A 230,686-nucleotide genomic window follows, 5' to 3' on the forward strand; every position below is an offset into this window, starting at 1 on the left:
GCGACAGCACAGCAATATTTTGGTGCTCTTATGCAATTAAAATAACGGAACTAGGGGTCTTCCCTAGTTCCTATCCACCAATTTGAACGTTCTATCCATCACATTTAGTGCTGTATCCACCGCTTTATGCATGCTATCCATCTAAATCGATTTTATTAGCTATATCTATAATAAATTGCTTACTAAGCTCCTCTTTCATATTATTCTCAGCATCCACCATCACTTGTTCAATGAGACAGCCTTGATGATGAAAGACATCTTCATGGTCTGAAGCACAACTAAATAATGAGGTTTGTCCTTCAATCGCATAAATCACATCTAAGAAAGAAATTTCTTGTGGACGCTTAGAAATACGGTAACCACCGTTGACACCTGGATTCGACTCAATTAAACCTGCCTTCACAAGCTTTGTTAATATTTTCGAAAGATAGGTTGGTGATAATTTCTGCATTTCTGCTAGAGACTCTACGCTCATTGATTTCCCTTTAGGATTGAGCGTTAAAAACACCATCGTATGTAACGCATAATTTGTTGCTTTTGAATATTTCATCATTAATCACCTCCATTCAGGACTATTACTATCTGTAATTAAAACACATTCTACCATATATCAAGAAAAAAGCATGTTTTGCAGAAAAACACGCTTTATGATTTCTTATTCACGCTGCCCATAGCCTTCTTCTTCAGCCATGGCATCAGCCTTTGTCGTATGAACAGTTCCAAATGGATGGTTTGGTGGTGCATAAATTGTGTAAAGCTTTAGCGGTTTATTGCCTATATTCGTAACATTATGCCATGTCCCTGCTGGCACCATAATGGCCATATCTTCAGACACGTGTCTTTGGAAGTTTAAATAATCTTTACTTGGTCCCATCTGTGTAACGCCATGCCCTTCCTCAATACAAATAAATTGATCGACGTGAGGGTGTACTTCTAAGCCAATATCTTCCCCAACGTTAAGGCTCATCACAGTTACTTGTAAGTGTGGCCCTGTCCATAGTACTGTTCGATAATTTTTGTTGTGCTTTGTAGTCTCTTCAATGTTGACAACGAATGGTCCTGATCCAAAATCATTCTGGACATTACTTCTTGGCACTCGTTCTTCCTGATTTGGATAGGCCCAATAAACAGGTTGATAACCGTAATTATACAGTAGATAATTACCGTAATAAGGGTGGTACATGTAACTCAATCCTCTCATACATGATAACGCTATATTATGCAGTTGAATGAAAGAAGGTACTCCGTTTGCACGTTGAATTATTAATGGAGTGCTATTTATAAACAGATTGGAGGTAGCTGCCATGTACGCTAGATTAGCAGAAATGCTAGCAAGTACTACGGCGATTAAATGGTTTCCTGGACATGATGTTGAAGATGATTGGATTGTAGAAGCTGAAGTTGAATTAGGGTTCAGCTTACCACCATCCTATTGCTGGTGGTTAAAAAATTATGGCAATGGGCAACTGAATGGTGGATCTATTCTCACAATCGGTCAACCAGCATACAGAGACATCGATCATACAGATATTCTTTATATACATCGTCTTAACTTGGCTGACAAGGATTGGTGTAAACAATATCCGAATAGGTTAGATTTATTTGTTCCAGACGCAGACGAACTATATTTTTTTAATACATCATCAAAAGATGAACATGGTGAGTTTTCAGTTATGTGCTTTGACTTATTGAATGACATGATTTATGAATATGCTTCTACTTTCTCAAAGTTTCTCGAAAAATTAATGGATGAACGGAGCTAATAGTGTGAGTTGCCATATCTATAGAGGCAACTCACAACTCAGAAAACTCCCTTTTAAGACGCTTGCGAAACTTATCATCTGTCAGAAATTTCAATTGAAAACTATTCATACTATTAGATAGTTTAATTTGTTCCATTGTATTTAAGTCGTTAGCAAAAAGGGCAATTTCCGTTTGATTCCCTTCTTTATCTTCCGCATAGGCTGCTAGTGTTAAGACAAATGCAGTCGATCCACCCTTTTGACCTGCATGTGTTAGCCATTCTTGATTTTTAGGATTCTGCATCAACTGTTCCATTACGGGATCTAAGTATTTATGTACCTCTGCACTGAAGAAATTTTTATTATTCAATTTTTCTAAAATAGAGATGTAATCGTTTGTAGTGGCCCTTATTAAACGGTCAGACCATATCTTTTGAAAATCCATATTGAGCAGTTTTTGTGCCTCTGCTTTCTCCTCGTAAGTCAAAGGTTGCTCTATCCAACTGGCGTGAATAGACGATGCACGCTCACGATATTCAGCCATATCCATTTCTTGCAAAGCCGCTAATGTTTCTTTTTTCGTTAAATTTTTTTCTTTCAAGACTTGAACCGGGATATGGAGTGCACTGACGATTGGATATAATGGTTCATGATCCTCTACATGTAGCTGTGTAAGCACATCATTAATCGCTTGAAAACCTAATACATGCATTAAATATTCCGTATTCGCATTGGAACTATAAGCAATCATACCACTTGCGACTTCACTTAAAGGTACATGATCCACACCCTGAAGGTTTAACTGCGCTAACCATGCTTCATGTGCACCTCCATCCGTTTTAGGAATATAAAATACCTCTAACTCCTTTAGATCGACCTGTTGCTGAGGATTAATGCGACCCTCTGCTGCTTGCTGTGCATAGGCTATAGCGACGATGATTTTAACTGTACTTGCTAATGGCAGCTGTTCCTTAGTGTTTAATTCCACCCAATATTGTTGATTGCGTTGAATGGCTACGGAAACATTTTTATCAGCTCTATGTTCCTTTATAAATTGAACAATATATTCTGGGTCGTCCTTCTTAATCTCTTTTTGAAACTTCCAAAAGACAATACCTATTACTAACCCTGCACAAATTAAAATGCCACCCATCATCCAATATAATTTTTTCACTTTCATCCCTCCATCACTCGTCTGCTTCCACCAACCATTGCTGCAATGCTGTAGACGACTGGTTTAATTGCAACGCTATTTCTATGTTTACTTCATCTGGGGGCATCACTTCCACGAGTATACAAATAGCGTCTCTTGTTTGATTCAAGGCAAATAGTCCCTCCTCATCAAGCTTTTTCATGGCTAATTCCATTGCTGTTAGCCGGAATGTCAATTCTTGCTGCCATTTTTCACCCCCAAGGACATTGATATTAGGTCGGTCATTCAAGTACTGACATACATTTGTAAAATACTCTTCACCGAAGCAACAATAAGGAGAATCTGCATAAGACCATTTGATAAGAGCAGCCTTTTCAGATTGAGAGTTGTTGCTATTTCTTGCCTATTTAGTAGCTTCCCGCCCCAATGCTTCCCACGACCAAGCTGAAACGTTCGGAGCATGCCCTTCGCCAGTTGTATATAGCGTACAGTAATAGTCCCGCTCACCATTTTTAAATAAATTCAGAAATGATTTTCTTGCAGCATTAACAATTTCCTCTACTAAAGTCTCCGGTAGGCATCATAACTATGAATATCTCCTTTAACTTGCTTTAGGTATATAGAACGTGTTATCGACGGATAGCACCTTTTTCAATTTGATAGTAAGACACAAAAAACCATCTCTAATCTTCATTTAGGTGGTTTTAAATGTTTCAATTTAGTCATCGACCCTTCTTGAGAAATAAGACTAATGCTAATGAAGCCAAAAAGAATAAACTTAGATGGAAACTCACCAAATTAGCAATGTATTGAATGTAATAATGAGTATTAAGTATTGTACTTTGTTGTCGCATTAAAGTAGAAATAATTGTTGGACTAAATAACGAAATAACAGCGATAACAATTATACAACTTGAAAACATTTTCTTATCCAAAAAATCACCTACCAATTCTGTTCAGAAGTATCTATAGGTTTTTGAATAAGATGCTCCCACTAGTTTTCCTGCAACTCCACTCCCAAGACTCATCTCTCCTATAGTGGTAGCAGCATTTAATAAAGTTTAAGGTCATTGCATTGTAAGCTACATACACTAATGAATTAACGAAGCTCTTAAACTGCTAATGCCATTTTCTAAATATCCTTTGAGGCATGTTAACATATAAACCCAACCCTCTTTTTGCCCCATCATTTTTGCCATAATCTCTGGGTCATGGGCATTAAACCCTGACTCTACTACAGTAATAATGGTTTCGCCTTGTAATTCTTCAAGAGTGATGGTAACCATCGTCACTTCACCATGCTCTTCACCCCATACAAACATAATTTTTTCATTAGCCTCCATTTCCAGCACAGTGATTACACCCTCAGCATGATACTCATCATATCTAAGCGTAATCCTTTTACCCGCTCCCCATCTTTCAGAGCTATCAGAGAACCAATAATGCCCAATTTCAGTAGGAGAAATAATGGCTTCAAAAACTTTATGGACTGGCTGCCTGATTTTTAATTTCGTCGTCACATCCGTATTCATCATCGATCATCATCCTTTTTGTAATATTTATCTACACATTCTTCGCCAAATTTTCCCTTTTACCTCTCTAATAATAAAAATTAACTAAAAAAGTGTGATTCCCCTAATGGTAAAATCACACTTTTATATTGGTAAAATGATCTCAAATGTTGTACCGACATTTAATGTACTTTGGACGTTTACTTTCCCATGATGCTTTTCAACGATGGTTCTGACAATAGATAAACCTAACCCAGAGCCACCCAACTCACGGGCTCGGGAGTGATCGACACGGTAAAACGGCTCAAAAATATAGTGTAGCTGATCATTTGGTATCCCAATTCCTGAATCTGTAATTGTAATATGAGTAGCTCCATTCTTAACCTGTCCACGAACTTCAACCATTCCATTCTTGTGGTTGTACTTAATCGCATTTTCAATCATATTAGAAAAAACTCTATAGAGTAATGTTTGATTTCCCGTTATCGTTTTCACGTCAATATCTACAGAAATAGCGATATTTTTTTCTATACATAAAGGCTGTAATTCTTGTGTAATCGTGTCTAACATTGCTTTGAGCTCAATATCATCAGAAAAATGTTCCGTTTGCTCATAAGCTAATGTTAACAGATCGTTCACAACCTGGATGAGCCTTTGTGTGCCTTGCTCTGTCACCTCTAAATTTTCCTTATAATCTTCTACTGTTGGTGATTTTTCCAGTTTTAAAACCTGGATACCTGCCTTCATGGTTGTTAGTGGTGTTTTCAATTCATGTGCTGCATTTGCGGCAAAGCTCTTTTGGTACAGAAACGATTTTTCTAGTCGATCTAGCATGTGATTAAATGAAGCTGTAAGATCCCCTATTTCATCTTTTGTAGAAATATGTTCGATACGTTGAGCTAAATTATGTTCGCTTATATTTCCGATTTTTTGACTAAGATCATGAACTGGCTTTAAAGCTCGACCAGCCACTACATAAATGGTAGCTATCCCTGCTACAATAATAATTAACATCCATATGACACTCTGATTGATAAATTTCTTTTTCGCTTCTCTTACATCCGTAATCTTTATTTGAGCAACGATATCATGATTCATCTTGGTTTCTACTGTCGCCTCATCTATGATTTCTTTGTGAAGCCTATTTTCTTGATTGAGTATCGTTGTCGTAATAGGTTGAACAATTTTTTCCTCGGCACTATAAATGGATAGGAACGTTAACAAAATTGTAACCACTACAAAAATACAGCCAGTTAAAAGGGTCAGCCTCATTCTTAATGTTAAGTTATTCATATGAACCTCTATCATTTTCTGCAATGATATAACCTTGTCCTCGGATTGTCTGAATCACTTCTATTTCCCCCAAAACATCTGCCATTTTTTTTCGTAATGAATGGATATGGAACTTGAGTGAATTTGAAAATAAATCCGTTTCACTGTCCCATACATGCTCTATCAACTCCTCTGAGCTAATGACTTTATTTTGATGTAGCATGAGATATTCTAGAATAGCATATTCCTTTTTGGTAACATGTATCATCTCACCATCCACTAAAACTATTTTCTTTGAGCTATCAAGTGTTATATTTTCAAAAGATATAATGGCGCTTTTTTGACTAAAAGACCGCCTTAATAAGTTGCGTATACGCGCATCCAACTCTTGAAAATCAAAGGGCTTTATTAAATAATCATTGGCTCCACAATCAAGACCCAATATTTTATCATGAATAGCTGAACGTGCTGAAAGGATAAGTATTTTCACATCCTCGCTCTGAACTCGAATCTGCTCTAACACCTCTATGCCATCCATTTTGGGTAGGTTTAAGTCCAATATAATAAGGTCATATTCATTGATTTCGAATAATTCTAATGCTTCCTTACCATCAAAAGCTGTATCAACGGCATAGCCAGATTTCTTTAACCCTTTAGAGATGATCCTGGATAAGACAGCCTCATCTTCGACCAATAAAAGTTTCATTCGTTCTATCCACCTTTAAAAATCAGACTTTTTTAACGACCCGTTAGTTTCATAAATTTTGCTAACAAACAAGTCCTACCCCTTTGTACTAGAATAGCCTACTTGAATGAGCTTTTAAAATAATTTAAGTCAACTAACACTTGTCTCTTTTACCTTTACATAGTAAGAAGCTTGTTTTGAAAGATCAAAACAAGCTTCCTTTCATTACTTTTCCTTTTCCCCGCCATCAACTATTGTAGTTGTCATCATCACAGCACCCTCAGGAATAGCTGGCATTTCACCAGGTTCAAAGGTTTTTACGCTCACTTTTACTGATTCTTTTTCATCTACTTTTGTTTTTTTCATTAACAAGCCTTTAGGAACCTCCTTTTTCTCTCCAGGCTTAAGTATCTTCACATCAGCCTTGATTGATTGTGCCCCTTTTTCATTCTCATCATTTGAAGAAGCTAATGCAGAAAATGAAAAACCACCTGTTAATAAACCTAATGCTAGTGTTCCTACCCCTAATGCTCTTAATTTCATAAATATCCCTCCAAGAAAATGATTTGTAACAATGGTTACAGACCAAGTATATTGATTGCTAGGTTAGAGGAAGGTTAGATTTTATAATAATCGATGATTTCTTTTACATTCCTATAATGTTCAAAATTTCGCTGACACATTTGTTTTGAATATCGATCATCATTCCTTTTTATAGTGTATTGACGTTTTATATACTCTTCTTATGAATATAAATTCAATAAAAAAAGGTGCGATTCTCCTACTGATAGAATCGCACCTTCCCATTTAAAATATTTTATTACTTTCTATAGTAAACTGTAAATCTGCTACATTTGCGATAAAATTCTTATCATGTGTCACGAAGATGATTGTTCCCTCATAAGCCATTATAAATTGCTCTAGCGCCTCTAATGCTTGAATATCTAAGAAGTTGGTTGGCTCATCCAGTAACAGTATATTAAAGTTCCCCAAAAACAGATAACAAAGCTGGAGTCGTATCGCTTCACCACCGCTTAATAACTTCACACTTTTTTGTATATCATTTCCTACAAACTGCATGGAATTTAGAACACTTCGTAGAAAACCCTCATCGTAATCAGAGCGATTTTTTAAAAATTGGAGGACCGTTTCCTCACTTTTAAATTGGTAGCTCATCTGATGAAAATAGCCTATTTTGGCCTTAGGGGAAATGGTTAACCCATCCCCATAGTTTGCAATATGTTGTAGTAATGTACTTTTTCCACAACCGTTACTACCTGCAAGCGCAATCTTTTTACCTAATGGTATTTGGAAGTTCACTTTATTCAATAGTAGTTTCCCTGGTACGTGTAAAGTGAATTGCTCTGCCATAATCGGAAATTTATTGTGTAGTTCCAAAGCTTTCGATTGTCGAAAAACTATTTTTCTCTCTACCTGTACCGCATCTACTTTCTGAAGCTTCTCTATTCGATGTTCTATCGCTTTGGCTGCACGTTGTACGCTTTTTTGACTCGTACCTTTGGACTTTGTCATAAACATACGATTCGGTTTTGCATGAGCTTCTCTTTTTGACATGCTCCCTGCTTGGGTAATTTTTTCAGCTTTTCTCATTTTTTTATCAACAGCTTGTTCAAGACGACTTCTTTCCTTCAAGTATAAGTCATGCGCCTGACTTTGTTGATCTCGCTCTACCTGCTTTTGCTGAGCATAATTACTATAATTTCCAGAATAAATATTTATTCTGCCCCCATCAACCTCCCAGATCGTTGTGACCAATTCATCTAGTACAGCACGATCATGGCTAATTAGTACAAGCGCTCCATAATAATAACGCAATTCATCCAGTAAAAACGAAATACCCTCTTGATCTAAATGTGTTGTTGGTTCATCAATGAGCAGTGCTTCCTCATAAGAAGAAAGTAATTGTGCTAACTTCAATCTCGTTTGCTCCCCACCACTTAGTCCTTCAGAATATGGAGGAACAGCTAATTTTCCTAATAACTGTGCCTCTACCTCTACGAACATTGGTGCTTCCATTTGTTCAAAATATCCAAAATGAACATGACTCTTTAACATCCCACTCGTCGGCTGAATTTTGCTAGCAAGTAACTTCATTAATGTACTTTTTCCAGCACCATTTTTCCCAACGATGCCGATCCGATCGAATTGGTGAATAGCTAATTTTTCAATGTTTAAAATTTCTTTATCTAAATAATTTACGATTACATGCTCTAATTCAAAGCAAATTTTCTCCATATTGCTACCTCCCGAAAATAAATCATTTCGTATCGATAGCTATGGTATCGATACGAGCTTTTAGTTAAAGCCCGTATCAAAAGAATAATAGCATATGCATTATATCTTCCCCCTTATTGGGTAAATAAAAAACACAGACAATGTGCCTGTGATCTAAGTAACTGAGATATATTAGGAAAGTTGTCTCACTAAATAAAGGCGTGAGCTCCCTTTGTTGTGTTATGAAAGATGATTAAAAAAGGACAGACTATCCCGTATACTCTGGTTTCACAAACAGAGTTATTGACCCTATTCAGTTATTGGTTCAAAACGGTAAAACGTAGTCTCATTGAATAGCCCATTTTTTTAATCCTCCTTAAAAGTGTTATGATTATTATAAATATTTTTCCCAATTAGTCAAGGTCTCCCAGACTAAAGACATACAAAAAAAGGTCGATATATCATAAATGAACATTACAAAAAGTATATCATTTGGTGAAAACCTGATATAGTATGGATTTAAGAAAAAATCTAAATTGATATGGTGGTGTTATGTGAATGAAAAAATACGTAATGGATATTTTAATGATTATGCTTGGATCACTGCTCTTTGCCCTTGCAGTTAACTTATTTGTCATTCCGAATGATTTGGGTGAAGGCGGCGTAACAGGCTTAACGATTATTGCCTATTATCTTTTCGGATGGTCTCCGAGTATTGTCAGCTTTATCATGAATGCAGCTTTACTAATGGTTGGCTATAAATTCCTAAATAGACAAACAACAATCTATACTATCATTGCGGTCTCTTTCCATTCTTTATTCTTACATTTAACAGAATCTTGGTCTATTTCCTCAGATGAGATTATCGTAAATACGATTTTTGGTGGCGTATTTGCCGGGGTTGGTATCGGCTTAATTATTAGAGTTGGTGGTACAACAGCAGGTTCTACGATTTTAGCTAGAATTACCAACAAATATCTTGGTTGGAGTATTAGCTATGGACTTTTATTCTTTGATTTAATTGTTGCTTTTTCATCTTATTTTATCATCGGTGCAGAGGCTTTAATGCTAACGATTATTATGCTCTATGTTGGTACAAAGGTGATGGAATTTGTGATTGAGGGCGTTAACCCTAAAAAAGCTGTTACCATTATCTCAAAGAAACCAGAAGACATTGCTGGACAGGTGACTGCTTATATGAACCGTGGAGTTACAGTTCTTTCAGGTCATGGCTATTATACAAAGGAACAAAAAGAAATTCTGTATATCGTCATTAGTAAACAAGAAGTTGTGAAGCTCAAAAAAATTGTCAAAGAAGTCGATAAAGATGCCTTTATTGCCATTCATGATGTAAGGGACGTTTTTGGAGAAGGCTTTATTGAACTAGCAAAATCTTAAGACAGTCAAAACACCTTTTGTAAGTTACAACAAAAAGGTGTTTTTTCTATTTACCTATTTCTATCGATCTGTAAGGAGCTTTCAATAATACTGTCCAATAGTGCTGGATAACTGATGCCAGCAGCCAGTGCACTTTTTGGTAGAAGGCTATTTTGCGTCATCCCAGGCAATGTATTAACCTCTAACACATAAGGGACGCCATCCTTAATTAACATATCTACTCTAGCATAAACACTGCATCTTAAAGTCTTGTAGCTTAGCATCGCAGCTTTTGCCACACGATCATGAATCGCAAGTGGGAGTTCCACAGGCTCCTCTATTGTAGAAGCATCATCATATTTCGCCTGGTAGTCAAAAAATACTGCCGTATGTTTGATTGAAAGGACTGGCAAAAGCTTCTCATTGAGGATTGGGCATGTTATTTCGTCACCAATCAAGTACTGCTCAATAATGATTTCGTTATCCCACCTAAATACCTCTGCTACAGCAGTCAATAGGGCACTCTGATTATGGACAATTTGAACACCTACACTAGAGCCACCAGCATTTGGTTTCACTACAAGCGGATAACCAATAAGTTCTATATCCTGTAAGGGCAGCTCCTCTCCTTTGATGAGATGTATCCAATCTGGTGTTGCGACACCCTCATAACGAAGTATTTTTTTAGCCATATTTTTATCCATGCACAAGCTACTTGCTAGAAGACCACTTCCTGTATAAGGAATACCCAATGTTTCTAGTACCCCTTGAATCGTACCATCCTCCCCAAACTTTCCATGCAGTGCTAACAAAGCGACATCAATGCCACCTAGCCTGTCAATTACCTCTTTGTTGTCATCTAATGTAATGGCAACAACCTCATATTTTTGCTTATCTAATTGAGCGACCATTTCTTTACCTGTCATAATGGAAACCTCCTTTTCAGAGGAAGTACCTCCCATAATTACGCCAACCTTCATTTTCTCAACCCCTCATATCATTTTTCAATGTATCACCTATGATTTGAATACCACGAACAATATCGTCATCTGCTAAACGAGAAAAACCTAAACGAAATGTATTACTGCCTTTCCCATTTGTGAAAAATACATCTCCTGGGTAAAACACTACGCCCTTGTCATAGCACTTCTCCAGTAGCAGACGTGCATCAATTCCCTCTTCTAGCTCTATAAAAAGATGGAGCCCACCATCTCCTGTGATTCTACTAAACGGAATGAATTGCATACAGGCTTGACGAGCAAGCTCATATTTTTTTTTATAGACAGACCTTGCCTTCTTTAAATATTTTTCAAAATAGCCATCCTGCAAATATTGATATAATACCGCCTGATCGAGTGTTGACGTATGAATCGTTCGAGCTCTTTTCATGCTTTCTAAGCAGTCGATTAACGCCTTATCTGCTAAAATCCAGCCAACACGTAAGCCTGGGAAAAGTATTTTAGAAAAGCTGCCAATATAGACAATGTTATTACCTTTACCACTAAAAGCGATCAGCGGCGCCAAATGAGCGCTTAAATACCTTAATTCCTCATTAAAGCCATCCTCTACGACGGGAATTTGATATTTTGCAAAAAGCTGAAAAATAGCATTCCGTTTTTCTGAGGAAGTAACAATTCCAGTAGGATTATGATAAGACGGAATGAGATAGGCAAAATCAAATTCTTTTGCTGCTAAGGCTTTTTCCACCTGATCCATATCAATGCCATCATCTTTCATATCAATGCCATGTATCTCTAACCCATGCAAACGGAAAAGCTTTAATGCTGCGTGGTGTGTAGGATTTTCACATAGCACACGCCCTGATTTTTTAGCTAAAGAGGACAATAAAATATCTAGCCCCTCTGTAAAACCATTTGTAATGACAATATCTTTATTAGAAATGTCTACACCCTTCAATTCCATATAACTGAGAAGATAGTCAATTAAAGGCTTATAGCCCTTTGCATAGCCATAGTTTAAGACAACATCTCCTTCAATCGACATTCTTGTAAGAAACGCCCTTTTGAAATTTTCAACATCAAAAAGCTTTTCTTCCGGGGCAATACTAGTGAAGGAGATCATTCCTTTTTGCCACTGTATATCTTGTCGTAATAAATCAATTTCATCTGCTAATAAAGTGGTTGCATTCAGCCTTTGCTTCCAGTCCATTTCAATAGACGCTGTTTTCAATGGCGTGACCTTCCCTACAAAATGCCCTATTCCCTTCTTTGCATAGATGATGCCATCTAGCTCTAATTCGGCATATGCGTTCAAGACCGTATTTCTACTGATTGATAATAGCTTACTAAGTTCACGGGTAGATGGAAGCTTTTGATGTTCTAACAGATGCCCTTTGACAATCATATCTTGAACATAATCCTTCAATTGCACATAAACCGGACGTTCATCCATAAGCTTAAAATCACTAAACACTTCCTAACCCCCTTGCTTCATTTTTTCATAACCCTTGCCAACCTAAAAGGTCCACCTAATATGTAATTTCCAGTTAGAGTGGTTGTTCCTCTTTCTATCATATTTCAATAGTATGGTGTGTATATCAAAAAAGCCCTACGCTATGTAGCATGAAATATAGGAGTTTAAAATTTATCATATACAGTTAGACAAAGCTAGAAACGAACTGTTTTCATTTTAACAAGAGGAATAACCTCCTGTTTATTATGCTATAGTGTATTTATGGGTAATTTTTCAAAAATTAGAAAGGAGCTATGAAATGGATGAAATTTTAACGATTACGAATTTAACGAAGAGTTATGGAAACAAGGAAATCTTGAAGGGGATTGACCTTCATGCAGCTAGAGGGGAAATCATCGGTTACATTGGTCCTAATGGCGCTGGTAAAAGTACGACTGTAAAACTTATTCTAGGGCTAGAAGGTGATTATGGCGGAGAAATTAAGCTCTTTGGAAAAAGCATAGGGCAAGATCATATTGATTATAAACGAAAAATTGGCTACGTTCCCGAAATCGCTGATGTTTATGACAATTTAACAGGCTATGAGTATTTAACCTTTATTGGACAGCTTTATGGTTTAGAGCTAGAAGAGGCAGCTGACAAATCCAAATCACTAATGGAATTATTCGGGGTTGGTGAAGCATACCATTCTAGAATTTCCTCCTATTCAAAGGGTATGCGCCAAAAACTACTCATCATTGCAAGCCTTATACATAATCCAGACCTACTATTTTTAGACGAACCTATCAATGGTTTAGATGCAAACAGTGTCATGATTTTTAAAGAAATTTTAACGCAGCTGGCTGCCAACGGAAAAACCATATTTTACTCATCTCATATTATGGATGTGGTTGAAAAAATCAGTAGCCGTATCATTCTTCTGTATGATGGAAAAATTGCAGCAGACGGAACATTTGCCCAACTACAAGCAGATAATACCGAAGGAACATTAGAAAGAATTTTTAACCAGTTAACTGGATTTCATGAGCATCAGGAAATCGGAGAGAAATTTGTGTCCATCGTCCGAGGAGTTCAATCATGACAGATTTCAAAACGCTACAATTGCTTGATAAATTCCGACTGCTCTTTGTAAAAATGGGCATTGATTATGACGTGATGAGAAAAATCCTTCATATTAAATTAACGATGGATGAACGTAAAGTACCAACAATATTTAATCAGAATAAAAAGAAAGAGAACCAAAAATACGGCTATATTAAATCATTGTGGATTTATGTTTTATTTGGACTTGTACTCATCCCACTTATGGGATTTGGTGAAAACTTTCTTTTTCAACTGAGTATTGCCTATGCCATGATCATATTTTTAATTATGACATCCCTGATTTCTGATTTTTCTTCTGTACTTTTAGATGTACGGGATAAAAGCATACTTTCAACCAAGCCTATTTCAGCTAAAACAATCAATGCAGCTAAATTTATGCATATTTTTATTTACTTATCTTATTTAACACTTGCCTTAACAGCTATCCCACTGATAGTCAGCCTTTTTACTCAAGGAATTGTATTTTTTATTTTAACGGGTCTTGAGATTCTACTCATGAATTTACTGATTGTGGCATTCACAGCCATTTTATATATTGCTATTTTACGCTTCTTTGATGGCGAAAAACTGAAGGATATGATTAACTATGTACAAATTGCTTTGTCACTCATGCTGATGATTGGCTATCAGGTTCTTATTCGATCCTTTGAATTCGTCGATTTAAATATGACCGTAACATTTCATTGGTGGAGCCTCTTCCTTGTACCGATGTGGTTTGCCGCTCCATATGAATTAATACTACATGGTGATACATCTTTATTAACAGTCATCTACAGTATTTTAGCACTGATTATTCCTATAATCTCAATAGGAATCTACATCAAGCTCATTCCAACCTTTGAACGCAATCTTCAAAAGCTACTTAGTACAAGTAAATCAAAAAAAGAGAAGAACAACCGACTTAAGTCCTTTCTATTAACACTCGTGTGTAGCACACATGAAGAACGAGCTTTCTATCGCTTTGCCACTCTTATGATGAAGCAGGAGCGAGAGTTTAAGCTAAAGGTCTATCCGTCTTTAGGTTTTTCATTTATTATTCCTTTTATTTTCATGTTTACGTTTAATAGGTCCGAAGAAGTTGATTATGCTCTTAGTATGAGTTACTTAAATATTTACTTTAGTATGCTCATTATTCCTTCTGCTGTGCTTTTTCTTGGTCACTCTGCTAAATATAAAGCGGCGTGGATTTATAAAACACTCCCGCTTAAAGATTATACAGACTTACAAAAAGGTAGCTTGAAGGCATTTTTAATCAAATTGTATATTCCGTTATTTTTAGTACTAAGTGTAATCTTTAGCTATATTTACGGCATTCGAATTATCCCAGATTTACTAGTAGTTTTAGTAACAAGCTGGTTGTATACTATTATTTGTTTCGTCACGATGAGCAATAAAATACCTTTTATTAAACCATATGATGAAGTTGGAGATGCTCAAGGCTGGAAAACTATGTTGTTATTCATCCCTTTAGGTATGCTGGCAGGTCTACATTATTTAATTGCTAGTCAGGTACCATTCGGCTCTACTGTATATTTCATTGTGCTTCTCCTCATCAATATCGTGATATGGAAGCTGGTTTTTAAATCGGAAAAATAACTACAAAACGGCTTGAGTCCCTTAATAGGATTCAGCCGTTTTTTCATTAAAAAGCCTTTCGCTCATAAATACGTATAGACAGTAACCATGACCCCGTATATAAGATAATAATGATGACTGTTGCAATGAGATATAGTTGTAGTTCCTGTACCGCCATAAATTTTTGTACAAGGGCTCTTACTTGATTATTAAAGTCCGGAACAAAATAATTTACCATCACCATATAAATTCCAAATAAAGTTACACTAACAATAGCTAAGTGCTTTGTTTTAAATTGATAGGATATCGGCAGAATAAATGACATCGCAATCATGACTAATCCCATAATTAGTAGTATTTCTTTCCACAGTACTAATACTTCTTGCCCGTTCAAAAGAAAGTCGAGCAGATACGTATAGCACATAAATAACCCTGTAAAAATGAATGCCCCAATATATTTTGAACTAACAATTTCCTTCCTTGTATAGGGTAATGAATTCAGTAAAATATTAGCATTATCTTTTTCATCACTGGAAAATGCATTCATAATAAAAACAATACTATAAACAAATACGATAAATACTGGAGAAACACTGACCAATAAGTAAAGTATAATAGTAGCTATGTAGATGATAAGCATGTTTTTTTGAATTAAAATATCCTTCAGAATAAGGTTCACCATATCCTTATCTCCCCTTTTTTGTATAATACATAATGTCTTCAAGCGTAGGTTTTTCGACGACAACGGCATCTCCAAATATTGTGGCCACTCTATGTTTATGAGCTGTCAGTGCTTCAAAACCTCTGTTTGTTTTGCGAATGGCCAAGAACTCCTGCTCTGTTTCACGATCTAATAGCTCAAGCGTTCCCTTGACGATAGCGTAATCCTCTTCAATTTTATAAAACTCCTTCGTGAAGATATGCTCGCCATTATGAATAAAGGTAATATAATCTGCAATACGATCTAAATCTGTTGTAATATGTGTAGAGAAAAATATAGTTTTGTGTTCATCTTGCATTAACTCATGTAAAATATTTAGAAGCTCTCTACGAAATATAGGATCAAGACCTGATGTTGGCTCATCCATAATGATTAATTCAGCATGATGAGCTAAAGCCATGGCTAATGATGCCTTCATCTTCATCCCCTTTGAGAATGTCTTCATATTTTTGTTCAATGGCAGTTCAAACTGATTAATATAATGTTGAAATGTTTTTTCATCCCAGTTTTTATAAGCTGGTTTAATGATCCTTTTCATATCCTTTAGCGTAATATTTTCATAAAAAATATTGTCATCATAGACAAAACCGATGCGTTCTTTTATTTCCTTTTCGTTTCCCTTATAGGGCTTACCAAAAATAGAGATAGTCCCGCTATCCTGCTGCATTAAATTCATAATCATTTTAATCGTCGTCGATTTTCCTGCCCCATTTCCACCAATAAACCCTGTCACAAAACCCTTTTTAACTTTGATCGAAAGATCCTTTATTTCAAACCCATTAAAGGATTTTTGTATATGCTGTAATTCAATAACATTTTCCATCACTCATCCTCCGTATACAATAAAGTAAGCATTTCCTTTAACTCTATTAAGCTAATATTCATTTCCTTCGCATTTTGAATCGCCACCAACAACTTTTCCTCAATGGCCTTCATTTTTCTTTCCTTCATCATTTCTGTATTTTGTTCAGAGATGAACGAGCCTTTCCCAACAATAGAGTAAATAAAGCCGTTTTTTTCAAGTTCTTCATAAGCACGCTTTGTTGTGATGACACTAATTTCCAAATCTTTTGCTAGTTGACGCATGGAGGGTAATGGTTGGCCCTCTTGTAATTCACCCGTTAAGATTCGTTTTTTGATTTGTGCATATATTTGTTCATAAATAGGCTCTTTTGAACTGTTAGAAATAATAATTTGCATGCAAATACCTCTTTTGAAATATTGTATATATACTTTATATACAATATATACACATTTACAGTTATTTGCAAGTGAAAATTTCCTTTTAGTTAACCTGAGAAGATAGTTACCTGCAAACACCAAAAAAGCATATAGCCTAATGAATGACTATATGCCCTAAAACTTAAAATATAAATGCTTTCATTTCTTCCTCGTCTTCTCATCTGCTAAAAAGATTTCATGAAGACTAATGGTCATGTTTATTCCCCCTTTAATATTAAGGGTTACTATAAACACGGGTGTTAAAATGTAACATTTCACTAAAATTTATGCAGTATTATGTTTAATTTTTCAAGAGTGTCTAACATTTCGGCTAGCTCGTCAGATGATAAATAGGCATGGTATTTTTCAGTAATCTGTTGGTTAAATGCTTCCACTTCTTGTTGATAAAGTAATCCCTTTTCACCTAATTCTATAGAAAATGCTCGCTTATCTTCAACATGCTGCTTTTTTGTAATGTAGCCATCCTTTTCAAGCTTTGCTAACTGCTGACTCACTGCACTTTTCGTAATTGCCATTTTTTCAGCTAGTTCCGAAGGTGAGCAGGATGGATGTCGAATCACTAATGTTAAAAGAACATATTGCTGATTATTTAAGGAGAATTTAGTATAGGCCCTTTCCATTTTCTCAAGGATGATCCAAATATCTTCTATGGTTTGATTAATTTGCTCCGCTACATTGTTAGTCTTCATTTTTTTGAGTATCACCTTTTTCACGCCATTTTTTAGGATTTAGATAGCTTTTAAATTTGTTCGCTACTTCTTTCCCAACAAGTAAAGCACCCAGCCAAAACATGATTTCAGCAACTATAATACTTCCTGGTATTATACCTGCTTTTACTTTTGTAGGTATCGGTGTGAATGGTGTAATGATTGGGATTAACCACAGTGAAAGGGAAAAAATAATAATGCCTATTCCAAGCTTATAAGCAAAGGATTTTTGTGTTTTTTCATTAGAGGTCATATGTCTTCTCCTGTACAATAATTTATTTAAGTTAACTAAACTATATGATAAATTTATTTTTATGTAAAGCCGTTTTATCTTTACAAGAAAATAAAAACCCCTATCTATTTGAATACTGATGAGCCAAATAGATGGGGTTAGACTATCATACTTTAAGTATTTATTATTTCCCAGATGTAAGCGGCACACGTAGCTCTGCATCTGGATCATTCGTAGTATATTTCCAAATATAAATATCGAGCTCTTTATCCTTGAAGTTCTTATACTCATCCACGTGCTTATTATTCCCATTACCAAGTATTTTAGCAATCAGAGGCATTCCATAGTTACGATCTTTATGATCTAGATAATAGGTTTGAGAGACACCACCAAATGTAGGATCAGTGCTAAAGGATTCAACGTAGAGGTTGCTATCTTTCTTATAGTAAGTCCACGTTATTGAATACTCTCCAATCGTAGATGTCTTACTTTGAGGTTTCTCTGATATGTCAGTTAACCGAATCGGTTGTTGATCACCGTCTTTTACATCAACACGATGTTTAGCTACCAATGTCACAGATTGATTCGACAACGAGGACACATCCACTCCCGTCAATTCAAAACGAAGCTCTGTTTTATACGGATCTTTTTCTATATCCCATCTCCCTCCATCCAAAAATACTCCTCCAATATCCAGCTGATAATCAATGTAAGGAATATATGCATATTTCTCCTTATGTGTCAGTATTAAACGTACTTGTGTTGGAGTAACTTTCATTTCATGAATTTTTATCCCCTCAGATGCATTTTCTAAAGGAATATTGACTACTTTTTTAAATGACCCCTTCTTCAATTCTTCTTTGGATAACTTCATCTCTATATTCCAACTATCCTTTGCAATATTTAATGTATGTTCATAAGTTAGTTGGAACTTTGTACCTTTCGCTCGTAAGTTGTGTGATGTGAAAATTTGCTGACTAAAGTATTCACCTGTTGCACCAGGAGTTCCAAATACAGGTGTTTCCTCTTCTTTAATAGGCTGATTTTTATCATCAATAGCCTTGATACGTACCCATTTGTTCTTCATTTCAGAATCTGTAAATTTAACCGCTGACTGAAGCATTACTTTCCCTTCTGATTGTTCAAAGGTTTGTAGAATTACATTGCCGATTCCATCCTTTTGAATAGCGAAATTCTGCGTATGAGAGTCATTAGGGTTGTAAGGAATAGGCAGTTCTTCATCACCTATGGAATGAATGTTCTTCATTAAAAATTTAATGTCCGATTTCTGATCATCTGCTACCCAGTCTGTCTCAAAATACCCTTGGAAAAGACCAAGATCTTCATTCCATCGATGTGAGTAATTCCCTTTAATAAAATCGCCATTAGAATCTTGAAGTCCAATTTGATCAAAGCTCACATTATTTCCATCCCAAGATGCTTCAGGTTTCAAACTATATAGCAGAAATGTTCTGTTATCATCGATAAACGCTGTATGTACAGTTAGCGTGAACCCTTCCTTCGTAACAGATTGTTCAATCGTCTGCCCTAAGCCTTGTTCTAATGCAGACTGAATACCAGCTCTATAAGAAAGAATATTGGACCAATCATAATTCAGTGCTGCATAGACGGGTGTAGCCATTAAAGCGACAGCTAGTCCCGCAACCAAAACAAATCTTTTTCTTTTACGAGGTCGAAGTTCGATGGGTTCATCTGCAATCTTTAACTTATCCTGCTGGATACTATTCCACATTTGATCAAAGTCAGGATACGACATGTTATGGTCTGCCTTCATTTCATTGTTAAGCTTCTTTTCAATGCGTTCCAAATTGTTTCTCTCCCTTCAACGATAGGTTTTGATTTTGTTCCAACTTTTTGCGCATTATTTTCAATGCCTTATGAAGTCTCGATTTCACTGTACCCACTGGAATCCCTAGAGCTTCAGCAATTTCAGCTAACGATAGCTCACCGATATAGCGAAGGGTGACGACAGCCATTAATTTTTCAGGTAATTGCTTAAATAGCCCCTCCCATTCTTCCTCCGCTACCTTTTCCAATACAATGGTGTCTACAGATTTAACTGATTCTGTAGTTTGCTCATGAAGCAATAGAATCTGACTTTGTTTTTTTAACTGTGCCTGTTTTCTTTTAAGCATATTTAAGCATTGATTCATTGCAATTCGTAAAATCCAAGCACGCGTATGCTCAACATCCCTCCAATCTTGACGAAAAACGGTGACAAATACGTCATGGCAGAGGTCCTCTGCATCTTGGGTGTTCCGTAGCATGTAATAGCAGGTACGGTAGACATCTTTGTTGTATGCATCGAATAATTCACGTTCTGTCAATCTAAGGCACTCCTTTCTGATTGTTCTACTTTATAAACAAATGACTACTAGAAAAGGTTCATCTTTTTGGAAAAAGTCGTTACTTCACTTTAAAGATCCAACACGATAACCCTGCTCTAATGAAAGAGCAGGGTTTATCTACTTGCATTGTTTCTTTTTTGAACAGTGAAACAGGCATTTATAAATTTCTTTTCACTAATCTTCCTACTTGTTTTGCTACTAATTCGATATCACCATCGACCTCTTCTAAAACATAAGACTCTAAAACACCTAAGACAGCTGTTCCTAAAAACTTTAAGATAATATGTTTATCAATCCCCTGATTTGAAGGAGCATTTACATCTAATTTCTTATCGATTTCTCCCATAATAAAGACTAATAATTTTTTTCGAAATGAGAGTGTACTTTCACTTCTAAATAACGATGCAAAAAAAAGCTTGTGCTGCTGAAAGTAGGTAAACCATATAACGGTTCCTTCTATAAAGCCCTTCTCTTTCTTCTGATCACATATTTCTCTCAGACATGCTAAATGATCCTCAACAATTTTGTCTAATAAATCATATTTATCTGTGTAATGAAGATAAAATGTTTTTCTTCCGATGTCCGCTTTTTCACTTATATTTTTTACAGTAATATCATCAAAACCTTCATTTATCAACATTGCTAAAAATGAGGATTGTATCGCCTGTTGAGATTTCGTTTTTCTTCTATCCATTTTTTCCACGTTAAAACCTCCACGTTTTAATACACAGTTTTCATTTTATGTGTCATAACACACAATTGCTTGAATATGGTCATTGTTGTGACTACCTGTCTTTATTATTATAAATATACACGAGTGTAATAAAACTCACAAGTGTATATAAAACGTATAAAGGTGGTCTTCATATGACAGTTACAAAGAATAATGTAAGATTCAATGCAAGGGGAATAAAGCTTGCTGGTATTTTATACTTACCGGGGAAAGCTAACGAAAAGGAATCAAACCCTGCCATCGTTTGTGTACATCCAGGTAGTAGCTGTAAAGATCAAACAGCAGGTCTCTATGCTGAGAAGCTAGCAGAGTTAGGCTATGTCACAATTGTATTTGATGCCTCCTATCAAGGAGAAAGTGAAGGAGAGCCTCGATATATAGAAGAACCAGCTGCACGTGTTGAAGATATTCGTTGTGCGGTAGATTACTTGACTACACTTGCGTATGTAGATAAAAACCGTATTGGTGTCTTAGGGGTTTGTGCTGGAGGAGGTTATGCAGTGAATGCAGCAATGACAGAACGCCGCATTAAAGCGGTTGGTACAGTCGTTGGTGCAAATATTGGTCGATTAAATCGTGAAAGTGATCCTATTAAAGCGTTAGAGGCAATCGGTCAACAGCGTACTGCTGAAGCTCGGGGCGCCGAGTCCATGATAACAAATTGGATTCCTAAAAACCAAGCAACGCTAGAGCAAGCTGGGATTACTGATATTGATATTATAGAAGCAGTTGATTATTACACAACCCCAAGAGGTCAAAGTCCAAACTCTCCGAATAAGTTAAACTTTACAAGTATGGGATCTGTCATTGGTTTTGATGCTTTTCATTTAGTTGAGGAATTACTAACTCAGCCGTTACAAATTATTATTGGTAGTGTACAAGGGGCATTCGGGTCATATAAAGATGGTCATGAGCTATATAACAGAAATAAAGATTTACTTGTCGTTGAAGGGGCAAGTCACTATGATTTATACGATCAACCAGAACCTGTTCAAATTGCTGTTGAAAAATTAGCCACATTCTATAATGAGTATCTTTAACTAAAGCTATTAGTTGAACCGAACTCTCTATAGTAAGTACTATCAAAAGTGCTCCTATTCAAAGTTCGGTTCATCTATCATTAAAACGCAGGGATTACATTCTAAACAATCTCTTCCTTCAAACCTTCATAGGCAGATTTTGAATGCATAAATACATATAAAACTAGAGAAATAAAAATAGCTAAGATACCAAATACAATACATACTAACTGTAGCGAAAGCCAGTCGGCTAACATGCCTAAAGCTAACGTAAAGACAATCTGTAGCATATTCACGCCCATTGTGGAAACACTGCCGAAGCGACCCATAATGGCTGATGGCACACTCAATTGATAAAATGTACTGTATCCCGCATTACAAAATGACATACATATCCCTAAGGCAATAAAACTAATAATCGCCATTGCTACATTCGGTGATAAATAAAATAAGGTGTAGCAAATCGTTGTCAAAAGCAGACCATAAATAATATATTGTCTAGTTGAAAACCTTTTAGCATACCGAGCAGCCATTGCTCCACCGATAATCGCCCCAATCCCTGCAATACTAACCATTACACCATATAGACTATCTGAGGCTTGTAAGTTCTGTTTAATAAATGTAGCTTCCTGTGAATCTAATGCAAAAGCAATCATTAAAGCACCTTGAAAATAGAGAAAAACTTTGGCAAAGGCTCGCTCCTTTTTAATATAGGCATAGACAATACCATAATCCTCCTTTAGCATCTGCCAGGTAAGCCGTTGTCGGTGCATGTCCTGACGACCGTCTACTACTGGAAGCTTGAAAATGGCCAATGCACATACAAAGAACGTTAAAGCATTAAACCAAATTGCTACGGATACATCTGATAAAGCAATGATAAACCCAGCCAGTGCAGGCCCAATTAAAAATGAACCTGAGCTAAATATTCCTAGAATGGCATTAAAGGATTGTTTATCTTTGTCTGGCACATATTTTGAAATATAATAGGTACTACTTGGTCCAAAAAAGCTACTCGCTATATTAGATAAAAATAATACGCCATAAATAAGCCAAATAGAAGACGTAAATGGTAACAATAAAATCAGTATCCCACGAATGATGTCACTATAGATCATTAATTTTTGTTTATTGGATCGATCAATAATAGAGCCTGCAAAAAAGCTGGTTAAAATACGAGCGATTGGCCCTACAATAAATATACTAGCCATGGCAGTAGGTGACTCTGTCAAATGCCAAACTAATAAATTGAGCGCAACAAGATTTACCCAATTCCCTAAATATGAAAAACCAAAGCCAAACAGAATGAGACGATATTTCCTAATAATGCGCATAGGTCTCCCTTCTAGCTCTCAAAAATAGATTTTTGGTCATTTTTTACATAAAAGTACTCTTTTAGACAATCATATCTATTGAGGGATTTTGGTGCAACTAAAAATAGCAACCCTTAGCTAGGTCCATAGCTTTGGGTTGCCTTTTTAGTTTTTCTTTATTGATAAAATGGTTTTACATTGTATCCGCTTTTCTCCAAGTGATAGCGAATATTTTTATCGACTAGGAAGTGACCAGAACCAACTACAACAAAGTACTTACCTTCTTTTTCTTCAAGTACATTCATGATTTTCTTTGCCATTTGTTCATCACGTAAACCAAATAGCATTTTATTGAATTCTGATGATGTACCTTCCATTGCTTGGAAGCTTTTTGCGAACTCCTCAACATTCCCTTTATTCCAGCTTGTAAACCACTCTTTAAGAATTTTTGATTGATTTTCATCAGAAGGACTGATGATACTATCCAACACTGCGACTAATGACTGCTCCTGTGCTTCTGGTGATAATGCATCAAACATATCAACTTGTGCTTTTACTCCTTCTAATTCAATGACTGGCTTTTGTTGCAACTGTGCATTCAATAAGAAGTATACATCAATACCATGCATCGTCATCTCTTGTGGCGTCAATCCAAAGGAATCGTCCATTGCCAGCATTGATAATGCACTAGATAGCATCCAAGGCTTTTGCATTGTCAGCTGATCCATCGGAAGATCGTAAAGCTTTGCAACTTGCTCAAGCTTTGCATATGTTTCTGGTGCCACAGCATCTTTCAATGTTTTACCTTCTGTATACAGTGCCTTTTCTGAATAATATTCAAGTGCTTTTGTATCCAAAATATTTGCCTCAACTAATAGCGCATCCGATTCATTGAACGCTGTTACTAATTTTTTATCGAAAGGATATAAGTCTGGTGTGCCTAGATGGATGGATCCTAATAAGTACACAGTCGTATCCTCATCCTCTACAACCCAGGCCACCCCCTTCGATCCTTGTTCTGCAAGGGCATATGTACTTTTAATGAAACGAACAGCTAGTATAACAGCCTGCTGTGTTGTTGCTTTTTTTTCTAAATGCAGTCCGTTTGGAGAACCTTGTAATATATTTTGTTCTTTCATAAATTGAATGGCATCTTTGCCAACAGGTAAATCATAGCGTGCTACGATATTGTACATGCGCTTCACAATATCACCACGTGTATTATCGTTCTTTACACTCACTGGCTTGTATTGTTTATTTTCAGCTAAACCTAGAGTAGCAATTTTCTTTTCTGTCAAAGCTAGTAATTCATTTACTTTATCCACCGAAATTTCTTCAAGGAAACCATCGTAATACCATTCCATAGGGAAAATACCATATTTTTCTCCCTCATTTAATGTTTCAATAGCCCACGGACTAATCGATGGAACTTGAGGCTGTAATTGCTCTTCAGCATGAATCACAGGTACAACCGTTGTCAGCATTAACGAAGCACCAAGCAATACTGCACTTGTTCGTTTCATCATCTTTTTCATCATACTCTTTTCTCTCCTATCTCCTATTTTATGTATCAACACCGCTTGAAATTATACCATATAAATAACAACTATATTATACTTAAATGTGAAAAAATTAACAAAATTGTATTACCATTAAAGTTATGTCGAAATAGTTATCTATAAGCTACGTAATGCGACGTAGTTAATGCCGTTCACGCAAATAAATAAGACGATAACAGCTATTTATGTCATCGTCTTACTTGTGTATAGTTTATTGAATAAATTTAGGATCTAATATACCTAAACCACTACCTTCAAGTTCAAATTTCACTTTTGAAGCTCCATCTAAATTAACATGAACCTTTACCTTGTCTTTGATTGCTCCACTATCATAAATCAATTTACCATCTGCGTAAATTTTCAAGAAACCTACTCCGAAAGAGTTAGCTGCTAACTTTTTAATTGGTGCCAAATTGGTTTCGAATCCTTTGTAATTTCCATTGGCTAAGTATTCCGCTGTATGGTCTTGAACAGCACCGCCCCCATGGTAACCACCAAGTTGATAAGAACGCTCAAACTTTTCACCCGTATGAATTACGATAGAACTTGGATTATGGAACAATGGGTCCTCATCACGCCCAATAGGTTTTATATCTTTCAAAGAGGTGAATTGGGGAACCTCACCAATATAAACGGATTTTGTTTTTCCGTCCCATGTTACCTTTTCACCTAAAGATTCCGCAACAAAGCGCATTGGAACATATATTGTACCTTGATAATTAAATCCAGATTGACCTTTTTGCGGCACTTTTTCAACCTTATTGACATAGTAATTGATTGGATCCTGATACACGCTGATCTTTTTCAAGTCGCTTGCCGCTTCCGTAGTTGAGAAGTACGTAAACGTCAAACCTCCTAATATAAAAAATCCTAAATAACTTGTTATTATCAATAACTTCTTCACAAAATCACTCCTTAAAATTAATATAGATATATGTAATTATACCAGAAATTTCATATAAATTTTATACCAGGATATTTTTAAACAAACTTTTTTTCTAGTAGAATTATTTTTTCTGTACTAGTTTATTTGTACGCTATTTGAATATTAATGGAAAAAACTCGAACCATAGCTAATGGATCGAGTTTTACAGCAATTTTATTTCTTCTGCTTATCAAATAATGTTCTTTTTGAAAATAGATGGTAGCACATCTAACAACCGTTCACGTGTGATAGGGTCACAATGATTCCATGTAAAATCTACGAAATGAGTCTTACCAGGAGTTAACTTGGCTAAAGTGACAATCTGTGGACATTGAGTAATCGTTTGTAGTTCTTGAGGAGAAGCCAAGATAAAATTACGTTCTCCAGCATAGTGATTTATTTGATGCTGCTGGATTTCTATCCATGCTTGCCCTTGCTCAATTAGGTGCATTACTTTGGGAGTGGGACGGAAGCCAAGTGATTCATACAAGCTAGCAGCCAATCCTGTCTGACACATAACGTAAAATTTTACACCAAGCTTGAGATAAACCGTAGCCGTCTCTCCAGCAACATAAGCATCCACTAATTGCCTACGTACCATTCTTACTTTGTCCTCATATGTAGTAATCCACTTCTCCGCCGCTTTACTCCGCTCAACTAGTTTAGCGATATATCGTAACCGCTCAAACAATCTAAACTTCTTGTCTAGTACAACAGTTGGAGCAAGCGCATCCAGTTCCTGCAAGTCTTGCGGATAATAGCTAAGCAATATGAACTCTGGTTGCAGCTGTGCTATTTTATCTGGATCTGCCCAATCCCCGATACTATGAATATTTCGCAATTTATTGTGATAAACCACGTTATCTCTCATGATGGAGATGGCTGCTCCTATAGGGGGTATGCCTAGAACGAGTAATTCCCCAAGTGTAAATTTTCCATCAGTCACAATACGTGTTGCACTTGTAGGAACAAGAACCCTTCTACCCAGTGAATCAATAACTGTTCTTTCTGGCGTATGAAGATGAATGTTTGCATATTCACGTGGGGTGTTTCCAGTTAATTTATGAAAGCACCGACTGAAATAGTATTCATCTTTAAAACCAATTTGTCGAGCTATTTTGCTCAATGGATCGGTCGTATTACGTAGAAGTTCTTTTGCCTGATTTATACGTAAATGAGCCACATAATCAGTCGGCTTTTTGCCAGTCAACGTTTTAAACTTTTGACTATATTGCCATCTCACCATTCCAGCCATGTTAGCCAGTTGTTCTACTGTCAAGTCCTCATCATAGTGCTGTTCTATGTACTGTACAGTTTTTTGAACCAATTGTATCTTTTCTTCATTCAACAACTCGTTAGCTTGCTCATCTAACTGGACCATCATAGCTAGTATCTGCTGAAGTCTACCTTGCATCATCGCCATTCCTGATGTGGATAGAGAGGAACAAAACTGATTATTTATCCATGCTTCATTTCCTAATACTTGCTTGACTTGAGAAAATAACAGATTATAGGGATAACCACAAAGTAGGGGTGGATGGGCAACCTGATTCAACGTCATCCCTTCCACTTTAAAAGTTTCAAAGGTAAAGTGTGCCAGCTGTGCCTCTTTGTTACTTGATTCTACAGTGTAGCTTTGTGTAGGTAAAATTAGAACGCAGCTTCCTTGTCGTAGATCAATAGCCATTTTGTCTACATACAGCCGTATGCCATGACTCAGTGCTATTAATAATGCGCATACATTTATTTCATTATCCTTTATTCCCTCATTGTAGCTACTAGCTAGCATTATTTGATCAACTTGAAATCGTTCATAATGTTGTAGCCTAATATATAGGGGTGCTAGATTCATAAGCAACTCTCCAACCATTGAAAATGATTCTCATTATCGTTATTGTAACATATAATGACCCTCTATCAACTATTGTTCGAGTATGTACTATTTTAAAATACAAACAGTTTAAAAAATTGATTAGGTAAATACAATTTTTACTGTTTGTGCATCCATTCTGGTAACTTTTTATACAATTGCTCCAAAGCTAATAAATTATCTGTATTCCATTCATTAGGAACAACATAAACATTTCCCTTTTTGACTGCAGGTAAAGTTCCCCATATTGGGCTTTGTAGTAGTCGATCCGCCTCTGCTTCACTTTCACCATCCTCTTGTACAATGACAAACAAATGATCACCAGCAAACTCTGGAAGCACCTCTTCGGAAACCTCAAGGAAAGATACCCCTTCTACATCAATAATATTCTTCTGTACAGCTGGTGGGACGGCAAAACCGTTTTCTCCATATATAATGGCGCCAAAGTTACGATCGCCCATAACATAAAGTATTTTACCTAACTGGTAGAATACCGTTGCGGTCTCCCCTTTTGCTAATTGAAGCTTATCAAACATTTCTTTAGATTGCGTTTCAAACTTAGCAATCATTTTACCCACTTCTTCCTGTTTACCCGAGATATTGCCCATCTCCTTTACACGTTCTGTATAAGGAAGAGCTGGGTTAAAGGGAATAGTCGTTGCGATTTTTGACAATTCCTCGTTAAGATTTGGATCGGACTTGTAATAACCATTAATAATCAGATCAGGTTTTAAAGTCAGAATCGTCTCTAAGTTAGCAGGATTTCCAATATCAACGATGCCTTCAAGTTTATCTCCATAGTAACTTGCAGGATCTTGAGGAAGATTATTACCAACAAGGGGAATATCCATCGCCAAGAAATCACCCGTCGTCTGACCAATATAAACTACTCGTTTTGGATCTGCGGGTATTTCAACTTGTTCGCCTGTAATCGTTGTATATTGAACCGTTGTCTCACTTTCCTCTGCTTGCACATCAGATTGAGCTGTTTTCCCATTTTCCTTACCCTGCGCATCAGACGCACTGTCATTAGAATTACTGCATGCCGATAGCATCAACAGTAACAGAAGGAAACTCCCTCCCCATAGTATAAATTGCTTTCGTAGAAGCTTTTTCACATTTATTACCCCTTTCCTTTTTATCTTTAATTGAAAATGATTATCATTTACAGCACTATTATAGTTTGTATGAAAAGGGTAAACAATGGAAAAAACGCAATGATTTATTTGGATAAATGTCAATAGCTTCTCCCAAATAAGCACGTTCTCTTATTTCACTTATTAAGTAACAGAAAGAAGTTTTACATTTATTTAATTATCTCTACACAGCCGTGTTTAATGACAATAACCCAGAAGAGTTTCAATAAAGTTAGATACTAATGCGCAAACAGCAATAAGATTATTCAATTCAAATTTGATAAAAAATCTTGGGTTTTCTATTTAATTTCCTCAGCCAGCTCCAAAATAATTCCTTCTGGTCCGCGAACGTAGCATAATTTATAAGCATTTTCATAGTTAGATATCTCACCAATTAGTTCTGCGCCTTTCTTTGTCAATTTGGTAACAAGGGCTTCAATATCTTCAACAGCAAAGGCAATATGCTGGATACCCAGCGTATTTGCTAAAGGATGCCGTATCCCTATTTCATTTGTTGGCGCGTTAAATTTTACTAGTTCAATATTTGTATCACCATCTGGCGTTCGCAACATTACTATTTCTAAATTTGCGTCACTATCCGATAGTCGCCATATTGCCGTTTCCTCTTTAACGTCTTGAAGCCCTATTATCCGCTCCATCCTCTTTACCCACTCACCCTCCACTTTTCCTTCCCCTAGCATCTCAAGGCCAAATTCAAGGAAAAATGCTTTTGCTGCTGGAAGATCATTGACGATTATCCCCACATGATCGATCTTACGGATTTTCATATTTCATACCACCTTTCTCCTAATTTTAATAATTTCTTTTTGATTGTTGAATAGCTTTTCCCCTATACTCAACAAACTATCCACCATTGGCAAATATCTATAACTAACATGAACTAATAATCCTAAGTCTTAATCTTTTTGATCGTATATTTATGATAGTCCTTTTTACGAACAAAAACGTTTTTCTGAAACAACTCCATAGACCTTAAACATCTAATTTTTGATTAAGGGTGGTTTTAGACTCTTTTCATTTCCTCCAATAACAATCTACAAAAGAAGCCCATTACTTTTGTAGATTTAATACAGATAAACATTTTTTTACTTGGTCATCTCTTCAACCCTGTGAACAATAGATTTTAAACTTATTATGTTAATTTAAAGAGGGAAAATCCCTAATACTACACAGACGATCATCATGACAATGGTAGAACCGAAAGCCCACTTTAAGAAGATACGTTGTAATGTGCCGAAATCCTCTCCAACCATACCTACTAATAAATAAGTAGATGGAACAAGTGGACTTAGAAGATGGACTGGCATCCCTAATAGAGAAGCTCTACCAATTAAGGCGGGGTCGATGCCATATACCGCTCCTGCCTTGGCAAGTAATGGCAGCACTCCATAGTAAAAGGCATCGTTGGACATAAAAAATGTAAAAGGTGCGCTAAGGATGGCTGTAACTACTGCAAAATGAGAACCCATTGCATCTGGAATATAATGAATTACTGAGTTTGCCATCGCATCTACCATTGCTGTTCCTGAAAGAATCCCTGTAAAAATCCCAGCTGCAAAAACCATTGAAACAACTGATAATGCATTGTCAGCATAATTCGCAATACGTTCCTTTTGGTCTTTCAATTTTGGATAGTTTACAGTAATCGCAATCGCAAAACCAAGCATAAATAATGTAACAGGTGGTAATAGCTCCATAATTAACGCTATTAAAAGAATGATTGTTAGTGCATAGTTAAAGATAATTAGTTTTGGACGTTTCAAAGAGTCATCCTCGACTGTAGCAGCAGGCTGAACTGCAGTTTCATAATCATATTCTATAACACCAATTCGCTTCCTCTCCTGTCTTCCGAACATAAATGCCATGAGCAGAACAAAGATAGCGCCGCCAATCATCGCGGGAATCACGGGTGTAAAAACTTCAGACATTTCAAGATTCAATGCTGTCATAACCCTTGCAGTTGGCCCTCCCCAAGGTAGGAGGTTCATAACACCTGAGGCTGAAACGGCAATACCGGCTAATACAATTGGTCGCATGCCAATTCTTTTATAAAGCGGTAAAAATGCTGAAATAGTAATCATGTAGGTTGTTGTACCATCACCATCTAAAGAAATCAGAAGGGCTAATACGGCTGTTCCGATGGCAATTTTTACAGGATCACCTTTTACTAACCTAAGAATTGTTTGAATGATTGGATCAAATACTCCAGCATCAATCAAAATACCAAAGAAAAGAATGGCAAATAAAATCATAATCCCGGTTGGAGCCACACTTTTAATCCCATCCAACATCATAGGACCCATTTCACTTCCGAATCCACCAATAACTGCAAACGTAATGGGAACTACCATTAATGCAATCATCGCTGTAAGACGACCAGTCATAATCAAAATCATAAATACTATTATCATTAAAAAACCTAAAATTGCTAGCATTCTAATCCCCCCAATGACCCTTTTAAGTTATTTATCAATTCTATAAATAACTAATTTTCCGAATATTAAACCTTATAGTAAAACAACATCGAGCAAATGTAATCGTTTTCAAATTAATGTTTATTAATTTCTTTATATCTATTACGTACATTTTGTTCACTAAAAGTAATACCTTCCATTTCAATAGCTTCTTAAGATGCCTATTGTACACATTAAAAATACCTCCCTTATCAAAGGGAGGCCATACATTTTGATGTTCTGTAAGGATTTTTTATTTCCTATGTTTGAACTTGTCTTTTTTATGCCGTCTGCTGTGATATTCCGTAGTATACTTTTATCACAACAAACTAAAGGAGTACATAAATGCTTGATTCTAATCCTAATTGGCTGGCACATTGCACAGAAATAAAAGATTTAGCCAAATCCTTATTTCAAAAGTCTACGATACATCTTGAAAGTGCGGCTCTCTTATTGATTACGGATGGCCAAACCACCCTGTCCATTAATGGGCACAAAGAGCATATTGTTTTTGGGCATTTGATTGCCCTCGAAAGTGATGCGGTTATCCAACTTACAAATACAAACCGTCTTGATTTTTCAGGCTATTTAATTAGCTTTGCACTGTATGATACAGCAATGAAATTAACCCGTAAATGGTCTATCAATACAATGAATGGTTACTATATTCAGCGAGTGCCTGAAACGATCATAGCTGATATTCGGATGTCGCTCGCTAAAAATATAGACCCTCTCCATAACACCATTAAACAATTTATTTTATACAGTTTGTTGAAGGAATTACAGCAAGAGCAATCAACAGATGAATACACACTTGAGGAAAGAATGGAACAGACAGTTATTTATATGCAAAAAAAATATAACCAAACAATGACAAGAAATGAACTAGCAGCCATCGCTGGATATAGCCCATGGTATTATTCGAGAAAGTTCATTGAGTTATATGATAAAACACCGATAGCTTATTTAATTAGTTATCGTATTTACCGTGCGCAAGAAATGCTATTAACAACAGATGATTTATCACAAAATGTCGCAAAAAAAGTTGGTTTTGATGATGTGCAGCACTTTAGTCGACAGTTTAAACGCATTGTAGGTCATCCACCTAAGAAATTCAAAAAGACCGTTGGTGAATATCGTGTTTGCTTTCTATCACCTGCACACGCAGAAATTGCAATCGCATTAGGGGTTATACCAAATTGTGTTACTGTGACGAGCTCCCTCACTCCAAAATATCAAAAGAATCTTTTTCATGAAGTTGGTACAACCATCTTAGAAATGCCTCAATATGTGATTCAACAAGACATCATTGTACAACAGCAACCCGATTTAATTATCGGTGTCGACTTAACGGAAGAGACAAAACAACACTTCCAAACGATCGCACCTGTAATTACCGGGCTACCTTATGATTTAAATTCATCAATTCGTTACTTTGGTGAATTGTTTAATAAAGAGAATGAAGCTACACAAATTATTCACGAACTTACGACACATGTAGATGTTCTAAAAAATAAAATACAACACCATCTTGTAAAGAATGCTACTGTACTTTACTTACGTGTGGAGGAGTTGGGTTATCGCTATGTCGGTGAATCTTCTAGTGACTCCGCTACCCTTTTATATCAGGAACTTGGCTTAAAAATGCCTGAATCATTGCACACAAATAAAAATAGTTTCAACATATGTTCTTTACAACAATTAGTGGTAGCCAATCCTACTTATTTGTTTATTGAAAAACGCATAATGGATTATTATACAGCCGACCTTAGCTTAGCTACTTTACAAAAAAGTGAGCAGTGGAAAAATTTAGATGCTGTGAAAAATAAACGTGTGTTTTATGTGGATACGGGTTTATGGATAAACAATTGCAGTGTGTTTGGCAAAAGAAAAATTATGCAACAGATTGAGCAGTCGATTTTGGATGGTGTTTGCCCTAAAACACAATAATCCAATTTTTAAGGCACTTTACGCTATAGTAGGCACTCTCATTCCCTGTTATTATTTGATAGTGATAATCATTATCAAATAAAAAGGAGCTATAATCAATGAAAAAAACGATGCAATATATACTTTTTATGTTAGTAGCTTTAACATTAGTTGCTTGCTCAAGCACTAATAAAGAGAGCGGAAATGAGACAAAGGGTCAAGAAGAACAAAGTGAGCCTACAACGAGTGTTGTAAAAGATGCCTATGGTGATGTCACGATCCCTACTGAACCTAAAAATATGTTAGTTCTTAGTTCTAACTATGCTGAAAACTTAATTGAAATCGGTGTAACGCCTCAAATGGTGACAGTTGTTGAAGAAATTGAACCTGAGTATCGCTTCAAATTATTCAATGACAACAATGTTAAAATTATTCCGACTGTGCAATATGAAGATAATTTAGAAGTTATTCTTGAAGCTGCACCAGATGTCATTATTGCTCAGGGTGCAGCGATTGATGCTAAAAAATACGAAGCTTTAAGTAAAATTGCTCCTACTGTTGCTGTTGAGGCAGGCGTTGCAATAGATGAATATGTTCCTGTGCTTGGTGAACTGTTCAAGAAAGAGAAAGAAGCTACACTTGCTCTCGAGAAGTATAGGGAAAAAATAGAAGAAACCAAAGAAAAACTACACGATGCTATAGGTGACGAAAAAATTCTTGTATTACGGGTAGAACAAAATCAATACCGTGTACTAGGCACTGAAAAAGGTAGCCCTGGTAGTGATATGCTATACACACAACTTGGGTTAAATATTCCAACTATGTTGAAAGATAATAATGAGTGGTTCACGCCCATTTCCTTAGAGGTTTTACCTGACATTGATGCAGACCATATTTTTGTCGAACAACGTCAAATGCAAAATTATAGTAGTGAACAATCTATGAAAGATTTAGAGAATAGCCCGATGTGGCAAGCAATGGATGCTGTGAAAATCGGCAATGTTTATCCATTAAAAACAGCAGATTACGTTGTAGGTGAAGGTTTAATTGGCTCTCCACTATTCCTTGATTATTTAGTTGAAAAGTTGGTGCCTTAAATGGAACAAGAGATTTATGATGTAATTATAATCGGTGGTGGGCCGGCTGGCATGTATGCTGCCTTTTACAGTGGCATGCGTGAAATGAAAACGAAAATTATCGAAGTAAAACAGGAATTAGGTGGTTTTATGCGCACCTATCCCGAGAAATTGGTATGGGATGTCGGTGGTATTGAACCTATTCGCTGTGAAGAAATTATTCATTCCTTAATCAAGCAAGCTATGACATTTAATCCAACAATCGTATTTGGTCAAGAAGTTGTTGGCATGGAAAAACGCGACGATGGCATTTTCGTCTTAACAGCTAAAACAGGCGAGAAACATTATACGAAAACGATTATTTTAGCTACAGGACGTGGTATTACACGCATTCAAAAATTAACGATTGAAGGCGCTGACCGTTATGAACTAAACAACCTTCACTATACGGTAACGAACATCAATAGGTTTAAAGATAAACGTGTACTCATTTCTGGTGGCGGCGACTCAGCTGTAGATTGGGCTATTGAAATGGCTCCTATTGCCAAAGAAGTATACGTTGTTCATAGACGAGATGACTTCAGTGCCTTTGAATCATCTGTAACACGCATGAAGTCTATCGCAACAACCTATGTTCCGTATACAGTTTCTCGTTTACATGGCAATGGCAATAAAATTGAACATGTCATATTACAGCATGTTGATTCTAATGATATGACAAAAATTGAAGTAGATGAAGTGCTTGTCAATCACGGATTTGACCGACACTTTGGCGGCGCCATTTTAGATTGGGGCTTGGCCTCTGAAGAATGGGGCATTTCCGTTACTCCCAAAATGGGTACAAGCATGCCAGGCATCTTTGGCGCAGGCGATATTGTAACGAATGAAGGGAAAATAAGACTGATTGCAGGCGCATTTAACGATGCTGTCCTCGCTGTCAATAGCGCCAAATTATACATTGACCCTACAGAATCAAAAATGGCAGGCGTTTCTTCTCATAATGACCGCTTCGCTGAAAAAAATGAAGCGTTACAACAAAAGAATAAAGCTGTAACTACACATAAGTAATCAGCTAATACCTTCCCCATTAGATAAACAAATCATCTGTTTATCTAATGGGGTTTTTTATTGAAGCAAGAAAGGTCTTCGTGGAGCTTAAGAAAAACGCAACTGCTTGAAGTTTTACTTTATTGTTTTTGTACTAATTCAATAATTTGTTCTGCCATGTGCTCTGCTTGATGGATAACAGAGATTGGATCTGCTGAGAAGAAGTACTTCCCATCGAATGTAATCACTTTATTATTTTTCACAACCTCTAAATTATCCCATGTAGAAGTCGTTTCGTATTTTTGACCATAATCTAAAACACCTACATAATCACCTACATAGTCACCTACCGTTTCCCATGAAATACGTTGCTTCTGCCAATCTCCCTTGCTATCTTCAATTAGCTTTTGTATAGATGTTGGTGCTGTAAGTTTTAACAAATCATACATCGCTTCACCACCTGAGTTACCACTAGGAATCACAACAATCTCTTTGTCTGTTAACGTAAAGAGTGAGAATGTTATGCCTTCTGGGATTACGGCTTTGATTTTTTCTTCAGCTACCTTTGCACGCGCCGTATAATCTGCCATAAACTTCTTCGCCTCTTCTTGGTGATTTAACATTTCGCCAATTGCTAAAATTTCTGCTTCCACACTATCGTAGCTATCCGTACTGAACACAATAGTAGGTGCAATTTTTTCATATTGTTTTATATTTTCCTCTGCAAACGTAATAATTAAATCTGGTTTTAGACTAGTAGCTGTTTCTAAAGATACAGTATCTTCATTCCCAAGATCTACAATGTCCTGCCCCTGATAGTAATCCTTTAAAAATTCACCATAATCAATGACCTTTGTCGTTGAAGCAACTGGTACAATGCCTACAGCTAATACGTGACCTAAATCCCAATCCACAATAACACGTTGTGGGTCTATGGGAACTTCTACTTCACGTCCTACCGAATCTGTTACAATACGTGTTGTTTCAGTCGTTGTAGATTCCTTGTCATCCTTTGTACCTTCTGTTTTACTACTACAAGCCGCTATTATTAGCAGTAGACTCATTACCAACATTACTAGAACGGCTTTTTTTATGTATTTATTCATAATCCTTCTCCTTTAAATACTATTGTTACCTATTATATTGAAAATGATAATCATTTTCAATTATTGTAGCTGTAAAAAAGTTTGCTCCAATAATATTCACCTATTAGACTTGATAAACAAGAATGATTAATCCAAACATGTTATATATGAATTTCTTTTCTTAACATCCTTTATCCAGTTTTTAATTTGGTTAATCATGTAATAATACCCACCCTAATAATAAGAAGAATTTGCTTCTAGCTTTTCATATACAGCGTAATATAAAAAATAATTCCGATACCATTGAATTATGTAGATTACTGTCGAAATATACCTATATATAGTTGTGGGAGGAAGCAAATGATGAAGAGAATTTTACAGTTACGAAGCATTTCAAGAAAGTTAATGCTACTAATCACAATTATTATACTTGTAACAGTTGTGATTATCGGCTCAACAAGTTATGTTGTTGCCAAAAATCAGCTCTTAGAATCCGGTCAAAGAGAACTACAAAGCATCGTCAAGGGGGCTTATACTTCATTAGAACTGATTAATGAAGAAGTGGAAATTGGCAAAATAACACTAGAGGAAGGTAAAGAACAAGCGAGAATTATTCTAAATGGGCCAGTAAATGAAAATGGAGAGTATGATTATCAAAAGTCTCATTTTACTTACAAAGAAAATGGTTATATATTAGCTTTTGACGAGGATTTAGTGTTACAACTCCATCCTTCTAAAATAGGTGGAGCTCCTGTCGATGACCTCAACAGAAGTAATCGAGAAAAGATCGTTGCAGGCGGCAAGTCCGAAAATGAATCAGATCGCTATGTCGTTTATTCTGATAAACAGCCAGATGGTTCTTTTAAAGATAAAACAGCCTATACAGAATATTTTGAGCCTTGGGGTTGGACTCTTGGAATTGCTGTTTTTCAAGATGAATTTTATGAAGGATTAAACATCTTACAATATATTATCTTTGGTGCAACAATTGTACTCATTATTTTAAGTTCAATTGTGTTTTATTTAGGTATTCGGAGGAAATTAAATACACTAAAAGAAGTAGCTGAAGCATCAACAAAAATTGCTGATGGTCATATAATTGTTACCAATCTACCTGAATCAAGTGATGAAATTGGGCAACTTGCGACTGCTTTTAATAAAATGTCACAGCAATTACGTACACTCGTCGAAAAGACTAAAAATACTAGTGAACATTTATTGGATTCAGCGACCAACTTATCAGCAATTTCAGAAGAAACATCTGCTAGTAGTGATGAAGTTGGTAGAGCAGTTAACGAAATTGCTACTGGTACACAAGAACAAGCCCATGATTTGGACAAGATAAACCGAACAGTAGAGCTATTATCAAGTTCGATAGAAACTACGGAAAAACAAAGTAAAGTGATGTACGACATTACAAAACATGCTGAAAAAATATCAGCCGAGGGAATTGCAATAGTTCATCAATTACAACAATCCAATACTGATTCATTGGCAGCATCAGAAGAAGTCAGTTATGAGATTAAAAATTTAAATAGTAAAATCAATCAAATCACACAGGTAATGGAAACAATTGAAACAATCGCTGAACAGACGAATTTACTCGCTTTAAACGCAAGCATTGAAGCAGCAAGAGCTGGTGAGTATGGTAGAGGTTTTTCAGTTGTTGCCGATGAAATAAGGAAACTAGCAGAACAATCGAAAAATGCTACTCACCAAGTACAAGGAGTGGTTTCATCTATTGTTTCAGAAACAACTAAAACAGTTGAAACTGTAGAAGGAACAATGGAGACTGCTAAAAAGTTAAATGATGATGTAGTGCTAACACAAAGTAAATTCAATCAAATGTCTGATTCTGTTAAGCAAATTGTGGAATCGATATTAGCAGTTAATAAAGAAATGGACGTTATGACCTCCTATAATAAGTTGATGAGTGAAGGAATCGAAAGTGCGTCCAGCGTATCAGAACAGACGGCCGCTTCCGTACAGGAAATTGCTGCTTCCATAGATGAGCACATTAAAGCAATTGCTGATGTTGCTAATGCTGCTGAAAAACTAACGGAATTAAATCGTGAATTAAATTCTTTAATGGAGCGATATACTTTATAAAAAGGTAGCGATGTTATGAATATGGTTTAAAATGACTACAAAAGATAACTGATTTCAAACTTTATAAGGTATTGAAGGTATTCCATAGTTTTTGGAACTCTTGATGAAACATATAATAGATTATAATACCAAAGCATCGAATCAAATGATTCGATGCTTTTCATGTTGTTGAAAAAAGGTAATGTCAACGGCATAATAAGCAATTTTGCAAGGCGAGGGGTTGATTTCCGTTCCGCCAGCGTCCTTTCCAGGGGGCGTCCGATGAGCCGCTTCACTCACTGCGTTCGCTCCAGGGTCTCCTCTGTGACGCTATGAGCTGCACCCAAAATATTGGACTTAAAAATCTACTATAGGGGGTGCAGGTAGTGATTTCTGATGAACAAAAATTAGCCGCAGTTCTAGCTTACTTTGAAGAAAAAGAAAGTACGTATCAGATTGCCAATCGATTACAGAGGGATCGACAGTACATTCGATTATGGATTGAATTATATCGCTATCATGGCATCGAAGGAATTATTCGTCCTCAAGGGTTCACGAATTACGAAGATTCTTTTAAAATAAAAGTAATTCAACACCTGATAGAGACGGGCGATTCGCTCCTTCAGACTGCTGCGAAGTTTAATATTCCTTCCCGTGAAACCGTTCGGAGATGGAAAAAACAATGGATGTCAACGGCTGGTGAGGTGCTCTATCAAGTAGAAAAGGAGCGCCAATCAATGCCAAAAAAACAACCACCTTCGTCCGATTTAAATGGAAAAACAACGGATGAGTTAAAAGCCGAAATTGAGTATTTACGGATGGAAAATGCCTATTTAAAAAAGTTGAAAGCCTTAGTTCAAGAAAAGGATGCCTTCAAATCCAAGAAAAAGTAAGAGCTGTCTATGAGCTAAGGTTGGATTTTCCTCTTCAAGCTCTATTAAAAGTCGCGAAACTTAAGAAAAGTACGTATTATTATCATCTCCAAAAATGGGTAAAACCAGATAAATATCAAACGATCAAAGAACGAATTCAGACGCTTTTTCATTACCATAAGGGGCGTTATGGCTATCGTCGTATTTGTTTAGCCCTCCGAAATGAAGGGTTTTTCATCAACCATAAAACGGTCCAACGATTGATGCAAGAATTGGGCTTAAAAGGGACGGTACGCCCTAAAAAATACCGTTCGTATAAAGGGACAGTCGGCTATGTCGCAGAGAATGTCATCCAACGTGATTTTGAAGCCACTGCACCCAATCAGAAATGGGTAACCGATGTAACGGAGTTTAAAATAAACGGTCAAAAAATCTATATATCCGCTGTATTAGATTTATTCAATCGAGAAATCGTTGGGTATGAGGTATCAAAATCACCTAATTTTGAGTTAGTTCAACAGTCTTTTAAGAAGGCGTTTACGTATACAAAGTTATCGAAAAAGAGTGGCTTAATCGTCCATTCTGATCAAGGATGGTTATATCAAATACCACGTTTTAAAGCGTTATTGGCAACACATGAAATCAAGCAAAGTATGTCACGGAAAGGAAATTGTTTAGATAATGCCGTGATAGAAAGCTTTTTTGGCATTATGAAATCAGAATTTCTATACGCAACAACGTTTAAGAACTACGAAGCATTCAAAAAAGCGTTAGTAGACTTTATCCACTACTACAATCATGAGCGGATAAAAATAAAACTCAACGGAAAAAGTCCAGTTGAGTTTCGAAGAGTTTCTTAAAAGTTCAAATTTTTGGGGTCAGTTCACTAAATCCCCTAGGAGTGACGCTGGTTCCACTCCAATCAACCATTCTGCAAAAGTGTCTTTTCCTGAACAAAATAGCCCATTATTTATATTATAAGAGAGGATAGCCTCTTACTTTCAATTTGGAGAAGTGATGCGTGACAACACCCCTCCACAAAAGAGTAGTGAATACCTTCACTTTTTTATGGATTGGAGTGGAAGGCTACTTGACTCCCGTGGGAATAGCGAGACAGGCGAGCCTCTAAACGGAGTGGTAGCAGAGGAAGTGGCTCGGCGCTCGCCCACAGGAAAGCAAGTAGCCTGCAACGGAAATCCTTTTTCACCTTTCACATAAATTCTATGGATGGTTTTGTTTTTCAACACTATGCAAAGCCCAACCTCTTGCTCGATTCCAAGTGCCTTCATCCATATTTAATGTATTTTTGAATACTTTTCTACTTGTATCATCAAAATGAGTTACCCAATGTTATTTTTGAAGGTTCTCAAAAAAAACAATTCTATTTCCAAATGGGTCTCCAATGCAAACTTCCTGAGAATTCCAAGGGGTTGTTTCGATGCCAGGACGCGTATATTTGTATTTCTTTGATATAAGGTTTGAATGGAGTAACTCTAGGTTTTCTACTTCAATTCTTATAGCACCCCCTGGACAGCAATCTCCATGATGTTCTGAAAGATGAATAATACAATTTCCATAAGAAATTTGCATGTATAAAGGTAGATCATCCTCAAATCGATGTTCCCAATCCAATGCAAACCCCAAAAATGTTAAATAAAATTCTTTCGCTTTCTCCTCATTAAAAATACGGAATATTGGTATGGTGCTTTTCATAAATATTTCAGATGTACTCATTACATACATCACCTTTCCTTAATTTTTTTCACTAAATGATACCATAAATATTCAATATTACTTGTGATTCTTCCTCCATTAAATGGCCCGATTGCGGTATAGTTAAGCAATATTTTCACCAAAACTTTAAGTAATGAACAAGTGTGTTAATTCCTACAAACTTTACAGCCATAATTGCAATTATAACTATAATACTTAATACTACCCCGGTATCTTTTTTACCAGAATTAGCCATGTTATCACTCTTCCTTAAATCATATTTCCTCGTCAAACGATAAATTTATTGGCTCGTCCAGCAGTTCACCATGCACCTCTAAATTAGTTGTTGGAATACTTTCATTCACTTCTTCAAAAGTAAATTGATCTGCCCATACAGTTCCTTGTCCAGACAGAATGATACCAAACGAAATAACAGCACTTTGGGTTGGAACATCTAAAATAATAGAATAATGGTTCCAGTTTGTTGTTCCTTTAATGGGACGATTACTCATATTATCAAATTGAAGAACATCTTCCATTGTGTCGTCTACTCGCATCCACATCCCAGCGTACGTATCTACCTCTTCCGTACGGATGAAACAAGAGAGTCTAATGCGCTTTCCAACAAACTGATTAGCCTTAAATGTTTGCATCATGGTAGCGAATTCAGTTGAATCTAACACTGTTTTGGATTTTAAATAACCTGATGCTTTCCCCTGATGAACAACTTCATGGTCAATTCCCATTTCGTAATTAAATGGATTTGATCCACTTAAAAACCAACCTTTCACCTTTGTATCCATATATGTTTCCTCCTTAATTTTAAGCACGTCTGACATCATTCTGCGATATTTGCCAGGTGGTAGCTTATAAATCTCTTTAAATGCTCTTGTAAATGATTCTTGTGATTCAAACTGATAATATAAAGCGATATCAAGAATGCGTTCACTTGTATAAAGTAAGGCGGAAGAAGCATTAGCCAATCTTCTTAACCGAATATATTCAGTTACTGTCATGCCAATCGTGGATTGGAATATTCGATGAAAGTGATACTTTGAAAAATTTGATTGTGCTGCTATATTTTCCAAAGTAAGTGGTTCATATAGGTTTTCTTCCACATACAAAATGATTTTCTTAATTATAATTTCATGGTTATACAACGAAGGCATCTCCTTTAAATATAGGATATCAAGGTTCTTCATTCGTTTTTTGATATATCTTGCGAAGTAATCGCTGCATCCTAAAAATCATTAAAAAGAGGTTGATGTAATATCAGCCTCTTTTTATATCTGCAACAATATTGGCCCGATTGTGGAATAAGAAAAGATCCTACGTATCAACACAGGCTCTTTAATCAATCTTTATTTTAAATAAGCGAACTTTGTTATAAATGATCAATCTTTTTTATAAAACTACACCAAGAACCTTTTCCATATTAATGTTCTAACCAATTAAATTCATTCCTATAAAATTACCTTTTTCCAAAGAATCAAAAATGACCTCTTCTGGATACCAAATCCGAAGAGGTCATTTTTAACCAAACTTTATTTCAAATGGTCAAACTTTGTTATAAACAATCAATATTTTTTATTAGACTACACTAGCATAAATGCTTAAACCTAATCCTATTCAACAGTCACCGATTTAGCCAAGTTACGTGGTTTATCCACATCACAACGACGGTGAAGTGCTGCATAGTAGCTAATTAATTGTAATGGCACTACAGATACAAGTGGTGTTAGTAATTCGTGAACATGCGGAATGACTAGACGGTCACCATCTTCATCAATGCCTGCCATTGCAATGATACAAGGATATGCGCCACGAGCTGCTACTTCTTTGACATTACCACGGATATTTAATCCTACTGATGCTTGAGTGACAAGTGCAAACACTGGTGTACCTTCTTCGATTAAGGCAATTGTTCCGTGCTTCAGTTCGCCACCAGCAAAGCCTTCTGCTTGAATGTACGAGATTTCTTTCAGTTTTAAGGCCCCTTCTAGGCTGACATAGAAGTCCATATTACGGCCAATGAAGAATGCGTTACGCGCGATTTTTAAGTAGTCTTCTGCAATATCTTCTAACACATCTTTTGAATCGATAATTGTTTGGATTCCATTAGCGGCAATCGCAAGCTCTTGTTTTAAATCAAATTCTAAGCCTTTGCCATTTGCCTTTGCCGTTACATACGCTGCTAACGCAAGTACTGCTACTTGAGCAACATAAGCTTTTGTAGAAGCCACTGCAATTTCCGGGCCTGCATGTAATAACAATGTATGATCTGCTTCACGTGATAGCGTTGAGCCAGGTACGTTTGTAATCGTTAATGTTGGATAGCCAAGTTCTTTAATTTTTACAAGTACTTGACGGCTGTCAGCTGTTTCACCTGATTGTGTAATAAAGATAAATAAAGGCTTTTCTGATAGTAATGGCATGTTGTAGCCGAATTCACTAGAAATATGAACCTCTACTGGGATACCCGCCATTTTTTCGAAATATTGTTTACCGATGAGACCTGCATGGTAGCTCGTGCCTGCCGCAATAATATATAAGCGATCCGCTGCTCTCAATGCCTCTAAAATCTCTGCGTCAATTGTTAAATCGCCATTGTCGCCTTCATATGCTTGAATAATTTTACGAATTACAGTTGGCTGCTCATCCATTTCTTTTAACATATAGTGAGGATAAGTTCCTTTTTCAATATCGCTCATATCAAGCTCCGCTGTATATGGTGCACGCTCTACTACAGAACCATCTAATTTTGTAATTTCGACACTTGCTTTGTGTACAATTACAACCTCTTTGTCATGAAGCTCCACGTATTGATCCGTTACTTGTAGCATAGCCATTGCGTCCGAAGCAACAACATTGAAGCCTTCACCAATACCTACTAAAAGTGGTGATTTATTTTTTGCAACAAAAATAGTATCTGTCGCTTCAGCATCTAATAATGCAAGGGCATATGAGCCATGTAATAGAGATAAAGTTTTACGGAAAGCTTCTGCTGTGCTAAGACCTTCTTTCACAAATAACTCTACTAATTGCACGATAACCTCTGTATCTGTATCAGATTTCATCGGAATGCCTTTTAAATATGTTTTTTGTAATAAATGATAGTTTTCAATAACCCCATTATGCACAAGTGTAAAGCGTCCTGATGCACTTTGATGTGGGTGAGCATTTAAACGATTGGGTACACCGTGTGTTGCCCAACGTGTATGACCAATTCCAATTTTTGCTGCAACTTCCTCGTCCACCGCTTCACGTAAGTCTGCAATACGTCCTTTTTCTTTAAAAACTGTTACACCTTCTTCATTACGTACTGCAATACCAGCTGAGTCATAGCCGCGGTATTCAAGCTTCTCTAAACCCTTTAATAAAATTTCCTTTGCATCTGATTCACCAATATATCCTACAATTCCACACATAAATTCTCGTCCTCCGATATTGTCAATTTCATGCAATGACAAACTAGACCTCATCCTATCGAAGTTTTTTGAATGTACGAGCGATGCTTTATTTTATATTTAAAATAAGCACTCCCTTACATGCAAGCCACCCACTCATTCAGCCAACTGATTAGAGTTTTTTCGATAGGTGAAGCTTCTTTGATTTATCTATTGCTTTTACTATACCTTCTCCATTTTCTGTACATTCAATCACTTAAATGCTTTCAAAATGAAAAATGACAATCGGGTATGTCGATTGGGAGGCATCCGCCGAATTTTCGATAAACCTCCACCTCGTCTGCTGAAGATCTTGTCGTCCGATTTCTTCAGCTCAGGCGCTATAATTGTTTTCCGATTTTGCGCTTTCTTTCCTCCTTAGCGCTCGTTAAAGGATAAGGTCGGACCTCGTCATCTTCAACTTCTCCATCATACTCAATCATATGCTATCCGTCAAATTTTCGTTATAAAAAACACCTAATCCCCATGCTTTTTCGTGACAAATATGTAGACAAATAATTAGTTGCTATGCTAAATAAAGCGGAGTAAATTCCACAAAAAGGCACAAGCAATTGACTGCTTGTGCCTATCTTTTATTTATTGTCTAATAATTTAACTATTTCTCTATTAAAGGCTGGAAGATCGTCTGGCGTTCTACTTGTTACGAGCTGCTTTTGACAGACGAATACTTCTTCATCATGGAATATTGCCCCTGCATTTTCTAAATCCACTTGAATGGATTTATAGCCTGTGGCATCACGACCATTCAGTGTCTTAGCTGTAATTAGCAGCTGTGGTCCATGACAAATAGCAAAGGTCGGCTTCATGTCATCCATAAAGGATTTTACAAATGCCACTACACGATCATCTGCTCGTAATATATCAGGTGAAAAACCACCAGGAATAAATAACGCATCAAATTCTGAGGCGTTTACTTCCTCAATTCCTTTATCTATTTTCACTGGCTCTCCATGTTTCCCCTTAACTTCCTTACCTGCTTCGGTATCAATTGTTACGAGCTGATGCCCAGCTGCTTCTAGAGCTTCTTTGGGGCTTGTAAACTCAATGTCCTCAAACATATCTGTTATCACTGTAGCAATTTTAGCCATATCAATTAAACACTCCTTGTTATTGTGACTCCTTACTACTGTTCCCCATCTCATTCATTTCAAACATTCTTTTTAAACAAGAAAAACTCGATTTCCTGTTATGGAAATCGAGTTTCTATATATTATTCTGCTAAGCCCATTTCTGCACGTACTACGTCCGCAATACGCTCAACAAAACGCTCACAATCTGTTTCTGTTGCTGCTTCTACCATTACACGTACAAGTGGTTCAGTCCCTGAAGGGCGCACTAGAACACGACCATTGCCGGCCATTTCTGCTTCTACCTCTGCAATGACAGCAGCCACCTTCGCATTGTCAGTCACAGCATGCTTATCTGTTACACGTACATTGACAAGACGCTGAGGGAAGATTTTCATTTCAGCAGCAAGCTCTGAAAGCTTTTTACCAGTCGCTTTCATAATGTTGACAAGCTGAATGCCAGTAAGTAATCCATCACCTGTTGTATTAAAGTCTAGAAAAACAATATGCCCTGATTGTTCGCCACCTAAATTGTATTCTTTGGCACGCATTTCTTCTACAACATAACGATCACCAACAGCAGTTTGTACACTTTGCATACCGTTGTCAGCAACAGCTTTGTAGAAGCCCATATTGCTCATAACTGTTGAAACAATCGTTTGCTTTTTCAAGCGTCCTACCGCATTTAAATACTTACCAATGATAAACATAATTTGATCGCCATCAACAATCTTACCGTTCTCATCTACAGCAATTAATCGGTCACCATCTCCATCAAATGCTAAACCAACATCTGCACCTTTTTCAGTAACAAATTTAGCTAGTCCTTCTGGATGTGTAGAACCTACACCATCATTAATATTTAAGCCTGTTGGAGAAGCTCCCATTGTAGAAATATCAGCTTCTAGGTCCGCAAATAAATGTGTAGCCAATGCTGATGTAGCTCCATGAGCACAGTCTAGTGCTACCAGGATACCATCAAATTCCTCATCCACTGTTTGCTTTAAGTATTGAATATATTTTTGACCACCTTCGAAATAGTCACTTACAGATCCTAAATCGGCTCCAATTGGGCGTGGTAGTGTATCCTCTTGTGCATCAAGCAACATTTCAATTTCCGCTTCTTGAGCATCCGTTAACTTAAAACCATCGGGACCAAAAAATTTAATGCCATTATCAGCAACTGGGTTATGTGAAGCTGAAATCATAACGCCTGCATCTGCGCTCATAATTCGAGTAAGGTATGCCACACCTGGTGTTGAAATAATACCAAGACGCATTACTTCTACCCCAATCGATAAAAGACCAGCAACAAGTGCACCTTCAAGCATCTCACCTGAAATACGTGTGTCACGACCAATTAAAACCTTTGGACGATCAGTTGCATCTTTTGTTAAAACATAGCCACCGATACGACCTAGTTTAAATGCAAACTCTGGTGTTAATTCACTATTCGCGACTCCACGGACGCCATCTGTTCCAAAATATTTACCCATTCTACTTATTCTCTCCTTCAATGCAAGACTGTGTCTCTTGAGCTACTATCGCCCAAAAGACACTTGTCCGCTTACTTTTGGAAAAGTCTGTTTTTATTCATTCATTCGGTAATTATTAATATCCCCTCAATCGATTTGTTGGTGACTCCTGTCCTAACTACTCACCAGCACAAACCACGATTGGATTTTGATTTAGAATCAAAATAAAATTATAGTCAGATATTGTTTAAGAATCAATATCTTCCGTTTCTTCAGATGATGTATTTTTATCAGTAGTAGTACTATCATCCGTCACATCTGGTTCTTCAGTTGGAGGTGGCGTTTCCTCTGTAGAAGCTGGTGTTTTCTGTTGTTCTTCTTGCTCTACTTTTGTAATATCTGCCTTCACTTTTATTTTCTTGTCAGATATTTTTGTCACACCATCTGGTAATTTTACATCAAATTCATAAGTTGGAGACTCAGTAATTTTTGACAGGTCAACTATAACTGGAATTTCTGTCAAACCGTCAATAATTGATTTTCTACCATACACTTTTATCATTCTTGGCGCAAATGTTAACGAATTGATCGTAATGTCTTGTGCTGCTTGCCCTGTTTCTTTCAGGACCACTGGAATTTCTCGACTATATTCTGCTATATCAACTTGAACCTTCACAGTTTCAGGCTCTATCGTCACATCTAACTTGTTTAGATCTCGATCCAATACTTTTACTGCCGCATCCTGCGAGAAGGATTGCTTCAAGCCTTGCTCACCTGCAACAGTAGCTTTTACATAGCTAATGCTTTCAATAGCACTTTTTGCACCTGTTACGTAAACGGTTGGTGGATCAGCAGTCATATCTTTTAAAATATAACCTTCTTCGATTAGTCTATTATTCATTTCAGGGTCCACTCGGAACTCTTTCGTGACCTTTTCCTCAATATTCACATGAATAGTTGCAGGGTCTAATGTAACCTTTAACTTATCAGAAATATTTTCGTATTGTAGCTTTACATCATGCTCCCCAATCAATAGATTACTTAAATCGACAAATACAGAGAAATCTTTTGTAGCTCTTGTTTTTATAACAACAGGCATTGGCCCTTTTATCTTCACATCTACTGTTTCAGGTAAGCCTGTTACAATCAGATTTTCATTATCATAATAAACATCTACTGGTACATCACGAATAATATCCGTCTGTTCAGTCGTTGTTGTTGTATTGATTGGAGATAACTCGGTACGAACTGAGAAAAAAAGCAAAAATGCCAAAAATAGCGCTATGATTCTTAATACCCAAGGGCTATCCATCATTTTATCCATTCTTTTTCCCCCTCCAAGTCAACTTAGAGGCAGCATTTGACTCTTGTGCTGAACCGAACCACATTTTTCGTAATAGTGTTTCAAACTCCTCTAGAGAAAGATTACGGTGGAGATTACCATTTAACGTAATACTAATTGCACCTGTTTCTTCTGAGACAACAATTGTAATAGCATCCGTAACTTCACTTAAGCCAAGTGCAGCACGGTGACGTGTCCCTAACTCCTTTGAAATAAATGGACTTTCAGATAGGGGTAAATAACAAGCTGCTGCTGTAACTTTATCTTTTTGCATAATAACCGCTCCATCATGAAGTGGTGTATTCGGTATAAAGATATTAATCAGCAGTTCTGATGAGATTTCAGCATTTAGTCCTATACCCGTTTCAATATATTCATTAAGGCCTGTTTCTTTTTCAATAGAAATTAACGCACCGATTCGACGTTTAGCCATGTAACTAACAGACTTCTTCATCGCCTCAATGAGCCTTGTTTGTTCTTCTTCTTCTTGACTTGATGAACGCTGGAATAGCTTTCCTCGCCCAATTTGTTCTAAACCACGTCTGATTTCTGGTTGGAATATGATAATAATCGCTAAGAAACCAAACTCAATGACCTGTTGTAACATCCAGCCTAGAGTTTGTAACCCTAAAAGGTCTGTTGCAAGTCGGGCAATAATAATGACAAATATTCCCTTCAGTAATTGGACAGCCTTCGTACCTTTAATGAGGGTTAAGACTTTATAAACAACGTACCACACGAGCAGTACATCAATGAAGTTAATAACAATATTCACAGGTGTTAAATCCGTGAAATGTTCGATAATTTGCACGTGGCATCCCCCACTTTTCATTGCGAATCCATACACATTCAAGTATATCACATTCTTAACAAATGTAACTTTTTTCAAATAAAAAGTCTACTCATAAGAGTAGACCTTTCAGCCTCTCACGTGCACTATTTTTTAGGACGTATAGAGTGTTATTTAGTTTCATCTTTTTCCTCAAATGTCATGGCCGTTTTTACAGAATTTTTAATCGTATACCATAACCATTCAAATACTTCGTCAATTTCCTCAATTTTGCCTGAAACTACCGCTGAAGACGCCATATATTGACCGTTAATTACTGTGACATTGCCATCAACTTCACCTTCAACAACCAAATCACCATTTTTAACAACAATATCGCCCTTCACTACTTCTCCTTCAGGTACAATCACCGTTTGACCATCAACAACTAAGTTCGGTTGTTTGGTCACTGAAAAATGCTGGTCATCCATAAAGCTACCCATCAATGTAGCACTCATGAATAAGCAAAATACTGCTGCTGCCACAAAGAACGGATGCCGGCGTATCCATTTTTGTATACCTACTCGACTTTTTGGTTTTGGTAAACGAGCCATCACTGCTGCTTCAAAATCCGGAGGCGCTGTAATATGGGAAGCACTCTTCACAAAGGCGATTGTTTCACTCAATTCTTGCATCAACTGTTTACAATCATTACATGTATGCAAGTGTTGTTTCAACTCTTGCTCATGCTCACGACTAATGTCACCGTCTAAATAATCATGCATATAGTCTATAATATGCTCTGGACAAGTATTCATGACGCTCCCCCTCCTACAGATTGTTTAATTGCTTACGTAATGCCTCACGTCCGCGGTGAATCCTCGTTTTCACCGTTCCAAGCGGCATATCTAAAATCTCGCTAATCTCTTGTAACGATAACTCTTCTATATATTTCAATACTATAACCGAACGGTATTTATCCGGCAATCGTCCAATTTCATATTGAATGCGATCTTGCAGCTCCATTTGCTCTAACTGCTCCTCTGGTAGCTGGTCGTCTGCTGCGATTTGCGAATACATATCAAGCCCTTCTGTACCAGCTACTTCTGCATCTAAATAATAATCCGGTTTCTTTTTGCGAATACGATCAATGCAGAGGTTTGTCGCTATGCGATAAAGCCACGTCGAAAACTTTCTTTTCTGATCAAAAGTATGCAAATTCATATAAGCACGCACAAAAGCTTCTTGAGCAATGTCTTCAGACTCTTGTTTGTTGCCTAACATTCGATAGCATACTTGGTACAGTTTGTGCTGATAGAGACTCACAATATCGGCAAATGCGTTTTGATCGCCTTTAAGCACTTGTTTTATTCTCTTGTTTACTAACGCATCCATTGTGTTGACTTCTCCACCTTTACAACTGTCTTATACTATACGACCCATCGATAAGAAAAGTTTCGTTTTAATTCAATTATAACAAAAGATTTTTATGCAATGTGGCAACAGGCAATTTTTTGTCAAATTTTCTTTAAACTAGTGTCTCTCCGAATAAAGATCCCATTAATGCAACAGCCACATTTGCTGTTGTATTCTTCTCATCTAAAATTGGGTTTACTTCTACAAACTCTGCTGATGTTAGCATCCCTGATTCTTGTAACATTTCCATTGCTAAATGACTTTCTCGATACGTAATTCCTCCAGGAACGGGTGTACCAACTCCTGGCGTGTAAAGCGGATCTAAGCCATCTAAATCAAGTGATAGATGTAATCCATCAACATTACGTTCTTTCAAGTAAGCAAGTGCATCTTCCATGACACGCGTCATACCAAGTCGATCAATCTCGTGCATTGTATATACTTTAATCCCTTGTTGACGAATTAACTCACGCTCACCAGGATCTACTGAACGAGCTCCGATAATAATAACGTTCTCTGGTTTAATTTTCGGTGCATAATTACGAATTTGCACTAATCGCTCATGACCTAGTCCAATACTAACTGCTAATGGCATCCCATGGATGTTGCCAGATGGTGTTGTTTCAGGTGTATTTAAATCTGCATGAGCATCATACCAAATAACGCCAAGATTTTTATAATGCTCACCTAATCCAGCTAGTGTGCCAATAGCAATACTATGGTCTCCGCCAAATACAAGTGGGAACTTATTTTGTTCTATTACTTCATGCACGCTATTAGCTAAAGCCGTGCTAACATCTACAACTTCCTCTAAATTCAGTAATTTCTCATCGACAGGTGCGTCTGCAAGTTTTTGACTGACACGAATATCCCCTTGGTCTTGTACTTCATGTCCAATAGCCTCCAAACGTTCCACAACGCCTGCATAGCGAATTGCACTTGGCCCCATATCTACACCACGACGTGTTTGTCCATAATCTGTTGGTACTCCAATAATAGAAATATTAAGTTTATTCATGTTTTTATACCCCCTAAAAGTTATAATATTATTGTAAAGCCTAGATACCACTTGGCTCAACTAGACAAAAAATTGCATATTTATTCAATTTTTGATAACATAAAAAAATCTCCTACTGTTTTCAGTAAGAGATTAGTTATCTATAGTTATTATAACACTTTTGAATATACTTTATTCTAAAAAAGTGAGCCATGAAGGACTCGAACCTTCGACCCTCTGATTAAAAGTCAGATGCTCTACCAACTGAGCTAATGGCTCGTAAAAAAGAAAAATGGCTGGGGTACTAGGATTCGAACCTAGGCATGACGGAATCAAAATCCGTTGCCTTACCGCTTGGCTATACCCCAATCATTTATAAAACTGGTGGAGGGGGACGGATTCGAACCGCCGAACCCTAAGGAGCGGATTTACAGTCCGCCGCGTTTAGCCACTTCGCTACCCCTCCGAAATAACACAATAATGGTGGAGGATGACGGGCTCGAACCGCCGACCCTCTGCTTGTAAGGCAGATGCTCTCCCAGCTGAGCTAATCCTCCATAGAAACAGGTGTTATATCACAGTTTATTTTTCTTTATAAAGCCTATGTTTTAAATGGTGACCCCTACGGGATTCGAACCCGTGTTACCGCCGTGAAAGGGCGGTGTCTTAACCACTTGACCAAGGGGCCAGTATCACGTCTCAAACAAGACAAGATTTATAATAACATCATTTCTTAATAGTTGCAATACTTTTTTATAACTTTTTTTATGTATAACAGCTTCTTAAAAATGGGCAAAAAAATGGCTCCGAAGGCAGGACTCGAACCTGCGACAACCTGATTAACAGTCAGGTGCTACTACCAACTGAGCTACTTCGGAACGATACTATTCACTTCGGGTTTAAACAACCTCTTAAGTACATTTATTATTATAGCAAGCATTATAAATTATGCAACATATTTTATGAAAATTTTTATATTTTTTGTCGAAGTAGGTTTAAAAATTAATCCAAAAGCATAATAGTTCTCTATTAAATCTAATATTTCTATTTTGCGTGCTAAATATTCTTGCTGTATATTATTGCAATTGTTAAAATAAAAATAGTTTTAAGAATTTTCTATCAAATTTCCTGGGGGAGGAATATTCGGATGGTAACAAATGATTTAATTGCACCTGAATTTTATAATATCACAGAGGAATTAGAAAAGTTTTCACAAGATAGTGATCGCCAAGCAATACGCTGGTTAAATACGCAACAAGAGAGACGAACAGTTTCCTATGTAGAGCTTGTCCAAAAAATGAATCAATACGCAAATGCTTTTACAGAGACAGGACTTCGAAAGGGAGATCGCGTTCTAGTTATTATTCCTCGCCTACCAGAAGCCTATTTTGTTTTTCTTGGCTGTTTAAAGGCTGGCATCGTGCCTATTTCATGTTCAGAAATGCTACGTGCAAGTGACTTAGAATATCGCATGGAGCACTCTTCTGCTAGTGCAGTTATTGCCTATGAAGCATTTACAGGTGAGGTTGACCAAATTTCTTCTACTGTAGACACATTAAAGAACAAATTAGTTATTGGTACTGCAAAAGGCGATTGGGCTTCTTTAGATGTACTGGCAAGCACACAGCCAACTACATTTACAGCAGTAGCTACTAAACGTGATGACATGGCGTTCCTTTCCTATACATCTGGGACAACTGGGAAACCTAAAGGTGTAGTACATTCACATGGCTGGGGATATGCGCATATTCGAACAGCTGCTTCAAAATGGCTCTGCGTACGTGAAGGCGACTTAGTATGGGCTACAGCAGCTCCTGGCTGGCAAAAATGGATTTGGAGCCCTTTCTTATCTACAATCATGCTCGGTGCTACTGCATTTGTTTATCATGGTGGATTCGATGCAAAAACGTACCTTCAGCTCATACAAGATGAAAAAATAAATGTCCTTTGCTGCACACCAACTGAATATCGTATTATGGCGAAAATTGATAATTTGCAAGACTATAATCTTTCATCCCTCCGTAGTGCAGTCTCTGCTGGTGAACCGTTAAATCGCCCAGTCATTGAAACATTTATGAATCGTTTCAGGCTAAAAGTACGTGATGGCTATGGACAGACAGAGAATACATTATTAATTGGTACACTCGAAAACACTGAATTACGCCCTGGATCCATGGGTGTTCCAACTCCAGGTAATATTGTACGTATTATCGACAATGAAGGAAATGAAGCACCTGTAGGAGAGGTTGGCGATATTGCCATCCACAAATCCTCACCAGCTCTATTTAAGGAGTATTACAAAGAGCCAGAACGAACGCAAGCTGCATTTCGCGGTGATTGGTATATTACGGGCGATCAAGCTAAATGTGATGAAGATGGGTATTTCTGGTTTGAAGGTCGTGGAGATGACATTATTATATCTTCTGGTTATACGATTGGTCCATTCGAAGTTGAAGATGCATTAAACAAACATGAAGCTGTACAAGAATGTGCAGTTGTTGCTGCACCAGATGAAATTAGAGGCCATATTGTGAAGGCCTTTGTTATCTTACGAGAGAGCTTCAAAGAGCGAGATGAAGTCGAGTTAACAAAGGAGTTACAAGAGCATGTAAAGGCGTTAACAGCACCGTATAAATACCCTCGTAGTATTGTTTTTATTGATGAGTTACCAAAAACAACATCCGGAAAAATTCGCCGCATTGAACTACGAGCTGCCACTGTTCAAACACATTAAATATCAAAAAAGAAGGCATTCCACTTAAGGCATGCCTTCTTTTTTATATTTTTATAAATCATCTCAATTTATTAGTTAGCTTAAGTAAAAAAAGCCACTACTGAGTGTATCAGCAGCGACTTTTTGCGCCTAGCGACGTCCTACTCTCACAGGGGGAAGCCCCCAACTACCATCGGCGCTAAAGAGCTTAACTTCCGTGTTCGGTATGGGAACGGGTGTGACCTCTTTGCCATCATCACTAGACTATGGTCGACCTTCAATACACGGCGTATTACTGCGTCAGCTGCTCTCGTTCAATCAGTCACGTACAGAAGTACGCTCCTTCAATCACTCGTTTGCTTCCTTGTTCTACTTGTGTCTTGAAGCTCTTTTTTTATTGAAAGTTTTGTTCTTTCAAAACTGGATAAACGGTTCATTGAATGGTTCAAACGTTTTGGTTAAGTCCTCGATCGATTAGTATTCGTCAGCTCCATGTGTCACCACACTTCCACCTCGAACCTATCTACCTCATCGTCTTTGAGGGATCTTACTTACTTGCGTAATGGGAAATCTCATCTTGAGGGGGGCTTCATGCTTAGATGCTTTCAGCACTTATCCCGTCCACACATAGCTACCCAGCGATGCCTTTGGCAAGACAACTGGTACACCAGCGGTGTGTCCATCCCGGTCCTCTCGTACTAAGGACAGCTCCTCTCAAATTTCCTACGCCCACGACGGATAGGGACCGAACTGTCTCACGACGTTCTGAACCCAGCTCGCGTACCGCTTTAATGGGCGAACAGCCCAACCCTTGGGACCGACTACAGCCCCAGGATGCGATGAGCCGACATCGAGGTGCCAAACCTCCCCGTCGATGTGGACTCTTGGGGGAGATAAGCCTGTTATCCCCGGGGTAGCTTTTATCCGTTGAGCGATGGCCCTTCCATGCGGAACCACCGGATCACTAAGCCCGTCTTTCGACCCTGCTCGACTTGTAGGTCTCGCAGTCAAGCTCCCTTGTGCCTTTACACTCTACGAATGATTTCCAACCATTCTGAGGGAACCTTTGGGCGCCTCCGTTACCTTTTAGGAGGCGACCGCCCCAGTCAAACTGTCCGCCTGACACTGTCTCCTGCCCCGCTAAGGGGCATGGGTTAGAATTTCAATACAACCAGGGTAGTATCCCACCGACGCCTCCTTCGAAGCTGGCGCTCCGAGATCTCTGGCTCCTACCTATCCTGTACAAGTTGTACCAAAATTCAATATCAGGCTACAGTAAAGCTCCACGGGGTCTTTCCGTCCTGTCGCGGGTAACCTGCATCTTCACAGGTACTATAATTTCACCGAGTCTCTCGTTGAGACAGTGCCCAGATCGTTACGCCTTTCGTGCGGGTCGGAACTTACCCGACAAGGAATTTCGCTACCTTAGGACCGTTATAGTTACGGCCGCCGTTTACTGGGGCTTCAATTCGCAGCTTCGCTTGCGCTAACCACTCCTCTTAACCTTCCAGCACCGGGCAGGCGTCAGCCCCTATACGTCACCTTACGGTTTTGCAGAGACCTGTGTTTTTGCTAAACAGTCGCCTGGGCCTATTCACTGCGGCTCTCATGCGCTTGCACGCTCAAGAGCACCCCTTCTCCCGAAGTTACGGGGTCATTTTGCCGAGTTCCTTAACGAGAGTTCTCTCGCACACCTTAGGATTCTCTCCTCGACTACCTGTGTCGGTTTGCGGTACGGGCACCTCTCACCTCGATAGAGGCTTTTCTTGGCAGTGTGAAATCAGGAACTTCGTCCATACGGACTCGCCATCACAGCTCAACGTTACAGTGTGCGGATTTGCCTACACACACGCCTTACTGCTTGGACGCGCATAACCAACAGCGCGCTTACCCTATCCTACTGCGTCCCCCCATTTCTCAAACGGTGAGGAGGTGGTACAGGAATATCAACCTGTTGTCCATCGCCTACGCCTATCGGCCTCGGCTTAGGTCCCGACTAACCCTGAGCGGACGAGCCTTCCTCAGGAAACCTTAGTCATACGGTGGACGGGATTCTCACCCGTCTTTCGCTACTCATACCGGCATTCTCACTTCTAAGCGCTCCACCAGTCCTTCCGGTCTGACTTCAACGCACTTAGAACGCTCTCCTACCACTGACATCGTAGATGTCAATCCACAGCTTCGGTGAATCGTTTAGCCCCGATACATTTTCGGCGCAGCGTCACTCGACCAGTGAGCTATTACGCACTCTTTAAATGATGGCTGCTTCTAAGCCAACATCCTGGTTGTCTGTGCAACGCCACATCCTTTTCCACTTAACGATTACTTTGGGACCTTAGCTGGTGGTCTGGGCTGTTTCCCTTTTGACTACGGATCTTATCACTCGCAGTCTGACTCCCGTGTATAAATATCTGGCATTCGGAGTTTGTCTGAATTCGGTAAACCGGGATGGCCCCCTAGTCCAAACAGTGCTCTACCTCCAGTATTCTCATCACGAGGCTAGCCCTAAAGCTATTTCGGAGAGAACCAGCTATCTCCAAGTTCGATTGGAATTTCTCCGCTACCCACACCTCATCCCCGCACTTTTCAACGTGCGTGGGTTCGGGCCTCCAGTAAGTGTTACCTTACCTTCACCCTGGACATGGGTAGATCACCTGGTTTCGGGTCTACGACCACGTACTATTTCGCCCTATTCAGACTCGCTTTCGCTGCGGCTCCGCCTTCTAAAGCTTAACCTCGCACGTAATCGTAACTCGCCGGTTCATTCTACAAAAGGCACGCTATCACCCATTAACGGGCTCTAACTACTTGTAGGCACACGGTTTCAGGATCTCTTTCACTCCCCTTCCGGGGTGCTTTTCACCTTTCCCTCACGGTACTGGTTCACTATCGGTCACTAGGTAGTATTTAGCCTTGGGAGATGGTCCTCCCGGATTCCGACGGAATTTCACGTGTTCCGCCGTACTCAGGATCCACTCAGGAGAGAACGAACTTTCGACTACAGGGCTTTTACCTGCTCTGGCGGACCTTTCCAAGTCGCTTCATCTAACTCGCTCTTTTGTAACTCCGTATTGAGTGTCCTACAACCCCAAGAGGCAAGCCTCTTGGTTTGGGCTCTTCCCGTTTCGCTCGCCGCTACTCAGGGAATCGATTTTTCTTTCTCTTCCTCCAGGTACTTAGATGTTTCAGTTCCCTGGGTCTGCCTTCAAGACGCTATGTATTCACGTCAAGATACTACGCGATTAAACGTAGTGGGTTCCCCCATTCGGAAATCTCCGGATCAAAGCTCACTTACAGCTCCCCGAAGCATATCGGTGTTAGTGCCGTCCTTCTTCGGCTCCTAGTGCCAAGGCATTCGCCGTGCGCCCTTAATAACTTAACCTAACGGCTTTCAATAAAAATATCGGAAACCTCTTAATGTTATTAAGCCTATAAAAAACTTAAAAAAAATAAATGTGTTTGTTACAATTTCAATGTCGTTTTATCCAGTTTTCAAAGAACAAAGCTACTGCCTGCTTCTACATCTCGCAGCTTTGCGACGAAAGCGTAGCGACAGGAGCACATAATTAGAAGTAACTCATTCAGAAGAATGAACCTTCAAAACTGAACGCAAAACGTAATCTTACAAACCCTAGGTTTGTATTCCGAAAATATCCTTAGAAAGGAGGTGATCCAGCCGCACCTTCCGATACGGCTACCTTGTTACGACTTCACCCCAATCATCTATCCCACCTTCGGCGGCTGGCTCCAAAAGGTTACCTCACCGACTTCGGGTGTTACAAACTCTCGTGGTGTGACGGGCGGTGTGTACAAGGCCCGGGAACGTATTCACCGCGGCATGCTGATCCGCGATTACTAGCGATTCCGGCTTCATGTAGGCGAGTTGCAGCCTACAATCCGAACTGAGAACGACTTTATCGGATTAGCTCCCTCTCGCGAGTTGGCAACCGTTTGTATCGTCCATTGTAGCACGTGTGTAGCCCAGGTCATAAGGGGCATGATGATTTGACGTCATCCCCACCTTCCTCCGGTTTGTCACCGGCAGTCACCTTAGAGTGCCCAACTAAATGATGGCAACTAAGATCAAGGGTTGCGCTCGTTGCGGGACTTAACCCAACATCTCACGACACGAGCTGACGACAACCATGCACCACCTGTCACCGTTGCCCCCGAAGGGGAAACTATATCTCTACAGTGGTCAACGGGATGTCAAGACCTGGTAAGGTTCTTCGCGTTGCTTCGAATTAAACCACATGCTCCACCGCTTGTGCGGGCCCCCGTCAATTCCTTTGAGTTTCAGTCTTGCGACCGTACTCCCCAGGCGGAGTGCTTAATGCGTTAGCTGCAGCACTAAGGGGCGGAAACCCCCTAACACTTAGCACTCATCGTTTACGGCGTGGACTACCAGGGTATCTAATCCTGTTTGCTCCCCACGCTTTCGCGCCTCAGTGTCAGTTACAGACCAGATAGTCGCCTTCGCCACTGGTGTTCCTCCAAATCTCTACGCATTTCACCGCTACACTTGGAATTCCACTATCCTCTTCTGCACTCAAGTCTCCCAGTTTCCAATGACCCTCCACGGTTGAGCCGTGGGCTTTCACATCAGACTTAAGAAACCACCTGCGCGCGCTTTACGCCCAATAATTCCGGACAACGCTTGCCACCTACGTATTACCGCGGCTGCTGGCACGTAGTTAGCCGTGGCTTTCTAATAAGGTACCGTCAAGGTACAGCCAGTTACTACTGTACTTGTTCTTCCCTTACAACAGAGTTTTACGAACCGAAATCCTTCTTCACTCACGCGGCGTTGCTCCATCAGGCTTTCGCCCATTGTGGAAGATTCCCTACTGCTGCCTCCCGTAGGAGTCTGGGCCGTGTCTCAGTCCCAGTGTGGCCGATCACCCTCTCAGGTCGGCTACGCATCGTCGCCTTGGTGAGCCGTTACCTCACCAACTAGCTAATGCGCCGCGGGCCCATCCTATAGCGACAGCCGAAACCGTCTTTCAGTGTTTCACCATGAGGTGAAACAGATTATTCGGTATTAGCCCCGGTTTCCCGGAGTTATCCCAAACTATAAGGTAGGTTGCCCACGTGTTACTCACCCGTCCGCCGCTAACGTCGAAGGAGCAAGCTCCTTCTCTGTTCGCTCGACTTGCATGTATTAGGCACGCCGCCAGCGTTCGTCCTGAGCCAGGATCAAACTCTCCATAAAAGAAATTTGAATAGCTCAAATTGTTTTGCTGGCATCATTTTGATGTCCAAAATTTTGTTTTGTTCACTAACCAAGGTTAGTTACTAAAAACTTTATTGATTACGTTTTGCTTGTTCAGTTTTCAAGGTTCATGTTTTTTTATTTCACTGTCACCTCTTGGCGACTTATACATAATAACATCGATTATTCATGAAAGTCAACACTAAATCATAAGTTTTTTTAAAGAGATTCATTTTTTATTTAAAATCTTAGAAATGAGGTTATTATTATGGTCCGCAAAACGTTGATTTCACTGCTTTTAATCGTAATCCTTTTTGCTTTTCTAAAGCCTATAAACTCAACGATGATTTCTGTATTTAATATTGCGAATGCACCAGTAGTGGTCACGAAAGGACATTATGGCACATCTCTTATTGTAGAGATTTCTTTCTCTGATGACTCTCTATTAGAATGGCTTCAAACGGTGAAAGAGCCTTATCCTCTTCTGCTTTTAGATACCGACTGGATTAAACGTTCACCCCAACATTTGAAAATTATACAACAACGAAAATTGCCTACAGGACTACTTGGTCCAGATGATTCAATAGAAGAACCCGTTGACATTACGCTCATCCAAAAAGATATTAATACCTATGAAAAGTATTTAAAGGAAAAACCTTTATGGTTTGCTACCCGAAATCATCAATATTCGCAGGATTTACAGAAATCTTTATTCCAACAACAAATGAATTTACTGTCGCCTTCTCTTATTTGGCAGGGTGAGAAAACGCCTAAATTACAAAAAGGTGATTTTGTATTTTTTCCACTCCATCAAAATAATCAAATATCCTTTAAAGAGCTTAACGCTCTAATACAACAACATAAGTTTATGTCAATTGAAGAAAATATATTTGGTTATAAAGTTCAAACTAAAAAAGCCCCATAAAAAAATTGCCTCCACTAAAGTGGGGCAATTTTTTCTTATGCATTTTTAGCCTGTTCACGACGAGCTTTGCGGCGTGCTTCTAATTTTTGACGATCTTCATCGGATTTTGCATTATATTTAGGCAATACTAATAGTTGATACGCATTAACAGCCAATAATGGGAATAATAAAAGCGCAACATATTCATTAATATTTTCATCACGACCCATTAATGCAATTGTCCATTCCAGCGTTGTAATGACAATCATAAAGAATAGAGCCGAAATCATTACATGCTTTTTCCCCGTTAATTTTACTTTTTGAACAGCTGTTGCTATTGCACCAAATATTAGAACAATTAATAATCCAACATAGAACAACCAGCTTTGTCCATCCTTCACACCAGGAATAAAGCGGAAGAATATAATATCGAAAATCGTTATGGCAATTAATAATAGCTGTACCCAATTCCATAATGTCAGTGTTCTAAAAATATTAACACCTACTTGATGAAGTGTTAAATAAGCAAAAAAACCAGCTTGTGCTATAACACTCATGGTAAACCCTAAGAAAACCATCCATAAAAGTCCAGCGAAAAATTCGCCCCATTGACCATTTGCTATGTATGGTTGGAAAAATTCCCAGCGAATAAATAAACTAAAAACTCCGTTGACTGCACCACCAACGAGCATTGCAAAGAAGAAAAACTTTGCCCAATTTCGTATCGTCACAACTAAAAGTCCCCCAATTTCTCAATATATCTGTCCTTATTTTATCAATGCCTTGTTAAAAAAGCTATTTCTCATCCTAACCAATACATAAAGTCCCGAGAAATGTGAACAATAATTGAAAGAGTCTATCTAGAGAAAGGACTGATTGTCGATGCGAAAATTCACCTTATTATTGATTCTAATGCTTTTTCTTTCTGCCTGTTCACAAGATAAAACCTCTACCATGTCCTATGATGAAATAAAAAAAATCATGATTGACTCTTTGCAAACAGAGGATGGTAAAAAGGCATTGCGACAGCTTTTGGAGGAGCCAAGTTTCCGTGAGCTTTTGATTTTAGAGCATGATGAAGTGAAAAAGGCTACTGAGGAAACATTACTTTCCAAGGAAGCAGAAGACTTTTGGAAGAAAACCTTTGAAGATCCAAAATTTAAAGAAACTGTTGCAAAAAGCATGCAAAAACAGCAACAGGATATTATGAAGGACTTAATAAAAGATCCGACTTTCCAAAAGGATATGGAGGCCTTTTTTGGGCAACCCGATATGCAAAAGCAGCTAGAGACCATCCTAAAATCATCCAATATGCGCAAGCAAATGGAGCAAGTGGTAAAGGAAACGATCGAAAGCCCTTTAATGCAATCTAAATGGCAGGAACTTATTAAAAAGAGTGGCGAAACAGGTTCATCAGGAAGTGGCGATAAGAAAGAAGCTAGTGGTGAAAGTGATGGCGGATCGGATAAGGAGCAAAAAAGTACTGAGTAACCATAGCAATTTAAAAACGGATTTCCCCATAAAAGGTGGAAATCCGTTTTTTATTTATTTACTTAATTTATCAATGATTTTCGTCGCGATGTCTAAATAAATTTGTCCTGTCGTATGTTTCTCAGCATAAACAGACGGAGCAAAATCTTCTTCTGTCCAATCGGGTTGACCAAGCGGGATCTGCCCAAGCAGCTCTGTACGTAATTCATCAGCTAGCTTAGGTCCGCCTCCTTGTCCAAAGACAAATTCTCGATCACCTGATTTAGATTCAAACCAAGCCATATTTTCGATAACACCTAAAATTTCATGGTCTGTTTGAAGAGCCATTGCTCCTGCACGAGCTGCAACAAATGCTGCTGTCGGATGCGGTGTTGTGACAACAATTTCTTTTGATGATGGTAGCATTTGATGGATATCTAATGCTACGTCACCTGTGCCTGGAGGTAAATCTAATAGTAGATAGTCTAGCTCTCCCCATTCAACATCACGGAAAAACTGATCTAATACTTTACCTAGCATTGGACCACGCCATACAATCGGTGCGTTGTTTTCCACAAAGAAGCCCATTGAAATCATTTTTACACCCAAGCGATCTACGGGGAAAATACGATTGTCAACTACTTTAGGCATATCCGTCACACCCATCATATCGGGCACACTAAAGCCATAAATATCGGCGTCGATTAATCCGACCTTCTTTCCTAGACGAGCTAAAGCAACAGCTAAGTTAACTGATACTGTAGATTTACCTACTCCCCCTTTACCAGAAGCAATTGAAATCACTTGTACTGTGCTTAGTGGAGATAAAATATCTTGTGCTTCTGACTCTGTTGCAGTGCCACGGAAGCTTTGTAATTTTTCTGTTGATAGTTCTTCAAAACGAATGCCAACCGTATTAGCACCCGCTTCTTTCAACACCTCAACAACCTTCATTTGTAGCTGTAGCTGTTCAGGTGTATTTAATTTAGCGATCGCAATTTTTACACTAACATGATTTTTTTCTTCTTTTATTGCTACGTTTGTAATACCATCTGTTTCTGCAAGCGATTTATGTAAAAATGGATCTTGTAGTTGTCCTAGTATTTCTCGTACTTGTTGTTCAGTAATCACGACGAACACTCCCCTTATATTGTCTCAATGTTAGTATATCATACTGATATGGTTTACGTTGTAGATGTTGCTCTACTCAATCTTAGCTAATAAATACTCTTCTATACCTTCAACTATGGCATCTGCCATTTTTTCCTGGTAGTTCTTATCGATTAATAATGCTCGTTCTTCATCATTACTGATAAAACCAGTCTCTACTAATGCTGCAGGGACTTCTACTTTCTTCAGTAAATAAATTTGCTTAATAGACAAAGCTTCTCGGTCTGTATTTTTTAGATTAGTGCGAATGGATTGTTGAATACTCTTGGCAAGAATTTCGCCATCGGCATGTCCTTCCTTATGATAAAACACCTGTGCACCACGCCATTTTGTTTCGGGTATAGCATTTGCATGAATTGTAATAAATACATCAGGCTTTTCTTTTTCAACGATATCCTTTCTTAAGAAAATATCCTGCTTTTTCCGCTCTCTTAAAGTTCCATATTTTTCCGACGGCGCATGCTCATCAATCACATCCCCATTTTTTGTTCGCGTCATTACGACTGTTGCGCCTTTTTTCTTTAATTTCTTCTCCACATGCTGAGCAATTGCAAGTGTAATTTCCTTTTCAATTACTTCGCCCTTTGAAGCTCCTCCGTCCTCACCACCATGCCCTGCATCAATGACAATTTTGATGCCACCAAGTGGGTCTGGTAAGAAGAAGTTACGGTCCGAAGCATTTGTTTCATATGCCACGACCACTATACTCATAAGCATAATTACTCCTAGTGCAAGCCAGCGCTTCACCCATATCCACCACCCTTTTACATTTAGTGTACGAAATTAGTAGATGAACTATGCCAGAAAGTAAAAAAAACTCCCAAGTAATAAACTTAAGAGTTTTGATTTTCTTCTATAATAAGGGAGGAAGTATCATTTTATTGCATTGTAAATACAGGATTTAATCCACCTTCATAAGGTTCATGCTCAACAAATACAGTTATATTATTACCGTCTTTGTCTTTACCTGTACGTTTATACGTGAATTTCTTCTCATTGATTTCAGTAATTTCAAGGGCAACGCCATACTTATTATCACCGATTGAAACATGAGCTCTTATTTTATTGCCATGAATGACATTAAAATAACCATAGTCGCCACGACTCTCACCTGTTTCAGGGTTGAAGAACTCATATTTATTTGTATTTGCGTCATATTTTGCAATGCTGATAAAATTTGAATTAAACTCTGTTAAATCATTACCTGCTTCATCTAATACAACAGTTCCGTGCCATAATGTATCAGCTAAAATCTTATCTCCGTCAACGTCTGTAACAATATTACCTGTTGAAACATTCAGCGTTTTATTTGAATCGGTAAATGCCAGTTCATTTTCTTTATATGGAATATGCTCAACGAACACTTCTACCTCATTGCCAGCAGCATCTTTGCCCATTCTTTTATAAGTAAAGATACTATCGTTTAGCTCTGTAATTTCTACAATAGCTTGATAATCCTTGGATTCAGAAATTAAAATTCTTTGTGTCCCATCATTTGTGATAAAGAACGTCCCTTTATCATCACGGCTTTCACCAGTAGCAACGTCAAAGAATTCATAATGACCTGCCTCAGCATCATATTTTGCTAAGCCAATAAAGTTAGAATTCTCCGCAGTTAAATCATTGTTGTCTTTATCATATACTTTGGTGCCTTGCCAATTCGTACTACTTAATATATTGGCCATTTCTTCACCCTTCGTTAATTGCTCCTTTGTTTGATCCTTCGTTGTAGCAGCACTTTCTGTTTTTATTTCCTCACTATTCGCATTGTTGCCTTTCTCAGGCTCCTTATCTTGACATGCTGCAAGTAGTGCCATTGCCGCAACTGATACTATCAATAATTTTTTCATACCTACTTACCTCCATCGCTACATTCTATTTTTGAGTTACGCCAAACCCCTAATGACAAATTTCAAGAAAATGAATGGTTTGTAGTACCTTCAAGAACTATATTAAAGTGGAATGTTAAACTCCCTCTAAATAATTTCTTAAAAAAACATAAACTTATGCGAAAATATTTTTAATATATCTTAAATCTGTGCGGAAATAGTAATGATTATGTAAAAAGGGACAGCTACATACTGGTTCACACTAGTCATTGGCAGTGTTACATCGCATCTAGAATTTGCAATCATCCGCTTTATAAGAAATAAGAGTAAGCAACCTTTAATCTAATGACTAAATAACAAAAAAGACTCTTTCCACAAAAGTAGAAAGAGTCTTTGTATAGAACGCTGATATTAACGTTTTGAGAACTGAGGTGCACGACGAGCGCCGCGTAGACCTGGTTTTTTACGTTCTTTCATGCGTGAATCACGAGTAAGTAATCCAGCTGATTTTAATGCAGCACGGAAATCTGGGTCTACTTGAAGTAGAGCACGAGCGATACCGTGACGAACAGCACCAGCTTGACCAGTGTATCCACCACCGTTAACGTTTACGTGGATATCATAGCTTCCTGTAGTTTCAGTAGCTACTAATGGTTGTTTAATTACTTCGCGTAATGCAGCGAATGGTACGTATTCTTCGATTTCACGTTTATTGATAACAATTTTACCTGTACCTGGTACTAAACGTACGCGAGCTACAGAGCTTTTACGGCGACCAGTGCCGATGTATTGAACTTGTGCCAAAGTAATATCCTCCTCTTAATTTATATTATCCGCGAAGCTCGTATGCTTCTGGTTTTTGTGCAGCATGTGGATGCTCTGTTCCAGTATAAACGTTAAGTTTAGTGAACATTTTGCGACCTAAAGAGTTTTTAGGAAGCATTCCTTTAACTGCTAATTCGATCATTCTTGTTGGGTACTTATCTAGCATTTCACCAGCAGTACGCGTTTTTAAACCACCTGCAAATTGAGTATGGTGACGGTAAAGTTTACCCTCTAATTTGTTACCAGTTAAATGGATTTTGTCAGCGTTGATGATGATTACGTGATCACCTGTGTCAACGTTTGGTGTGAATGTTGGTTTATGTTTACCACGTAAGATTGCAGCTACTTCAGAAGCTAAACGTCCAAGAGTTTGGCCTTCTGCATCAACTACTAACCATTTACGGTCTACTTCGTGACCTTTAGCCATGAATGTTGTACGCATGTATATATCCTCCTAATCGATTCGATTACCGTTATTTTTCATTAGACTACACTATAAGTTTCGGGGCTTATTTGTGGTGGTAATGAAAATACCATCTGTTATCATATAATGAATGACTTTTAAAGTCAAGCAATTTCATTAAACGCCTGGTAAAGTTGTTCAGAATTCTAAAACGTCACTAATAGAACACTTTTTCTAAGTATAACCCTTGTGGTGGCGCGGTTTTTCCTGCTTTATCGCGATCTTCAGAGGCAACTACAAGTGCCACATTGTCAATCGTGCGGCGACCTACGCCAACCTCCCAAAGTGTACCTGCAATAATACGCACCATATTATATAAGAAACCATTGCCTTCAATCACCATATGAAGTTCTTCTCCATGCCATTCAAATTGCAGTGTCGTGACAGTACGTACTTTATCCTTCACACTTGTATTCGCTGCACAAAAGCATGAAAAGTCATGTGTACCAACGATAGCCTTAGCTGCCTCTTGCATCGCCTCTACATTAGGTTTGATGCCACTTGTCTCGACTGTGTAATATCTGCGAAATGGGCTTTGGATAGGCTCACAAGACCAAATATAGCGATAGCGCTTCCCTGTCACACTATAGCGTGCATGAAAGTCATGTGCCACTTCCTCTACCGATAGTACGCGAATATCTCTTGGTAGTTGCACATTCAAAGCCTTGCTATACTTGTCAACTGGAATGGCAAGAGGTGTATCGAAATGCAATGTTTGTCCTGTAGCATGAACTCTTGCATCTGTACGTCCACTTGCAGTTACCTTAATCTTTTCTCCTTTATGCATAATGGACAGTACACGCTCAAGCTCAGCCTGTACTGTGCGCTCTCCAGGCTGTACTTGATAGCCAGAAAAAAGCGTTCCATCATAGCTTATAATTACTTTTAATCGTCGCATCAAGCCTACTCCTTTTAACTTCTATAAAAGAATAGCAATACGCCTATTGCTACTAGTAACACAAGTGCAAATGTGTCACCCATATCCCATTTTAGCCTACGGTACCTTGTACGACCTTCACCACCACGATAGCCTCTTACTTCCATCGCAGTTGCTAGATCCTCAGCTCTTTTAAATGCACTGACAAAAAGTGGTACTAACAATGGCACTACTGCCTTTATACGATCTTTTATTGGTCCAGAGGATAAATCTGAGCCTCGGGCCATTTGTGCCTTCATAATCTTATCTGTTTCATCCATTAAAGTTGGTATGAAACGTAAGGAAATGGACATCATCAAAGCCAATTCATGAACTGGTACTTTTATTGCTTTTAATGGATTTAAAAGAACCTCAATACCATCTGTAATGGAGATCGGTGATGTCGTTAACGTTAAGATAGATGTCATAAATACTAATACTAGAAAACGTACTGAAATAAATATTCCTCGCCTAATTCCTTCATCGTATATCGTGATAAACTTTGACTCGAAAACAGGGACGCCTTCCTTCGTCATAAATATATGAAGAAGAAATGTGAAAGCCATTAAAAAGAGAACCGGTTTGAGACCATTAATTAAAAAATACAGACGAATACGTGATACTAATACAATCAAGAGCGTAAATGCTAGTAGCATAGCATAGGTCACTGTATTGTTGGCCAAAAACACAATAATAATAAAGGCAAACACAAAGATTAGTTTTGATCGTGGATCTAGTTTATGCACAGGTGAGTCACCTGGTAGGAAGCGTCCAAAGATCATTTTTTCCATCATGGCTCTGCACGCTCCTCTCTAAGCGTTTGAGCAATTTCAGCAGCGAGTTCCTCTTCCGTCAAGCAAACCTTTGACAAGGACCGACCCATCATGTGCTCAATCTTCTGTTGAAAGCGGACAATACGTGGTGGCTCTAAGCGGAAACTCTTTAATGTTTCACCATCTTTAAAAATAGTTTGTGGTGGTCCACTTAAGACATTTTTTCCTTCATGCATGATTACAATATTATCTGCATATCGAGCCGCATCCTCCATACTATGTGTGACAAGAATCGTTGTAAGACGACGATCTTGATGGAGTTGATAAAACATATCCATGATCTCTTTTTGACCTCGTGGATCAAGTCCAGCTGTTGGTTCATCCAACACTATTACCTCTGGATCCATCGCCAAAACACCCGCAATTGCCACTCGGCGCATTTGACCACCCGATAAATCAAACGGAGACTTCTCAAGCACGTTGTTCGGTAATCCAACTAAGCTAACAAGTTCTCTTGCACGCGCTTCAGCCTCCTTCTCTGATACACCAAAGTTCATTGGCCCAAACATAATATCCTTTAACACTGTTTCTTCAAATAGTTGATGCTCAGGGAATTGAAAGACAATACCGACCTTTTGTCTTACCGCTTTTAAATCCTTTGCTTTTTTCCCAGCTACAATCAGGCGATCACCTATATGTACTTCTCCTGAAGTAGGTCTTAGAAGTGCATTAAAATGCTGAAGTATGGTTGATTTCCCAGAACCCGTATGACCTATAATTGCCTGATAAGTATGGGATGGAATGTCAAAGTCTACATCGAATAATGCCCGTTTTTCAAAAGGTGTCCCCTGTGCATAGGCATAGCTTATTTGTTGAAGTTTGATGTCCATAAATCATTCACCAACTCTTCTTCTGTCATATGTTGTCCCATTAATGGAACACCTTCCTTTTGCAATAGCTTTGATAACTTCAAGGCAAATGGTAAATCTAGTCCAAACTCAACTAGCTTGTCCCCAAGTGCAAAGATTTCAGCAGGTGTACCTTCTGCAAACTTCTTGCCATCATTCATAAAAAGAACTCGATCTGCTAACATGGCTTCTTCTAAATCATGTGTTATGGATATTACTGTTAATCCCGTTTCTGCACGTAATGTTTGGACAGTTTGTAACACCTCTGCACGGCCCTGAGGATCCAACATCGATGTAGCCTCATCTAAAATGAGAAGCTTTGGCTTTAGTGCAAGTGCACCAGCAATGGCAACGCGTTGTTTCTGTCCTCCAGATAAGTGATGTGGCTCATGATCTAAAAACGTGTCCATTTTTACTTGCTCTAGTGCCGCGTGTACACGTTTCACCATTTCTTCAAAAGGCACACCATTGTTTTCTAAGGCAAATGCAACATCATCCTGTACAGTGGCACCTACAAACTGATTATCAGGGTTTTGAAAAACCATACCCATTAAGGAGCGAGATTCCCAAAGGTTTTCTTCACTTAAGGGTTCTCGTAATATTCGCACATCCCCCTGCTGAGGGAATAACAAGCCGTTCATCAGCTTGGCAATAGTGGATTTACCTGAACCATTATGTCCAACTATGGCAATCCATTCGCCTTCTTCAACAGCGAAACTAACATGTTCTACAGCATTACGACTGTCTTGAATTTCTGGTGTATATGAAAAAGTCACATTATTTAAAGATAAAATTTCAGGCATTTCTAGAACTCCTCTCTACATGCTCAGCTCTACTAACTAACTTACACTTTTTTATGTATGAATTCTACTACAATCCGTATGTCGATAAAAGAAAAATACTACTATAACAACTCAATTTGATGGTGCACTTTTGAGCGTCTAAAGAAAACCCATATATTAAAAAAAGCACCACAAATTGGCGCTATCCCACATAATAAAAAAGCGCGCACCTCATTCGATAGAAATGCGCTTGTCGTTACATTTACAAGAAATACGGGTGCTCAAGCCCTTATTTCTCCTGAATGAGGTGCGGAGAGCTAAACGAGACGCCACACCCTAAAGTGCCCGCTCATCATAACGCTCAGCTTAATTATTTGTCGTATAAATCATTTATAAAGAAAGAGGGTGGTGATTCCCACCCTCTTCACCACAAGTCTTCTCTTATGATTAAACTAGTTCAATCACAACAACAGGTGCACCGTCACCACGACGAGGACCTACTTTAAGAATACGAGTGTAACCACCTTGACGCTCTGCATAACGTGGTGCAACATCATCAAATAACTTTTGAAGTGCAAATGATGTTGTTTCGTTACCTTCAGCATCAGTCGTTGTTACTAGTTCGCGACGGATGAATGCAGCAGCTTGACGGCGTGCGTGTAAATCTCCGCGTTTACCTAAAGTAATCATTTTTTCAACAGCTTTACGTACTTCTTTAGCGCGAGCCTCAGTAGTTTCGATACGCTCGTTGATGATTAAATCAGTAGCTAAGTCACGTAACATCGCTTTACGTTGAGAACTTGTACGACCAAGTTTTCTGTAACCCATGGATGTTTCCCTCCTTTATAGAAAAAATCTGATCTTATTAGTGTTGTTTAAATCGCTTAGTCTTCTTTGCGTAATCCTAAACCAAGCTCTTCTAACTTCGCTTTTACTTCTTCTAGTGACTTACGTCCAAGGTTACGAACTTTCATCATATCGTCTTCTGATTTATTCGCAAGTTCTAGTACTGTATTAATACCAGCGCGTTTTAAACAGTTATAAGAACGAACAGAAAGATCAAGTTCTTCGATAGTCATCTCTAAAACTTTTTCTTTTTGATCTTCTTCTTTTTCGACCATGATTTCAGCAGTCTGTGCCTCATCCGTCATGCCAACGAAGATGTTAAGATGCTCGGTTAAAATTTTTGCTCCGAGCGAAATCGCCTCTTTCGGACCGATGCTACCATCTGTCCACACATCAAGAGAAAGTTTGTCGTAGTCAGAAGACTGACCTACACGAGTATTTTCCACTTGGAAATTGACGCGTGATACTGGAGTGTAAATAGAGTCGATCGGGATCACGCCGATAGGAAGATCCTCACGTTTGTTTTGATCAGCAGGAGTGTAACCACGGCCGCGTTGTGCATACATACGCATACGTAAATGACCGTTTTTAGCGATTGTTGCAATATATAGATCTGGGTTTAAAATTTCTACGTCACTGTCATGTGTAATGTCAGCAGCCGTAACTGTACCATCGCCTTTTACATCAATCTCAATAACTTTTTCTTCGTCAGAGTAGATTTTAAGAGCTAGTTTTTTCACGTTCAAAATGATTGAAGCTACATCTTCTACTACGCCTTCTACAGTCGAGAATTCGTGAAGAACACCATCAATTTGAATTGAAGTGACAGCAGCTCCTGGTAATGAAGACAGAAGGATACGACGTAAAGAATTACCCAAAGTGTTTCCATATCCGCGTTCAAGCGGTTCTACAACAAACTTTCCATATTTGGAATCTTCGCTGATCTCCACCGTTTCAATCTTTGGTTTTTCAATTTCGATCATTTTATTTACCCTCCTTCAAAACATCGAATGTATAGGTTCTTTCCATCATAGATTCGATCGTCAATGACGTATCGTTTATTATCTGCACAAGACAGTCTGTACAAAAAATGATGTTCTCATACAATATGAGACGCACCCATTACACGCGACGACGTTTTGGCGGACGGCAACCATTATGAGGAACTGGAGTAACGTCTTTAATAGCAGTTACTTCTAAACCAGCAGCTTGAAGTGCACGAATAGCAGCTTCACGACCAGCACCAGGACCTTTAACAGTTACTTCCAACGTTTTCAGACCATGTTCAAGGGATGTTTTAGCAGCAGTTTCTGCAGCCATTTGAGCAGCGAATGGTGTAGATTTACGTGAACCACGGAAACCAAGAGCACCAGCACTTGACCAAGATACAGCGTTACCTTGCATATCTGTAATCGTTACAATTGTATTGTTAAATGTAGAACGAATGTGTGCAATACCAGATTCGATATTCTTTTTCACACGACGTTTACGAGTTTGTTGTTTACGAGCCATGTTAAGAAGGAACCTCCTTTACCAATTATTTTTTCTTGTTCGCAACAGTTTTACGAGGACCTTTACGCGTACGCGCATTGTTCTTCGTATTTTGACCACGAACAGGTAAGCCACGACGGTGACGGATACCACGGAATGAACCGATTTCCATCAGACGTTTAATATTTAATGAAGTTTCGCGACGTAAGTCACCTTCAAGTTTGTATGAATCTAATTGTTCACGGATTTTGTTTAACTCATCTTCAGTTAAGTCGCGTACGCGTGTATCTTCTGAAATACCTGCATCAGCTAGTACTTTCTGAGCTGTAGTTTTACCAATACCGAAAATGTACGTTAATGAAATTACCACGCGTTTGTCGCGAGGAATATCAACACCAGCAATACGTGCCATGTACGTTGTGCACCTCCTTTAGAATTAACCTTGTTTTTGTTTATGTTTAGGATTTTCACAGATTACCATTACTTTACCGCGTCGGCGAATTACTTTACATTTTTCGCAGATCGGTTTCACAGATGGTCTCACTTTCATCTAACCTAACCTCCTTAGTAGTCCGGAGCGCAAAAGATTATTTAAAACGGTATGTGATACGACCGCGAGTTAAATCATAAGGAGATAACTCGATAGTAACCTTATCTCCAGGTAGAATACGGATAAAGTGCATACGAATCTTACCAGATACGTGTGCTAGAATCACATGTCCATTTTCTAATTCTACCTTAAACATCGCGTTTGGCAAAGTCTCAACAACTGTCCCTTCGACTTCAATTACATCATCTTTCGCCATCTACTCTGTCTCCTCTCTATATGCAAATTAAAGTTCTCATCGTTACATCAAACGGATATCTGCTGCAACTTTAGAAGCAACCTCGTTTCAACATATGTTTGGATTGTATGAGAGATGTTTGAAAGACGCTCGTCTGGTTTCGCTTCACACAATCCACGGAATTTACAGAACCAATAAGGGCACTGAACCTCCCATGTTTACACGAATACCGGAATGTCTTTGATGAGATATTCATACCCGTTACACAGATGCTTCCACGAAACCCATTATACTCCTCCAAAAGGTATGTTGCACTCTTTAGAAGAAATATATACCGGGCACAATATGCTTTTGCAACTCTCAAAAAAATTATGTTTCGTTGTTGCTCCCGCATGCCTCCCGCGGAAGCAGTACTCTGCGCCCGGAGCCGGGTATCAGCTGCGGCTGCCCTGTAATAGAGCATCAAGATCAGCAAACACTTTGTTAATATCTTGCTGTCCATCAATGTTAGTTAACACACCTTTAGCTTGATAGAAATCAAGTAGAGGTTGTGCTTGATTCATATTTACTTCCAGACGGTTTGCAACCGTTTCAGGATTATCATCTGCACGTGTATAAAGCTCGCCGCCATCTTTATCACATTTTCCTTCCACCGTAGGAGGATTGAAAATTAAATGATATGATGTACCACAAGTTTTACAAATACGTCGACCTGAAAGACGAGCAATTAACTCATCCTTTTCAACTTGAATGTTTAATGTATGCTCAATCGCTTTACCTAGATCAGCAAGAATGCTATCCAATGCTTCAGCTTGAGGAACAGTACGTGGGAATCCATCTAATAAGAAGCCCTTTTCACAATCAGGTTTAGCCAGTCGCTCACGAACAATACCAATCGTTACTTCATCAGGTACTAGTGCACCTTGATCCATAAACGATTTCGCTTGTAAGCCTAGTTCAGTACCTTCTTTAATTGCAGCACGGAACATATCGCCTGTAGAAATATGAGGAATCGCGTACTTCTCAACAATTTTATCTGCCTGAGTACCTTTACCAGCACCTGGCAGACCCATTAAAACGATATTCATTAGGAAATATTCCTCCCACAAAAGGTTTGCTGATTTAAGGAAACGATGGAACGTTCCCTAAAAACCAACATTATTTCATAAAGCCTTTGTAGTGACGTTTAACAAGTTGAGATTCTAGCTGCTTCATCGTTTCCAGCGCTACACCGACTACGATAATAATACTAGTACCACCGATCTGCACTGAGGCAGGTAAATTCATAAAATTAATGAATAAAATCGGCATTACAGCAATAACAGTTAAGAATATCGCACCAACAAAAGTTAGACGATATAACACGCTTGTTAAATACGTTTGAGTGTTTTCACCAGGACGAATACCTGGAATGTAAGCACCTTGTTTTTTCAAGTTGTCTGCCACATTTTCTGGATTCACTTGAACGAATGCATAGAAATATGTGAACGCGACGATCAAAATAATATAAATTGTCATACCGATAGGCTGCGTATACTGCAGATTTTTCGTAATCCAATTTGTAACACTATTTTCACCAAAGAACACAGCAAGCGTTTGAGGTGTTACAAGAAACGCTACTGAAAAGATTACCGGAATAACCCCTGCAGCATTTACTTTTAACGGTAGATGCGTTTGTTGACCACCAGTTTGCTGACTACGTCCAGTAACTCGTTTCGCATATTGAATTGGAATTTTACGAAGTGCTTGTTGCACGTATATAACCCCAACTACAACTGCTAATAAAATTAATACAAGCAATGCAAGGACAATGATGTTGATAAATAATTTATCTCCAGCACCCTCGATTTGCTGTGCAAAAATTTGGTTGATCCCTGTAGGCAATGCTGCAACGATACCTGCGAAAATGACAACAGAAATACCATTACCAACACCGTGAGCAGTAATTTGCTCAGCAAGCCATACTAGGAATGCTGTTCCCGCTGTCAATACTATAGCAATTGTAACATAAGTTAGAACGCCCTCTTCTTTAATCAAAGATCCACCATACATTCTATTAAAACCGAATGACATTGCGAATGATTGGATAAAAGCAAGAATAATAGTAAAGTAGCGAGTAAATTGTGCAAGTTTACGTCTTCCGACTTCACCTTGCTTTGCCCACTCAGCAAATTTCGGTACTACGTCCATTTGCAATAACTGAACAATGATTGAGGCTGTGATGTAAGGCATAATTCCCATCGCGAAGATGGAGAAGTTCTTTAAAGCACCACCGCCAAAAGTATTCAGGAAACCAACGAGGTTAAACTCATCAGTTGCCTTTAATACATCAGCGTCAACGTTTGGTACTGGAATGAAAGTTCCAATACGAAAAACGATTAACATTAAAAGTGTGAAAATGATTTTATTTCTTATATCTCGAACACGCATAAAGTTAGAGATTGTCTGAAACATTAAATCACCTCAGTAGTTCCGCCGGCATTCTCGATTGCTTCTTTCGCTGAAGCTGAGAATTTATGAGCTTTAACAGTAAGCTTTTTATTAAGAGCTCCGTTGCCAAGAACTTTAATTCCAGCTTTCTCGTTGCTCACTATACCAGTTTCAAGTAATAATGCAGCAGTAACTTCTGCACCGTCTTCGAAACGGTTTAAAGCATCAAGGTTAACAATCGCGTATTCTTTACGATTAATGTTCGTAAATCCACGTTTTGGTAAACGACGGAATAATGGGTTTTGACCGCCCTCAAATCCTGGGCGTACACCGCCACCAGAACGAGCGTTTTGACCTTTATGACCTTTACCTGCTGTTTTACCGTTACCAGAACCGATACCACGACCAACGCGATTGCGTTGCTTACGAGAACCTTCTGCTGGTTTTAACTCATGCAGTTTCATAGTGGGTGGCACCTCCTTGTTCAATTATTGAAAATTAAATTTCTTTTACAGTAACTAAGTGTGCTACTTTATCAAGCATACCGCGAGTAGCTGCATTATCAGCTTTCTCTACAGTTTGGTGTAATTTACGTAAACCTAAAGCTTCAACAGTTTTGCGTTGTGCAGGTTTAGTACCAATCACAGATTTAGTAAGGGTGATTTCTAATTTGTTAGCCATTATCTTTCCCCCCTTATCCTAATATTTCTTCCACTGATTTACCACGTAATTTAGCTACGTCCTCTACGCGTTTTAATTCAGTTAAACCTTGAACAGTTGCACGCACCATGTTGATTGGTGTGTTAGATCCAAGAGATTTTGAAAGAATATCAGTAATACCAGCAAGTTCTAGTACAGCACGTACTGGACCACCAGCGATAACCCCTGTACCAGGAGCAGCAGGTTTAATTAAGATTTCTCCTGCACCGAAGCGACCAAGCACTAAGTGTGGAGTTGTTCCACCAACACGTGGCACTTCTACTAAGTTTTTCTTCGCATCTTCAACAGCTTTACGGATAGCATCTGGAACCTCTTGAGCTTTACCAGTACCGAAACCTACATGACCGTTTCTATCGCCAACAACAACTAGTGCTGTGAAGCGGAAGCGACGTCCACCTTTAACAACTTTAGCAACACGGTTAATAGTAACTACGCGTTCTTCAAGTTCTCCAAGTTTGTTTGCGTCAATTCGACTCATGAAATGTGTCCCTCCTTCTTATTAAAATTCTAAACCATTCTCACGTGCAGCTTCAGCTAAAGCTTTCACGCGTCCATGATATAAGTAACCACCACGGTCAAAAACTACAGCAGTAATATTTTTTTCCGCAGCGCGTTTCGCGATTGTTTCACCGATTTTTGATGCAGTTGCAACATTGCTACCAGTGCCTTCAAAATCTTTTTCTTGAGAAGATGCGCTAACAATTGTTACGCCTGCTACGTCATCGATAAGTTGAGCGTAGATGTTCTTGTTAGAACGGAATACATTTAAGCGTGGACGCTCAGCAGTACCCGAAATTTTAGAACGAACTCGCGCATGACGTTTTTTACGAACTTGATTTTTATCCTGTTTCGTAATCACAAGGGTCACTCCTTTCTAATGCTTAGGCAGCATTATTTACCTGTTTTACCTTCTTTACGACGAACGTATTCGCCTTCGTAACGGATACCTTTACCTTTATATGGCTCTGGTGGACGAACGTCACGGATGTTAGATGCAAGAGCACCAACGCGCTCTTTGCTAATACCTTTAATGATGATTTTAGTGTTAGAAGGAACTTCAATTTCAAGACCATCTTCAGGTGTGAACTCTACTGGATGAGAGTAACCTACGTTAAGTACAAGTTTTTTGCCTTGTAATTGCGCACGGTAACCAACACCGATAAGTTCTAAAGCTTTTTCGAAACCTGCAGAAACACCAGTAACCATGTTCGCTAGAAGCGCACGAGTAGTACCGTGGTTTGTGCGGTGTTCTTTTGATTCAGAAGGACGTGATACAGAGATTACGTTACCCTCTTGCTCAATTTTCATATCTTGGTGGAAAGAACGAACAAGTTCGCCTTTAGGACCTTTAACAGTAACAGTGTTGTCAGCTGCAACAGTAACAGTTACGTTAGCTGGTACCTCGATAATTTTTTTACCTACACGAGACATTTAGTTGCACCTCCATTCATTTATTGCTAATTACCAAACGTATGCTAGAACTTCGCCGCCAACTTGTTTAGCGCGAGCTTCTTTATCTGTTAATAAACCTTGTGAAGTTGACACTAAAGCGATACCAAGACCGTTCAGTACTTTAGGCACTTCATTTGTTTTAGCATATACACGTAGACCAGGTTTAGAAATACGTTTTAAGCCAGTGATAACACGCTCGTTATCTTTACCGTATTTTAAGAAGATACGGATAATACCTTGCTTGTTGTCTTCCACGTATTCTACGTCACGTACGAAACCTTCACGCTTTAAAATTTCAGCGATTTCTTTTTTCACGTTGGAAGCTGGTACTTCTAACTTCTCGTGACGAACCATGTTCGCATTACGAATGCGAGTAAGCATATCTGCAATCGGATCAGTCATTGTCATTACATTTACCTCCTTCCCAAATTAGGGGATTACCAGCTGGCTTTTTTCACGCCAGGAATTTGTCCCTTATATGCAAGTTCTCGGAAACAAATACGGCAAAGTTTGAATTTGCGATATACAGAGTGTGGACGGCCACAGCGTTCACAACGTGTATATTCTTGCACTTTAAACTTTTGCTTACGTTGTTGTTTAACGATCATAGATTTTTTAGCCACGTTTTCGCCCTCCTTGTTTAAATTACTTTTGGAACGGCATACCGAATTGTGTCAATAACTCGCGAGCTTCTTCGTCAGAGTTCGCTGTCGTTACGATCACGATGTCCATACCGCGTACTTTTGAAACTTTATCGTAATCGATTTCTGGGAAAATTAGTTGCTCTTTAACACCTAGAGTGTAGTTACCGCGACCATCGAATGCTTTTTTAGAAACACCACGGAAGTCACGTACACGAGGAAGTGAGATTGAGATTAATTTGTCCAAGAATTCATACATACGCTCACCGCGTAATGTAACTTTAGCACCGATTGGCATACCTTCACGTAAACGGAAACCTGCGATCGATTTTTTCGCTTTAGTTACAACTGGTTTTTGACCAGTGATAATTGTTAATTCTTCTACAGCTGCATCTAATGCTTTAGAGTTTTGAACAGCATCACCAACACCCATGTTGATAACGATTTTGTCAACTTTCGGCAACTGCATAACTGATTTATATCCAAACTTGCTCATAAGAGCAGGAGAAACTTCATTTAAATATTTTTCTTTTAGGCGGCTCATGTGTGTACCTCCCTTCTTTTATTTACTAGTTAGTCGATTACTGCACCTGATTTTTTTGCAACACGAACTTTTTTACCGTTTTCGATTTTATAACCTACACGAGTCGGCTCGCCAGATTTAGGATCGATTAGCATTACGTTCGAAACGTGAATTGCAGCCTCTTGGCTTACAATCCCACCTTGTGGATTCAATTGGTTAGGTTTAACGTGCTTTTTCACGATATTAACGCCTTCAACAAGAACGCGGTCTTGTTTAGGGAAAGCAGCTAGGATTACTCCTTCTTTGCCTTTGTCCTTACCAGTGATAACCTTAACCTTGTCACCTTTTTTTACATGCATGCTGTCGCACCTCCTTGATTGGCACTATCATGAAATTAAAGAACTTCTGGAGCTAGAGAAACGATTTTCATGAAGTTGCTGTCACGTAATTCACGTGCAACAGGTCCGAAAATACGAGTTCCGCGTGGTGATTTATCATCACGAATAATTACACAAGCATTTTCATCAAATTTGATGTACGTACCGTCTTTACGACGTACGCCTGATTTAGTACGAACGATAACAGCTTTAACAACGTCACCCTTCTTGACAACGCCACCTGGTGTTGCTTTCTTAACTGTACAAACAACGATATCACCGATGTTAGCAGTTTTACGGCCAGAGCCACCAAGCACTTTAATTGTAAGAACTTCACGTGCACCTGAGTTGTCAGCAACTTTCATACGACTTTCTTGTTGGATCACTTAGGTTACCTCCCTTCGGAAATGGTTGTTCCGAAATAGTTATTAAATAATAACCGCTTTTTCTACAACTTCAACTAGACGGAAACGTTTAGTAGCTGATAGCGGGCGAGTCTCCATGATACGTACGATATCACCGATTTTCGCTTGGTTTTGCTCATCATGAGCTTTAAACTTTTTAGAGTATTTTACACGTTTACCGTAAAGCTTGTGCTTTTTGTGAGTTTCAACTAAAACAGTAACAGTTTTGTCCATTTTATCTGAAACAACGCGGCCCGTGTAAACTTTGCGTTGATTACGCTCAGTCATACTTGAAAACCTCCTTTATCAGTTATTTGCACTGATTTCTCTTTCACGAATAACAGTTTTCATACGCGCGATTGCTTTACGCACTTCACGAATACGAGCTGTGTTTTCTAATTGACCAGTCGCCAATTGGAAGCGAAGGTTGAAAAGCTCTTCTTTCAGTGATTTCACTTTTAATTCAATTTCAGAAGTGGCAAGGTCACGGATTTCATTAGCTTTCATTAGATTCACCACCAGTTTCTTGACGTTTTACGATCTTACATTTAACAGGAAGCTTATGTGATGCTAAACGAAGTGCTTCACGTGCAATCTCTTCAGATACACCAGCAATTTCGAACATAATTTTTCCTGGTTTTACTACTGCTACCCAACCTTCAGGAGAACCTTTACCAGAACCCATGCGGACTTCTAGAGGTTTTTTAGTGTAAGGTTTGTGTGGGAAGATTTTAATCCAAACTTTACCGCCACGTTTCATGTAACGAGTCATCGCGATACGTGCAGATTCGATTTGACGGTTAGTAATCCAGCTAGCAGTTTGAGCTTGTAAGCCCCACTCGCCGAATGATACTTCTTTGCCGCCTTTCGCTTCGCCACGCATGTTGCCGCGGTGTTCACGACGGTATTTTACGCGTTTAGGCAATAACATATTATTTGCCTCCTTCCACAGATTTCTTCGTAGGAAGAACTTCACCACGGTAGATCCATACTTTAACGCCTAATTTACCGTAAGTAGTGTCAGCTTCTGCGTGTGCATAGTCAATGTCAGCACGTAGAGTATGAAGTGGAACAGTTCCTTCACTATAGTGTTCAGCACGCGCGATATCAGCGCCACCTAAACGACCAGATACTTGTGTTTTAATTCCTTTTGCACCAGCACGGATTGTGCGTTGGATCGCTTGCTTTTGCGCACGACGGAATGATACACGGTTTTCTAATTGACGAGCGATGTTTTCAGCTACTAGACGAGCGTCAAGATCTGCACGTTTAATTTCAATGATGTTGATGTGTACGCGTTTACCAGTTAACTCGCTAAGGTATTTACGAAGGTTTTCAACTTCAGTACCACCTTTACCGATTACCATACCTGGTTTCGCAGTGTGAATTGTAATGTTTACACGGTTTGCAGCACGTTCGATTTCTACTTTAGAAACAGAAGCGTCTTTAAGAGCCGTTTCAATATATTTACGCACTTTGATGTCTTCGTGAAGTAGAGTTGCATAGTCTTTTTCAGCGTACCATTTTGACTCCCAGTCACGAATAATACCAACGCGCAGTCCTATTGGATGTACTTTTTGACCCACGGATTAACCCTCCTTCTTCTCAGATACCACTAGAGTGATGTGGCTTGTGCGTTTGTTAATTGCGCTTGCACGTCCTTGCGCACGTGGACGGAAACGTTTTAAAGTTGGACCTTCATCAACGAACACTTCAGAAACTACTAAAGAGTTGATGTCAAGATCGTAGTTGTGCTCAGCATTAGCAACTGCAGATTTTAATACTTTCTCAACGACTGGAGACGCCGCTTTTGGAGTATGACGTAAAATTGCAACTGCTTCACCAACTTGCTTACCTCGGATTAAGTCTACAACTAGACGTACTTTACGAGGAGCAATACGTACTGTGCGAGCGATAGCTTTAGCTTGTGTCATTAGGATTTACCTCCTCTCAAAATTAGCGTCTTGTTTTCTTGTCGTCTGCACCGTGACCTTTGTAAGTACGTGTCGGTGCGAACTCACCAAGTTTATGGCCTACCATATCTTCTGTTACGTATACAGGAACATGTTTACGTCCATCATATACAGCAATCGTTAAACCGATGAAGTTCGGGAAGATTGTAGAACGGCGTGACCAAGTTTTGATAACTTGTTTTTTCTCAGAAGCCTCTTGTACTTCCACTTTTTTCATTAAGTGGTCATCAACAAAAGGTCCTTTTTTCAAGCTGCGACCCATGTAGGAACCTCCCTCCGTGATTCCACCACGGCTCTCACATAGAACCGTAGTTTAACCACTTTATTTTTTACGACTACGGATGATAAATTTATCCGATTTGTTTTTCTTCTTACGAGTTTTGTAACCAAGTGCTGGTTTACCCCAAGGAGTCATTGGTGATTTACGTCCGATTGGAGAACGTCCTTCACCACCACCGTGTGGGTGATCGTTAGGATTCATTACAGAACCACGAACTTCTGGGCGTTTACCTAACCAACGGCTACGACCTGCTTTACCGATGTGTACAAGTTCGTGTTGTTCGTTACCAACTTGACCGATTGTAGCGCGGCAAGTAGCTAACACTAAACGTACTTCACCAGATTGAAGACGAACGATTACGTACTTATCTTCACGACCAAGTACTTGAGCAGAAGTACCAGCAGAACGTACTAATTGTCCACCTTTTCCAGGTTTTAACTCGATGTTATGGATTGTAGTACCCATTGGAATGTTTGCTAATGGTAATGCATTACCTACTTTAATATCAGCATCTGGACCAGAAACGATTGTTTGACCAACCTCTAGACCTTTTGGTGCTAAGATGTAAGCTTTTGCTCCATCAGCGTAGTTGATTAATGCGATATTCGCAGAACGGTTTGGATCATATTCAATAGTAGCAACTTTTGCCGGAATGCCATCTTTAACACGTTTGAAATCGATAACACGGTATTGCTTCTTATGACCACCACCATGATGACGAACAGTGATTTTACCTTGGTTGTTACGACCAGCTTTGCGTTTAGTTGGTTCAAGCAATGATTTCTCAGGCTTGTTAGTTGTAATTTCCGCAAAGTCTAATGACGTCATGTTACGACGACCATTAGAGGTAGGTTTATACTTTTTAATCGCCATTGTGTTTTCCCTCCTTCTTGAGTGTTCAAATCATAAATCCATTAAGGATTACACTTCGAATAATTCAATTTCTTTGCTATCAGCAGTTAATTTAACAATCGCTTTACGACGTTTGTTAGTGTAACCACCGTAACGGCCAACACGCTTGAATTTACCTTTGTAGTTAAGAACGTTTACTTTCTCAACTTTTACGCCAAAGATTTCTTCTACAGCGTCTTTTACTTGAGTTTTGTTAGCGCGAGTGTCTACTTCGAAAGTATACTTTTTCTCTGCCATAAGTTCTGAAGAACGCTCAGTAATGACCGGACGTTTTAAAATATCACGTGCTTCCATTATCCAAGCACCTCCTCAACTTTTTCTACTGCAGATTTAGTGAATACAACTTTGTCGTGACCTAATAGATCAAGAACGTTGATTCCATTTGCAGTTAAAACTGTTACACCTGGGATGTTACGAGCAGATAATGCTACGTTTTCATCTAGGTCAGCAGTTACGAATAAAGATTTTTTCTCTAAAGAAAGATCTTTAAGAATTTTTGTGAATTCTTTTGTTTTTGGTGCTGCTAGAGTTAGAGCATCAAGAACTAAGAAGTTTTGTTCTACTACTTTAGCTGATAAAGCAGATTTAAGAGCTAAGCGGCGAACTTTTTTAGGTAATTTATAAGAATAGCTACGTGGAGTAGGACCGAATACGATACCACCGCCGCGCCATTGTGGAGAACGGATAGAACCTTGACGAGCACGACCAGTTCCTTTTTGACGCCATGGTTTACGACCACCACCAGCAACCTCAGAACGGTTTTTAACCTTGTGATTACCTTGACGAAGAGAAGCACGTTGAGCTACTACTGCGTCGAATAATACTGCTTCATTTGGCTCGATTCCGAAGATCGCATCGTTTAATTCGATTTCACCAACTGAAGCACCTGTTTGACTAAGTACAGATACTTTTGTCATTCCTGTTTCCTCCTTTCTTGAAGTGATTACTTAGCTTTAATTGCAGTTTTTACTGTAACTAGAGCTTTTTTAGAACCAGGAACATTACCTTTAACAAGTAGTAAGTTACGATCAGCATCAACTTTCACGATTTCTAAGTTTTGGATTGTAACTACATTGCCACCCATTTGACCAGGTAATTTCTTTTGTTTAAATACGCGGTTCGGAGCAACTGGACCCATTGAACCAGGACGACGGTGGTAACGAGAACCGTGGGCCATAGGACCACGAGATTGTCCGTGGCGTTTAATAACACCTTGGAAACCTTTACCTTTAGTAACACCTGTTACATCAATTACATCGCCTTCTGCGAAAATTTCTACTTTGACTTCTTGACCAACTTCGTATTCTCCAACGTTCACGTTGCGGAATTCACGAATGAAGCGCTTAGGAGCAGTGTTCGCTTTTGCTACGTGACCTTGTTCAGGTTTGTTAGAAAGCTTAACGCGCTTGTCTTCGAAACCAACTTGAATTGCTTCGTAGCCGTCTGTTTCAACAGTTTTCTTTTGAAGAACTACGTTTGGCGCAGCTTCGATAACTGTTACCGGGATTAAATCGCCGTTTTCAGCGAAAACTTGTGTCATACCAATTTTTCTACCTAAGATTCCTTTAGCCATTTGTCACACCTCCTGTAAGTTTTGAAAAGTTATATTATTTTTACCATTAAAGTTTGATTTCGATATCAACGCCAGATGGTAAATCAAGTTTCATTAACGCATCAACAGTTTGTGGTGTTGGGTTAACGATATCGATCAGACGTTTATGCGTACGCATCTCGAATTGTTCACGAGAATCTTTGTACTTGTGAACCGCACGAAGAATTGTGTACACAGACTTCTCAGTTGGAAGTGGAATCGGACCTGATACACTTGCACCTGAACGTTTTGCAGTTTCCACAATTTTCTCAGCAGACTGATCTAAAATACGGTGATCATACGCTTTTAAACGAATACGAATCTTTTGTTTTGCCATTATTTTCCCTCCTTCTCGCCTATTTTCTAGACATTCTCCACGAAAATTTTCCCACACACCGCCATGGCAAAGCGGCCGGGTGTGTCGGCAACCTCTCGCTTCATCGCAGTCAAAGACCAACATTCAACATTATATACAATAAAAAAAGAATAAGCAAGTCTTTTCGCTAAATTCTTTTAAATGTTGTAGATATTCTTAGTACTACTACTTCTTCGCTTTATTAAGCCGTTTATTAGTATATAAAATTTTATTACATATTGCAATAGTTAAGGTTGTCATATCAACATTTCCGTACTTTTCAAACAATTCTTTAAGAAAGTAGTTTCTATAGATAAGAAACTACTTCTTATCTATAGAAAGAATACACATGCCATCCAACCAAACAGGATCAAAGGGATATTAATAAAAACAAATGTCGGTACACAAGTATCCCAAATATGATGATGTTGTCCATCTACATTTAAGCCTGCTGTTGGTCCTAACGTAGAATCTGAAGCTGGAGAGCCTGCATCGCCTAAAGCACCTGCTGTACCAATTAAACAAAGAATCGCTAATGGACTCAATCCCAACCCTTGTGCAAGAGGAACAAATAACGTAGCAATAATAGGTACTGTAGCAAAAGATGAACCAATACCCATCGTCACAACTAATCCAATGACTAGCATGATAAAGACAGCGAGACTTCTATTACCTTTCAGTACAGCGATTGAGCTTGTAATTAAGCTATCCACATCCCCAGTAGCATTAATAACGGCTGCGAAGCCATTGGCCGCAATCATGACAAAGCCAATAAAGGCCATCATCTTCATCCCTTCAGAGAGAATGTCATCTGCCTCTTTCCATTTAAGCACACCTGTAAAATACATCAACATAATCCCTGTAAACGAACCGACAATCATTGAATCTGTTAATACTTGAGCACAAAGTGATGCGACTAATGCAAGAGCTGTAGAAAACATCACAAACTTACTGACGTTCACGTTTAAAGATTCAGTCTCTACTTCATTGTGCTTATAGTGTCTTGGCTTGCGGTATACAACAAAGGCGACAAGCAGCCCAATCAGCATTCCTAGCACCGGAATCGCCATTGCTGCCGGTACATCACGTGAAGATACAGCCATTCCAGCCTCTGACACTTGTGTAGCAACGATATCTTGAAAAATGGCTCCGAAACCAGCTGGCACGAAACTATAAGTACCGATTAAGCCTACTGCAATTAGGACCGCAATGATACGTCGATCAACCTCCAACATATTTAATATTTTTAAAATAGGAGGAATCAATAATGGAATGAAGGCAATATGAATAGGAATAACATTTTGAGATAAAATAGACATCACGAAAATAAGGAAAAAAATTAAAACCTTCACTAAGCCTTTTCTATTACTTTCGCCATTTAAAATTTTTAACATCCCTGCAATCATCAATTCTGGTATTCCAGTTTTGGCAATAGCAATAGCAAAGCCACCAAGGAGACCATAACTCAATGCAATAGTGGCCCCTGCGCCTAACCCTTCTGTAAATGATTGTACTGTTGCCTCAATGCCCATTCCACTTGTAAGACCACCTACAAAAGCTCCTAGTACTAAGGAAAGAACGACATTGATGCGAAGCAAGCTTAATATCAACATAACGGCTACCGCCGCAATTACTGCATTCATTGTTACACTTCACTTTCATACACTAAATTACTAACATGTTAAACTTTATTATTCTGATATTTGAAAGTCAATAGTTTTCACAATTTCAATATGTTTATATAAAAAAACAGTGTAAAGGATTAATCATTACACTGTTTTTGAGTTTCTTCATATTTAATTGTTACAACGATTCACGAACAACTTTTTTATAATAGCCAACCGAAAGTATGCCAAAGATCGTATATAACGCTACGTAACAGCACATCGCAATCCACAAGGGAGCCGTTAACTCTGTACCAAATAAGAACCATCCTGACTTAACAGCAAAGTAGCTATGCAATAATCCAATAACTAATGGGACACCAAAATTAAAGGCCTGTTTCATATAAATGCCTTTCATGATGTCTTTCTCGGCAAAACCAATTTTTCTGAGTATTGTATAGGAACTTCTTTCTTCCTCTGCCTCAGACATTTGTTTAAAGTATAGAATACTACCAGTTGTCATTAGAAATGCTAATCCTAAAAATGCTGTTGTAAAAATCGTAAGACCTAATGTTTCAATATTATCTTTACGTTTTTCTTCAAAGGAAGATTGTGTATATTGCTGTGTCTTACCATCACCTTCTACAGCCGTAATAACTCCTGCATTTGTTTGAATATATAATTTCTCTGCTGTTTCTAATTCTTCTTTTGCTGTTATTGTAATGGTCGTTTGTTGATGCCAAGGATAAAGCGCTGCTTGCGTAGTTAAACTTGTAAACATGTCATCTGTCACAACAAAGATAGGTCCGCCACCTCCAGCCGTGACAATACCACTTATAACACTTTTATCATGAACATCTACTACATGGAAAGTTTCTTCAAGCTCTCCTGCAGATACCACTACATCACGATCTTTTTCTAATGGAAACATTTCAGCCATATAACCGCCATAGTTGGTTAAGATAACATCGTTGCCTGATAGCGATGCTTCAGGAACGCTTTGCTGATAATCAGAAAGCGGGATAGTATAGATTGTTCCTTCCATATCATATAAAGGATTGTCCTGCTGCTTTTTAGACATTAATTGACCTACAGAGGCTGTTACTCCTTGTAAACGATAATCTACTTTATCATACGTAATGTTATTTTTCTCTAACTCCTCTAAGAAGGTCTGACCCTGCTCTTCTAGCAATATGAAATCACCAGGTACTTGGCTATAAGCCGATGCCTCTGAGGAATAGTAGGCGATATAGGATAGCGTCGTTACACCTAGAGACACACCTGTTAATACAGTGATAAGTGTTAATGACTTTGCGTTGCTCTTCATGCGATGCATAATCGGTGTTAATGCTAATACATCCTTGATAGATAAATGCCCTTTTTTCTTCAAGCGAATAGTATTCATAATAAAGGCTACGGAGAAACGAAAGACAAGAAATGTACCACCAATAGTCGTAGCTAAAATTATCATCATATTGATAAATAAATGACCAGCTGAATCAATATCAAATAGCTTTGTTGACGCATAGTAGCCGTAAGCAATCAGCACAAGACCCATAAAGCCAATTGCCATTTGTAATGCACTAAAACGTCTCACACGCTCGTCTGCTTGTTTTGCCGCGCTAAACAGTGATAATAATGAAACACGATGAATCATCCAAGCCATCTGTACAAGAACAATAACCAAAAGAATAGCAAACACGATCATCGACTGCTGTAATGCCTGTGTACTAAATGTCATGGTTACAAGAGCTTCTTTTTCAAGGACACGTAGTAAAATCATAGCAAATACGCGTGAGCTAAAGAAACCTACCAGCATCCCTAGAATAACAGCACCAATAAATAAGAGAATGTTTTCAATCGCTAGTAAACGCACGATTAGCCCCTTTGTCATGCCTATCAATTGGTACAAGCCTATTTCCTTACTACGACGTTTCATAAATAAATGATTTGCATATAGGACGAAGAATAAAACGATAAAATAGAGAATATAAGTGGCTGCTTTAAATCCTGCCGTAGCCGTTCCACTCATTTGAACAGCATCCCATACCTCAGAATTATTTTGCAATGTAACAAAGGAAAAATACAAAGTAACACTAAAAATAAGAGCAAAGAAATATAGATAGTAGTGCTTCATATTTTTCTTCATGCTTCTAATCACTAGCTTACTAAGACTCATACCCGTCACCGCCTAGCACACTTTGCGTATGCATGATTTCTTGGAAAAATGCCTGCCTTGTTTTATCACCCTTATAAAGTTCACTATAGATCAGGCCATCCTTTAAAAATAAAACACGTGTGCAGAAGCTTGCAGCTACTGCATCATGTGTAACCATCATTATTGTCGCTTCTTTCGTCTCATTAATGTTTTGGAGATTTTGGAGCAAGGCTGTAGCCGATTTAGAATCCAATGCACCAGTAGGCTCATCTGCAAATACCAACGATGGGGTCGTAATAAGTGCACGTGCAGCAGAGGTACGCTGCTTTTGTCCACCAGATATTTCATTGGGATATTTATTTAAAATTTCTGTAATACCCAATAGGAATGTTAGCTCTTTCACTCGACTTTCCGCAACAGCTTTTGGTAACTTACTGATAGCTAATGGCAGAAGGATATTTTCCTTTACTGTGAGGGTATCCAGTAAATTATAATCTTGAAATATGAATCCTAGCTGCTCTCGTCGAAAATTCGCTAATGCCTTTTCTTTCATATCACGCAAATTATGACCGTTTATTTCAATTACACCTTCTGTTGCGAAATCTATAGAACACAAGACATTTAAAAGTGTTGTTTTACCTGAACCTGAAGGTCCCATAATGCCTACAAACTCACCTTTATTTACTTCTAAATCAATACCCTTTAGCACTTCTTGAGCCGTTGATTTTTTGCCATATACTTTCTTTATTTTACGACCAATTAAAACTGTCACGTGATAACGCCCCTTTCTATAATCCAAGTGTACCCTGTCATAGCTATTCATTCGTGCGTTTTACATGACAATATAAAAAGGTAGGTGACAATTTCGTCATCTACCTGTTAGTTTGACATATTCATTTTGTAAGGGAAAACGCAGTGTAAATAATGAGCCGTCTCCAACATTCGATTGAACATAGATGCGAATCCCGATTTTTCGGGCTGCATTGGATGCCAAATAAAGACCCATTCCTGTAGATTGTGAGGATTCTCTTCCCGCTGTTCCCGTATACGATTTTTGAAAAATTCGAGGTAAATCCTCTAAAGGAATACCTATACCTACATCTTTTATATGTAATAATGTCGCACCTGTTGGGTCATGTTCAGTAAAAATTGTGACCTCAGAATTTACTGGACTATATTTTATGGCATTTGAGAGAATTTGCCGAACAATAAACGCCAGCCACTTGCCATCAGTCAGAACCGTATCTGTAAGCTCAGCGACTTCAAAGCCAATACCTTTTTCAATACACCAAGCCTGCATACCCCTGATTTCTTTATAGACAATCGGTTTCAGCTCGACCTCATTTAAATAGTTGTCCTTTTCAATAGAGGCTAATCTTGTTTGATGTAGCTGTTGATCGACTAAAAGATGTAGTCTCAGCCATTCATTCTCTAATTTTCGGCGCAGTGATACATCCTCAATATGCTCTAACAATAAATTAATCGTTGTTAAAGGGGCCTTTACTTCATGAACCCAAGCCAACAGCTCATCTGAATACTCTTGTAGTTGCACTTTAGCTTGATTTAACTCCATGTTCTTCTCATAAAAGACACTTTCTATTTTTTGAAAGCATGCTTCCTGAAAAGGAGTTAAAACTAGTCTGTTTTTATGTGCTTCATCAAGGTAGCCGTCCATATTTCCCAGGAAATCTTTTAATTTCCCAACTTCATTGACATAACGCCACACAAAAAAGAGTGTAAAACTAACAAGCAAACTAATGTTTACATACCATATTGAAATACTATTTAAACCAACATCTAAAGAAAATAGCACATTTAGAAGTGTAAAAATGAAAATAAAAAAACCAATCCATGCAAAGCGTTCTCTTATAAATAATAATAGCATGTTTTTCACGTCCTCTGGCTGACTGCCATATATCCAAGTCCTTTTTTAGTTAGAATCACTTCTGGTAAACCAATATCCTCTAGCTTTGTACGTAATCGATTAACATTTACCGACAAAGTATTATCATTGACAAAACGTTCATCATCCCAAAGCTTTCTCATTAATTCGTCTCTTGAAACAATCCGATTAACCTGTTCCACTAAAATTCGTAAAATGAAGAGCTCGTTTTTCGTTAAGGAAGCAGTAGCCCCATTAAACACAATCTCACTCCTTGTATAATCAATAACGGCATTATTAAAACGAGTAACGTCCATTTTCTCCTCAACATAGTCATAGGTTCTTCGTAAAATCGCCTGTGTTTTCGCGAGTAGCACTTCCATATGGAATGGCTTTTGTATAAAATCATCTGCTCCCATTTGCATAGCCATCACCATATCCATTGGATGATCTCGAGACGAGAGAAAAAGGATGGGTACTTTGGATAAATGACGTATTTCTCGACACCAATGAAAGCCATCATAGGCAGGTAATTGAATATCAATCAGCACAAGGTGTGGTTTCTCCTCTATAAAATTGTCCATCACCTTTTGAAAATTTTTAGGACCAACCACTTGTAATGACCAATGTGCAAAACGTTCTTGAATCATGTTAAAAATGGATGGATCATCTTCAATGAGCAAGATTTTCATGTCCATGTTCAATTCCCCTTTTCTTTATTTCTCCTAGATGACATGCTAGCTGTTATGTATACATACACTAATTAAAATCATTTGATTTCCCTTATTTTAACACAAAAAACCAATCTGTAAGCGTCCCTACAGATTGGTTTGATAATTAGCGAAAGCTAAAATTATTTTTGGATAGAAGCAACTACGCCAGCGCCTACAGTACGGCCACCCTCACGGATAGAGAATTTAGTACCTTCTTCAAGAGCGATTGGAGCGATAAGTTCAACTGTCATTTCGATGTTATCACCAGGCATTACCATTTCAACGCCTTCTGGTAAGTTACAGATACCTGTTACGTCAGTTGTACGGAAGTAGAACTGAGGACGGTAGTTAGAGAAGAATGGAGTATGACGGCCACCCTCTTCTTTTGATAAAACGTAAACTTCAGCTTTGAAGTTTGTGTGTGGAGTGATTGAACCTGGTTTAGCTAATACTTGACCACGTTGGATTTCTTCACGAGCAACACCACGTAGTAAAGCACCAATGTTGTCACCAGCTTCAGCATAGTCTAATAATTTACGGAACATTTCTACACCAGTTACAGTAGTAGATTTAGCTTCTTCAGCGATACCGATGATTTCAATTACGTCACCAACTTTAACTTGACCACGTTCAACACGGCCAGTTGCAACTGTACCACGACCAGTGATAGAGAATACGTCCTCTACTGGCATCATGAATGGTTTGTCAGTTTGACGTTCTGGAGTTGGGATGTAAGAATCTACAGCGTCCATTAATTCAACGATTTTTTCTTCCCATTCTGGTTCACCTTCAAGAGCTTTAAGAGCAGAACCTTTGATTACAGGAATATCGTCACCTGGGAAGTCATATTCAGATAGTAGATCACGGATTTCCATTTCTACTAATTCTAATAATTCTTCGTCATCAACCATATCACATTTGTTCATGAATACTACTAAGTATGGAACACCTACTTGACGAGATAAAAGGATGTGTTCACGAGTTTGTGGCATTGGGCCATCAGCAGCAGATACTACTAAGATACCGCCGTCCATTTGTGCAGCACCAGTGATCATGTTTTTAACATAGTCAGCGTGTCCTGGGCAGTCAACGTGTGCATAGTGACGAGTTTCTGTTTCATATTCTACGTGAGAAGTGTTGATTGTGATACCACGCTCTTTTTCTTCTGGAGCGTTATCGATGTCAGCGTATGATTTAGCTGTACCACCCATTTTTTTAGAAAGAACTGTAGCGATTGCAGCAGTTAAAGTAGTTTTACCATGGTCAACGTGTCCGATTGTACCAATGTTAGCATGCGTTTTAGAACGGTCAAATTTTTCTTTAGCCATTAGAGATTGCCTCCTCAAAATTATATGTTTTATTTTTGAAATTTATAGAATGAATGCCGATAGAGAACGGGCCCATCCCCTATCCTGCAATCATAGCTTACAAATTAGTTATACTTTATGCAAGATGAAAATTCAATTATTCACCTTTATTTTTTTTGATGATTTCAGCAGCAATTGATTTTGGTACTTCTTCATAATGATCGAATGTCATTGAGAATACACCACGACCTTGTGTTGCAGAACGAAGTGTTGTTGCATAACCAAACATTTCTGCTAAAGGAACCATCGCACGAACAACTTGTGAGTTACCACGAGCATCCATACCCTCAACGCGTCCGCGACGAGAAGTAATGTTACCCATGATATCGCCAAGGTATTCTTCTGGAATTACAACTTCTACTTTCATCATTGGTTCTAAGATAACAGCGTCACATTGTTTCGAAGCTTCTTTAAGAGCCATAGATGCAGCAATTTTGAACGCCATCTCATTCGAGTCAACGTCATGGTAAGAACCGAATACTAATTTCGCTTTAATGTCGATTAGAGGGTAACCAGCTACTACACCGCGGTCAAGAGAGTCACGAAGACCTGCTTCAACTGCAGGAATGTATTCACGAGGAATTACACCACCAACGATAGCGTTTTCGAATTCAAATCCTTTACCTTCTTCATTTGGAGAGAACTCAATCGTTACGTCTCCGTATTGTCCACGACCACCAGATTGGCGAGTGAATTTACCTTGAACTTTTGCAGAGCTACGGAATGTTTCACGGTAAGATACCATTGGAGCACCTACGTTAGCTTCTACTTTAAATTCACGGCGCATACGGTCAACTAAGATATCAAGGTGAAGTTCACCCATACCTGAGATGATTGTTTGTCCAGTTTCTGTGTCAGTATGAGCACGGAAAGTTGGATCCTCTTCTTGAAGTTTTTGTAAAGCTTGACCCATTTTATCTTGGTCAGCTTTTGATTTTGGTTCTACAGAAAGAGAAATTACTGGCTCAGGGAACTCCATTGATTCAAGAATAACTAGGTTCTTCTCGTCACAAAGAGTATCACCAGTAGTAGTGTCTTTAAGACCTACTGCTGCTGCGATGTCTCCAGCAAATACTTTTGAGATCTCTTCACGAGAGTTAGCGTGCATTTGTAGGATACGACCTACACGCTCACGTTTACCTTTAGAAGAGTTTTGCACGTATGAACCTGAATCTAATGTTCCAGAGTACACACGGAAGAAAGTTAATTTACCTACGAATGGGTCAGTCATAACTTTGAATGCAAGAGCTGAGAATGGCTCTGCATCAGAAGATTTACGTTCTAACTCTTCGTCACCATCTACTGAAGTACCTTTGATTGCTGGTACATCAACTGGAGATGGTAAGTAATCGATAACGGCATTTAACATTGGACGTACGCCTTTGTGTTTGAATGCTGTACCACAGATTACTGGGTAGAATTCTACTGCGATTGTAGCACGACGGATCGCCGCTTTAAGTTCCGCAACAGTAATTTCTTCGCCTTCTAAATATTTTTCCATGATTTCTTCATCAACACTTGCAACAGCGTCGATTAGTTTTTCACGGTATTCTTCAGCTTGTGCGCGGTATTCTTCAGGAATTTCTCCTTCAGTTACTGCTGTACCTTTTTCGTCGCCATAGAAAGTAGCTTTCATCTCAACTAGGTCGATGATTGCTGAGAATTGATCTTCAGCTCCGATAGGTAATTGGATAGGGTGAGCGTTTGCTTGTAAACGATCATGTAGAGTTCCTACAGAATATAAGAAATCTGCTCCTGTTTTATCCATTTTGTTAATGAATACAATACGTGGAACACCATAAGTTGTAGCTTGACGCCATACAGTTTCAGTTTGAGGCTCAACACCAGATTGAGCATCTAGTACTGTAACAGCACCGTCAAGTACACGTAATGAACGTTCTACTTCTACAGTGAAGTCTACGTGTCCAGGAGTATCGATGATGTTTACACGATGGCCTGCCCATTGGGCTGTTGTTGCAGCAGAAGTGATTGTAATACCACGCTCTTGCTCTTGCTCCATCCAGTCCATTTGAGAAGCGCCTTCATGAGTTTCACCGATTTTGTGAATCTTACCAGTGTAATAAAGGATACGCTCAGTTGTTGTTGTTTTACCAGCATCAATGTGAGCCATGATCCCAATATTACGAGTATTCTCAAGTGAGAATTCGCGTTTCATAGGAAATTTCTCCTTCCATATTGGGGTAAAGACTGTATAAGAGACCTTGTGTTAGCTAACTGGCTAACACATAGGTTAAATTACCAACGGTAGTGAGCGAATGCTTTGTTCGCTTCTGCCATTTTGTGCATGTCTTCACGTTTCTTAACTGATGCACCAGTGTTGTTAGAAGCATCAAGAATTTCGTTAGCTAAACGTTCTTCCATAGTTTTTTCACCACGAAGACGAGCATAGTTAACTAGGTAACGAAGACCTAAAGTTGTACGACGTTCTGGACGTACTTCAACCGGTACTTGGTAGTTTGAACCACCAACACGGCGAGCACGAACTTCAAGAACTGGCATTACGTTGTTTAGAGCGGCTTCGAATACTTCAATTGGATTTTCACCAGAACGTTCTTTAACAAGTTCGAACGCACCGTATAAAATCTTTTGAGAAGTACCTCTTTTACCATCAACCATCATTTTATTGATTAAACGAGTTACTAGTTTTGAACTATAAATTGGATCTGGTAACACGTCACGTTTGGAAACAGGACCTTTACGAGGCATGTGTTTTCCTCCTTTCGAATAGTTATCGATTATTTTATAAAGTTGGCCTTTTCGTATTTGTCGATCAAATATCAAATCTGCTAGCAAGATTCGATATTTGTGACAATTAGTATGAGGCTCAGTATTAAATAACGTTATTTAACGTTAAATTATTTTTTTTCTTTAGGGCGTTTTGTTCCGTATTTAGAACGTGATTGTAAACGACCGTTTACACCAGCTGTATCAAGAGCTCCACGTACGATATGGTAACGAACACCCGCTAAGTCTTTTACGCGTCCGCCACGGATAAGAACAACACTGTGCTCTTGTAAGTTGTGGCCTTCACCTGGGATATAAGCTGTAACCTCAATTTGGTTAGTTAAACGTACACGAGCGTATTTACGTAACGCTGAGTTCGGTTTACGAGGTGTCATTGTACCAACACGAGTACAAACACCGCGTTTTTGTGGTGATTTAACATCAGTTAAAGATTTTTTAAATGAGTTATATCCTTTGTTTAACGCTGGTGATTTTGATTTCGTGATTTTAGATTGACGAGGCTTACGTACTAATTGGTTAATTGTAGGCATCGATATTTCCTCCCTTCATTTATTCCTTGTTAATACCACACATCCAGGTGGTTCATTTTTTGGGTAAAAACAAAGTCTTTGTGTTTAATACACAAAAACTACTCTACAGTAATCGCAACTACCGCAGCTCCAACATGGATTCCACAGGCCTTGCCCAGTTCCTTTTTCGACTCAACAAGAATAACTGGTATACCGATTTCTCTCGCGAAAGATATGGCCGAATCGGTTACCCAATTGTCTGCATCAAGTGCCACAAGAAGTTCTTTCACTGAACCGGCTCGCATTGCTTTTACTGCTTGCTTTGTACCTATGATTGTTTGACTAGCCCTTACTTTATCATAAGACATTTTCATATCCTCCGAAGTACAGACAGTTAACTATCAACCTTCAATATATTATCATTACCAATTTACACTGTCAACTAATATCTTTAAAAAGTCCGAAGAGACGGTGAAATTCCATCTCTTCGGTCCTATTTTAATGTCTATTCGGCAGAAACAACTTCTGTGTCAAGCTCATCTTTTTCGATGCGGATTTGACGGTAACGTTGCATACCAGTACCTGCTGGAACAAGTTTACCGATAATTACGTTCTCTTTTAATCCAAGAAGCTCGTCACGTTTACCCTTAATTGCTGCATCTGTTAACACACGTGTTGTTTCTTGGAACGATGCTGCAGATAAGAATGATTCTGTTTCAAGAGAAGCTTTTGTAATACCCAGGATAACAGGACGACAAGTTGCAGGATTTTTGCCATTCATAACAGCATCTGCATTTGCCTCTGCAAATTGGTGGATATCTAGTAATGAACCTGGTAATAAATCTGTATCTCCAGCTTCAATTACACGTACTTTACGAAGCATTTGGCGAACCATTACCTCGATATGTTTATCACCAATTTCTACCCCTTGCATACGGTATACTTTTTGAACTTCTTTTAATAAATATTCTTGAACAGTTGAAACATCTTTGACTTTTAACAATTGTTTTGGATCGATAGAACCCTCTGTTAAAACTTGACCACGCTCTACATTATCACCTTCGATAACTTTTAAACGTGCATTGTAAGGTGCTTGATACTTACGCGTTTCTACGTCACCTTGAATAGTAATTTCTTTTAAGCCTTCACGAATTTCTGTGATATCTGAAACAGTACCTGTGATTTCTGAAATAACAGATTGACCTTTTGGATTACGTGCTTCAAAGATCTCTTGGATACGTGGAAGACCTTGTGTAATATCATCTCCGGCAACCCCACCTGTATGGAATGTACGCATTGTTAATTGTGTACCTGGTTCACCGATTGATTGAGCTGCAATAATACCAACTGCCTCTCCAACCTCAACCTTTTCACCTGTTGCCAAGTTCATGCCGTAACATTTTTTACATACGCCATGTTTTGTATTACATGTAAATGCTGAACGGATTGTCACTTCCTCGATACCTGCTTCAATAATTGCACGAGCAACATCTTGGTCGATTAAACCATCTCTTCCTAAAATAACTTCACCCGTTTCAGGATGTACGATTGTTTTCTTCGTATGACGACCAACAATACGTTCATCTAGAGCTTCAATCAGTTCTGTGCCTTCCATTAATGCACCAATTGTTAAGCCACGGTCAGTACCACAGTCATCTTCACGTACAATAACATCCTGTGCAACGTCAACAAGACGACGTGTTAAGTAACCTGAATCGGCAGTTTTAAGGGCTGTATCGGCAAGACCTTTACGAGCACCGTGAGTAGAGATGAAGTACTCTAATACTGTTAAACCTTCACGGAATGAAGATTTAATTGGAAGTTCAATAATACGACCAGCCGGGTTGGCCATCAGACCACGCATACCAGCTAACTGAGTAAAGTTAGATGCGTTACCACGGGCACCTGAATCAGACATCATGAAAATTGGGTTTGTTTTCTCAAGTGACTTCATCAGTTTCGCTTGAATTTCGTCTTTCGCAGCACTCCAGCTTGAGATAACACGATCATAACGTTCATCCTCTGTAATGAAACCACGACGGAATTGCGCTTGAACTTTATCCACTTTTTCTTGAGCTACAGCTAAAATTTCACCTTTATCAGGTAATACCACGATGTCAGATACACCTACAGTAATACCAGCACGTGTTGAATATTTAAATCCTAGGTTTTTCATGCGGTCAAGCATTTTAGATGTTTCAGTAATGTGGAAACGTTTAAACACTTCAGCAATGATATTTCCTAAGAATTTTTTACGGAATGGATTTACAACTGGTACTGATGCAAAATATTTACGCAATACAGCTGTACGTTGTGCATCAATTTTCCCTTTTTCATCTAAATTATTATAAGCGCTATCTGATTCAAGCTCTTTCAGAGTATCTTCGTCAATTACTAAATTAGCGAAGTATTTCTCTGGTGTTACTTGCTCTAAGTTGAAATCAGTTGGCTCATTAATATAAGGGAATGATTTTGGCAAGATTTCGTTAAAGATTACTTTACCAACAGTTGTCAATAGGAACATATTATTTTGTTCTTCTGTGAATGTTGGGTTATTTAACGAACTTGCTTTAATCGCGATACGTGTATGCAAATGTACATGACCTGTATCATATGCAATTAAGACTTCATTTGGACCATAGAAAACAGTACCTTCACCACGAGCATCTTCACGTTCAAGTGTTAGGTAGTAGTTTCCTAATACCATATCTTGAGAAGGTGTTACAACAGGTTTACCATCTTTTGGATTCAAGATGTTTTGTGCTGCAAGCATTAGAAGACGAGCTTCTGCTTGAGCTTCTGCTGATAACGGTACGTGAACCGCCATTTGGTCACCATCGAAGTCAGCGTTATACGCTGTACATACTAATGGGTGAAGACGAATAGCACGACCTTCAACTAGTGTTGGTTCAAATGCTTGAATACCAAGACGGTGAAGCGTTGGTGCACGGTTTAGTAATACCGGATGCTCACGAATAACATCTTCTAAAACGTCCCAAACGTCATTGTTTAAACGTTCAATTTTACGCTTAGCAGATTTAATGTTATGAGCAAGACCACGCTCTACTAACTCTTTCATTACGAATGGCTTGAATAATTCGATAGCCATTTCTTTTGGTAAACCACATTGGTACATTTTTAAGTTTGGACCTACTACGATAACGGAACGACCAGAATAGTCAACACGTTTACCAAGTAAGTTTTGACGGAAACGACCTTGTTTACCTTTCAGCATATGTGAAAGTGATTTTAGTGGACGGTTACCAGGACCTGTTACAGGACGTCCGCGACGACCATTATCAATTAATGCGTCAACAGCTTCTTGTAGCATACGTTTTTCGTTTTGTACGATGATGCTTGGCGCACCTAAATCTAATAAACGTTTTAAACGATTATTACGGTTGATTACACGACGGTATAAATCGTTTAAATCGGAAGTTGCAAAACGACCACCATCTAATTGCACCATTGGACGAAGCTCTGGTGGAATAACAGGTAGAACATCTAGAATCATCCATTCAGGTGAGTTACCTGAGTTACGGAAAGATTCAACAACTTCTAGACGTTTGATAGCACGAGTACGTCTTTGACCTTGTGCAGATTTTAACTCTTCTTTTAAAGAATGTGTTTCATCCTCTAAGTCAATTTTGCTTAATAGTTTTTTGATTGCTTCTGCACCCATTGCAGCTTCGAATGTGTTGCCAAATTTTTCACGGTATGCACGGTACTCTTTTTCAGAAAGTAATTGTTTGCTTTCTAAGTTAGTAGCACCCGCATCAATTACAACGTATGAAGCAAAATAAATAACTTCTTCTAATGCACGTGGTGACATATCTAGGATTAGACCCATACGGCTTGGAATACCTTTGAAGTACCAGATATGAGAAACTGGTGCTGCTAATTCGATGTGTCCCATACGTTCACGACGAACTTTAGCGCGTGTTACTTCAACGCCACAACGGTCACAAACTACGCCTTTATAGCGTACACGTTTATATTTACCACAATGACATTCCCAATCTTTAGTTGGACCAAAGATACGTTCACAGAATAAACCATCTTTTTCTGGTTTTAATGTACGGTAGTTAATTGTTTCAGGCTTTTTAACCTCACCATATGACCAAGAACGAATCTTGTCAGGGGATGCTAAACCGATTTTCATATATTCAAATTCATTAACGTCTATCAAGGAGCCTACCTCCCTCTAGTATAGGTCTTTATAAAGACTCTTTTACGCAGCTCGATAATCGCTTGCAAAGAATTGCCTCTTTGACAAAGGATTAGAAATAGAATGATTTATTAAAAGAAAAAGCCAGGCAGGGCGTTAAATCCTGCCCGGCTAATTTGAAAAATAAGTTTGACCTTATTCACCATTGTGAATTTGGGTTTCCATTATTCAAAAGACTCTACTGGCTCTTCTTCTGTATCTGGCTGTGGTGCAATGTTAAGTGCATCAGCTGGTTGAAGATCTTCTTCTTCGTCTAAATCGCGAAGCTCTACTTCTTCATCATTAACTGTTAACATCTTAACATCCATACCAAGAGATTGAAGTTCTTTAATCAATACTTTGAATGATTCAGGAACACCTGGCTCTGGTACACTTTCACCTTTAACGATGGCTTCATATGTTTTCACACGACCAACAACGTCATCGGATTTAACCGTTAAGATTTCTTGAAGTGTATATGCAGCACCGTATGCTTCAAGTGCCCATACCTCCATCTCACCAAAACGTTGTCCACCAAATTGCGCTTTACCACCAAGTGGTTGCTGCGTAACAAGTGAGTAAGGACCAGTTGAACGTGCGTGAAGTTTATCATCAACCATGTGAGCAAGTTTGATCATGTACATGATCCCAACAGATACACGGTTATCAAATGGTTCACCAGAACGTCCATCATACAGGATTGTTTTACCGTCACGGTTCATCCCTGCTTCTTCCATCGTTTCCCAAACGTCTTCTTCATTAGCACCATCAAATACTGGTGTTGCCATGTGGACGCCTAGGTAGCGAGAAGCCATACCTAAGTGTAACTCTAAAACTTGTCCGATATTCATACGAGAAGGTACACCAAGTGGATTTAACATGATATCAACAGGCGTGCCATCTGGCATGAATGGCATATCTTCTTCCGGTAAGATACGAGAGATAACCCCTTTGTTACCATGACGTCCGGCCATTTTGTCCCCAACGCGAATTTTACGTTTTTGAACAATATAAGCACGAACTAATTGGTTAACGCCTGGTGGTAATTCATCGCCATCTTCACGGTTAAATACTTTAACGTCAAGAATGATACCGCCAGCACCGTGTGGTACACGTAATGAAGTATCACGAACCTCACGAGCCTTTTCACCGAAGATTGCATGTAATAAACGCTCTTCCGCAGTTAATTCTGTAACCCCTTTAGGTGTTACTTTCCCTACCAGAATATCGCCATCACGTACTTCCGCACCAATACGGATAATACCACGTTCGTCTAGGTTACGAAGTGCATCTTCCCCAACGTTCGGAATATCGCGAGTGATTTCTTCAGGCCCAAGCTTTGTATCACGAGATTCTGATTCATATTCTTCAATATGAACAGATGTATAGACATCGTCTTTTACAAGGCGCTCGCTCATAATAACAGCATCCTCATAGTTAAAGCCGTTCCAAGTCATGAATGCAACAAGTACGTTACGTCCAAGAGCCAGTTCTCCTCTTTCCATTGATGGACCGTCTGCTAAAATATCACGAGGTTTCACACGCTCGCCAACTTTTACAAGTGGACGTTGGTTATATGAAGTACCTTGGTTTGAACGAATGAATTTTTGTAATTTATATTTTGTTAAATCGCCTTTAACCTCTTTGCCGTCTACAACTTCAATGCGACGAACATGGATAGAGCGAGCCTCTACGTGCTCAACAATACCATCGTATTTCGCTACAACAGCTGCACCTGAATCACGCGCATCAACATGTTCCATACCCGTACCAACGAATGGTGCTTCTGGGTTAAGAAGTGGAACTGCTTGACGTTGCATGTTGGCACCCATAAGTGCACGGTTAGAGTCATCGTTTTCTAAGAACGGGATACAGGCAGTCGCAGCAGAAACTACTTGTTTAGGAGATACGTCCATGTAGTCCATTTGAGCTTTATTGAATACTGTGTTATCCCCACGGAAACGACCTACTACTTCTTCATTAGTAAATGTACCATCTGGATTTAATAGCGAGTTTGCTTGTGCTACATAGTAGTTATCTTCTTCATCAGCTGTTAAATAATCAATTTGATCCGTTACTCGGCCTGTTTCGTGATCAATACGACGATAAGGCGTTTCGATGAATCCAAATTTATTGACTTTGGCAAATGAAGATAATGAGTTGATTAAACCAATGTTTGGACCCTCAGGTGTCTCGATTGGACACATACGACCGTAGTGAGAGTAGTGAACGTCACGCACTTCAAAACCAGCACGCTCACGTGTTAAACCACCAGGCCCTAATGCAGATAAACGACGTTTATGTGTTAACTCTGCTAGAGGGTTTGTTTGGTCCATGAATTGAGATAATTGAGAGCTACCGAAGAACTCTTTAATAGACGCAATTACAGGACGAATATTAATTAATTGTTGCGGTACGATTGCAGCTGTGTCGTTAATGGACATACGCTCACGTACTACACGTTCCATACGAGATAAACCGATACGGAATTGGTTTTGTAGTAACTCACCTACTGAACGTAGACGACGGTTACCTAAATGGTCAATATCATCTGTTGCGCCTACTTGGTAAAGTAAGTTGAAGAAATAGCTTACTGAAGATAAAACGTCAGCTGGTGTAATATTCTTCACTTCTTCATCAATGTACGCATTACTGATGATATTAATTTCTTTTTGTGCTTCATCTTTCGGTGCATAAATCTTAATAGATTGGATTGTTACATCGTCCTCAAGCACGCCACCAACTTGCGATAAAGTACGGTAACCAATACCTTTTGATGAATCTTCTAGGTAAGGTAGAATTTTATCTAAAGTACGACGGTCAAGCACTGTACCCTTTTCTACTAAAATTTCGCCTGTTTCAGGATCTACAAGCGTTTCAGCAATCGTTTGGTTAAATAAACGATTTTTAATATGAAGCTTTTTATTCATTTTGTAGCGACCAACATTCGCTAAATCATAACGTTTTGCATCGAAGAAACGAGAATACAATAAACTCTTCGCACTTTCTACTGTTGGAGGCTCACCTGGACGTAAACGTTCATAGATTTCTAAAAGTGCTTTTTCTGTACTTTCAGAGTTATCTTTTTCTAACGTATTACGTAAATACTCGTTATCACCGATAATATCGATAATTTCTTGGTCTGAACCGAAACCTAGTGCACGTAGTAACACTGTTACTGGTAGCTTACGAGTACGATCGATACGCACATAAACTACGTCTTTTGCATCAGTTTCATACTCTAACCATGCACCACGGTTTGGAATCACTGTTGCGCCGAAACCTTTTTTACCGTTTTTATCAGTTTTATCATGGAAATACACACTTGGTGAACGAACTAATTGTGAAACGATAACACGTTCAGCACCATTGATAATGAACGTACCTGTTTCTGTCATTAATGGGAAGTCACCCATGAAGACATCTTGTTCTTTCACTTCGTCTGTTTCTTTGTTGTAAAGACGTACTTTCACACGTAATGGAGCTGCGTAAGTAACATCTCGCTCTTTACATTCATCAACATCATACTTAGGCTCACCTAATGAATAATCGATGAATTCTAATGAAAGATTACCTGTAAAGTCCTCGATCGGCGAAATGTCACGGAACATTTCACGTAAACCTTCTTCAAGGAACCACTCGTAAGACGCCGTTTGAATCTCAATCAGATTTGGAAGCTCAAGCACCTCTTTAATACGCGCAAAGCTTCTACGCTGGCGGTGTTGTCCGTACTGAACTAGTTGACCTGTCAACTCATTCACCCCTCAATAAAGCGATATTAGGTCTTTGCAAAATCATACAAATAGTGTATGATTTCGAAAGACAAAAAGAAAACGAGTCTTCAAAAAGATCTCATTTTCGGTTAACTAAACTTATCTTGGCAAGTATACCCATATAAAAACATTTCTATACAAAAGGGCATACGACCTCAAAATAATATTTTTGCATTGTATCATATTATCATAGCCGATTTGTCAAGTCAATAAATTATACATATTTCATTTATTTTTTTGCGCGTACTATCCAGTACCCTTTTTTCTTCTCGACAATATCGACTTCTGAAAATTTTTCTTCTAGGTAACTTACTGTCGATGGTGCTCCTTGTTTCTTCTGGATGACTACCCAAAGCTCACCCGAAGGCACTAGTCGATCATAAGCTCCATCGTAAAAGCGGAAAATCGTTTCCTTCCCTGCACGAATTGGTGGATTCGTTAAGATAGCTGCAGCTTCTACATCTGTATCAACCATCGATAGGCCGTCACTCACAAATATTCGCACATTTTGAACACCGTTCACTTGCGCATTTTTCTGCGAAAGTGTAACTGCGCGTTCATTTATATCCATCATATAAACGGTACGGTCTGGATTCGCTTTGGCAATCGATAATCCTATCGGCCCATATCCACAACCTACATCCAATATCGCACCATTAATATTAGGCATTTTAAAAGCGTCTATTAAAACACGGGATCCAAAATCTACTTCGCTTTTACTAAATACACCTGCATCCGTTTCAAACGAAAACGAATGCCCTAGTAACTTGAATGTCCAGTGACGAGGTTTACTCTCAGTTTGAGGCTTACTTGTATAATAATGATCTGACATTTTCATGCCTCCTCAGAATGAAGAAAAAAGCTCGCCAAAATGACGAGCTTTCCTTTTGTTAAAAAGTAATACGAGATTACTTAACTTCTACAGATGCGCCAACTTCTTCAAGTTTAGCTTTGATTTCTTCAGCTTCATCTTTAGAAACGCCTTCTTTAAGAGCTTTAGGAGCGTTATCTACTACTTCTTTAGCTTCTTTAAGACCTAAACCAGTGATTTCACGAACCACTTTGATTACTTTGATTTTTTCTGCACCAGCAGATGCTAATACTACGTCAAATTCAGTTTTTTCTTCAGCTGCAGCAGCACCGCCAGCAACTACTGCTACAGGAGCAGCAGCTGTTACACCGAATTCTTCTTCGATTGCTTTTACTAAATCGTTTAATTCAAGAACTGTCATAGCTTTGATAGCTTCTAAGATTTGCTCTTTATTCATTATAATTTCCTCCTAATTGGATAATGTTTTATTTTTTTGCGATCAGGCCGCAGAAGTCTGAGTGCGTATTAAATTACGCGCCTTGTTCTTCTTTTTGTTCTGCAACAGCTTTTGTTGCAAGTGCGAAGTTACGCACTGGAGCTTGAAGTACAGATAAAAGCATAGAAAGTAGACCTTCGCGTGATGGAAGTTCTGCAAGTGCTTTAACATCTTCAACAGAAGAGATTGTACCTTCAATAATACCCGCTTTAATTTCTAAAGCTTCGTTTTTCTTAGCGAACTCGTTGATGATTTTAGCAGGCGCTACAACATCTTCATTTGAGAACGCAATTGCGTTAGGACCAACTAATACGTCGTTGATTCCTTCAAGACCAGCAGCCTCAGCAGCACGACGAGTTAAAGTATTTTTGTAAACTTTGAACTCAACGCCAGCTTCACGAAGTTGTTTACGAAGCTCAGTTACTTGTGCAACATTAAGACCACGGTAATCCACAACTACTACAGAAGCAGCGCCTTGGAATTTTTCAGTAATCTCTTGAACTTGTACTTGTTTGTTTTCGATTGCTTTGCTCATGATGACACCTCCTATTAGAATGGGTCATTTATACCGACAAAAGAAAAGCCTCTGGGTCAAATAGACGCAGAGGCTGAAAGTCATCATCTTTAAAATAAGAATCTGAATTCCGATGTCCTCGGTAGGATCATTAAGTGACAAGTCACCCCTACTGTCTACGGTACAAATGGATAATTCACAACAGCAACTATAATATCATGTATACTCACTGTCGTCAACACATATATATAAATTATTTTACTACTACGTTAGAAGCGTCAACTTTAATAGCTGGGCCCATTGTAGTTGTAACATTTACAGATTTCATGTAAGTACCTTTAGCTGCAGCAGGTTTTGCTTTTTGCACTACATCAAAAACAGCTAAGAAGTTTTCTACTAATTTTTCTGCTGAGAAAGAAACTTTACCGATAGGAGCGTGGATGATACCAGCTTTATCAGCACGGTATTCTACTTTACCAGCTTTGATTTCTTCGATCGCTTTTGTTACATCGAAAGTAACTGTACCAGTTTTAGGGTTTGGCATTAAACCTTTAGGTCCTAATACACGACCAAGTTTACCAACTTCGCCCATCATGTCAGGAGTTGCTACGATTACATCGAAATCAAACCAACCTTGTTGGATTTTTTGGATGTATTCTGCATCGCCTACATAGTCAGCACCAGCTGCTTCAGCTTCTTTAAGTTTCTCACCTTTTGCGAATACTAATACACGTTGAGTTTTACCAGTACCGTTTGGTAGCACTACTGCACCACGGATTTGTTGGTCGTTTTTACGAGTATCAATACCTAGACGGAAAGCAACTTCTACAGTAGCATCGAAGTTAACTGTGCTAGTTTTTTGAGCAAGTTCGATTGCTTCTTGTGCACTATATAGTGAGTTACGATCAATTAATTTTACTGCATCTTGCAGTTTTTTACCTTTTTTAGCCATTATATATTTCCTCCTTGATTGTGGTTATAGCGGATTTTACCTCCCACGAATAAAGGTTGCGTGTTCACAAAGAAACTTCGCAACCTTCCAAAAAACAAAACATCAAGTAAATGGGATTAGTCTTCGATAACAATACCCATGCTTCGTGCAGTACCTTCAACCATTAACATAGCAGCTTCCACTGAAGCAGCGTTAAGGTCTGGCATTTTAGTTTCAGCGATTTCGCGAACTTTATCACGCTTAACCGTTGCCACCTTTTTACGATTTGGTTCACCAGATCCTGATTGGATACCAGCTGCTACTTTAAGTAACACTGCTGCAGGTGGAGTTTTTGTAATGAAAGTGAAAGAACGGTCCTCGAATACTGAAATTTCAACTGGAATAATAAGACCAGCTTGATCAGCAGTACGCGCATTGAATTCTTTACAGAATCCCATGATGTTCACACCCGCTTGACCTAATGCAGGACCAACCGGTGGAGCTGGGTTAGCTTTACCAGCAGGGATTTGAAGTTTTACAACTTTAATAACTTTTTTAGCCACGAGACACACCTCCTTAAGTCCGTGATGTGGTAATTGGGTTGCCCCTCCCACTCAATATCTGTCTGTCAGCTAAGTGCCGATAACATTAAAATTATCAATACAGACGTCAACTAAAAGTATGACAGTCTGACCTATGAAATGATACCACTTTTAATTTTTTTAAGCAAGTAGTAATTAACAAAATCTGCGAAACATCTACCAATTGACATGTCATAGATCAATTACTGGAACTATAATTTTTGAATTTGTTCGAAATCTAGCTCCATAATTGTTTCGCGACCAAACATATCAACCGACACTTTTATTTTTCCTTTTTCCGTGTCAATTTCCTCAACACGCCCTTGGAAATGAGCAAACGGCCCTTCTAATACTTCAACAGCCTCACCAACAGTTATATCAACTTCTACAACCTTATCAGTCATACCCATTTGTTGTAGTAGACGATCTGCTTCCTCTGGTAGTAAAGGTGTTGGTTTTGCTCCTCCACCTGATGAGCCGATAAAGCCAGTAACGCCTGGCGTATTTCGTACTACATACCAAGAATCGTCTGTCATAATTAACTCAACTAACACATAACCAGGGAAAACTTTACGCATCATCGTGCGCTTTTTCCCATCTTTCATTTCTGTTTCCTCGTGCTCAGGAACAATTACACGGAAGATTTTATCTTGCATTCCCATTGTTTCTACACGTTTTTCTAGGTTTGCTTTTACACGGTTTTCATACCCTGAATACGTATGAACAACATACCAATTTTTCTCCATAACTACTAGGACTCCTCGTCCGTCCCTCCCTTACAAATAAAAGTGAAAATGAATCGCGATATGCTAAACGCATTCTTACTCTTTTCACAAACATCTCATTAGAAAAATATAGCTTTCGCTAATAGCCAGCGAAAGCCCGATGATATATACCGAAACTAGCATAGTCATCAATCACTACTATCATACTCTCCTAGTAGCATCCTTATCATCATGAGCGTATTTTACTGACCTTCACTTCACCATGTCATCAAACCAATAGATAAAGTTTTCTGCTGAATGAAGATAAAACAAACGAAAAAACCCGTTATTACAATGGACGGGCTATTTCAAAAATATGCTATTTACTAAATTATAAATCTAAGTACCAGCGGAATAATGATGAAACACCTAAGTCAACTAATACAAAAAATAAAGCCATAATGACAACAGTTGAAATTACAACGACTGTATATTTCGTTAGTTCTTTACTTTTTGGCCAGCTTGTTTTGCGCATTTCAGACATTACATCACTTAAAAAGCCTTTGATCTTGCCCATTCTAGCTTAACCTCCGAATCAATCATATCTGTCTATTTACATATCATTTTATAGCGTTTGTTTATGCATTGTATGTTCATTGCAATGCGAGCAAAATTTCTTTAATTCGAGACGTACAGTTGAACCTTCTTTAGCTGGGAACGTGTAATTTCTCGACCCGCATTTCTCGCAATTTAGCACGACTTTTTTTGCCATATACTCACCTTTTTCGGCACTTTGTCTTTTTAAGACTAACACCTATATTTGTCAATGTCAATAAAGGCCTATATGGACTAAGACATTTCCTCAAGGACCAAATGTCGCTCTAATTTACGCTTGACCCGCTGCAATGCATTATCAATCGATTTCACATGGCGATTTAATTTCTCAGAAATTTCATGATAAGACTGACCATCTAAATATAAAGCTAAAACTTGTAGTTCTAATTCACTTAAAATCTCACTCATTTTTTCTTCTAAATAGCCGAACTCTTCTCTATGAATCATCAATTCTTCTGGATCGTCCATAATAGCACCTGTTAGCACATCCATTAACGTTCGGTCTGACTCTTCATCAAATATAGGCTTGTCCAAAGAGATATAGGAGTTTAGTGGAATATGCTTTTGCCTAGTAGCTGTTTTAATCGCCGTGATGATCTGCCTTGTAATACACAGCTCTGCAAAAGCCCTAAAAGAAGCCAGTTTATCGCCTTTAAAATCACGAATCGCTTTATATAAACCGATCATACCCTCTTGCACGATGTCTTCCTTATCTGCTCCAATTAAGAAATAGGACCTTGCCTTTGCTCTTACTAACAAACGGTATTTCGTAATTAAGTAATCCAACGCATCTGTATTACCTTGATGCACCATTTCAATAAGTTCTTCATCATTGAATCGTTCAAAATCTTGTGTCACTTGTACAATGCTATTTTTAAACATGGTATCACCTCAGCCACAACAGATAATTAGGAACAGTATAACGGAATTGGAAAATATGCGTCAATCTATCATTTCAATCCTCGTCGCCATTTTTCAAAAGCAAGTGCAACATCTGGCTTTAATTCTATACGAGAAGGCGGCTTGCTTTCTTGTTTGCGCCTCACGTCATGTGAAATTTTATGTTGGATAATGCTTGTATCAATTTCTAGCTCTCTAGCCGATTTCCTTAGAGCACCATTACCAAAGATAACGCTTTGCTCTGCCATATCGGACGTTGCTACATGTATCTGTACATTTCTAGCCTTTAGTTCACGCGTCATTTTTTCTATTCGTTCATCTGCCGTTTCATTTTTACGGGTATAAATGACTTCTACACCATTTTCTATATAAGATTGCTCAACTCCTGGTACAAGATGTGCGTCAAAAACAATAATTACGCGCCAGTCCATAGCCGCTTTATATTCAGCCATAACTTCTATCAGCTTTCTGCGCGCATCCTCAAAATTTGTATCACGCAATGGCCGCAGCTCTTTCCAAGATCCAATCATATTATAGCCATCAACAAGCAAAATGTTTTTCATTGTTACTCATTCGCTTCTTGACGTTTACGATACACTTCATACATTAAAAGCGCTGCAGCAACTGATGCGTTTAATGATGTAACATGCCCAACCATTGGTAAGTGATATAAAAAATCGCATTTTTCTTTTAATAAACGACCCATTCCCTTGCCCTCACTGCCAATAATGATGGCTAACGGTAATGTGGCATCCATTTTTCGATAATCCACCGAGCCCTTCGCATCTGTACCAGCGATCCATACACCTCGTTCTTTTAGTTCATCAACCGTTTGAGCAAGATTGTTCACACGTACAACTGGAACATGTTCAATAGCACCTGTGGATGCTTTTGCCACTACAGCTGTTAAACTAACAGATCGACGCTTTGGAATAATAATACCATGTGCTCCGATAGCATCAGCCGTTCGCATAATAGACCCTAGATTATGAGGATCCTCTAGCTCGTCTAAAATTAGGAAAAAAGGATCTTCCTGTTTATTGGCTGCAGCTGCAAATAAATCCTCAAGTTCAGCATACTTATAAGCGGCAACAGATGCAACAATTCCTTGATGATTAGCACTCGATAATTGATCGACTTTCTTTTTTGGGACAAACTGAACTATTACACCACGTTCTCGGGCTAAATCTAGCAATTCATTCACACCAGATTTTTTGACACCTTCTGCAATCCATACTTTATTCATATCGCGGCCTGAACGAAGTGCTTCTAACACTGGGTTTTTACCGGCAATAATTTCACCATTCTGTTCTGCCATTATTTAGACACTCCCTTTGATTCCTCGATTATTTGAATAGCATATGCAATGATTTCATACACGCGTTCTAGTTCATTTAATAAATATAAACTACCAAGCACTGCCTCAAAGCCTGAGCTATTACGATAGGTTTGGACATCTGTATTTTTTGGTACAGAGCCGGATTTGGCATTGCGTCCACGACGGAACACAGCCAATTCCTCCTCTGTTAAATAATTTTCATCCATCATGCGATGAACGATCATAGATTGCGCTTTTGCTGAAACATAACGAGTTGCCTCTCGATGCAGCGTATTCGGCTTAACACGGCCAGAACGTAGCAAATGCTCACGTATTTTTTGTTCTAATACGGCATCCCCCATATAGGCTAATGCCAGCGCATTTAATTGCCTAACATCTTCATTGCGAAGTTTATCCAACTTTATTACCCTCGTTTCCATCTAGTTCCTTGTCGTGTATCTTCTAAAATGATACCCTGGGCTTGCAAATGGTCACGGATCTCATCAGAACGAGCAAAATTACGGTTTTTACGTGCCTCTACGCGCTCTTGTAGCAATGCTTCAATTTCTTCGTCTAATAGCTCTTCTTCTTTTACAAATTCAATACCTAAGACGTCGCCTACTACTTCAAAAGTTTCCATAAATGTTTCTAAAACTTTTTTGCAAGTATTTGCTTCATTTAAGTAAATATTAGCAATACGTGCTACCTCGAATAATACTGAAATAGCGTTTGCAGTATTAAAGTCATCATCCATTGCCTCTTCAAACTGTGCTTTTTGTTCAGCAATTTTGCTCAGCCATTCTTCCGAGTGATCACCTAAGCTTGCTGTAGTTGTAAGACGATGCTTCACATTATTGTAAGCTGTACGAATGCGTTCTAAGCCCGTTGCAGCAGCTTCTACTAAATCTTTAGCAAAGTTAATTGGGTGACGATAATGAACCGATAGCATAAAGAAACGTAGTATCTGTGGATCAATTTGTTTACGAATATCATTAACAAGAATGAAATTGCCAAGAGATTTAGACATCTTTTCATTATCGATATTAATATACCCGTTATGCATCCAATAACGTGCAAATGTTTTATCGTTATGTGCTTCTGATTGAGCAATTTCATTTTCATGGTGAGGGAAAGTTAAATCTTGCCCACCAGCATGAATATCAATAGTATCTCCTAAATGCTCACGAGCCATTACAGAACATTCAATATGCCAGCCTGGACGACCATCTCCCCATGGACTTTCCCAGAAGATCTCACCCGGCTTCGCAGCTTTCCATAAAGCAAAATCTAATGCATCATCTTTTTTCTCGCCTGCTTCAATACGAGCACCGATTTTTAAATCGTCTACTGATTGATGCGATAATTTACCATAGCCATCAAACTTACGTGTGCGATAATACACATCCCCAGCAGATTCATAAGCATAGCCTTTATCAATTAATACTTGAATAAATTGAATGATATCGTCCATATGCTCTGTTACACGTGGATGAACATCCGCTTTTTTGCACCCTAGTGCTGTAACATCCTCGAAGTACGCAGCAATAAAGCGCTCTGTTAATTCATGCACTTCTTCGCCTAACGCATTTGCTGCCTTAATGATTTTATCGTCTACATCCGTAAAATTGGATACGAATTTTACATCATAGCCTTTATATTGAAAATAACGGCGAACTGTATCATACACAATGACAGGACGTGAATTTCCAATATGGATATAGTTATAAACAGTCGGACCGCAGACATACATTTTAACTTTTCCTTCTTCTAGCGGTACGAAGGTTTCCTTTTGTCTTGTTAATGAGTTAAATATTTGAATACTCATTGTGTTTCTCTCTCCTTTTGTAAGCGTTCGATTTCCTGCTGCAATTCAGTGATTTGCTTCTCGAAAACTTGACAACGTTCTTCCACAGGATCAGGTATATTTTGATGATCTAGTTTTTTCTCTAGACGAACTCCATCCTTAATTACTATTTTACCAGGAATACCGACAACTGTAGCGTTTGGCGGTACTTCTTTTAAAACAACTGATCCCGCACCAATTTTACTATTCTCACCAATTGTGATAGAACCTAACACTTTCGCGCCCGTTGCAACAAGCACATTGTCCTCTAACGTAGGGTGTCGTTTTCCTTTTTCTTTCCCTGTACCACCTAATGTTACACCTTGATACAAAGTAACATTATTACCAATTTCACATGTTTCACCAATGACAACACCCATACCATGGTCTATAAAGAAACGACGACCAATTTTTGCACCTGGGTGAATTTCAATCCCCGTAAAGAAACGGCTAATTTGCGAAATGGCACGAGCTATAAAATAAAAACGTCTTTTAAAGAACCAATGCGCCACTCGATGCGCCCATGTCGCATGCAAACCAGAATAGGTTAACACCACTTCAAATACACTACGCGCTGCTGGATCATTCTCAAAAATTGTTTCCACATCTTCCTTCATTCTTTTAAACACAAAAACTCCCCCTTTTCATGTTGGTCTTGCTCAAATCCTTTGAAATCCTACACACTAAAACGATAGCAATTGCCAATTTCCTTCAGATTCCCTGCGTAGATGATGTGGTATTGACGCCTCCTTGTAAATTAATGAAGCCTGCATCATTGCCTTTTTCTAAAAAATAAAAAGCGCCCCTATCATCCCCAAAAGGGAATGACAGAGACGCTTAAAATGCGTGGTTCCACTCTGTTTGAAGGCAAAGATGCCTTCCACTCTGGACGTTCTTTAACGGGAACGACTCGATAAAGCCTACTATAGTTCAGCTCTATGCTCAAAGGTGCATTTCAGTTTTGCCTGGGCTCAGACCACTTTCAGCCGGTGATGGTCCTCTCTTAAGAGCATGCGCCACTTACTTCTCCTTATCAACGCTTTTTCAATGTAAATACATTTTACAACGAAAGAATGGATTGTCAATAAATTTCTCTTTATTGGGCAAATTTTTCTACGCGGTCAATTGTTTTCTCTTTACCAATTAAACAAATCGCATTTGGTAACTCTGGTCCATGCGTTTCACCTGTTGTTACAACACGAATTGGCATAAATAGATTTTTACCTTTATGACCTGTTGCTTTTTGCACAGCTTTAATAGCAGCTTTTACTGCATCTGGTGTAAATTCTTCTAATTGCTCAAGCTCTGCTTTAAATGCTGCCATTACTTCAGGCACTTGCTCTCCCGCTAAAACCTCTTTTGCTTCTTCATCATATTCAATATGGTCGTTAAAGAATAGGCTAGATAACTCCACAATCTCTGCCCCAAAGCTCATTTGATCGTGATAAAGTGCGATTAAATCCGTCGCCCATGCATATTGCTCTGCCGTAAGTTCTTCAGGTAATAGCTCTGCTTTTTGCAAGTGTGGTAAAGACAATGCTACGACTTCCTCTAAAGATAGTTTTTTAATATATTGATTATTCATCCATGTCAGCTTTTGCTTATCGAACATAGATGGTGATTTAGAAAGACGTTTTTCATCAAAGATTTTAATAAACTCTTCTTTAGAGAAGATCTCTTCTTCCCCTTCTGGAGACCATCCAAGTAGCGCAAAGAAGTTGAACATTGCTTCAGGAAGATATCCTAAATCTTTATATTGCGTGATAAATTGAATAATTGATTCATCACGTTTAGATAGCTTTTTACGATTTTCATTAATAATTAATGTCATATGACCGAAGCGTGGATATTCCCAGCCAAATGCATCAAAAATCATCATTTGCTTTGGCGTATTCGATAAATGCTCTTCTCCACGGAAAACATGCGAGATTTCCATAAAGTGATCGTCTAGCACAACCGCATAGTTATATGTTGGAATACCATTTGCTTTTACAAGTACCCAATCACCAATGTCTTTAGATTCAAATGTAACTGGTCCACGAACTAAATCTTCAAACTCATAAGTTACATTTTCAGGAACACGCATACGGATTGTATATGGCTCGCCCGCTGCTTCTTTAGCTGCGACTTCCTCTGCTGATAAGTGACGACATGTCCCATCATAAGTAGGGGCCGCTACACCCCTTGCTTTTTGTTCTTCACGTGATGCTTCAAGCTTTTCTGATGAGCAGAAACATTTGTAAGCGACACCTTGTTCTAATAATTTCTCAGCGTGCTCTTTATAAATATCAAGACGTTCCATTTGACGATAAGGCGCATAAGGTCCACCAATATCAATGGACTCATCATATTCAATACCTAACCATTTTAGGTTATCTAGCTGAGATGCTTCTCCGCCCTCTACATTACGCTCAATATCCGTATCTTCAATACGTACAATGAATTTACCGTTATGATGTTTTGCATATAAATAATTGAATAATGCTGTACGCGCTCCACCTATATGTAAAAAACCTGTTGGAGATGGCGCGTATCGAACGCGAACTTCTTTCGTCATATTAAAAGCCTCCTAAATTTTCGATCAAAAAATTGACTTTGTTCATTTTACCACTCTGTTACAGGAAATAAAAGCGGAGTTAATCCGCATTTATTTCTTCATCAATAGAATTGTGGCCATAGCCGCTATACCTTCCTCACGACCTGTAAAACCTAAACGTTCAGTTGTCGTTGCCTTTACATTGACTTGAGACGGCTCTGCATGGAGCAATTCAGCGATGCGATTTTGCATCTGTCCAATATAAGGCGCCATCTTGGGGCGCTGTGCCATAATTGTACAATCTACATTCCCTAGCACATAGCCTTTGTCCTCAACAATTTTCCAAATATACGCTAATAGTTTTGCTGAATCAGCGTCTTTAAAGGCTGGGTCCGTATCTGGAAAATGACGACCGATATCTCCTTCTCCAATTGCCCCTAGAGCTGCATCCGTAACCGTGTGTAAAAGAACATCTGCATCAGAATGCCCTACTAGCCCTTTTTCATGTGGAATCGTAATACCACCAATAATTAATGGACGACCTTCTTCAAATGCATGTACATCAAAACCTTGTCCAATTCGAAACATATGATAGAGAGACTACTTTAGCAAAACATGTGGATCAAAACAGCTCCTTGCCTGCTGTAATCGCAGTCTCATTCACCTTCTTTCACTTTTATATTTACTCACTATTATACCCTCACATTTTAACATATTTCCTAGGAAATTGAGCTGATAGCAAATAGTGAGCATTTTCCCTCACTTACATCTCAGCATAAGCCTGCGTCTGGCTCTATAAACATTGGCTAAATCAAGATAAAATCCCATTAGCAACAATTGCCAATGAGATTTTTAGATTACTATTCGTTTATTTGCAATGCTCGTTTACGTAAAATAGCTTCACCAAATATTAAATCTTCCTGTGTCGTCATTTTGACATTTTCATAGCTACTTTCTACAATATGCACTGCATGACCTAAGCGTTCAACTAGCATAGCTTCATCTGTACCAAGAAAGCCCACCTTCTCAGCAACATCCTCTGCCTCCACAATTAAATCAAATTGGAAGGCTTGTGGCGTTTGAATCATCCATAAGCTATCACGATCAACTGTTTCTTCGATAATACCATTACGAACCTTTTTCATTGTATCCTTCGCTCGAACCCCTGCAATAGCTGCCCCAAACTCATGAGCACTTTGTACAAGGCTAGCGATAATACCATGTGTAATAAAAGGCCGAGCTGCATCGTGGACAAGCACAATATCTACCTGCTGCATCTCTTTCATACATGAATGGACTGAATGCTGTCGCTCAGCACCGCCATCAGGTAAGCCCTTCACTTTTGTAATCTCAAATTGCTCTAGCAATTCTTGAATATAAGTACGTTCTTCTGGTTTTACAGCCAGCCAAATACCAGTGCAAAAAGGATCTTGTTGAAACACTTCTAGCGTGTGGATCAGAATAGGCTTCTCTAAAAGTTTTAAAAACAATTTATTTTGTCCCGCACCCATGCGTTTTCCGCTTCCTGCCGCAGGTAGTACTACTTCATATTGCATTTTTCCACATCCTAATCGTCCTTCGGCTTGGCAAATATCATTCGACCCGCTGATGTTTGCAGCACACTCGTTACTGTCACAGTAATGGCCTGTCCGATATAGCTACGGCCACCTTCAACAACAATCATTGTTCCATCATCTAAATAGGCAACCCCTTGATTATGCTCTTTACCATCCTTGATGACCACAACCTGCATATCTTCACCTGGGATTACAACAGGCTTCACCGCATTCGCTAAATCATTAATATTTAATACTTTCACATGATGGAGCTCACAGACTTTATTCAAGTTAAAATCATTTGTGACAATCTGTGTGTCATTCCCCATTTTCTTTGCAAGACGTACAAGCTTTAAATCCACCTCTTGTACATCCTCAAAATCTTCATCCGTAATTTCCACTTTGGTCTTACGTTCATCTTGTAATTTTCTTAAAATATCTAATCCACGACGTCCTCTTGTACGTTTTAACGTATCGGAAGAATCGGCAATATGCTGCAGCTCTGTAAGGACAAATTGAGGTACGACTAAGACTCCTTCTATGAAGCCAGTTCCAGAAATATCAGCAATACGACCATCAATAATAACGCTCGTATCTAACAGCTTATAACTCCCACGTATTTCTTGAATTTCAGCACCTTCAGCAGCCTTTTTCTTTGTATTATTACTACGTAAAGTAAAAAGCTGTATTAATTCATCTCTTTTTCTAAAACCTAAACGGAACCCTAAATAACCTAATACAAATGACAGAATAATAGGGAGTACTTCTGTAATTACAGGGAATTGCACACTATCGATGGCGAAGCCTAAAAAATAAGCTACAATCAGTCCCATGATTAAACCAAGCGTACCAAAAAATAAATCACCGATAGGCACCTTAAACAGGACCTCTTCCATCCAGCTAATGAGCTTCACAAAATAATCGGAAAATGCAAAAGACAGTGTAAATAGTAAAAGCGCGCCTAATGCTACTGATACGTAAGGATTATCTAGCCAAGGATTAGATGATAAATGAAGCAATTCGTATAATGGCGGTAAGAAAACAAGGCCCAATGCTCCTCCAATCAGTAAAAAGGCAATTTGAACAAATTTTTTCACAAGCTGTCACCTCCTATTGTTAGTTAAGATTATACATAGTTTACTGTAGAAAATCCTTCATGAGCTCATCAAATTATCATTATTTTTGATGTTCATTCACAGGGACAAATCATTTAGACATCATTCTTTCCAACCTCTATCTTACTGTGTTTTCGATGACACTCTTGCATGACTTTATCCTGCTATTATCTAGGACGCCTATCCCCTTACTTGAGTTTCCGATTTTAACGTTAAAAAATGACGGAAAATGCATGTCAGAATGGTATCCAACATGCACAATTTCCCTTTACAACTCTCTAAAGCATGCATTTAATGCATCTTTGATCGTTTCTACTCCAACTATTTCTATTCCCTGTGGAAAATCCCAACCGCCAATATTGGAGGCAGGTATGAAAGCTCTTTTAAACCCAAGCTTTGCCGCTTCAATAACACGCTGTTCAATCCGCGATACTCGACGTACCTCACCTGTCAGCCCTACTTCACCAATAAAGCAGTCCGTTGCTCGCACAGCTTGATCTTTAAAGCTTGAGACAATACTTGTCAACACCGCTAAATCAATTGCTGGCTCATCCAATTTGACACCACCAGCAACTTTAATATATGCGTCCTGAGCTTGTAGCATGAGGCCCATCCGTTTTTCTAGCACTGCCATTAGCAATTGCACTCGGTTTTGATCGACACCAGTTGCCATACGTTTAGGGTAATTAAAGCTTGTAGGTGTTACTAAAGATTGAATTTCAACAAGGATGGGTCTTGTCCCCTCCATGGATGCAACAATAGTGGATCCCGCTGCTCCTTGTGACCGCTCCTGCAAAAATAATTCAGAAGGATTCAGCACTTCCTTTAATCCCCCTTGAAGCATTTCAAATATCGCAATTTCATTGGTAGAGCCGAAGCGGTTTTTTTGGCTGCGTAGAATACGATGATTATGATGTCTTTCTCCTTCAAAATATAACACTGTATCAACCATATGCTCTAAAATACGAGGTCCGGCAATTTGCCCCTCTTTTGTTACATGCCCGACCAAGAAAATAGCAATGCCTTTTGTCTTGGCGATTCGCATCAGTTCTGCCGTACATTCACGAACTTGCGATACACTACCTGGTGCACTTGTTACTTCTGGATGAAAGACGGTTTGTATGGAATCGACAATGACAAATTTCGGTTGTACTTCATCAATGGTTTGGTTTAAAAATTCGAGATTCGTCTCGGAATATATGTAAAGCTCTTGAGAAACCACTCCTAGACGCTCTGCTCGTAATTTTGTTTGACGAATGGACTCCTCTCCAGAAATATAAAGCACACGATGCCCTTTATTCGAAAGTAATGCTGAAACTTGTAGTAATAGTGTAGATTTCCCAATCCCCGGATCTCCCCCGATTAATACGAGCGAACCGGGTACAATACCACCACCCAATACGCGATTCAGTTCGCCCATTTCCGTCGCTACACGGGATTCTTCAGTCGCTTCGACCTGAATAATTGGGAGAGCCTTTTGGGTAACTGTAGCAGAATGCTGGAATGCTCCTCGTGGTCCCTTTGCGACCATCTCAACTTCTTCCACCATCTTATTCCATTCTCCACACCCTGGACATCTTCCCATCCATTTTGCAGTTTCATAGCCACAGCCTGAACATACAAACTTTGTTTTTTTCTTTGCCAAATTGCTTTCACCTCGAATATTTGTTCTTATCATTAATTGTACAGAAAAAAAGACAGCTTGGCACTTAAAGCCTCGCTGTCTTTGCATAAAATTATTTAGAGATGGATACTCCCTCTTTTTTCTTTACAATAAACTCACCGTCTACATAATCAATGATTACCTGATTACCCTTCTCTACATTACCTTTCAGTAATTCTTCTGATAATCGATCCTCTACTTGTTTTTGTAATGCACGGCGTAACGGACGAGCACCATATTGAGGGTCATAGCCTTCCTCAGCAATTTTCTCAAGTGCTGCATCAGTTAGCTCCAACGAAATATCTTGCTCTTTTAAGCGTTTTGTTAGTGCATTGCCCATCATTGCAATGATTTCTTTTAAATGCTCTTTATCTAATGCGTGGAAGACAATCATTTCATCGATACGGTTTAAGAACTCTGGACGGAATGCCTTTTTCAATTCTTCTAGCATCGTACCCTTCATATCTTTATGCTTAGATTCTGCTCCACCTACATTGAAACCAAGGCTCTTTTGATATTTTAAAGCATCGGCACCAACGTTTGAAGTCATAATGACTACTGTATTACGGAAGTCTACTACACGGCCCTTAGAATCTGTTAAACGGCCATCTTCAAGAACTTGCAGTAGAATATTGAAAACATCTGGATGTGCTTTTTCAATTTCATCTAATAATACGACCGAGTATGGTTTACGGCGAACCTTTTCAGTCAATTGACCACCATCATCAAAGCCCACATAGCCTGGAGGTGAACCTACTAAACGAGAAGTCGAATGCTTCTCCATGTACTCAGACATATCGACACGAATCATCGCATCTTCATCGCCAAACATCACTTCAGCAAGTGCTCTTGCCAACTCTGTTTTACCAACACCTGTAGGTCCTAAGAAAATGAATGAGCCGATTGGTCGTTTTGGATCTTTTAAGCCTGCTCTTGCACGACGGATCGCACGAGAAATCGCTTCTACCGCTTCTCCTTGCCCTACTACACGTTTGTGTAACTCTTCTTCAAGTTGTAATAACTTCGAAGATTCCTCGGAAGCAATTTTAGCTACTGGGATTCCTGTCCACATTGATACAACTGCTGCAACATCATCCACAGTCACTTTAGATTCCGCTTTGCCTTGCTCTTCTTTCCAATTTTTTCGTGTAGCTTCAATTTCATCTTTCAGCTTTTGCTCTGTGTCTCTTAGAGAGGCTGCCTTTTCAAATTCTTGGCCTGATACGGCTGCATTTTTTTCAGAGCGCACATTTTCAAGTTTATCTTCAAGTGCCTTTAAGTTTGGTGGCACTGCAAATGAACGTAAGCGAACTTTAGAACCTGCCTCGTCGATTAAGTCAATTGCTTTATCTGGTAAGAATCGGTCTGAAATATATCTGTCACTCATTTTAGCCGCTGCTTCAATCGCTTCATCTGTAATTTTTACACGGTGATGCGCTTCATAACGGTCACGTAAGCCTTGAATAATTAGAATCGCTTCTTCCACTGTTGGTTCATCCACTTGGATTGGTTGGAAGCGACGCTCTAATGCTGCATCCTTTTCAATATATTTGCGGTACTCGTCTAATGTTGTTGCACCAATACATTGAAGCTCACCGCGTGCTAAAGATGGTTTTAAAATATTGGAGGCATCAATCGCACCTTCTGCACCACCTGCACCGATTAATGTATGCAATTCATCAATGAATAAAATGATGTTGCCGGCTTGGCGAATTTCATCCATCACCTTTTTCAAACGATCTTCAAATTCACCACGATATTTAGTACCTGCAACAACCGTCCCCATATCTAAAGTCATGACACGTTTGTCACGTAGGATTTCTGGTACTTCATTATGGATAATTTGCTGTGCTAACCCTTCAGCAATCGCTGTTTTACCAACACCTGGCTCACCAATCAATACAGGGTTATTTTTCGTACGACGCGATAACACTTCAATCACACGTGTAATTTCCTTGCTTCGACCAATAACAGGGTCCAATGTGCCTTCACGTGCAATTTGTGTTAAATCACGTGCTAGGCTATCTAAAGTTGGGGTATTGGCAGCTTGAGCTGCTTGTTGCCCAGATTGTGCATTATCGTTGTTACCTAATAGCAATAATACTTGCTGACGTGCTTTATTTAAGCCGACACCCGCATTGTTTAAGACGCGAGCTGCCACGCCTTCACCTTCACGAATAAGCGCTAATAATAAGTGCTCTGTGCCGATATACGAGTGACCTAATTTACGTGATTCATCCACAGATAGTTCAATTACTTTCTTAGCTCTTGGCGTATAGTGAACAATTGGACCGACATCTTCTTTACCTTTACCAACTAATTCTTCAATACCAGCTTCAATCATTTGAGGACTAATATCAATGGCTTCTAACGCTTTCGCAGCAATACCGCCGCCTTCACGTATAAGCCCTAATAGAATGTGCTCTGTTCCAATAGATTCGTGCTTCCAACGAATAGCCTCTTCCTGAGCAAGCTGTAATACTTTTTGCGCGCGTTGTGTAAAACGATTAAACATCATATAAATCCTCTCCTTTTTCCCCATTTATAGGCTTATTCGCATATTCTTGAGATAATGCCTCACGGAGCATTTCCGCTCGGACACGATCCCGTTCAGCAGGGGGCAGTGCCTCACCTGCATAGTGCTGTAAAAAACCTGGTTGCATACTAACAACACATTCATTTAAGGTTGTTGCTTGAATCCCATCAATTAACTGTAGATCTACTCCTAAACGAACATTAGATAGACAGGTAGCGGCTTCCTCACTTGTTAGAATTCTCGCATGTGTAAGGGTACCTAAAGCCCGATATACTCTATCTTCTAGAGCAAGCTCTGCCTTTTCCATCAACTTCCCTCTTGCGTGTCGCTCTTTTTGGATAATCTTTTCAGCGACACTTTGTATGTCTGCTAAAATGTCTTCTTCTGTCTTCCCAAGTGTAATTTGATTCGACACTTGATAAACATTTCCTAAATTTTCGCTGCCTTCTCCATATATACCTCTTACAGTCATTCCTAAGCGAGTCATGGCATTAATAATTTGATTCATTTGCCCGGTTAATGTCAGTGCGGGTAGATGCATCATGACCGATGCGCGAAGACCCGTGCCAATATTCGTCGGACAACTTGTTAAATAGCCAAAAGTATCTCGAAAGGCATACGGTAATACTTTCTCTAGGATACGATCAATTTTATTTGCTTGTTCATAGGCACTTTGAAGTTGAAAGCTTGCTGTCATACATTGAATGCGTAAATGATCCTCTTCATTCACCATAATGCTAACGGATTCATCTTCAGAAAGAAGTATAGAACCTACTTGCTCTTTTTTAGCCAGCTGTGGACTAATCAAATGCTTTTCTACAAGAATTTGACGCTGTAGAGGCGTTAAATCCTTAATAGCAAAATAAGCATAATCATTTTGAAGCGTTGGGCTATCACTAAGTGCATGTGTAACTGCCTGTTCCACCTGCAGTGCCTCATTCTCTGAGAAAGCTAATGGAAATCGATAGCCATCTAAATTTCGAGCAAGGCGAATACGTGTACTAATGACAATATCTGAATAATCATCCTTGATATGCATCCACGTTGGGGTCGCACGCTCTAAAAATGAATCAATCATCATGACACATCACCACCTTCAAATTGTAGATGCTTCTCTAGCTCTTTAACTTCATCACGGAGCTTCGCCGCCTCCTCAAATTGTTCTTCTGCTACAGCGGCCTTCATACGCTTGCGGATATCCTCTATTTGCTTTTTAATGACATACACATTACTGCGAGCACCAGGCATTTTACCAATGTGTTGAGGGCCTGCCTGTATGCGATTAAAGAGCTTAGGCAAATGCTCACTAAAGGTGTCATAACAGCTCGGGCATCCAAATTTACCTTCTTTTAAAAATTGTTTATACGAAAATCCACATTGTGGGCATGTTTGCTGTTGTGGTTGAACTTGTTGTTTTTCCCCCACCTTTTGCCATGTAGGCGAGCCGAACCAGTTCGACAATAGCTGTTGAATAGACACTGGCTCTTGTTTAAACTCTGCATGAAATGGATGGAACTGTGAGGCGCAGACGTCACAATAATGGTGCTCCACCTTTTGCCCATTTTGAACTTGTGTTACTGTAACTGTCGCATTACGTTGTTTACAATGTTCGCATATCATTTCCATCACCTCACTATTTTTGCTGTTCATATTTGATTGTTGTCAGCATTGCTCGCAAGATCTTTGCTCGAATAGTATCTCTTAAAGGGAGATGTAAATCGATTGTGGAGCGATCAATTGCTGCTAACATTAATTTCGCTTCTCGTTTTGAAATTACCTGCTCATCGATGAGCCGATATACTAAATCTTCTGCCATCGTTTGAGATGCTCCACCTTCTATTTGTCTGAGAACATCGTCGATTAAATCAATCTGTGAATGCGCGCGGACACGTAAAATTCGTATGTACCCACCACCACCACGTTTGCTCTCAACAAGGTAACCTCGCTCGGCAGTAAATCTTGTATTAATTACATAATTTATTTGTGATGGCACACATTGAAATTTATCAGCAATCTCACTCCGTTTAATTTCAATATGCCCTTCTCCACCTAATTCAAGTACTTGCTTTAAGTAACCTTCTATGATGTCTGATATATTACGCATTTTAGGAATACACCTCGCTTGCTTCACTGACTTTGACTATCTTTGACTTTCTTTTAGTATATTATACAAAACGCTTCAAAAAAATTGCAATGATTTCGCCCATAGAAAAGTGAAAAGTCTTAAAATGCCTATTTTAGTACGAAAAACAGCACTTTTTCAGTTAAAACTGCGCGGGTTATAATTTGCTCATATACCTAATGTACCCTTATTAGTCATAGAAAAAACGCAAGCATATGCAACTAGCATATACTTGCGTCTATGAAAATTATACCCAACGACCAACAATTGGATAACGCCAAGGCTCATCAGACAATGCTTTTACGATACCGATAATTGGTACAACAAATAACATGATGCCGAAAATGATTAAAAACGGTAACCCAATAAGAACAAAACTTAAAACAACTGAGATAGCGATTAAAATACCCATAACAATTTGGAAGAGCAATGCTTGAATAGAAATCGCCTTCACTTCCTCATCCGAACTAATTAAGAAGAAAATAATAGGTACTAACCATGGCGCAAAAAATGCACTTGCGTGTATGATTACTTTAGACCATTTAGTCTCCATATATATCAACCCTTTCTTTGTACTTTGTCTATGTTTTATGTACTACTATTTACGGAACTATACCCGTAATAGTTTCACATTAAATAAGATTTATTAAATTTTTTTTGGAAGGCTGTGATGAGAGATGGAATTTAACAACACATTAGCAAACGAATATGAAAAGGGTATTCGTCGTACATTGCCAAGCTATGATGCCATGCTACGTTTAATACAAACCTTTTATCATTCCACACTGCCAGATAAAGCTGATATGTTAATTGTGGGTGCAGGAAGCGGCAATGAAATTTTACAGCTTGCAGATGGAAGGCCCGACTGGTCATTCACAGGTATTGATCCATCAGAGTCCATGCTCAGCATAGCAAAGGAACGTCTACACACTCTACCCAATACGCTGTCTTTCCACCAAGGAACAATACTAGATACTCAATTACCCTCCATAAAATACGATGCAGCAAGTTGTGTTCTCGTTCTGCATTTTATTCTGGGTTATGAAGAAAAACTATCTACATTAGAAGAAATCGCAAGACATTTAAAGCCTGGAGCACCGTTTGTCCTTGTCTCAAAATATGGTCAGCCCGGCTCTTTAGAAACTGAACTACAATTTGATTTATGGCGTTCCTATTGGCTACAACATACAAAGCTTCCTGCATCTGATGTAGCAGAGATGGAAAAATCCATTCGCTCCCTTTCGTTTATGCGTGAAGAGGATATTTTAACACTGCTACAAAAGGCGGGCTTTACAAAACCTTCTAGATTTTTTGCCACTACTTTATTTGCTGGTTGGGTATGCTTTAAAGAGGGGCACTAAATAAATATTTTGTAGTAAATAATTTGAGGTGAAAACCGTGATAAGCACCATTGGTATTACAAAACAACAACAATTACTAAAAGATTTTCCATTGGAAGTTATACATCAGCAAGAATTTGAATGGTATTGGGTTGATTTTAATTGCCCTACAGCCGAAGAAGAATCATTATTAGATACATTTTTCCATTTCCATCCGCTTGCTATTGAAGATTGCTTAATGCGATTACAGCGCCCAAAGCTCGATTTCTATGATGATTTTCATTTCTTTGTTATTCATCGAGTAAATGAAGAGAACCTTGCTGCAGAAGAGGTTAATATTTTTGCCTCCAATAAATTTATTGTGACGTTCCATAAAAACCCTGTTCCTGAAATAGATAAGGTACAAAAGATACTAGCAAGCCAACCAAAGAATTGGGAACGGGGGACAGTTTATTTAACATATCAAACAATTGATAAAATCGTGGATAGCTATTTCCCTCTTGTTTACAAAATTGAAGATCATCTTAATGCACTTGAAGGCGAACTTACATACCAAAGCAACGTAAATGCCATGAAGATTGTCTTCGAATTCCGTAGCGATTTGCTTGACCTTAGACGCACTATTTTACCGATGCGAGATCTTTTATATCGAATTCTTAATTCTTACCGTTTTTCTTTAAACAAATCAGAAAGAGCTTATTTCGGAGATATATACGACCATCTCATTAAACTAACTGAAATGGTTGAATCCAATCGAGAATTGACAGCGGATATGCGCGATAGCTATATGGCTATGAGCTCAAGTCGCATGAACGGCATTATGATGACTTTAACCATTGTATCAACTATCTTTATTCCACTTACTTTTATTGCTGGTGTATATGGCATGAACTTTGATAACATGCCTGAGCTTAATGGCCATTACAGCTATTTTATTGTACTAGGCTCCATGATTATTATTGCGATCTTTATGCTAGCTATCTTTAAACATAAAGGCTGGTTTAAATTATTTAAACCATAAAAAAAGCTGCTCGTTTTGTCATGAAACGAGCAGTCTCCTTTTTCAAGAAGTTAATAGGGTCCCCTATCATCAATTTTATTATCACCTTGCTGCGGAAATAAAAAGTATGCTAATACGCCTGATCCCAAAGTTGCACAGATTGTAATTAATAATCGCTCAACAGAGGGTACCTCAGCATAATAGTTTCGTAACATATAAACAGAGCCAATTGCGACAATAACCATGACTGGGATGACAAATTTAAAACGCTTTTTCTCCATATAATACCTCCTCTAATCCCTTTTTACGTACAGTCTCTATCTTGCTAAACAGTTCGTATTTTACAGGTTTCCTATTTTAAATTCAAATTTACTTCGTTTCACTAATTGAACTGACAATAAAGTAAAAAATAAAGAAATAACCAAATTTTTAACCAAATATTCAGCAAATAATAGTAAAATAGATTTAATACCAATTATTTATCAAATTTACAAACCTAACAAATTTCAAAAGGCTTTTTTACTTACAATTTATTATGGATATTAGGAATGGAGCAAATAATAATGAGTTGGTTTTCCAAAAACAGTAGTGCTAACTATTCAATTACATTAACACCTGAAAATTTTAAGAATGATGTACGACTAGATGTATCGAACTACCCAAATCTTCAAAAACAATTGCAACTTTTAAATTTAACAGTAGACGATTTAGCAATCATTAAACAACTACAACCGCTTGCAAAGGATCTCATCCCTGCAATGGTGGAGCAATTTTATGCTGCCATTAGTTTAAGCCAAGATCTAATTGATATTATTAATAGAACATCACATATTGACCGTTTGAAAATTACATTACATAAACATTTAAGTGATATTTTTGAGAGTCATATAAATGATGCCTACATTGCCGAAAGAAAGGCAATTGCCGAGACTCACGTGCGAATTGGTTTACAATCCAAATGGTATATTGCCTCATTCCAATCACTCACTTCTACATTTACAAATTTTGTGAGCGAGGTGGACATCTCAAAACAAGATGCCATTCGTGCCATAAATGCTTTTTGTAAAATCATTAATTTCGAGCAACAGCTTGTGATTGAGGCCTATGAAAATGAAGAAGAACGCATTCGCTCAGTGGCTGATGCAACAAAAAACTCTCTTGTTACAACCATTCAGAGTACAGCAGAGGAGCTCAACTCTATTAGTGAAGAAACAGCAGCATCACTATTGGTTATTTCCTCGCAGACAGATGATATTGCTGTGGCGACAAAGCAAGGATTAAGCTTCGTAGCAGATACCCAAGAAAAATCAAGACGTGGTCAACTGCAGCTTAAAGAACAAAATGATTTAATCCAAGTCATTTTACAAAGTGTCAACAGTCTGGAGGTAACGATGAATCAGCTACGTACCTCTTCTCAGAAAATTTCTGAGATTGTTGGACTTGTTACAGGTATTGCTGATCAAACCAATTTATTAGCCTTAAATGCTTCCATCGAGGCTGCTCGAGCTGGAGAACATGGGAAAGGTTTCGCGGTGGTGGCTGAGGAAGTACGCAAGCTTGCTGAGGAAACAAAAAATGCCGTACAAAATGTTTCACACCTCATTAAAGAAACAGAAAGCAATATTACAACGATGGCCAATTCCGTTCTTAATGTGGATCAAAAAATTCAGCACAGTGTCAATACACAAGAGAATTTATCCAAGTCATTTAATGATATTGCCGATGCTGTTTCTGGCATTCAACAGCAATATGTCAACACATCAAGAGATATTTCAGCCATCTCTAATCTAATTACTGAATTATCACAGGGAGCTACGCTCGTTTCTTCTTCTTCTGACTCTCTTATTAATGTAGTTAATGAACTAAATATGTAAAATGAAAGGGAAATTCACTTTTAAAAGCGAATTTCCCTTTCTCCTTAATGTGGTAATGCACGTTTTTGCTTACGGTGCTCTCGTCTTGCTGGCCCTGTTTCAAACAAACGTTTTTCTTCATCTGTTTCAGGATAAATCGCAGGAACTGGTACTGGTTTCCCTTCCTCATTTACTGCAACCATCGTAACAAAGGATTCTGTCGTTAATTTTTCCTCGCCAGTCTCAATATTACGAGAAACAACACGAACGTAAACTTCCATAGAAGAACGTCCTGTAGACGAAACAATACTCTCGATTTCAAGAATATCCCCTACATGTGCAGCCGATAAAAAATCAACCGAATCAATAGATGCTGTAACTACGAGTCCCTTCGCATGTTTCATTGCTGTAATAGCAGCGATTTCATCAATATAAGCTAACACTCTTCCACCGAAAATAGAATTGTGATTATTTGTGTCTGGGGGTAATACGAGACGCGATTGAACCGTACGTGATTGGCTCATTGGTACAGCGTTGTTTGGCATAATACTTGCAACTTCCCTTCATGTAATGTTCTTTCGTCATCGTATCGCAGAAGAAGAGCTGATGCAAATTTAGAATGATTTTTTCATCGAAATAAATTTCATATCGCTCATTTCCTCAATGGCCCACTTAATTCCTTCTCGTCCATAACCACTCATCTTCACACCACCATATGGCATGTTATCTACCCTGAATGTCGGAATATCATTAATAATGACAGCACCAGCCTGTAATTCGTCTGCTGCATATAAGGCATCTGACAATATATTCGTGTAAATACCCGCATTTAGACCAAGGTCCGACTCGTTCACAAGTCGAATCGCGTCGTCTAATGTTTCATATGAAACAATTGAGACGATTGGTGCGAATGTTTCCTGACAGACAATTTTCATGTCAGCTGTTACATTCGTCATAACTGTTGGTGTTAGAGTACGTTCTGTAAATTCGCCACCTGTTGCAATAACTGCCCCTTGTTCTTGCGCTTCCTCAACCCACGCTCGGATACGTTCTACCTCATTTGGATTAATCATGGCACTGACATCTGTCTTTGTATCTAACGGGTCTCCTACTATAAGTTTTTTCGTTTCTTCAACGAATGCTTCAGTAAATTCATCAATGATGGACGAATGCACATAAATACGTTGTAACGAAATACATACTTGTCCAGCAAAGTTGAAAGCACCGCTTACGCAACGACTAACAATTTTATGAATTGGCGTCGATGGTTCGACAATTACGGCTGCATTAGAACCTAGTTCTAACGTTATTTTACGCAAACCGACCTTTTCTTTAATGCTCAAACCAACTTTACTACTGCCTGTAAAGGTTACTTTTTTGACGTATGGATGCGTAACAAGTGTATCACTAAGCTCGCCACCACTTCCTGTTACGATCTGCAACGCGCCATCAGGTAATCCTGCTTCACGAAAAATTTCAGCCATCACAATAGCACTTAACGGCGTTTGTGTTGCTGGCTTTAATACAACCGTATTACCTACTGCAAATGCTGGGCCTAATTTATGTGCCACTAAATTGAATGGAAAATTAAACGGCGTAATGGCTGAGATTACACCTAATGGTTCTCGTTTTGTCCAGCCTATACGATCTCCAGCTCCAGGTGCTGCATCCATCGGAACAGTCTCACCCTTAGACTGTTTAGCTCCCTCTGCCGCAAATTGATAGGTTGCGATTGTACGATCCATTTCGGCTAATCCTGCTACTATAGGCTTCCCTGCCTCTAATGCTAAAATTTCAGCAAATTCTTCTTTACGTTGTCGCATAATCTCAACAACTTTATATAATATTTCGGCACGTTCGTAGGCTGTAGTCTTTTTAAACGATTGGAATGCCTGCTGTGCACCTTCGATAGCTCTCTCTACATCTTGTATCGATGCTTTTGCTACCTGAGCAATAACCTCACCACTATACGGAGATGTTAGCTCATAGCTTTCCTTGGCATCTTGCCACTGACCATTCATCCATAGTTTTGTTTCCTTCATCCTTCAAATGCACCTCCAAATAATCAAGTTCTCCTTTATTCTATCATGAAGAACTTGAACTTGATGCAATAGCAGCTGCACTAACCGCAGCTATCATCGCTGCTTGCTGTGCTTGGATTAATAATTCAATGGAAGACATAATGGTCATGGACAAAGATTTTTGCACCTTCGCCATATCATAAATAGCGATTTGTACAGCCATAAAGAGAACAAATTCACGGTGCCATTTTAATAATTTCAAGTCCTTTAATTCATGATATAAATCAATAATATCTTGAAGCTGTGCTTTAGTAAGACTTAGTATGGCTAAAAAGCCGAGTAAAGGATAATGCATAGCCTTGACCTTTACATTTTGGTTTTTGAGTGTATCACGGAGTGCCACAACATTTGGTGCTAGATTAACATCAAATTGTGGGGATAAAAATGTTAATACCTGTGATAGCCACTGTAGTTCATTACCAGCATTAAAATTATATGTTCGTAATTCTTTATAATATTGATTCATTGTTTCCGCCCGTAGCTCAACATCATCAGATGGACTACTCAATAACACTGCATAAGGAATGTCCTCATAAGATGTTAAAAATGGATGATGTTTACGAATAGCATCGAATAAAGTTCTAGCTGCCTGTGCATGTGCTTTTTTATTTTGTTCATCCTCAGTCAAAAACTGTGCTCCGATATAGCTGAAATTGCCGCTTCTAAATTTTGCTTCCTTCAAGATACTCACGTTTGTAAGTAAATTCTCGACTGCCTTTTCAGTATCTTCTTGCTCCAATAAATTGGCGGCAATACTATACCCAACTGTTGTTCGTAAAGGGGACATCCACGAGGATTGCTTCTTCATCTCTTGCAGAACATTTTTATATCTTATTGCATCAAAAGTTTTTCCTGACGCTACAAATTTACTAGCAATCGCTAAAACAATTTTACGATCGACTGTCCAACCAGCAGCCTTTGATACATCCTCAACTGTATTTGTAAGTTCATTTTCAATCAGCGCGTAATCCATATTTAGCACACTCCTTTACCCATTTTACGTTACAATCTGTGAGAAAGATTCAATCCTCTTTGTAACAATTAACATAAAAAGTAAACTTAATTTAATGTATGTTACTTCATTTATCTGATTTAATAGGAAATATTAACAACTATAAAAGGAGGTCTTGAGGATGATAGCAAAAACCACAAGAAAACTATTATTTACCGTCACCTTAAAGGATCGATTAAATTTATTCCTATTTTTAAGAAATTCATCAACCAATATCGCTTTACATACTCTATTCCACAAAAATTAATATAAAAAACAGCGGCAAATTTTTCTGCCGCTGTACTATCCTTCATTTAAATTAACCCTAGTTCTCGTAACTCCTCAGATGTGAAGGCTCTTGACCTTGTTAGGAAACGTTTTCCCTCTACGCCCTCTAATGAGAACATGCCTCCTCTGCCCGCAACAACATCCAATATGATTTGTGTATGCTTCCAGTAATCATATTGATTTTTGTGCATGTAGAAAGGCGCACCACCAATCTCTCCAAGGCACACATCCTGATCTCCTAATAGCAAATCACCTTCTGGATAGCACATTGGCGAGGAGCCATCACAGCATCCGCCGGACTGATGAAACATCACAGGTCCATGTTTATCTTTTAATAGATTGATTAGTGCCAGCGCTTCTTCTGTAGCTAGTACACGTTCAACCACGCTCATGCACCTCCCTACGAATTAGAAGAAACCAAGTTTGTTTTCGCTGTAGCTAACTAATAGGTTTTTCGTTTGTTGGTAATGTGCTAACATCATTTTGTGATTTTCACGACCAACACCTGACATTTTATAGCCGCCAAATGCAGCATGTGCCGGATAAGCATGGTAACAGTTTGTCCAAACACGACCTGCTTGAATTTCACGACCGAAGCGATAAGCTGTATTAATATCTCTCGTCCAAACGCCAGAACCTAAGCCATATAATGTATCATTAGCAATTTCTAGTGCTTCCTCTTTTGTTTTAAACGTTGTTACAGCAACAACTGGTCCGAAAATTTCCTCTTGGAAAATACGCATTTTATTATTTCCCTTGAAGACTGTCGGTTTAATGTAGTAGCCATTTTCGAAGCCCTCGCCTACATTATTTTTCTCGCCACCAATTAGGCATTGTGCACCCTCTTGCTTACCAATATCTAAATAAGAAAGAATTTTTTCCATTTGCTCACTTGAAGCCTGCGCACCCATCATTGTGTTTGGATCAAGCGGATTGCCCACTTTAATGGCTTCTACACGCTGTAGTACACGCTCCATAAATTTATCGTATATAGATTCCTGGATCAGTGCACGTGAAGGACATGTACATACTTCTCCTTGATTGAGAGCAAATAGTACGAAGCCCTCTACGGCTTTATCTAAAAAGGCATCATCTTTATCCATAATATCTTCAAAGAAGATATTTGGTGATTTACCGCCCAATTCTAATGTAACGGGAATAAGATTTTGAGATGCATATTGCATAATTAAACGACCTGTCGTCGTCTCACCTGTGAAGGCAATTTTACCAATGCGAGGATTGGATGCAAGCGGTTTCCCTGCTTCTAAGCCAAATCCATTCACAACATTAATGACTCCTGGTGGTAATAAATCTTCTATTAATTCCACAAGCACCATAATAGATGCTGGTGTTTGCTCTGCAGGTTTTAATACGACACAGTTCCCAGCTGCAAGTGCTGGTGCGAGCTTCCATACTGCCATTAATAGTGGGAAGTTCCAAGGGATGATTTGACCCACTACACCAATCGGCTCATGGAAGTGATAAGCAACTGTATCGTTATCAATTTGGCTAACGGAACCTTCTTGAGCACGTAAGACTCCAGCAAAATAACGGAAATGATCAATTGCAAGAGGGATATCTGCATTTAATGTTTCGCGCACCGCTTTACCGTTATCCCATGTTTCAGCAACGGCTAGCTTTTCTAGATTTTCCTCAATACGGTCCGCAATTTTAAGTAAAATGTTTGCACGTTCTGTTGGTGATGTTTTGCCCCATGCATCTTTAGCAGCATGTGCTGCATCGAGTGCATGTTCAATATCCTCAGCTGTGGAACGTGCTACTTGTGTAAAAACTTGTCCAGTAACAGGAGTGACGTTATCAAAGTATTGACCTTTCACTGGGGGTGTCCATTCGCCACCAATATAATTATCATATTTCTGTTTGAATTGAACTACCGATCCTTCAGTGTTTGGAAATGCATAAACCATTTTACTTCTCCCCTTTACACAATTTAATGAGAACTATCTAGAAAAAACGTTATTTTATATCGGAATAACACTATTTTCATAGAAACCCTCTCAACTACTATATTGTCAGAAACGTAAAATAATTTCAACTTTTTCAAAAACTTTTCCATTTAATTTATTTTTGCTAGAAAAGCTTCTAGAATTCACGGCATGTACACGTTAAGGTATACTTAAAAATAATATAAAATATAGGAGAACAATATGCGTATTAATAAATATTTAAGTGAAACAGGCATCATATCCCGTCGTGGTGCTGATAAATGGGTTGCTGAAGGAAAAGTAACCATTAATGGTCAGTTGGCGACTGTCGGTAGTCAGGTTGAAACGGGTGATATAGTTTGCGTTGATGGAAAAGAGGTAAAGAAAGAACAACAGCTTGTCTATATTGCTCTGAATAAACCTGTCGGCATTACAAGTACAACAGAGCGTCATATAAAAGGCAATGTCGTTGATTTCGTCAATCATCCCTTACGTATTTTTCATATCGGACGTCTCGATAAGGAATCAGAGGGATTATTGTTATTAACTAATGATGGCGATATCGTCAATAAAATTCTGCGTGCAGAAAACCATCATGAAAAAGAATACATCGTTCAAGTTGATCAGCCTATAACAGCGCAATTTATTAAAAAAATGGGAGCCGGTGTTGATATTCTAGATACAACAACCTTACCTTGTCGTGTAGAAAAGATTTCGGACAAAGTTTTTAAAATCATTTTAGAGCAAGGCTTAAATCGTCAAATCCGCCGAATGTGCTCAGCGCTAGGTTATTCCGTTAAGCGCCTACAGCGTATTCGTATTATGAATATTAAGCTTGGTAATTTAAAAGTGGGCCAATGGCGTGATTTAACAGATAAGGAACGAACAGAACTATTCAAACTACTCAACTACACACCTAAATAAGCACTTAAAGGAGGGCGAGGACTATGATATCTATTCAAAGCACAGAGCAACTAACAGGGGTACGGGTTAGCGGGGATTATTGGGATTTAGATGAACTAATCAATGCGATCTATAAAGTAACTGGTGATGAAAATAAATACTATGATTATCAAGGTCCTCGACTACGTATTTTAAGCGTATGCTATAAACTAAGACATGCTATGCTCGGGGAACATCACCTTGATTTTGTGAGTAACGGACTTAATAAAAATGTCCTGACACAACATGAACTGATCTTTCCTAATAAAAATGTTTATTTTGCCACAGAAATTCTTTGGCCAGAAATAATATTTAGTGCGATTGCTTTAAATGATTTTATTGATTTGCATCAGCAGTTAAACAATGCGTCCATGTGGAATTATGAAATTGCCATTTTACGCAAGTTTCAAGCGGCTATTGCCGATTGTTTGGAACAGGAGATTGATGAGGAGGATTATGTTATGTTTGTCCGAATGCTACATGCTAAAAATCCATTCACTTTCCGTTTTGCTACGCAATATGTTGATGTTCTGAATCTAGAATATATTCAATTAAGTAAAGAGGAGCGAAAAGCACATTTAGCGGCATTTGCGGTGCGATTAATGGTAGAGGATCATGAATATTTGGCATTAAAATCAACTCTAATGGAAGCAGCTATTACGACTAAGCAAGCATTACATGATATCCAAATACAACTGAATTATCCTGAAGAAATACTATGGTGAACAAATCATGCCGTCTCAAAAACTTTGAGACGGCTACTTTTCTATTTAATGGTTTTGTAAGTCATTTTACAAATAACTCCCTCGTGCTGAGGATAGTCTGCTAAAAGCTCTTCCCGTGTAAACAATTCAAAATCTGCAAAGTCAAATCCTGGTGCAACCATACACCCGACTAGACTAAACGACTCGGAATCCTCCACCGATGAGCCGAAAATGGTATTTTTCGGAACTGCAATTTGTGGTACCTCACCAGCTTCTACATTCAAACCAAGCTTTTTCGCCTCATAGGTACCATCGGGGAAAATCATATGAACTGTTAGTGGACTTCCCGCATGGTAATACCATAGCTCATCTGATTGCAATCGATGTAAATGTGAGATATCTTGTGAGCGTAATAAGAAATAAATACTCGTATAAATAGGTCTCTGAACATCTCTCACTGCTAGCTCGTCTGTGGCACGAAATGATGAAATGTAATAGCCTCCTTCTGGATGTTCGGCTAAATTTAATTGTTTAATAAAATATTGTGCTGAAAACTTCAACATGTATCACTCCTTTTTTCCACCTTACCAAAAAATAAAGTAAAAAGGCTACCTTTGATTTTTCAAGGGATCAGCTTTATCAAGAGGTAATCTTGATATATCGAAGATCAACTGAAAGGGCATCTCTTTGTTGAGATGCCCTTCAAATTCTATAATCCGCCTAAATAAGCTGCTTTTACTTGCTCGCTCTCTTGAAGCTCTTTTGCTGAACCAGCTAAAACAATACGTCCTGTTTCAAGTACATACGCACGATTAGCAACAGATAAAGCCATATTAGCATTTTGCTCAACAAGCAATACAGTTGTACCTTCTTTATTGACCTTTTCAATAATATTAAAGATGTTTTTAACCATTAGCGGTGCAAGACCCATCGAAGGTTCATCCATTAATAACAGTTTTGGTTTTGCCATTAAGGCACGGCCCATCGCAAGCATCTGCTGTTCCCCACCAGATAATGTGCCTGACTGCTGCTTGCGACGCTCTAATAAGCGCGGAAATAGCTCGAAAACATGATCCATATCTTTTTTAATACCAGCTTTATCATTACGTAGGTAGGCACCAAGCTCTAAGTTTTCTTCTACTGACATATTGGCAAAAACACGACGACCCTCGGGAACGTGGGAGATCCCCGATTTAACAATAGTTTGTGCTGCCTTCCCAGCAATAGAGAAGCCCTCGTATTCAATAATGCCACCTTTTGGCTTCAGTAAACCTGATAATGTCTTTAACAATGTACTTTTTCCAGCACCATTTGCACCGATTAACGTTACAATTTCACCCTCGTTTACTTCTAAAGAGAGGCCCTTTAATGCTTGGATGTTGCCATAATAAACATCGATATTTTGTACTTTTAGCATTAGCCGATAACCTCCTCACCAAGGTACGCTTCAATTACCTTAGGATTGTTGCGAATTTCTTCTGGTGTCCCGTCAGCAATTAATTGTCCATGATCGAGTACATAAATGCGTTCACAAATACCCATAACTAAGCTCATATCATGCTCAATTAACAAAATGGTTAAGCCAAATTCTTTACGAATAAATGCAATTAACTCCATTAAATCATGTGTTTCCTGTGGGTTCATCCCTGCTGCTGGCTCATCCAATAATAGTAGCTTGGGATTCGCTGCTAAAGCACGAGCAATTTCTAAACGACGCTGCATTCCATATGGTAAATTTTTCGCTAGTTCATCCTTATAGACATCTAAGCCAAAGATTTTTAAGAATTCAATTGATTGATGCTCCATTGCTGCCTCACCCTTGAAATGAGTTGGCAAACGGAAAATAGAAGACCACATGGAATGCTTAGCAAGAGAATGATTGGCTACCTTAACATTGTCTAGAACAGATAGCTCTTTAAATAAGCGAATATTTTGGAACGTACGGCTAATACCCTTTTGCGTCACCTGATATGGTGCCAGTCCATTTAATCTCATACCATCAAAAGTAATTATACCTTCCGTTGGGGTATAAACCCCTGTCAGCATATTAAAGCTGGTTGTTTTCCCAGCACCATTAGGTCCAATTAGCCCTACTAATTCACCTTGATTAAGGTACATATTCACACCCTGTACCGCCTTTAAACCACCGAATTGAATCCCCATGTTTTCAACTTTTATAAGAAGGTTTCCAGTCATTATTTTGTACCTCCTTTTTTACCAAACTTAAATAACTGCGTAATTTCCTTTGTTCCCATTAAGCCGGTTGGACGATACAGCATGACAATAATTAATACTAAACTATAAATAATCATACGAGTTTCAGGGAAGTTTGCTAGATAAGTTGATACAAAAGTTAAGAAAATCGCTGCAATCACTGAACCAGAAAGACTCCCTAAGCCACCGAGTACAACATAAATTAAAATATCAAATGATTTTAAGAAACCAAATGTTGTCGGTTGGATAATATAAAAGTTATGTGCGAAAATAGCTCCAGCTAGACCTGCAAAGAAAGACCCAATCGCGAATGCAACAACTTTATAATAGGTCGTATTAATACCCATAGCATCCGCTGCAATTTCATCCTCACGAATGGAAATACACGCACGACCATGACGAGAATTTGTAAAGTTCGAGATAACGAGAATCGTTAACACAACACCAAAGAATGCATATGTCCAGTTAGATAAATATTTAACCTGCATCCCCGCTGCGCCACCAACATAATCCGTATTTAAAAAGATAATACGAATAATTTCAGCAAAGCCTAGTGTCGCAATTGCTAAATAATCTCCTTTTAAACGAAGAGTGGGAATCCCTACTATTAGACCAGCAACCGCTGCTGCGACTGCCCCTAAAAAGATAGCCAATGGGAATGGCAGCATTAATTTTGTGGTAATGATAGCGGACACATATGCACCAACTGCTAGGAACCCAGCATGCCCAATTGAGAATTGTCCAGTAACCCCAATAACAATATGCAAGCTGACAGCCAGCATGATGTTAATACACATTGTGATTAACATATTTTTGTAGTACAAATCAATTACTTCTGTTGTAATCAATAATTGCACAACTGCATAGATGACTAGCGCTATTACGGCATAGCCCCAAAAAATTTTAGACTTTTTCATAAAACCGCTCACCTACACTTTCTCACGGGCATTTTTACCAAAGATACCCGATGGTCTGAAGATTAAAATTAAAATTAAAATTACGAATGCCGCTGCATCACGCCATAATGAGAAGCCAAGCGCACTTACTAAGGACTCTACAACGCCTAGTAACATACCACCAACCATAGCGCCCGGAATGATACCAATACCACCAAGAACAGCTGCGATAAATGCTTTAACGCCAGGAATAACACCCATTAAAGGATCAATCTTTGTATAATAAACACCGAAGATAACACCCGCTGCACCAGCTAAAGCTGAACCAATAGCAAATGTTGCAGAGATTGTATTATCAACGTTTATACCCATTAAGCGAGCCGCATCTGCATCGTGAGAAACGGCACGCATCGCTTTACCGATTTTTGTTTTATGTACGATGAATTGTAAAAGAATCATCAGTACAACTGCGACTGATAAAATTAAAATGGATGTACTGCTAATTTGTACACCAAAAATATCAAATGATTTATTTTTGAAAACTTCAGGATAAGCTGCTGGTTGAGCACCTCTGAAGAAAATAGTAGTGTATTCAATTAACAATGACACACCAATCGCTGTAATTAATGCTGCGATACGTGTTGCATTTCGTAAACGTTTATAGGCAATACGTTCAATTAAAACACCAAAGATCGCACAAACGGTCATTGCCAATAATAGAGCCGGGAAGAAACCAAGCTCCCATTTAGCAATTGCGTAAAAGCCAATAAATGACCCGATCATGAAAACATCACCATGAGCAAAGTTAATCAGCTTGATAATACCGTATACCATCGTATACCCTAACGCTATTAACGCGTAGATACTTCCAAGTGAAATACCGTTCACAAGTTGCTGTATCCATTCCATGCGCATTCACTCCTTTGAATTTTCTGAAAAAATGAGAAATCTGTACATGCATCTATACTAGAAAGTTATGAATTACGTTAGCATTCTAGTTATCTAAAACATAAAAAGGAAGGCGTGTTTACCCGCCTCCCCCTTGCTTACAAAACATTAAGGATTAACTTTAGAGTTGAACACTTGTTTACCGTCTTTGAATTCAAGAACTGTTGCTGTTTTAATTGGGTTATGGTTTTCGTCAACTGAGAAAGTACCTGTTACTAAAGAAAGATCTTTTGTTGCAGCTAATTCATTTTTAATTGCTTCACCATCCGTAGAGCCTGCACGTTTAATCGCATCTGCAATGTAGTAAATTGAGTCATAACCAAGTGCATTAAATGCGTCAGGTGCTTTGTCACCATTTGCCGCTTTAAATGCCTTTACGAAATCTTGAATTTTTTGGTCTGGGTCTTCAGCAGAATAGTGGTTTGTGATGTATGTGTTATTCAATGCATCCGCACCAGCTAAATCTATTAAAGTTGGAGAATCCCAACCATCAGCACCCATTAAAGGTACATCAATACCCATTTCACGTGCTTGTTTAACGATTAAACCAACTTCTTCATAGTATCCTGGGATAAAGATGAAATCTGGATTTGATGCTTTAATATTTGTTAACTGTGTACGGAAGTCTGTATCCTTCGCTACATAAGCTTCTTCTTTCACAACTTTTCCGCCACTCTTAGTAATTGTTTCTTTAAAGGATTTTGCCAAACCTTTTGCATAGTCTGATGCATTATCTGCGAAAATAGCTACATTTTTCGCATCTAGCTCGCCTGAGGCAAAGTTAGCCGCTACAATTCCTTGGAATGGATCGATAAAGCATGTACGGAATGCATATTCATTCACACTGCCATCTTCGTTTACTGTAATATTTGGCGCTGTACCAGAACCAGTTACAATTGGAATTTTATTATCATTGGCTATTTGAACCGTTGCTACTGTATTTCCTGAAGTTGCAGGCGCTAGCATTGCTACTACTTTATCTTGCGTTGCTAGTTTAATAGCAGCTGAGGTTGCCTCAGAGTTCTCTGATTTATTATCTACTTTAATCAATTCAATTTTCTTGCCGTCAATACCGCCAGCATCATTAATTTCTTTTACAGCCAGTTCTGCACCTAGCCCAATAGAGGAACCATAAGATGCTACATTCCCCGAAAGCTCTAAGTTGGCACCAATTTTAATTGTATCGCCATCAGATGAACCTCCGCCTGATGATGAGCCTCCGCCAGAACTTGAATCGTCTCCGTTACCACAACCTGCAAGAACACCAGCAAGTAATGAAGATGCTACTAAAAGTGAACCGAACTTCTTAAGCTTTTTGCTCTCTCTCATAATTAAATTCCCCCTGAAAATTTCTAAAATATTAGATATTTCTGATAATTATAAACAATTAAATTCATTTACTCAATAGCAAAAATAATTATTTATAACTATCCTAAAACGAATGAAAAATATTATTCATATAAGCCTTTTACATTGTAAAACATTCTTTATATTTAGTCTAGAGTGATTTTTCAGTATAATTAGTTATTTGTGAATTATCTTTTAATTTTACATAAAGACTAGTACAAAACTATTAGATGAAATTACTTTTTTACAATAAAGTCTAAGTAAGAGCGTTCATTTTCTCATATCATTATTTCCCTGAAAATAATTACTGCGATGTTACTTTATTTAAATTAGAAAAGCTTAGAGTTGGTTTCCCAAGCTCTAAGCTCTTTTTAAGACAAACACACAAAGACGTTCATTAATATTGGTTTCATTTTCTAAATGAACCTCATGAAGTAATTCAAATGATGTTCCATGATGTAAAAATTGTAAATAATCATAAGGCGGATAATATAAAATTAAATGAATATCTCGCATTCGCTGTTCATAGGATTTCCAAATATTATGAATGACTGTACGAAAAATATGAATCGAAAAAGGGTTGAAGAAGAAGAACACATTATCACGTGACTTTATTTCATAAGCCTCAGCTATTGTATGAATAAACGAAATGGGTGCATGTGCTTTCATTTTTTGGAGATAACTACGTTTATTTTCTTCAGCCTCTGCATAAAATCCTGCATCCATTTCTATCCCAATAGTCGGAATACGGAACTTATGATGCACATAAATGGGTACTCTTCCTTTTCCACATCCCATATCAATGAATACTGGATTGTCCGGCATCTCGTACGCTTCAAACAATTGTTCCAACCCGCTATATGGTGTTGGCTCATATCGGTGATAGTGTGCGAGTTTTGGGAAACCATATTGTTCTCCCACTGTGTTAATATGCAAATATTTATCAAACTGCTGTTCATTCATATGAAAAGACTCCTCAGAAAAGAATGCTTTATTTTAACACGATAAAATGCAAAAACCATACCCAAACATGTTGGATATGGTTATTTTTCAACGACCTCTGCGTTTAAATTTAACAACAAAGAGAAGTGCTAAGAGAAGCAATACAAGGCAGGCTGCGGCTGTAAACACTGTATTTTTATCAATTACAGTTGCTTGATTAGACGCTCCATCATTTTCACCTGGCATACTGATTGGGCCTCCGCTTCCATCAGGACGTTGCATTGATTCGCCATTTTGTCCTTCTCGTGGGCCATTGCCTTCTCTATTAAACGGTGGGCTCTGTGATGGATCAAAATCCTCTGGTAGTTGACTCGGGTCAAAATTCTCTGGCATTGAATTCATCTCACCATTTTCATTTGGAGTTGGTGCGCCCATATTTCCTTGTGATGTCGTAGACTCTTCTACAACCAGCTCTCCAGATAGCTGCTTTAAAATAGATTGGGAGCGCTGTTTAGCGAATTCAGGTAAGCTATTTTCACCTTCAACTGCCTCTAAGAATTGCTCTGTAGTAGAGAATTTTGTGGGATCTGCCTCCACATAGGTCGTTATTAATAGTGCTAAGTTTTTAGTAATAGCTTGTACATAATCCTCTGTTAAATAGGTTGTCGCTAGCTCTTCTAGATAACCTTCATATTTAGCACGGTACTCTTCATTAGTAAGCAGGGCATTCAGCAGTGGCCGCTCCTCTAACGTTGTGCCAGAAACAGGGGTTTTCACACTAAAATTAATAGCGCTCTCGGCTAACAGGTTGCTTGACATCCCCATTTCCATTCCCCTATTGAAGCCTCCATCTGGCTGTTGTAACCTCCCCCAACCTGCCTGATCAAGTTGTCCATTGTTTTGTGCTCCTGGTTCTTCTAAAGTTGTCGGAGCATCAGCTGAGTTTTGACTGTTTTCTCCACCCATTCTACCGCCTCCACCGCCAACACCAAAGCCGCCGAAGGACATATTGTAATCCCACGGAATAATTGAAAACACACCATTCTGTTCATACAAATAATAGTTATGTTTCATATTCCCCTGGTAACTATCTAAATTGACAAGTGCTGTATTGACAGCGAAATAACGTAACATTTCATCGACATCAAGGTATTTTTCGATGTCTCCACCGTTATTAATAGCATTTAGCATCTCCACAAGCTTGGATTGATCCATATGACCTTCATTTGTTTTTAATCCCATGCCTGTATAGTCTGCAATATCATCACTAATATATTTCAAATCACTGCCAGTTCCGTCTGGCTTAAATAAAAAGCCATCATTGGAACCATAGTTATTGGCTAGGAATGTCTCATCTACTGCTTCCACTCCTAAAAACAAGCCCCGTTCCTCACCATTTACTGTGACATACATATAGGAGTGTGCTGGTGTTGGTAAGCCCATTTGCTCCATCATTTCATAGGAGATATATTCCCGCATCAATGTAGCATCACTATAATTATTATTTAAATTTAATTTTTTCAAACCATATAAGCTTTGAGTATCATCATAGTAATCAAAATCGATTTTTAAACTATAACGATCCGAGTCACTATTGACAACTGATCGTAATGATAAATTCCCTTTTGTGCGAATAGCAACATTCTCAATTTTCTTGCCGTTTACTGTAATATCCGCCTGTTTTAATTCCTCATCCGCTGCATTTTCAAGCATGTCAGTCCAATCTTCCTCAGCAATCTCGATATCGACAGTGGTTACTTTATTGCTATTAAATACCATATCCTCATAGGAGAACTCGGAATTTTTCGTTTCAATTCCTGCATTTGGAAGCACAGCATATATCACGACAAAGAGAAGGAGTAAAATTGCCATGCACAGGTAGACAATTCGTGTTTTAATCATAGCCATCACCTCTCATCGTAGTCCTTTTTGTTAATGAGGTCATTACGCTGTGAAATTCCCATCGTAGCTAAGCATAATGGCTGATTTAACACCAGCAACTTTTGTTAGTTCATCCATCAGCTTCGCATCATTTTGCTTTACACGAATTTCGTAAGTTGTTTCAATTTCATCATTATGCATAATGGATTTTGATTTGAGTGCGAATTTTTTTGTTTGTGCAGCAATAATTCGCTCCACCTCAGCATTTGCTAGCTCTTCTTCAAACTTTACAATCAATAAATAAGGATTCTCTACCGTAATTTTATTCACGAACACTAGTAGTACAAGACCGATTAACACAGCACCGATAATTACTAATGGAATAAACCCTGCTCCACATAAAATACCAGAAACAATTGCCCAGAAAATATAGACTAAATCCATTGGATCTTTAATAGGTGTTCTGAAACGTACGATGGATAAAGCACCAACCATACCAAGTGATAACAGAACATTTGAACTAATCCCCATAATTACAAGTGCAGTTGCCATTGTCATAATAAGTAATGAGATATTGAATGAATGAGAGTAAATGACACCATTAAAAGTTTTCTTATAAACGGCGTAAATGAAAAGCCCTATAAAAAATGCCACTACTAAGCCAATAATAGAATCGATTAATGAAAATGATGTTGTTTTTTCTAAAAAGTTGGATTTAAATATATCGCTAAATTTAATTGTATCCATTTGTTCATTCTCCTTTGTATTTAGCCGTACATACGACTAAGCTGATATTTGGAATAGGCCTCTGCACGTGTATCTACAGATTGTAGTAAATACTTGATAATGTCTGGTAAATATTCATCATACTTTACCTCTAAAACCACAAGGTTCGGCTCCAGTACATCTACCATCGGCAGGTTTTGATTAAACATATCTGTGTTGCGTAGACTCGATTGGACCTTACTATCAAACGTTACGCGGACATTTCCGAACGGATAAATGTACGCCTCTCGCTCATAGTCTACTACCGTTGTAGGTCTAAGCTGGCTATAATTCATTTCTTGATATAAGTCTCGAATTAGCACTCGGTCGTCATTCTCCATCCAGGATATATCCCCGACACGCATTTGTTCATACTCAGCCTGAGATATCTTACACTTCGATTTAAAAGTGACATTGTTACGCTTACTTTTTCGCTCTAAATTAATAATGGCACTAGATTTCCCGTATATGCGTACCCGATATTTATCCCGATTGATATAGCCCTCTTTTTTCTCATTTAGCACTTTATTGGCCAAATTATCGAAATACGTACTACGGATCAAATATTTACCGTCCTTGCCCGCATGCTGGTCTAGCTGCATAACATGCTGAAGCTTAGCTTTTAATAAAGCATAATCTGGGTAGGATATCGCTTGTTTAATTTCTTGGCGACCATTTGGATTAAATGAAGTTACTATCGGCATCTCATCACGCTCCCTTGTCTTAGTGTTATACTGACAGCTACTTTCCCATTTGAATGGTTTACCAACTAGTACATGAAGATGACAAAACCTTCATAAGGCTCGTACTCGTCGTCTACACCATTTACTATAAAGAGCTTTTGTGTCAGGCAGATGTCGGCTTTACATATTCTTCAACTATTTTTTACAATTCAATGCTCACCACCATCTCTATGAGACATGCAAAAAATAACTATCGTCTTCCTCTACTCTCGGTACAATGATTGGCTGCATCAATATAAAAAAGCTACCACGCTCTTACAGCGTAGTAGCCTTTTGTAATACTAATTCAAAGGATGTACCAGAGGTCTTGCTTTCGATTAATCGTAAATCACCCCCGACAGATTGTGCCATCATTTTACTAAGTGGTAGTCCTAAACCCAAGCCTCGAACTGTATATTTTTTATTTTCTCCTCTATAAAAACGCTCAAAAATAAATGCCTGTTCCTCCTGAGGGATACCGCGCCCTGTATCTTTGACTATCATCGATAACGTATCCCCTTGATCTGTCAGCGTTAAGGTGATTGTTCCTTTGTCCATCGCCTGTTTGGCATTCGTTAAAAGGTTTGTCATGATTTGTTGGATACGAACAATATCAGCCTCTACCAGTACAGGTTGATCTAATAAGTGCAAATTCACACTTACAAGCTCATCATCCTGCATGACTTCCCACTGAGCCACTGCATCACGCAATAACTGATTAACATCTACAGATTCGATCTTCACGGGGATAGCATCCACAGCAAAGTGGTTAAAGGCAAGTAAATCACCAACCATTGTTTTCATTTTTGTTGTTTCAACCATCGCCATTTCAATGAACTCTATCGCATCCTGCCCTGTTACAACGCCATCTTTTACAGCTTGTAATAGACCACTTATCGAGGTAACAGGTGTTTTCAACTCATGAGTGACACCTGCTAATAATTCCGTTCGCGTTTTCTCCAGTTGTTCTAGCTTACTCGCCATATTTTTAAAGGATGTAACAAGCTCACAGACCTCTTTTTCTTTACTATCTTGAGGTAAATCAACAGCATAATGACCTTCCTGAACATGCTTGGCTGCCTCTGCTACTTGCTTGATTGGACGGGCTAAACGCTTTGATAAAAAGTAAATGGCTATCCAGCCTAATAAAGCCAATGCTCCAATCAATAAGGCAAGCTGTCCATATGCTTGGTTAACCCTTGTTAAATTTACCTTCTTCTCCATCACGAGAACCCAGCCCAATAACTGATCATTATTTTCTATCTTTCTTATAACCACATATTCGGGCTCTCTTCCCCCAGTTACTTCCTTCGTCCCTTCTTCTCCATCCAACAAACCAGTCACATTTTTGGCACTGCCAGGAGGCACAGGGCGGTTACTCGTCAGTATATTGCCTTCTGTGTCAACAACATACAAAATCGGATCAATCTCTCTCATATTGAAGCGCTCACGATCCCCAATAAAGCCTGGAATACCCTTTATCGGCCCATTATTAGGATTTGTTGTATCAGTTAAACGATAGACCGTCTCGTCTGCTAAAAACGCCATCAATTCTAATCGATTTTCAAATGTTGTATGACGAATCCACGCAGCCGAGATGAAGGAAATTATAGCTAAGCCAATAAAAAGTGTTAATAAATAACGGCTCGTCCAATATTGGAGTAAAGATATTCGCTTATTTTTTTTGAACACTTAGCTGATACCCCAATCCACGTAGTGTCTTTATTTCTCCTTCTGCCCCATCCCATTCCTTTAATGCCCTTCTAAGCCTCTTTATAGCTAAATCTACTGCTCGATCACTTCCTTCATACTCCCAACCCCAAACTTGATCTATGAGCTGATCACGGGTAAATGTTTGATTGGGATGGTCTGCTAAAAACATAAGCACTGATAAATCTCTTGGCGTTAATATAATTTCTTCTTCACCAAGAAATACCCTATGTGCTTTACTATCAATGGTTAAAGAACCATAACGTTTTATAACGGATGAATTTGTCCTTCCTTCAGCACGTCTTAAAACAGCCCTCACCCTTGCAACAACTTCATCTGCAATAAAAGGCTTAGCAATATAATCGTCTGCCCCATGGTCAAACCCTTCTAAGCGGTAGTTTACTTCACCTAATGCTGTCAACATAATAACAGGGCAAGTACTTAGCTCTCTAATTTCCTTTAAAATGGACCAGCCGTTTTTCTCTGGCAACATAATATCTAATAACACTAGGTCTGGCTGTATTTCCCGAAACATGTCCAAGGCTTCACCACCATTGAAACATTGTGTCACATCATAACCCACTTTTTGTAAATATACCTTTAACACCTGACTTATTGCATATTCATCTTCTACTACTAAAATATTTGCCATAGGCATTCACCTCGATACTAGTTCGCTCTTACATTCATTATAGCACCAGATTATGTCAGTTAAATGTCAGCCTATATACAGCCCATAAACTGCTATGAGATAATATATAGAGGGGCATCTATTGACAATGTCTTCCTAAGCCACTTATCATTGATTGCGAATGATAATCAATGATAATTCATTCAAAATTTAAGTAAATGAAATTAAGGGGGGTAAAAGCATGATTATTGTAACTAATCGTATTCAAGTGAAACCTGGTTTTGCTGCGAAAATGGCACCTAACTTTACAAAGCCAGGTCCACTACAACAATTTGAAGGCTTCCATAAAGTAGAGGTGTTAATTTCGACCGACGATCCTACTTATGACGAGATGAGTGTTAATATGTATTGGGAATCCAAAGAGCATTTCCAAGCATGGCGTAATAGCGATGCATTCGCAGCAGCCCATCAGCGTCCAAGTTCGGGTTCTGAGGGAGAAAAAGCGGACAGCCCAATGATTGGCAGCAAAATTGTGGTGGCTGAATTAGCATCTTCCATCGAAGCTTTACGTTAATGAACGACAATTAAATTATTTATACATTATCTTCTGATTCTATCTAAAAAGCCCTGCATGTTGAACGACTATGCAGGGTCTTTTTTTAAGATAAAATAATGACTAGTATATAACCCAAAACGGATAAACAAACAGAGCCAATTAAACCAGCAATAAATGCCTTTACACCAAGCTCCTTAAAGGTTTTAATCTCCACATTTAACCCAAGGCCAGCCATGGCCATAGCGATTAAAATATACGCAATATTGACAAATGCTTGTGCTACATTAGCTGGTATAATCCCCAATGAATTAATAGCACTCATCGCTAAAAACCCTAAAATAAACCACGGAATGATGGAGAAGGAAAATGCCTTTTTCTCTTTATTTTTGTCTATTCTTCGATAGAAAATACCGATCATAATCGCTACTGGTACAAGTAGGGCAACACGTGTTAATTTCACAATAACCGCTATATCAATGGCTTCATTTCCACCAGCAGACGCTGCTGCAATAACATGGGCAATTTCATGTAATGTACCACCTGCAAAAATACCGTACTCCGTTGGCGTTAAGTCGATGATGGAATAGATAACCGTATAAATAAGCGTAAATATAGTCCCTAATAAGGCAACAATTGCTGCCCCTACTGCCGTTTCTTTTTCATTTGCTTTTATTTGAGGTGCGATTGCCACTACAGCAGCAGCCCCACAAATTGCTGTCCCACAAGCCGTTAATATCCCTAGCTTCTGTTCCACTTTAAACATTTTTGTTAATCCGTACACAACTAGTAAAGCAAATACTAAATTAATGACTGCAATCAAAAAAACATTTGCCCCTGCATGATAAATGTCTGCCAAATTTAAACGCATGCCCAATAAAATAATGCCAAGCCGTAATAGCTTCTTACTAGAGAAGGCAATACCCACTTGCCATGAATCTTGTACTTTAAAAGCTGCTCTCCAAGCCATTCCTAATATAATGGCAATAACCAACTGACCTAATATTGAAAAGAAAGGAAATGTGGCAATATATTTCGCTACTAAAGCAATAAGGAGTGTTAACAATACTCCTTTCAAGAAATTAGGATTAAGGGTGGATTTCACTTTATTCTGTCTATTAACCATGTTGTTCACTTCTTTCTCCCTTGTTGATTATTACTTTAATAAAAAGCGAACTATTAGTAAAATACATATATATAATCATTATCATTAACATTTCTAATAATAGAGGTGAAACTATGCAATACGAAGCTTTAAAAACGTTCGTCACACTAGTTGAGGTCAATAATTTTACGAAAACCTCTGAAATACTTCATATTTCACAGCCAAGTGTTAGCTTACACATTAAAAACCTAGAGCAGGAATTACAAACAACCTTGTTTATTCGTTCACCAAAATCCGTGCAAATTACACCAACTGGTGAAATTCTTTATAAACGAGCGAAGCAAATCATGGCTATAACTGAAGCGGCGAAAGAAGATATTGCGGCCTATCATCAAGAGGTACAAGGAACACTAGTCATTGGGGCAAGCTTTACGATCGGCGAATATATATTGCCCCCCATCATAGCAAGCTTGCAGCAACAGTTCCCACAACTTGAGCTTCAAATTATTATTGGCAATACGAAAGAAATCATTCAATATACAAAATTATTGCAAGTTGATATTGGTCTGATAGAAGGGCAAGCACAGGATAATGAACTGGTAATTAAGCCATTTATGCAGGATGAACTATTTATTGTCAGTGCCAGTAATCATCCACTGACAAAGCAACAACCCATTACCCCCGATAAACTTCAACAGCAAAACTGGGTTGCCCGTGAAGAAGGCTCTGGGACACGTTATTATTTAGATCATTTATTCAGAGCTAACGGTCTACAAATCCAATCACTTTTGACGATTAGTAGTAATCAGGGGGTCAAAGAGAGCGTTATGCAGGGACTTGGTCTTTCCTTACTATCCGCTTGTGTTATTGAACGTGAATTAAAAAATGAAGATATGACCATTTTGCCCCTTGAAGGACAGCATTTTCTGCGGACATTTTCTTATCTTTGCTCACCAACGATGAAAAATAAGCGCAATGTCGACATACTCATAGATATATTAATAAAGAAAGCTTAGCTGACTTTTTCTCGTCGCTAGGCTTTCTTTATGGTTCTTCTTGTATTCAAACGCTTAGTTTCAATGATTTCCACAAATTTTGTCGCTGCTCTAGAAAGAGGTACTGTTTTCAAATAACACATACCAATACTCCTTGTTGGAATACTTTCCATTAAGGTTAATTCATAGAGAAGACCTCGCTGGAGATAGTCCTTTGAAAATTCCTTGGTTACACACGCAATACCGAGATTACTACGAGCAAACTCTAACACCAAATCATGTGAACCTAGCTCAAATTCGGGTTCAATATGGATACCTCTTGCAAAGAGATAGTCTTCCACATACTTTCGTGAATTCGATTTTTTCTCTAGAAAGATAAGTGGAAATTTCAAAAGATCCTCATAGCTTAAACTTTTAGACGCAAGTGTCTTGTATTTCTCCCCACACACGAAGATATCTTGAATATTCGTGCATACGGTTAACTGTAATGTTGAATCTTCTATTGGAAAATTGCAAAATCCGATATCGACCTCACCCGATTTAATAAAATTACATATTTCAGATGTTGTACCATTTAACATTTGTAATTTGATATTCGGATACATTGTATGGAATGCTTCTAAATAAGGCATTAAAAAGAAGCGTGAAATGGTATCCCCTACTCCTAGTTTTAATTGCCCTGTTGTTAAATTTTTAAATTCTAGCAACTTTTCTTCACCGGCATCTAAAAGCCCTAAAGCTGAATTCGTATATTCAAAGAGAAGACTACCCTCTGTTGTCAGCGTCACACCTTTTGGAGTTCGATTAAAAAGACGTGTTCCAAGCTCCTTCTCCAATTGCATCATTGCCTGACTAACAGCAGGCTGTGTCATATATAAATCCTTAGCCGCACTCGAAAAGCTATTATTTTTTGCTACAACACTAAAAATACGATATAAATCTAATTTCCCTATCATATAAGCACCTCTTATAGCTATTATATGAACTATTAATTTTACTTATATCATTACTGGAGCGTATAGTAAAATCATATGGATTTTATTTCACTTTACGATTGATAGAATGAGGAGAGATTAAGTTGGAACGTGTAATCGGTACAGTTGTAAGAGGTCTTCGTGGTCCTATTATTAACGAAGGCGATAATATTGAACAAATCGTTGTAGATACAGTGTTAAATGCTGCGACAATTGAAGGCTATGCAATCGAGGATCGTGATATTGTCACAGTAACTGAATCTGTTGTAGCACGTGCACAAGGTAACTATGCATCAATAGATGATATCGCTGTAGATGTGGCAGCTAAGTTCGGCGATGATACTGTCGGCGTTATTTTCCCGATTTTAAGTCGAAACCGCTTTGCCAACTGTTTACGTGGTATTGCCAAAGGTGTTAAAAAGGTTGTACTAATGCTAAGCTACCCATCCGATGAAGTAGGTAATCACCTTGTAGATATTGATGAGTTAGATGTAAAAGGCATTAACCCTTGGACAGATACATTAAATGAGGTTGAATTCCGTGAACATTTTGGCTACCAAAAACATACATTCACGGGTGTAGATTATATCGAATACTATAAAGAGTTAATTGAAGCAGAAGGCGCTAAATGTGAAGTCATCTTCTCTAATAACCCAAAAACAATTTTAAATTATACAAAGAGTGTATTAACATGTGATGTTCATACACGCTTCCGTACAAAGCGCATTTTAACAGCAAATGGTGCTGAAAAAGTTTACAGCCTTGATAATATTTTAGCTGAGTCTATTAATGGGTCTGGCTTCAATGCAGAATATGGTCTTCTTGGCTCTAACAAAGCGACAGAGGATAGTGTAAAACTATTCCCCCATACTTGTCAGCCAATTGTTGATGGAATCCAAGCAAAAATTAAAGAGGCAACAGGCAAAACGGTAGAAGTCATGATTTATGGTGACGGTGCATTTAAAGATCCAGTGGGTAAAATTTGGGAGCTTGCAGACCCTGTTGTTTCACCAGCGTTTACGGCTGGATTGCATGGAACACCAAACGAGGTTAAATTGAAATACTTAGCAGATAACGACTTTGCTAACCTTCGAGGTGAAGAATTAAAAGCCGCTATTTCTGAATACATTCAAAATAAAGATGAAGATTTAACGGGTCAAATGGCTGCACAAGGAACAACACCTCGTCGCTTAACAGACCTAATCGGTTCGCTATCTGATCTAACATCTGGCTCAGGTGACAAAGGAACACCTATGATTTATATTCAAGGTTACTTCGATAACTATACTAAATAAAAAAAATGAACTCTCGTGTAGAAATGAGAGTTCATTTTTATTTACCTTTGCGTGAGGATGACAGGAATCGAACCTGTAAGCCCTTTTCAAAAGGGATATGCATTCCTTGCACACTTCCTCATATTATATATTTTTGGAGTAATTGATTTAGTATTACATTTTTCTCAGTCCTTTTTATTTAATCTTTAATCAAAGTAATTTTGTTAGATCCATTTTATTTTAAGCCATTTGGAATCATTTCTTCCTGTAGCCAATGATCGCTTGTTTGAACATGTTGCGGTCTCACAAATTTTCCTAAATTATAGCGAAAATCATCATAATGGAATGAGGCAGCGTTTCTAATCACATACCCCTCTTGTTCACCATCAAAAATGGATTTACCAGTAAATGTCCGTTTTATTTGTTCTTCATCAAAAATACCCCGATATAAAACGGGTACTGTTTCAATACCTAACTCAGCTGCAAAAGCGACCGTTTCATCCCAACTTAAACAAATATTATCTTCATTCCAAATACTAAATAAATAAAAATAACTTGTTAAGGCTTGATAATAAATGGAATGCTTCGCATACATATTTTCTCCACATAAGCGCCACTCATTAGGAATTCGATACGCAAAACTTGCATGAAATGTTTTTATCCAATGTCTAGAAGGATGATTGGCTGAATGGATGCTTCTGGCATGCATATAGTCTTTGTAAAGCGTAGTGCCTTCCCCATCTAGTTTTTCAGTGACCACCACTTCTTTTCCTATAAAATGATTCACATTTTTAGCAACTTTATCATCATGGGTATAGCCCCTGCTCCAGGGTAAATGAAAGCTTCTTGGGTATTTCATTAATTTCGTCATAGTTCCACTTCCTTTCCTTTTTATTTAGCAAATTGATCTGCCTCTCGGAAGAAATAAAGTCTTGTTAATAAATCACCATCTAATAAGTGATAAATTTGGCTTCCGCCTTTATCGCCCCCATACTGGATTAACATATGAAATTGCACTAAATGAACAACCTTCAACACAAAATCCTCTTCAAAGCCCAACTCTACGAGAAAATGACAAACCAATTGGGCAGATACATTTTCATGCCCATAATAGCCATATCGTTGTTGCAATGGTTTATATTTTTTGCAAAATGGTTTGCCGACATCATGGAACAATGCAGCCAATTGTAGTGCCAGTTTATCGCTTTCCAAGTAGTATTCATTGATATAGGCAAACACGAAATACGTATGCTGACATAGTAAAAATTGATGGTATGGATTTTCTTGATTGAAATGATAAATTTCTTTAAAAAGTGGGACTGATCGAAGTGTTTGAAACAGTTCTTCATAAGTGGGTTGGCTTTGTATAAGTGAGACAAATTGCTGTCGAGAGATATCATAGGGACTTGATTCATGTACAATATGCACTTCATCAAACCCTTCTCCTGCTGTAGGAAACTCTAGATGCTTTCTCATTTTTTCCATCACCAATAATGGTACATGCCGCTTCCGCCGTTGGTTTCTGGCTACACAGATTGAATAAGGGGTATCAAAGTAATAGCATTCCTTCTTAACCGCACTCGACAATTTGCGGAGTGCAAACATTCTGCGCTCCCGCTCTATATTGGTGGCATCTACAATGACAGAATAACCTTTTGCCACTAAATCATTCAGACGCTCATATAACGTGCGAAAGACTACTCGTGATTTTTGCTTGGTGGCATCACCAAACAATTCTTGACGTATTGCATCACTGGAAAGAATAATCGCATTTTCACTTTTCGCTAGCTGTTTCACAAATGTACTTTTTCCACTTCCAGGCAACCCCACTGTAAAGATTACCTTCATCCTCTGCACCTCCCTTCAAGTTTCTATATCGTATTAAAAGAACAATCCTTTAGTTTTCAATACATACTGTAAGCAATTTAAAAGGCATGAGCCATTACCACACCAATACTCATGCCTTCATTATTTTTTAGCTTACGTCACTTATGGGCAAAGTGTCCGTGCTATATTTTCAAAGTAACGAACACCATATATAAGAGCTTCTTCATCTACTTTAAAACGAGGATGGTGCAATGGGTACGCTTCACCAAACTCTACGTTATGTACCCCGATAAATTGCATAGATGAGGGAACAACTTCTGAAAAATCGGCAAAATCCTCTGTGCCAAATATAGGTTCAGGCAATACCTTCACACCTGTAGCACCAACAATCTCTCCAGCTATACGACGAGATAATGCCGTTAATTCCTTATCATTTGTGACGGAAGGGCAACCTAGCTCCCAATTAATGTCTACTTTTGCACCGTGCATAGTTGCAATACCTGTCACTATCTTTTCTAAATGTTCTCGTGTATCCACACGAATTTTCGCATCTAGGGAACGGATTGTTCCTCCAAGCTCTGCTGTATCTGCAATAATATTTAATGCCGTTCCACAGTGAAATTTTGCAACAGTTAAAACAGGTGCATGTGTACTTGGCACTTTACGTGACACTATTGTTTGTAAAGCTACAACTATTTCAGAACCAATTATTAAAGGATCTATAGCGACCTCTGGTGTTGATGCATGACCGCCACGACCATAAATTTTAATTTCAAAATCATCTGCTGCTGCAGTAAATTTACCATCTTTCATAGCAAATTGCCCTACTTCATAATCAGGGCTCACGTGTAAAGCGAAAGCATAATCGACATTCTCTACTATTCCTAGTGCAACTAGTTGAGCAGCCCCCCCTGGTGTCACCTCTTCAGCATGCTGAAAAACAAAACGAATTTCTCCATTAAAATTGGTCCCACGCTCAGCCAATGCCTTTGCTGCACCAAGTAACATGGCTGGATGAGCATCATGTCCACACGCATGCATGACCCCTGGATTTATTGATTTGAATGGTAGATCCGTTTCTTCTTCAATCGGCAATGCGTCAATATCAGCTCGTAGTAAAATGGTATGTCCTTTATCTTCTGTTTTTGTACCTCTTAAAAAGGCACATACACTTGTTTCTGTTAAACGTCTTACTTCTAAATGAGGAAACGTTATTAATTGATCATAAATATATTGAGCTGTCTTATGCTCTTGATGTGATAATTCAGGATGCATATGCAAATGCCGACGCCATTCAACAACCTGTTGTTTTAAATTAGCCGTTTCTATCAATCTAATCACTCCTAATTTATTATTTATTTTATTAAAATGGTCCATAATTTATGAGATGCGCAATGACTAATAAGACAATCGCTAAGCCTGTCTGTATAAGGAAGTAAGGAAATACCCATCTGAACCATTTTGAAAATGGAATACCTGCTATTGCTAGTCCCGCTAATAAAACACCACTTGTTGGAATGACCATATTTGAAATACCATCACCAAACTGGAAAGCCAGTACGGCTGTTTGCCTAGTTACACCAATTAAATCGGCTAAAGGCGTCATGATCGGCATCGTTAACGCAGCTTGTCCACTTCCAGAAGGTACTAAGAAATTTAAGCAGAGCTGAAGCAAAAACATTCCTATCGCATTGATAGAAGCAGGTAATACACTTACAGTATTTGAAACAAAATGAAGAATAGTATCAATTAATCCTCCATTTGTAGTAATAACTAAAATGGTTTGGGCAAATCCGATAATTAATGCTCCTTCTACCATATCCCGGGCACCAGAAATAAACCCTTCAGCCATTTTATTTGGTCCAATCTTACAAATAATAGACATAATAATGCTGCTTAATAGAAAGACACCGGCAATTTCACTTATATACCATTGATACTTTATTACCCCTACAATCAATGCAACAAAATTTCCCAATAATACGAATAGTGCTATCAAATGACGTGGGCTCATCTTAAAGTCTAAATCAATTTTGATGCTCTCTTCTCTTTTAAACTTTCCGTAAATCCCTTTCGATGGGTCACTCTTCACTTTTTTTGCATGCCTGTATATATAAAGTACTGTCAAACTATAAAAAACGATGAACACAATGATTCGATATGACATTCCTGAATACATTGGAAGCTCTGCAATAGTTTGAGCTACACCAATGTTAAATGGGTTCGTAATGCCTGAAGTAAAGCCAGTTGCTAATGTACCTAGCATGACGATCGCAAAGCCTGTAATCGCATCCATTCCGAGTGCCATCGTTAACGGGATAATAATCGCTATATAGACAAGCGTATCCTCTGCTGAGCCAATTAGTGTCCCTAAACTAGCAAATATTAAAACTAGAATAGGGATTAATACGTACTCTTGTTTTCCAAATTTCGAGGCCATAACTTTAATAAAGGAATCAATAGCTCCAGTCTTTTGCATTACCCCTAAAGCGCCTCCAAATAAAAAGACAAATAAAATAATAGAAGCACCCTCAAGCATTCCCAGATGCACACTATTGAATATTTCTAGAAAGCCAATAGGATTTGACTTGATATACTGAAAGGATTCTGGATCTACTATCATTCTGCCATTACTCTCAACTCTTTCATATTGTCCAGCTGGTAAAATATAGGTCAGTAACGACATGACTAAAATAATAATAAACATTAATACAAATGCATTAATTCCCTTTATCCGTGGTTCATCTTCTTTTTTATCTTGCTGTAGGTTTACCATAACCGTCTCCCCCTAATAATTTTTTCTTTAGCTTTGAACTGAGGCACAGACAACGTATCCATTAAGCATTTCTTACACACCTACAAGTTTCCACCAAGCGGAAAAACATTCCGATTAACGGAAACTTTATACACAAGAATAAAAAACAGAAGATGAAATGTCAATATATTTCGACAATTCAGTTAAATTTATTTTTACTTCTAGGACAAATAAAAACTAAATATTAATAACAAATTCTTAAAAAACAGGCATAATGTTAGACTTTCCTACATATAAAAAAGACTGCTCCACTTATTTGTGGAACAGCCTTTATCGTTAAACGCAGGTTTCTTTATAATTTTATTATAGCATAAATTTACAATAATTATTAGACTATACTTCATTGCGGAGTAGATGTATGATAAATTTCCTGATTCAATCACCCTACATTTCCTCTTAGGTTAAATACGTTTATATACTAAAAAAGGTGTTTGGACAACCATTTAAAGGAGAATCACAATTATTTTCTTTTCACCATATTTATAGGTGAGGATTACTACTAACAGAAGAGAAAAATATGGAGAGGAATGTGAGTAAACGTTGGAAAATCAAAATGACTGGCTAGAAGAAAAACATCATCTTGAGCAAAGTTTAAACCTCATTGATCACAAAAAGAACGAATTATTGCTAAAAGAAAAGAGCTTCAAGGAAAATGCTGTCGCTCTGAAGAAAACTTTTTGGAACGATGTCAGAGTCAATTTAGACACTGCTGAAGATGTTGACGAAACCTTTTTCGCGATTAAGCAACAGGTAGAGCTTCTCTCTGACTCAGAGCTTGCACAGCAGCGTGCAATTCAGAATGTAAAGGTATACGAACGTTTACAACAGTCACCCTATTTTGCTCGTATTGACTTTTTACAAGATGGGCAGCAAGATCCATTAAAAATTTATATAGGTGTTGCCACTTTATTGGACGAACAAGATGAAAATATAGTTATTTATGATTGGCGTGCACCTATATCAAGTATGTACTATGATTGCACACCAGGTAAAGCCTCCTACGACACAACAGCAGAAGAGATTCATGGTGAAATGCTACTGAAACGGCAATTTATTATTAAAAACGGGCAGCTACAATCGATGTTTAATACTGGTCTTACCATTGGGGATGATTTATTGCTTGCTATCCTTGCACAAAATGCAAACGAGCATATTCGTAGTATCGTTGCAACGATTCAAGCTGAGCAAAATAAAATTATTCGCCATGTTCAATCACGCTATCTTATTGTAGAGGGTGTTGCGGGTAGTGGTAAAACAGCTGTGGCTTTACAACGAGTCGCTTATCTATTGTATCGCTATCGCAATGAAATGACGGCCGATCAAATTTTACTGATTACACCTAATCAACTTTTTAACCAATATGTCCATACGGTCTTACCTGATTTAGGCGAGGACAATATGCAGCAATTAACGTTTATAGAGTATGTAGAAAAGCGATTAGGTCGACAGTTTAAATTGGAATATCCGTACGAGCAATTAGAGGGCCTTTTAACAGAAAAAGATGAAGCTCATTATCAAACAAAATTAAGTAGTATATCTTATAAAGCGAGCCTTGCTTACAAGCATTTGATGGATCAATATGTAAGCTATTTATCCAATAAGGGCTTATTATTTAAAAATATCGTATTTCGTGGGGAACGAATTATTACAGCACAGGAAATTACTGAATACTTCTATTCTTTCCCTTCCACTATGTCGATACCAAATCGCCTACAATTCGTAAAAGAATGGTTATTGCAGCAACTGACGAAATTTGAAAAGGCTGAGCGTACAAAAGAATGGGTAGAAGAAGCGACTGAACTATTAGATAAAGAGGACTACTCCAAGTCTTACAGTGAGCTTTTATACGAAGGGCGCTATACTGAAAATTCATTCGATGATTTAGATCAAGAACGACAAAAATTAGCGAGACAAATTGTTAAAAAATACTTTAAACCGTTACGCAATTCCGTTCACCAATTAAAGTTTGTGCATATGTTAGGTACGTATCGCCAACTCTTTGATTTGAATAATCCCATTACTAAAGATTTACAGCATCTTATGCCAAACGATTGGGAGGATATTTGCCAGCAGACACTTCCAAATTTAGCAAAACGTTTTATAGCTTATGAAGATGCAGCACCATTTTTATATTTACAGGACAAAATTGAAGGGCAGCAGACTAATACGATGATCCATCATGTATTGATTGATGAAGCGCAAGATTATTCTCCATTCCAACTAACTGTATTACAGCAGTTATTCCCAAAAGCACGTATGACTATTTTAGGAGATGGACATCAAACGATTCATCCACATACCTTCGATAACCCTTCCCTGCTCGACCCTCAATTATATGGTGAGCAGGCTGAAAAAATGATTTTAACGAAAAGCTATCGTTCGACAAAACAAATCATTCAACTTACTGCAAAAATTTTAAATGATGGTAGCGAAGTTGAGGCATTTAACCGAACTGGTCCAGAACCATCAATTACTGTCGTTCCTAATGAATTGGAACTGATAGATGAAATTACCCAAAACATCCATCACCTCTCTGCTAAATTTGAAACCATTGCTGTCATTTGTAAAACTGCTGCTGAATGCTCCGCAGTATATGGGCAATTAAGTAATCAAGTAGATATTCAATTGATTAACCATAATACGAAGCAGTTTAAAAAGGGTATTTTATTACTTCCAGCTTATATGGCGAAAGGTATCGAATTTGATGCTGTGCTTATTTATAATGCATCTGCTGCTAATTACGCAAAGGAAAACGAACGGTACTATTTTTATACAGCCTGCACGAGGGCTATGCATGAGCTACACATTTATTCCATCAACAAATTAACGCATTTCCTTCAATGATAGCTAACAGATCCTCCTGTCATAGTGCTGAAAAACAAAACTATCAATAGAATTCTTGTGAAAGGTGAAAATGGATTTCCGTTGCAGGCTACTTGCTTTCCTGTGGGCGTGCGCCGAGCCCACTACGTCCAGTATGAAAGAGAAGGAAAAGACACTTTTGCACATGGTTGGTTGGAGTGGAGCCAGCGTCACAGCTGAGACCCTAGAGCGAACGGAATGCGTGAAGCGGCTCATCGGACGCGCCCTGAGAAGGATGCTGGCGGAACGGAAATCAACCTCTCGCCTTGCCAAAAAGTCTTTTTCTGCTATTTACTTCGTCTTTCTTCAACAACATAACAGGAGGATCTGTTACTGACAGATCCTCCTGTGTTTTTATATATAGAAAGTGTAATCTTCTGGAATGACACGTTTTAAAAATTTCTTTGTGCGCTCCTCTTTTGGGCTTACGAAAATATCATGAGGGCTACCCTCTTCTACGACAACGCCTCCATCCATGAAAATCACACGTTTAGCAACATCTTTGGCGAATCCCATTTCATGTGTCACCACAAGCATTGTTGTGCCTTCAGCTGCAATATTTTTCATGACCTGTAGGACCTCACCTACTAATTCAGGATCAAGTGCGGACGTTGGTTCGTCAAATAAAATAATATCTGGGTTCAATGCTACTGCACGTGCAATTCCTACTCGCTGCTGCTGACCGCCTGACAGTTGACTTGGATAGGCATCATACTTTTCCGATAAACCTACTTTATCAAGTGCCTTTTTACCAATGTCCACAGCCTGTGCTTTAGGAATTTTACGTCCAATGATTAAACCTTCCGTCACATTTTCTAATGCCGTTTTATTAGTGAAAAGATTATAATTTTGGAAGACAAATGCGACACGTTGGCGAATTGCATGTACGTCTTTTTTCTTCACATGTTGAAAATCCACTTGAATATCTCCAAATGTCGCATGTCCTTGATCCGCTTTTTCTAAAAAATTGATGCAACGTAATAATGTTGTTTTTCCCGAGCCACTAGGGCCTAAAATAACAACAACATCGCCTTTATCAATTGCTAAATCAACACCCTTTAAAATTTCATTACCACCAAATGATTTATGAATATTTTTAATTTCTAACATGCTCATTCACCCCTTAGGCATTTGCCACTTTATATTTGCTTAAATATTTTTCATAGCGCTTAAACAAGTACTCCACCGTACTACATAATATTAAGTACACGATAAAGATATCCAGATAGGCTTCCACGTAATTGTAGCCAACATTTGCAGCTACTTTTGCCTTCAGTGTAATTTCAGGAAGTGACATTGCGTAGCCTAACGAGGTAGCTTTAATAAGATTGACGGTAGCTGTACAAATATTCGGTAGCGCAACTACTAATGCTTGTGGAATGATAATTCGAGTATAAGCTTGGAATGTTGTCAAACCTACTGAGTGTGCAGCCTCTAATTGCCCCTTTTCAATAGTGCTTAACGCAGAACGAAAGACCTCTATTAAAATGGCTGTTGAGCTGAATGCAAACACGATAAACGCATACCAAATTGGATTGATTTTATAAATATCATACGCAATATTATATTTTTCAAAAATAATTTTTAACATTAACGGGATACTACTATAGATAATAAAGATTTGTATAATGATTGGCGTTCCTCGCACGAATGAAACGTAAATTTTTGCTAGATGATGAATAACTGGAATTTTATTAATTCTAGTGAGTGCCAACAAAAAACCAAGTGGCAGAGCTATCAATAAAGCAACAACTGTGACAAGGAGTGCAATGGGAACACCAGATAATGCAATGAAAAATGTTTCAAGTAAAAATGGATAATTCACGTTCACGCCTCCTCCTTAAGTTGTTTCTAAAGTTTTCTTACCCTTCCCAAATATCTTTTCTAATATAGTAAATATTTTTTCTATAATAATTGATAACACCCAATAAATAATGGCTAATGCAATATAAATTTCTAAGGCATGAGCATTGATGTTACTGGCAATAATTAAATTTGCCTTGCCCACAATGTCAATTAGACCAATTGTATAAGCTAGTGCACCTTCTTGTAGCAAAGCAATCATACCATTCCCAAAGTTCGGCAAAGCAACGACAAGTGCCTGTGGGAAAATAATTCGACAGTATGCCTGAAATGGTGTTAAGCCCACACTAACCGCTGCTTCAAACTGACCTTTTGGAATAGCTAAATAGGCTGATCTTATCACCTCAGACATGATTGCAGCAAATTGTAAGGTGAATGTTACGACAACGAATATAGCTGTTTCAATTGAATGGAGGTTAAGACCAACATTTTCTGCTAATGCTGGCACACCATAATAGACAAGAAATAACAAAACGATGGATGGCGTACAACGCATAATCGTTGTATATAAATTTGCGAATTTTTGTAACCACTTTATTGAAGATAGCTTAGCTGCCGCCAACAATAAACCAAATAGTGTGCCTAAGATAATCGAGGACCCTGCAACTAAGAACGTCATTTTTAAAAATGGTAATAACATTGGGATTGCGTTCCAAATGTAGGTTGCATCAAAATATTTATCCATTTCCTCACCAACTTTTCCTTTTATGAATAAAGACTGCTGAGCATTAAAGACTCAACAGCCTTATTATTCGTTCCGTTTCAAACTAACGATTAACATTTTCTAGCACTTCAAATAAATCGCGACCATAGAACTTGGTGCTTAATTCATTTGGTTTTTTCTGCTCTTTAATTTGAGCTATCGCTTTATCGTAGGCATTAGCAAATTCTTGCTCTTTTTTATTGAACAGAGGCCATGTTTTAATGACAGCAAATTCGTTATAGACAACCTCATCTTTTAAGTTGTAATAAGGGCCATCCTCAGCAAGCACTTGTTGTTTAAATGGTCCCTCAATCATGACGCCACCATCAACACGACCTTCATTTACCCACTGCACAACGTCTACGGTAAATGCATCACCAGCTTGAAGTTGTACTTTATTATCTGGATTTGCCGTATTATACTCATCGATAATTGTATATTGCGCGTTATTAGCAGCAATCGGTGCTAAAGAATAACCTTTTTTTGCAAAATCGGCTAATGTTTTCACACCTTCATCCTCTTTACGTAAAACGAGCCCCGCACTACTTAACCCTAAAAATTCCTTCGGGAAAATAAATTTCTCTGTACGCTCCTGTGTAAAGAAGGCATTTTTAACCCCTACTTGATATTTCCCTTGCTCAACACCAATCAACAAATCATCACTTGTTGTACCTACGTATTCAAATTGATAGTCAGGTAATAATTCATCTACTAATTTCATTACTTCTACATCATACCCTGTTGGATTTCCATTATCGTCGATATAGCTAATAGGCTTGGAGGCTTGATCGTAGGCGACCTTTACTGTACGAACCTGTTCACCATCACCTGAATCCTTATCTGCTGATTCCCCTGAATTACACCCCGTCAAAAGTGCTATAGAAGCCAAACCAATTGCGGCAAATTGAAATAATCTATTCTTTTTCATCTGTCATTTCTCCTTATTTCCATGTAATCATTATGAATTTCCATTTAATCTTTGTTGTTCAATAGCGGCAGTCGCTAACTTTATAATCGTCATATCATCCATGGGCGGATTATGAAGTCCTGCACGGACGTTACGATAATAGCGTTGTAATGGATTGGATAGCTGCAAGCTTTTCGCTCCCACTACACGCATTGCCTTATCGACTATATCTATTGCCATGTTTGTTACTGTATGTTTAGCAACAGCCATTTCATTTGTTAATAAACTACGTCTAGCTGGATCATCATAAGCCTCAGCCACTCCATACAAGACAAAACGTGCTTGATGAAGCTTTAATTCAATATCTCCTAAAAGCTGTTGTACATTTGGCAACGTACTAATCGGAGCATTCAAGCTATTCGGTTGATGATGATTGGCAAAATGGATCGCATAGTCACGGGCAGCCTGTGCAATACCTAAGTATGTTGCTGGGATATGGAGTATCCAGCCATTTATCTTGCCACCACTAGGATGACTTGGTAACTCTACTAAATGCTCTGTTGCCACTATGACATCTTTTAACACAAGATCATGGCTACTAGTACCTCGCATCGCAGACATTTCCCAATTTTCTTCAATCGTTAGCCCTACAGAATCTTTATGAATGAGGAAAAAACCAATTTGTTGCTTTTCTTCAATCCAAGCTGAAGTAAGGAAATAATCGAGCACCGGTGACGCAGTCGTAAAGATTTTGCGTCCATTTAATAGCCAGCCCTCTTTTGTCGAAACAGCATATGTTCCAGGTCGACCACCGCGTGTTGGACTACCCGTTGCTGCCTCACTAACTGCTCTATTAATGATGGCACCGCTCTTTATTTCCTGAGCGAATGCTGTTAATACATCTTCAGTCCATAAGTGGGTTTCATATATTTCACCAACAACGCCTAATGTCCAGCCAAGAGAAAGAGATGCATTTTCGTCATAGCTTGCTAATGTTTCTTGCACAAGGACCATATCATAGACCGATAAACCCTCTCCGCCATATTGTTTCGGTAAAGTTAGTTGTGGATAGCCAATTTGCAAAAGCAATTGATGTGCTTCAAACGGGAAACGAGATTGTTCGTCTACCTCAACAGCCTCAGCCTTAATTGGCTCTGCAATAGCTGCTAGCTGATCTAACCAAAACCGTTGTCGCTCTGTTTTTACAAATAAATCCTTCAAGTAAATCTCCTTCTTCCTAATATATATAAATCATATAAAATTACTAAGAATTAATAGTGAAAAAAAATCTCTGCCTACATATTGTAGTGAGACACTATTCGGTACTGAATTTTCTGATTCGTTGACATTTATAATACTTTTCACATTTGAAAATGTCAATGGGTGAAACTCAAGTTTTTTTGTTAGTTTAATATGAATTACAATGTTTCAATTTTACCCTTTAATTTATGCACCATGCTTTGTTTACAACATATGCTAAGACTAATGAAAGAGGTGTATACATGACTAATCATTTTAATTCGCCACAAAGTGCTGGCACCTTATCCTATTTGGCTCCACAAGTAATTCAAACTAAGTTTGGAGATATTAATGGCGATGGTTTTTTGGAAACAATTTTTTTAGTGGGCGTTCAACAACCGGATAGCCCTCTGTGGAAAAATATCACACTCACTATTTTTTATGTGCAAACACAACAAATGCAACAATTTCCCTTGAAACAGAATTTGGGCTATAATCCGACTATTTTTCTAGGCGATTTTACTGGTAATCATATTGAGGATATTCTGGTTGTCTCTGATACTGGGGGTAGCGGAGGAATTATAAACGGTGAAATATTTTCATCCATCAACAATCAAGTTCGTTCTATTTTTGACGCAGAGTCTTTTAATAATAAACTCAAATATAGCGTTAATTATGTAGATCACTACAAGGCTGTAGTTCAAAGTTCGAATCCCGCTAAAAGATACACAATCGATTTACAGTATAAAGGAGCGGACTACTTAGCAGAAATTTATAATCCAGACGGTACATTAAAGCAACCTATAGAAGGCTGGGTAGACCCTTTTAGCGGACTATATCCCATTGATTATGATCGAGATGGAACCTATGAAATTTTAGGGTATCAAGGAATTGCAGGTAGGTATCATGCCGATGGACTAGGCTATGTAGAAAATGTTTTAAAATGGAATGGTCATGAATTTATGATAGATCGACAAACGGTTAGTATTTTTGGAGAGGATTTATCATAGAAGACTCTCTCTATTAAATAAGATGAAAAACAGGAATCTGTTCATTTTTGCTTAAAAACAAAGCAAAATACGAGCAGATTCCATCATTTATATTTGTTTTTCAACTAAGGCAAAATAGTTATTTTCAGGATCAGCAAAATTAAATACCCTACCCATTGGCATCATAACTAAATCGCCCACTTTAATGCCCTTTGCCTGAAAATCTTGGTACATTTCTTCAATTTTATCAGCATAAAACATGATAGACGGAGTTCCTAAGTTTAGCTCCGGCTGCATTTTAGCTATGATCTCTTTATTGTGCAACACAAATGATGTTTGTGCATCCTTCGTTGGCGCAATTTCAATCCAGCGCATCCCTGCTTCTTCCTGATCAGCAACGACAACAAACCCCACTTTTTCTGTCCAAAACTTTACTGCTACCTCTTGGTCATTAACATATAGCATTACCTGCCCGATTTGATGAATCATAACCTATTTCCCTCCTCTTTTGAGCATTAGTATATATCAAACTGTAGCTTTATATAGCTTCTAACGATTTCAATTTAGCGAAATTTCGAATAATTGACCATAATATATATAACTTGTAAATTATTATTCCAAAGTACTTAACTTTTATTTTATTTCTGATAGAATGAGAATTATTTACCTTCTAGGGAAAAGTTTAGACTAAAAAAATTATGTGAGGATAATACAAGTGAAACAACTAAGTTTAAGAAAAAAGCTTATTTTTTCGTTTTTAGCAATGCTTCTCATCCCAACCCTGTTGATTGGAATTGTTTCCTACCAAAGTGCAGAAAAGCAAATTTCCGAAGAACAACATGCAAGTGCAACTGAAAGTGTACGTATTCTTAATACTAATATTACGAATACCATTGAACCCAAACTAAAAGATGTGCAATATTTTTCAAAAAAATTTAGTAAAACCTACTTTCAAGATCATAACATTCCGAAACTTCAATCATTACTAAGCGAATACATTAATATGCACCCTGAAGTAGAGCTGATTTATATTGGTACTGCCGATGGCAAACTACTTGACGAGCCTGCTCAAGACTATCCTGATGGCTTCGATCCTCGTACAAGACCTTGGTATAAGCAAGCTTTAGATAATAATGGAGAGGTCTCCATCACTGCCCCTTATGTTACACAATCAACGGGTGACATTGTCATTACAATTACGCAGGCTTTACCAGATGGTTCTGGAGTCATAGGATTAGATCTTAACATTTCTACATTAAGTGATATTACGAATAATATCCGCATTGGAGAGACTGGTTTTGCATCTCTTCTAGATAGCAATAAGCTCTATATCGCACAGCCTGAAAAAGAAAGTGGTACTGAGGCAACAGAAAACTATATCACTAAAATTTATGAGCAAGAAAGCGGCACAATTATTGAAAGAGACCGTCATTTACAGTTTGCTACAAATGAACTTACTGGCTGGAAGATAATAGGCACAATGTTTACTGCAGAAGCTGCAAAGGCTGCTGCCTCCACTTTAAATATCAACTTGATCATTATTGTTGTGTCCATTCTAGTTGGTATTATGTTTATGCTCTTCATGATTAAGTCTGTAGTTAATCCAATTAATCGACTTAAGCAAAGCGCGTTGAAAATTAGTGAAGGTAATTTAACAGAGTTTATTGAAATTCATTCTAAAGATGAAATTGGACAACTTGGGGAAGCTTTTATCTCCATGAAGGTTAGCTTGAAAAAACTAATTCGCAACGTGGACCAAAGCTCCCAGCATGTTCAAAAGTCTGCTCAAGATTTATCTGCCAATGCAGAACAAAATATTGCTGCCTCTGAACAGGTTGCGGATGCTATGCAACAAATGGCAGTCAGCACGGAAAAGCAAACAACAGGTATTGACCAAAACGCTATCTCCATTGAGGAAATTGCTAAAGGGGTTGTTGAGGTCGCAGACAGCTCTATGCAGGTATTAGACCTTTCTAGCCATGCTATCCAACTGGCAGATGAAGGTGGACAAGCAGTCGAGCAAACTGTACAACAAATGAACTCTATTCATGAATCTGTTACACAATCAGATACAATGATTAAAACTCTATATGATCGCACGAAAGAAATCGGTTCCATTTTAGAGATGATTAGTGCCATTTCAGACCAAACAAATTTACTAGCCCTCAATGCTGCTATCGAGGCAGCAAGAGCTGGAGAACATGGCAAAGGCTTTGCCGTAGTAGCCGATGAAGTACGAAAATTAGCAGAGCAATCTCACCAATCAGCAGAGCAAATTGCTGCGCTCATTACGAGTATTCAGCAGGATACAGCTAAATCTGTGCAGACTATGGTCAAGGCTTCAGCAGATGTTCAGGATGGCTTACAATTGACAGAATCAGCAAGTAAGAAATTCGCCAGCATTATTGAAAGTCTACGAAACATTGCGCCAAAGATGGAGGATATCTCTGCCTCTGCACAAGAAATGTCTGCAGTCGTGGAAGAAGTCTCCGCTACAGCTATTGAATTATCAGATCACGCCAAATTAAATGCTGCAGCTACAGAGGAAGTTGCTGCTTCTACTGAGCAAACTTTATCCTCTATGCAGGACATGGCATCCTCTGCCAAAACGTTACTTGATATGGCGGATGAATTGCAAGGTTACGTAAATCGTTTTGAATATTAAATTATCCTTTCAGAATCTGAGTTCTATTATGGAGCTCAGATTTTTTCTGTACTAATTTGACATATAAAAACAGGGGAAATTACAAAATAAAATATTTTTCTACAAAAAGTACTATAGTATAACTTTATTTTCCAGATTTTTCAGAAAATTATGTTGATTATTATTCATTTTCCTCTTAGAATCAGATTAAACATTGGAATGACTTGTCTATTGAACCAGTTATCAAATTATGACAATTAACTAATGTCATTTTAAGGAGGAATACTATATGAAACAGATTAGCTTAAGAAAGAAACTCATTTTTGCATTTTTAATGATACTCCTCATTCCCGCACTTTTAATCGGGTATACCTCCTTTAAAAGTACTAAAAATCAGATTTTAGAAGAGCAACAAGCAAGCGCTAAGGAAAGTGTGCGTATGCTTAACAGCAATATTACAAATACAATTGCGCCAAAAGTTCATGACATTGGATATTTTTCCAAAAAAATAAATCAATCTTATTTACAAGAAGATAAAAAAATTGAATTAAAAAAACTTTTTCAAGAATATATTAATACTCATCCTGAGGTAGAGCTGTTATATATTGGAACAGCAGATGGTCAAATAATTGATGAACCCGTCCATGATTATGCAAGTGATTATGATCCACGTAAACGACCTTGGTACGTAGAAGCAATTGAGAACAAAGGGCAAGTATCCATTACTTCACCATATATCTCAAAATCAACAAATAATGTAGTAGTGACTGTCATGCAAGCTCTTCCAGATAATTCTGGTGTGATGGCCTTAGATGTAAATATCTCGGTTCTTAGTGCACTGACAGACGAAACACGTATAGGAGAAACTGGGTTTGCATCCTTACTAGATCGTAATCAGCTATATATTGCGCAAAAAGATAAAGAAAGCGGCTCACAAGCAACAGAAGAATATATGGCAAAAGTTTACGAACAACAGGAAGGTATGATTACGGAAGATGATCGCCAGTTACGTTTTGAAACCAATGAACTTACAGGGTGGAAAATAGTTGGTACAATGTTCATCGCAGAGGCTACAGAGGCAGCTACTGCTTCATTTACTATCACATTGCTCATCATTGGTATTTCTATTATTGTAGGAATTATTTTTATGCTCTCTATGATTAAATCTATTGTGAACCCTATTAAACGACTTCAACAAAGTGCATTAAAAATTAGTGATGGCGATTTAACGGAGTTTATTGATATTCATACAAAGGATGAAATTGGACAGCTTGGTGAGGCATTTGTCTCGATGAAAGTTAGCTTAAAAAAACTGATACGCAATGTTGACCAAAGCTCTCAGCATGTTCAAACCTCTGCCCAAGGACTTTCAGCTAATGCTGAACAAAACATAGCTGCATCTGAACAGGTAACAGAGGCTATGCAGCAGGTAGCTATCAGCACCGAAAAACAAACAACTGGAATCGATCAAAATGCTGTTTCCATTGAGGAAATTGCTAAAGGTGTTGTAGAAGTGGCAGATAGTGCCCTACAAGTTTCAGACCTGTCCAGTCAGGCTATCCAATTAGCAGAGGAAGGCGGACAATCTGTTGAACAAACTGTGAATCAAATGGTTTCCATCCATGAATCTGTGACACAGTCCGACACAATGATTAAATCACTGTTTGATCGAACAAAAGAAATTGGTTCCATTATAGAAATTATTAGTGCCATTTCTGACCAAACGAACCTTCTTGCTCTGAATGCCGCTATTGAAGCAGCCCGAGCTGGTGAACAAGGCAAAGGCTTTGCGGTTGTAGCAGATGAAGTACGTAAATTAGCGGAACAATCCCATCAATCAGCAGAACAAATTTCTACGCTTATTACAGGCATACAACAGGACACGGCTAAATCTGTGCAAACGATGATGAAAGCTTCATCAGATGTCCAAGAAGGGTTACAGCAATCTGAGGATACGAAAAAGAAATTTACAAGTATCGTTGAAAGTCTTCGAGAGATTGCACCGAAAATGGAAGATATATCAGCTTCGGCACAAGAAATGTCTGCCGTTGTAGAAGAAGTATCCGCAACAGCAATTGAGCTATCAGACCATGCAAAACTAAATGCAGCAGCTTCTGAAGAAGTTGCCGCTTCAACGGAACAAACATTGTCCTCCATGCAGGAAATCGCTTCTTCGGCTAAAACTTTACTTGATATGGCGGACGAATTACAAGGCTATGTAGACCGATTTAATTACTAATTATCCATAACGCTTGGCTTTCGACAAAAGACATGGATGAATTAAAATAAAGCACGATGATCTTTGGACTTTCCAAGATCATCGTGCTTTTAATTAGCTATTTATTCATTTGCCTCATGGCTAAATTGCCATTCAATACCGAATTTATCTGTCAGCGAACCGTAACATTTACTCCAAAATGTTTCTTGTAACTCCATCGTTACTTTTCCGCCGTCTTTCAGCTTATCAAATGCTGCTCGCATTTGCTCTTCGTCATCGGAAACAACCGCTAATGTAACATTATTCCCAACGGAGAACGGTGAGCCTGGAAATGTATCTGAGAACATAATTCTACTACCAAATACAGAAAGTCTTGTATGCATCACAAGATCTTTCGCTTCCTCTGGTAGTGGGTAATCAGGATTTTGAGGTGAATCTCCAAACGTCATAATTTCAGCCTTGTCCGTATTAAAAGCATTTTCGTAAAACGCAACAGCCTCTCGACAATTTCCATTAAAGATCAAATACACTTCTACTGCCATTTCCAACACTCCCTTGTCATTTTTTGAAACAATTCTATTGTACATGGATTACAAAACATAGCACAAATTATAAATGGAATCATTCATCTACAAATAAATTTATTCCCCCTTATTTTTAAATTTTTCATTTATTTTCGTAAAAGCTTTGACATTTACTCAAAAATCATGTAAATTACCAAATGGCGAACAATTTAAAATAAATCTTTAAAAATATTCGTATTTTAGGAGTGTATATAATGGATAACGTATTTGACTATGAGGATATTCAACTAATTCCCGCAAAATGTATTGTAGAAAGTCGTTCAGAGTGTGATACTTCGGTTACTTTAGGTGGGCATACTTTTAAGCTTCCTGTAGTACCTGCAAATATGCAAACAATTATTGACGAAAATCTTGCTAAGAAACTTGCTGAAAACGGTTACTTTTATATTATGCACCGTTTCCAACCAGAAACTCGTATAAACTTCATTCAAGAAATGCAAGGAAAGGGCTTAATTGCCTCGATCAGTGTTGGTGTAAAAGAAGATGAATATGCGTTTATTGAAGAATTAGCAGCTGCTAATTTAGTACCTGAATTTATTACAATTGATATTGCACATGGTCATTCAAATGCTGTTATTCGTATGATTCAGCATATTAAAAAGCACTTACCAAACAGCTTTGTCATTGCTGGAAACGTTGGAACACCTGAAGCCGTACGTGAACTAGAAAATGCTGGTGCAGATGCTACAAAAGTAGGCATTGGACCAGGTAAAGTTTGTATTACTAAAATCAAAACAGGCTTTGGTACAGGTGGCTGGCAGCTAGCTGCACTACGTTGGTGTGCAAAGGCTGCTACAAAGCCAATTATTGCTGACGGTGGTATTCGTACACATGGCGATATCGCTAAATCTGTACGTTTCGGCGCTTCAATGGTGATGATTGGTTCTTTATTTGCTGGGCATGAAGAATCACCAGGTGAAACAATTGAGGTTGATGGTAAAACGGTGAAGGAATACTTCGGCTCTGCCTCTGAATTCCAAAAAGGCGAACGCAAAAATGTCGAAGGAAAGAAAATGTATGTTGAGCATAAAGGTAGCATCAAAGATACATTAATCGAGATGCAGCAAGACTTACAATCATCTATTTCTTATGCTGGTGGCACAAAACTAGAGGCTATTCGAAATGTTGATTATGTTATCGTAAAAAATTCTATCTTCAATGGAGATAAAGTATACTAATCCATAGTAACCCCGATAAAGAACTACTTGTTCTTTATTGGGGTTCTTTTATGAGACCTTCCCCATCAATTGTTCTATAAGCATCATGAATACATAGTATATTAAAATATGACATTCATTATCAGAATTTTCTATTTTATTAGAAAACTATATATTATAATATAACTATATTGGAGGAACGGAGGTTTTGTTTCATGAAATCAGTACGTAATAAACTTGTTAGTCTTGCCATCATAGTTATTCTAATATCAACAGTACTAGTTGGAACCGTCAATTACATCGTAGTGAAAGGTGAACTAGATCAAGTAGGTCGACAAAGTCTTAAAAATGGCACACTAGGCATTCTTGAATTAATTGCACAATTAGATGCTCAAGTCCAAAAGGGAAATATAACGTTAGAGGAAGCTCAGGAAAGTGCAAGAACACAAATTGTTGGTAAAAGAGTTGAAGACAATAAACGATCCATCGATAATCCTGTTAAATATGGGGATAATTTTTATTTCTATGCCTTTCAAGATAGCGGCATAGTCGAAACGCATCCATCTCTTGAAGGGCAAAATATTGCTGAATTACAAACAGAGGATGGACGCTTTTTTGTACGCGAAATGATTGAAGCAGCTAAGGCTGGCGGAGGATATGTCCGTTATGATTGGGCACTACCCTCCACCCCTGAAATCGTTGCACCTAAAATTACTTATGTAGAAATGGACGAACATTGGGGGTGGATTATTGCAGCTGGTACATACGAAATGGACTTCAATGCAGGCACTAAAAATGTTTTCTATTACACACTTGGTATGACAATCCTTGCAACGATTATTGGTGTGGCACTCTTCTGGTTCTTCTCTGGACGAATGACTACCTACATACGCAAAATCATGGTGATTACTTCAGATATTGCTAAAGGTAAGCTAACTGGCGATGACATACCTGTTACCACAAAAGATGAACTAGGTATACTGGCTAATAACGTGAATAATATGAAACATAGCTTATATGAAATGGTCAACAATACGAAGGATAGCGCCTCTCAAATGAGAGTTTCTTCAGAGATGCTTAGTGCTATTACAGAGGAAACAACCGCTTCTGCTGACGAAATTCATCAAGCAATCAATGACATCTCTAAAGGGGCTGTTGTGCAAGCAGAAGAAGCTGAGATGGCCATTAGTAAGGTTGAAACACTATCTTCACTTATTTCACTTGCTACAAATAAATATAGTGAGATCACTGAAAATATGAATATCATCAATTCATCACAAGAAAATGGTAGACAAAAAGTAGAAGGTTTACTGCAAAATTCAAGTGAATTCACACAGGTGATTGAGGAGTTAAGAACTAATTTCTCCAGTTTGACGAATCAAATGAAAGAGATTCATCAAGTGGTACAAACAATTACATCTATATCTGAACAAACAAACCTCTTGGCACTCAATGCTAGCATAGAGGCAGCGCGTGCTGGTGAACACGGTAAAGGTTTTGCCATTGTGGCAGAGGAAGTCCGGCATTTATCGGAGGATACAAACGAAGCTACTACGCGTGTCAGAAATCTATTACAGCGTATTGAGGTGGGTACTGCAAACTCTGATGCAAAGATGATACACACGCTCCAACTTTCACAAAATCAAGCCATATCGATTACTGAAGTAAAAGGAGCTTTTACATTCCTAGCAGACTCCATTCAGGATATTACAAAGCATCTCGTTTCACTAGATGAGGGAATGAACGACATGGCGGAAAATCGCATAGTGGTGATGAATGCTATCAAAGAAATAGCCAGTGTAGCTACTCAATCTGCCGCAGCTACGGAACAAATTAATGCTTCCATAGACGAACAAAAATCAGCAGTGAACTCGATTATGCACTCCTCTATGGAACTTCATACAGAGGCAGAGCGCATGTACGACTTAGTAGAACGCTTTACATGACAAGAAAAAAGAATGCTACGGTTTAGGCGTAGCATTCTTCTTAACATTATAGTTTGTTAATTACTGCGTGGATTGTTTCCTTAAGCTCTGCATCATGATCAGCAAGTTCTACAAGGTTTCCTAGACGTTCACGTAATACAGGGCGCTCAATTACTAATTTTTCATCAAGTACTTGTACCAGTAGCTCGATAATAAGACGATCACGAACGTTTAACGCTTCTTCTAAACGTTCTGGTGTAATTTTCGCATCAGTTTTTGCAGCTTTTGCCATTTTAAAAACCCCTTTTATATTTTATATTCATGCACATCTATTTTAGCATACCACTAAATTATTTTGAAAACTTTCTTTCATGAAAATATACCAAAACTTTACAAAAAATAAAGACAAGATTTACGGCAAATTGTTATATTTATATCATAATAAGCCACTGCTCAGCCATATGATGATGTATTTAACAAACCTAATACTAACACTCGATTGGAGGAAATGTATGAATCAAAAAAATTTTACTTATTCGCAGCTCATTAAAGCTGTGCCGAAATCTCTACAGCTATTTCTCAACGTTTGCCTTGTGCTACTAGCTCTTATCCTATCATTTTTGCTTTTTAAGGAGCTAATCGAATTTCTTAAAATATTAATCTTCGCCAAGGAAGGTGGCGATTATAAATTATTCCTTGCCAATATTCTTATTTTCTTCTTATATTTTGAGTTCATCACAATGATTATTAAATATTTTAAAGAGGATTATCATTTTCCACTGCGCTACTTTATATATATAGGTATCACAGCGATGATTCGTTTAATTATTGTGGAGCATGATCACCCTCTAAACACTTTAATTTATTCATTGATTATCCTGATATTAATCATAAGCTATTTTATTATTAATATCACACCACTTGAAAGACCAACGCGATCTTCTATTTTTATAAAAAAGGAGCACTGACCGGTAGTAAGAGCTATTCCTATTCTAAAATGTCGAAATACATGTAGGCTTTTCAAACACATAGAAAAACTGCAATAAGTCTTATAAATATAGCTCTTGGATCGTTACTACACCTATCACCAGCGAAGAAAGCTCGATCCAGAGCCAAAACCCATTTTCTTATAAAAATAAACGGAAACAAAACAACAAAATGAATGTTTTTTGCTAAAAAAATTTGAAAGAGATGTTAGATGAGTTCTTTAGCAACCTTCTCTTTTTATGTAATAAAACAACTGCAACAAGCCCTACCCCACCAATTACTAGAAAACAGGTTCAATTGAAAGTCATGTAGTTGCATACCACCAATGAGTTTGTCATCTTCCCAAAGTCCATAATACTGAAAAAATTATCAAGCGATTTTTCAGCTGCTCTTTTGTCCCATTCTTCCTGGATAGTCTTTTACAACGATATTCAGAAAGTCTAAAACATCTTGTTCTTTTAATAACTTCTCTATTACTCTCATCATATCCCCTCCATTTTCAAAGTGTTGCATGTTGTTTGTGCATTTTTCATATTAATTTTTATATCCCACAAATAACCTATACACCGAAATAATGAACAATGAAAATGATTAAAGGAGGAAAATAAATGTCTTTAATTGATTCGTATATTCACGAAGTGTCTAAAAGGCTACATAAGAATAAGCGTGAAGACATAAAGCTTGAACTAAAAGCTACGATTGAGGATATGCTGCCTGAGTCCTATTCTGAATCCGATGTTAAGGATGTACTCCAAAAACTTGGAAGTCCTACCGAAGTTGCGGCAAGCTTTCAGGATACACCTCGTTTTTTAATTGGCCCAGAGATTTTTGATCAATATACAAGAACAATCAAGCTAGTTATGCCTTGGGCTATTTTCATTACGATTATTATTCATGTAATCCAAAAAATTGTGCTCTATTCAGGTGAAGAAGCGCTTCTTTCAACCATTATTTCGGCATTTGCCATGATTATTGTGGCGATTATTGCTGTAATATTTCACGTATTGTTTTGGATTACCGTTGTTTTCATCATCATCGAGCGCTCTGGTTCTGAAAAGATTCATTTACCCTTTTTGAAAAACGCCAAGCAATGGTCTCCTGATGATTTAGTTAAAATGCAACCCATTCCCAAAGTTAAAGTCATTACTTTAAGTGATACGATTTTTAGCCTAGCTGGAATTCTAATATTTTCTTTTGTCTATTGGAATGCTTATCGTCTTTTAGGGATTTATACAACGAATGACAATGGTAGCTTGAAATTTGTTATGCCAATCTTTAATCAAAATGTTTTACAATCATTTGCTCCTATCGTCTTATTATGTATTGTTCTTAGTCTCGCATTAACCTTTATAAAATGGCGTGCTGGTCAGTGGACAATGCTCATCGCCATCACGAATGCACTACTTCAAAGTGTAGGAACGATCGTCTTTATTTTAATGGCGATACACCAAGATTTTATTCATAGTGCCTCGATTCCCTACATGGCTGCTATCCTAGAAACAACATCCGCTAAGGTTGCCTATACTATAGATAAAATCTTACTCGTCAGTATAATTATTGCTGTTTTAGCAAATGCATTTGATATTTATCAAGGATTTAAAAAAGCGAAAGTATAAAATCCCCCTCTTCAAATCGCTAAAATACCTTTATTCTCTGATGTTTTGTATAATGATAAAGTTGAAAGTATTTTATATACATGAATAATCTGCACAATTCAATCAGAGTAAGGGGAATTAACTATGACCATTCTTCTAGTAGATGACAATCAAGTCAATCTATTTGTCATTGAAAAAATACTAAAAAATGCAGGTTATGATAACTGTGTTTCTCTTTCATCTGCTTATGAGCTATTTGATTATTTACAATTAGATGCACCAAATCCAACAGGAAATTCTGTAGATTTAATATTGTTAGACATTATGATGCCGGAAGTAGATGGTATTGAGGCCTGCAAACGCATTAAGCAAAATGAAAGATTGAAAGATATTCAAATCATATTTGTCACAGCACTGGAAGATAAAAACAAACTAGCAGAAGCACTAGACATTGGTGGCGTAGATTATATTACAAAACCAATTAATAAAACGGAGCTGCTTGCAAGAATTCGTGTTGCCTTACGCTTAAAAGCTGAATTAGACTGGCACACCCAGCATGACAAGAAAATTCAATATGAACTAGATCTAGCCACTCATGTACAACGAAGCCTGCTCAGTCCACCATTAAACGAGAAGGATATCCGGATAGAAGTTTCTTATCTACCATCCTCTAATTTAGCAGGCGATATGTATTATTGGTACAAAATAGACGATCATCGCTATGCTATCATTTTATTGGATATGATGGGTCACGGTATATCTGCAGCGCTTGTTTGTATGTTTATCTCCTCTGTTTTAAGAGAGGCCGTTAAACAACTAAACGACCCAGAGCTTGTCATCAAAGAACTGAATCGTTATATGACTCTTTTACAAGATGGAAAAGATAATAATCTTTATTATTTTACAGCGATTTATTTCATCATTGATACAGAGCAAAAAACAGTCGAATACATAAACGCTGGTCACCCTCCTGGATACGCACTAATAGATGAAAAAACATGTATTCCATTAAATCAAGGTAGCTGTGCGGTCGGCTTTTTCGATGAAATGAAAGTTCAAAAGCAATGTATTCAATATGAACAAGATATTCAAATTGTGTTATTTACAGATGGTGTTTTAGAGGCAATGGGCCCCTGTGAAATCGAATCAGAAAAGCATTTGCAAACGCTAACATCCACTAAGTGGGATTATTCACAATGCCTCATTGACAACCTATTACCTAAAGATAAACAAGAAAACCAGCCTGATGATATGTGTGTATTAATGATTCAAGCTAGCACTACTTCCATATAAATAAAAAGCAGAGGCTATCACATGAAGATAGCCTCTTACTCATTAATACATTTTTTGATAAATTCTTTCGTAGCCTACAATTTCTCGATATTTTGAAATAATCTCTTCAAACCGCAATGTTTCTTTATCCCCTAAGCATAAAAATCCTTTGTCACTTAGACTCTCATAAAACAAGTGGTGTACCTGGCTCTGTAGCTTAGGTGAAAAATAAATCAGGACATTTCTGCACAAGACAACATGAAACTCATTAAAAGAATGATCCGTTACTAAATTATGCTGAGCAAAAATAATATTTTTCAATAGTGTTGGATGGAAGTAAGCATATTGATAATCTGTTTGATAGTATTCTGAAAACGCATGGGCTCCTCCAGCAAGCATATAGTTTTTCGTATATGCCTGCATTTTATGAATAGGGAAAGCTCCTTTCTTCGCTTTTTCTAATACTTGCTCATTCATATCTGTTGCATAAATAATAGACCTCTCTATAAGCCCCTCTTCCTGAAGTAAAATAGCCATAGAATATACTTCCTCACCTGTCGCACACCCAGCATGCCAAATACGTATTTCTGGATACTCTCTTAAAATGGGGATTACTTTTTCACGAAAAGCTTTAAAAAAGCTAGGATTACGAAACATCTCGGTTACATTTATCGAAAAATCATTCAACATCTGCTCTAAAAATTCTTGATCATGAATGACCTTTTCTAGTACCCGGGAAATCGTTGGAATGTTATTGATCCCCATCCTATTATAAATTCTACGTGAAATGGATGAACGATTGTATTGACGAAAATCATAGCCTGATAAACGATAAATAGCCTCTAGTAATAAATCAATTTCTAAATTTGTTTGTTTATTTAATTGTATTTTTTGCTCCAAAGGCTGAAATTGCTCCATGTTCATTAACTCCCTTTAGAAACGAGCCAGACTCTTAAGACCGATAGTAATTGATCTAAATTTAATGGCTTGCTAATATAATCAGATGCGCCAGCCTGCAATGATTTATCACGGTCATTTTTCATAGCCTTTGCCGTCAATGCAATGATCGGTAAGTCTATTCGTTTCATTTGTTGTCGAATAATAGTCATCGCTTCATAGCCATCCATATTCGGCATCATTATATCCATCAGAACGAGATCGATGTCAGGATGCGCATGCATTACCTCTAAGCATTCAAGCCCATCTTTAGCAACTAGAATGCTCATACCTCTTTTTTCTAATGCCGTTTTTAATGCATAAATATTACGGTTATCATCATCTACTATTAAAATATTTTTCCCTTGGAAAACCTCTACCTCTTGTTGAAGGGCTCCCTCTATTTCCTTTGACTGCTCTGCAATTGGCTCCTCTACCAATGTAACGGCCACTTCGTTCATGGCAAGCTTTTGACAATGCTCCTCTTCGATTCCATTTGGTAAGCTTGGAATCGTTAACGTAAAGCTACTCCCCTGTCCTTCAGCACTTTGCAGCGTAATCCAGCCACCAAGCAATTTAGCAAACTCCTTACAAATAGAAAGACCAAGTCCAGTCCCACCATATTTTCGAACCGTAGCGCCATCGGCTTGCTGGAATGATTCAAAAATAAGCTGATGCTTGTCTTTTGGAATACCTATCCCCGTATCTGATACAGTAATTTCAAGCCAATCTGTACTTATATCCTGCATATTATTTGTTAACTGCTGTGGTGTAAGCTGATGAATAGCTAAATTTACCGAACCATGTTCCGTAAATTTAAAGGCATTGGATAATAAATTCTTTATGATTTGATGGAATCTCTTTTCATCTGTATAGAATACATCTACAACATGATCTGCCTTTGAAATATGGAATGCTAAATTCTTCTTCATCGCAACAGGTGCAAAGGTATGTTCAATTTGTACAGGTACTTCGCTCATGTTCACTTCATTAAAAATAATATCAAGCTTTCCTGCCTCGACTTTTGATAAATCTAAAATATCATTAATTAAAGCAAGTAAGTCCTCTCCAGAAGAATGAATGACTTGAGCATACTCTATTTCCTCGTCTGTTAGATTTTGTTGACTATTTTCTGCTAGCATCTCCGATAAAATTAATATGCTGTTTAAGGGTGTTCTTAATTCGTGTGACATGTTTGCTAAAAACTCGGATTTGTAGTTTGAATTCAAGATAAGCTGCTCGGCACTTTCTTCTAATTCCTTTTTCGCCTTTTCTAGCTCTCTTGATTTAGATTCTGCCTCTTTTGTACGTTCTTCAAGCTGCTCATTAATCATTGTCAGCTCTTCGGTCTGCATTTGTAATTCTTCTGATTGTGTCTGCAGCTCTTCTGATTGAACTTGTAACTCCTCAGTCATTGCTCTAGATTCATTCAATAGACGAACAATTTCCATGCGTCCTAAAACACTATTCACTGTTAGCCCAAAAGTTTCTGTGACCTGCTTTACTAATTCTTGCTGTAGCTTACTAAATTTAGTCATTGTCGCTATTTCTGCAACTGCTATCACTTCATTTTCAAAAATGACAGGAATCAATAAAATATTATGCGGTCTTACCTCGCCTAATCCTGTTCTGATTAAACGATAGTCTTTTGGAATATTATCGTAAAATAACATTCGTTTTTCTAATGCACATTGCCCAATTAATCCTTGTCCTATTTTAAAGCTTTCCATACCGACGCGATCATCTCCGTCAGCAAATGCAGCCTTTTTCACAAATTGTACTTGGTCCTCTGTTACTTCACGAACATAAAATGCACCAAGCGATGCCTCTGTTTTCTGCGCGATTTCTGACAGGAAGGTCTCAGCCAATTTTGTGATGGCTGAAACTCCTTGATATTTTGTCACAATTTCCGCAATATTGCTTTGTAGCCATTCTCTCTTTTCGACTGACTCTAGCAGTATATTCGTTGCATTAGCAAGATCATTCACTTCATCATTGGTATTCACATAGATTCTTCTTGTAAAATCACCTTTTGTAGCTGCGATTTCTTGTATGGTTTGTGTAACTTCTGTTATCGTTTTTACAATAGAACGTGAAATACCACTAGCTATGACAATTGCTATAATAGAAACTAAAATTAAAATCCCAAATAAACCACTAGTTAATTTATTATTTTGTTTATCTAATTGACTTGCCTTCGCCTGTGTATAAACATTTTCAGTTGAACGGAACGAATCAAATAACTTACGCATTTTCTCCAAATCTTGGCGCCCAGTATCTACTTTAAAAAACTCATTTAACGCTTCTATATTATTATCTTTTTTATATTGAATCGTTGGCTCTCCCGAAGTGGCAATCCAATGTTCAATCGTTTCCTCTATCTCTTTTAGTTTTTCCTGCTGTGATGGTTTATCTGTCATTCGCTGATAGAGATCATTAAAATCTATTTTCCAATTATCAGCTGCCTTATTATAAGGCTCAAGATAGCTTTGCTTGCCTGTAATAATGAAAGCTCGCTGACTCGATTCCATATCCAATATATATTTTTCAATTTCATTGGTTAGTGTTTGAACATTGGAATCGTACTTAATAATATAATTTCTTTCCTTTTGCAAAGAATTAATTTGATTATTTAATATGACAACGGCTGCAAGTAAGCAAAGAATGATTACGATATAACCTAATGTAATCTTAGAGCGTATACCCAATTTCAATCTATTTAACATTTGGTTTTCCTACCTTTACCTTTCTTTCACTCTATTTTATTACTAGTATACATGTAAAAATAACTGATTATCTCTTCTTTTGACATGAGCAACAAAGAAATTTTGCTGTTTCGTATTAATAAGTCTATGCATTTTTCATATACATTTTATATTGAGTCATTTCTAAATTAAGGAGAGAATACATGTGGACATAATCGTAAGACCAGGAGATTCACTTTGGCATTTCAGTGAAGTGTTTAAAATACCGCTTCAACTAATTTTAGATTCCAATGAAAATATAAATCCCCAATTTTTAAGAGTTGGACAACGCATTCGTATTCCTGGTTTTGTGACCATCGACTATCAATTGAAACAAGGGGACTCTTTTTGGCAAATTGCACAGAGTCAAAACCTCCCCCTAGTCGCCCTATTACTCGTTAATCCAGGTCTCAATCCAAATCGCTTACAAATTGGTCAGATGATTCGTATACCACAACGTATTACGTGGCGTTTAGTTGATGGTAAGCAAAATTATACGTATACCCGTATGATGAATGATCTTAATAAACTAATTGATGCTTATCCTTTTCTTCACAATTCAACTATTGGTAGTTCCGTTTTAGGGAAAGGTCTACCTGAGTTGTTGATTGGCAATGGAGCTAAACGTGTTCACTATAACGGCTCCTTCCATGCAAATGAATGGATTACTACACCTATTATTCTAACATTTTTAAACGACTATTTGCTCGCCCTCACCAACCAAAGTAGCATTCGTGGCATCTCTCCATTCTCTCTTTACCAGCAAACCTCTCTTTCTATCGTACCCATGGTGAATCCTGATGGAGTGGATTTAGTAATACAAGGTCCCCCAAATGATACAACATTAAGAAATCAACTAATTACATGGAATAATGATAGCTCTGATTTTTCTGGCTGGAAAGCAAACATCCATGGCATCGATTTAAATGATCAATTTCCTGCACAATGGGAGTTAGAAAGTGCCCGTAACCCTAAGACACCAGGGCCTAGAGATTATGGTGGTGACAGACCTTTATCTGAACCTGAAGCTATTGCGATGGCTGACTTGACTAAACTACGTGATTTTTCAAGAGTACTAGCCTTTCATACACAGGGGCGTGTTATTTATTGGGGCTTTGAAAATCTTGAGCCTCCAGAATCAGAGGTACTTGTGAATGAATTTAGTAGAGTCAGCGGCTATGAACCCATTCAATCTGCAGGAAGCTATGCAGGCTATAAAGATTGGTTCATTCAAGATTGGCGTAGACCTGGCTTTACCGTTGAGCTAGGAAGCGGTACGAATCCTTTGCCAATCAGTCAGTTTGACGAAATTTATGAGGAAGCCCTCGGAATTTTTCTTGCAGCATTATATATGTAAAAGTATTGTTTGAGCTCCATTCGCTATGAAATTGTCCTTTGCGGCATTTCAGTGAATGGAGTTTTTTCATGAAGAGGAATTGGACATAATTGCCAAAAAGGAAAAATAAATTACTTTGACAGGTAGAGTAATGTTTGCTACTATTACTCTGACAGATAGAGCAATAAAATAAAGTAGGTGACTTATGGTTCGCAGTGATATTATCCGAGGACATTTGGATTCGATTATTTTACGGCTAATTTCAGAAAAAGATCGTTATGGCTATGAAATTTCTCAGGAAATAAGTCTCCGTACAAACAATCGATTTCAAATCAAGGAAGCAACTTTGTATGCCGTTTTTCAACGTCTCGAGAAAAAGGAAATTATTGAAGCCTATTATGGCGATGTTTCACATGGAGGCAAAAGAAAGTATTACCGTATTACCTCATTAGGTAAAGCCTATTTAAATGAGTTAGTGAAAGAATGGTCAGAAGTAAAGGAAATAATCGATTTATTTATGGAGGGCTTTGAATGAAAAGAATAAAAAACCATATTGATGAGCTTTTTAAGGATATTCCTCGTAATAACGAGACTGAAATGGTCAAACAAGAAATCATTGAAAATCTTGAAGAAAAAGTATTTTACTTGATGGATCAAGGAAAGGAACAAGAAGATGCCATCAATAAGGCGATTGTAGAATTCGGAGATATTGAAGATTTGAAAAAGGAATTGGGTGTTAAGGAGCCTGCTAAGAAAAACATGGCAAAACTAAATTTAGAGTTTTCCATCTGGGGGAGTGGCTTAATCATTGCATTTTTTATCTTTATTAATCTTTATTACACTCCACATACAGTTTGGGCCATCTATCCAATCTTCGCAATACTTTGGTGGCCTTTATCAATGTACTTTGTATGGTCACGTAAGAAATGGGGTGAATGAACATGAGGAACTTTATTAACTTTTCTTTAGCCGGGAGCCTGATGACCATGATTTTTTTAGGGATCGTCAATTACACGACATCACCGCAAACAATGTGGTTTATATATCCTTGCCTGCTGCTCTTGCTATGGCCAATTACGCTATTTTTTATGTCTAATAAAATGTATAAACAATACTCTATCGTTTGTAGTGCAATGATTATCGCATTTCTTATCGTTGAAAATTATTTATATGCACCAAATCATTTATGGTTTATCTATGCTATTTATCCAATTATCTGGTGGCCGCTTCTTATGTACTTAGGTGAAAAAGCAAAAACTTTAAAAACAGCACTCATCGGCTGTGCTTCCACAATTATTTATTATGCATTCCTGAATATCATGCTGTCTCCTCAATATCCTTGGGCGATTTATCCCGCGTTTTTAATTATGTGGTGGCCTCTAGCTTTATATCATGCTCAACGGAAAACGTTTGTAGCATTCTCCGTGACAGCTTCATTGCTAATTAGTATCTTTTTCATTATTGTTAACGTCGTTTCTTCACCTACGGTTATATGGGCGATCTACCCTATTTTTGTTACGCTATGGTGGCCGCTAAGTATGTATTTTTATGTGTATAAAAGAAAAATGTATCAAGCTACCTTTACGAAACGCATGTAAAGAAGGGATTCTATGAAAGCTATTAAAAAATTCGTCAAATATCTTGTCATTATCATGAGCTCCTTACTTTTACTAGCACTTCTATTCCCAACATGGACATCATCTATAAAGGGAACTAATAGCATTAGTACATTAGAGCAGGTAGCAATTAACGACAGTGACCATGAAATTATGATACGTGGGCAAAACAAAGATAATCCTGTGATCATCTTTGTCCACGGTGGACCTGGCTGTTCTGAAATCCCCTATGCCAAAAAATATCAAGATTTGTTGGAAACCGAATTTACCGTGGTCCATTACGATCAACGGGCTAGCGGGAAATCCTATCATTTTTTCGAGGACTATTCTAATCTTTCATCTGACCTGCTTGTGGAGGATTTATTAGCACTGACTGATTATATAGCTAATCGCCTAGACAAAGAAAAAATCATCTTAATCGGTCATTCCTATGGTACATATATTGCCACACAAGCAGCTGCTAAAGCTCCTGAAAAATATGAAGCCTACATTGGTATTGGTCAAATGAGTAATACCATTGAAAGTGAAATGGATAGTTTACAGTACACCATCCTACAGGCTCAACTCAAAGGGAACACAGAAGATGTTGTATATTTACAAAGGTTAACGGAAGACATAAATAAGGGTAAGACATTTACACCCCGCCATTACGTAAATAAATATGGAGGAGCCACAAGAAACATTGATAACCCTGACGGCAATATGTTAGGAATGCTATTCAGTGCAGAATATAATTTATTGGATATGATCCGCTACAACAAAGGCCTATCATTATCTCAAGAAGCATTATTAAAAGAGGTCATGCAACATCCATTACCTACTAAAGTTAATAGACTAGACCTCCCCTTCTATTTTGTAATGGGTGACTACGACTATCAAACATCATCGAATACCGCTAAAAAATACTTCGACCAAATAGATGCCGAGAAAAAAGAATTTATAGCATACGAAAACTCTGCACACTACCCACAGTTCGAAGAAAAAGATAGATTTTTTGAATGGATGCGTGTGACTTTTAAACAATAAATTTTTTTAGAGCTATTCTATGCTTGGAAAGATTTATTTAATTGCTATATAATTTAATTATTAAATATTTTAATGGACGTGATTATATGGCAGATAATCTACACAATGTAGAAATCATTATGAAAGAAATGCTGGACATTCAGCAAAAATCAAAAATGTTTGTGGAACTTTTAACTAAAGGGGAAGCATTGTCGCAAAACCAATTGATTTTACTTCTGCAACTAAAAATAAATAATGGAATGAAGGCAACAGAAATCGCTGACTTCTTTAGTGTAACACCTGGAGCTGTAACTTCCATGTGCGATAAGCTGGAAAAGCTAGAGCTGATTCAACGAATTAGAGAAAATAATGATCGTCGTGTTGTCAAAATGGCTTTAACCAATAATGGTGATCAGAAGGTCCAAGAAATTTTCTTAAAGTTTTCTCAGGATAAACTGGCAGACATGGCTAATATCTTACGTGAAGTAAATCAATTAATGAATAATATCTTTTAGGATTTCAACAAATTGAAATCCTTTTTTTATTGCTCAAATTTTAGGGAATTCTTTTGTTCTTGACAAAAGGGAGATGCATATAATTTAATTAATATATATTTTAATAATTAAAATATATATTAATTAAATTAAAATGAGGTGATTTTTTATGTTTCAAAAACTTCGTACACTAACACTAACGAATGGCCGCATTAAACATCTGGATACTGGGTATGAGCAATTAAATATTCGAGGAGCTGTAGCTTTACATCAAGAAGTACACTTAAAAAAGGTGTCCACTCATGGTCATAGCTCCTTTTATTGCTCTGTTACTGCCCAGGTATTTAACAGTTCAGGCTCATGCACATTAAAGGATTATTGTGAGATCGAAGAACTAACAAACGCTGGAAACATTCAAATACGTAATGGATGTGTCCACAAGATCAATAGTTCTGGGAAATTCATAATTGAGGAGAAATTACAGAGCAGACGGTTCGACGCTATTGGTGTAGTAAAAGCTGAAGAAATAGTGGCTAATCATTTTCAGTTGAAATTATCGGGGGAAAGTGAAATTAGCAAGCTACTAGCGGACAGTGTAGTGATAGAAAAAGATCGAGTGACACTTCTTCCATTATTTAAGAAAAGGTTAAGTTGCCATACAATCAAAGGAAAACAACTGCAACTATCGTATACAGATGCACACATTGTTGACGGCGAAGTAGTTAGAGTGGGAGAAAACTGTCTAATTGAGACGCTTTACTATACAGATGATTATACGATTGCTTCAAACGCAAAGGTATACCACATTATACGGAGGGAAAAAGAATGACATTCCTAAAAATGCTACAAGCCTTTTTTTGCTCATTAGCCCTAGTTGTCTTATCCGTTCTTTACATTGGCTTACTTGTAAGTGCTGTTCTATCTATACTCGCTGGCATGTTACGAACATTCGGACTAGATCAAATTAAAATGAGCATCTGGTATGATGTAGACCTCCCAATTCTATTCAGCATCCCCCTAGCACTGCTAGTAGCTGTACTACTATTCCTTTGTGCCACCTATATCAAACGCTCTATGGTATTTTGTTTATCAAAGCTTCGAATTTAGATAACATGATTAAACAATCTTCCATTTTCGTTAATCTAGTGTATTCAGGCACAATTGGAACTCCGAGGATTGACAATAAAAGTAATGAATTAATATTTGTTACTAGTTTTAGAAAAAGGCGTATTCTTAATGGAATATGCCTTTTTACATTTTTAATAGAAGACATAGTAAATAGAGAAAAATAGCAAAACTTGTAAGTAGTAACTTAGGAGATGCAATCCAGCGAAAACAGCACCAATGGGCAAAATCACAAATATGATACTGACAACCACAAGATGAACCTATATAAAAGCCATACATCGTATTTTCTTGATTAGGTACAATTGGGAATATGACATTCATTATAAAAATGAAAAGAGATACTCCAAAATCGTTTATTTTGCCCTCACCTGTTAAATATAAATAATGAACAGTATGATAATACATGTGAAAATTATCTTTCCTGTCCTATCCCCATTCAGAAAGTAACCATGGACGCAATATTACTAAAGTTCCCCTTCAAGAAATTGGATAAGATAGAACTCAGGCTTAGCTAGGAACTCTGTGAAATTGCATAAATCTGCATATTCCTCATGCTCCACATCATAGCATCCAACTTGTCCCTCACCTTCCGGGTTCCAAACTACTTGTAAATCAGAATAATTGTCGACATTGGCTGAAAGAAGAAGCAGCTTTTGTTGACCAAACTTCATCTCAATTGTATCCGTTAGGTTAAAAAAATCGATATAGTGAATATCATAATCATTTGGTGCAAGTTTGAGATGCAATTGATCACCTGTCAGAAAATCAAGCAATTCCTTTGGTAATTTATATTTTTGTAACGCACACCTTTTATTCTCTATCGAATGAAGCTCTATAGGTTCGAGTGCTTTTAAATAATTGGCAAGCTCCTTATTTTTCATACCTAGTGCAATAGTATAAGGGCGTTGCCCATCTTTCTCCGTTAAAGTGATACTTGCACCTCGTTCAATTAAATATTTCACCATAGTGATATTGCCCATTCGTGTTGCAACTGTTAATGGTGTTGCTCCATAGGGATAGACCATGTCAGGCTTTTGGTAATTAATATCTACTCCTTGTTCAAGTAAATAATTGACTGTTTTCTTATCAAAATCAGATACAGCTTGTCGTAATACTGCCCCTCCATACTCTTTCACATCAAGTCCGAGTTCATGAATAAGCGGGATATTTCTTTTATTTCCATAGTATGCCTGTAAATAAGCTCCAGAGCCAACTTGATTATGTCCATCTAGTTTTGCGCCTTGTTCAACAAGGTAACGCACTATTTCCTCCTTACAATAACGAACAGCTCGTAAAAAAGCTGGATTCTTTTTAACATTTAAATTTACGTTATACGCAACTAATAGTTTTACTACATCAAATTGCTGTGCAATTAATGCTAAATCCAATGGGCTTAATGATGTATGCTTACTTAAATGGATTTCCTCTTCAATATTCCAGCCTTTATCCTTGGCTTCTTGCAACGCAGTTAAATCTCCAGCATAGATATGCATTGCAAGCTCCGGGATTTCCCTAAATGTTCCAATGTCTTGTAGCTTAATCATCTTTAGATTGGCCTCCTTCATACATTTATAAAGAGTATAGAAAACAACTACTTACAAAACAACAGGAAATAGGACTACAGTTTAATCAATAACAACTGATATTTATATTCATTTTCAAGGTTCATTTATTAAAAAAGCAACTAGGTTAGACATTTCCCAGGAAAAGATATTTGCAAAATAAAAGGAGCCCTCAATCCTGAATAGATTGAGGGCCTGTCTTAAACGCTTATATGAATTGCCTTTATTTTAAACAAAGAGCTTTATCTGTTGTTGCATTAATTTCTTTTAGAAGCTCTGGGTTTTCTGCTAATGATAAACCATAAGATGGAATCATTTCTTTAATTTTTGTTTCCCACTCTTTAATATGTTGAGGGAAACATTTATTAAGAACTTCAAGCATAACATGCACAGCCGTAGACGCACCTGGTGAAGCTCCAAGTAAAGCTGCAATCGATCCATCAGCAGCACTTACAACTTCTGTACCAAATTGGAGTGTTCCTTTGCCGCCAGCTTCTGTATCTTTAATAACTTGTACACGTTGACCAGCTACGATAATATCCCAGTCATCGCTCTTCGCATTTGGAATGAAATCACGTAACTCTTCCATACGTTGTTCTTTTGAAAGCATAAGCTGTTGGATTAAATATTTTGTTAATCCCATCTCTTTCACGCCTGCCGCTAATAATGTTGTAATATTATGCGGTTTTACAGAAGCAAATAAATCCATATTGGAACCCGTTTTTAAAAACTTAGGTGAGAAACCTGCGAATGGTCCAAATAGTAATGATTTCTTATTATCAATATAACGTGTATCAAGATGCGGAACTGACATTGGTGGAGCACCAACTTTTGCTTTTCCGTAAACTTTTGCATGATGTTGTTCAGCCACTTCTGGATTATTACATGCTAAGAATAGACCGCTAATTGGGAACCCACCAATATGTTTCCCTTCAGGAATACCTGATTTTTGTAATAATTCTAGGCTTCCTCCACCAGCTCCAAGGAAGACAAATTTTGCTGAATGATATTCCATTTTACAGCCGTCTAAATCATGCACACGTACTTCCCATGAACCATCACTAGCTTGTTTTAAACTTTCAACACTATGGTTGTAGTTAACATCCACATCTTTGGATTTTAAGTGGTCAATTAACATACGTGTTAAAGCACCAAAGTTAACATCCGTACCCGTGTCAATTTTTGTTGCAGCAATGTCTTCACCCGCTGGACGATTCTCCATAATAAGTGGAATCCATTTTTTTAGTGTTTCAGGGTCATTAGAAAATTCCATTCCTTCAAATAAAGGATTTTTTATCATCGTTTCATGACGTTTCTTTAGAAACTCAACATTTTCTTTCCCTTGTACTAAACTCATATGTGGTAAAGGCATAATGAAGTCTTGTGGATTATTGATCAGCTTATTGTTTACAAGATACGACCAAAATTGTCTTGAAACTTGGAACTGTTCATTAACATTAATCGCTTTTTTGATATCGATTGATCCGTCTTTTTTCTCTGAAGTGTAGTTCAGCTCACATAATGCAGCATGTCCAGTTCCCGCATTGTTCAATTCGTGAGAACTTTCTTCGCCTGCTTTCTCAAGCTTTTCAAACACTGTAATTTTCCAATCTGGTGCTAATTCTTTGAGCAATGTTCCCAAAGTTGCACTCATGATTCCGGCACCAATTAAGATAACATCTGATTTAATTTGTCTGTTACTCATTTTTACCTTCCTTATATGTTAAGATTTGCAGAAAGGATGTTAGCACTCCCGCTTTAGAAGTACTGTAAGCCATGGAGCAACCTTGGAGCACACCATTTCTGTATCAATTATTACCTTATTGCAGTTTATCACAATTAGTTCAAGAATAAAATATCAACTATTTATATGAGAGTTATCAGCTTTTTTCGAGCCTTTCCATTCATAACTCAAGCAAAAAAACCACTTTTTATTCTAGTTAAAACTTGGTTTTTTTAAGCTTTATGGAATAATCGCCCTAAAAATGATTGACATTTTCATAAAAAATAGATTCTTTTTATTATTATATCTCTATAATAACATAGCGATAGGCAGCCCGTCTTGTTTTTGAACTAGCTCCCTATTCTTCAAGATACACTGTCGATTGGGCTTTCAATATGCCAACCATCACTATGAAAACCACTCATTTGCAGTAACACATAATCGACTAATGCTTCATATAATGTCATCATCTGTTGTGCATTGTCCTCCTGCATTGCATGGACAAACATGTTTTTAAAAGCCACATCTAGAAATGCTAGCTTACTATATTTTTGAAAATAGATTGGATCTTCAAGATAGGGCATAGATTTGACAAGAAGGAACTATTTTTACATTCAAAAACTGACAGTACTCCATAAACAAATTTGCTAATTCGTTATGATAGGTAAAGTTAAAGTCTTTTCTCTCTTGCTCATAACAGTCCTTTAAATTATCCAGTGCATTCCATACTCCATATTTTTTTATTTCTATTACTGTTTTATTCATTACTTTATATTTTTTTGAGCCACTCTTCTGCTTCAAATTTTTAGTTTTTTTATTATTCTAGTATAATTAAATACTATTCTACTTGTTTTAAATTGCAACATCGACATGGTTCTCCGTCTATTAAAATCTCTTGGTAATACTTTCGAATTTGAGCTGGTGGATTCGCAAAGTATTCAATTAAAAAGCCATTCACTACTCGATTGCTTCTTTCTTTTCACTCCACATGATCTGCCAAAATAATATGTATATCGATATCAGAGCGTTTTGAGGGTTACCCTGTAACATAACTCCCACAAACTAGTGCTCCTACGACATCCCCTCGATCTTTCCAATCTTTCAAGAATGTTTCAAGTGCTAATGTCCATTTGTCCATTGATCATGGACTTCCTTTTTACTATGTCATTTTTTATTCTACACTATTCAAACAACAGAAAATCCATTATGATGTTTTCTGTTTTAATTTAATTGGTTACATGTAGGATAAAGATCATCCTAATGAAAAAACCGCACTCTTTTAGGTACGGTTCTCAACATGCTAAAATAAATCAGCTAAAAATGTTTGTATTGATGTAGGTAATAGCTGAAAGAATAATCCCTCATATTTAATATCGAGTACACCAGCAATAACAATGACAGCAAAAATTAAAAACAGAAAGATTTTCTTATTTTTAGAAATCCACTTCAATAGATTCCACTCCTCTAGCTTTATAGTAAACATTTTCAGTATAGATGGGTTCATAAAAAATAGTAATCCCTAGTTACTGCCTGTCACCTAAATTTCCTATACTACATACATTAAAATGATACGGTACAATTTAGAATTATGTAAGAAGGGAATGACTATGGTCAATTTTAAATCTTTTCGTGGTGTCGTCACACAAATCAGTGATTTTCCAGTAGGGCAAAACGGGGATAAGGAAGGTTGTTATAAAATGATGACCTTAGAAGATGGAGCTGGCGGGGTCGTCAACTTTGTTATTTCTCCTTCTACTTATTTTGTTCATCATGAAATCGTTACGACAGGGGAATGGGTCACAGGCTATTATGATGGGGATGCACCTGTACCAATGATTTATCCACCCCAATATCGTGCTTTAATTATTGTTAAAGATAGCAACTATCAAAATGTAAAGGTAGATTTTTTTAATCATCAATTGCTAAGTAGTGATGGCCTATTGCAATTAAACCTTTCTCCTACTACTGTTATCTCGCTTAAAAATGGGCAGCCCTTTTCTAAAAGCCCTGCCAATCGAAACCTCATTGTCTTTTATGGACCTACCACTCGGAGCATTCCTGCCCAAACCACACCATACGAAATCATTGTTTGGTGTTAACCTCATCATTGAAATAAGCAACGGCTTAAACCTCATTACGAGAATTTAAGCCGCTTTCCTCTGTGATTACCTATTCATATCATCTTTCATTTCATGTAATTGCTGTTTAATCTGCTCTAGGCTTTCTTTATTTTGCTGCACAATATCTAAATGTTCACCATATTGCTCTGCATTGAAACGTGCATTTTCGGCATGCTTTATTTGATTGAAAGCATGCTCTAACGCTATTTCCTCTGGATGTAATTTAGCATGCTTCAACAAACGATCTGCCTTTAGCACTGAGTTACTAAACAATGTACTAGGATGATCTTGCTTCCAACTTGTATCGGAATGTTTAGCCAATGTATACATCTTCCCTTCTTAAAAAATTTCATTGTTCTAGATGTAGTATTATGAATTGATTCGAAAATATGTATGGTAAATAATCCTCCCAACACAATATTTCCCAGGCGATATTTAAAGAACTAAGGCATCCGCTGCCTTAGTTCTTTTCCCAATGTCATGAATAGTTGTCAAATATCAATTAGTGCCATGCAGTCCGTTCACTGACAGGTTGCTTGATGCCTGTTTTCCCTTGTGTTTCAGCAAAATTATTGACCTGTGCTGAAGACGCATCAAGCTCAAATTCAGCTCCAAACTCTTCCTGATGGAGTTTTTGACGCTGTTTATTTGATTTGTTTGCACTACTCGTTCCAGTTGCTTTTGCATTGTTACGATTTGTTTTCATATTTGACATAACCATCCTCCATCGAGTATTTGAAAAGCTCTAACATCGACTAAATGTTTTATGAACTTTTCATTCTCAAGTTTGTCCATAGAGCAAGAAAACAATGTGCATTAAATTTTTTATTTAGCTAAGTATAGTGTTGAGGCTTTTTTCCATTTCTAATTGTTAGTAAGTCGCTTGCAATCTTATTTTCTTTCTGACTATAATACTTGTATACAAGTATACTCAAAATCAAAAAGGGTGATTTTATGAGCCAATCTAAGGACTATTTATACCCACAAAAATGGCTTTCTAAAGCTTCAACAGGCGATCGTGTAGCCTATGAACTTAGAATGCGCATTATTTCAGGCTTAATTGAAAGCGGTACCATTCTTTCTGAAAACAAACTAGCAGCTGATTTTGAAGTAAGTCGTTCACCTATTCGTGAAGCCTTAAGAATACTAGCGTCTGAAAATATCATTCGATTAGAGAAAATGGGCGCTGTTGTCATTGGTTTATCAGAAAAAGAAATTGAAGAAATTTATGATGTTCGTCTGTTGATTGAAACATTCGTGTTTGAACGTCTCATAAAAATGGATACAACTAGCTTAGCAATAGAGCTGAGCAAAACATTAGAAATGATGAAGGTTGCCATTAAATATAACGATGCCGACGAATTTTCTTATCAGGATGTTATGTTCCACGAGGCAATTATTCGTTCCATCGATCATTCTTATATGACGATGATTTGGAATAATTTAAAGCCAGTAATGGAAGGCCTTATTTTGTTATCTATGCGCATGCGCTTCCAAGAAAAATATGAGGATTTCACTCGTATTGTGAAAAACCATGAGCTGTATATTGATGCGATCAGAGCAAAAGATCGAGAGCTCATGATTAAATCCTTACATGAAAATTTTGATGATGTTCAAGGCAAGGTAGAAGATCTATGGCGGTCACAGCAAATGCTATCTAAAGGGGTTGAGCCACAAAATGACTAACTATATGTTAGGTGTTGATATAGGGACTACTAGCACCAAAGCCGTATTATTTAGTGAACAAGGCAAGGTTATTCAACAAGAGAATATTGGGTATCCATTATATACACCTGATATTTCAACAGCTGAGCAAAATCCAGAAGAGATTTTTCAAGCTGTGCTGCAAGCCATTACCCACATTATGAAAGTCCATTCTGACAAATCATTATTATTTGTTTCCTTTAGTAGTGCTATGCATAGTGTTATTGCTGTAGACAAGGATGATCAACCCTTAACACCTGTTATCACTTGGGCGGATAATCGTAGTGAGGCATGGGCACATAAAATTAAAGATGAATGGAATGGACATGAGGTTTATAAAAGAACTGGTACACCTATTCATCCAATGTCTCCATTAAGCAAAATTACTTGGCTTGTAAACGAGCATCCTGAAATCGCTCAAAAAACAAAGAAATACATTGGCATTAAAGAATATATTTTTAAGAAGTTTTTCGATCAATACGTTGTGGATTATTCTTTAGCTTCATGTATGGGTATGATGAATCTCCATACATTAGATTGGGACGAAGAAGCTTTAGCCATTGCAGGTATTACGAAAGCACAATTATCGACTCTTGTACCTACAACGCAATCGTTTTCTAACTGTAATGTCCGTTTAGCTAAACAAATTGGTATTGATCCTCAAACACCGTTTATCATTGGTGCAAGTGATGGCGTACTGTCCAATTTAGGTGTTAACGCAATTAGAGAAGGTGAAATTGCTGTCACAATTGGGACAAGTGGTGCTATCCGTACTATTATCGATAAGCCCAAAACAGATGTGAAAGGTAGAATTTTCTGTTATGTCTTAACAGAAAATCATTGGGTTATCGGCGGACCCGTAAACAATGGTGGTATGGTATTACGCTGGATTCGTGATGAGTTTGCTTCTTCTGAGATCGAAACAGCCAAAAGACTAGGTATTGATCCATATGAAGTGTTAACAAAAATTGCAGAACGTGTAAGACCTGGTGCTGATGGACTGCTATTCCATCCTTATTTATCAGGTGAACGTGCACCTTTATGGAATCCAGATGTACGTGGTTCATTTTTCGGTTTAACAATGTCACATAAAAAAGAACATATGATACGAGCCGCTCTCGAAGGGGTTATCTACAATTTATATACGGTCTATTTAGCATTACTCGAGTGTATGGAAAGCCCTGTCACACGTATCCAAGCAACAGGTGGTTTTTCACGCTCTGAGATTTGGAGACAAATGATGGCTGATATTTTTGAATCGGAAGTAGTAGTACCTGAAAGCTATGAAAGTTCCTGTCTCGGTGCTTGTATTTTAGGTTTATATGCGATTGGAAAAATTGATTCCTTTGATGTTGTCGCTGATATGGTTGGTGACACTTATAAACATACCCCAATCGAAGAGGCGGCCAAAGAATATAGACAATTGCTCCCCATTTTCATTCGTTTATCTAGAGTGTTAGCAGATGATTATGCGTCAATTGCTCATTATCAAAGGAGCTTAATTAAGCCCGACTAAAGAGGAGGAGAATACATGCCATTAGTTATTGTAGGTATTGGTATTATTGCGCTATTAATTTTAATCATGGGCTTTAAATTAAATACATTTATCTCATTAATCATTGTTTCATTTGGTGTGGCATTGGCTCTCGACATGCCTTTAGATGTCATCGTGAAAACGATTGAAGCAGGATTAGGTGGTACGCTAGGTCACTTAGCATTAATATTTGGACTTGGAGCTATGCTTGGCAAGTTAATTGCGGATTCAGGCGGTGCCCAGCGCATTGCCATGACCCTTGTAAACAAATTCGGTGAAAAGAACATCCAATGGGCCGTTGTAGCCGCATCCTTTATTATCGGTATCGCTCTTTTCTTTGAAGTAGGGCTTGTGCTATTAATCCCTATTGTCTTCGCCATTTCAAGACAATTAAAAGTTTCTATTTTATATTTAGGAATTCCTATGACAGCAGCCTTATCCGTCACACATGGATTTTTGCCACCACATCCAGGACCAACCGTCATCGCTGGTGAATTCGGGGCAAATATTGGTGAGGTCTTGCTTTATGGCTTTATCATCGCCATTCCAACCGTTATTTTAGCAGGGCCATTATTTACAAAGTTGGCGAAAAGATTAGTGCCTGAATCATTCAACAAAACTGGGAATATTGCTTCTTTAGGTGAACAAAAAACATTTGAATTAGAGGATACCCCTAGCTTTGGCATAAGTGTCTTCACTGCACTATTACCTGTGATTTTAATGTCCCTTGCCACTATTATTACACTGCTACAAAAAACAATGGGCTTTGAAGATAATGGCCTCTTAGCAGGTATCCGCTTCATCGGTGAAGCTGGTACGTCCATGCTAATCTCCTTATTAGTAGCTGTTTATACAATGGGAATAGCCAGAAAAATTCCGATTAAGCAGGTAATGGAATCCTGTACAACAGCCATTTCACATATCGGTATGATGCTTTTAATCATTGGGGGCGGTGGCGCCTTTAAACAGGTATTAATCGATGGGGGTGTTGGGGATTACGTTGCCGAGCTATTCCATGGAACTACCTTATCACCGATTTTACTTGCGTGGATAATTGCCGCTATTTTACGTATTTCATTGGGGTCTGCTACAGTGGCTGCTTTAACAACAGCAGGGCTAGTCATTCCAATGTTAGGTCAAAGTGACGTGAATCTCGCTTTGGTTGTGCTGGCAACGGGTGCAGGAAGCTTAATTGCTTCACATGTCAATGATGCTGGTTTCTGGATGTTTAAAGAATATTTTGGGTTAAGCATGAAGGAAACGTTTGCTACATGGACGTTGCTAGAAACAATTGTATCTGTAGCTGGTTTAGGATTTATTTTATTACTTAGTTTATTCGTTTAAGAAATGTAAAAAAGGAGCGAGCACAATGTTAAATACAATAGGCGTTATTGGTTTAGGTGTTATGGGCAGTAATATTGCTTTAAACATGGCTAATAAGGGCGAGCAAGTGGCCGTTTATAATTACACACGAGATTTAACCGACAAACTACTACAAAAGGTCGAAGGACAAGCGCTTACTCCTTACTATGATATCGAAGAGTTCGTACAATCTTTAGAAAAACCAAGAAAGATATTTTTGATGGTGACAGCTGGGAAGGCTATTGATTCCGTTATTCAATCTGTAGTGCCATTCCTTGAAAAAGGCGATATTATTATGGACGGTGGTAACTCTCACTATCAAGATACAGAGCGTCGATATGATGAATTAAAAGCACAAGAAATCGGTTATTTAGGAATTGGGATTTCAGGCGGTGAAGTGGGCGCATTGACAGGGCCATCTATCATGCCTGGTGGTGATCAGGAGGTCTATGACAAAGTAGCACCTATACTTACAAAAATCGCAGCACAAGTGGATGGTACACCATGCTGTACGTATATAGGTCCTAAAGGTGCAGGCCACTTTGTTAAAATGGTGCATAACGGGATCGAGTATGCAGATATGCAGCTAATTGCTGAGGCCTATACGTTTTTAAGAAAAAATGTAGGATTATCTGTTGAGGAAATTGCTGATACTTTTGAAACATGGAATCAAGGCGAATTAAAAAGCTATTTGATTGAAATTACAGCTGAAATTTTAAGAAAAAAGGATGAAGTAACAGGTTTACCACTAATCGATATGATTCTTGATAAAGCAGGTCAAAAAGGTACTGGAAAATGGACTAGTATGCAATCCATTGATAACGGTATCCCTACATCGATTATTACAGAAGCCTTATTCGCTCGCTATATTTCATCATTAAAAGAGGAGCGGGTTCGAGCTGAAGCTATACTGTCAGGGCCGAACTACAATCCACAAAATCAAGATAAAGATGTGTGGATAGAAAACGTACGTCAAGCCTTATATATGGGTAAAATCTGTGCATATGCACAAGGCTTCACACAATATAAAATGACATCTGAGCTTTACAACTGGAACTTGCCATTAAAGGATATTGCCTTAATTTTCCGCAGTGGCTGTATTATTCGTGCAGAATTTTTAAATGTGATTAGTGAAGCCTACCAACAGCAACCTACACTTGATAATTTACTAATTAACTCTTACTTTGCAGAAAAGACAAAGGACTATCAAAACGGCTTAAGAAAAATAGTTTGTGAAGGCATTCAAGCAGGTAATGCGTTCCCATGTCTAAGTGCTTCTCTCACATATTACGATAGTTATCGAACAGGCTCATCTAATGCGAACATGTTACAAGCACAACGTGATTATTTTGGCGCCCATACGTATGAACGTACTGATGCAGAAGGTGTTTTCCATACAAATTGGTAATTAAAAAGCTAAAATATACATCATTCCTTCCATGAATGATCGTATATTTTAGCCTTTTTTATTCTAAATAAACATGTACTCGATTACGCCCTGCTTGCTTTGCTCCATACAGTGCCTTATCCGCTTTATTTAAAAGCTGATACAATGTCTCTTCTTCATTTGTTCCTTCAGCTACTCCACAGCTAATGGTAGCATAAATAGCCCCCTCAATAGTCATCAGAGGTTGTGTTTCTACACAGTGACAGAGCTGCTTAGCTAATGCTTCCCCCTTAGACAATGAATAGCCCTTGAGTGCAAGAACAAATTCCTCACCACCATATCTTGCAAAAAGCTCGCCTTTTTTCAATTGACTCTGACAAACCTGTACAACATGAACAAGTAGCTGATCGCCGACAGCATGACCATACGTATCATTGACACTTTTAAAATAATCAATGTCCATTAATACTACTGTAAATGCTGTTGATGATGCTCTTATCTCGCTGAAGGCTTGATTACATTGTTGAAAAAATGCTCGACGATTATAGATTTGTGTCAGTTCATCATAATAAGCCTGTTGTTCTAACATCCGTTGTAGCTTCTTTAACTCTGTAATATCGGTAAAAATGAGTAAATGCCCATTACCATGATTAACATGCCGTAGCGCTGATATGCGTACCTGGTAAGTATGACTCATAAGATCAAGCTCTATTTCTTGCGTATTCATCGTCGTCTCTAATGTAAATGGCATCGTTTGCCCAGTTACTTCAAGCCATAGCTTCCTAAAATCCACACCAAACATAGACCGAGTTAGTTGAGGGAACACCTTGCTACATGCTTGATTAAACTCTATTAATCGAAACGACTCATCTAACACAATGACCCCATCATTGATACTTTGGAATATAGCATCTTTGGCAACAGGCATTACACTAAATAAACGGGAGGAATTAATAGACCATAAATACAACAGAGAAGAAATCCATAAGACCATTGGAACAGGATCAACCCCTTGAGGTGTTAGACCCAATAAGTATATAAAAGCAGTGATCATAGGAATTAACTGACCACACATTAAGGCAATCAGTTGTTGGCGATAAGTTTTACTTGTTTCTTTCCAATACTTTACTATTAGTAAAAAGGATACAAACATACAGCCAAACGTAAATATACCATGAATGATGTACCATATACCGATTTCCTGATAAACATAAGGAGCCCCTAACACGGGATCAACTTCAAATATCTTATAATGAAAATGGTGCATATCATTTGTAGCAACCATTATTAAACTAATAAAAGGGATAGCTAGAAGGGCCATTATCTTTTTCCTTGACAAATGAAAGCCCAAATATTGCATGATAAACAATAAACCGAGCGGTGTTGAAAAAGCCATACCTACATATTGAATGGCTGTCCAAAACTTTATTGCGTCCAGTGTTGTAGCTATTAAACCAAAAGCAGAGGCAAAACAATATACCGTAATTAACGCCGTATACCCTATAAACAATTGCGCAATTTTTGCGTAATTGTAGCGTTGTAGAAATACGTATAAACATAAATACAAATTTAGAAAACCCGATGTACAGCTAAGAGTAATAAAAGCAGTCAATTGCGAATTCATGTGTATGTACCTCTTTAAATTTTTTATTTTTAATGTAGCATACATGCAAAATTTTGTGGATTTATTTATTATCTAAAATGAAAAGAGAATGTTAAGGAGTACCCATATGACGAATAAGAACAACCTAGAAATCATTTTCCACCCTGATTCAGCCGAAAGCCTAACACACCCCTTTTATAAAAAACAAATCGTTTTTACAGGGGCTCTTTCTACAATGACCCGTTCAGAGGCTGCCAAACAAGTAAAAGCCTGTGGAGGGTCCTTGCAGGGAGCTGTTACACAGCAAACGGATTTCGTCATTCTTGGAGATAAACGTCGTGGCATCAGTAGCAAACAGCATAAGGCTGAACAGCTAGTTACTCAAGGGCACGACATCCAAATACTGATAGAGGACGATTTTTTATGGCTTATTTCAATACCAAAGGAAATTGACAAGTAAAAAGAGTATGTAAGATTTCACCTCTTACATACTCTTTTATGTCTATATTATTGTTTTTATCAATAAATTCTAGATTAACTATTTATTGACCTTAGGCGCTGGATAATCAAAGCCTTTTGTATCCACTTCTACCTTTTTCATTTGCTGATCTTCTAGCGGCTTATCTGTGGCATCTCGCTCAACCGCAACAATGGCATCGACTGTTTCCATACCCTCGATCACTTTCCCAAAAGCAGCATAATCCCCATCAAGATGTGATGCTTCCTTTACCATAATGAAAAATTGTGAACCTGCAGAATTAGGATCTTGCGAACGAGCCATCGAAATAACACCACGTTCATGCTTCATATTATTGTCAAATCCATTTGATGAAAACTCACCATCAATTGAATAATCAGGTCCACCAGTACCATTCCCTAAAGGATCTCCACCTTGAATCATAAAATCAGGAATTACACGTTGGAAAATAAGACCATCATAAAATCCTTCTTTCACTAAGGAAATAAAATTAGCGACTGTATTTGGGGCGACAGTAGGTTCTAATTCAATGACAATTTTTTCATCATTGCTCATCGTAATCGTCACAATTGGATTTTCCTTCACTTCCGCCGCATAATCCACTGTGTCTCCTTCAGATTTTGCTTTGTCTTTAGCGGTACCACAGCCTGTTAAAACAAAAGTGATTGCTAGTAATGATAACACTAAATAAACACCTTTATTACGTGCGAACATATTTTTCAGCTCCTCTACTTAACCATCTATTCATTATAAAACTATCCGATTGCTTAAGACAAATAAATCCAATACTCCTATCGTTTCTTCCTTATCGACCCGATATTTAGTTTGTAATACTATACTCATCTCGAGCCTTATTCTATTAAAAACAAGTACCAGCCTCCTTTATGACTGGTACCTAATTTGATTACTAAGTGAGTTCATGTTAAAAATACACCTGACTTTAATAAATGAGAATTCCTTTGTCTAAAACAGATTGATTTTGAACCTGATTTCCTAAAATATATAGCCTTTTTAGGTTAGGCATATTCACCAAAGGCTCTACATCTGAAATAGCGTTATTTTCTAAATGAAGCACCTCGATTTGTTGCCAATTTTTCATGAAATGTAACGATTGAAGTGAACTATCCTGTAATGTGAACGAACGTAAAGCTGAAAGACCAGCAAAGTAAGGCATGATCTTATCAACCTCATCTATCCAATCACTATTACCTATTTGAATCGATACATCATTCAAAGTTAAATGTTCCAGCACGTTGTTTGTTAATGGTTGTTGACTATTAAATTGAAAATTGCATTCAGAACAATTTAATGTCTTTACGTGCTGTAAATTGAATAAGTCACCTGTTTCTTCATAAAAAATGGTCTCGTTAAAATGAATTGTTTGCAAACTAGGTAGGTCATTTAAGGAACGAACGCCCGTGAAAACCCCATACTCCTTGACTGTAAGCTTTTCTAGCTGTGGGTATTTCAGAAATGCTGCACCATTCAATTGCGATTCCGATCCACTTATATAAACAGTCAAATCTTTTAAAGTGGGTGCCTCTAACTTTTGTATAAAAGAACCCTTTAGCTCCGCCTTCTTCAAATTGGGTGCTGTAATCGGCGATGTATCGCCATAATAACCAGCTAATGATAACTCAGTGAGTGATGTCAGACTGTTCACAATATCAAGCAATTCAAATTGACCTGGAGAAGATAAACGTAGCTTTGTCAAAGATGATTTATTTCTAAGCTTTTCTAAATTGGCAATGTTCATATTTTCGAGATCAAGCGATTGTAGGTTAGGCATATTTTGTAAAAAATCAAGCGTTTTTAAATTTCTTACCGATGTAAGCTTCAATTCTTGTAATTGATTCAGTGAATAGAAGGAGCTAAAATCGGTCGCTTCACTATTGTCTATCGCTAACGACTCTAAATCAGTTAATGTAGACAACCACTTCAAATCATTGGAAAATTTTAAAGACAATGATTTTAGTGACAATTTATTAAGAAGCTCAAAATCCTTAACTTCTTCAGTCACATAAGATATTTCAAGTGATTGGAGATTCGGAAACTCTAATAATAAAGCAAGTTCCTCATTACTTCGAATTTGGATAGAGAGCTCTACAATATTAGACTTATCGCTAAAATATTCCGCAATTTTACTAAATGATTCATTAAAGCTACCTGTATAGCTTTTTAAGTTTTTCAGATGTCGAAAGCTTACCTTTTCACTTTGTGCTATTTCATAATCATTCATGAGCTTCAATACAGTTAGTCCAGTAAAGGCTTCAAAGTCCTTTTGTTCGATTTCTTGCGTATTTAATAACTTATCCATCATGATATAGGTAGAAATTTCAGCTTCCTTATTTGTAAATGGATCGTCTAGACTGTAATCAAAATGCCATTGATCATCAGAATAGTAGGGGGCCAAATATCGAATACTTGCAATCTCTTCTTTAGTTGGCATTGCTCCACCCTTATCAAAAATGTCCCTTAAAAAGAATAGAAGCACTTCACTTTCAGGCATTGTTCGAACAGCTATTTCTTCACGGTTTCCATGCTCTGTTTGATTACTACTAAAAAGAAAATACCCAAGAATGGCACACAAGAAGACAAACGGTACAATAAGAAGTGCCTTTAAATTCGTTTTGGGACGTGTAGCTGTATTAGGAGCAGCTGTACCATAATAATGATTAATCGTTTGATCTACATAATAGACTTTATTTTCTTTCAGCATTATTTCAGTTTCACAAAAAGGACATTTAAATGATTGCCCTTCTTTATATTCAATTTTCCCATTACAATTCGGACAATTTAGTTGAATTAATTCCACTGGCAGTCCCTCCCCAGCTCTATTTTTCATTAAGCTTAGTTGTCTGAAAAATAAATGTCAATATTTCTATGAAATACTAATTATATCTTTTACCATGTTCAAGACCCTAAACGGCAGCGAGGATCTATCAAGGTTTTTCCCCTTTTCCTTCTCATCAAATTTCCCACTTTCAAATAAGATACCGTTTCTTGTATCAAGCTAAGCCCCTAGCTATGTAGAAGGACAGTAAATATGGTATCTTTTTGCAAAGGTATTATTTTCGAAAGTGAGGATTTTCATCAATGCATCAACATAATTTTTGGCTTGATTTACCACGGCCATTTTTCATTTTAGCACCAATGGAGGATGTGACAGATGTTGTATTTCGTCATGTCATTAGTGAAGCGGGGAGGCCTGATGTATTTTTTACAGAATTCACCAATACAACAAGCTATTGTCAACCTGGCGGCTTCGAAAATGTACGTAACCGCTTAGCCTTCACTGAAGATGAGCAGCCAATTGTGGCCCATATTTGGGGAGACACCCCTGAGCATTTTCGTCAAATGAGCATCGGTATGAAAGAGCTAGGCTTTAAAGGTATCGATATTAATATGGGGTGCCCGGCCGATAATGTGGCTGAGAGAGGTAAAGGAGCCGGCTTAATTCTTCACCCTGAACTAGCCTCAGAAATAATTCAAGCAGCAAAAGCAGGTGGCTTACCTGTTAGTGTAAAAACAAGACTTGGCTTTACAGATGTAGCAGAGTGGCGTGCGTGGCTCAGTCATATTTTTAAACAGGATATAGCTAATCTTTCTATCCATCTTCGGACACGAGAAGAGATGAGCAAGGTCGCAGCACACTGGGAATTAATTGCAGACATCAAAAAGCTACGCGATGAAATTGCTCCTAAAACGTTGCTGACAATCAATGGAGATATCCCTGACCGTTTAACAGGTCTAAAACTAGTGGAGCAATACGGCATCGATGGAGTCATGATTGGCCGAGGCGTATTTTCAAACCCATTTGCTTTTGAAAAAGAGCCGTCAGAGCATAACGCCAAAGAATACCTTAACTTACTATACTTGCACCTCAACCTTCATGATCACTACTCTAAGGAATTCGAAATGCGTTCATTTAAAGCATTGCAACGTTTCTTTAAAATATATGTGCGCGGCTTTAAAGGCGCTAGTCAATTACGAGTTCAATTACTAAATGCAAATTCCACCGATGAAGTACGTGATCTTCTAGCAGCCTACACTGCTGAGTAAATCTTCAGATAAGATACGACATACGCTAAAGGAGACTGGCTATAAGCCAATCTCCTTTTTACTTTACTTGTAATACATATTAAACCTTAAAAGGGAGTGAAAACTAAATTATAAGGTATATTCCATAATTTCTATTTATGTTATATACTAAACGCTATAATAATAAAGGGGTTTACAAATTTGGTAAATAATATTAATTTCATACTGCGGGTATTTTTCTTTTGCCATCAAAGACCGGACCGTTCTTTCCATTATAAGGGGCGGAAACTCCCTCTATGTGCAAGATGTACTGGTATGGCAGTAGGTTACCTCTTATCCATCATATTAGTCATACTCTTAGGCATATTTGATTTATGGATAATAGCCTTATTAATTTTACCAATGGCTATTGATGGTACAGGTCAATTATTTGGTAAATGGACAAGTAATAATAATAGACGGTTCCTTACTGGATTAATTGGTGGAATCGGCATTATTTATATTTTCTACACTATTGGTTACCAATTTTTTTTATTTGGTCAATATGTTGGAAGAAGACTATAACAAAATATCGGAGGTACAATTATGTATTGTAGAAACTGTGGTGAACATATTTCCGAATACGCAGAAATTTGTGTCCACTGTGGTGTCCGCGTAAAAAATGCAAGTGGAGAAGACACACCAAACTGGGCTGTTAATATAATTACACTTTGCTGTGTGCCACTTGTTGGGTTAATTATGTACTTTGTTTGGAAAAACGAAAAACCAGTTGCGGCTAAATCAGCCTTAATGTTCTTCTTTATTAACATAGGAATTACCATATTATTCTATATTATAATGTTCATTATTGGATTATCGAGTTATTAAATCAGGTATACATATGACAAAATTCTGTCTCTTATTAGGCTTTAATCAAGCAATGTGTATTAGCAGTAATATTATACTTAAAGGAAAAATTAGTATAAGCTACAGATTCTAATAACGTTGCAATTAGAGGAGTTGTAAGTTTTTCCTAGTTGTTTAAGCCAATGATAATGGGAAATATGTCAAAAGAGCTTATCTACTTTAATTATTACGCCTATTAATGTCATTAAACGAAGAAAAAACAGCAAGGCAAGTTGATTAATAAATAAGAAATTTTTAGTATGTAAGGGGTTCTAATATGTTTTGTCCTAATTGTGGTTCTAGCGTTGACGAAAATGCCGAAATATGTCTACATTGTGGTGTCAACGTATTAAAATTTAACAACCAAGTAAATGTAGCAAAAAATGATAACCCAAATATTTGGGTTAATGTCCTCAGCTTATGCTGCTTCCCTCTACTTGGCATTATCCTCTATTTTATATGGAAAGACACACAACCAAAAGCAGCAAAGTCTGCTTTAATCTTTGCATTATGTGGGCTAGCTCTTTCAGTTATTATGATGATTATTGCATTTGTAATAGGCGTTGTAGCAGAAATGATGAATGATAGCTATTATTATTAAATAATTCTGCCACAGTGGTCTGGTATGGTAATCTGCTTATTCCACCATAAACAATAAAGAAGGGTAGACATTTATATGTCTCCCTTCTTTTTATCGTATGGCTATAAAAAAAAGCAACAAGCTTAAAAGTATGTATGTATGTATGAGCCAGCCGTTTTTTATTTCAATCATTTTAACTATTAAGATTTTATAAGATGACCATCTTTATCAGTAAATTTACCAACGATAATCATAATCAAATCGATTAATGTCCAAATACCCAATCCACCTAATGTGAAAAACATTAAAATACCTGTACCAATTTTACCAACATAAAAACGATGAGCCCCTAGACTTCCTAAAAAGAAACAAAGTAATACTGTTGCTACAAAATTTCTGTCTGACATATAAGCACCTCCAATCAATTCATAAATACTATATTAAACCCTATTAAATGATTATATTACAAATAAAGTATTTTTCAACATTTTTTCCTTTTAATTATAAAAATAAGGATATTTATTTGTTGATATACATATCAAAATTTTCTAAAACGTATGGACTAGCTTTACAATAAAAAAATAGGCATATTCATATAATCTGAATATGCCTAACTATTAAAAATGTATTACTTGCTTCAGAAGATGATGATGCCAATAAAATTTGTGTTTAGCATCCTTAGTTTTTATTTAAACTTAATTTTCTCTTCCGAAGCTCCTTTAGTATATGTTATGTTCGCTCCAACAGGTAAATTTCGAATTTCTTTTACATTTTCCCCTTCAATAATAATTTCACCCATTTTCGTTCCTTTAAAGTCAATAATCGCATTTCCTTTTTTGGGACTAATCGTTACCGTTTTGTCCGCAAATCCTTCACCATGGAATTCAGCATATTGACTAAATACCGCAATCCCATTTTTAATATTTGTATTTTCCCCTAACGTTAACGAAACACTTGGGCGATTCACTATTAATTTACCTGTTTTGTAGTTATTAAAGCTATATACATTTTCAGGTAATATTGGTGTTGGTATTTCTTCTTTCCCTGCCTTCAAATCAATTTGAACTAATACTGGGTCATGATCCGATGCTCGACCTTGTGCCTCTGTAAAGTTCGCATTAATATGAATCAAGTCAATTTCGGTAACATCAGCAAGATTATTCGAAACTAAAATATGATCCAACACTTGATTATTCCCTTGGAAGAAGTACGTAAAACGGTCTTTTTCTGGGGCTTTATCTACCATATTCGTTAAAACATCACCTTTTAACGTTTCAAGTGCTGGTGTGAATTCAAAGTCATTCATGTCCCCTGCTACAATGATATTTAAATTCGGATTCATTGCAAGACCTTTATCGATAAAGTCATTGATGGCTTGAGCTAGCTGAAGACGTTTCGTTACTGATTCTAACACTGGCGGCTGTGTTGGCCCCCAAAGTGAACCATCCCCACCTTTAGAATTTAAGTGAGCTCCAATAATGACTACACGCTCTTCCTGGAATTCAAATTCTGCTGCAATTGGTTTACGTGTATCTACAAATTTTGATGGATCAACAAAGCCAGGATTTAAGGCAAGACCTCCATCTGCTGTCCACGTATTCGCTTGGTCACCTACTCCCTTTATACCTGTCACTAATGAAACACGCGTCGGGTTATATAAGTAACCTACACGAATATTACCACCAGGTGCACCACCTACTGTATTGTTAATTGGCATGACATCAATCCAATCATAGGCAGGACCACCCGCAGCTTTAATTGCATGAATTAATCGCATGTAGCTTTCCGATGCATCAGCATTTCCTGAATCAATTTGCCCATCATTATCTTGTACTTCGACTAATGTAATGATATCTGGTGACTTCATGTTTTTCACAAATGTCGCTGCAATTCTGTCCACTTTTTCATTAGATGTATTGGCAGGATTATTCGAAAAGTTTTCGATATTATAAGAAGCGACATTTAACTTGTCCACAACTGGTTCAAGATGTGTGACTTCTTGCTGAAGGTTTGCTTTTATCACATCAGGAAAGACTTTATTCGTGTTCAGTCGATAGCCATCTGTAAAATTTTCTACAAATCCGATAAGCGCTTCATTAAAACGGTCACCTGAATCATAATTTTTCCCTGAAACCCCTTCAAGCATAATTTTTTCAGGGTTATAATCGTCGGCAGCAATATTTAAACCACCATTCACATTAAATGTATTATTTGTTGTACTCGGTACAACAATTGGTGAATCATTATTATAAATCGGTCCAATTACTCTCGCATCCGGGAATGATACCCGCATATACTCGATGGATTCCCAAAAGTCGATGCCATCTTCTTGTGGGTCAAAAATGGCAAAGCCATCATTATCGATAATTTTATTAGGTGGGAAAAGGTCCTCCCCTATCACAAGAGCTTCTGGAATTACTGCCGTACCCGTTTTTGTCATAGTTGTTGCTGAAATTTGCGTATCTGTCAATCGAGAGTTTCCACCTGCTTCTATTACATTTCCTGCTACTTTAATAACTTCCCCTACTTTTACATTATGTGCCGACTTATTTACCTTGATTGCTGTTGATTTTACGCCATCGAACGTCGGCCCATTTTCTTGCATAATAAAGCTAGTTGAATTGATAACGAATGTAACAATTCCCTCTACATCATTTACTGTTAAATCGACATATGGTGATTTATGGCTTGCCCCTTGAATATCGCTAATTTTTGCATTTTTAGTATCAATAATTTCATAAACAAATGTAGCAATCGCACTGTTCGTTAAACCTTCTTTCACCGCAATCGCTTTAATCGTCATTGGTTTATTAACAAGAATTTCTCCTGTATACTTTGTACTGGCTGTAGTTGGTGTTGAGCCATCCACTGTGTAATAAATGGTTGCACCTTCTGTCATTGTAGAAAGTGAGACTTTCGTGCCCGCTGTTACGCCCCCAACGTGAGATGCTTTGATATCCTGAACCTTTGTTACATCTTCAATAATGCGTATCGGAAGCAGTTGGTGGTTTGTATATTGACCAATAATTCCTGTAATTTCCCCATACGTTTTTCCACTCACTAAACCTGAGTCACGTGTTTTATCGTAAATAGCAAATGTACCTACATCATCTGTTCCGGTAAAGTTTTGACCTGAACCAGTAATGGCAACATTTTTAATCGTTACTAATTTCGATTCATTATCCTCTGCAACCTCAATACTTTTAATAATGTGTGGCTCTGGTATTGTAGAAGGAATAGGCTTGCCAACAAGCGAAATATTCGTTAATTGCTTTAGTCCGCTATATTCAGCTACTTGACCTTGCACCGTCACCCGATCACCGATATTAGCAGTAAGACTATCTACAGGATAAATGGCTATCGCCGCACCATCTTCATCTTGAATGTGCGCTGTAGCAGTTTCTAATTTTGCTGTTACAATACCTGATACGATGACAGTTTGTCCGATTTCTTTATGACGAGCTTCCGTAATTGAAATAGTGGATGGCGCATCTTTAACTGTAAAATTTAAGGATGTAATTACGCTATCGTTTAAGCCAGTTGCTGTAGCAAATGCTTTGATCGTCATTGCTTCATTGACAACAATGCCAGCTGCCGCATCATAAACCATACTAGCTGTAGACGGTTCAGAACCATCTATCGTGTAATAGATTGTTGCATTTGGCGTATCTGTAGACAATGTTACTTTTGTTCCTGCATAGACTTCGCCTGTTGCTGGAACAGCTTTAATATTTGCTACTTGTGTTGGCTCATAATTTAATACTAATTGGAAGCTTTTCGAGCTTAACGTTTTTAATTGATAAGTTCCGTTAAAAATTGAAGCAATCCCTGTCACGGTAATCACATCATTGTTATTGAACCCATCTGCTTCAAATTGAGAGAACTGATAGCCTGTACGGTTATCATGGCGAATTAACAGCTCGTTATATGCTGCATCGACTGCTTTAAATTCAAATGTACCAGACGTACCAGATGGCTTTAAATCTTTAATCTTCATATTTTCAAGTGTAATTAATTCACCTTGCATACTGTCATCAATCGGTAGATTCACTGTTTGTGGCGCTGGTGCTGTCCCAGTTGAAATTCGTTCAATTATCGGTGAATTAAATTGAACCTCTCCGCTATATAAACTCGTTTTCCCTGTGATTTTGACAATATCTCCAACAGCTAAGCTCCCTGCTTCTGGAGAACTGGAGAAAACATATACTCCTGCTGAATCATCCTGTACATAGAAGGCCTTACTTCCCCAGCTACCAGGTGTTGTCGTAACCGTCCCTTGAATTTGGACTGTGCGGTCCGTTCCAACCGCTGCACGAGCTTCAGCAATTGTTAATTCAGAAGTTGGATCCAATTGACTGACCGATTCCCCCACTCCAATAGCTTCTGTCGTTTCCGCCTTTGCAATTGTTAAGTAAGGCAAAATCATAGAAATTACAAGTAAAAATGATAAAGCTATCTTGGAAACGACATTACATTCATATTTCTTCATTCGTTTAGCTCCTTATGATTTTTTATCTATACAATCAACTTTTTCCCTATCTTACAAAGGAATTTACTAGAAGTTATTATTCAATTATTGTGTTCCCTTCAACGGTTAACCCATCTAAACTGATATTCACATTTGGTGCAGCAATGATTAAATCCCCTGCAATAGTACCAGTACTACCAGATGGCATTAAAGAGTACCTCCCTGAAGCTGTAGGTGCTGTTAGCGTTACATTCCCATTCAAGGTTTGACCATTCAAATCAATCATTACTAAATCTGTTAGCGTTACATCTGCAGTCATTGGAGCTGTTAACCTAATCAAGTCTCCTGCTTTAGCTTTATTTAATGCTTGTTTTAATTCCTCCGCATTCTTTACATTAAATTCACTCACTTTTTCTGGTGGAATAACCGGATCGGGTGCCACATTTCCTCCACCTGTATTTGGAACCCCTGTACTTGGCGAAGAACCTCCAATAATGGCTTTAATTTGGGAAGCAACCGAGGCATAGTTTGTTATAATTTTTGTTACCGTTGAACCTGCTGGAATCGACAAGTCATTTATTAGTAAACCTGAACCGATTGTAATTCGAGCATCAGCGTTTAGAACCGTTAAATATTTCACTAAACCAATAGCATTCAATTCTAACTCCACTGCCGTAGGAAGCAACAATCGTTCAAACTTTACATTCCCAGTCATATTCAGTTTTGCCGTAGATTCAATTGTTACCTTCGTTGCTGATCCATCAATATTTATAGCAGCAATGGGAGCTGCTATGATAATTTCAGGAATCACCGTGTCCGTCACAATCGAAATATTTTGACGCTTGACTTGTACTTTTTCTGTGTGCGAATTTTTGATTTTCAATACAAGTGTACTTTGACCATCTATTGCATCAGCTATAATTAAATCGCCAGTAATTGTAGTACCATCAAATTCCATTTTCCTCTTAACATTTGAGGTAATGGTTACATTTCCTGTAACTGATACATTTTTAACAGTCACACCATCTGCGTTAATTGTTATCGAATCGAGCGTTGCATTTGTATTGAATACAACGCCCATCTCTGCTGAACCTGCCTTATTTAAAACAACGTTATTTACTTTTGTTATAATCCCATTTTCAATAGTTGCTGTAATTTTTGCTCCTGTTAGTGCGGTTTTATTTTTAGTTGTAAAAATTGACTTTACTGAATCACCAAATAAATAAGTTTTACCATTAATAGCAATTTCATTCGCTGTATATTTTTCAACTTTAAACGTTACACTTTGAGAAGGTTGAGTAGTCGGATTACTAACAGCTTCTGAACGAGTAATAAATGCAGCCAGTTGTCCTCGTGTTACATTGGAAGAACCATCAAATAATGTAGCTGTCTTACCAGTCGTTACGTTGTTTTCATATAAAGCAGCAATCGCTTCTTTATAATCTGCACGCACATCAGTGAACGGTAATGAATTCGTATTTGAAGCTTTTAAATTAAAAGCGTTCGCTAAAATTTTTGCTACATGGTTACGTTGAATAAATTCATCCTGACGGAATGTTCCATCCTCATAACCATTAATAATCCCCTTTTCCTTTAATGCAGCAATTGCACCAAAATATACATGATTAGTAGGAATATCTTTAAAGTTTGGATTGCTAACATTCGATGTATCCAGTCCTAATACACCCGCAATAATTTTAGCAGCTTGTCCACGTGTTACGTTTTGCTCAGATTTAAATGTCCCATCTTGGAACCCATTAATAATGCCACGATCATTTAAATTTTTAATCTCGTCATAAAATGGATGCGTTCGTTGTACATCCTTGAAACTACTAGCTTCAGATGCAATCGGTGCTACTACTACCGCTGAAGCCGTTAATGCCATTGCTGTTATTGCTTTTAAATACTTCGATTTTCCCCATTTACGCATACTTAGAGTAATACCTCCCATTCCTATTTAATAAGGATGATTTTGAATCCAATCAATACAATTAATTGTAATTATTAAACATTGCCAAAATATTGTTTAACATAGTAATTTTAACAGAAAAATAATAAATATATTGTTATTTAATATTAATATTCTAAATTTTTTGTAAAATGTTTATATTAAACTTTTACAATATTATTTAGAATAGTAGTTTTATAATAAAACCTCATTTTCTGTAATTACATTTTCACATGAACTAAAGGGCAATTGTGCCCCTCACCTCTATTAGACATTGAAAGGCCCGACACAAAAGTAAAACCTCTATAACTTTTGTACGGGAGGGCTGAAATAACCGAGGAGTTGGCACATTTGCCTGAACGTAGATAATACTCTTACCTTAAAGTTAACCTCAATGTCATATCCTTAATAGGAAAAAAGCCAGTGAGTATCCATCTCGCACTGACCTAAAAAAAGGAGACAAATAAAAACACCTTTCGTTGAAAAACGGGTATTAAATACAAAACATTCAACGTGGAGGTGTTTTTTCTATGGGTACTAAACCAATCTCCTTTTTGTTTTACTTGTAATACATCTCAAAAGATTATTGACTACAGATTCTCTTCTGAACATTCTTTATTGACCATCTTTTTATTGTCAGTATGAATGCTTTTCATTCCTTCAAAAAACGAATACTCTTCCCTTAAACATTTCTCTAACTCTTCGTTATCCTGCGGAAGCTGTGCTAAGTAATGTTTAGAAAAATGAATCCTATTTTGGATTTCTTGTTGGTTCTGTGTTGTCGTTCCGTGTCCTGGTATATGGGTTGTTATTTGATGATGCAGTAAAATATCTTCAGCTTTACGAATAGTATTGACATAGTCTTTATAACTGCTAAAAATGAAAGGAAACTCAATATCTGACAAGTAATCTCCCGAAAGAAATAGCCCATACGGCTCTATCACTGTAAATAAACCATCATTCGTATGACCAGGTGCTTGATAAAATGTCATAGTTATCGAATCTAACTCTAATGTTTGCCCATCCTCTGAAACGACAATATCTACTGTTGGATATACAGGAGAATAGCTCCTCTGTATATAATAGCTTTGATCAAATTGTTTGATTTTTTGAATGCTTTTTGCTTTGTTCGGGTTTTTATCAAATTGTTTAGATGCAATTACCTTTGCTCCTGGAAAGGCCCCTGAACCAATAATATGGTCAAAATCGCTATGAGTGTAAATAATATATAGTTGCTTATCACCTTTCATGTTGTTTATGTAAGCCTGAATTTCTCCAATTTCGCTAGGTAACCAATTAGGATCTGTCATAATTATCGCTTCATTCGTTTGAATGATAGCCGAAGTAGTCATATACAATGCACTTTGAAAAACAGTAATATTATCTTTTTGGAATTGAATCATCATGAACCTTCCTTTTCCCCTTTTAAAAGGGAGCATCTTTAAGTGAGTATTTTAGATTTTGAACAGGAATTTCTTATTTATAGAGTTCGAGCAAAATCAGTAAATTCCTTCTTTAAGGAAAAGTGGAAGGTACTAGGAATTATTTTTTATGTACATATTTAATACAAAAGCATCTTTATTGATATCCTTTAGGATTAGCAACAGAATGTGATTTCTCTGTAGTTTTGTCGATTTTGAGAATCCATTCATTCCGATTTAATCTAGAAAGATTTTTTCTCGCTAAAATATTTTATGATATGATGTTTAGGTTGTTTATCTACTACACATTTATATTCATCTTAGAAAGAGGTATCTATGCACAACTCACAATTATCCAAGCGACATTGGTTACTCATTTTAACACTTACGTTATTGACATTTGTACTAGGGACAAGCGAATTTGTTATAGTCGGAATCTTAACTGATATTTCCTCAAGCCTTCAAATGACTAATGCAAAAGCAGGCACACTTGTTTCTGCATTTGCCATTACATTTGCTATTGCCACACCACTAGTGATGTCAGCAACAAGTCATTTTCCAAAGCGTAAATGGATGTTGTTTTTGATCCTTTCTTTCATCGTCCTCAATGCTTTTTGCGTCATTTCAACGAGCTACATCATGCTGCTTGTACTTCGTATTATGACAGCGATTGTAACAGGAGTATTAATCTCTCTAGCCATGATTGTTGCAAGCGAAACCATGCCGATAAACAAACGCGGACTTGCTATATCATTCGTTTTTGGTGGTTTCACACTAGCAAATGTCGTAGGAGTACCAATTGGTATTGTAATCGCAGGCTGGTATGGTTGGAATGCCACTTTCATGTTAACAACCTTTCTAGGTGGTTTGGCGTTTTTGGCATCCTTTTTTGTCTTACCTAATCAACTCAGCCAAGTACGTAGTTCGATACGGGATCAGTTTTCTTTAATGATCAAGCCGCGTATTTTAATGGCCTTTTTCATTCCTGCTCTAGGATTTGGGGCAACTTACGCTGTCTTTACGTACCTTGTTCCTATTTTGAAGGGAATGGGAGCACCAAATAATTCTATTAGTCTAATCTTATTTGGTTATGGGTTTATTTCGATTTTCAGCAATATCCTCGCCAGTAAAATTGCCAGTCATAATGCTATCGGTCGCCTTCGCTTTGTTTTTCTTGTGCAGGCTATTGTTCTGACAAGTTTATTTTGGACTACAAATCATTTTATTTTAGGGCTGGTCAATATTGGCTTAATGTCATTAATGGCTATCCTCTTAACAACATCTACTCAGCTTTATTTAATAGACCTCGCTGAAATTTACCAACCCAGTGCGAAAGGATTGGCTGCTTCACTTATGCCTGTAGCAAGTAACGTAGGTATCGCTTTTGGTTCTGCATTAGGTGGAATTGTTTATCATCAGGGAAATTTAATGAATGTTACATGGGTCGGTGGGATTGTTGCCGTCTGTGCAAGTTTGCTAACTTTTCTTAGTCACCATTTAGATCAAAAACTAGAGAAATCAGCATAAAAATGATAGAAACAATTGAAAATGCAATAAGACCTTTAAAATTAAACTAGGCAGATTCGCATTATAAAACGAATCTGCCTGTTTTACTTATAGCTCTGTCTCGTCAAAATGAACGGCATCTCTTGTGGAATATGCCTAATCAATGTTTTCAACGAGTTATCCTGTAATTAGATGTTTTTCTTTCATTGTACCAACTTGATTTAAAATCATTGCGCCAAACATTTGAATAATTGTCTTCACAATAATTTGTCCGAAAATGGCGGATGGTACGGCTTCCCAAGGTAATATATTAGCTCCAAGTGGACTCAAGCCGATTACTACGAAAATTGCAGAATCCAAAAATCCTCCAACAAGACCACTGTAGAACACACGCCAAGCCATTGGTAATTTTAATCGAGTATAGATTTCTGTATCAGCTGTTTCAGCGACAACAAATGATAGTGCTGACGCTACCACAATCAAAAGTGTATCCCCCAGTAGGAATGACACTACTGCTGATAAAATTAAAGCTGTAATAATAAATAAATACGTCTTTGCTCTACCATATTTATTTTGTACAAGGTCCCGAAAAATAAAGGTTGCCCCAATTAAAAACGTCCCCATTGGAACAATAAACATACCAAAGTGCAATGGTGCAAATGCTGCCGTTACTACATTAGCGATGACAATAGATAATAAATAAAACAATATTCTCATACTACTACTCCTCAATTTAAAAACATTTTTGTAATGGGACACTATACGCCTCTTTTATTTCCCCAAACAAGGGCATGTAACTGTGGTAGTACTTTAACATCTCTTAATTCTTCATCCTTCATCACTCTATCAATCAATGCATGATATTTATCCAATAAATGCATAATTAATTGTGAATTGTCAGTTGTCATGAGATCATCATTACCGACTTGAAGATAAAAAGGAATCATTGGATATCGATGGTGAATTTGTTTAGCATAATCGTAATCCTCTTGATTAAAAACGACTATTTTGAGAGATATATGGTGATTACTGTTTTGATTTTTAAGCTTTTCGAAGATATATGAGAGCACCGAATAGTCTGTGGTCATTCCAGAACTAGGTGGCTTTGGAGAAATGGTCAGTTCATCAATCTCATGCATCCATTTTTGCCACCTACTTCCCTGTGTTTCCACCCCAATTTTTATGTTGTTTTCTTTTAAAATGGCAATGAGCTCAGCTAAATGTGGATTGAGTGCAGGATTGCCGCCTGAAACCGTGACAAATGAGAAGCCATTGCCTCCAAGACGTTTCAACTCAGTCCAAATCTCTTCCGCTGTCATTTGGACAATCAGATGCTTTCCACTGCCATCCCAAGTAAACGATGAATCACACCAAGAACAGGAATAATCACAACCTGCAGTTCTCACAAACATTGTCTTCTGGCCAACTACCATCCCTTCACCTTGAATCGTCGGTCCAAAAATCTCGATAACAGGTACCTTACTCACCTTCCATCCACTCCCGTCTCGCTTCTGCATAGCTTGTCGGAGTTTCATATAACCTAATAAACTCTACACATGCACCGTTATAGCTTGGTTCATCAAGCAATGCCTCTGCCAACTTTTCATAAATCCAAACTACCATGTTTTCTGCTGTCGTATTCATGGGTGGAAGCGTTTCATTTAAATAACGATGATCCAAATGAATCTCTATTTTTTGTTTCCATATTTTTTTTATATCGCCAAAATCAATCATCAAACCGCGTTCATCTGTGTAGCCACTCAATCCCAATACTACACGATAGGTATGACCATGTAGGTTTTTACATTTTCCCTCATAATGATGTAAATGATGAGCAGCATCAAAGGTAAATTCTTTGCTTACAAGAACACGCTTTGCATGATAGTTCAATTGATCTCTTTGAATATCCTCATCTATTTTTTGGAGCTTATCGACGATTTTAAAATCTAACATCCCTTAAGACTCCTTCCTATAACGCAAATACTCATCAAGCCCTTTTTTTCGCAGTTTACATGCTGGGCATTCACCGCAACCATCCGCTATAACACCGTTATAGCAAGTCAACGTTCTTTCTCGAACAAATTCCAATGCCCCAAAACGATCAGCAAGCTCCCATGTCTGTGCCTTATTCAGCCACATCAACGGTGTATCAATAACAAAAGAATCATCCATCGATAAATTTAACGTTACATTCAAGGATTTAATAAAAACATCTCGGCAATCCGGATATCCGCTAAAATCTGTTTCACAAACGCCAGTCACGATATGCTTCGCTCCTACTTGACTCGCTAAAACACCTGCAAACGAAAGAAAGAGAAGATTTCGACCAGGGACAAAAGTCGATGGAAGCTCACCATTATTTCCGTCTTCTACTGTAATATCTTGTCGTGTCAAAGCATTTGGAGCAAGTTGGTTTAGGAGTGACATATCAAGAATATGATGCTTGATTCCAAGTTCACTCGCTATCTCTTTTGCACATTCAATTTCAAGACGATGCCTTTGACCATAATCAAAAGTGACTGCCTCAACCTCTTCAAAACGTTCCTTTGCCCAAAACAAACAAGTTGTACTGTCCTGACCTCCACTAAATACAACAATTGCTTTTTCCTGCTTCATCTATAAAACTCCTTTATATCGAAAAAACAGCACTCTAAGAAAAAGTGCTGCTTTCTTCTTAGTTTTTTTAAGAGGGTAGCTAAAAACCTCTTTCTTGATGGAACTATTTAATTCTCCATTTATCGATTATCAATTTTTTCTGGATTAAGGTCGTGGTTCATTAAACGATAATTGGCGATTTCTTCGTATTTTGTTCCTGGCTTCCCATAGTTACACCATGGATCGATCGAGATACCTCCACGTGGCGTAAATTTCCCCCAAACCTCGATATATCGAGGATCAAGCAATGCAATTAAGTCATTCATAATGATATTAACGCAATCTTCATGGAAATCACCGTGATTTCTAAAACTGAATAAATACAATTTTAGTGATTTACTTTCAACAATTTTTTTATCTGGGATATACGAGATGTACATCGTTGCAAAATCAGGCTGATTTGTAAGCGGGCATAAACTAGTGAACTCTGGACAATTAAATTTAACGAAATAATCTCGATTGGCATGCAGATTATCTACTGCCTCCAATACCTCAGGTGCATAATCATAGGAATACTTTGTACCTTGATTACCTAATAGGGTTAAATCCTTTAATCCTTCTTCATGACTTCGGCCAGACATAAAAAAACCTCCTTGTAAAATGTTTCCCAACACTTTTCAAGAGAGGCATCACCAAGCATTCTATTTAAAACATAAGTAAACACATAAAAAAAAGCCACGTCCAATATGGACATGGCATTATTGTCATGTTTCCATAGTTTTTTATAGAGGGTATCCGCTATGAACCTCTCCCGTTCTAGTCCGGGCATTCTTTTCTTCAATATCGTACAAAAAATAATACAGCACGTCAAATGGATTTTTTCAAAATTTTACTATATGCAATGTGGTTTGAAAGCATTACTAAAGAATTGATTCAAAGGGTTTAGAACCATTATTTACATTACCTTTAGTGGAGCTATATGGAACTTTTGTCAAATTTATAGATTATGAATAAATTGCTATTGGAATTACTAGTATTGCAGGTTTTGAGATTCTTGAAACAATGTTAGGAAAATCAAGTTGTTCATCTAATCCAGTGTTCATAGATTGAAGAAGGCTATCTAAAGCTTGTTGTTGGAATAATTTAAATGCTGTATTTCTAAATAAATTAATTTCATCTTGATCATTAGTAACAACCTTCACAACTTTTCCAAAAACAGTATAATTTCCATCAATGATTTCATTAGTATTTTTATGAATGAAATAATTTAAATAAACAGGAAGAACTGCTTTTAATGATTCTTCTTCATTAATAGTGCAAATTAAATCCATGTTATCATTTTCCATTAAACTATTTCTCATGCTTTTTACTTGTTTTAATATCTCTTGATTTCCATCCTTTTTGTTACTTTTTTTGGCAGGTTGAAACGTCATTGCTAAGACCATCATTTGTTCAATTGATTCTAAAAGGGCAATCAACGGGTTTTTTTCCAATTTACTATTAAATCTGACAAAACTCCCTGATGCTAAATTATCTAAATTTCCTTGCTCTTCAATATCGTTAATTAATTGATTTTCTTCTAAATATGAAAGTAATTTTGCGAATAAAGACGTTGGCGTGTGTACTTTTTCCTCACTTGAATTCTTTTCTTCCAACGATTTTTTCTCTACACCCATTGCTGCTTTAATTTTTGTTTTTATCCCGTATAAACCAAATCCAGCCTCTCCATTAATGCTGCTATTAGTATTTTTTCCATCAGTGTTCGTGACATTTAAATTTGTTACTTGTGCAAATCCATCTTCAATAACTGCCAATAAATCAAATACTACATTTTGATTTAAGTACGTTGTAACTGGAAATACACTACCTTTAGATTCTTTATTCACTATATACCCCCTATTTTTTCTTTTCCTCTAAACAAACAGGAACGTTTGTTCCTATTTTACATCATGGGGAACTCTTTTGCAAATTAATTGGTTATTTCATTCTCTTTCTGAAGTGCTATTTTTTTCACTTTCTTTCAACTAAGTCCTTTTCAATTTTCTGTGTCTCTGTTTCTCTATATCCATTTATATGCTCTAGCTTCTGTTCATTCAAATTTCAGTAGAGTATTCAGATGTAAATTTCATTCTACTTCTTAATATCCACCTATATTTTATCTAAAGCATTAAAGCGCTAAAGTACACAAGTGGGCGTGTGGGGCTTTATCACCTTAAAGCGACTTATAGTTTCATATTTCCACATAGATTTAGAACGAGGCGTGGGAAATACAGTAATCCTTAACAGCACGATCACACATAAAAATGCACATAAAAATCTTTAACTACTAAGTGCCGTTATCTATCTTTTTCCTTTCGAAGGAACCTGGTAATTTAAAGACAAACTCAATCCCTAGTTTCAAATGGTTAAGGGCTTTTTAAACAAGGAATTTGCCATTTTATATCTTCCCCAGCTAAACTACCATAATTATTACGTCAAAAGCCCCTTAGGTGGTTTCTGGAAGTTTAGCAACCAGTTATCACCTAAGGGGCTTTATAGCCATTGGGGATTTGCTTATTTTTCATTTCGTCATCGTATGTGACTTCGGTCTTTATAATACCTTTAAGTGTTTTCATTATTTCATGCTCCTTTTAAGAAACTTCTTCATTTTGGTTCGATACAACCATAAATATTAAGTCCACGATCGACTTCTCCTAAATATTGTTGAAAAATATCGTATTTGTCTTAAGGGCTACGTACTCTATGTGCTTATAGGGTATGCTTGTTTCTTCAACTAATTTTACCGATACGATTTTTATTCGTTTTGCTGAAATCATACTCGTATCCCTCCTTAATATTCTAAAATATAATATATATTTAAATTATTTTTAGATACCAATAGTCAATGATATTTATTTACATTTGAAGTAAAATATACATAGAGGTGATTTTATTGTTGTATTTATGTACACATGAAAACTGCAGATTACCAGTTGGACATAAAGGAAAACATAATCCATATCCAACTTCTGCATGGGAAGAAAAGTTTCACAAGAAAGATAAAGATAAAGTTAGCAAAGCTGGATATGCTACACCTAGAGGTGGGGATAAAGGAGCTTATCAAAACCACGTCTATCGAAATAATAAAGTAATAATACCCTTTGAGAGAATTAATTCAGTTAATTTAGATAATTACTCAGATGGCTATATAATTAGAATTTTTCCAAATCAATATTTTGAAGAAGATGGGGAAATTAAAGAAATCTTTAAAAACTCTTATTCAAATATTGTTATTGGCGACAATGCATTTGTTTTATATAGAACCCATAGCATGTTGGAAAAATACCCACCCTTGGATCACTGGGAAATCAGAGACATATATACTTCTGAAGGGGCTCCAGCGAAAAAAAGGTCTAAAACTGTTATTGAAAAAGGGCATTATGTTTTACGACTATCGTCTATTAGTAATAATAAAAAAGTAGTTAATGGTGCTCCTCAAGGTATTTTTGCTCCTGAATACGCTACCCAAGAAACCAATTATTTATGCAAGGCATTTTTAGCATGGCTAATTATTATTTCCAAAGATAGTCCTTATGATAAAGCTGATTTTGAATGGCTAGAGGCTATTTTGATAGAAAATAATTTATTAGATGCTACTTACCTTCATGAATCCGGAATAATACAAGATTCTGTTACTTCATGTCCTCTTTGTTTAGATAAAATTTACTATACTGAGTTACATGAGATGCTATCCTTTGAAGGTGCTTCTTCCCTTGCTAATTCTCAAGAACAAGTTGAAGGCTCTACAAGATCCACTAAAGTGAATTTATTCCATATGATTCCCTTAGTGTATGAGACTTTAGAACATAAACCTAAACAAATTTCCTGGGGGCACGCTATTTGTAACACAAAATTAGGTCAAAGACGTTGCCTTTCCTTAAAAGAAATAAAAAATAATGGGATGGAGATTCATTTAATAGGAGAAGCAGGCAAACCTGAATTATTTGGCTGGGTTGATAATACTCGTACATTTATGCGGACTAGAAATGGAGAAGCTTGGGTAAATATCACTGAACCTATCTCTGACGCTGAAGAATAAACAAATACCAAACTCAATAAAGCTATTGAGTTTGGTATTTTAATATTAGACTATTAACTTTTTTATAAGTAAATCCTTCAACTCTTTTAATTGAGCATTTTGTAATGCAATATTTTCAACCTTTTCAAATATTGGATTCATCCAATTAATAAATTCATTAAACTCTACCGGAATCATTATCGGTATTTTTTTGAAGTCTTTTTTATTAATCTCTTTAAATGTGCTTCCATTTGAAATAGAAATAAACTTCCATTTGTTGGTTTTTGCCCAAAAATACAAATATGATAAAGGTACTTTAGAATTTGCTACGATATTTATAAAACCTTGATTTGTAGTAGCTTCTTCAAGATTAATTCCTATTTCTCCTATAGTTGCCCTACTCGTTATCATTAAACTTTTAACTGGTATAATTTTTGCTGAACTATTATCTAGCCCATACTTCGTTATTTTACGACTAGAATTAATTAAAAATATACCTTCATCTCTTGAAACATCTGTTGGCGTATACCATAGGATATCACCATTAATCCAATACTCTTGTACTTGAGTGTTAGGAGTACCCCCACCTAGTATATCCACTACATTTCCAATTTCAAACTCTTGTGTTTGTTTTGTTTGAATATACATTTGGTAATAATTTTCCCCCATTGAAATAAGGTCTTTTTTTATCTTATTATTTATTTCCAAAAGTTTATCAATATTATTCAATTTATTAATTATTTCTTCTTGCTCTTCAATAGAAGGTAATAATATTTCTAAGTTCTTTGCTGCTGTTAAAGATAGTTCCTTAAATGTTGTACCATTAGCAAAAGTTTCAATATAATCTTTTTTGGATTTCAAGAAATAATATAAATAATCTGGTTTAATTATTTTTTCATTGCATACAAAACATTTAAAGCCTTGGTTTGTTGTCAATTCATTAGCTGCTATCGCTACGTAACCTATTGGAGCCCTTGATGACAATAAGACTGTATCCTTAGGGAGCACTTTCAAAGTTGTTTCTTTTAGTGCTTTTTCTGTAACACTTCTTTCACCTTTAACAATATACTTTGAAGTGTAATTTGATAAGTCCTTTGGTGTTATCCAGGAAATACTACCATCTTTATAATAATCTTCATTCTTAGTAGAAGGCGTTATTCCACTATAAATTGATGCTATTTCACTCAACTTATAAATTTTTCTCATAAATAATCACCTAAATTTTTTATAATTAAACCACTTAGTTTATCTGCATCAGCAAATTTTTTTTCAAGATCCTTAGCCAACCTAGAAATTTCTCCTTCATAATCTTTAACTGAAAGGTTTTCTTCAGGAACACCAACATATAAACTAGGAATTAATTTATAATCATTATTTATAACTTCTTCATTAGAGACGATCTTAAACAAACCTACTTCTAATAATTCCTTGTTATCCTCTTTAAAGGTTTTATATATTTCACTAATTTTACTTATCTCTTCATCTTTTAAAACTTTATGTTTCTTACTAACAAACTCACCTAAACTTGAGACGTCTAAAAATAAGATTTCGTTATTTCTTATTCTAGTATTCTTATCACCTTTTCTAGATTTACTAATGAATATTAATGCACTTGGAATCGCTGTCCCAAAAAACATTTTGTCTGGAAGTTGTACGACACAATCTATCAGTTCGTTTTCTATTAAATACTTCCTAACTTCTTTATCTGAACTTTGACTACTTGTCAATGCACCATTTGCAATTACAAATCCTGCTGTTCCATTTTCGTTCAAATGATATAAAATATGTTGGATCCACATATAATTTGCGTTATTTTTATTAACGCCTCCAATTAAACGTGGATCATTTTCTGAAATATATTCAGCTCCCCAATCTTTCATATTAAAAGGAGGATTTGTAATAATATAATCTGCTTTTAAATTTGGGAATAAATCGTTTAATAATGTATCTCCTTGCTGAATATCCGGATATATACCATGTAAAATACTATTCATTTTTGCCAAATTAATTGTTAAAGAATTTTGTTCTTGACCAAAATACTTTATTTTTTTATCTTTATACATATGAGATTGAATAAACATTCCACCTGTTCCGCATGCCGGATCATAAACTGAACCTTCAATTGGTTCCAACATCGAGACTAGTAGTCTCACTATTGGTGATGGAGTAAAAAATTCTCCACCTCTGTTTCCTTCAGTAGAAGCAAAATTGCCGATAAAATACTCATAAATTCTACCTAATGAATCAATAGTATTCTCTTCTAAGTTATTAAATTTTTCATGCGAGAATAATAAAATTAAATCTGATATTACATCACTTGGAATATTTGAATTAACATATATTTTAGGAAGCACTCCTTTTAATTTCTCATGTTCCTTTTCTAATAACTCCATGGCATTATCAATTTTATCTTTTATTATGTCGGTTTTAACAAACGATTTTAGATATTCCCATCTTGCCTCAAGTGGGACATAAAAAACATCTACTTCCGCATATTTCTCTTTCTCTTCTAATATTAAATCATTTTCTGGGTACTCTTCACGAATTTGTTTTACGCGTAACTCATATTTAAGTGTCAAATGTCTTAAAAAAACCATTGGTAACACATAATACTTATATTCAGCTGGGGCTATTTTTCCTCTTAATTTATTTGCTACAGTAAATAATTCTGTTTCAATTTCCAAATCTTTCTTTAACAATTAAATCTCCTCCTTTGAACACATGTTCTTATATTAGAGTAACCCACATAAAAAATCCTGTCAACTGGAAAAAAACCATTTGACAGGATTTAAAAACCGCACTTACTTATGGTACGGTTCACCCTTCATAATCCTAAAACTCCGATAAACCTGCTCGACTAGCACGAGCTTCATGAGCTGGTGAGGGAGCGTCATTTTACCGAAAGATTGTTGTTCATCTGAACGTTTTAGTACGTCATCATGTAGGCCGAGGGAGCCGCCGATGACGAAGGTGATTTTGCTTTTGCCGTAGGTCATGAGGGATTCGATATCGGCTGCCATTTGTTCGGAGGTTTTCATTTTGCCGTTGATGGCTAGGGCGATGACGTAGGCATCTGGGCTTATTTTGGCTAGTATGCGTTCGCCCTCCTTTTTCTTGACGATGTCCATTTCGGCTTCACTTAGTTGTTCAGGTGCCTTTTCGTCTGGTACTTCAATCAAATCCATTTTTGCATAGCCGCCAAGTCGCTTTACGTACTCATCGATGCCCATTTTTAAGTACTTTTCTTTTAGTTTGCCGACTGATACAATCGTTATATTCACACGTTATCCACCTTTACAATTCATTTACAAACAAATTATCCACAAAAGTTATCAACATATCCACAAGTCACTTCTATATATTGTGTAAAGTTATTTACTTGATACAATATATTCTGCTGGCTGTTCACAGTAGCTACACTTTGTGGATAACTTTTTATCCTCTTCGATTTTATCCATAATTGGGAACACTTTTTGCTCTGCTACAAACATGTCTAAAGCGTGTTCTATATGGCTTTCACAGCTGTATTTTTCCATTATTTTACGTCTCCTTATTTTCCGAAATTTCCACAAACTTATTCACAAATCAGTCTATGTTATCCACAACCTATTGTAACAAAGGAATGGCATGTATGGAAGAAGTGCCTTCTTCTCACGTTTACTTGTACAGAAATAGTATTCACAATTTTCTAGTTATCCACAATATTTCATAAAAGCCTTTCTTCATCCTCGCAAAAAAAACGATGGAGAATTGTTATATCTCCATCGCTCTTCCGATTCTTTACAATGTATTACCGTTTGTTAATGTTAGTGATAGCTCGACTAATTTACCTTGACGGTAAACTTTTAATGTTAGTTTATCACCAATTTTTTTCTCATTATATAAATGCTTGCGTAAATCAATAGTTGTTTCGATCTTTTGACCATCCATTTCCACAATAACATCATATTGTTGAACACCTGCTTTTGATGCAGCTGAATTATTCATGACATCTGTTACAACAACACCTGTTGTCACCTCTGCAGGTAATTTTAATGTTTGTTGCTGATAGAATGATGGGACATCTGTTAGATCTGCTAGTGACACTCCCATTGTTGGACGTTTCATTTCACCATTTTTCTCTAATTCCTCGATAATTGGAATAGCTGAATTAATGGGAATAGAGAATCCTAAACCTTCCACGGAGGATTGAGCGATTTTCATGGAGTTAATCCCTACTAATTCTCCAGCTAAGTTGACAAGGGCTCCCCCACTATTTCCTGGGTTAATTGCAGCATCTGTTTGTAATACTTCTTGTTGCCAATCTTCCGTACCATCACCATTTAAGTCTACTGGTACAGAACGGTCTTTCCCAGAAACTACACCTGTTGTAACTGAGCCGTAGAAATCTAAGCCAAGGGGATTCCCAATTGCAATAACTGTTTCGCCTTGTTTTAATACATCAGAATTACCGAATGTCGCAACTGTTTTTACATTTTTAGCGCTAATAGAAATAACAGCAAGGTCTGTCCAAACATCATGACCTACTAATTGAGCTGGTTCTTTCGTTCCGTCTGGCATTGTGACCTCTAACTGTTTTGCACCTTCAATCACATGGTTGTTTGTGACGATAAAGGCTTTATCTCCTTCAATTTTATAAACAACACCTGAACCGCTTCCTGCTTCTTTTGTCGTTGTTGATGGTGGACTCCAAAAACCTCCACTCGTTATTTCTTGAATATTCGTAATACCCACAACGGCTGCTGAAGCTTTATCTACTGCGGATGTCACATCGGTTGTTATCTCTGTCGCAACTTGGTTAATCGTTGTGTTATTTTTTCCTGTACCACTTGATGTTGTCCCAGGCATTTGATTGACTAGTCCAGGTAACATAAGCCATACAAGTAAAGCACCTATAATCACACCGATAAGACCACTAAAGAAATAGCCTCCCTTTCCTCCGCCACCGCCTTTCTTTTTATGCCGCTTGGCTTGCATTTCTTGCTCCTCACGCTCTAATCTTTCTTGAAGAGGTGATTTCGGTACTTCATCATTTTTTAAGAAATCACTGTTTTTATCATCATCTTGGAAATAACTCAAGTTCCTCATCCTTTCCTTTAGTGCTATTTGTTAATTGTTACCCTAATCTTACAATTCAAACATTAAAATCAGATGAAAAACAAATAAAATGGGCATAAAAATAGCTGCCCAAAGCATTTTTTTAAATGCCTTGAACAGCTCCAAGTTTTGCCTAAATAGCTTATGATTAAACCGTGACTAATTTTGTTGGTTCTTCTGCATCTGTATCAAAGAGATGAACATGCTCACCGACAAGGATGCCACAAGATTGCAAAGTTTGAGAGACACTCATGCGTGCCAACTCTTTCATATTATTATCTTTACTTAAATGCGAAAGATAAATATTGGTCGTCTTATCAAATACAACTTCACTCATTGCGATAGCTGCATCCTCATTAGACACATGTCCTACATCACTTAATATACGACGTTTAATGGACCAAGGATAACGTCCCATTTGAAGCATGTTGACATCATGATTACTTTCAAAAACAAAGGAATCTGCTCCACGGATAATCCCTTTCATACGATCACTGACATAGCCGGTATCTGTAATAATGACCAGCTTGCGATCATTCTCATGGAAAGTGTAGAACATTGGATCTGCTGCATCATGTGAAACGGCAAAGGACTCAACAGCTAAAGAACCAAAATACTTCACTGTATCCATTTCAAATTCAAAACGCTGTTCTACAGGAATATCACCAACTAGCCCATCCATTGCCTGCCATGTTTTGGCGTTTGCATAAATTGGTACACTATATTTTCGTGCCAGTACACCAATTCCCTTAATATGATCACTATGCTCATGTGTAACAAAAATGCCACTAAGCTGCTTCATATTACGGTCGATTTTTGTAAAGAGCTGCTCCATCTTTTTCCCACTAAGTCCCGCATCGACAATAAAAGCATGGTCGTCATTCTCTACATAAATCGAATTTCCTGTACTGCCACTTGCTAAAACACTAAATCGCATTATTCAACTCCCCAGTCTTCTTCTCCGCTCTCCTGCTTGTCCTCCTGGATTTCAATGACTTTACCTTCTACTGCATTGACAAAGTACTCCTCTTTTCCTCCATCAGGTAATTTCACTTGAACCTCCCACGTTGGCACCAGTACCTGTGTACGCGTTAATTTAACGAGCGTGGAGTAACCTAACTTCATTTGTGTAATGCGCGAGTCTGGTTTGAGCGGTCCTTTTGCATACAATGTTTGAATAATTTGAAGTGGTGGAATAACCGTTTCCTGCTGCTCCATTTCTTCAATATTATCAATCATTGTTTGTTCATACATTATTACTTCGTCATTTGTATTCCATTTTATTTTTAATGAACCATTATAATAGAACATTCGATTATTCGTCTTTTGGAAAAAAACAGCGACGCGTTCTTCTCGATCTATTTTCCATAAAGCATACGATGCTCCTTCATTGACATTGGCTAGAACAAAATCTGTAAAGCTTGCATCATCATTCACATTACGTAATTTAACAGGCTTCATGAAAATAGCACGAGCCTTTGTATTGTCATCCGTAGGGGTGACCTGTTGATTAGTATCTTTAAATTCAGCCTTTGTGAATTTATGTACTTGGGCTGTAATATAAGAGGCCGATTCAATATTATTTGGTAATGAGCCATACGTAATATTATCATCTTTTAAACGAGCTTCGATCGTTTTTTCACCAGGTACTTCAATATCTTTTGCTTCATTATAGCGATTTACATAAAGTGTATATAAGAAGATGTTGAGAATTAAAAAAACGAATATAAAAATAGATTTTGTTCTATTCCAATCCATTTTTAACACCTCCTAAAACTTCAGGCGTCAGTTTAATCCATGTACCATTACGAATAACAAACCAACAAGGTTCAAATGTAAAGATATTCAGTTCTTGATTTTGCGTTAAATAATAGCCCAATACAAGTTCCTCAATATCTGATAAGGCAATGTTATTAGCATTTTTTAATCTCTCAGCAATCTCTGTACCAGAAGGTAGTTCTTTAATTTCCTTCTCTGCTTCAATATCCATATCTAATGAAAAGTATGGACGCTTATAATGGAAAATCCGGCTATCTCCCCAAATTGTCGTCATTCGAGTAATGACATGATTGCTATAGACAGGTAAACCTTGTAAGTATAATTGATAATCCATTTGATTTTTATTGATGCTCGTTGAAGCATAACGAAAATCTGCTGTAAATCCTCCATGTTCATTGATAAATTCAAAGCTATCTTTAAGAAGCTTCGATGGCTCAATTCGTATACTGCTTTCTGCCGCTGGATAAACATAGTTTAATGATTTGAGATTTGTATCTAATGTCATTAAGGACATACCATCTGTATATTTTTCAGAGGATGCACTTTCAACATTACGCTGGACAATATTTGGTTCTGGGAATAACACATTTTTAAATAATTCTGGTGTGATTTCTTCAATATAGTACGTAAATTTTACAGATTCCATTTTATTACTAGCTACATAAAGAGATGTCTGGCCTTCGCGCTCAACTTCTTTAAAAGCTTCATATTTTTTCGCAGGCTCTATGACTTCTTTGATAAACTGATTTACGTTTGGCACACTGACATGTGAACGGAATAATGATTGGTTATTGCTGCTAATATAATAAAGCATTAGATCCTTGCTATTATAATTACTCCAATCGATAATCATACGATTGAACGTTGTTTCGGGTAATTCCTTGTCCGTAAACTGAAAGATCGTATTAAAGGCTGAAAACGGAATTTCACCAGTAAAGAAGATGGTCATCCGATTATCTGCACTAATAATTTGATTCACATAGTTTGGAGATAGATTATTGTTAACAGGTACTAGGTCAAGAATATTCCAGCCTTTAAAAGTCTTCATCATATCTTTCATTGCAGCATTAGATACTGTACCTGTAAATTCTTCATCGGAACGGAAAATAGCCTTATACGGACGAATAATATCCTCCATATCCTTTTGTGGCTTAATGAGAATTTCCTCTCCTGTTGTTTTTTCAATAAATTTATAATCAGGTGTGTAGGTCCAAATCAAAAAAGTTAAGACCACACTTAACATGACAAGTAGAAATAATACAACAGATTTAACTGGCTCTATATATTTCATTCCCACTCACCTGCCTCACCAAATTCATCTGCATCATATGGTAATGTGAAGAAAATCGTTGTACCGTGTCCTTCCTCACTTTCAGCCCAAATCTTCCCACCGTGAGCTTCAATCATTTCCCGCGCAATAGCTAATCCTAAACCTGTTCCTCCCATAGAACGAGCACGTGCACGATCCACACGATAGAAACGATCGAAAATACGCCCTACATTTTCTTTAGGAATACCCATGCCATCATCAGAAATCATGACCTTCAGCATGTCCTCTTGTCCAGTAAAGCCAAAGCGAATATTACCGCCATCTGGTGAATATTTAATGGCATTCGAAATGATATTATCGATGACTTGTGTCACCTTATCCGTATCAATTTCTACATAGAAGGATGTTTCAGGGAATAATCGTTCAAACTGGACTTTATCCGATTTAGACATTTCAAATCGGTCGATAATACGGTTAAAGAATGAATTGAATAACACAATATCTTTATTCAACTCATAATCCGAACTATCCATTCTTGATAATTGTAATAAATCATTCACTAGACGAATCATTCGCTCTGTTTCGGTTTGTGTCACATTTAAAAATGTCGGAGCAATATTTTCATCTTTCCATGCCCCATCTGCTAGTGCCTCTAAATAACTATTCATCGTTGTTAACGGCGTTCTTAACTCATGTGATACATTCGATACAAATTCTCGACGATCCATTTCAATCTTTTCCTGCTCTGTTATATCGTGTAGTACAGTAATTAGACCGTTAATAAAACCAGTCTCTTTTTGAATAACAGAGAAATTAGCACGAAGTATATAAGGTGCATCGGCTGTACTAAAGTTTAAATTGATCGCATCATTCATATGAATTAAGTCTTCAAAGCCATATTCCTGATCAATTCCCAATACAGA

Annotated in this window: 226 protein-coding genes, 7 tRNA genes, 3 rRNA genes, 3 pseudogenes, 1 riboswitch and 2 other annotated features (2 of these 242 running past the window's edge); of the genes and pseudogenes, 52 read left to right on the plus strand and 187 right to left on the minus strand. The window is 37.6% G+C overall.

Going from position 1 to position 230,686, the window contains the following annotated elements:
• On the plus strand, positions 1-45 hold the end of the coding sequence (locus MHI22_RS14835; protein ID WP_036128779.1) for a carboxymuconolactone decarboxylase family protein. It extends 360 nt beyond the left edge of the window; only the last 45 of its 405 coding nucleotides appear in the window; its start codon lies beyond the left edge, outside the window; the stop codon is at positions 43-45.
• Between the two features lie 88 nt (positions 46-133).
• Here MHI22_RS14835 and MHI22_RS14840 read toward each other — a convergent pair whose 3' ends face one another.
• A complete protein-coding gene (locus MHI22_RS14840; RefSeq protein ID WP_036128781.1) occupies positions 134-553 on the minus strand; it encodes an Rrf2 family transcriptional regulator in 420 nt (139 codons plus the stop codon).
• A gap of 102 nt (positions 554-655) precedes the next feature.
• Positions 656-1,183, minus strand: a complete 528-nt coding sequence (locus MHI22_RS14845) for a cupin domain-containing protein (protein WP_036128783.1) — start codon at positions 1,181-1,183, stop codon at positions 656-658.
• A 121-nt stretch (positions 1,184-1,304) separates the two neighbouring features.
• Between MHI22_RS14845 and MHI22_RS14850 the strand changes: the two genes are divergently transcribed.
• Positions 1,305-1,763 carry an SMI1/KNR4 family protein gene (locus MHI22_RS14850; protein ID WP_036128784.1) on the plus strand — a complete coding sequence of 153 codons (459 nt, stop codon included), beginning with the start codon at positions 1,305-1,307 and terminating at the stop codon, positions 1,761-1,763.
• 31 nt (positions 1,764-1,794) lie between these two features.
• On the opposite strand, the gene MHI22_RS14855 is transcribed toward MHI22_RS14850, so the two are convergent.
• The 7 genes and pseudogenes from MHI22_RS14855 to MHI22_RS14890 all read right to left on the minus strand — a co-directional run bounded on the left by MHI22_RS14855 (position 1,795) and on the right by MHI22_RS14890 (position 8,619).
• On the minus strand, positions 1,795-2,916 hold the full coding sequence (locus MHI22_RS14855) for a serine hydrolase (RefSeq protein ID WP_036128786.1): 1,122 nt from the start codon (positions 2,914-2,916) through the stop codon (positions 1,795-1,797).
• 13 nt (positions 2,917-2,929) lie between these two features.
• A pseudogene (locus MHI22_RS14860) lies at positions 2,930-3,448 on the minus strand (DUF4303 domain-containing protein).
• Positions 3,449-3,986: 538 nt separating this feature from the next.
• Positions 3,987-4,430: an SRPBCC family protein gene (locus MHI22_RS14870; RefSeq protein ID WP_080717176.1), complete on the minus strand. Its 444-nt coding sequence runs from the start codon at positions 4,428-4,430 to the stop codon at positions 3,987-3,989.
• A 120-nt stretch (positions 4,431-4,550) separates the two neighbouring features.
• The gene (locus MHI22_RS14875) at positions 4,551-5,699 is read right to left on the minus strand and encodes a sensor histidine kinase (protein WP_058845238.1); all 1,149 of its coding nucleotides are present in this window, start codon (positions 5,697-5,699) and stop codon (positions 4,551-4,553) included.
• The gene (locus tag MHI22_RS14880; protein WP_036128792.1) at positions 5,692-6,384 is read right to left on the minus strand and encodes a response regulator transcription factor; all 693 of its coding nucleotides are present in this window, start codon (positions 6,382-6,384) and stop codon (positions 5,692-5,694) included. The genes MHI22_RS14875 and MHI22_RS14880 overlap by 8 nt, the downstream gene beginning before the upstream one ends.
• Before the next feature lie 204 nt (positions 6,385-6,588).
• Positions 6,589-6,906: a hypothetical protein gene (locus tag MHI22_RS14885; protein ID WP_058845237.1), complete on the minus strand. Its 318-nt coding sequence runs from the start codon at positions 6,904-6,906 to the stop codon at positions 6,589-6,591.
• 264 nt (positions 6,907-7,170) lie between these two features.
• The gene (locus MHI22_RS14890) at positions 7,171-8,619 is read right to left on the minus strand and encodes an Msr family ABC-F type ribosomal protection protein (RefSeq protein ID WP_036128796.1); all 1,449 of its coding nucleotides are present in this window, start codon (positions 8,617-8,619) and stop codon (positions 7,171-7,173) included.
• A gap of 537 nt (positions 8,620-9,156) precedes the next feature.
• Between MHI22_RS14890 and MHI22_RS14895 the strand changes: the two genes are divergently transcribed.
• The gene (locus MHI22_RS14895) at positions 9,157-9,996 is read left to right on the plus strand and encodes a YitT family protein (RefSeq protein WP_036128798.1); all 840 of its coding nucleotides are present in this window, start codon (positions 9,157-9,159) and stop codon (positions 9,994-9,996) included.
• A 50-nt stretch (positions 9,997-10,046) separates the two neighbouring features.
• On the opposite strand, the gene MHI22_RS14900 is transcribed toward MHI22_RS14895, so the two are convergent.
• Both MHI22_RS14900 and MHI22_RS14905 read right to left on the minus strand, forming a co-directional pair.
• Entirely contained in the window at positions 10,047-10,955 is a 909-nt protein-coding gene (locus MHI22_RS14900) for a D-alanine--D-alanine ligase (RefSeq protein ID WP_036128800.1), read from the minus strand.
• Between the two features lie 4 nt (positions 10,956-10,959).
• A complete protein-coding gene (locus tag MHI22_RS14905) occupies positions 10,960-12,408 on the minus strand; it encodes an aminotransferase-like domain-containing protein (RefSeq protein ID WP_036128802.1) in 1,449 nt (482 codons plus the stop codon).
• 298 nt (positions 12,409-12,706) lie between these two features.
• Between MHI22_RS14905 and MHI22_RS14910 the strand changes: the two genes are divergently transcribed.
• Entirely contained in the window at positions 12,707-13,489 is a 783-nt protein-coding gene (locus MHI22_RS14910; RefSeq protein ID WP_036128805.1) for an ABC transporter ATP-binding protein, read from the plus strand.
• Positions 13,486-15,108 (plus strand): hypothetical protein, encoded by a 1,623-nt coding sequence (locus tag MHI22_RS14915; protein WP_340812350.1) that lies wholly within the window; start codon positions 13,486-13,488, stop codon positions 15,106-15,108. The genes MHI22_RS14910 and MHI22_RS14915 overlap by 4 nt, the downstream gene beginning before the upstream one ends.
• Before the next feature lie 46 nt (positions 15,109-15,154).
• Here the strand turns inward: MHI22_RS14915 and MHI22_RS14920 are convergent, their stop codons facing one another.
• From MHI22_RS14920 to MHI22_RS14955, 8 genes are all read right to left on the minus strand, one after another.
• The gene (locus MHI22_RS14920) at positions 15,155-15,769 is read right to left on the minus strand and encodes an ABC-2 transporter permease (RefSeq protein WP_036128808.1); all 615 of its coding nucleotides are present in this window, start codon (positions 15,767-15,769) and stop codon (positions 15,155-15,157) included.
• A gap of 4 nt (positions 15,770-15,773) precedes the next feature.
• Positions 15,774-16,631, minus strand: a complete 858-nt coding sequence (locus MHI22_RS14925) for an ABC transporter ATP-binding protein (RefSeq protein ID WP_058845232.1) — start codon at positions 16,629-16,631, stop codon at positions 15,774-15,776.
• Positions 16,631-17,008: a GntR family transcriptional regulator gene (locus MHI22_RS14930; protein ID WP_036128812.1), complete on the minus strand. Its 378-nt coding sequence runs from the start codon at positions 17,006-17,008 to the stop codon at positions 16,631-16,633. Before MHI22_RS14930 ends, MHI22_RS14925 begins: the two co-directional genes overlap by 1 nt.
• Positions 17,009-17,307: 299 nt before the next feature.
• Complete coding sequence (locus MHI22_RS14935) at positions 17,308-17,739, minus strand: MarR family winged helix-turn-helix transcriptional regulator (protein WP_036128813.1); 432 nt, start codon at positions 17,737-17,739, stop codon at positions 17,308-17,310.
• Positions 17,729-18,010 (minus strand): transporter suffix domain-containing protein, encoded by a 282-nt coding sequence (locus MHI22_RS14940; RefSeq protein WP_036128815.1) that lies wholly within the window; start codon positions 18,008-18,010, stop codon positions 17,729-17,731. The genes MHI22_RS14935 and MHI22_RS14940 overlap by 11 nt, the downstream gene beginning before the upstream one ends.
• A gap of 163 nt (positions 18,011-18,173) precedes the next feature.
• The gene (locus MHI22_RS14945; RefSeq protein ID WP_249646042.1) at positions 18,174-19,817 is read right to left on the minus strand and encodes a DUF4179 domain-containing protein; all 1,644 of its coding nucleotides are present in this window, start codon (positions 19,815-19,817) and stop codon (positions 18,174-18,176) included.
• Positions 19,804-20,337 carry an RNA polymerase sigma factor gene (locus MHI22_RS14950; protein WP_036128819.1) on the minus strand — a complete coding sequence of 178 codons (534 nt, stop codon included), beginning with the start codon at positions 20,335-20,337 and terminating at the stop codon, positions 19,804-19,806. The genes MHI22_RS14945 and MHI22_RS14950 overlap by 14 nt, the downstream gene beginning before the upstream one ends.
• A gap of 178 nt (positions 20,338-20,515) precedes the next feature.
• On the minus strand, positions 20,516-21,061 hold the full coding sequence (locus MHI22_RS14955; RefSeq protein WP_036128821.1) for a TetR/AcrR family transcriptional regulator: 546 nt from the start codon (positions 21,059-21,061) through the stop codon (positions 20,516-20,518).
• 164 nt (positions 21,062-21,225) lie between these two features.
• On the opposite strand from MHI22_RS14955, the gene MHI22_RS14960 reads away from it, so the two are divergent.
• Complete coding sequence (locus tag MHI22_RS14960; protein WP_340812351.1) at positions 21,226-22,131, plus strand: alpha/beta hydrolase; 906 nt, start codon at positions 21,226-21,228, stop codon at positions 22,129-22,131.
• Between the two features lie 101 nt (positions 22,132-22,232).
• Here the strand turns inward: MHI22_RS14960 and MHI22_RS14965 are convergent, their stop codons facing one another.
• The 7 genes from MHI22_RS14965 to MHI22_RS14995 all read right to left on the minus strand — a co-directional run bounded on the left by MHI22_RS14965 (position 22,233) and on the right by MHI22_RS14995 (position 31,369).
• Positions 22,233-23,444, minus strand: coding sequence for an MFS transporter (locus MHI22_RS14965; RefSeq protein WP_340812352.1), 1,212 nt, complete (start codon positions 23,442-23,444; stop codon positions 22,233-22,235).
• Between the two features lie 155 nt (positions 23,445-23,599).
• Complete coding sequence (locus MHI22_RS14970) at positions 23,600-24,961, minus strand: TraB/GumN family protein (RefSeq protein WP_082673780.1); 1,362 nt, start codon at positions 24,959-24,961, stop codon at positions 23,600-23,602.
• Positions 24,962-25,193: 232 nt separating this feature from the next.
• The gene (locus MHI22_RS14975) at positions 25,194-25,886 is read right to left on the minus strand and encodes a stalk domain-containing protein (RefSeq protein WP_089933677.1); all 693 of its coding nucleotides are present in this window, start codon (positions 25,884-25,886) and stop codon (positions 25,194-25,196) included.
• A 211-nt stretch (positions 25,887-26,097) separates the two neighbouring features.
• Positions 26,098-27,759 (minus strand): AraC family transcriptional regulator, encoded by a 1,662-nt coding sequence (locus MHI22_RS14980; protein ID WP_051891779.1) that lies wholly within the window; start codon positions 27,757-27,759, stop codon positions 26,098-26,100.
• A 137-nt stretch (positions 27,760-27,896) separates the two neighbouring features.
• Positions 27,897-28,895: an ABC transporter substrate-binding protein gene (locus MHI22_RS14985; RefSeq protein ID WP_170829870.1), complete on the minus strand. Its 999-nt coding sequence runs from the start codon at positions 28,893-28,895 to the stop codon at positions 27,897-27,899.
• Positions 28,896-29,212: 317 nt separating this feature from the next.
• Complete coding sequence (locus MHI22_RS14990; RefSeq protein WP_036128833.1) at positions 29,213-29,701, minus strand: VOC family protein; 489 nt, start codon at positions 29,699-29,701, stop codon at positions 29,213-29,215.
• Positions 29,702-30,076: 375 nt separating this feature from the next.
• Positions 30,077-31,369 (minus strand): CitMHS family transporter, encoded by a 1,293-nt coding sequence (locus MHI22_RS14995; RefSeq protein ID WP_036128834.1) that lies wholly within the window; start codon positions 31,367-31,369, stop codon positions 30,077-30,079.
• Positions 31,370-31,732: 363 nt separating this feature from the next.
• On the opposite strand from MHI22_RS14995, the gene MHI22_RS15000 reads away from it, so the two are divergent.
• The 3 genes from MHI22_RS15000 to MHI22_RS15010 all read left to right on the plus strand — a co-directional run bounded on the left by MHI22_RS15000 (position 31,733) and on the right by MHI22_RS15010 (position 35,460).
• A complete protein-coding gene (locus MHI22_RS15000) occupies positions 31,733-33,337 on the plus strand; it encodes an AraC family transcriptional regulator (protein WP_340812353.1) in 1,605 nt (534 codons plus the stop codon).
• A 98-nt stretch (positions 33,338-33,435) separates the two neighbouring features.
• Complete coding sequence (locus tag MHI22_RS15005; RefSeq protein WP_058845223.1) at positions 33,436-34,413, plus strand: ABC transporter substrate-binding protein; 978 nt, start codon at positions 33,436-33,438, stop codon at positions 34,411-34,413.
• The gene (locus MHI22_RS15010; protein ID WP_271911386.1) at positions 34,414-35,460 is read left to right on the plus strand and encodes an NAD(P)/FAD-dependent oxidoreductase; all 1,047 of its coding nucleotides are present in this window, start codon (positions 34,414-34,416) and stop codon (positions 35,458-35,460) included.
• A gap of 119 nt (positions 35,461-35,579) precedes the next feature.
• Here MHI22_RS15010 and MHI22_RS15015 read toward each other — a convergent pair whose 3' ends face one another.
• Entirely contained in the window at positions 35,580-36,545 is a 966-nt protein-coding gene (locus tag MHI22_RS15015) for an ABC transporter substrate-binding protein (RefSeq protein WP_340812354.1), read from the minus strand.
• A gap of 339 nt (positions 36,546-36,884) precedes the next feature.
• Between MHI22_RS15015 and MHI22_RS15020 the strand changes: the two genes are divergently transcribed.
• The 3 genes from MHI22_RS15020 to MHI22_RS15030 all read left to right on the plus strand — a co-directional run bounded on the left by MHI22_RS15020 (position 36,885) and on the right by MHI22_RS15030 (position 40,344).
• Positions 36,885-38,633, plus strand: coding sequence for a methyl-accepting chemotaxis protein (locus tag MHI22_RS15020; protein WP_036128840.1), 1,749 nt, complete (start codon positions 36,885-36,887; stop codon positions 38,631-38,633).
• 365 nt (positions 38,634-38,998) lie between these two features.
• Positions 38,999-39,505, plus strand: coding sequence for a helix-turn-helix domain-containing protein (locus tag MHI22_RS15025; RefSeq protein WP_180957783.1), 507 nt, complete (start codon positions 38,999-39,001; stop codon positions 39,503-39,505).
• The gene (locus MHI22_RS15030) at positions 39,490-40,344 is read left to right on the plus strand and encodes an IS3 family transposase (protein WP_340812692.1); all 855 of its coding nucleotides are present in this window, start codon (positions 39,490-39,492) and stop codon (positions 40,342-40,344) included. Before MHI22_RS15025 ends, MHI22_RS15030 begins: the two co-directional genes overlap by 16 nt.
• Positions 40,345-40,735: 391 nt before the next feature.
• Here MHI22_RS15030 and MHI22_RS15035 read toward each other — a convergent pair.
• The 17 genes and pseudogenes from MHI22_RS15035 to MHI22_RS15115 all read right to left on the minus strand — a co-directional run.
• Positions 40,736-40,825, minus strand: a pseudogene (locus MHI22_RS15035) (aminoglycoside phosphotransferase family protein); the annotation flags it as partial.
• Between the two features lie 9 nt (positions 40,826-40,834).
• Positions 40,835-41,227 carry a glyoxalase superfamily protein gene (locus MHI22_RS15040; protein ID WP_330493673.1) on the minus strand — a complete coding sequence of 131 codons (393 nt, stop codon included), beginning with the start codon at positions 41,225-41,227 and terminating at the stop codon, positions 40,835-40,837.
• 245 nt (positions 41,228-41,472) lie between these two features.
• A complete protein-coding gene (locus tag MHI22_RS15045; RefSeq protein WP_445668854.1) occupies positions 41,473-42,366 on the minus strand; it encodes a helix-turn-helix domain-containing protein in 894 nt (297 codons plus the stop codon).
• Positions 42,367-42,822: 456 nt separating this feature from the next.
• A complete protein-coding gene (glmS, locus tag MHI22_RS15050) occupies positions 42,823-44,625 on the minus strand; it encodes a glutamine--fructose-6-phosphate transaminase (isomerizing) (protein ID WP_101967027.1) in 1,803 nt (600 codons plus the stop codon).
• Positions 44,626-45,236: 611 nt separating this feature from the next.
• Positions 45,237-45,752 (minus strand): DJ-1/PfpI/YhbO family deglycase/protease, encoded by a 516-nt coding sequence (locus MHI22_RS15055; protein WP_141905919.1) that lies wholly within the window; start codon positions 45,750-45,752, stop codon positions 45,237-45,239.
• A 122-nt stretch (positions 45,753-45,874) separates the two neighbouring features.
• Positions 45,875-47,227 carry a phosphoglucosamine mutase gene (glmM, locus tag MHI22_RS15060; RefSeq protein WP_036128304.1) on the minus strand — a complete coding sequence of 451 codons (1,353 nt, stop codon included), beginning with the start codon at positions 47,225-47,227 and terminating at the stop codon, positions 45,875-45,877.
• 226 nt (positions 47,228-47,453) lie between these two features.
• Positions 47,454-48,530 carry a CdaR family protein gene (locus MHI22_RS15065; protein ID WP_340812356.1) on the minus strand — a complete coding sequence of 359 codons (1,077 nt, stop codon included), beginning with the start codon at positions 48,528-48,530 and terminating at the stop codon, positions 47,454-47,456.
• Positions 48,523-49,359 carry a diadenylate cyclase CdaA gene (gene cdaA, locus MHI22_RS15070; RefSeq protein ID WP_089935020.1) on the minus strand — a complete coding sequence of 279 codons (837 nt, stop codon included), beginning with the start codon at positions 49,357-49,359 and terminating at the stop codon, positions 48,523-48,525. The genes MHI22_RS15065 and cdaA overlap by 8 nt, the downstream gene beginning before the upstream one ends.
• A 149-nt stretch (positions 49,360-49,508) precedes the next feature.
• On the minus strand, positions 49,509-50,135 hold the full coding sequence (locus tag MHI22_RS15075) for an anti-sigma factor family protein (protein ID WP_058845282.1): 627 nt from the start codon (positions 50,133-50,135) through the stop codon (positions 49,509-49,511).
• A 13-nt stretch (positions 50,136-50,148) separates the two neighbouring features.
• Positions 50,149-50,712 (minus strand): RNA polymerase sigma factor SigW, encoded by a 564-nt coding sequence (sigW, locus tag MHI22_RS15080; protein ID WP_004225410.1) that lies wholly within the window; start codon positions 50,710-50,712, stop codon positions 50,149-50,151.
• Between the two features lie 133 nt (positions 50,713-50,845).
• Positions 50,846-51,751, minus strand: a complete 906-nt coding sequence (gene rocF, locus MHI22_RS15085) for an arginase (RefSeq protein WP_036128873.1) — start codon at positions 51,749-51,751, stop codon at positions 50,846-50,848.
• A gap of 185 nt (positions 51,752-51,936) precedes the next feature.
• A tRNA-Lys gene (locus MHI22_RS15090) sits at positions 51,937-52,009 on the minus strand.
• 14 nt (positions 52,010-52,023) lie between these two features.
• Positions 52,024-52,098, minus strand: a tRNA-Gln gene (locus tag MHI22_RS15095).
• A gap of 14 nt (positions 52,099-52,112) precedes the next feature.
• Positions 52,113-52,196 (minus strand) — tRNA-Tyr (locus MHI22_RS15100).
• A gap of 15 nt (positions 52,197-52,211) precedes the next feature.
• Positions 52,212-52,287 (minus strand) — tRNA-Val (locus MHI22_RS15105).
• A gap of 56 nt (positions 52,288-52,343) precedes the next feature.
• Positions 52,344-52,418: transfer RNA gene (locus MHI22_RS15110), tRNA-Glu, on the minus strand.
• A gap of 113 nt (positions 52,419-52,531) precedes the next feature.
• Positions 52,532-52,608 (minus strand) — tRNA-Asn (locus MHI22_RS15115).
• A gap of 269 nt (positions 52,609-52,877) precedes the next feature.
• Here MHI22_RS15115 and mbcS point away from each other — a divergent pair.
• Positions 52,878-54,464 carry an acyl-CoA synthetase MbcS gene (mbcS, locus tag MHI22_RS15120; RefSeq protein WP_036128909.1) on the plus strand — a complete coding sequence of 529 codons (1,587 nt, stop codon included), beginning with the start codon at positions 52,878-52,880 and terminating at the stop codon, positions 54,462-54,464.
• 127 nt (positions 54,465-54,591) lie between these two features.
• Here mbcS and rrf read toward each other — a convergent pair.
• From rrf to MHI22_RS15135, 3 genes are all read right to left on the minus strand, one after another.
• Positions 54,592-54,707 (minus strand): 5S ribosomal RNA (rrf, locus tag MHI22_RS15125).
• A gap of 190 nt (positions 54,708-54,897) precedes the next feature.
• A 23S ribosomal RNA gene (locus tag MHI22_RS15130) occupies positions 54,898-57,825 on the minus strand.
• 278 nt (positions 57,826-58,103) lie between these two features.
• Positions 58,104-59,655, minus strand: a 16S ribosomal RNA gene (locus tag MHI22_RS15135).
• Together the 16S, 23S and 5S rRNA genes form the textbook arrangement of a ribosomal RNA operon.
• Positions 59,656-59,923: 268 nt before the next feature.
• Here MHI22_RS15135 and MHI22_RS15140 point away from each other — a divergent pair.
• Entirely contained in the window at positions 59,924-60,580 is a 657-nt protein-coding gene (locus MHI22_RS15140) for a hypothetical protein (protein WP_340812357.1), read from the plus strand.
• A 35-nt stretch (positions 60,581-60,615) separates the two neighbouring features.
• Here MHI22_RS15140 and MHI22_RS15145 read toward each other — a convergent pair whose 3' ends face one another.
• The gene (locus MHI22_RS15145) at positions 60,616-61,290 is read right to left on the minus strand and encodes a KinB-signaling pathway activation protein (RefSeq protein WP_009374014.1); all 675 of its coding nucleotides are present in this window, start codon (positions 61,288-61,290) and stop codon (positions 60,616-60,618) included.
• A gap of 151 nt (positions 61,291-61,441) precedes the next feature.
• Between MHI22_RS15145 and gerD the strand changes: the two genes are divergently transcribed.
• Positions 61,442-62,050 carry a spore germination lipoprotein GerD gene (gene gerD / locus MHI22_RS15150; protein ID WP_036129059.1) on the plus strand — a complete coding sequence of 203 codons (609 nt, stop codon included), beginning with the start codon at positions 61,442-61,444 and terminating at the stop codon, positions 62,048-62,050.
• A gap of 54 nt (positions 62,051-62,104) precedes the next feature.
• On the opposite strand, the gene MHI22_RS15155 is transcribed toward gerD, so the two are convergent.
• The 75 genes and pseudogenes from MHI22_RS15155 to MHI22_RS15525 all read right to left on the minus strand — a co-directional run bounded on the left by MHI22_RS15155 (position 62,105) and on the right by MHI22_RS15525 (position 124,248).
• Positions 62,105-63,160 (minus strand): P-loop NTPase, encoded by a 1,056-nt coding sequence (locus MHI22_RS15155; protein WP_036129061.1) that lies wholly within the window; start codon positions 63,158-63,160, stop codon positions 62,105-62,107.
• A 72-nt stretch (positions 63,161-63,232) separates the two neighbouring features.
• Positions 63,233-63,946, minus strand: a complete 714-nt coding sequence (locus tag MHI22_RS15160; protein ID WP_036129063.1) for an N-acetylmuramoyl-L-alanine amidase — start codon at positions 63,944-63,946, stop codon at positions 63,233-63,235.
• 131 nt (positions 63,947-64,077) lie between these two features.
• Positions 64,078-65,016 carry a DUF4822 domain-containing protein gene (locus MHI22_RS15165; protein WP_445668855.1) on the minus strand — a complete coding sequence of 313 codons (939 nt, stop codon included), beginning with the start codon at positions 65,014-65,016 and terminating at the stop codon, positions 64,078-64,080.
• Between the two features lie 423 nt (positions 65,017-65,439).
• Positions 65,440-65,832 (minus strand): 30S ribosomal protein S9, encoded by a 393-nt coding sequence (gene rpsI, locus MHI22_RS15170; protein WP_004233744.1) that lies wholly within the window; start codon positions 65,830-65,832, stop codon positions 65,440-65,442.
• 25 nt (positions 65,833-65,857) lie between these two features.
• Positions 65,858-66,295, minus strand: a complete 438-nt coding sequence (gene rplM / locus MHI22_RS15175; protein ID WP_004233742.1) for a 50S ribosomal protein L13 — start codon at positions 66,293-66,295, stop codon at positions 65,858-65,860.
• Positions 66,296-66,473: 178 nt separating this feature from the next.
• Positions 66,474-67,214, minus strand: a complete 741-nt coding sequence (truA, locus tag MHI22_RS15180) for a tRNA pseudouridine(38-40) synthase TruA (RefSeq protein ID WP_340812358.1) — start codon at positions 67,212-67,214, stop codon at positions 66,474-66,476.
• A 14-nt stretch (positions 67,215-67,228) separates the two neighbouring features.
• Entirely contained in the window at positions 67,229-68,026 is a 798-nt protein-coding gene (locus tag MHI22_RS15185) for an energy-coupling factor transporter transmembrane component T family protein (protein WP_036129069.1), read from the minus strand.
• Positions 68,023-68,895 (minus strand): energy-coupling factor ABC transporter ATP-binding protein, encoded by an 873-nt coding sequence (locus MHI22_RS15190; RefSeq protein WP_058845117.1) that lies wholly within the window; start codon positions 68,893-68,895, stop codon positions 68,023-68,025. Before MHI22_RS15190 ends, MHI22_RS15185 begins: the two co-directional genes overlap by 4 nt.
• Positions 68,871-69,716 carry an energy-coupling factor ABC transporter ATP-binding protein gene (locus MHI22_RS15195; RefSeq protein ID WP_036129072.1) on the minus strand — a complete coding sequence of 282 codons (846 nt, stop codon included), beginning with the start codon at positions 69,714-69,716 and terminating at the stop codon, positions 68,871-68,873. Before MHI22_RS15195 ends, MHI22_RS15190 begins: the two co-directional genes overlap by 25 nt.
• A gap of 426 nt (positions 69,717-70,142) precedes the next feature.
• Positions 70,143-70,523, minus strand: coding sequence for a 50S ribosomal protein L17 (rplQ, locus tag MHI22_RS15200; RefSeq protein ID WP_012296051.1), 381 nt, complete (start codon positions 70,521-70,523; stop codon positions 70,143-70,145).
• A 56-nt stretch (positions 70,524-70,579) separates the two neighbouring features.
• Entirely contained in the window at positions 70,580-71,524 is a 945-nt protein-coding gene (locus tag MHI22_RS15205; RefSeq protein WP_004233733.1) for a DNA-directed RNA polymerase subunit alpha, read from the minus strand.
• A gap of 139 nt (positions 71,525-71,663) precedes the next feature.
• Positions 71,664-72,053 (minus strand): 30S ribosomal protein S11, encoded by a 390-nt coding sequence (rpsK, locus tag MHI22_RS15210; RefSeq protein WP_004233731.1) that lies wholly within the window; start codon positions 72,051-72,053, stop codon positions 71,664-71,666.
• A gap of 25 nt (positions 72,054-72,078) precedes the next feature.
• On the minus strand, positions 72,079-72,444 hold the full coding sequence (rpsM, locus tag MHI22_RS15215) for a 30S ribosomal protein S13 (RefSeq protein ID WP_004233729.1): 366 nt from the start codon (positions 72,442-72,444) through the stop codon (positions 72,079-72,081).
• A gap of 24 nt (positions 72,445-72,468) precedes the next feature.
• Entirely contained in the window at positions 72,469-72,582 is a 114-nt protein-coding gene (gene rpmJ, locus MHI22_RS15220; RefSeq protein ID WP_000868344.1) for a 50S ribosomal protein L36, read from the minus strand.
• A gap of 37 nt (positions 72,583-72,619) precedes the next feature.
• Positions 72,620-72,838 (minus strand): translation initiation factor IF-1, encoded by a 219-nt coding sequence (gene infA, locus MHI22_RS15225; protein ID WP_004233690.1) that lies wholly within the window; start codon positions 72,836-72,838, stop codon positions 72,620-72,622.
• Positions 72,839-72,924: 86 nt separating this feature from the next.
• A pseudogene (locus MHI22_RS15230) lies at positions 72,925-72,999 on the minus strand (type I methionyl aminopeptidase); the annotation flags it as partial.
• A 252-nt stretch (positions 73,000-73,251) separates the two neighbouring features.
• A complete protein-coding gene (locus MHI22_RS15235; RefSeq protein WP_036129077.1) occupies positions 73,252-73,905 on the minus strand; it encodes an adenylate kinase in 654 nt (217 codons plus the stop codon).
• Between the two features lie 70 nt (positions 73,906-73,975).
• Positions 73,976-75,271, minus strand: a complete 1,296-nt coding sequence (gene secY / locus MHI22_RS15240) for a preprotein translocase subunit SecY (RefSeq protein WP_036129079.1) — start codon at positions 75,269-75,271, stop codon at positions 73,976-73,978.
• Positions 75,271-75,711, minus strand: coding sequence for a 50S ribosomal protein L15 (gene rplO, locus MHI22_RS15245; protein ID WP_036129082.1), 441 nt, complete (start codon positions 75,709-75,711; stop codon positions 75,271-75,273). Before rplO ends, secY begins: the two co-directional genes overlap by 1 nt.
• Before the next feature lie 34 nt (positions 75,712-75,745).
• Positions 75,746-75,928 carry a 50S ribosomal protein L30 gene (gene rpmD / locus MHI22_RS15250; RefSeq protein WP_004233668.1) on the minus strand — a complete coding sequence of 61 codons (183 nt, stop codon included), beginning with the start codon at positions 75,926-75,928 and terminating at the stop codon, positions 75,746-75,748.
• A gap of 13 nt (positions 75,929-75,941) precedes the next feature.
• The gene (gene rpsE, locus MHI22_RS15255; RefSeq protein ID WP_008181711.1) at positions 75,942-76,445 is read right to left on the minus strand and encodes a 30S ribosomal protein S5; all 504 of its coding nucleotides are present in this window, start codon (positions 76,443-76,445) and stop codon (positions 75,942-75,944) included.
• Positions 76,446-76,466: 21 nt separating this feature from the next.
• Entirely contained in the window at positions 76,467-76,826 is a 360-nt protein-coding gene (gene rplR / locus MHI22_RS15260) for a 50S ribosomal protein L18 (protein WP_036124657.1), read from the minus strand.
• Positions 76,827-76,858: 32 nt separating this feature from the next.
• Positions 76,859-77,398 carry a 50S ribosomal protein L6 gene (rplF, locus tag MHI22_RS15265; RefSeq protein ID WP_008181715.1) on the minus strand — a complete coding sequence of 180 codons (540 nt, stop codon included), beginning with the start codon at positions 77,396-77,398 and terminating at the stop codon, positions 76,859-76,861.
• Positions 77,399-77,428: 30 nt separating this feature from the next.
• On the minus strand, positions 77,429-77,827 hold the full coding sequence (gene rpsH, locus MHI22_RS15270; RefSeq protein WP_008181717.1) for a 30S ribosomal protein S8: 399 nt from the start codon (positions 77,825-77,827) through the stop codon (positions 77,429-77,431).
• A 29-nt stretch (positions 77,828-77,856) separates the two neighbouring features.
• Entirely contained in the window at positions 77,857-78,042 is a 186-nt protein-coding gene (locus tag MHI22_RS15275) for a type Z 30S ribosomal protein S14 (protein ID WP_004233656.1), read from the minus strand.
• Between the two features lie 22 nt (positions 78,043-78,064).
• A complete protein-coding gene (rplE, locus tag MHI22_RS15280) occupies positions 78,065-78,604 on the minus strand; it encodes a 50S ribosomal protein L5 (protein WP_008181719.1) in 540 nt (179 codons plus the stop codon).
• Positions 78,605-78,633: 29 nt separating this feature from the next.
• Positions 78,634-78,942 carry a 50S ribosomal protein L24 gene (gene rplX, locus MHI22_RS15285; protein WP_004233652.1) on the minus strand — a complete coding sequence of 103 codons (309 nt, stop codon included), beginning with the start codon at positions 78,940-78,942 and terminating at the stop codon, positions 78,634-78,636.
• Between the two features lie 35 nt (positions 78,943-78,977).
• The gene (rplN, locus tag MHI22_RS15290) at positions 78,978-79,346 is read right to left on the minus strand and encodes a 50S ribosomal protein L14 (RefSeq protein WP_004233650.1); all 369 of its coding nucleotides are present in this window, start codon (positions 79,344-79,346) and stop codon (positions 78,978-78,980) included.
• 42 nt (positions 79,347-79,388) lie between these two features.
• Positions 79,389-79,652, minus strand: a complete 264-nt coding sequence (rpsQ, locus tag MHI22_RS15295) for a 30S ribosomal protein S17 (protein ID WP_008181723.1) — start codon at positions 79,650-79,652, stop codon at positions 79,389-79,391.
• 18 nt (positions 79,653-79,670) lie between these two features.
• Positions 79,671-79,871: a 50S ribosomal protein L29 gene (gene rpmC / locus MHI22_RS15300; RefSeq protein ID WP_004233646.1), complete on the minus strand. Its 201-nt coding sequence runs from the start codon at positions 79,869-79,871 to the stop codon at positions 79,671-79,673.
• On the minus strand, positions 79,861-80,295 hold the full coding sequence (rplP, locus tag MHI22_RS15305) for a 50S ribosomal protein L16 (RefSeq protein WP_025116437.1): 435 nt from the start codon (positions 80,293-80,295) through the stop codon (positions 79,861-79,863). Before rplP ends, rpmC begins: the two co-directional genes overlap by 11 nt.
• A 1-nt stretch (position 80,296) precedes the next feature.
• Positions 80,297-80,950 (minus strand): 30S ribosomal protein S3, encoded by a 654-nt coding sequence (rpsC, locus tag MHI22_RS15310; protein WP_025116438.1) that lies wholly within the window; start codon positions 80,948-80,950, stop codon positions 80,297-80,299.
• 3 nt (positions 80,951-80,953) lie between these two features.
• On the minus strand, positions 80,954-81,298 hold the full coding sequence (gene rplV, locus MHI22_RS15315; RefSeq protein ID WP_004233639.1) for a 50S ribosomal protein L22: 345 nt from the start codon (positions 81,296-81,298) through the stop codon (positions 80,954-80,956).
• Positions 81,299-81,320: 22 nt separating this feature from the next.
• Positions 81,321-81,599 (minus strand): 30S ribosomal protein S19, encoded by a 279-nt coding sequence (rpsS, locus tag MHI22_RS15320; protein ID WP_008181911.1) that lies wholly within the window; start codon positions 81,597-81,599, stop codon positions 81,321-81,323.
• 60 nt (positions 81,600-81,659) lie between these two features.
• Positions 81,660-82,490: a 50S ribosomal protein L2 gene (rplB, locus tag MHI22_RS15325; protein ID WP_036124661.1), complete on the minus strand. Its 831-nt coding sequence runs from the start codon at positions 82,488-82,490 to the stop codon at positions 81,660-81,662.
• A 48-nt stretch (positions 82,491-82,538) separates the two neighbouring features.
• Positions 82,539-82,823: a 50S ribosomal protein L23 gene (gene rplW, locus MHI22_RS15330; RefSeq protein ID WP_036124663.1), complete on the minus strand. Its 285-nt coding sequence runs from the start codon at positions 82,821-82,823 to the stop codon at positions 82,539-82,541.
• Entirely contained in the window at positions 82,823-83,446 is a 624-nt protein-coding gene (gene rplD / locus MHI22_RS15335; protein WP_004233626.1) for a 50S ribosomal protein L4, read from the minus strand. Before rplD ends, rplW begins: the two co-directional genes overlap by 1 nt.
• Positions 83,447-83,472: 26 nt before the next feature.
• A complete protein-coding gene (rplC, locus tag MHI22_RS15340) occupies positions 83,473-84,102 on the minus strand; it encodes a 50S ribosomal protein L3 (protein ID WP_036124665.1) in 630 nt (209 codons plus the stop codon).
• Between the two features lie 46 nt (positions 84,103-84,148).
• On the minus strand, positions 84,149-84,457 hold the full coding sequence (gene rpsJ, locus MHI22_RS15345; RefSeq protein ID WP_004233624.1) for a 30S ribosomal protein S10: 309 nt from the start codon (positions 84,455-84,457) through the stop codon (positions 84,149-84,151).
• Between the two features lie 350 nt (positions 84,458-84,807).
• Positions 84,808-86,118, minus strand: coding sequence for a Na+/H+ antiporter family protein (locus MHI22_RS15350; RefSeq protein ID WP_340812359.1), 1,311 nt, complete (start codon positions 86,116-86,118; stop codon positions 84,808-84,810).
• Positions 86,119-86,278: 160 nt separating this feature from the next.
• Positions 86,279-88,258: an FtsX-like permease family protein gene (locus MHI22_RS15355; RefSeq protein WP_058845121.1), complete on the minus strand. Its 1,980-nt coding sequence runs from the start codon at positions 88,256-88,258 to the stop codon at positions 86,279-86,281.
• The gene (locus MHI22_RS15360; RefSeq protein ID WP_330493774.1) at positions 88,248-89,009 is read right to left on the minus strand and encodes an ABC transporter ATP-binding protein; all 762 of its coding nucleotides are present in this window, start codon (positions 89,007-89,009) and stop codon (positions 88,248-88,250) included. The genes MHI22_RS15355 and MHI22_RS15360 overlap by 11 nt, the downstream gene beginning before the upstream one ends.
• 96 nt (positions 89,010-89,105) lie before the next feature.
• Positions 89,106-90,122 carry a sensor histidine kinase gene (locus tag MHI22_RS15365; RefSeq protein ID WP_036123704.1) on the minus strand — a complete coding sequence of 339 codons (1,017 nt, stop codon included), beginning with the start codon at positions 90,120-90,122 and terminating at the stop codon, positions 89,106-89,108.
• 5 nt (positions 90,123-90,127) lie between these two features.
• The gene (locus MHI22_RS15370; protein WP_340812360.1) at positions 90,128-90,817 is read right to left on the minus strand and encodes a response regulator transcription factor; all 690 of its coding nucleotides are present in this window, start codon (positions 90,815-90,817) and stop codon (positions 90,128-90,130) included.
• Between the two features lie 155 nt (positions 90,818-90,972).
• Entirely contained in the window at positions 90,973-92,160 is a 1,188-nt protein-coding gene (gene tuf, locus MHI22_RS15375; protein ID WP_036123706.1) for an elongation factor Tu, read from the minus strand.
• Between the two features lie 136 nt (positions 92,161-92,296).
• Positions 92,297-94,375: an elongation factor G gene (gene fusA, locus MHI22_RS15380; protein ID WP_036123709.1), complete on the minus strand. Its 2,079-nt coding sequence runs from the start codon at positions 94,373-94,375 to the stop codon at positions 92,297-92,299.
• Between the two features lie 80 nt (positions 94,376-94,455).
• Positions 94,456-94,926: a 30S ribosomal protein S7 gene (gene rpsG, locus MHI22_RS15385; RefSeq protein WP_036123710.1), complete on the minus strand. Its 471-nt coding sequence runs from the start codon at positions 94,924-94,926 to the stop codon at positions 94,456-94,458.
• Positions 94,927-95,075: 149 nt separating this feature from the next.
• Positions 95,076-95,495, minus strand: a complete 420-nt coding sequence (gene rpsL / locus MHI22_RS15390) for a 30S ribosomal protein S12 (protein ID WP_010860613.1) — start codon at positions 95,493-95,495, stop codon at positions 95,076-95,078.
• A gap of 98 nt (positions 95,496-95,593) precedes the next feature.
• Entirely contained in the window at positions 95,594-95,842 is a 249-nt protein-coding gene (locus MHI22_RS15395; RefSeq protein ID WP_036123715.1) for a ribosomal L7Ae/L30e/S12e/Gadd45 family protein, read from the minus strand.
• A gap of 137 nt (positions 95,843-95,979) precedes the next feature.
• Positions 95,980-99,663 carry a DNA-directed RNA polymerase subunit beta' gene (rpoC, locus tag MHI22_RS15400; RefSeq protein ID WP_058845122.1) on the minus strand — a complete coding sequence of 1,228 codons (3,684 nt, stop codon included), beginning with the start codon at positions 99,661-99,663 and terminating at the stop codon, positions 95,980-95,982.
• A gap of 203 nt (positions 99,664-99,866) precedes the next feature.
• Positions 99,867-103,442 (minus strand): DNA-directed RNA polymerase subunit beta, encoded by a 3,576-nt coding sequence (gene rpoB / locus MHI22_RS15405; RefSeq protein WP_170829859.1) that lies wholly within the window; start codon positions 103,440-103,442, stop codon positions 99,867-99,869.
• A gap of 241 nt (positions 103,443-103,683) precedes the next feature.
• Entirely contained in the window at positions 103,684-104,286 is a 603-nt protein-coding gene (locus tag MHI22_RS15410; RefSeq protein ID WP_058845123.1) for a class I SAM-dependent methyltransferase, read from the minus strand.
• Between the two features lie 76 nt (positions 104,287-104,362).
• A complete protein-coding gene (rplL, locus tag MHI22_RS15415; protein WP_004233598.1) occupies positions 104,363-104,722 on the minus strand; it encodes a 50S ribosomal protein L7/L12 in 360 nt (119 codons plus the stop codon).
• A 73-nt stretch (positions 104,723-104,795) separates the two neighbouring features.
• Positions 104,796-105,296 (minus strand): 50S ribosomal protein L10, encoded by a 501-nt coding sequence (gene rplJ / locus MHI22_RS15420; protein ID WP_004233596.1) that lies wholly within the window; start codon positions 105,294-105,296, stop codon positions 104,796-104,798.
• A 32-nt stretch (positions 105,297-105,328) separates the two neighbouring features.
• Positions 105,329-105,475 (minus strand) — a sequence feature (ribosomal protein L10 leader region).
• A gap of 53 nt (positions 105,476-105,528) precedes the next feature.
• Positions 105,529-106,227: a 50S ribosomal protein L1 gene (gene rplA, locus MHI22_RS15425; protein WP_036123728.1), complete on the minus strand. Its 699-nt coding sequence runs from the start codon at positions 106,225-106,227 to the stop codon at positions 105,529-105,531.
• A 116-nt stretch (positions 106,228-106,343) separates the two neighbouring features.
• Positions 106,344-106,769, minus strand: a complete 426-nt coding sequence (gene rplK, locus MHI22_RS15430; protein WP_004233593.1) for a 50S ribosomal protein L11 — start codon at positions 106,767-106,769, stop codon at positions 106,344-106,346.
• A 230-nt stretch (positions 106,770-106,999) separates the two neighbouring features.
• Positions 107,000-107,533, minus strand: a complete 534-nt coding sequence (nusG, locus tag MHI22_RS15435; RefSeq protein WP_036123731.1) for a transcription termination/antitermination protein NusG — start codon at positions 107,531-107,533, stop codon at positions 107,000-107,002.
• Between the two features lie 349 nt (positions 107,534-107,882).
• Positions 107,883-108,068, minus strand: a complete 186-nt coding sequence (secE, locus tag MHI22_RS15440; RefSeq protein WP_036123733.1) for a preprotein translocase subunit SecE — start codon at positions 108,066-108,068, stop codon at positions 107,883-107,885.
• A 48-nt stretch (positions 108,069-108,116) separates the two neighbouring features.
• A complete protein-coding gene (gene rpmG, locus MHI22_RS15445; protein WP_004233588.1) occupies positions 108,117-108,263 on the minus strand; it encodes a 50S ribosomal protein L33 in 147 nt (48 codons plus the stop codon).
• A 77-nt stretch (positions 108,264-108,340) separates the two neighbouring features.
• The gene (gene sigH, locus MHI22_RS15450) at positions 108,341-108,988 is read right to left on the minus strand and encodes an RNA polymerase sporulation sigma factor SigH (RefSeq protein ID WP_036123738.1); all 648 of its coding nucleotides are present in this window, start codon (positions 108,986-108,988) and stop codon (positions 108,341-108,343) included.
• A gap of 68 nt (positions 108,989-109,056) precedes the next feature.
• On the minus strand, positions 109,057-109,569 hold the full coding sequence (locus tag MHI22_RS15455) for an NYN domain-containing protein (RefSeq protein ID WP_036123742.1): 513 nt from the start codon (positions 109,567-109,569) through the stop codon (positions 109,057-109,059).
• Positions 109,570-109,571: 2 nt separating this feature from the next.
• Complete coding sequence (gene rlmB, locus MHI22_RS15460) at positions 109,572-110,324, minus strand: 23S rRNA (guanosine(2251)-2'-O)-methyltransferase RlmB (RefSeq protein WP_036123745.1); 753 nt, start codon at positions 110,322-110,324, stop codon at positions 109,572-109,574.
• Positions 110,324-110,743 carry a Mini-ribonuclease 3 gene (locus tag MHI22_RS15465; RefSeq protein ID WP_340812361.1) on the minus strand — a complete coding sequence of 140 codons (420 nt, stop codon included), beginning with the start codon at positions 110,741-110,743 and terminating at the stop codon, positions 110,324-110,326. The genes rlmB and MHI22_RS15465 overlap by 1 nt, the downstream gene beginning before the upstream one ends.
• Before the next feature lie 5 nt (positions 110,744-110,748).
• Positions 110,749-112,149, minus strand: a complete 1,401-nt coding sequence (gene cysS, locus MHI22_RS15470) for a cysteine--tRNA ligase (protein ID WP_340812362.1) — start codon at positions 112,147-112,149, stop codon at positions 110,749-110,751.
• Positions 112,146-112,796 carry a serine O-acetyltransferase EpsC gene (epsC, locus tag MHI22_RS15475; protein ID WP_036123753.1) on the minus strand — a complete coding sequence of 217 codons (651 nt, stop codon included), beginning with the start codon at positions 112,794-112,796 and terminating at the stop codon, positions 112,146-112,148. Before epsC ends, cysS begins: the two co-directional genes overlap by 4 nt.
• Positions 112,797-112,993: 197 nt before the next feature.
• Positions 112,994-113,213, minus strand: a binding site (T-box leader).
• Between the two features lie 50 nt (positions 113,214-113,263).
• Complete coding sequence (gene gltX, locus MHI22_RS15480; protein WP_340812363.1) at positions 113,264-114,724, minus strand: glutamate--tRNA ligase; 1,461 nt, start codon at positions 114,722-114,724, stop codon at positions 113,264-113,266.
• 90 nt (positions 114,725-114,814) lie between these two features.
• Positions 114,815-115,291 carry a 2-C-methyl-D-erythritol 2,4-cyclodiphosphate synthase gene (ispF, locus tag MHI22_RS15485; RefSeq protein WP_089933398.1) on the minus strand — a complete coding sequence of 159 codons (477 nt, stop codon included), beginning with the start codon at positions 115,289-115,291 and terminating at the stop codon, positions 114,815-114,817.
• Positions 115,292-115,563: 272 nt separating this feature from the next.
• On the minus strand, positions 115,564-116,259 hold the full coding sequence (gene ispD / locus MHI22_RS15490; RefSeq protein WP_271911893.1) for a 2-C-methyl-D-erythritol 4-phosphate cytidylyltransferase: 696 nt from the start codon (positions 116,257-116,259) through the stop codon (positions 115,564-115,566).
• Between the two features lie 11 nt (positions 116,260-116,270).
• Positions 116,271-117,356, minus strand: a complete 1,086-nt coding sequence (locus MHI22_RS15495; RefSeq protein ID WP_036123784.1) for a PIN/TRAM domain-containing protein — start codon at positions 117,354-117,356, stop codon at positions 116,271-116,273.
• Between the two features lie 286 nt (positions 117,357-117,642).
• Positions 117,643-119,019, minus strand: coding sequence for a DNA repair protein RadA (radA, locus tag MHI22_RS15500; RefSeq protein WP_036123854.1), 1,377 nt, complete (start codon positions 119,017-119,019; stop codon positions 117,643-117,645).
• A 91-nt stretch (positions 119,020-119,110) separates the two neighbouring features.
• Positions 119,111-121,555 carry an ATP-dependent Clp protease ATP-binding subunit gene (locus MHI22_RS15505; protein ID WP_036123786.1) on the minus strand — a complete coding sequence of 815 codons (2,445 nt, stop codon included), beginning with the start codon at positions 121,553-121,555 and terminating at the stop codon, positions 119,111-119,113.
• Entirely contained in the window at positions 121,545-122,654 is a 1,110-nt protein-coding gene (locus tag MHI22_RS15510; RefSeq protein ID WP_036123789.1) for a protein arginine kinase, read from the minus strand. Before MHI22_RS15510 ends, MHI22_RS15505 begins: the two co-directional genes overlap by 11 nt.
• Complete coding sequence (locus MHI22_RS15515) at positions 122,651-123,193, minus strand: UvrB/UvrC motif-containing protein (RefSeq protein WP_036123855.1); 543 nt, start codon at positions 123,191-123,193, stop codon at positions 122,651-122,653. The genes MHI22_RS15510 and MHI22_RS15515 overlap by 4 nt, the downstream gene beginning before the upstream one ends.
• Positions 123,194-123,206: 13 nt before the next feature.
• On the minus strand, positions 123,207-123,677 hold the full coding sequence (locus tag MHI22_RS15520; protein WP_058845128.1) for a CtsR family transcriptional regulator: 471 nt from the start codon (positions 123,675-123,677) through the stop codon (positions 123,207-123,209).
• Positions 123,678-123,942: 265 nt separating this feature from the next.
• Complete coding sequence (locus MHI22_RS15525; protein WP_036123796.1) at positions 123,943-124,248, minus strand: DUF4870 domain-containing protein; 306 nt, start codon at positions 124,246-124,248, stop codon at positions 123,943-123,945.
• Positions 124,249-124,372: 124 nt separating this feature from the next.
• Between MHI22_RS15525 and MHI22_RS15530 the strand changes: the two genes are divergently transcribed.
• Positions 124,373-125,056 (plus strand): class I SAM-dependent methyltransferase, encoded by a 684-nt coding sequence (locus MHI22_RS15530; RefSeq protein ID WP_340812364.1) that lies wholly within the window; start codon positions 124,373-124,375, stop codon positions 125,054-125,056.
• 37 nt (positions 125,057-125,093) lie between these two features.
• Entirely contained in the window at positions 125,094-126,056 is a 963-nt protein-coding gene (gene corA, locus MHI22_RS15535; RefSeq protein WP_340812718.1) for a magnesium/cobalt transporter CorA, read from the plus strand.
• A 50-nt stretch (positions 126,057-126,106) separates the two neighbouring features.
• Here corA and MHI22_RS15540 read toward each other — a convergent pair whose 3' ends face one another.
• The gene (locus MHI22_RS15540; RefSeq protein ID WP_036123806.1) at positions 126,107-126,316 is read right to left on the minus strand and encodes a hypothetical protein; all 210 of its coding nucleotides are present in this window, start codon (positions 126,314-126,316) and stop codon (positions 126,107-126,109) included.
• Positions 126,317-126,598: 282 nt separating this feature from the next.
• Here MHI22_RS15540 and MHI22_RS15545 point away from each other — a divergent pair, with 282 nt between their 5' ends.
• Positions 126,599-127,909, plus strand: coding sequence for a globin-coupled sensor protein (locus MHI22_RS15545; RefSeq protein WP_036123811.1), 1,311 nt, complete (start codon positions 126,599-126,601; stop codon positions 127,907-127,909).
• A gap of 44 nt (positions 127,910-127,953) precedes the next feature.
• Here the strand turns inward: MHI22_RS15545 and MHI22_RS15550 are convergent, their stop codons facing one another.
• The 5 genes from MHI22_RS15550 to adh form a co-directional block, all read right to left on the minus strand.
• Complete coding sequence (locus tag MHI22_RS15550; protein WP_016992152.1) at positions 127,954-128,433, minus strand: acyl-CoA thioesterase; 480 nt, start codon at positions 128,431-128,433, stop codon at positions 127,954-127,956.
• 69 nt (positions 128,434-128,502) lie between these two features.
• Positions 128,503-129,930, minus strand: a complete 1,428-nt coding sequence (locus MHI22_RS15555; protein ID WP_271911899.1) for an aldehyde dehydrogenase family protein — start codon at positions 129,928-129,930, stop codon at positions 128,503-128,505.
• Between the two features lie 43 nt (positions 129,931-129,973).
• Positions 129,974-130,942: a DUF4003 family protein gene (locus tag MHI22_RS15560; RefSeq protein ID WP_340812365.1), complete on the minus strand. Its 969-nt coding sequence runs from the start codon at positions 130,940-130,942 to the stop codon at positions 129,974-129,976.
• Between the two features lie 332 nt (positions 130,943-131,274).
• Entirely contained in the window at positions 131,275-131,634 is a 360-nt protein-coding gene (locus MHI22_RS15565) for a DUF779 domain-containing protein (RefSeq protein ID WP_036123819.1), read from the minus strand.
• Between the two features lie 21 nt (positions 131,635-131,655).
• On the minus strand, positions 131,656-133,176 hold the full coding sequence (gene adh / locus MHI22_RS15570; RefSeq protein ID WP_036123825.1) for an aldehyde dehydrogenase: 1,521 nt from the start codon (positions 133,174-133,176) through the stop codon (positions 131,656-131,658).
• Positions 133,177-133,416: 240 nt separating this feature from the next.
• Between adh and rluF the strand changes: the two genes are divergently transcribed.
• Together rluF and MHI22_RS15580 are read left to right on the plus strand one after the other, a co-directional pair.
• Complete coding sequence (gene rluF / locus MHI22_RS15575) at positions 133,417-134,118, plus strand: 23S rRNA pseudouridine(2604) synthase RluF (RefSeq protein WP_036123828.1); 702 nt, start codon at positions 133,417-133,419, stop codon at positions 134,116-134,118.
• Positions 134,119-134,141: 23 nt separating this feature from the next.
• The gene (locus tag MHI22_RS15580; protein WP_036123832.1) at positions 134,142-134,861 is read left to right on the plus strand and encodes a DUF6904 family protein; all 720 of its coding nucleotides are present in this window, start codon (positions 134,142-134,144) and stop codon (positions 134,859-134,861) included.
• Positions 134,862-134,902: 41 nt separating this feature from the next.
• Here the strand turns inward: MHI22_RS15580 and MHI22_RS15585 are convergent, their stop codons facing one another.
• The 12 genes from MHI22_RS15585 to MHI22_RS15640 form a co-directional block, all read right to left on the minus strand.
• Positions 134,903-135,400: a cupin domain-containing protein gene (locus MHI22_RS15585; RefSeq protein WP_340812719.1), complete on the minus strand. Its 498-nt coding sequence runs from the start codon at positions 135,398-135,400 to the stop codon at positions 134,903-134,905.
• A 149-nt stretch (positions 135,401-135,549) separates the two neighbouring features.
• Positions 135,550-136,257, minus strand: coding sequence for an ABC transporter ATP-binding protein (locus MHI22_RS15590; protein WP_340812366.1), 708 nt, complete (start codon positions 136,255-136,257; stop codon positions 135,550-135,552).
• Entirely contained in the window at positions 136,257-137,036 is a 780-nt protein-coding gene (locus MHI22_RS15595) for an ABC transporter ATP-binding protein (protein WP_036123840.1), read from the minus strand. The genes MHI22_RS15590 and MHI22_RS15595 overlap by 1 nt, the downstream gene beginning before the upstream one ends.
• Positions 137,036-137,971, minus strand: a complete 936-nt coding sequence (locus tag MHI22_RS15600) for a branched-chain amino acid ABC transporter permease (protein WP_340812367.1) — start codon at positions 137,969-137,971, stop codon at positions 137,036-137,038. The genes MHI22_RS15595 and MHI22_RS15600 overlap by 1 nt, the downstream gene beginning before the upstream one ends.
• A gap of 12 nt (positions 137,972-137,983) precedes the next feature.
• Entirely contained in the window at positions 137,984-138,859 is an 876-nt protein-coding gene (locus MHI22_RS15605) for a branched-chain amino acid ABC transporter permease (protein WP_036123845.1), read from the minus strand.
• A gap of 147 nt (positions 138,860-139,006) precedes the next feature.
• Positions 139,007-140,227, minus strand: coding sequence for an ABC transporter substrate-binding protein (locus MHI22_RS15610; protein WP_036123848.1), 1,221 nt, complete (start codon positions 140,225-140,227; stop codon positions 139,007-139,009).
• Positions 140,228-140,605: 378 nt separating this feature from the next.
• The gene (locus tag MHI22_RS15615) at positions 140,606-141,208 is read right to left on the minus strand and encodes an SAM-dependent methyltransferase (protein ID WP_036123850.1); all 603 of its coding nucleotides are present in this window, start codon (positions 141,206-141,208) and stop codon (positions 140,606-140,608) included.
• Positions 141,209-141,295: 87 nt separating this feature from the next.
• Positions 141,296-143,059, minus strand: a complete 1,764-nt coding sequence (locus tag MHI22_RS15620) for a CotH kinase family protein (protein ID WP_340812368.1) — start codon at positions 143,057-143,059, stop codon at positions 141,296-141,298.
• Between the two features lie 72 nt (positions 143,060-143,131).
• On the minus strand, positions 143,132-143,815 hold the full coding sequence (locus MHI22_RS15625; protein WP_036123865.1) for a DUF4956 domain-containing protein: 684 nt from the start codon (positions 143,813-143,815) through the stop codon (positions 143,132-143,134).
• Positions 143,816-143,835: 20 nt separating this feature from the next.
• Positions 143,836-144,537 (minus strand): polyphosphate polymerase domain-containing protein, encoded by a 702-nt coding sequence (locus MHI22_RS15630; protein WP_271911903.1) that lies wholly within the window; start codon positions 144,535-144,537, stop codon positions 143,836-143,838.
• 294 nt (positions 144,538-144,831) lie between these two features.
• Entirely contained in the window at positions 144,832-146,247 is a 1,416-nt protein-coding gene (locus MHI22_RS15635) for a HAMP domain-containing sensor histidine kinase (protein WP_340812369.1), read from the minus strand.
• Positions 146,231-146,917 (minus strand): response regulator transcription factor, encoded by a 687-nt coding sequence (locus tag MHI22_RS15640; protein WP_340812370.1) that lies wholly within the window; start codon positions 146,915-146,917, stop codon positions 146,231-146,233. Before MHI22_RS15640 ends, MHI22_RS15635 begins: the two co-directional genes overlap by 17 nt.
• A 220-nt stretch (positions 146,918-147,137) precedes the next feature.
• On the opposite strand from MHI22_RS15640, the gene MHI22_RS15645 reads away from it, so the two are divergent.
• Positions 147,138-147,470, plus strand: a complete 333-nt coding sequence (locus tag MHI22_RS15645; RefSeq protein ID WP_036123876.1) for a heme oxygenase — start codon at positions 147,138-147,140, stop codon at positions 147,468-147,470.
• Between the two features lie 85 nt (positions 147,471-147,555).
• On the opposite strand, the gene MHI22_RS15650 is transcribed toward MHI22_RS15645, so the two are convergent.
• Positions 147,556-148,575 carry a YeiH family protein gene (locus tag MHI22_RS15650; protein WP_058845139.1) on the minus strand — a complete coding sequence of 340 codons (1,020 nt, stop codon included), beginning with the start codon at positions 148,573-148,575 and terminating at the stop codon, positions 147,556-147,558.
• Positions 148,576-148,688: 113 nt separating this feature from the next.
• Here MHI22_RS15650 and MHI22_RS15655 point away from each other — a divergent pair, with 113 nt between their 5' ends.
• Complete coding sequence (locus tag MHI22_RS15655; RefSeq protein ID WP_036123879.1) at positions 148,689-149,570, plus strand: LysR family transcriptional regulator; 882 nt, start codon at positions 148,689-148,691, stop codon at positions 149,568-149,570.
• Between the two features lie 17 nt (positions 149,571-149,587).
• On the opposite strand, the gene MHI22_RS15660 is transcribed toward MHI22_RS15655, so the two are convergent.
• Positions 149,588-150,505, minus strand: a complete 918-nt coding sequence (locus tag MHI22_RS15660; protein WP_058845141.1) for a LysR family transcriptional regulator — start codon at positions 150,503-150,505, stop codon at positions 149,588-149,590.
• 122 nt (positions 150,506-150,627) lie between these two features.
• Between MHI22_RS15660 and MHI22_RS15665 the strand changes: the two genes are divergently transcribed.
• Positions 150,628-151,818: a coenzyme F420-0:L-glutamate ligase gene (locus tag MHI22_RS15665; RefSeq protein ID WP_340812371.1), complete on the plus strand. Its 1,191-nt coding sequence runs from the start codon at positions 150,628-150,630 to the stop codon at positions 151,816-151,818.
• Between the two features lie 52 nt (positions 151,819-151,870).
• Here the strand turns inward: MHI22_RS15665 and MHI22_RS15670 are convergent.
• The 5 genes from MHI22_RS15670 to MHI22_RS15690 all read right to left on the minus strand — a co-directional run bounded on the left by MHI22_RS15670 (position 151,871) and on the right by MHI22_RS15690 (position 156,400).
• Positions 151,871-151,938 (minus strand) — tRNA-Ser (locus tag MHI22_RS15670).
• Positions 151,939-152,032: 94 nt separating this feature from the next.
• Positions 152,033-152,668: an RNA ligase family protein gene (locus MHI22_RS15675; RefSeq protein ID WP_089933362.1), complete on the minus strand. Its 636-nt coding sequence runs from the start codon at positions 152,666-152,668 to the stop codon at positions 152,033-152,035.
• Between the two features lie 20 nt (positions 152,669-152,688).
• Complete coding sequence (locus tag MHI22_RS15680) at positions 152,689-153,645, minus strand: AAA family ATPase (protein WP_058845143.1); 957 nt, start codon at positions 153,643-153,645, stop codon at positions 152,689-152,691.
• A 141-nt stretch (positions 153,646-153,786) separates the two neighbouring features.
• Entirely contained in the window at positions 153,787-154,965 is a 1,179-nt protein-coding gene (locus MHI22_RS15685) for a M20 metallopeptidase family protein (RefSeq protein ID WP_308221978.1), read from the minus strand.
• A 22-nt stretch (positions 154,966-154,987) separates the two neighbouring features.
• Positions 154,988-156,400 carry a YfcC family protein gene (locus MHI22_RS15690; protein WP_036123899.1) on the minus strand — a complete coding sequence of 471 codons (1,413 nt, stop codon included), beginning with the start codon at positions 156,398-156,400 and terminating at the stop codon, positions 154,988-154,990.
• Positions 156,401-156,979: 579 nt separating this feature from the next.
• Here MHI22_RS15690 and helD point away from each other — a divergent pair.
• Entirely contained in the window at positions 156,980-159,283 is a 2,304-nt protein-coding gene (helD, locus tag MHI22_RS15695; RefSeq protein ID WP_036123902.1) for an RNA polymerase recycling motor HelD, read from the plus strand.
• A 372-nt stretch (positions 159,284-159,655) separates the two neighbouring features.
• Here helD and MHI22_RS15700 read toward each other — a convergent pair whose 3' ends face one another.
• The 5 genes from MHI22_RS15700 to MHI22_RS15720 all read right to left on the minus strand — a co-directional run bounded on the left by MHI22_RS15700 (position 159,656) and on the right by MHI22_RS15720 (position 163,995).
• On the minus strand, positions 159,656-160,411 hold the full coding sequence (locus MHI22_RS15700; protein WP_058844107.1) for an amino acid ABC transporter ATP-binding protein: 756 nt from the start codon (positions 160,409-160,411) through the stop codon (positions 159,656-159,658).
• Between the two features lie 13 nt (positions 160,412-160,424).
• Entirely contained in the window at positions 160,425-161,126 is a 702-nt protein-coding gene (locus tag MHI22_RS15705; protein WP_036123914.1) for an amino acid ABC transporter permease, read from the minus strand.
• A gap of 15 nt (positions 161,127-161,141) precedes the next feature.
• The gene (locus MHI22_RS15710; RefSeq protein WP_036123917.1) at positions 161,142-161,849 is read right to left on the minus strand and encodes an amino acid ABC transporter permease; all 708 of its coding nucleotides are present in this window, start codon (positions 161,847-161,849) and stop codon (positions 161,142-161,144) included.
• Positions 161,850-161,931: 82 nt separating this feature from the next.
• On the minus strand, positions 161,932-162,795 hold the full coding sequence (locus MHI22_RS15715) for a transporter substrate-binding domain-containing protein (protein WP_036123919.1): 864 nt from the start codon (positions 162,793-162,795) through the stop codon (positions 161,932-161,934).
• Positions 162,796-162,825: 30 nt separating this feature from the next.
• Positions 162,826-163,995 carry an acyl-CoA dehydrogenase family protein gene (locus MHI22_RS15720; protein WP_058844106.1) on the minus strand — a complete coding sequence of 390 codons (1,170 nt, stop codon included), beginning with the start codon at positions 163,993-163,995 and terminating at the stop codon, positions 162,826-162,828.
• Positions 163,996-164,276: 281 nt separating this feature from the next.
• On the opposite strand from MHI22_RS15720, the gene MHI22_RS15725 reads away from it, so the two are divergent.
• Positions 164,277-165,023: a hypothetical protein gene (locus tag MHI22_RS15725; RefSeq protein WP_036119444.1), complete on the plus strand. Its 747-nt coding sequence runs from the start codon at positions 164,277-164,279 to the stop codon at positions 165,021-165,023.
• Positions 165,024-165,110: 87 nt separating this feature from the next.
• Here the strand turns inward: MHI22_RS15725 and MHI22_RS15730 are convergent, their stop codons facing one another.
• Positions 165,111-165,491, minus strand: coding sequence for a VOC family protein (locus tag MHI22_RS15730; RefSeq protein WP_089933349.1), 381 nt, complete (start codon positions 165,489-165,491; stop codon positions 165,111-165,113).
• Between the two features lie 226 nt (positions 165,492-165,717).
• Between MHI22_RS15730 and MHI22_RS15735 the strand changes: the two genes are divergently transcribed.
• Both MHI22_RS15735 and MHI22_RS15740 read left to right on the plus strand, forming a co-directional pair.
• Positions 165,718-167,667 (plus strand): methyl-accepting chemotaxis protein, encoded by a 1,950-nt coding sequence (locus MHI22_RS15735; protein WP_340812372.1) that lies wholly within the window; start codon positions 165,718-165,720, stop codon positions 167,665-167,667.
• Positions 167,668-167,935: 268 nt separating this feature from the next.
• Positions 167,936-169,885 (plus strand): methyl-accepting chemotaxis protein, encoded by a 1,950-nt coding sequence (locus tag MHI22_RS15740; RefSeq protein WP_340812373.1) that lies wholly within the window; start codon positions 167,936-167,938, stop codon positions 169,883-169,885.
• 101 nt (positions 169,886-169,986) lie between these two features.
• Here MHI22_RS15740 and MHI22_RS15745 read toward each other — a convergent pair whose 3' ends face one another.
• The gene (locus MHI22_RS15745; protein WP_036119456.1) at positions 169,987-170,406 is read right to left on the minus strand and encodes a VOC family protein; all 420 of its coding nucleotides are present in this window, start codon (positions 170,404-170,406) and stop codon (positions 169,987-169,989) included.
• Positions 170,407-170,642: 236 nt separating this feature from the next.
• On the opposite strand from MHI22_RS15745, the gene guaC reads away from it, so the two are divergent.
• A complete protein-coding gene (gene guaC, locus MHI22_RS15750; protein ID WP_036119459.1) occupies positions 170,643-171,626 on the plus strand; it encodes a GMP reductase in 984 nt (327 codons plus the stop codon).
• A gap of 194 nt (positions 171,627-171,820) precedes the next feature.
• Positions 171,821-173,551 carry a methyl-accepting chemotaxis protein gene (locus tag MHI22_RS15755; RefSeq protein ID WP_036119462.1) on the plus strand — a complete coding sequence of 577 codons (1,731 nt, stop codon included), beginning with the start codon at positions 171,821-171,823 and terminating at the stop codon, positions 173,549-173,551.
• A gap of 46 nt (positions 173,552-173,597) precedes the next feature.
• Here the strand turns inward: MHI22_RS15755 and MHI22_RS15760 are convergent, their stop codons facing one another.
• A complete protein-coding gene (locus MHI22_RS15760; RefSeq protein WP_036119465.1) occupies positions 173,598-173,822 on the minus strand; it encodes a hypothetical protein in 225 nt (74 codons plus the stop codon).
• A gap of 220 nt (positions 173,823-174,042) precedes the next feature.
• On the opposite strand from MHI22_RS15760, the gene psiE reads away from it, so the two are divergent.
• The 3 genes from psiE (at position 174,043) to MHI22_RS15775 (ending at position 177,405) form a co-directional block, all read left to right on the plus strand.
• Entirely contained in the window at positions 174,043-174,498 is a 456-nt protein-coding gene (psiE, locus tag MHI22_RS15765; RefSeq protein ID WP_036119468.1) for a phosphate-starvation-inducible protein PsiE, read from the plus strand.
• Positions 174,499-175,125: 627 nt separating this feature from the next.
• Positions 175,126-176,133 (plus strand): HAAS signaling domain-containing protein, encoded by a 1,008-nt coding sequence (locus MHI22_RS15770; protein ID WP_036119471.1) that lies wholly within the window; start codon positions 175,126-175,128, stop codon positions 176,131-176,133.
• Positions 176,134-176,256: 123 nt separating this feature from the next.
• Positions 176,257-177,405 carry a SpoIIE family protein phosphatase gene (locus MHI22_RS15775; RefSeq protein ID WP_036119474.1) on the plus strand — a complete coding sequence of 383 codons (1,149 nt, stop codon included), beginning with the start codon at positions 176,257-176,259 and terminating at the stop codon, positions 177,403-177,405.
• A 42-nt stretch (positions 177,406-177,447) separates the two neighbouring features.
• On the opposite strand, the gene MHI22_RS15780 is transcribed toward MHI22_RS15775, so the two are convergent.
• A complete protein-coding gene (locus MHI22_RS15780; protein ID WP_058844099.1) occupies positions 177,448-178,302 on the minus strand; it encodes a CheR family methyltransferase in 855 nt (284 codons plus the stop codon).
• A gap of 5 nt (positions 178,303-178,307) precedes the next feature.
• Positions 178,308-181,046 carry an ATP-binding protein gene (locus tag MHI22_RS15785; protein ID WP_271911926.1) on the minus strand — a complete coding sequence of 913 codons (2,739 nt, stop codon included), beginning with the start codon at positions 181,044-181,046 and terminating at the stop codon, positions 178,308-178,310.
• A gap of 184 nt (positions 181,047-181,230) precedes the next feature.
• On the opposite strand from MHI22_RS15785, the gene MHI22_RS15790 reads away from it, so the two are divergent.
• From MHI22_RS15790 to MHI22_RS15825, 8 genes are all read left to right on the plus strand, one after another.
• Entirely contained in the window at positions 181,231-182,421 is a 1,191-nt protein-coding gene (locus MHI22_RS15790; RefSeq protein WP_036119487.1) for a M14 family metallopeptidase, read from the plus strand.
• A 184-nt stretch (positions 182,422-182,605) separates the two neighbouring features.
• Positions 182,606-182,935: a PadR family transcriptional regulator gene (locus MHI22_RS15795; RefSeq protein ID WP_036119488.1), complete on the plus strand. Its 330-nt coding sequence runs from the start codon at positions 182,606-182,608 to the stop codon at positions 182,933-182,935.
• Positions 182,932-183,339, plus strand: a complete 408-nt coding sequence (locus tag MHI22_RS15800) for a permease prefix domain 1-containing protein (protein WP_036119491.1) — start codon at positions 182,932-182,934, stop codon at positions 183,337-183,339. Before MHI22_RS15795 ends, MHI22_RS15800 begins: the two co-directional genes overlap by 4 nt.
• A gap of 2 nt (positions 183,340-183,341) precedes the next feature.
• Positions 183,342-183,998, plus strand: a complete 657-nt coding sequence (locus MHI22_RS15805) for a hypothetical protein (protein ID WP_036119494.1) — start codon at positions 183,342-183,344, stop codon at positions 183,996-183,998.
• A 12-nt stretch (positions 183,999-184,010) separates the two neighbouring features.
• Entirely contained in the window at positions 184,011-185,042 is a 1,032-nt protein-coding gene (locus MHI22_RS15810; protein WP_036119497.1) for an alpha/beta fold hydrolase, read from the plus strand.
• An 86-nt stretch (positions 185,043-185,128) separates the two neighbouring features.
• Positions 185,129-185,536 (plus strand): MarR family transcriptional regulator, encoded by a 408-nt coding sequence (locus tag MHI22_RS15815; protein WP_036119500.1) that lies wholly within the window; start codon positions 185,129-185,131, stop codon positions 185,534-185,536.
• Positions 185,537-185,684: 148 nt separating this feature from the next.
• Positions 185,685-186,344, plus strand: a complete 660-nt coding sequence (locus MHI22_RS15820) for a hypothetical protein (protein WP_271911929.1) — start codon at positions 185,685-185,687, stop codon at positions 186,342-186,344.
• Positions 186,341-186,622, plus strand: coding sequence for a hypothetical protein (locus MHI22_RS15825; protein ID WP_036127135.1), 282 nt, complete (start codon positions 186,341-186,343; stop codon positions 186,620-186,622). The genes MHI22_RS15820 and MHI22_RS15825 overlap by 4 nt, the downstream gene beginning before the upstream one ends.
• 485 nt (positions 186,623-187,107) lie before the next feature.
• Here the strand turns inward: MHI22_RS15825 and MHI22_RS15830 are convergent, their stop codons facing one another.
• The 5 genes from MHI22_RS15830 to MHI22_RS15850 all read right to left on the minus strand — a co-directional run bounded on the left by MHI22_RS15830 (position 187,108) and on the right by MHI22_RS15850 (position 191,411).
• The gene (locus MHI22_RS15830; protein ID WP_101966862.1) at positions 187,108-188,187 is read right to left on the minus strand and encodes an ankyrin repeat domain-containing protein; all 1,080 of its coding nucleotides are present in this window, start codon (positions 188,185-188,187) and stop codon (positions 187,108-187,110) included.
• Positions 188,188-188,428: 241 nt separating this feature from the next.
• Positions 188,429-189,910: a malate:quinone oxidoreductase gene (locus tag MHI22_RS15835; protein WP_036127138.1), complete on the minus strand. Its 1,482-nt coding sequence runs from the start codon at positions 189,908-189,910 to the stop codon at positions 188,429-188,431.
• 383 nt (positions 189,911-190,293) lie between these two features.
• A complete protein-coding gene (locus MHI22_RS15840) occupies positions 190,294-190,512 on the minus strand; it encodes a hypothetical protein (protein ID WP_257982922.1) in 219 nt (72 codons plus the stop codon).
• Entirely contained in the window at positions 190,499-190,693 is a 195-nt protein-coding gene (locus tag MHI22_RS15845) for a hypothetical protein (protein WP_340812374.1), read from the minus strand. The genes MHI22_RS15840 and MHI22_RS15845 overlap by 14 nt, the downstream gene beginning before the upstream one ends.
• A gap of 535 nt (positions 190,694-191,228) precedes the next feature.
• Positions 191,229-191,411, minus strand: a complete 183-nt coding sequence (locus MHI22_RS15850; RefSeq protein ID WP_036127165.1) for a hypothetical protein — start codon at positions 191,409-191,411, stop codon at positions 191,229-191,231.
• A 124-nt stretch (positions 191,412-191,535) separates the two neighbouring features.
• On the opposite strand from MHI22_RS15850, the gene MHI22_RS15855 reads away from it, so the two are divergent.
• Positions 191,536-192,027 carry a hypothetical protein gene (locus MHI22_RS15855; RefSeq protein WP_036127141.1) on the plus strand — a complete coding sequence of 164 codons (492 nt, stop codon included), beginning with the start codon at positions 191,536-191,538 and terminating at the stop codon, positions 192,025-192,027.
• A gap of 66 nt (positions 192,028-192,093) precedes the next feature.
• Here MHI22_RS15855 and MHI22_RS15860 read toward each other — a convergent pair whose 3' ends face one another.
• Positions 192,094-192,369: a hypothetical protein gene (locus MHI22_RS15860; RefSeq protein WP_036127166.1), complete on the minus strand. Its 276-nt coding sequence runs from the start codon at positions 192,367-192,369 to the stop codon at positions 192,094-192,096.
• 181 nt (positions 192,370-192,550) lie between these two features.
• The gene (locus MHI22_RS15865) at positions 192,551-192,763 is read right to left on the minus strand and encodes a hypothetical protein (RefSeq protein ID WP_058844097.1); all 213 of its coding nucleotides are present in this window, start codon (positions 192,761-192,763) and stop codon (positions 192,551-192,553) included.
• A 239-nt stretch (positions 192,764-193,002) separates the two neighbouring features.
• Between MHI22_RS15865 and MHI22_RS15870 the strand changes: the two genes are divergently transcribed.
• Genes MHI22_RS15870 through gnd form a run of 4 tightly spaced genes read left to right on the plus strand, consistent with a single transcriptional unit; the run spans position 193,003 to position 198,056 of the window.
• Positions 193,003-193,734: a GntR family transcriptional regulator gene (locus MHI22_RS15870; protein ID WP_036127145.1), complete on the plus strand. Its 732-nt coding sequence runs from the start codon at positions 193,003-193,005 to the stop codon at positions 193,732-193,734.
• Positions 193,727-195,268: a gluconokinase gene (gene gntK / locus MHI22_RS15875; protein ID WP_330493798.1), complete on the plus strand. Its 1,542-nt coding sequence runs from the start codon at positions 193,727-193,729 to the stop codon at positions 195,266-195,268. The genes MHI22_RS15870 and gntK overlap by 8 nt, the downstream gene beginning before the upstream one ends.
• A gap of 15 nt (positions 195,269-195,283) precedes the next feature.
• Positions 195,284-196,630: a GntP family permease gene (locus MHI22_RS15880; protein ID WP_036127149.1), complete on the plus strand. Its 1,347-nt coding sequence runs from the start codon at positions 195,284-195,286 to the stop codon at positions 196,628-196,630.
• Positions 196,631-196,655: 25 nt separating this feature from the next.
• Positions 196,656-198,056 (plus strand): decarboxylating NADP(+)-dependent phosphogluconate dehydrogenase, encoded by a 1,401-nt coding sequence (gene gnd / locus MHI22_RS15885; protein WP_330493799.1) that lies wholly within the window; start codon positions 196,656-196,658, stop codon positions 198,054-198,056.
• A 58-nt stretch (positions 198,057-198,114) separates the two neighbouring features.
• Here the strand turns inward: gnd and MHI22_RS15890 are convergent, their stop codons facing one another.
• Positions 198,115-199,659, minus strand: coding sequence for a histidine kinase N-terminal 7TM domain-containing diguanylate cyclase (locus MHI22_RS15890; RefSeq protein WP_330493800.1), 1,545 nt, complete (start codon positions 199,657-199,659; stop codon positions 198,115-198,117).
• Positions 199,660-199,765: 106 nt separating this feature from the next.
• Here MHI22_RS15890 and MHI22_RS15895 point away from each other — a divergent pair, with 106 nt between their 5' ends.
• The gene (locus tag MHI22_RS15895) at positions 199,766-200,098 is read left to right on the plus strand and encodes a BRCT domain-containing protein (RefSeq protein ID WP_058844094.1); all 333 of its coding nucleotides are present in this window, start codon (positions 199,766-199,768) and stop codon (positions 200,096-200,098) included.
• 78 nt (positions 200,099-200,176) lie between these two features.
• Here the strand turns inward: MHI22_RS15895 and MHI22_RS15900 are convergent, their stop codons facing one another.
• Both MHI22_RS15900 and MHI22_RS15905 read right to left on the minus strand, forming a co-directional pair.
• A complete protein-coding gene (locus MHI22_RS15900; RefSeq protein ID WP_089933336.1) occupies positions 200,177-200,830 on the minus strand; it encodes a peptidylprolyl isomerase in 654 nt (217 codons plus the stop codon).
• 226 nt (positions 200,831-201,056) lie between these two features.
• Complete coding sequence (locus tag MHI22_RS15905; protein ID WP_058844093.1) at positions 201,057-202,931, minus strand: leucine-rich repeat domain-containing protein; 1,875 nt, start codon at positions 202,929-202,931, stop codon at positions 201,057-201,059.
• Positions 202,932-203,212: 281 nt separating this feature from the next.
• Between MHI22_RS15905 and MHI22_RS15910 the strand changes: the two genes are divergently transcribed.
• From MHI22_RS15910 to MHI22_RS15925, 4 genes are all read left to right on the plus strand, one after another.
• The gene (locus MHI22_RS15910; RefSeq protein ID WP_058844092.1) at positions 203,213-204,178 is read left to right on the plus strand and encodes a tRNA dihydrouridine synthase; all 966 of its coding nucleotides are present in this window, start codon (positions 203,213-203,215) and stop codon (positions 204,176-204,178) included.
• Positions 204,179-204,358: 180 nt separating this feature from the next.
• Complete coding sequence (locus tag MHI22_RS15915; protein WP_058844091.1) at positions 204,359-204,721, plus strand: DUF2085 domain-containing protein; 363 nt, start codon at positions 204,359-204,361, stop codon at positions 204,719-204,721.
• Between the two features lie 21 nt (positions 204,722-204,742).
• Positions 204,743-205,024 carry a tryptophan-rich sensory protein gene (locus MHI22_RS15920; protein WP_058844090.1) on the plus strand — a complete coding sequence of 94 codons (282 nt, stop codon included), beginning with the start codon at positions 204,743-204,745 and terminating at the stop codon, positions 205,022-205,024.
• Between the two features lie 295 nt (positions 205,025-205,319).
• The gene (locus MHI22_RS15925) at positions 205,320-205,643 is read left to right on the plus strand and encodes a zinc-ribbon domain-containing protein (protein ID WP_058844089.1); all 324 of its coding nucleotides are present in this window, start codon (positions 205,320-205,322) and stop codon (positions 205,641-205,643) included.
• A gap of 179 nt (positions 205,644-205,822) precedes the next feature.
• On the opposite strand, the gene MHI22_RS15930 is transcribed toward MHI22_RS15925, so the two are convergent.
• From MHI22_RS15930 to MHI22_RS15945, 4 genes are all read right to left on the minus strand, one after another.
• Positions 205,823-206,029 carry a TM2 domain-containing protein gene (locus MHI22_RS15930; protein ID WP_058844088.1) on the minus strand — a complete coding sequence of 69 codons (207 nt, stop codon included), beginning with the start codon at positions 206,027-206,029 and terminating at the stop codon, positions 205,823-205,825.
• Positions 206,030-206,307: 278 nt separating this feature from the next.
• Positions 206,308-210,111 carry a chitobiase/beta-hexosaminidase C-terminal domain-containing protein gene (locus tag MHI22_RS15935; protein WP_271911936.1) on the minus strand — a complete coding sequence of 1,268 codons (3,804 nt, stop codon included), beginning with the start codon at positions 210,109-210,111 and terminating at the stop codon, positions 206,308-206,310.
• A 76-nt stretch (positions 210,112-210,187) separates the two neighbouring features.
• Positions 210,188-212,020, minus strand: coding sequence for an S-layer homology domain-containing protein (locus MHI22_RS15940; RefSeq protein ID WP_271911937.1), 1,833 nt, complete (start codon positions 212,018-212,020; stop codon positions 210,188-210,190).
• A 608-nt stretch (positions 212,021-212,628) separates the two neighbouring features.
• Positions 212,629-213,441, minus strand: a complete 813-nt coding sequence (locus tag MHI22_RS15945; protein WP_271913648.1) for an MBL fold metallo-hydrolase — start codon at positions 213,439-213,441, stop codon at positions 212,629-212,631.
• Between the two features lie 354 nt (positions 213,442-213,795).
• On the opposite strand from MHI22_RS15945, the gene MHI22_RS15950 reads away from it, so the two are divergent.
• The gene (locus tag MHI22_RS15950) at positions 213,796-214,986 is read left to right on the plus strand and encodes an MFS transporter (RefSeq protein WP_271911938.1); all 1,191 of its coding nucleotides are present in this window, start codon (positions 213,796-213,798) and stop codon (positions 214,984-214,986) included.
• 156 nt (positions 214,987-215,142) lie between these two features.
• Here the strand turns inward: MHI22_RS15950 and MHI22_RS15955 are convergent, their stop codons facing one another.
• From MHI22_RS15955 to MHI22_RS15980, 6 genes are all read right to left on the minus strand, one after another.
• On the minus strand, positions 215,143-215,682 hold the full coding sequence (locus tag MHI22_RS15955; protein ID WP_271911939.1) for a VUT family protein: 540 nt from the start codon (positions 215,680-215,682) through the stop codon (positions 215,143-215,145).
• Positions 215,683-215,723: 41 nt separating this feature from the next.
• Complete coding sequence (queE, locus tag MHI22_RS15960) at positions 215,724-216,452, minus strand: 7-carboxy-7-deazaguanine synthase QueE (protein ID WP_271911940.1); 729 nt, start codon at positions 216,450-216,452, stop codon at positions 215,724-215,726.
• A complete protein-coding gene (gene queD, locus MHI22_RS15965) occupies positions 216,445-216,918 on the minus strand; it encodes a 6-carboxytetrahydropterin synthase QueD (RefSeq protein ID WP_036119403.1) in 474 nt (157 codons plus the stop codon). Before queD ends, queE begins: the two co-directional genes overlap by 8 nt.
• A 3-nt stretch (positions 216,919-216,921) precedes the next feature.
• Positions 216,922-217,581 carry a 7-cyano-7-deazaguanine synthase QueC gene (gene queC, locus MHI22_RS15970; protein WP_340812375.1) on the minus strand — a complete coding sequence of 220 codons (660 nt, stop codon included), beginning with the start codon at positions 217,579-217,581 and terminating at the stop codon, positions 216,922-216,924.
• A gap of 119 nt (positions 217,582-217,700) precedes the next feature.
• Positions 217,701-218,201 carry a preQ(1) synthase gene (queF, locus tag MHI22_RS15975; RefSeq protein ID WP_004233404.1) on the minus strand — a complete coding sequence of 167 codons (501 nt, stop codon included), beginning with the start codon at positions 218,199-218,201 and terminating at the stop codon, positions 217,701-217,703.
• 127 nt (positions 218,202-218,328) lie between these two features.
• Positions 218,329-218,375: riboswitch (PreQ1 riboswitch) on the minus strand.
• 189 nt (positions 218,376-218,564) lie between these two features.
• The gene (locus tag MHI22_RS15980; protein WP_340812376.1) at positions 218,565-219,446 is read right to left on the minus strand and encodes a DUF6414 family protein; all 882 of its coding nucleotides are present in this window, start codon (positions 219,444-219,446) and stop codon (positions 218,565-218,567) included.
• A gap of 1,049 nt (positions 219,447-220,495) precedes the next feature.
• Between MHI22_RS15980 and MHI22_RS15985 the strand changes: the two genes are divergently transcribed.
• Complete coding sequence (locus MHI22_RS15985; RefSeq protein WP_340812377.1) at positions 220,496-221,638, plus strand: BstXI family restriction endonuclease; 1,143 nt, start codon at positions 220,496-220,498, stop codon at positions 221,636-221,638.
• A gap of 45 nt (positions 221,639-221,683) precedes the next feature.
• Here the strand turns inward: MHI22_RS15985 and MHI22_RS15990 are convergent, their stop codons facing one another.
• From MHI22_RS15990 to walK, 9 genes are all read right to left on the minus strand, one after another.
• Positions 221,684-222,823: a restriction endonuclease subunit S gene (locus tag MHI22_RS15990; RefSeq protein WP_340812378.1), complete on the minus strand. Its 1,140-nt coding sequence runs from the start codon at positions 222,821-222,823 to the stop codon at positions 221,684-221,686.
• Positions 222,820-224,316, minus strand: coding sequence for a type I restriction-modification system subunit M (locus MHI22_RS15995; RefSeq protein WP_340812379.1), 1,497 nt, complete (start codon positions 224,314-224,316; stop codon positions 222,820-222,822). Before MHI22_RS15995 ends, MHI22_RS15990 begins: the two co-directional genes overlap by 4 nt.
• Before the next feature lie 102 nt (positions 224,317-224,418).
• The gene (gene rlmH / locus MHI22_RS16000; RefSeq protein ID WP_036119387.1) at positions 224,419-224,898 is read right to left on the minus strand and encodes a 23S rRNA (pseudouridine(1915)-N(3))-methyltransferase RlmH; all 480 of its coding nucleotides are present in this window, start codon (positions 224,896-224,898) and stop codon (positions 224,419-224,421) included.
• Between the two features lie 90 nt (positions 224,899-224,988).
• Positions 224,989-225,153 carry a CxxH/CxxC protein gene (locus MHI22_RS16005; protein ID WP_036119384.1) on the minus strand — a complete coding sequence of 55 codons (165 nt, stop codon included), beginning with the start codon at positions 225,151-225,153 and terminating at the stop codon, positions 224,989-224,991.
• 244 nt (positions 225,154-225,397) lie between these two features.
• Positions 225,398-226,696, minus strand: coding sequence for a S1C family serine protease (locus MHI22_RS16010; RefSeq protein WP_036119381.1), 1,299 nt, complete (start codon positions 226,694-226,696; stop codon positions 225,398-225,400).
• 166 nt (positions 226,697-226,862) lie between these two features.
• Positions 226,863-227,651 carry an MBL fold metallo-hydrolase gene (locus MHI22_RS16015; protein ID WP_036119378.1) on the minus strand — a complete coding sequence of 263 codons (789 nt, stop codon included), beginning with the start codon at positions 227,649-227,651 and terminating at the stop codon, positions 226,863-226,865.
• On the minus strand, positions 227,651-228,472 hold the full coding sequence (locus MHI22_RS16020) for a two-component system regulatory protein YycI (RefSeq protein ID WP_036119375.1): 822 nt from the start codon (positions 228,470-228,472) through the stop codon (positions 227,651-227,653). Before MHI22_RS16020 ends, MHI22_RS16015 begins: the two co-directional genes overlap by 1 nt.
• The gene (locus MHI22_RS16025; RefSeq protein ID WP_170829855.1) at positions 228,459-229,784 is read right to left on the minus strand and encodes a YycH family regulatory protein; all 1,326 of its coding nucleotides are present in this window, start codon (positions 229,782-229,784) and stop codon (positions 228,459-228,461) included. The genes MHI22_RS16020 and MHI22_RS16025 overlap by 14 nt, the downstream gene beginning before the upstream one ends.
• Positions 229,781-230,686 carry the final stretch of a cell wall metabolism sensor histidine kinase WalK gene (gene walK, locus MHI22_RS16030; protein WP_058844079.1) on the minus strand. It continues 960 nt past the right edge of the window, so the window shows 906 of its 1,866 coding nt (coding positions 961-1,866); its start codon lies off the right edge, out of view; its stop codon occupies positions 229,781-229,783. Before walK ends, MHI22_RS16025 begins: the two co-directional genes overlap by 4 nt.

It is taken from the genome of Lysinibacillus sp. FSL L8-0312, assembly GCF_038003285.1.
Taxonomy (GTDB): domain Bacteria; phylum Bacillota; class Bacilli; order Bacillales_A; family Planococcaceae; genus Lysinibacillus; species Lysinibacillus fusiformis_D.

Coding starts and splice junctions, on each gene's coding strand:
- MHI22_RS15055 (WP_141905919.1), bottom strand. CDS start 45,752: ATGGCTAAAATTGCTACAGTGATAACAGATATGTTTGAGGACATTGAG.
- MHI22_RS15840 (WP_257982922.1), bottom strand. CDS start 190,512: ATGCCCTATCTTGAAGATCCAATCTATTTTCAAAAATATAGTAAGCTA.
- MHI22_RS15595 (WP_036123840.1), bottom strand. CDS start 137,036: ATGACTGGAAACCTTCTTATAAAAGTTGAAAACATGGGGATTCAATTC.
- mbcS (WP_036128909.1), top strand. CDS start 52,878: ATGGTAACAAATGATTTAATTGCACCTGAATTTTATAATATCACAGAG.
- MHI22_RS15510 (WP_036123789.1), bottom strand. CDS start 122,654: ATGATGATTGATTCATTTTTAGAGCGTGCGACCCCAACGTGGATGCAT.
- MHI22_RS15850 (WP_036127165.1), bottom strand. CDS start 191,411: ATGTTTACTATAAAGCTAGAGGAGTGGAATCTATTGAAGTGGATTTCT.
- MHI22_RS15825 (WP_036127135.1), top strand. CDS start 186,341: ATGACATTCCTAAAAATGCTACAAGCCTTTTTTTGCTCATTAGCCCTA.
- rplC (WP_036124665.1), bottom strand. CDS start 84,102: ATGGCTAAAGGAATCTTAGGTAGAAAAATTGGTATGACACAAGTTTTC.
- MHI22_RS15410 (WP_058845123.1), bottom strand. CDS start 104,286: ATGTCAGATCATTATTATACAAGTAAGCCTCAAACTGAGAGTAAACCT.
- MHI22_RS14895 (WP_036128798.1), top strand. CDS start 9,157: ATGAAAAAATACGTAATGGATATTTTAATGATTATGCTTGGATCACTG.
- MHI22_RS15805 (WP_036119494.1), top strand. CDS start 183,342: ATGAGGAACTTTATTAACTTTTCTTTAGCCGGGAGCCTGATGACCATG.
- gnd (WP_330493799.1), top strand. CDS start 196,656: ATGTTAAATACAATAGGCGTTATTGGTTTAGGTGTTATGGGCAGTAAT.
- MHI22_RS15355 (WP_058845121.1), bottom strand. CDS start 88,258: ATGAGTCTTAGTAAGCTAGTGATTAGAAGCATGAAGAAAAATATGAAG.
- rpmD (WP_004233668.1), bottom strand. CDS start 75,928: ATGGCTAACAAATTAGAAATCACCCTTACTAAATCTGTGATTGGTACT.
- rplV (WP_004233639.1), bottom strand. CDS start 81,298: ATGACACAAGCTAAAGCTATCGCTCGCACAGTACGTATTGCTCCTCGT.
- MHI22_RS14970 (WP_082673780.1), bottom strand. CDS start 24,961: ATGATGAAAAAGATGATGAAACGAACAAGTGCAGTATTGCTTGGTGCT.
- rpmC (WP_004233646.1), bottom strand. CDS start 79,871: ATGAAAGCTAATGAAATCCGTGACCTTGCCACTTCTGAAATTGAATTA.
- MHI22_RS14900 (WP_036128800.1), bottom strand. CDS start 10,955: ATGAAGGTTGGCGTAATTATGGGAGGTACTTCCTCTGAAAAGGAGGTT.
- MHI22_RS15730 (WP_089933349.1), bottom strand. CDS start 165,491: ATGATTCATCAAATCGGGCAGGTAATGCTATATGTTAATGACCAAGAG.
- MHI22_RS14940 (WP_036128815.1), bottom strand. CDS start 18,010: ATGACCTCTAATGAAAAAACACAAAAATCCTTTGCTTATAAGCTTGGA.
- MHI22_RS14990 (WP_036128833.1), bottom strand. CDS start 29,701: ATGAAAATCCGTAAGATCGATCATGTGGGGATAATCGTCAATGATCTT.
- rplQ (WP_012296051.1), bottom strand. CDS start 70,523: ATGGGTTACAGAAAACTTGGTCGTACAAGTTCTCAACGTAAAGCGATG.
- MHI22_RS14980 (WP_051891779.1), bottom strand. CDS start 27,759: ATGAATCTAGCACCCCTATATATTAGGCTACAACATTATGAACGATTT.
- MHI22_RS15990 (WP_340812378.1), bottom strand. CDS start 222,823: ATGAGAAAAATTTATAAGTTGAGTGAAATAGCATCAATTTATAGTGGA.
- MHI22_RS15075 (WP_058845282.1), bottom strand. CDS start 50,135: ATGAATACTTGTCCAGAGCATATTATAGACTATATGCATGATTATTTA.
- MHI22_RS15000 (WP_340812353.1), top strand. CDS start 31,733: ATGCTTGATTCTAATCCTAATTGGCTGGCACATTGCACAGAAATAAAA.
- MHI22_RS15655 (WP_036123879.1), top strand. CDS start 148,689: ATGCAATACGAAGCTTTAAAAACGTTCGTCACACTAGTTGAGGTCAAT.
- MHI22_RS15940 (WP_271911937.1), bottom strand. CDS start 212,020: ATGCGTAAATGGGGAAAATCGAAGTATTTAAAAGCAATAACAGCAATG.
- MHI22_RS14875 (WP_058845238.1), bottom strand. CDS start 5,699: ATGAATAACTTAACATTAAGAATGAGGCTGACCCTTTTAACTGGCTGT.
- MHI22_RS15810 (WP_036119497.1), top strand. CDS start 184,011: ATGAAAGCTATTAAAAAATTCGTCAAATATCTTGTCATTATCATGAGC.
- MHI22_RS15140 (WP_340812357.1), top strand. CDS start 59,924: ATGGTCCGCAAAACGTTGATTTCACTGCTTTTAATCGTAATCCTTTTT.
- MHI22_RS15165 (WP_445668855.1), bottom strand. CDS start 65,016: ATGGCACTACTTGCAGCATGTCAAGATAAGGAGCCTGAGAAAGGCAAC.
- MHI22_RS15745 (WP_036119456.1), bottom strand. CDS start 170,406: ATGGCAGTAGAAGTGTATTTGATCTTTAATGGAAATTGTCGAGAGGCT.
- MHI22_RS16005 (WP_036119384.1), bottom strand. CDS start 225,153: ATGGAAAAATACAGCTGTGAAAGCCATATAGAACACGCTTTAGACATG.
- MHI22_RS15760 (WP_036119465.1), bottom strand. CDS start 173,822: ATGGCAAAAGCTGCAAAAACTGATGCGAAAATTACACCAGAACGTTTA.
- rpsH (WP_008181717.1), bottom strand. CDS start 77,827: ATGACAATGACTGATCCGATTGCAGATATGCTTACTCGCATTCGTAAT.
- MHI22_RS15780 (WP_058844099.1), bottom strand. CDS start 178,302: ATGGAGCAATTTCAGCCTTTGGAGCAAAAAATACAATTAAATAAACAA.
- MHI22_RS15560 (WP_340812365.1), bottom strand. CDS start 130,942: ATGGATTACGCGCTGATTGAAAATGAACTTACAAATACAGTTGAGGAT.
- MHI22_RS15710 (WP_036123917.1), bottom strand. CDS start 161,849: ATGGATAAATATTTTGATGCAACCTACATTTGGAACGCAATCCCAATG.
- MHI22_RS14965 (WP_340812352.1), bottom strand. CDS start 23,444: ATGCGCATTATTAGGAAATATCGTCTCATTCTGTTTGGCTTTGGTTTT.
- MHI22_RS14910 (WP_036128805.1), top strand. CDS start 12,707: ATGGATGAAATTTTAACGATTACGAATTTAACGAAGAGTTATGGAAAC.
- MHI22_RS14885 (WP_058845237.1), bottom strand. CDS start 6,906: ATGAAATTAAGAGCATTAGGGGTAGGAACACTAGCATTAGGTTTATTA.
- MHI22_RS15845 (WP_340812374.1), bottom strand. CDS start 190,693: ATGAATAAAACAGTAATAGAAATAAAAAAATATGGAGTATGGAATGCA.
- MHI22_RS15600 (WP_340812367.1), bottom strand. CDS start 137,971: ATGAAAAAGTCTAAAATTTTTTGGGGCTATGCCGTAATAGCGCTAGTC.
- rpmG (WP_004233588.1), bottom strand. CDS start 108,263: ATGGCAAAAAAAGTCGTGCTAAATTGCGAGAAATGCGGGTCGAGAAAT.
- MHI22_RS14840 (WP_036128781.1), bottom strand. CDS start 553: ATGATGAAATATTCAAAAGCAACAAATTATGCGTTACATACGATGGTG.
- rpsQ (WP_008181723.1), bottom strand. CDS start 79,652: ATGACTGAGCGTAATCAACGCAAAGTTTACACGGGCCGCGTTGTTTCA.
- MHI22_RS15625 (WP_036123865.1), bottom strand. CDS start 143,815: ATGGATACAATTAAATTTAGCGATATATTTAAATCCAACTTTTTAGAA.
- rplB (WP_036124661.1), bottom strand. CDS start 82,490: ATGGCGATTAAAAAGTATAAACCTACCTCTAATGGTCGTCGTAACATG.
- MHI22_RS15880 (WP_036127149.1), top strand. CDS start 195,284: ATGCCATTAGTTATTGTAGGTATTGGTATTATTGCGCTATTAATTTTA.
- rpsJ (WP_004233624.1), bottom strand. CDS start 84,457: ATGGCAAAACAAAAGATTCGTATTCGTTTAAAAGCGTATGATCACCGT.
- MHI22_RS15680 (WP_058845143.1), bottom strand. CDS start 153,645: ATGAAGGTAATCTTTACAGTGGGGTTGCCTGGAAGTGGAAAAAGTACA.
- gerD (WP_036129059.1), top strand. CDS start 61,442: ATGCGAAAATTCACCTTATTATTGATTCTAATGCTTTTTCTTTCTGCC.
- fusA (WP_036123709.1), bottom strand. CDS start 94,375: ATGAAACGCGAATTCTCACTTGAGAATACTCGTAATATTGGGATCATG.
- MHI22_RS15930 (WP_058844088.1), bottom strand. CDS start 206,029: ATGTCAGACAGAAATTTTGTAGCAACAGTATTACTTTGTTTCTTTTTA.
- MHI22_RS14960 (WP_340812351.1), top strand. CDS start 21,226: ATGACAGTTACAAAGAATAATGTAAGATTCAATGCAAGGGGAATAAAG.
- nusG (WP_036123731.1), bottom strand. CDS start 107,533: ATGGAGAAAAATTGGTATGTTGTTCATACGTATTCAGGGTATGAAAAC.
- MHI22_RS15190 (WP_058845117.1), bottom strand. CDS start 68,895: ATGGACATCAAACTTCAACAAATAAGCTATGCCTATGCACAGGGGACA.
- MHI22_RS15205 (WP_004233733.1), bottom strand. CDS start 71,524: ATGATCGAAATTGAAAAACCAAAGATTGAAACGGTGGAGATCAGCGAA.
- MHI22_RS14995 (WP_036128834.1), bottom strand. CDS start 31,369: ATGCTAGCAATTTTAGGTTTTTTAATGATAATAGTATTTATGATTTTG.
- rpsL (WP_010860613.1), bottom strand. CDS start 95,495: ATGCCTACAATTAACCAATTAGTACGTAAGCCTCGTCAATCTAAAATC.
- tuf (WP_036123706.1), bottom strand. CDS start 92,160: ATGGCTAAAGAAAAATTTGACCGTTCTAAAACGCATGCTAACATTGGT.
- MHI22_RS15690 (WP_036123899.1), bottom strand. CDS start 156,400: ATGGTAAACCTACAGCAAGATAAAAAAGAAGATGAACCACGGATAAAG.
- MHI22_RS15650 (WP_058845139.1), bottom strand. CDS start 148,575: ATGGTTAATAGACAGAATAAAGTGAAATCCACCCTTAATCCTAATTTC.
- gltX (WP_340812363.1), bottom strand. CDS start 114,724: ATGACGAAAGAAGTTCGCGTTCGATACGCGCCATCTCCAACAGGTTTT.
- secY (WP_036129079.1), bottom strand. CDS start 75,271: ATGTTTCAGACAATCTCTAACTTTATGCGTGTTCGAGATATAAGAAAT.
- rplX (WP_004233652.1), bottom strand. CDS start 78,942: ATGCATGTAAAAAAAGGTGACAAGGTTAAGGTTATCACTGGTAAGGAC.
- MHI22_RS14890 (WP_036128796.1), bottom strand. CDS start 8,619: ATGGAGAAAATTTGCTTTGAATTAGAGCATGTAATCGTAAATTATTTA.
- rocF (WP_036128873.1), bottom strand. CDS start 51,751: ATGAATAAACTTAATATTTCTATTATTGGAGTACCAACAGATTATGGA.
- MHI22_RS15820 (WP_271911929.1), top strand. CDS start 185,685: ATGTTTCAAAAACTTCGTACACTAACACTAACGAATGGCCGCATTAAA.
- ispD (WP_271911893.1), bottom strand. CDS start 116,259: ATGCAATATGAAGTAGTACTACCTGCGGCAGGAAGCGGAAAACGCATG.
- MHI22_RS15365 (WP_036123704.1), bottom strand. CDS start 90,122: ATGCTATTATTATTTATAAGAGAACGCTTTGCATGGATTGGTTTTTTT.
- MHI22_RS15520 (WP_058845128.1), bottom strand. CDS start 123,677: ATGCGTAATATATCAGACATCATAGAAGGTTACTTAAAGCAAGTACTT.
- rplA (WP_036123728.1), bottom strand. CDS start 106,227: ATGGCTAAAAAAGGTAAAAAACTGCAAGATGCAGTAAAATTAATTGAT.
- MHI22_RS15830 (WP_101966862.1), bottom strand. CDS start 188,187: ATGATTAAGCTACAAGACATTGGAACATTTAGGGAAATCCCGGAGCTT.
- MHI22_RS14920 (WP_036128808.1), bottom strand. CDS start 15,769: ATGGTGAACCTTATTCTGAAGGATATTTTAATTCAAAAAAACATGCTT.
- rplL (WP_004233598.1), bottom strand. CDS start 104,722: ATGAATAAAGAGCAAATCTTAGAAGCTATCAAAGCTATGACAGTTCTT.
- MHI22_RS14845 (WP_036128783.1), bottom strand. CDS start 1,183: ATGTACCACCCTTATTACGGTAATTATCTACTGTATAATTACGGTTAT.
- MHI22_RS15530 (WP_340812364.1), top strand. CDS start 124,373: ATGGAATTTAACAACACATTAGCAAACGAATATGAAAAGGGTATTCGT.
- rpsK (WP_004233731.1), bottom strand. CDS start 72,053: ATGGCTCGTAAACAACAAACTCGTAAACGTCGTGTGAAAAAGAATATC.
- rplE (WP_008181719.1), bottom strand. CDS start 78,604: ATGAGCCGCCTAAAAGAAAAATATTTAAATGAAGTTTCTCCTGCTCTT.
- MHI22_RS15890 (WP_330493800.1), bottom strand. CDS start 199,659: ATGAATTCGCAATTGACTGCTTTTATTACTCTTAGCTGTACATCGGGT.
- MHI22_RS15640 (WP_340812370.1), bottom strand. CDS start 146,917: ATGGCAAATATTTTAGTAGTAGAAGATGAATATGCAATAAGTCAGGTG.
- MHI22_RS16025 (WP_170829855.1), bottom strand. CDS start 229,784: ATGAAATATATAGAGCCAGTTAAATCTGTTGTATTATTTCTACTTGTC.
- MHI22_RS15800 (WP_036119491.1), top strand. CDS start 182,932: ATGAAAAGAATAAAAAACCATATTGATGAGCTTTTTAAGGATATTCCT.
- glmS (WP_101967027.1), bottom strand. CDS start 44,625: ATGTGTGGAATTGTAGGATATATTGGTGAATCAGATGCAAAGGAAATT.
- MHI22_RS15545 (WP_036123811.1), top strand. CDS start 126,599: ATGAGTTGGTTTTCCAAAAACAGTAGTGCTAACTATTCAATTACATTA.
- MHI22_RS16020 (WP_036119375.1), bottom strand. CDS start 228,472: ATGGATTGGAATAGAACAAAATCTATTTTTATATTCGTTTTTTTAATT.
- MHI22_RS15185 (WP_036129069.1), bottom strand. CDS start 68,026: ATGATGGAAAAAATGATCTTTGGACGCTTCCTACCAGGTGACTCACCT.
- rplJ (WP_004233596.1), bottom strand. CDS start 105,296: ATGAGCAAAGCAATCGAAAACAAACAAGTACAAGTTCAAGAGATTACT.
- MHI22_RS15590 (WP_340812366.1), bottom strand. CDS start 136,257: ATGCTAAAAGTACAAAATATCGATGTTTATTATGGCAACATCCAAGCA.
- MHI22_RS15015 (WP_340812354.1), bottom strand. CDS start 36,545: ATGAATAAATACATAAAAAAAGCCGTTCTAGTAATGTTGGTAATGAGT.
- MHI22_RS15010 (WP_271911386.1), top strand. CDS start 34,414: ATGGAACAAGAGATTTATGATGTAATTATAATCGGTGGTGGGCCGGCT.
- MHI22_RS14915 (WP_340812350.1), top strand. CDS start 13,486: ATGACAGATTTCAAAACGCTACAATTGCTTGATAAATTCCGACTGCTC.
- cysS (WP_340812362.1), bottom strand. CDS start 112,149: ATGAGTATTCAAATATTTAACTCATTAACAAGACAAAAGGAAACCTTC.
- queC (WP_340812375.1), bottom strand. CDS start 217,581: ATGAAGCAGGAAAAAGCAATTGTTGTATTTAGTGGAGGTCAGGACAGT.
- rpsS (WP_008181911.1), bottom strand. CDS start 81,599: ATGGGTCGCAGCTTGAAAAAAGGACCTTTTGTTGATGACCACTTAATG.
- MHI22_RS15950 (WP_271911938.1), top strand. CDS start 213,796: ATGCACAACTCACAATTATCCAAGCGACATTGGTTACTCATTTTAACA.
- MHI22_RS15770 (WP_036119471.1), top strand. CDS start 175,126: ATGTCTTTAATTGATTCGTATATTCACGAAGTGTCTAAAAGGCTACAT.
- rplD (WP_004233626.1), bottom strand. CDS start 83,446: ATGACAAAAGTATCTGTACTTAGTCAAACAGGTGCTTCAGTTGGTGAA.
- guaC (WP_036119459.1), top strand. CDS start 170,643: ATGGATAACGTATTTGACTATGAGGATATTCAACTAATTCCCGCAAAA.
- gntK (WP_330493798.1), top strand. CDS start 193,727: ATGACTAACTATATGTTAGGTGTTGATATAGGGACTACTAGCACCAAA.
- MHI22_RS15555 (WP_271911899.1), bottom strand. CDS start 129,930: ATGAAGGAAACAAAACTATGGATGAATGGTCAGTGGCAAGATGCCAAG.
- MHI22_RS15005 (WP_058845223.1), top strand. CDS start 33,436: ATGAAAAAAACGATGCAATATATACTTTTTATGTTAGTAGCTTTAACA.
- rpmJ (WP_000868344.1), bottom strand. CDS start 72,582: ATGAAAGTGAGACCATCTGTGAAACCGATCTGCGAAAAATGTAAAGTA.
- MHI22_RS15350 (WP_340812359.1), bottom strand. CDS start 86,118: ATGAATGCAGTAATTGCGGCGGTAGCCGTTATGTTGATATTAAGCTTG.
- glmM (WP_036128304.1), bottom strand. CDS start 47,227: ATGGGTAAATATTTTGGAACAGATGGCGTCCGTGGAGTCGCGAATAGT.
- rpsE (WP_008181711.1), bottom strand. CDS start 76,445: ATGAGTCGAATTGACGCAAACAAACTTGGAGAACTTGAAGAACGCGTA.
- MHI22_RS15740 (WP_340812373.1), top strand. CDS start 167,936: ATGAAACAGATTAGCTTAAGAAAGAAACTCATTTTTGCATTTTTAATG.
- MHI22_RS15700 (WP_058844107.1), bottom strand. CDS start 160,411: ATGTTAGAAATTAAAAATATTCATAAATCATTTGGTGGTAATGAAATT.
- MHI22_RS15515 (WP_036123855.1), bottom strand. CDS start 123,193: ATGATATGCGAACATTGTAAACAACGTAATGCGACAGTTACAGTAACA.
- adh (WP_036123825.1), bottom strand. CDS start 133,176: ATGGTTTATGCATTTCCAAACACTGAAGGATCGGTAGTTCAATTCAAA.
- ispF (WP_089933398.1), bottom strand. CDS start 115,291: ATGTTTCGAATTGGACAAGGTTTTGATGTACATGCATTTGAAGAAGGT.
- MHI22_RS15580 (WP_036123832.1), top strand. CDS start 134,142: ATGATATCTATTCAAAGCACAGAGCAACTAACAGGGGTACGGGTTAGC.
- rplM (WP_004233742.1), bottom strand. CDS start 66,295: ATGCGTACAACATTCATGGCTAAAGGTCACGAAGTAGACCGTAAATGG.
- MHI22_RS14930 (WP_036128812.1), bottom strand. CDS start 17,008: ATGCAAATTATTATTTCTAACAGTTCAAAAGAGCCTATTTATGAACAA.
- sigW (WP_004225410.1), bottom strand. CDS start 50,712: ATGGATGCGTTAGTAAACAAGAGAATAAAACAAGTGCTTAAAGGCGAT.
- MHI22_RS14925 (WP_058845232.1), bottom strand. CDS start 16,631: ATGGAAAATGTTATTGAATTACAGCATATACAAAAATCCTTTAATGGG.
- sigH (WP_036123738.1), bottom strand. CDS start 108,988: ATGTTTAAAAATAGCATTGTACAAGTGACACAAGATTTTGAACGATTC.
- MHI22_RS15955 (WP_271911939.1), bottom strand. CDS start 215,682: ATGAGAATATTGTTTTATTTATTATCTATTGTCATCGCTAATGTAGTA.
- rplF (WP_008181715.1), bottom strand. CDS start 77,398: ATGTCTCGTGTAGGTAAAAAAATTATCGAGGTACCAGCTAACGTAACT.
- MHI22_RS15775 (WP_036119474.1), top strand. CDS start 176,257: ATGACCATTCTTCTAGTAGATGACAATCAAGTCAATCTATTTGTCATT.
- MHI22_RS15855 (WP_036127141.1), top strand. CDS start 191,536: ATGGTCAATTTTAAATCTTTTCGTGGTGTCGTCACACAAATCAGTGAT.
- infA (WP_004233690.1), bottom strand. CDS start 72,838: ATGGCGAAAGATGATGTAATTGAAGTCGAAGGGACAGTTGTTGAGACT.
- rplP (WP_025116437.1), bottom strand. CDS start 80,295: ATGTTATTGCCTAAACGCGTAAAATACCGTCGTGAACACCGCGGCAAC.
- MHI22_RS15900 (WP_089933336.1), bottom strand. CDS start 200,830: ATGTTCGCACGTAATAAAGGTGTTTATTTAGTGTTATCATTACTAGCA.
- MHI22_RS15045 (WP_445668854.1), bottom strand. CDS start 42,366: ATGCCTTCGTTGTATAACCATGAAATTATAATTAAGAAAATCATTTTG.
- truA (WP_340812358.1), bottom strand. CDS start 67,214: ATGCGACGATTAAAAGTAATTATAAGCTATGATGGAACGCTTTTTTCT.
- MHI22_RS15540 (WP_036123806.1), bottom strand. CDS start 126,316: ATGGAGAAAAAGCGTTTTAAATTTGTCATCCCAGTCATGGTTATTGTC.
- MHI22_RS15630 (WP_271911903.1), bottom strand. CDS start 144,537: ATGCCGATAGTAACTTCATTTAATCCAAATGGTCGCCAAGAAATTAAA.
- MHI22_RS15040 (WP_330493673.1), bottom strand. CDS start 41,227: ATGTATGTAATGAGTACATCTGAAATATTTATGAAAAGCACCATACCA.
- rluF (WP_036123828.1), top strand. CDS start 133,417: ATGCGTATTAATAAATATTTAAGTGAAACAGGCATCATATCCCGTCGT.
- MHI22_RS15755 (WP_036119462.1), top strand. CDS start 171,821: ATGAAATCAGTACGTAATAAACTTGTTAGTCTTGCCATCATAGTTATT.
- MHI22_RS14880 (WP_036128792.1), bottom strand. CDS start 6,384: ATGAAACTTTTATTGGTCGAAGATGAGGCTGTCTTATCCAGGATCATC.
- MHI22_RS15660 (WP_058845141.1), bottom strand. CDS start 150,505: ATGATAGGGAAATTAGATTTATATCGTATTTTTAGTGTTGTAGCAAAA.
- MHI22_RS15865 (WP_058844097.1), bottom strand. CDS start 192,763: ATGTCAAATATGAAAACAAATCGTAACAATGCAAAAGCAACTGGAACG.
- MHI22_RS15835 (WP_036127138.1), bottom strand. CDS start 189,910: ATGAGTAACAGACAAATTAAATCAGATGTTATCTTAATTGGTGCCGGA.
- queD (WP_036119403.1), bottom strand. CDS start 216,918: ATGTTAGATTTTAAAATCGTCGATAAGCTCCAAAAAATAGATGAGGAT.
- MHI22_RS15920 (WP_058844090.1), top strand. CDS start 204,743: ATGTATTGTAGAAACTGTGGTGAACATATTTCCGAATACGCAGAAATT.
- MHI22_RS15785 (WP_271911926.1), bottom strand. CDS start 181,046: ATGTTAAATAGATTGAAATTGGGTATACGCTCTAAGATTACATTAGGT.
- MHI22_RS15935 (WP_271911936.1), bottom strand. CDS start 210,111: ATGAAGAAATATGAATGTAATGTCGTTTCCAAGATAGCTTTATCATTT.
- MHI22_RS15925 (WP_058844089.1), top strand. CDS start 205,320: ATGTTTTGTCCTAATTGTGGTTCTAGCGTTGACGAAAATGCCGAAATA.
- MHI22_RS15795 (WP_036119488.1), top strand. CDS start 182,606: ATGGTTCGCAGTGATATTATCCGAGGACATTTGGATTCGATTATTTTA.
- MHI22_RS15675 (WP_089933362.1), bottom strand. CDS start 152,668: ATGACGAAATTAATGAAATACCCAAGAAGCTTTCATTTACCCTGGAGC.
- MHI22_RS15525 (WP_036123796.1), bottom strand. CDS start 124,248: ATGGAGACTAAATGGTCTAAAGTAATCATACACGCAAGTGCATTTTTT.
- MHI22_RS15615 (WP_036123850.1), bottom strand. CDS start 141,208: ATGAATGAACAGCAGTTTGATAAATATTTGCATATTAACACAGTGGGA.
- MHI22_RS15395 (WP_036123715.1), bottom strand. CDS start 95,842: ATGTCTTATGATAAAGTAAGGGCTAGTCAAACAATCATAGGTACAAAG.
- MHI22_RS14935 (WP_036128813.1), bottom strand. CDS start 17,739: ATGAAGACTAACAATGTAGCGGAGCAAATTAATCAAACCATAGAAGAT.
- queF (WP_004233404.1), bottom strand. CDS start 218,201: ATGTCTGGCCGAAGTCATGAAGAAGGATTAAAGGATTTAACCCTATTA.
- MHI22_RS15195 (WP_036129072.1), bottom strand. CDS start 69,716: ATGCCTGAAATTTTATCTTTAAATAATGTGACTTTTTCATATACACCA.
- MHI22_RS15505 (WP_036123786.1), bottom strand. CDS start 121,555: ATGATGTTTAATCGTTTTACACAACGCGCGCAAAAAGTATTACAGCTT.
- MHI22_RS15550 (WP_016992152.1), bottom strand. CDS start 128,433: ATGCCAAACAACGCTGTACCAATGAGCCAATCACGTACGGTTCAATCG.
- MHI22_RS15870 (WP_036127145.1), top strand. CDS start 193,003: ATGAGCCAATCTAAGGACTATTTATACCCACAAAAATGGCTTTCTAAA.
- rpsM (WP_004233729.1), bottom strand. CDS start 72,444: ATGGCACGTATTGCTGGTGTTGATATTCCTCGCGACAAACGCGTGGTA.
- MHI22_RS15610 (WP_036123848.1), bottom strand. CDS start 140,227: ATGAGAGAGAGCAAAAAGCTTAAGAAGTTCGGTTCACTTTTAGTAGCA.
- secE (WP_036123733.1), bottom strand. CDS start 108,068: ATGGGCAAGATCAAAGGCTTTTTAAGTGATGTAATGTCTGAAATGCGC.
- MHI22_RS15910 (WP_058844092.1), top strand. CDS start 203,213: ATGCATCAACATAATTTTTGGCTTGATTTACCACGGCCATTTTTCATT.
- MHI22_RS15065 (WP_340812356.1), bottom strand. CDS start 48,530: ATGGATAAAATGATGGATAGCCCTTGGGTATTAAGAATCATAGCGCTA.
- rplO (WP_036129082.1), bottom strand. CDS start 75,711: ATGAAACTGCATGAGTTAAAACCAGCAGAAGGTTCTCGTAAGCAACGC.
- MHI22_RS15815 (WP_036119500.1), top strand. CDS start 185,129: ATGGCAGATAATCTACACAATGTAGAAATCATTATGAAAGAAATGCTG.
- rlmB (WP_036123745.1), bottom strand. CDS start 110,324: ATGGCAGAACAGAATGGTGAAATTATTGCCGGTAAAAACCCAGTGTTA.
- rpsG (WP_036123710.1), bottom strand. CDS start 94,926: ATGCCTCGTAAAGGTCCTGTTTCCAAACGTGACGTGTTACCAGATCCA.
- MHI22_RS15370 (WP_340812360.1), bottom strand. CDS start 90,817: ATGGACATGAAAATCTTGCTCATTGAAGATGATCCATCCATTTTTAAC.
- MHI22_RS15715 (WP_036123919.1), bottom strand. CDS start 162,795: ATGAAAAAGAATAGATTATTTCAATTTGCCGCAATTGGTTTGGCTTCT.
- psiE (WP_036119468.1), top strand. CDS start 174,043: ATGAATCAAAAAAATTTTACTTATTCGCAGCTCATTAAAGCTGTGCCG.
- MHI22_RS16015 (WP_036119378.1), bottom strand. CDS start 227,651: ATGCGATTTAGTGTTTTAGCAAGTGGCAGTACAGGAAATTCGATTTAT.
- MHI22_RS14870 (WP_080717176.1), bottom strand. CDS start 4,430: ATGATGAATACGGATGTGACGACGAAATTAAAAATCAGGCAGCCAGTC.
- MHI22_RS15945 (WP_271913648.1), bottom strand. CDS start 213,441: ATGATTCAATTCCAAAAAGATAATATTACTGTTTTTCAAAGTGCATTG.
- MHI22_RS15645 (WP_036123876.1), top strand. CDS start 147,138: ATGATTATTGTAACTAATCGTATTCAAGTGAAACCTGGTTTTGCTGCG.
- MHI22_RS15620 (WP_340812368.1), bottom strand. CDS start 143,059: ATGGCAATTTTACTCCTTCTCTTTGTCGTGATATATGCTGTGCTTCCA.
- MHI22_RS15455 (WP_036123742.1), bottom strand. CDS start 109,569: ATGAAAAACATTTTGCTTGTTGATGGCTATAATATGATTGGATCTTGG.
- MHI22_RS15235 (WP_036129077.1), bottom strand. CDS start 73,905: ATGAATATCGTTTTAATGGGTCTGCCAGGTGCTGGTAAAGGTACTCAG.
- MHI22_RS15725 (WP_036119444.1), top strand. CDS start 164,277: ATGACTAATCATTTTAATTCGCCACAAAGTGCTGGCACCTTATCCTAT.
- MHI22_RS15895 (WP_058844094.1), top strand. CDS start 199,766: ATGACGAATAAGAACAACCTAGAAATCATTTTCCACCCTGATTCAGCC.
- rplW (WP_036124663.1), bottom strand. CDS start 82,823: ATGGAAGCACGTGATATTTTAAAACGTCCGGTCATTACTGAGCGTTCT.
- MHI22_RS15605 (WP_036123845.1), bottom strand. CDS start 138,859: ATGGAATGGATACAGCAACTTGTGAACGGTATTTCACTTGGAAGTATC.
- MHI22_RS14850 (WP_036128784.1), top strand. CDS start 1,305: ATGTACGCTAGATTAGCAGAAATGCTAGCAAGTACTACGGCGATTAAA.
- MHI22_RS15020 (WP_036128840.1), top strand. CDS start 36,885: ATGATGAAGAGAATTTTACAGTTACGAAGCATTTCAAGAAAGTTAATG.